The organism is Flavobacterium gyeonganense, from assembly GCF_029625295.1.
GTDB classification, from domain to species: Bacteria; Bacteroidota; Bacteroidia; order Flavobacteriales; family Flavobacteriaceae; genus Flavobacterium; species Flavobacterium gyeonganense.
This window is the reverse complement of sequence record NZ_CP121112.1, coordinates 3,114,255-3,344,940: the sequence shown is the minus strand read 5'-3', so window position 1 is coordinate 3,344,940 and position 230,686 is coordinate 3,114,255. Positions and strand designations below refer to the sequence as shown.

Annotated in this window: 168 protein-coding genes, 5 tRNA genes and 3 pseudogenes (2 of these 176 only partly in view); 84 read left to right on the top strand and 92 right to left on the bottom strand. The window is 34.6% G+C overall.

All coding sequences use genetic code 11. The annotated features are described in order from the left end of the window. A protein-coding gene (locus P5P89_RS14455; protein ID WP_278008969.1) for a hypothetical protein crosses the window boundary here: on the top strand, positions 1–198 show its 3' portion. Its footprint begins 111 nt before the window's first position; 198 of the gene's 309 nt are visible here — the last part of the coding sequence; the start codon falls outside the window, past its left edge; the stop codon is at positions 196–198. A 368-nt stretch (positions 199–566) separates the two neighbouring features. On the opposite strand, the gene P5P89_RS14450 is transcribed toward P5P89_RS14455, so the two are convergent. The 4 genes from P5P89_RS14450 to P5P89_RS14435 all read right to left on the bottom strand — a co-directional run bounded on the left by P5P89_RS14450 (position 567) and on the right by P5P89_RS14435 (position 3,306). Beyond that, entirely contained in the window at positions 567–1,631 is a 1,065-nt protein-coding gene (locus P5P89_RS14450) for a tyrosine-type recombinase/integrase (RefSeq protein ID WP_278008968.1), read from the bottom strand. Between the two features lie 171 nt (positions 1,632–1,802). Beyond that, positions 1,803–2,297: a hypothetical protein gene (locus P5P89_RS14445; protein ID WP_278008967.1), complete on the bottom strand. Its 495-nt coding sequence runs from the start codon at positions 2,295–2,297 to the stop codon at positions 1,803–1,805. Between the two features lie 5 nt (positions 2,298–2,302). Further along, complete coding sequence (locus P5P89_RS14440; RefSeq protein ID WP_278008966.1) at positions 2,303–3,088, bottom strand: polymorphic toxin type 43 domain-containing protein; 786 nt, start codon at positions 3,086–3,088, stop codon at positions 2,303–2,305. Further along, positions 3,055–3,306, bottom strand: coding sequence for a hypothetical protein (locus P5P89_RS14435; RefSeq protein WP_278008965.1), 252 nt, complete (start codon positions 3,304–3,306; stop codon positions 3,055–3,057). The genes P5P89_RS14440 and P5P89_RS14435 overlap by 34 nt, the downstream gene beginning before the upstream one ends. A 276-nt stretch (positions 3,307–3,582) precedes the next feature. On the opposite strand from P5P89_RS14435, the gene P5P89_RS14430 reads away from it, so the two are divergent. The 16 genes from P5P89_RS14430 to P5P89_RS14355 all read left to right on the top strand — a co-directional run bounded on the left by P5P89_RS14430 (position 3,583) and on the right by P5P89_RS14355 (position 15,007). Then, positions 3,583–4,425 (top strand): toxin-antitoxin system YwqK family antitoxin, encoded by an 843-nt coding sequence (locus P5P89_RS14430; protein WP_278008964.1) that lies wholly within the window; start codon positions 3,583–3,585, stop codon positions 4,423–4,425. Beyond that, positions 4,425–5,636: a hypothetical protein gene (locus tag P5P89_RS14425; RefSeq protein WP_278008963.1), complete on the top strand. Its 1,212-nt coding sequence runs from the start codon at positions 4,425–4,427 to the stop codon at positions 5,634–5,636. The genes P5P89_RS14430 and P5P89_RS14425 overlap by 1 nt, the downstream gene beginning before the upstream one ends. Continuing rightward, the gene (locus P5P89_RS14420; protein WP_278008962.1) at positions 5,611–5,955 is read left to right on the top strand and encodes a hypothetical protein; all 345 of its coding nucleotides are present in this window, start codon (positions 5,611–5,613) and stop codon (positions 5,953–5,955) included. Before P5P89_RS14425 ends, P5P89_RS14420 begins: the two co-directional genes overlap by 26 nt. Further along, positions 5,936–6,436, top strand: coding sequence for a PulJ/GspJ family protein (locus P5P89_RS14415; RefSeq protein WP_278008961.1), 501 nt, complete (start codon positions 5,936–5,938; stop codon positions 6,434–6,436). Before P5P89_RS14420 ends, P5P89_RS14415 begins: the two co-directional genes overlap by 20 nt. Beyond that, on the top strand, positions 6,433–6,561 hold the full coding sequence (locus tag P5P89_RS14410) for a hypothetical protein (protein WP_278008960.1): 129 nt from the start codon (positions 6,433–6,435) through the stop codon (positions 6,559–6,561). Before P5P89_RS14415 ends, P5P89_RS14410 begins: the two co-directional genes overlap by 4 nt. A gap of 2 nt (positions 6,562–6,563) precedes the next feature. Then, positions 6,564–7,553 carry a type II secretion system F family protein gene (locus tag P5P89_RS14405; RefSeq protein WP_278008959.1) on the top strand — a complete coding sequence of 330 codons (990 nt, stop codon included), beginning with the start codon at positions 6,564–6,566 and terminating at the stop codon, positions 7,551–7,553. 73 nt (positions 7,554–7,626) lie between these two features. After that, positions 7,627–8,061, top strand: coding sequence for a type IV pilin protein (locus P5P89_RS14400; protein WP_278008957.1), 435 nt, complete (start codon positions 7,627–7,629; stop codon positions 8,059–8,061). 214 nt (positions 8,062–8,275) lie between these two features. After that, positions 8,276–8,545 carry a hypothetical protein gene (locus P5P89_RS14395; protein ID WP_278008956.1) on the top strand — a complete coding sequence of 90 codons (270 nt, stop codon included), beginning with the start codon at positions 8,276–8,278 and terminating at the stop codon, positions 8,543–8,545. Then, on the top strand, positions 8,545–9,951 hold the full coding sequence (locus tag P5P89_RS14390; RefSeq protein WP_278008955.1) for a GspE/PulE family protein: 1,407 nt from the start codon (positions 8,545–8,547) through the stop codon (positions 9,949–9,951). The genes P5P89_RS14395 and P5P89_RS14390 overlap by 1 nt, the downstream gene beginning before the upstream one ends. A 3-nt stretch (positions 9,952–9,954) precedes the next feature. After that, a complete protein-coding gene (locus P5P89_RS14385; RefSeq protein ID WP_278008954.1) occupies positions 9,955–11,859 on the top strand; it encodes a type II and III secretion system protein in 1,905 nt (634 codons plus the stop codon). Beyond that, positions 11,859–12,254: a hypothetical protein gene (locus P5P89_RS14380; protein ID WP_278008953.1), complete on the top strand. Its 396-nt coding sequence runs from the start codon at positions 11,859–11,861 to the stop codon at positions 12,252–12,254. The genes P5P89_RS14385 and P5P89_RS14380 overlap by 1 nt, the downstream gene beginning before the upstream one ends. Positions 12,255–12,316: 62 nt before the next feature. Then, on the top strand, positions 12,317–12,718 hold the full coding sequence (locus P5P89_RS14375; RefSeq protein ID WP_278008952.1) for a hypothetical protein: 402 nt from the start codon (positions 12,317–12,319) through the stop codon (positions 12,716–12,718). Between the two features lie 23 nt (positions 12,719–12,741). Next, complete coding sequence (locus P5P89_RS14370; RefSeq protein ID WP_278008951.1) at positions 12,742–13,044, top strand: hypothetical protein; 303 nt, start codon at positions 12,742–12,744, stop codon at positions 13,042–13,044. Then, complete coding sequence (locus P5P89_RS14365) at positions 13,037–13,561, top strand: hypothetical protein (RefSeq protein WP_278008950.1); 525 nt, start codon at positions 13,037–13,039, stop codon at positions 13,559–13,561. Before P5P89_RS14370 ends, P5P89_RS14365 begins: the two co-directional genes overlap by 8 nt. Then, positions 13,545–14,498: a hypothetical protein gene (locus tag P5P89_RS14360; protein WP_278008949.1), complete on the top strand. Its 954-nt coding sequence runs from the start codon at positions 13,545–13,547 to the stop codon at positions 14,496–14,498. The genes P5P89_RS14365 and P5P89_RS14360 overlap by 17 nt, the downstream gene beginning before the upstream one ends. Then, on the top strand, positions 14,498–15,007 hold the full coding sequence (locus P5P89_RS14355) for a hypothetical protein (RefSeq protein ID WP_278008948.1): 510 nt from the start codon (positions 14,498–14,500) through the stop codon (positions 15,005–15,007). The genes P5P89_RS14360 and P5P89_RS14355 overlap by 1 nt, the downstream gene beginning before the upstream one ends. A gap of 146 nt (positions 15,008–15,153) precedes the next feature. On the opposite strand, the gene P5P89_RS14350 is transcribed toward P5P89_RS14355, so the two are convergent. The 5 genes and pseudogenes from P5P89_RS14350 to P5P89_RS14330 all read right to left on the bottom strand — a co-directional run bounded on the left by P5P89_RS14350 (position 15,154) and on the right by P5P89_RS14330 (position 26,196). Continuing rightward, positions 15,154–15,693 (bottom strand): YceI family protein, encoded by a 540-nt coding sequence (locus P5P89_RS14350; RefSeq protein WP_278008947.1) that lies wholly within the window; start codon positions 15,691–15,693, stop codon positions 15,154–15,156. A 701-nt stretch (positions 15,694–16,394) separates the two neighbouring features. Further along, a pseudogene (locus P5P89_RS21850) lies at positions 16,395–18,330 on the bottom strand (OmpA family protein). A 2-nt stretch (positions 18,331–18,332) separates the two neighbouring features. Further along, entirely contained in the window at positions 18,333–19,241 is a 909-nt protein-coding gene (locus P5P89_RS14340) for a PorP/SprF family type IX secretion system membrane protein (RefSeq protein WP_278008946.1), read from the bottom strand. Positions 19,242–19,298: 57 nt separating this feature from the next. Further along, entirely contained in the window at positions 19,299–25,889 is a 6,591-nt protein-coding gene (locus P5P89_RS14335) for a tandem-95 repeat protein (protein WP_278008945.1), read from the bottom strand. 16 nt (positions 25,890–25,905) lie between these two features. Next, positions 25,906–26,196 carry a hypothetical protein gene (locus P5P89_RS14330; RefSeq protein ID WP_278008943.1) on the bottom strand — a complete coding sequence of 97 codons (291 nt, stop codon included), beginning with the start codon at positions 26,194–26,196 and terminating at the stop codon, positions 25,906–25,908. A gap of 740 nt (positions 26,197–26,936) precedes the next feature. Here P5P89_RS14330 and P5P89_RS14325 point away from each other — a divergent pair. The 10 genes from P5P89_RS14325 to P5P89_RS14280 all read left to right on the top strand — a co-directional run bounded on the left by P5P89_RS14325 (position 26,937) and on the right by P5P89_RS14280 (position 38,609). Further along, the gene (locus P5P89_RS14325; RefSeq protein ID WP_278008942.1) at positions 26,937–28,346 is read left to right on the top strand and encodes a helix-turn-helix domain-containing protein; all 1,410 of its coding nucleotides are present in this window, start codon (positions 26,937–26,939) and stop codon (positions 28,344–28,346) included. A gap of 310 nt (positions 28,347–28,656) precedes the next feature. Beyond that, complete coding sequence (locus P5P89_RS14320) at positions 28,657–29,880, top strand: phthiocerol/phthiodiolone dimycocerosyl transferase family protein (protein WP_278008941.1); 1,224 nt, start codon at positions 28,657–28,659, stop codon at positions 29,878–29,880. Between the two features lie 357 nt (positions 29,881–30,237). Further along, a complete protein-coding gene (locus P5P89_RS14315) occupies positions 30,238–31,146 on the top strand; it encodes an alpha/beta fold hydrolase (RefSeq protein WP_278008940.1) in 909 nt (302 codons plus the stop codon). 102 nt (positions 31,147–31,248) lie between these two features. Continuing rightward, positions 31,249–32,121 carry a helix-turn-helix domain-containing protein gene (locus P5P89_RS14310; protein ID WP_278008939.1) on the top strand — a complete coding sequence of 291 codons (873 nt, stop codon included), beginning with the start codon at positions 31,249–31,251 and terminating at the stop codon, positions 32,119–32,121. A 76-nt stretch (positions 32,122–32,197) separates the two neighbouring features. After that, positions 32,198–34,186 carry a GAF domain-containing hybrid sensor histidine kinase/response regulator gene (locus P5P89_RS14305; RefSeq protein ID WP_278008938.1) on the top strand — a complete coding sequence of 663 codons (1,989 nt, stop codon included), beginning with the start codon at positions 32,198–32,200 and terminating at the stop codon, positions 34,184–34,186. Between the two features lie 81 nt (positions 34,187–34,267). After that, positions 34,268–34,633, top strand: a complete 366-nt coding sequence (locus P5P89_RS14300) for a response regulator transcription factor (protein ID WP_278008937.1) — start codon at positions 34,268–34,270, stop codon at positions 34,631–34,633. Positions 34,634–34,643: 10 nt separating this feature from the next. Continuing rightward, a complete protein-coding gene (locus tag P5P89_RS14295; RefSeq protein ID WP_278008936.1) occupies positions 34,644–35,480 on the top strand; it encodes a hypothetical protein in 837 nt (278 codons plus the stop codon). After that, positions 35,477–36,910: a glycosyltransferase family 2 protein gene (locus P5P89_RS14290; protein ID WP_278008935.1), complete on the top strand. Its 1,434-nt coding sequence runs from the start codon at positions 35,477–35,479 to the stop codon at positions 36,908–36,910. The genes P5P89_RS14295 and P5P89_RS14290 overlap by 4 nt, the downstream gene beginning before the upstream one ends. Before the next feature lie 81 nt (positions 36,911–36,991). Then, entirely contained in the window at positions 36,992–38,212 is a 1,221-nt protein-coding gene (locus P5P89_RS14285) for a DUF763 domain-containing protein (RefSeq protein WP_278008934.1), read from the top strand. Between the two features lie 190 nt (positions 38,213–38,402). Then, complete coding sequence (locus P5P89_RS14280) at positions 38,403–38,609, top strand: hypothetical protein (RefSeq protein ID WP_278008933.1); 207 nt, start codon at positions 38,403–38,405, stop codon at positions 38,607–38,609. Positions 38,610–38,661: 52 nt separating this feature from the next. Here P5P89_RS14280 and P5P89_RS14275 read toward each other — a convergent pair whose 3' ends face one another. The 4 genes from P5P89_RS14275 to P5P89_RS14260 form a co-directional block, all read right to left on the bottom strand. Beyond that, positions 38,662–40,023, bottom strand: coding sequence for a pyridoxal-phosphate dependent enzyme (locus P5P89_RS14275; protein ID WP_278008932.1), 1,362 nt, complete (start codon positions 40,021–40,023; stop codon positions 38,662–38,664). Positions 40,024–40,072: 49 nt separating this feature from the next. Then, positions 40,073–41,959 (bottom strand): putative porin, encoded by a 1,887-nt coding sequence (locus P5P89_RS14270; protein WP_278008931.1) that lies wholly within the window; start codon positions 41,957–41,959, stop codon positions 40,073–40,075. A 287-nt stretch (positions 41,960–42,246) separates the two neighbouring features. After that, positions 42,247–43,680: a RagB/SusD family nutrient uptake outer membrane protein gene (locus P5P89_RS14265; protein ID WP_278008930.1), complete on the bottom strand. Its 1,434-nt coding sequence runs from the start codon at positions 43,678–43,680 to the stop codon at positions 42,247–42,249. A 10-nt stretch (positions 43,681–43,690) separates the two neighbouring features. After that, positions 43,691–46,849, bottom strand: coding sequence for a SusC/RagA family TonB-linked outer membrane protein (locus P5P89_RS14260; protein WP_223678665.1), 3,159 nt, complete (start codon positions 46,847–46,849; stop codon positions 43,691–43,693). 601 nt (positions 46,850–47,450) lie between these two features. On the opposite strand from P5P89_RS14260, the gene P5P89_RS14255 reads away from it, so the two are divergent. Continuing rightward, positions 47,451–48,119, top strand: a complete 669-nt coding sequence (locus P5P89_RS14255; RefSeq protein ID WP_278008929.1) for a ribonuclease HII — start codon at positions 47,451–47,453, stop codon at positions 48,117–48,119. 46 nt (positions 48,120–48,165) lie between these two features. On the opposite strand, the gene P5P89_RS14250 is transcribed toward P5P89_RS14255, so the two are convergent. The 7 genes from P5P89_RS14250 to P5P89_RS14220 all read right to left on the bottom strand — a co-directional run bounded on the left by P5P89_RS14250 (position 48,166) and on the right by P5P89_RS14220 (position 55,691). Continuing rightward, positions 48,166–50,541 (bottom strand): TonB-dependent receptor, encoded by a 2,376-nt coding sequence (locus P5P89_RS14250; protein ID WP_278008927.1) that lies wholly within the window; start codon positions 50,539–50,541, stop codon positions 48,166–48,168. Positions 50,542–50,609: 68 nt separating this feature from the next. Next, the gene (locus P5P89_RS14245) at positions 50,610–51,191 is read right to left on the bottom strand and encodes a Crp/Fnr family transcriptional regulator (protein WP_278008926.1); all 582 of its coding nucleotides are present in this window, start codon (positions 51,189–51,191) and stop codon (positions 50,610–50,612) included. Positions 51,192–51,700: 509 nt separating this feature from the next. Next, a complete protein-coding gene (locus tag P5P89_RS14240; RefSeq protein WP_278008925.1) occupies positions 51,701–52,552 on the bottom strand; it encodes a nuclear transport factor 2 family protein in 852 nt (283 codons plus the stop codon). Between the two features lie 121 nt (positions 52,553–52,673). Continuing rightward, positions 52,674–53,414: an SDR family oxidoreductase gene (locus tag P5P89_RS14235; RefSeq protein WP_278008924.1), complete on the bottom strand. Its 741-nt coding sequence runs from the start codon at positions 53,412–53,414 to the stop codon at positions 52,674–52,676. Positions 53,415–53,573: 159 nt separating this feature from the next. Further along, positions 53,574–54,053 carry a Crp/Fnr family transcriptional regulator gene (locus tag P5P89_RS14230; RefSeq protein WP_278008923.1) on the bottom strand — a complete coding sequence of 160 codons (480 nt, stop codon included), beginning with the start codon at positions 54,051–54,053 and terminating at the stop codon, positions 53,574–53,576. A 21-nt stretch (positions 54,054–54,074) separates the two neighbouring features. Continuing rightward, positions 54,075–54,773 carry a lipoyl(octanoyl) transferase LipB gene (gene lipB / locus P5P89_RS14225; protein WP_278008922.1) on the bottom strand — a complete coding sequence of 233 codons (699 nt, stop codon included), beginning with the start codon at positions 54,771–54,773 and terminating at the stop codon, positions 54,075–54,077. A gap of 162 nt (positions 54,774–54,935) precedes the next feature. Next, positions 54,936–55,691, bottom strand: coding sequence for a hypothetical protein (locus P5P89_RS14220; RefSeq protein WP_278008921.1), 756 nt, complete (start codon positions 55,689–55,691; stop codon positions 54,936–54,938). Positions 55,692–56,015: 324 nt separating this feature from the next. Between P5P89_RS14220 and lysS the strand changes: the two genes are divergently transcribed. From lysS to P5P89_RS14205, 3 genes are all read left to right on the top strand, one after another. Further along, entirely contained in the window at positions 56,016–57,716 is a 1,701-nt protein-coding gene (lysS, locus tag P5P89_RS14215) for a lysine--tRNA ligase (RefSeq protein WP_278008920.1), read from the top strand. Positions 57,717–57,803: 87 nt separating this feature from the next. Beyond that, positions 57,804–59,060: an AAA family ATPase gene (locus P5P89_RS14210; RefSeq protein ID WP_278008919.1), complete on the top strand. Its 1,257-nt coding sequence runs from the start codon at positions 57,804–57,806 to the stop codon at positions 59,058–59,060. Continuing rightward, a complete protein-coding gene (locus P5P89_RS14205) occupies positions 59,057–59,560 on the top strand; it encodes a hypothetical protein (RefSeq protein ID WP_278008918.1) in 504 nt (167 codons plus the stop codon). The genes P5P89_RS14210 and P5P89_RS14205 overlap by 4 nt, the downstream gene beginning before the upstream one ends. Positions 59,561–59,610: 50 nt before the next feature. Here the strand turns inward: P5P89_RS14205 and P5P89_RS14200 are convergent, their stop codons facing one another. Next, positions 59,611–60,210, bottom strand: coding sequence for a hypothetical protein (locus tag P5P89_RS14200; RefSeq protein ID WP_278008917.1), 600 nt, complete (start codon positions 60,208–60,210; stop codon positions 59,611–59,613). A 94-nt stretch (positions 60,211–60,304) separates the two neighbouring features. Next, the gene (locus P5P89_RS14195; protein WP_278008916.1) at positions 60,305–61,330 is read right to left on the bottom strand and encodes a 2-hydroxyacid dehydrogenase; all 1,026 of its coding nucleotides are present in this window, start codon (positions 61,328–61,330) and stop codon (positions 60,305–60,307) included. A gap of 258 nt (positions 61,331–61,588) precedes the next feature. Here P5P89_RS14195 and P5P89_RS14190 point away from each other — a divergent pair, with 258 nt between their 5' ends. The 12 genes from P5P89_RS14190 (at position 61,589) to P5P89_RS14135 (ending at position 80,003) form a co-directional block, all read left to right on the top strand. Next, complete coding sequence (locus P5P89_RS14190; RefSeq protein ID WP_278008915.1) at positions 61,589–62,038, top strand: CopD family protein; 450 nt, start codon at positions 61,589–61,591, stop codon at positions 62,036–62,038. 27 nt (positions 62,039–62,065) lie between these two features. Continuing rightward, on the top strand, positions 62,066–63,010 hold the full coding sequence (gene nadA, locus P5P89_RS14185) for a quinolinate synthase NadA (RefSeq protein ID WP_278008914.1): 945 nt from the start codon (positions 62,066–62,068) through the stop codon (positions 63,008–63,010). Next, positions 63,007–64,545: an L-aspartate oxidase gene (nadB, locus tag P5P89_RS14180; RefSeq protein ID WP_340696481.1), complete on the top strand. Its 1,539-nt coding sequence runs from the start codon at positions 63,007–63,009 to the stop codon at positions 64,543–64,545. The genes nadA and nadB overlap by 4 nt, the downstream gene beginning before the upstream one ends. Before the next feature lie 171 nt (positions 64,546–64,716). Next, a complete protein-coding gene (locus P5P89_RS14175; protein ID WP_278008913.1) occupies positions 64,717–65,172 on the top strand; it encodes a hypothetical protein in 456 nt (151 codons plus the stop codon). A 482-nt stretch (positions 65,173–65,654) separates the two neighbouring features. Further along, entirely contained in the window at positions 65,655–66,200 is a 546-nt protein-coding gene (locus tag P5P89_RS14170; RefSeq protein ID WP_278008912.1) for an RNA polymerase sigma factor, read from the top strand. Positions 66,201–66,273: 73 nt separating this feature from the next. Further along, the gene (locus P5P89_RS14165; protein WP_278008911.1) at positions 66,274–67,332 is read left to right on the top strand and encodes a FecR family protein; all 1,059 of its coding nucleotides are present in this window, start codon (positions 66,274–66,276) and stop codon (positions 67,330–67,332) included. Between the two features lie 171 nt (positions 67,333–67,503). Then, complete coding sequence (locus tag P5P89_RS14160) at positions 67,504–71,064, top strand: SusC/RagA family TonB-linked outer membrane protein (protein ID WP_278008910.1); 3,561 nt, start codon at positions 67,504–67,506, stop codon at positions 71,062–71,064. 17 nt (positions 71,065–71,081) lie between these two features. Continuing rightward, entirely contained in the window at positions 71,082–72,440 is a 1,359-nt protein-coding gene (locus P5P89_RS14155; protein WP_278008909.1) for a RagB/SusD family nutrient uptake outer membrane protein, read from the top strand. An 11-nt stretch (positions 72,441–72,451) separates the two neighbouring features. Beyond that, entirely contained in the window at positions 72,452–74,425 is a 1,974-nt protein-coding gene (locus P5P89_RS14150) for a TlpA family protein disulfide reductase (RefSeq protein ID WP_278008908.1), read from the top strand. Positions 74,426–74,449: 24 nt separating this feature from the next. Then, positions 74,450–75,931, top strand: a complete 1,482-nt coding sequence (locus tag P5P89_RS14145) for a hypothetical protein (protein WP_278008907.1) — start codon at positions 74,450–74,452, stop codon at positions 75,929–75,931. Then, a complete protein-coding gene (locus P5P89_RS14140; RefSeq protein ID WP_278008906.1) occupies positions 75,909–77,045 on the top strand; it encodes an alpha/beta hydrolase family protein in 1,137 nt (378 codons plus the stop codon). Before P5P89_RS14145 ends, P5P89_RS14140 begins: the two co-directional genes overlap by 23 nt. A 162-nt stretch (positions 77,046–77,207) precedes the next feature. Further along, positions 77,208–80,003, top strand: a complete 2,796-nt coding sequence (locus P5P89_RS14135; RefSeq protein WP_278008905.1) for a M16 family metallopeptidase — start codon at positions 77,208–77,210, stop codon at positions 80,001–80,003. A 323-nt stretch (positions 80,004–80,326) separates the two neighbouring features. Here P5P89_RS14135 and hemL read toward each other — a convergent pair whose 3' ends face one another. Genes hemL through P5P89_RS14110 form a run of 5 tightly spaced genes read right to left on the bottom strand, consistent with a single transcriptional unit; the run spans position 80,327 to position 84,043 of the window. Further along, positions 80,327–81,613, bottom strand: a complete 1,287-nt coding sequence (hemL, locus tag P5P89_RS14130) for a glutamate-1-semialdehyde 2,1-aminomutase (RefSeq protein WP_278008904.1) — start codon at positions 81,611–81,613, stop codon at positions 80,327–80,329. Between the two features lie 43 nt (positions 81,614–81,656). Further along, entirely contained in the window at positions 81,657–81,908 is a 252-nt protein-coding gene (locus P5P89_RS14125) for a hypothetical protein (RefSeq protein WP_278008903.1), read from the bottom strand. 20 nt (positions 81,909–81,928) lie between these two features. Then, positions 81,929–82,810 carry a glucosaminidase domain-containing protein gene (locus P5P89_RS14120; protein ID WP_278008901.1) on the bottom strand — a complete coding sequence of 294 codons (882 nt, stop codon included), beginning with the start codon at positions 82,808–82,810 and terminating at the stop codon, positions 81,929–81,931. Next, complete coding sequence (locus P5P89_RS14115; protein ID WP_278008899.1) at positions 82,803–83,711, bottom strand: 1-aminocyclopropane-1-carboxylate deaminase/D-cysteine desulfhydrase; 909 nt, start codon at positions 83,709–83,711, stop codon at positions 82,803–82,805. Before P5P89_RS14115 ends, P5P89_RS14120 begins: the two co-directional genes overlap by 8 nt. Then, the gene (locus tag P5P89_RS14110; protein ID WP_278008897.1) at positions 83,708–84,043 is read right to left on the bottom strand and encodes a hypothetical protein; all 336 of its coding nucleotides are present in this window, start codon (positions 84,041–84,043) and stop codon (positions 83,708–83,710) included. Before P5P89_RS14110 ends, P5P89_RS14115 begins: the two co-directional genes overlap by 4 nt. 113 nt (positions 84,044–84,156) lie before the next feature. On the opposite strand from P5P89_RS14110, the gene P5P89_RS14105 reads away from it, so the two are divergent. The 7 genes from P5P89_RS14105 (at position 84,157) to P5P89_RS14075 (ending at position 90,382) form a co-directional block, all read left to right on the top strand. Continuing rightward, the gene (locus P5P89_RS14105; protein WP_095928730.1) at positions 84,157–84,336 is read left to right on the top strand and encodes a C1orf53 family protein; all 180 of its coding nucleotides are present in this window, start codon (positions 84,157–84,159) and stop codon (positions 84,334–84,336) included. Positions 84,337–84,347: 11 nt separating this feature from the next. Continuing rightward, the gene (locus P5P89_RS14100) at positions 84,348–85,322 is read left to right on the top strand and encodes a 2-hydroxyacid dehydrogenase (RefSeq protein ID WP_278008896.1); all 975 of its coding nucleotides are present in this window, start codon (positions 84,348–84,350) and stop codon (positions 85,320–85,322) included. A gap of 156 nt (positions 85,323–85,478) precedes the next feature. Beyond that, positions 85,479–87,455, top strand: a complete 1,977-nt coding sequence (locus tag P5P89_RS14095; RefSeq protein WP_278008894.1) for a urocanate hydratase — start codon at positions 85,479–85,481, stop codon at positions 87,453–87,455. 25 nt (positions 87,456–87,480) lie between these two features. After that, the gene (locus P5P89_RS14090; RefSeq protein ID WP_269234957.1) at positions 87,481–88,023 is read left to right on the top strand and encodes a DUF4136 domain-containing protein; all 543 of its coding nucleotides are present in this window, start codon (positions 87,481–87,483) and stop codon (positions 88,021–88,023) included. Between the two features lie 175 nt (positions 88,024–88,198). Continuing rightward, positions 88,199–89,443 carry a threonine ammonia-lyase IlvA gene (gene ilvA / locus P5P89_RS14085; protein ID WP_278008893.1) on the top strand — a complete coding sequence of 415 codons (1,245 nt, stop codon included), beginning with the start codon at positions 88,199–88,201 and terminating at the stop codon, positions 89,441–89,443. Between the two features lie 84 nt (positions 89,444–89,527). Further along, on the top strand, positions 89,528–89,911 hold the full coding sequence (locus P5P89_RS14080; RefSeq protein WP_278008892.1) for a group III truncated hemoglobin: 384 nt from the start codon (positions 89,528–89,530) through the stop codon (positions 89,909–89,911). A gap of 36 nt (positions 89,912–89,947) precedes the next feature. Next, positions 89,948–90,382, top strand: coding sequence for a hypothetical protein (locus P5P89_RS14075; protein WP_278008891.1), 435 nt, complete (start codon positions 89,948–89,950; stop codon positions 90,380–90,382). 28 nt (positions 90,383–90,410) lie between these two features. Here P5P89_RS14075 and P5P89_RS14070 read toward each other — a convergent pair whose 3' ends face one another. After that, positions 90,411–91,496 (bottom strand): DKNYY domain-containing protein, encoded by a 1,086-nt coding sequence (locus tag P5P89_RS14070; RefSeq protein WP_278008890.1) that lies wholly within the window; start codon positions 91,494–91,496, stop codon positions 90,411–90,413. 236 nt (positions 91,497–91,732) lie between these two features. Here P5P89_RS14070 and P5P89_RS14065 point away from each other — a divergent pair, with 236 nt between their 5' ends. Next, a complete protein-coding gene (locus P5P89_RS14065) occupies positions 91,733–93,490 on the top strand; it encodes an aromatic amino acid hydroxylase (RefSeq protein WP_278008889.1) in 1,758 nt (585 codons plus the stop codon). A 181-nt stretch (positions 93,491–93,671) separates the two neighbouring features. Here the strand turns inward: P5P89_RS14065 and P5P89_RS14060 are convergent, their stop codons facing one another. Together P5P89_RS14060 and P5P89_RS14055 are read right to left on the bottom strand one after the other, a co-directional pair. Then, positions 93,672–93,920 carry a GIY-YIG nuclease family protein gene (locus P5P89_RS14060; protein ID WP_422851767.1) on the bottom strand — a complete coding sequence of 83 codons (249 nt, stop codon included), beginning with the start codon at positions 93,918–93,920 and terminating at the stop codon, positions 93,672–93,674. Positions 93,921–94,130: 210 nt separating this feature from the next. Further along, entirely contained in the window at positions 94,131–94,751 is a 621-nt protein-coding gene (locus tag P5P89_RS14055; protein ID WP_278008888.1) for a DUF4230 domain-containing protein, read from the bottom strand. Positions 94,752–94,950: 199 nt separating this feature from the next. Between P5P89_RS14055 and P5P89_RS14050 the strand changes: the two genes are divergently transcribed. Next, a complete protein-coding gene (locus tag P5P89_RS14050) occupies positions 94,951–95,325 on the top strand; it encodes a SpoIIAA family protein (RefSeq protein ID WP_025571934.1) in 375 nt (124 codons plus the stop codon). A gap of 18 nt (positions 95,326–95,343) precedes the next feature. Then, positions 95,344–95,844, top strand: a complete 501-nt coding sequence (locus P5P89_RS14045; RefSeq protein WP_278008887.1) for a pyridoxamine 5'-phosphate oxidase family protein — start codon at positions 95,344–95,346, stop codon at positions 95,842–95,844. A 48-nt stretch (positions 95,845–95,892) separates the two neighbouring features. Here P5P89_RS14045 and P5P89_RS14040 read toward each other — a convergent pair whose 3' ends face one another. Further along, positions 95,893–96,903: an LLM class flavin-dependent oxidoreductase gene (locus P5P89_RS14040; RefSeq protein ID WP_278008886.1), complete on the bottom strand. Its 1,011-nt coding sequence runs from the start codon at positions 96,901–96,903 to the stop codon at positions 95,893–95,895. A gap of 175 nt (positions 96,904–97,078) precedes the next feature. On the opposite strand from P5P89_RS14040, the gene P5P89_RS14035 reads away from it, so the two are divergent. The 9 genes from P5P89_RS14035 to P5P89_RS13995 all read left to right on the top strand — a co-directional run bounded on the left by P5P89_RS14035 (position 97,079) and on the right by P5P89_RS13995 (position 108,697). Next, positions 97,079–98,428 carry a sigma-54-dependent transcriptional regulator gene (locus P5P89_RS14035; RefSeq protein WP_278008885.1) on the top strand — a complete coding sequence of 450 codons (1,350 nt, stop codon included), beginning with the start codon at positions 97,079–97,081 and terminating at the stop codon, positions 98,426–98,428. Between the two features lie 353 nt (positions 98,429–98,781). Then, positions 98,782–99,063, top strand: coding sequence for a DUF7674 family protein (locus P5P89_RS14030; protein WP_278008884.1), 282 nt, complete (start codon positions 98,782–98,784; stop codon positions 99,061–99,063). 122 nt (positions 99,064–99,185) lie between these two features. Then, a complete protein-coding gene (kdpF, locus tag P5P89_RS14025) occupies positions 99,186–99,263 on the top strand; it encodes a K(+)-transporting ATPase subunit F (RefSeq protein ID WP_125722563.1) in 78 nt (25 codons plus the stop codon). A gap of 56 nt (positions 99,264–99,319) precedes the next feature. Next, on the top strand, positions 99,320–101,038 hold the full coding sequence (kdpA, locus tag P5P89_RS14020) for a potassium-transporting ATPase subunit KdpA (RefSeq protein ID WP_278008883.1): 1,719 nt from the start codon (positions 99,320–99,322) through the stop codon (positions 101,036–101,038). A 210-nt stretch (positions 101,039–101,248) separates the two neighbouring features. Next, positions 101,249–103,294 carry a potassium-transporting ATPase subunit KdpB gene (gene kdpB / locus P5P89_RS14015; protein WP_278008882.1) on the top strand — a complete coding sequence of 682 codons (2,046 nt, stop codon included), beginning with the start codon at positions 101,249–101,251 and terminating at the stop codon, positions 103,292–103,294. Positions 103,295–103,454: 160 nt separating this feature from the next. After that, on the top strand, positions 103,455–104,006 hold the full coding sequence (locus P5P89_RS14010; protein ID WP_278008881.1) for a K(+)-transporting ATPase subunit C: 552 nt from the start codon (positions 103,455–103,457) through the stop codon (positions 104,004–104,006). A 391-nt stretch (positions 104,007–104,397) separates the two neighbouring features. After that, positions 104,398–105,477 (top strand): porin, encoded by a 1,080-nt coding sequence (locus P5P89_RS14005; RefSeq protein WP_278008880.1) that lies wholly within the window; start codon positions 104,398–104,400, stop codon positions 105,475–105,477. Between the two features lie 147 nt (positions 105,478–105,624). Beyond that, positions 105,625–106,749 (top strand): sensor protein KdpD, encoded by a 1,125-nt coding sequence (locus P5P89_RS14000; protein ID WP_278008879.1) that lies wholly within the window; start codon positions 105,625–105,627, stop codon positions 106,747–106,749. A gap of 232 nt (positions 106,750–106,981) precedes the next feature. Continuing rightward, entirely contained in the window at positions 106,982–108,697 is a 1,716-nt protein-coding gene (locus P5P89_RS13995) for an ATP-binding protein (RefSeq protein WP_278008878.1), read from the top strand. Positions 108,698–108,756: 59 nt separating this feature from the next. On the opposite strand, the gene P5P89_RS13990 is transcribed toward P5P89_RS13995, so the two are convergent. The 6 genes from P5P89_RS13990 to P5P89_RS13965 all read right to left on the bottom strand — a co-directional run bounded on the left by P5P89_RS13990 (position 108,757) and on the right by P5P89_RS13965 (position 120,224). Continuing rightward, the gene (locus tag P5P89_RS13990; protein ID WP_278008877.1) at positions 108,757–110,166 is read right to left on the bottom strand and encodes an APC family permease; all 1,410 of its coding nucleotides are present in this window, start codon (positions 110,164–110,166) and stop codon (positions 108,757–108,759) included. A gap of 292 nt (positions 110,167–110,458) precedes the next feature. Then, positions 110,459–111,577, bottom strand: coding sequence for a peptidoglycan endopeptidase (locus P5P89_RS13985; protein ID WP_278008876.1), 1,119 nt, complete (start codon positions 111,575–111,577; stop codon positions 110,459–110,461). 381 nt (positions 111,578–111,958) lie between these two features. Beyond that, on the bottom strand, positions 111,959–114,223 hold the full coding sequence (locus P5P89_RS13980; protein WP_278008875.1) for an aconitate hydratase: 2,265 nt from the start codon (positions 114,221–114,223) through the stop codon (positions 111,959–111,961). Positions 114,224–114,583: 360 nt separating this feature from the next. After that, the gene (locus P5P89_RS13975; protein ID WP_278008874.1) at positions 114,584–117,349 is read right to left on the bottom strand and encodes a bifunctional aconitate hydratase 2/2-methylisocitrate dehydratase; all 2,766 of its coding nucleotides are present in this window, start codon (positions 117,347–117,349) and stop codon (positions 114,584–114,586) included. A gap of 410 nt (positions 117,350–117,759) precedes the next feature. Further along, positions 117,760–118,713: an AAA family ATPase gene (locus P5P89_RS13970; protein ID WP_278008873.1), complete on the bottom strand. Its 954-nt coding sequence runs from the start codon at positions 118,711–118,713 to the stop codon at positions 117,760–117,762. 77 nt (positions 118,714–118,790) lie between these two features. Beyond that, the gene (locus P5P89_RS13965; protein ID WP_223678710.1) at positions 118,791–120,224 is read right to left on the bottom strand and encodes a peptidylprolyl isomerase; all 1,434 of its coding nucleotides are present in this window, start codon (positions 120,222–120,224) and stop codon (positions 118,791–118,793) included. Positions 120,225–120,561: 337 nt separating this feature from the next. On the opposite strand from P5P89_RS13965, the gene P5P89_RS13960 reads away from it, so the two are divergent. Then, on the top strand, positions 120,562–122,154 hold the full coding sequence (locus P5P89_RS13960) for a peptide chain release factor 3 (RefSeq protein WP_278008872.1): 1,593 nt from the start codon (positions 120,562–120,564) through the stop codon (positions 122,152–122,154). A gap of 238 nt (positions 122,155–122,392) precedes the next feature. Here the strand turns inward: P5P89_RS13960 and P5P89_RS13955 are convergent, their stop codons facing one another. The 19 genes from P5P89_RS13955 to P5P89_RS13865 form a co-directional block, all read right to left on the bottom strand. Then, positions 122,393–122,701 carry a DUF3467 domain-containing protein gene (locus P5P89_RS13955; RefSeq protein WP_025572408.1) on the bottom strand — a complete coding sequence of 103 codons (309 nt, stop codon included), beginning with the start codon at positions 122,699–122,701 and terminating at the stop codon, positions 122,393–122,395. A 54-nt stretch (positions 122,702–122,755) separates the two neighbouring features. Then, on the bottom strand, positions 122,756–127,063 hold the full coding sequence (gene rpoC / locus P5P89_RS13950; RefSeq protein WP_278008871.1) for a DNA-directed RNA polymerase subunit beta': 4,308 nt from the start codon (positions 127,061–127,063) through the stop codon (positions 122,756–122,758). A 259-nt stretch (positions 127,064–127,322) separates the two neighbouring features. Beyond that, on the bottom strand, positions 127,323–131,135 hold the full coding sequence (gene rpoB / locus P5P89_RS13945) for a DNA-directed RNA polymerase subunit beta (RefSeq protein WP_142450671.1): 3,813 nt from the start codon (positions 131,133–131,135) through the stop codon (positions 127,323–127,325). A 264-nt stretch (positions 131,136–131,399) separates the two neighbouring features. Then, the gene (gene rplL / locus P5P89_RS13940; RefSeq protein WP_025572412.1) at positions 131,400–131,771 is read right to left on the bottom strand and encodes a 50S ribosomal protein L7/L12; all 372 of its coding nucleotides are present in this window, start codon (positions 131,769–131,771) and stop codon (positions 131,400–131,402) included. A 94-nt stretch (positions 131,772–131,865) separates the two neighbouring features. Continuing rightward, the gene (gene rplJ / locus P5P89_RS13935; RefSeq protein WP_278008870.1) at positions 131,866–132,369 is read right to left on the bottom strand and encodes a 50S ribosomal protein L10; all 504 of its coding nucleotides are present in this window, start codon (positions 132,367–132,369) and stop codon (positions 131,866–131,868) included. Between the two features lie 22 nt (positions 132,370–132,391). Then, on the bottom strand, positions 132,392–133,072 hold the full coding sequence (rplA, locus tag P5P89_RS13930) for a 50S ribosomal protein L1 (protein ID WP_278012021.1): 681 nt from the start codon (positions 133,070–133,072) through the stop codon (positions 132,392–132,394). A gap of 21 nt (positions 133,073–133,093) precedes the next feature. Beyond that, the gene (gene rplK / locus P5P89_RS13925) at positions 133,094–133,531 is read right to left on the bottom strand and encodes a 50S ribosomal protein L11 (RefSeq protein WP_025572417.1); all 438 of its coding nucleotides are present in this window, start codon (positions 133,529–133,531) and stop codon (positions 133,094–133,096) included. A 66-nt stretch (positions 133,532–133,597) separates the two neighbouring features. Continuing rightward, positions 133,598–134,149 carry a transcription termination/antitermination protein NusG gene (gene nusG / locus P5P89_RS13920; RefSeq protein WP_278008868.1) on the bottom strand — a complete coding sequence of 184 codons (552 nt, stop codon included), beginning with the start codon at positions 134,147–134,149 and terminating at the stop codon, positions 133,598–133,600. Between the two features lie 10 nt (positions 134,150–134,159). After that, a complete protein-coding gene (secE, locus tag P5P89_RS13915) occupies positions 134,160–134,357 on the bottom strand; it encodes a preprotein translocase subunit SecE (protein WP_008466927.1) in 198 nt (65 codons plus the stop codon). Between the two features lie 18 nt (positions 134,358–134,375). Next, positions 134,376–134,446 (bottom strand) — tRNA-Trp (locus P5P89_RS13910). A gap of 55 nt (positions 134,447–134,501) precedes the next feature. Further along, on the bottom strand, positions 134,502–135,689 hold the full coding sequence (tuf, locus tag P5P89_RS13905) for an elongation factor Tu (protein ID WP_026730432.1): 1,188 nt from the start codon (positions 135,687–135,689) through the stop codon (positions 134,502–134,504). A gap of 55 nt (positions 135,690–135,744) precedes the next feature. Beyond that, positions 135,745–135,816: transfer RNA gene (locus P5P89_RS13900), tRNA-Thr, on the bottom strand. An 81-nt stretch (positions 135,817–135,897) separates the two neighbouring features. Then, a tRNA-Tyr gene (locus P5P89_RS13895) sits at positions 135,898–135,978 on the bottom strand. 60 nt (positions 135,979–136,038) lie between these two features. Next, a tRNA-Thr gene (locus tag P5P89_RS13890) sits at positions 136,039–136,112 on the bottom strand. A 91-nt stretch (positions 136,113–136,203) separates the two neighbouring features. After that, on the bottom strand, positions 136,204–136,506 hold the full coding sequence (gene hpf / locus P5P89_RS13885; protein WP_025571150.1) for a ribosome hibernation-promoting factor, HPF/YfiA family: 303 nt from the start codon (positions 136,504–136,506) through the stop codon (positions 136,204–136,206). Between the two features lie 34 nt (positions 136,507–136,540). After that, complete coding sequence (locus P5P89_RS13880) at positions 136,541–137,434, bottom strand: tyrosine-type recombinase/integrase (protein WP_278012020.1); 894 nt, start codon at positions 137,432–137,434, stop codon at positions 136,541–136,543. A gap of 124 nt (positions 137,435–137,558) precedes the next feature. Further along, positions 137,559–137,753 (bottom strand): 30S ribosomal protein S21, encoded by a 195-nt coding sequence (gene rpsU, locus P5P89_RS13875; protein WP_025571153.1) that lies wholly within the window; start codon positions 137,751–137,753, stop codon positions 137,559–137,561. 134 nt (positions 137,754–137,887) lie between these two features. Beyond that, positions 137,888–139,030, bottom strand: coding sequence for an acyl-CoA dehydrogenase family protein (locus P5P89_RS13870; protein WP_278008867.1), 1,143 nt, complete (start codon positions 139,028–139,030; stop codon positions 137,888–137,890). A gap of 13 nt (positions 139,031–139,043) precedes the next feature. Beyond that, complete coding sequence (locus P5P89_RS13865) at positions 139,044–139,769, bottom strand: ComEA family DNA-binding protein (RefSeq protein WP_278008866.1); 726 nt, start codon at positions 139,767–139,769, stop codon at positions 139,044–139,046. A gap of 409 nt (positions 139,770–140,178) precedes the next feature. On the opposite strand from P5P89_RS13865, the pseudogene P5P89_RS13860 reads away from it, so the two are divergent. Beyond that, a pseudogene (locus tag P5P89_RS13860) lies at positions 140,179–141,626 on the top strand (amino acid permease). 75 nt (positions 141,627–141,701) lie between these two features. Here P5P89_RS13860 and P5P89_RS13855 read toward each other — a convergent pair. The 6 genes from P5P89_RS13855 to P5P89_RS13830 form a co-directional block, all read right to left on the bottom strand. Then, on the bottom strand, positions 141,702–141,929 hold the full coding sequence (locus tag P5P89_RS13855) for a PspC family transcriptional regulator (RefSeq protein WP_025571258.1): 228 nt from the start codon (positions 141,927–141,929) through the stop codon (positions 141,702–141,704). A gap of 58 nt (positions 141,930–141,987) precedes the next feature. Next, positions 141,988–143,259, bottom strand: a complete 1,272-nt coding sequence (locus P5P89_RS13850; RefSeq protein WP_278008865.1) for a DUF2851 family protein — start codon at positions 143,257–143,259, stop codon at positions 141,988–141,990. 189 nt (positions 143,260–143,448) lie between these two features. Then, entirely contained in the window at positions 143,449–145,767 is a 2,319-nt protein-coding gene (tamL, locus tag P5P89_RS13845) for a translocation and assembly module lipoprotein TamL (RefSeq protein WP_278008864.1), read from the bottom strand. Beyond that, complete coding sequence (locus P5P89_RS13840) at positions 145,751–150,853, bottom strand: translocation/assembly module TamB domain-containing protein (protein WP_278008863.1); 5,103 nt, start codon at positions 150,851–150,853, stop codon at positions 145,751–145,753. The genes tamL and P5P89_RS13840 overlap by 17 nt, the downstream gene beginning before the upstream one ends. Before the next feature lie 208 nt (positions 150,854–151,061). After that, complete coding sequence (locus P5P89_RS13835) at positions 151,062–152,012, bottom strand: GSCFA domain-containing protein (protein ID WP_278008862.1); 951 nt, start codon at positions 152,010–152,012, stop codon at positions 151,062–151,064. A 102-nt stretch (positions 152,013–152,114) separates the two neighbouring features. Then, positions 152,115–152,858: a hypothetical protein gene (locus tag P5P89_RS13830; RefSeq protein ID WP_278008861.1), complete on the bottom strand. Its 744-nt coding sequence runs from the start codon at positions 152,856–152,858 to the stop codon at positions 152,115–152,117. 300 nt (positions 152,859–153,158) lie between these two features. Here P5P89_RS13830 and P5P89_RS13825 point away from each other — a divergent pair, with 300 nt between their 5' ends. Next, positions 153,159–154,904 carry an ABC transporter ATP-binding protein gene (locus P5P89_RS13825; RefSeq protein WP_278008860.1) on the top strand — a complete coding sequence of 582 codons (1,746 nt, stop codon included), beginning with the start codon at positions 153,159–153,161 and terminating at the stop codon, positions 154,902–154,904. A 108-nt stretch (positions 154,905–155,012) separates the two neighbouring features. Here P5P89_RS13825 and P5P89_RS13820 read toward each other — a convergent pair whose 3' ends face one another. Both P5P89_RS13820 and alaS read right to left on the bottom strand, forming a co-directional pair. Continuing rightward, positions 155,013–155,660 (bottom strand): hypothetical protein, encoded by a 648-nt coding sequence (locus tag P5P89_RS13820; protein ID WP_278008859.1) that lies wholly within the window; start codon positions 155,658–155,660, stop codon positions 155,013–155,015. A gap of 226 nt (positions 155,661–155,886) precedes the next feature. Then, positions 155,887–158,537: pseudogene (alaS, locus tag P5P89_RS13815) on the bottom strand (alanine--tRNA ligase). 279 nt (positions 158,538–158,816) lie between these two features. Here alaS and P5P89_RS13810 point away from each other — a divergent pair. The 8 genes from P5P89_RS13810 (at position 158,817) to P5P89_RS13775 (ending at position 166,337) form a co-directional block, all read left to right on the top strand. Beyond that, complete coding sequence (locus tag P5P89_RS13810) at positions 158,817–159,794, top strand: peptidoglycan DD-metalloendopeptidase family protein (protein ID WP_278008858.1); 978 nt, start codon at positions 158,817–158,819, stop codon at positions 159,792–159,794. Between the two features lie 46 nt (positions 159,795–159,840). Beyond that, entirely contained in the window at positions 159,841–160,173 is a 333-nt protein-coding gene (locus P5P89_RS13805; protein WP_269234921.1) for a MerR family transcriptional regulator, read from the top strand. 33 nt (positions 160,174–160,206) lie between these two features. Then, positions 160,207–160,791, top strand: a complete 585-nt coding sequence (locus tag P5P89_RS13800) for a LemA family protein (protein WP_278008857.1) — start codon at positions 160,207–160,209, stop codon at positions 160,789–160,791. 31 nt (positions 160,792–160,822) lie between these two features. After that, positions 160,823–161,260, top strand: coding sequence for a TPM domain-containing protein (locus tag P5P89_RS13795; protein WP_278008856.1), 438 nt, complete (start codon positions 160,823–160,825; stop codon positions 161,258–161,260). Between the two features lie 4 nt (positions 161,261–161,264). Then, positions 161,265–162,101, top strand: a complete 837-nt coding sequence (locus P5P89_RS13790; protein WP_278008855.1) for a TPM domain-containing protein — start codon at positions 161,265–161,267, stop codon at positions 162,099–162,101. Positions 162,102–162,204: 103 nt separating this feature from the next. After that, positions 162,205–162,618 carry an RrF2 family transcriptional regulator gene (locus P5P89_RS13785; protein ID WP_223678727.1) on the top strand — a complete coding sequence of 138 codons (414 nt, stop codon included), beginning with the start codon at positions 162,205–162,207 and terminating at the stop codon, positions 162,616–162,618. 249 nt (positions 162,619–162,867) lie between these two features. Then, positions 162,868–165,432: a TonB-dependent receptor gene (locus P5P89_RS13780; RefSeq protein ID WP_278008854.1), complete on the top strand. Its 2,565-nt coding sequence runs from the start codon at positions 162,868–162,870 to the stop codon at positions 165,430–165,432. Positions 165,433–165,593: 161 nt separating this feature from the next. Then, entirely contained in the window at positions 165,594–166,337 is a 744-nt protein-coding gene (locus P5P89_RS13775; RefSeq protein ID WP_278008853.1) for a DUF2490 domain-containing protein, read from the top strand. A gap of 153 nt (positions 166,338–166,490) precedes the next feature. On the opposite strand, the gene P5P89_RS13770 is transcribed toward P5P89_RS13775, so the two are convergent. The 5 genes from P5P89_RS13770 to era all read right to left on the bottom strand — a co-directional run bounded on the left by P5P89_RS13770 (position 166,491) and on the right by era (position 172,658). Then, positions 166,491–167,936 carry an outer membrane beta-barrel protein gene (locus P5P89_RS13770; RefSeq protein ID WP_278008852.1) on the bottom strand — a complete coding sequence of 482 codons (1,446 nt, stop codon included), beginning with the start codon at positions 167,934–167,936 and terminating at the stop codon, positions 166,491–166,493. After that, positions 167,933–169,285, bottom strand: a complete 1,353-nt coding sequence (locus P5P89_RS13765; protein WP_278008851.1) for a carboxypeptidase-like regulatory domain-containing protein — start codon at positions 169,283–169,285, stop codon at positions 167,933–167,935. The genes P5P89_RS13770 and P5P89_RS13765 overlap by 4 nt, the downstream gene beginning before the upstream one ends. A 154-nt stretch (positions 169,286–169,439) precedes the next feature. Beyond that, positions 169,440–170,747: a ribosome biogenesis GTPase Der gene (gene der, locus P5P89_RS13760; protein WP_278008850.1), complete on the bottom strand. Its 1,308-nt coding sequence runs from the start codon at positions 170,745–170,747 to the stop codon at positions 169,440–169,442. Between the two features lie 348 nt (positions 170,748–171,095). Beyond that, positions 171,096–171,647 carry a CHAP domain-containing protein gene (locus P5P89_RS13755; protein ID WP_278008849.1) on the bottom strand — a complete coding sequence of 184 codons (552 nt, stop codon included), beginning with the start codon at positions 171,645–171,647 and terminating at the stop codon, positions 171,096–171,098. Positions 171,648–171,776: 129 nt separating this feature from the next. Then, positions 171,777–172,658: a GTPase Era gene (era, locus tag P5P89_RS13750; protein WP_278008848.1), complete on the bottom strand. Its 882-nt coding sequence runs from the start codon at positions 172,656–172,658 to the stop codon at positions 171,777–171,779. A 117-nt stretch (positions 172,659–172,775) separates the two neighbouring features. Here era and P5P89_RS13745 point away from each other — a divergent pair. Next, positions 172,776–172,848, top strand: a tRNA-Met gene (locus P5P89_RS13745). A gap of 109 nt (positions 172,849–172,957) precedes the next feature. Here P5P89_RS13745 and P5P89_RS13740 read toward each other — a convergent pair. Together P5P89_RS13740 and P5P89_RS13735 are read right to left on the bottom strand one after the other, a co-directional pair. Continuing rightward, positions 172,958–173,404: a hypothetical protein gene (locus P5P89_RS13740; protein WP_278008847.1), complete on the bottom strand. Its 447-nt coding sequence runs from the start codon at positions 173,402–173,404 to the stop codon at positions 172,958–172,960. Positions 173,405–174,192: 788 nt separating this feature from the next. After that, positions 174,193–174,822 carry an RNA polymerase sigma factor gene (locus P5P89_RS13735; protein WP_278008846.1) on the bottom strand — a complete coding sequence of 210 codons (630 nt, stop codon included), beginning with the start codon at positions 174,820–174,822 and terminating at the stop codon, positions 174,193–174,195. A gap of 304 nt (positions 174,823–175,126) precedes the next feature. Between P5P89_RS13735 and P5P89_RS13730 the strand changes: the two genes are divergently transcribed. The 8 genes from P5P89_RS13730 to P5P89_RS13695 all read left to right on the top strand — a co-directional run bounded on the left by P5P89_RS13730 (position 175,127) and on the right by P5P89_RS13695 (position 186,423). Beyond that, positions 175,127–176,164: a FecR family protein gene (locus P5P89_RS13730; protein WP_278008845.1), complete on the top strand. Its 1,038-nt coding sequence runs from the start codon at positions 175,127–175,129 to the stop codon at positions 176,162–176,164. Positions 176,165–176,214: 50 nt separating this feature from the next. Then, positions 176,215–179,487 (top strand): TonB-dependent receptor domain-containing protein, encoded by a 3,273-nt coding sequence (locus tag P5P89_RS13725; protein ID WP_278008844.1) that lies wholly within the window; start codon positions 176,215–176,217, stop codon positions 179,485–179,487. A 413-nt stretch (positions 179,488–179,900) separates the two neighbouring features. Next, the gene (locus tag P5P89_RS13720; protein WP_278008842.1) at positions 179,901–181,241 is read left to right on the top strand and encodes a hypothetical protein; all 1,341 of its coding nucleotides are present in this window, start codon (positions 179,901–179,903) and stop codon (positions 181,239–181,241) included. Between the two features lie 72 nt (positions 181,242–181,313). Next, positions 181,314–182,333, top strand: a complete 1,020-nt coding sequence (locus P5P89_RS13715; RefSeq protein WP_278008841.1) for a T9SS type A sorting domain-containing protein — start codon at positions 181,314–181,316, stop codon at positions 182,331–182,333. 117 nt (positions 182,334–182,450) lie between these two features. Further along, positions 182,451–183,194 carry a hypothetical protein gene (locus P5P89_RS13710; RefSeq protein WP_278008840.1) on the top strand — a complete coding sequence of 248 codons (744 nt, stop codon included), beginning with the start codon at positions 182,451–182,453 and terminating at the stop codon, positions 183,192–183,194. A gap of 130 nt (positions 183,195–183,324) precedes the next feature. Then, positions 183,325–184,677: a S41 family peptidase gene (locus P5P89_RS13705; protein WP_278008839.1), complete on the top strand. Its 1,353-nt coding sequence runs from the start codon at positions 183,325–183,327 to the stop codon at positions 184,675–184,677. Positions 184,678–184,731: 54 nt separating this feature from the next. Further along, on the top strand, positions 184,732–185,013 hold the full coding sequence (locus P5P89_RS13700) for a hypothetical protein (RefSeq protein WP_278008838.1): 282 nt from the start codon (positions 184,732–184,734) through the stop codon (positions 185,011–185,013). A gap of 984 nt (positions 185,014–185,997) precedes the next feature. Beyond that, positions 185,998–186,423: a response regulator gene (locus P5P89_RS13695; protein WP_278008837.1), complete on the top strand. Its 426-nt coding sequence runs from the start codon at positions 185,998–186,000 to the stop codon at positions 186,421–186,423. A gap of 75 nt (positions 186,424–186,498) precedes the next feature. Here P5P89_RS13695 and P5P89_RS13690 read toward each other — a convergent pair whose 3' ends face one another. From P5P89_RS13690 to P5P89_RS13620, 15 genes are all read right to left on the bottom strand, one after another. Beyond that, a complete protein-coding gene (locus P5P89_RS13690) occupies positions 186,499–187,008 on the bottom strand; it encodes a response regulator (RefSeq protein ID WP_278008836.1) in 510 nt (169 codons plus the stop codon). Between the two features lie 282 nt (positions 187,009–187,290). Further along, complete coding sequence (locus tag P5P89_RS13685) at positions 187,291–188,304, bottom strand: alpha/beta hydrolase (protein WP_278008835.1); 1,014 nt, start codon at positions 188,302–188,304, stop codon at positions 187,291–187,293. A gap of 18 nt (positions 188,305–188,322) precedes the next feature. Next, entirely contained in the window at positions 188,323–189,876 is a 1,554-nt protein-coding gene (locus P5P89_RS13680; protein ID WP_278008834.1) for a carboxylesterase/lipase family protein, read from the bottom strand. 145 nt (positions 189,877–190,021) lie between these two features. Then, positions 190,022–191,755, bottom strand: a complete 1,734-nt coding sequence (locus P5P89_RS13675; RefSeq protein WP_278008833.1) for a glycoside hydrolase family 43 protein — start codon at positions 191,753–191,755, stop codon at positions 190,022–190,024. 75 nt (positions 191,756–191,830) lie between these two features. Then, positions 191,831–193,180 (bottom strand): family 43 glycosylhydrolase, encoded by a 1,350-nt coding sequence (locus tag P5P89_RS13670; protein ID WP_278008832.1) that lies wholly within the window; start codon positions 193,178–193,180, stop codon positions 191,831–191,833. A 35-nt stretch (positions 193,181–193,215) separates the two neighbouring features. Then, positions 193,216–195,183 (bottom strand): glycoside hydrolase family 97 protein, encoded by a 1,968-nt coding sequence (locus P5P89_RS13665; RefSeq protein WP_278008831.1) that lies wholly within the window; start codon positions 195,181–195,183, stop codon positions 193,216–193,218. Positions 195,184–195,257: 74 nt separating this feature from the next. After that, positions 195,258–196,613, bottom strand: coding sequence for a glycoside hydrolase family 43 protein (locus P5P89_RS13660; RefSeq protein ID WP_278008830.1), 1,356 nt, complete (start codon positions 196,611–196,613; stop codon positions 195,258–195,260). Positions 196,614–196,652: 39 nt separating this feature from the next. Next, positions 196,653–197,984 carry a glycoside hydrolase family 43 protein gene (locus tag P5P89_RS13655; protein WP_278008829.1) on the bottom strand — a complete coding sequence of 444 codons (1,332 nt, stop codon included), beginning with the start codon at positions 197,982–197,984 and terminating at the stop codon, positions 196,653–196,655. A gap of 18 nt (positions 197,985–198,002) precedes the next feature. Then, the gene (locus tag P5P89_RS13650; protein WP_278008828.1) at positions 198,003–198,995 is read right to left on the bottom strand and encodes a glycoside hydrolase family 31 protein; all 993 of its coding nucleotides are present in this window, start codon (positions 198,993–198,995) and stop codon (positions 198,003–198,005) included. After that, a complete protein-coding gene (locus tag P5P89_RS13645) occupies positions 198,913–200,475 on the bottom strand; it encodes a TIM-barrel domain-containing protein (protein ID WP_278008827.1) in 1,563 nt (520 codons plus the stop codon). The genes P5P89_RS13650 and P5P89_RS13645 overlap by 83 nt, the downstream gene beginning before the upstream one ends. 56 nt (positions 200,476–200,531) lie before the next feature. Next, a complete protein-coding gene (xyl3A, locus tag P5P89_RS13640) occupies positions 200,532–203,126 on the bottom strand; it encodes a xylan 1,4-beta-xylosidase (protein WP_278008825.1) in 2,595 nt (864 codons plus the stop codon). A 49-nt stretch (positions 203,127–203,175) separates the two neighbouring features. Further along, the gene (locus tag P5P89_RS13635) at positions 203,176–204,804 is read right to left on the bottom strand and encodes a glycoside hydrolase family 43 protein (RefSeq protein WP_278008824.1); all 1,629 of its coding nucleotides are present in this window, start codon (positions 204,802–204,804) and stop codon (positions 203,176–203,178) included. Positions 204,805–204,825: 21 nt separating this feature from the next. After that, positions 204,826–207,117, bottom strand: coding sequence for a glycoside hydrolase family 127 protein (locus P5P89_RS13630; RefSeq protein WP_278008822.1), 2,292 nt, complete (start codon positions 207,115–207,117; stop codon positions 204,826–204,828). Positions 207,118–207,139: 22 nt separating this feature from the next. Then, positions 207,140–209,560 carry a glycoside hydrolase family 95 protein gene (locus tag P5P89_RS13625; protein ID WP_278012019.1) on the bottom strand — a complete coding sequence of 807 codons (2,421 nt, stop codon included), beginning with the start codon at positions 209,558–209,560 and terminating at the stop codon, positions 207,140–207,142. A gap of 430 nt (positions 209,561–209,990) precedes the next feature. Then, entirely contained in the window at positions 209,991–210,239 is a 249-nt protein-coding gene (locus tag P5P89_RS13620; RefSeq protein WP_223678752.1) for a hypothetical protein, read from the bottom strand. 1,088 nt (positions 210,240–211,327) lie between these two features. On the opposite strand from P5P89_RS13620, the gene P5P89_RS13615 reads away from it, so the two are divergent. Together P5P89_RS13615 and P5P89_RS13610 are read left to right on the top strand one after the other, a co-directional pair. Continuing rightward, positions 211,328–212,317, top strand: coding sequence for a tail fiber protein (locus P5P89_RS13615; protein WP_278008821.1), 990 nt, complete (start codon positions 211,328–211,330; stop codon positions 212,315–212,317). 3 nt (positions 212,318–212,320) lie between these two features. Beyond that, positions 212,321–213,613, top strand: a complete 1,293-nt coding sequence (locus P5P89_RS13610; protein WP_278008820.1) for a hypothetical protein — start codon at positions 212,321–212,323, stop codon at positions 213,611–213,613. Positions 213,614–214,228: 615 nt separating this feature from the next. On the opposite strand, the gene P5P89_RS13605 is transcribed toward P5P89_RS13610, so the two are convergent. The 6 genes from P5P89_RS13605 to P5P89_RS13580 all read right to left on the bottom strand — a co-directional run. After that, entirely contained in the window at positions 214,229–214,780 is a 552-nt protein-coding gene (locus P5P89_RS13605) for a hypothetical protein (protein ID WP_110305013.1), read from the bottom strand. Continuing rightward, complete coding sequence (locus tag P5P89_RS13600) at positions 214,767–225,983, bottom strand: DUF6443 domain-containing protein (RefSeq protein WP_278008817.1); 11,217 nt, start codon at positions 225,981–225,983, stop codon at positions 214,767–214,769. The genes P5P89_RS13605 and P5P89_RS13600 overlap by 14 nt, the downstream gene beginning before the upstream one ends. Positions 225,984–226,180: 197 nt before the next feature. Beyond that, positions 226,181–226,750, bottom strand: coding sequence for a hypothetical protein (locus P5P89_RS13595; RefSeq protein WP_278008815.1), 570 nt, complete (start codon positions 226,748–226,750; stop codon positions 226,181–226,183). Positions 226,751–226,782: 32 nt separating this feature from the next. Beyond that, complete coding sequence (locus tag P5P89_RS13590) at positions 226,783–228,873, bottom strand: hypothetical protein (protein ID WP_278008814.1); 2,091 nt, start codon at positions 228,871–228,873, stop codon at positions 226,783–226,785. Beyond that, complete coding sequence (locus P5P89_RS13585) at positions 228,870–230,663, bottom strand: hypothetical protein (RefSeq protein ID WP_278008813.1); 1,794 nt, start codon at positions 230,661–230,663, stop codon at positions 228,870–228,872. Before P5P89_RS13585 ends, P5P89_RS13590 begins: the two co-directional genes overlap by 4 nt. After that, positions 230,660–230,686 carry the final stretch of a hypothetical protein gene (locus P5P89_RS13580; RefSeq protein WP_278008812.1) on the bottom strand. 2,196 nt of this gene lie beyond the right edge of the window, so 27 of the gene's 2,223 nt are visible here — the last part of the coding sequence; the start codon falls outside the window, past its right edge — the gene reads right to left on this strand; it ends in the stop codon at positions 230,660–230,662. The genes P5P89_RS13585 and P5P89_RS13580 overlap by 4 nt, the downstream gene beginning before the upstream one ends.

The following is a 230,686-nucleotide window of genomic DNA, read 5'->3' as shown; positions in this document are numbered from 1 at the left end:
GATTTTGTGTTAGTTGCATACAATTCATTTGAATATCTGCATAATGGAAATACATCCTATTTGTTGGTAGGAAACCTACCTTTCATTGTAAACAATAATGAAGGAAATATTTATAAGCTTTTAAATTCAGAATGTGATTTAGATAATATTAAGTTTAAAGAATTACTAAAAAAAGGCTTTCTAGAACAAATAGAATAAACCCCGATGGCTCGGATATGTTACCACGATGATAGCCCCCGATCGCTCGGATATATCACCGCAACGATAGCGCAGAATTGCATTCTGTGCCCGCAACGATGAGCCACAAACATAATTAAGCAAAAAAGCAACCCCGATGTCTCGGATATATCAACGCAACGTTAGCGCAGAATTGCATTCTGTGCCCGCAACAATGAGCCACAAAGTATTAAAACTACGACCATAAAAAAGTTGTAGTTTTTTTAATTTACAAAACCAGATGTCTCAGATATATCATCGCAACGTTAGCGCAGAATTGCATTCTGTGCCCACAACGATAAGAAACAAAGTATTAAAACTACAACCTTAAAAAGTTGTAGTTTTTTATTTTAATAACTCTCCAGCTTGCTATGAACCTTCTCAATTTCCTTATCCATATATGCCTGTGCATAATGTACATAACGATTAAAAGAAGTACTGGCATGACTATGCCCGCTAATTTTGCGGACTAAATGTTCCGGCATTCCTAAAATTAATAATGTGGTAATGGCGGTCCGTCTCATCATGTGAGAACTCATTTTATCACAAAAACGATTTTTAGCAGTGTCTGTCTTTTTAGTGATGCGTTGAGTTTTGCCCTGTTTCTCTCTGGAAACTTCTATAGGAGTCGTAAAACCAGCGAGTTCCCCTATTTGTTTTAAACTTTTATTGAAATTAAATAAACTCGTGTTTCCAAAAAGAGTGGCTTTATTGTTTGATGTTGTGTAACGCTGGAAAATAGTTACGGCATAAGCAGATAATTTGATAAAGCTAAAGGTTTTAGTTTTCTTGGATTTCAGTTTTAAATACCATTCCCCCTCTATTTTTTCGAAGTTTTTATTGGTTAACAAAAAAATATCTGAGTAGCGCAAACCAGTGGTACAGCCAAAAACAAAAATATCCTTAATGCGTCTGTAACTAGGAATTAAAGTTTGTTCGAATTCTTTATCGTGAATTAGAAATTTTAACTGTTCCGGAGATAGTACAAAAATTTCAATTTCTTCTTTCCGAACATAAAACAAACGCTGAAAATCGCCTGTATTTAAGTCTTTGTCATTTTTGAGATAATTAAAAAATACCCGAATCACTTTGATATTGGCACCTACGTAATTGTCATGGCAGCCTTTTTTATATAAGAATTCTGTAGAATTTTGGTAGAATTTTTTCCAGTAGCTTTTTTCAGATGTCAGTTCGCGTTTGTCCAGCTTGGAAGCATCACAAATACGCAATTCAAATTTAGTTTCACTCGAAAACCGGATCAAATTATTCAATACATATTTATAGTTTTGAATGGAGTCCGGTTTTATCTTTTCTCCATTCTTTTTGAGTCGTTTCCCTGTCTCGGTTTCTTTAATGAATTGATTGAATAAGGGTATAATTGGACTCGTTTTTTTCATGTTTTTGTTTTTTTTCAAAAATACAATTTTAAGTGAGAGCTTAAAATTGCCTAGGATGTAAATAAAAAACTACAACTTTTTTAGGGTTGTAGTTTTAATACTTTGTGGCTCATCGTTGCGGGCACGGAATGCAATTCTACGCTATCGTTTCGTTTACATAGTAATCTGGGATCTTTACTATAGTTGTGTTCACATATCCGAGCCATCAGTTTTTTTTTGATTGTTAATGATACTCCTTATCTTTAAAACATTATGTTTTAATCGTTGACTAGCCCATTTATTTATTTTATAATTATCAAATACTGATAAAATATTTGATTGAAAACTTTTCTCTTTAATTAGCAAATTTGTAAAAAGTTCTGCCCAATAATTTGATTCTGAACCAAGAATCATAGATAATATCTCTTGTATTGGAAAAACATCTTTAAATTCCAGATTTTTATCTATAAAAGAATTTTGAAACTCAGTAAAATCAATTTCCAATAGAACAAGAAAATCTCTAAAATCACTACTTTGCCACAATATAAGTTTTGTTCCAAATTTTTCTCGGATTATCAGCCATCCTAATTCACACATACCATATGAAAAATTTATAGATTCAAAATTTGCAATTTTTTTAAATTTAATCTCCTTATTTTCATGAACTATATAGTCATCATTTGTAAATTTTAAGTATCTCTTCATAACAATTAAAAAGTTGGTCCTTCACTATGTTTTACAGTTTGTCCTGTTTTGCTCTCTAAAAAAGTCTTAAACTTTTGTCTAATTTCTGGAGTCCAGTTTTGATGATAATGTCCTGACATCTCATTAGTAATTATTTCACCATTTTCTCCTCTTTTAAAAAGACCTCCAACAACATTATTATTATCAATTGATTTTGCTAAATTCTGATGTGGTGATAAACCAGCAGTAGAATTTTGAACTTTTCCAACAACAAATGTCTGAGTTTCTGCATCAAAAACAAACTCAGTTGCATTTTTTGGATTATATTTTTTGAATAGAGCAACTGATTTAACTCTTGGACTAACCTCTATTACACCTGGGTCTGGTCCATAACCCTTATTTTTTCTATCTTTTGGAGTATACCAAGCAGTCTCGTTTATTGGACCATACATAACCGTATTATTCTGAATATTGATAACAGTTTGTACAGTTGACTGATAATTTGATTGAGCTTCAGAATTAAATGAATCTTTAAAATCTGATAAAGTCCACATATGTTGTGCATCGCGAATATTTTCAAACATTTCGCTTTTCTCTTGATTGCCATTTCCATAAGTGCCAGCAAAACCAATATAATATTTAGTATTATTATGAGTAACCAAATATCTTTTTACGGGAATTTTATAATACCTATCAATTAAACCCCACAATAGTGTTACATGATTATGTGTTTTATAACTTGTTAAAGTAAGATGAATTTTCCCTTTCTTATCTGCAGTTAATGTATAATGAAACTCTTCAGCGCCATCCAAATCAATTGCTTGAATCGGTGTGTTACCCGCAAATTGATAAGGTGTGTACCATGGAAATTTTTTTCTAAAGGGTCTATAGATAAAAATCTTCCAAGTCTAGTATCATAAAATCTTTTGTCATAATCTATGGCATTCCCATCACCTTTTAATTCATCATCTTTTTCCATACCATTAAACCCATAACGATAGGATTCAGACTTTCCATGGCTTGATGGCACTAGCATTCCAAAAGGATAGTAATCCAATCCCGGCTAATGTCAATAAATAAAAGAACCTTTATGCAATTTAAAAACTTCAAAATTGCAGTTTTCAGCAATTTTCGACATTTCAAAGTTACTGAAACACGAGAAATAAAAACCTTTTTTCACTTTCAAAATTAGTCATTCCCTTCCATCTTGTTAATAAAATATTAGTCCTATCAAACGTACAAATTATTTTTGCAGGATAATAAAAAAAAACTATCTTGCTTCGCCTATAAAAACGCCCCTTGTACATTGAGAACAACTACTATTCAACGCTTTATATTATTATTTTTAACCTTTGCCTTAGTTTCTTTTGCTGATCCTTACACCATAAAAAGAATCTCTGATAAAGATTTCAGATACGAATTTTATACTACTGATAAAAAAATAGACCCTAAGCTGGATAAAACCTATTATTGGTTCAAAGGCGGTCTTATACACGAAGCTCAGGGCGGTTTTGCAGGGGTTTTACTTCATGACAAATTTATAAAAATGTACCACAGCAATCAGCTGGCAGAACAAGGGCAGTTTAAAGAAGGACTACGTGTTGGTTTATGGAAAACCTGGCATGCAAATGGTGTGTTGGCTACTACACTTAGTTATTTTAAAGGCTTACGCCACGGAAAATATTTCAGATATAATGAAAATGGTACTTTGGTAGAAAACGGAAAATTCAGTGCGAACCTTAAAACCGGTAAATGGACCAATACGGAAACCAAAGAAATTACAACCTACAAAAAAGGTGTAATCGTTAAACAAAAAGAAATTTTCACGAAGTCTGAACAATACCGAATCAAACAGGAAAATGCTAAACTAGAAAAAGTAAAGGAAACACAAAAAGAATTAGAAGCTACTTCTGATGCTTTGAAACTGGCCAACTACAAAGCCAAAGAAAAAGAAGAAAAAGCATTAGAAAAAGAGAGAATCAAAAAAGAAAAAGAAAGAGCTGCTGCTGCACAAAAAGCAGAAAAAGAAGCTGAAAAACAAGCAAAAAAGGCCGCTAAAGAACAATCCAAAAATCAGCCTAAAAAAGATTCTAAGGTCACAACCTTCTTTAACAATCTTTTCAAAAAGAAAGATAAAGCCCCTCAATAATGGTTAAGGCCCATAGTTTGTTGTACGCTATTTATATTTGCCTGATTGTTTCTATTATTTGCGGAGCGCTGTTGTATTTTTCAAATCTGTTCAGTCAGCTTAATTTGTATTACAACCTGCAGGAAGAACTTTATATCCAGAATCAATCGGTTTTAAACTTTGCTTTGGGAAACAAAACGATTCCGACAGAGATTGAAAAAGACGAAAACTCAGGAATCGAAGGAAGCTACGAAACAAAACCATACGGGCTGCTGTCTTTGATTTTAGCCAGGTCCTATGTTTCAAATGACACGGTTTCCTCTGTACATTTTGTTGGCGCACGAAATACAGATAAAAATGCCATTTATCTGACCAACTTATCAAAATCACTTTACTATTCCGGAAAAGTAAAACTGATAGGTAATAATCAGCTTCCAAGTCCTTTTATTGAAACGTCTTATATCAACAACAATCTGAATCAGCTTGTTGTAAAAGGAGAAAAGGCTATTTCTGAACCTTTTTTACCCGAAATAAATCCTGATTTCAAAAAGATATTTCAAGGCATAAAGTCTGAAAAAATAAAACTCTCCGAAGTAGAAAAACCAAAAGACTCCTTGTACTACAATTCTTTTTTTAATACCACCAAAGAAATTCAGGTAAAATCGACTTTAGGAAATATCATCTTCAAAGGTAATTTCATTTTACGCTCTGAAGATTCTATCCGGGTTAAAAAAAATGCAGTTCTGGAAGATGTTATTTTAATGGCTCCGAAAATAACTTTTGAAGAAGGTTTTAAAGGTACTGTTCAGGCATTTGCAACAAAAGGTATTGAATTAGAAGAAAAGGTTACCTTAAACTATCCATCGGTAATTTGCGTGTATAATGAAAGTCTTGAAGCATCTAAAATAAAAATAAAAAAAGGATGCCAGATAACCGGTGCTGTTGTTTTGTTTGGCAGCACAACAGATAGGATGGATAAAAATACAATCGAAATAGACGAAGATGGGCTGCTGTTTGGCGATTTGTACTGCAGCGGGAAACTCATGCTCAGAAGCAATGTTTACGGTTCGGTTTATACGAATCGGTTTTTTCTGAAAACCAGTTCTTCTTCCTACGAAAACCTGATCAGCGATATCGAAATCAATACTGAAAAACGTCCTGATTATTATATTTCGATTCCATTGTTTAACACTCAAAAAACAACCTATGGTGTTATCAAAAAAGTATTATAAACCCGCAGCCAACTCCATATTAGAATCGGTTATTGCACTGACCATTATCTCGATCTGCCTGTATTTTGCCGTCATGATTTTTGCTTCGGTTTACACGCCAAAAACTTCTGCCAAATTTTACAGCACCCAGAATAAGGTCAATGAACTTTTTTATTTATCACAACTAAAAAGTGATTCATTGTCTAACGAAAGTGAAGATGAAAATCTTTTGATAGAAGAAGAAAATATCAATACTGAACTTAAAAAGATTTCGATCGACTATAAAGACAGTACACAATTTAAGTTTCAAAAAAGCTTTTATGTTCAGATCCGCCCATAACAATTCAAAATATGTACCCGCTTTTTCCATTATCGAAGCGGTTGTTGGTATGGCTATTACGGCTATTATCATGGGAATTTTGTTCGTTATTTTTTCAATTGTTACCGGAAGGATGCTGGACTTTAAAAACCAGAATCAATTAGTAAATGATTTGAATAGATTAACTTATAGTTTGAACAAAGATATTTTTGAAAAGGAAAAAATGACGGTTTATGAAACTGAAATAGCGTTTAACGGATATGCAGGAGAAAGAGTTTTGTATCAGTTCTCAGACGATTATATCCTGAGAAACAGTGAAACTTTCATTGATACATTCCGAATAAAATTAAACAGAATGATAATGGACACCGTAAAAAGCAAATCGGAACAATTTGTTTTTCAAAAAATAAAATTAAACATAGAATCAAACGAAAAGGAAATGGATTTACGATTTTATAAGAGAGTATATCCTAATGAATTATTACAAACAATTAAAAAATGAGTTTTGATTTAACGACATACAAAGCCACAAAGGCTGAGAAAAAAGATTTCAGGATTGAAACCGGTTCTTTTCAGTTTTCTAAAAAACTTTCAGATAAAAAAAGGAGATTTTCTACAGAGAATTAGGAATGCTTTTGCGATCAGGTGTTGATTTTAAAAAGGCATTAGAAATTCTGGGCAATCAGTCTAATAATAAATTTGAGAAAGAGCTTATTCTGCAAATCAAGGAAAAAGTCGTTGAAGGAAGAAGTATTTACGAATCGATGCTTGAAACCAACCAGTTTTCACCTTATGAATATTACAGTATTCAGATTGGTGAGGAAACCCGAAAATTAGAAGAAGTTTTAGGGGAATTGCAAAAATATTTCAACCGAAAAATTCAGATGAAAAGGCAAATCATATCGGTAATGACTTATCCGACAATTGTGATGCTGGTTACCGTTTTGGTTCTTTATTTCATGCTGAATAAAGTGGTTCCAATGTTTAGTTCGGTCTTTAAACAATTTGGAAGCGAACTGCCAAAAAGTACACAGATTATTCTGAAAATATCAAATCATTCCGGACTTATTTTTTCTGTTGTCATTGGAATTATTGTCGGTTTGATTGCAATTCATATGTTATTCAAAGACAAAAACAGCTACAGATCGTTTACCACAAATATGGTTCTGAAAATTCCATACTTCGGAAACCTGATTCGGAAAATTTACATTTCACGGTTTTGTCAGGCCATGAACTTGTTGATTACGTCTAAAACAACCCTGATAAACTCGCTAACTTTAACAGCAAAAATGATAGGTTTTTATCCGATAGAAATCGCTATTAACCAAATAAAGGAAGACATTACCAGAGGAGCTTCTTTAAATGAAAGCTTAAAAAAGCATACGGTTTTCGAAAATAAAATGGTTTCTATGGTAGAAGTTGCTGAACAGGTAAACCAGCTGGAAACTATGTTTGAAAGGTTAACCGAACAATATAATGAAGAAATAAGCCATCAGACAAAAATGATCGGAGTGATTCTGGAACCCATGATTATTATTGTAATTGGAGCAATTGTTGGCGTCATTATGGTGTCTATGTATGCACCAATGTTTGACTTAAGTAAAATTATAAATAAATAGCAGTTATTTCGATTCAATTTGTATTTTTGCGACCTATTAATTAACAGATTTTAACACAGAAAAAAGCACATAAATGTTAAATAAAATTAGAGTATATAAAAAATTAAACAAAAAACTATATGTTAAAGCATACTCTTTAACAGAAATTTTAATTGTTTTGTGCATCATTGGTATTTTATTGCTAATGGTATTACCAAATCAAACCTCAGTAATTGGTCAGGCTAAAGCTATTGAAGCTCAGGCCATGCTAAATCAGGTTTACGGGTTGGAAAAAAGTTATTTCTACAGGCATTCAAAATATTCAGGCAGTTTAGAAGAAATTGGGTTTGAACAGGAAAAAACAGTTGAAGAAGGCGGACAGGCAGTTTATAAAATAGAAATTTTAGAAGCTTCTAATGATTCGTTTTCTGCCAGGGCAACAGCTACATCTGATCTGGACGGTGATGGCAGTTTCAATACATGGGAAATTGACAGTAAAAAAATACTAACGGAAGTAACAAAAGAATAAATTGAAAATAGCCCCAGCAATTTTGTTATTCTGTTTAATAGTTATTTTTTTTCAGGACATAAAATACAGAAGAATTCATATCATCTTACCTATCGTAATCTTTGGTATATCCTTTCTTATAGTTCCTTTAAAAAAATATGATTTAGTAGAAATATTCCTTTTCAATACAGGTTTCTTCTTCATTACATTAGGCATACTAACACTTTATATGAGTTTGAAATCTAAAAAATTTCTGAACCCGTTCGAACATTATTTCGGATTAGGAGACTTGTTATTCTACGTGGCTATTACTCCCCTGTTTTTATTAAAAAATTATATTTTATATTTTATTTTATCCATGCTATTTGCGATTTTGATGCAATTGGGACTGAAGAAGTTTATTAAAGAAGAAACTGTTCCGTTAGCAGGGTTTTCGGCTTTATTTTTATTCATTATACTACTGAAAGACAGCTTGATTGATTTTCAGAAAATCACTTTATTATAATGGAACAAGAAATCAAAATCCTTCCTGAAATACAGCATACTGTTTCTAATGATTTGGCCAACCAGTATCGTGTTTTGCCAAAAACATTACTTGAGAACACTTTAGAATTATACGTTGATGATGCTAATAATAATGAAGACGCTAAAGACGAATTAGAATTGTTTTTGGGAAAAAATATTGTTTTTCATCCTGTAAATGCTGCCGAAATAGAAAAAGCATTGTCTATATATTACCGAAAGGAAAGAGCGCTAACTTCAAACAAATCCTTAAATGTAGATAAGGGCGATTTTCTTGAAAACCTGCTTACCGAAGCAAAATCTTTAAAGTGCAGTGATATTCATTTTGAAGTTTATGAAGATTCATCACGAATTCGTTTCAGAATTGATGGTCAATTAATTGAACGCTACAAAATAGAACAGGATAATTATCTTGAATTAGTTAACAAGGTCAAGATTAAATCCAAATTAAACATTACCGAAAAAAGGCTTCCACAAGACGGAAGAATTACCAATGAATCATTTGATATCAGGGTTTCTATTTTACCAACATTATTTGGAGAAAAAATAGTAATGCGTCTTTTAGGTCAGGATGCATCAAATATAGATCTCAGTACTTTAGGACTTCAAAAAGAAGAATTAGAAAGCTACCTTGAAGCTGTAAAAAAACCTAACGGAATTATTTTGATAAGCGGTCCAACCGGTTCAGGAAAAACCACTACGCTTTATGCTACTTTAAGATTACTCAACGATAGCCGAAGAAATATTGTAACCGTTGAAGATCCTATTGAATATACTTTAAAAGGAATTAATCAGGTACAGCTTAAGGAAGATATTGGCTTAACATTTTCTTCTGCCTTAAAATCTTTTTTACGTCAGGATCCTGATGTAATCATGCTGGGAGAAATTCGTGACTCAGAAACTGCTTTAATGGCAATTCGTGCTTCATTGACCGGGCATTTGGTTTTATCAACTATCCACACTAATTCAGCAATAGGAACCATATCAAGGCTGATTGACATGGGAGTTCCCTCCTACTTAATTGCCGAAACCCTAAATTTATCTGTAGCCCAGCGACTGGTTAGGAAACTTTGTGATAAATGTAAAAAAGAAACAGTCAGTAATCCTAAAGATTTTCCTCTAAATTTTAAATTCCCTTTCGAAATTTCATCTTATTACAAACCTGTGGGCTGCAATCAATGCTTTCATACAGGTTATAAAGGAAGGACAGCAATTTACGAAATAGTAAATATTGACAACAAAATTGCCGAAGCAATCAAAAATAATACCATTACCAAATTATATAATAATGATAAGAGCTATAAATCACTGCCCGAAAAAGCATTTGAGATTTTAGCCATCGGAGAAACTTCTCTGGAAGAAATATATTCAATTTTAATAAACATATAATAAATGCTTAAACAGGTTGTTTGCGTACTAACCGCGTTATTTTTTTCCAACATTCTTGTAGCACAACAGGATATTGTTGAATTAAGTAGAAAATTTGACGAACTCTCAATACAAAAAAAAGGATTAAACGAGACTATTAAAATTGATGTTTCAGGACTTACCCTGCATGATTTTATTTCTTCAATAGCTGAAGAACATCAGCTTAATATAGACGTTGATATAGAATTAAACCAGCCCATAGCCAATAATTTCTTTGATGTTACGGTAAAAGATGTTTTTATTCATCTTTCTCAGAAATACGATCTTGAAGTTTCCTTCATGAATAATATTATAATTTTCAAAAAAAGAAAAGTCATAACTGTTGTTCCAAAAAAGCAGCCTAAAATTATAGATGTTACGTACAATCCTCAAAATGACTTTTTATCAGTAAGAGTAGAAAACGACACTTTATCTGCTGTAGCTAAAGCTATTATTGATAAATCAGGAAAAAATGTGATTCTGGCACAGGATATAAAAAACATCCGAATTTCTTCTTACATCCTGAATCGTGCTTTCGATCAGGTGATTGAGATGATGGCAAAATCAAACGATTTATCTGCTGTGAAAGATGACAACGGATTTTATTTTCTGCAAAAAAACACAATTGCCAATATCAATACAGTAAGCACCAATGCTAAAGCAAAACAACCAAAAGTAGGTCTTGGAGTTCCCGGTTTTTATGAAGTAAATATCAATAAAAATGGTTTTTTACAGGTTAATGCCTACATGGCCGATGCTTCTGATTTATTAACCGAAGCTGCAGAAAAACTGCACATTAATTATTTTTTATACAATAAGCCCGAAAACGAAAAAACTACACTTTCTGCTGACAATATTACTTTTGATGAATTGCTGTCAAACATTTTTAAAGGAAAAAAATATACTTTTAAAAAACAGGATAATTTATATCTGATTGGTGAAGAAGCTACAGAAGGATTAAGAATAACGGAAATGATTCAGCTGGAAAACAGATCTATTGAATCCATAATTAATACATTACCAAAAGTTTTTTCGGAAAAATTAGAAATAAAAGAATTTATAGAATTAAACGGATTAATTGTTTCCGGATCAAGATCTATACTTGAAGAATTAAAAGTATACATCAAACAAATTGATAAGGTCGTACCGATGGTACAAATTGAAGTTATCATCGTACAGTACAATAAATCATATGACATTCAAACCGGTCTAAAGGCCGGATTAGACAAAATAAATTCGGTCCAGACTGGCGGAGTATTATTTCCCAACTCTGATATGACTTTAAACGGATCTTCCGTAAATAGTTTAATTGATGCTTTTAATGGTTTTGGTCTTTTTAAATTAGGAAAAGTAACCGAATCATTTTATCTCAACCTGAAACTTTTAGAAAGTAATTCGGCCCTAAAAATTGAATCTACACCTAAGATAGCCACCATAAGCGGACACGAAGCAAAACTGTCAATTGGAGAAACCAGCTATTATTTTGAACAAAATAACCGACTAATAAACAGCAACATCGGAAATGATATCTTAAATTCCGGAACATGGAAATCAACCGATGCTAATTTAAGTGTATCGATAAAACCATACGTTTCTACCGATGAAAACGTAACCTTGACTATTGCTGTAGAAAAAAGTTCCTTTTTAGCCAGAGCCGGTGAAGATGCTCCTCCCGGAAAAGCTACTCAAAAGTTTGAATCTTTGGTTAGGGTTAAAAATGGTGAAATGATTTTGTTAGGCGGTTTAGATGAACTAAAAAAAGAAAACTCAGGTACTGGTACTCCCTTAATATCAAGAATCCCTGTTATCAAATGGTTTTTTAGCAGTAGAAAAAAAGGCAAAAGTGATTCTAAACTTCATATTTTTATTAAACCAACGGTTATTTATTAATGTTAGCTACTTTATCTAAATTTATAAAAATAAACGACTTAAATGTTGTTGGTGTAATCAAAAGAGAAGATTATGATATCTATAATTTGCTGACTATTAAAAAGAAAGCAAACAAGATTTCTATAGTCACTAAACAGACTTTTGAAACCCTTGAAGAATTAAACAAATCAACAGATAAAAAACTGCCTGTTTTAATTGTTATCGAAGGAAAAGGAGTTTTAAATAAAGAAATCGATTTTGATAATGAAGCTGATGTAAGCTGGCAAAAAAACATTGACCATAATGCTATTTATTTTACTGATTTAAAAGGACTAAAATCTAATTTTATTAGTTTCTGCAGAAAAAACATTGTTGAGGAAACCATTTCGAAATTTCAAAAAAAGGATTTCAGGTAATTGATGTTTACATTGGTTCATTTTTAGCGGCCTTAGTTAATAATGTCCTGAAAAAAGAGGTCTTGTTTTCAACTAATTTACGATTGGAGTTTGAAAAAGAAAAACTGGTTGGCTTCACCAAGCAAAATGAAGCCGTCAAAACAATAGATTATCAATTAGGTGATGAAACCGTTTCGAATATCTTCTTACCGCTATATGGTGTCATTATTCATTTTTTTGTAAAACCAAAAGAAGTTTCAAAAACCGCGAACCCAGCTTTAAATAGTGAAGAATTAATTTACAGGAAAGCATTTGGATTTTTTGGAGTAATCATTTTGGCTGGCTTTCTGACTTCGTTATTAATGAGCTATTTGATGATTCAGTATTATGGTACAAAAAATTCCGAATTAAATTTACAAACTGTATATTCAAATCAGTCGTATCAGCTCATATTGGATTTAGAAGCCCAGAAAGAAAAAAATTAAACATTTTAAAAGAATCCGGTGTTTTGTCTTCTAAATTTCTTACTTATTATGGGTACGAAATAATTAAATCAATACCATCAGATATATCCTTAAATGAATTAAATATTATTCCGTTAAAAGAAGAGTATAAAGAAAATAAAAAAGCTTTTTTTGAGGCCAAAACCATTATCGTTAAGGGAGAAACTTTTCGCGAAGGATCTTTTAATAACTGGCTGGAAGATTTAAAAAATATGAAATGGCTCCAGCGTTTTGAAATTATAAGCCTTAAAAAAGACAAGAAAAACAAATCCATTTTTGAAATCAAAATAACTTTAAAGAATGTTTGAAAACTATTCGTATAAACAAAAATTTTATGCCTTGGGTGTTCTTTTTTGTCTGTTGTCAATAACAGCTTATAAAAGATCATTTCATACTCTTTTTGATGTAATTAGTGAATATCGAATTCTTTCAAAAAAGGCGGATGATATCAACAAAAAAGCAAAAAACACAGATGGTTTAACCCAAGACATTGCCTATTTAGATAAAATCATTGGAAAAGAAGGTACTACAAAAGAAATCGTGCAGCAAGGCATCGTAAGTTTTGCGTCAGAAAATGCACCTGCAGTTTCAATAAGCGACCTGAAACCTATACATAATTTTCCTGAAGACGACTATCATATTATAACCAATCAGCTGGACGTAACAGGAAACAGTAATGAACTGCTTGGACTGGCCTATAGCTTTGAAAAAAAATTCGACCTATCGAGAATAGTGAGTATGAATTTTTACACCACAAAGAAGAATGACAAATCTGAAGTTTTACATCTAAAAATGATTTTTCAAAACTATGAAAACAATAAATAAAATAATATTCATTGCATTAGCAATCCTAACTTATTCATGTGATGATATTCTTGAAGAAGATATCAGTGAAGAAACTGTTGAAATTATTACCCCTGCAGAAGATGCAATTATAGAAAGTAATGTCGTAGACTTTAAATGGGGGAGTCTTAAAGGGGCTGATAAATATAGAATTCAGATATACGAAGACGGTATCATGTTATTGGATTCTGTCACTTCAAAAACCAGTGTTACTTTGCCACTGGAAACAGGAAGTTATAGCTGGAGTGTAAGAGGTGAAAATTATGCTTACGAATCTCTTTATTCGTCACCTTCAAATTTTTCCACAAACATTCCTGATGACCTAACTGATCAGAAAGTAGTTCTAACCAGTCCTGAGAACAATAAATTTTTAAATTTCATCAACGTACCTCTTGTTTGGGAGTTTCTTGACAAAGCTACCACATACAATGTCAAAGTTATTAATATCACAAGTGGTCGGGAAGTATATTCCAAATCTAATCTTACTGTTAAAACAGTAACAATAGATTTAGCTTCTCTGGAGGATGGTAATTATGAATGGCAATTAACAGCTAAAAATGACGAAAGCGAGACTAAACGGTACTCTGCAAGCAAATTCAATATTGATACAACAATCCCGAATCAGCCAAAAAACACATCACCTGGAAACGACAGTGATCAAACAGTTAATTCGAATGTTACCTATACCTGGAGTATCGCCGCAGATATTGGCATTTCTAAATCGCCTGTTTCTTATATAATAGAATTTGCGAATGATGCAGATTTTAGTGCTATTTTTGAAACGCAAAGGAGCAATTCAACAACGCTGCAAAGAACAGCTCCAGCAACAGGAATATTTTATTGGAGAGTAAGGGCTATTGATGGGGCTGGCAATATTGGTACTAATAGTACAGGATTCAAATTCACTGTAAAACAATAATGACTAAGAAAAAAATTAATATAATACTAATTCTGTTAGTTTTAGGCTTATGGGGTACTGTAGGCTATAGAGCGCTTTACCGTCAATTTTCAGACAGTGAAGTTACTAATATAATCCAGGATCAAAAATATAATGTATCGATCAAACAAATCAATAAAGACACTTTTGAGTTAGAAAAAATCAATCGGGATCCTTTCCTAAACAGGAATTTCCAGGTAATTGTCGTGCCTAAAAAAAACACCTCAGAATATTCTCCAAAAAAACAATTACAACTTGCTGCCCCACAAAAAAAGAAAGCTTATATTGAGTGGCCGCAAATAAATTATTTTGGCTATATTGGCTCTAAAGAAAAAGGAGAAGATATAATTTTAGTAATGATCAACTCTGAACTTTGTAAATTAAAACTGAATACTCCATTAAAGGGAATAACTATAAAAAAAAGATATAAAGATTCTATTGAGGTCTATTTCAACTCAGACAAAAAAATGATCAAATCACAAAAACTTTAGTGCTTCTGAATTTTCTGTCGCATATTAAAAGACAACTCTGCTTTATTATTTATTCTGCCTTAAATAACAACTTGAATTAATTAATAAACTTTATAGCATATTTTCTTTAAATGTAAACTCTCAATTTCAAAAAAAAATGAAGCTTATTATTTTCTAATAACGGGCACCGAAAAATCTATTTTTATTTCGTTAGAAACTTTTTTAGACATCCATTCCATATTTCCAACTTTGTAATCCATTCTGTTTACACTAAAGTTACCTTTAAAAATCTGGTTCGAAAAGGTAAATGGAATTGTGATTTCTTTTTGAATGCCATGCATTGTCAAAATACCTTTTACAGCATAACCCGCCGCAGTTTTGAAGAATTTTGTGGATTTAAAGGTAATATTTGGATATTTATCTGCATCCAACCATTTGTCATTTTTGGCATGACGGTTTTTCAGCCAGTTTCCTGTTGCTATAGATTCTACTTCAATAATCAAAGAGAAATTCGAAGCTTCTAATGCATTTTCATTAAAAATGATTTCTCCTTTAAATTTTTCGAAAATCCCCTCTACACTGCTGCCTGCAAAATGAATACTGAAATTATTTTCAATATTCCATCGGCTGCTGCTGAAATTTGTAAAACTGCTTACTGCAAGTAATAGCCCAATGAATAAAATAATATTTAGTTTATTTATTTTCATTTTTAATTATTTAAAATACTGTACGAAACTCACTCTGTACTCAAAGTCCGAAGGTTGTCTTAAAAGAGGCACGAAAGTACTTCTTTTTATTTTATTCAAGATGAAGATAATGTTGCTTATGCAAGCATTTAACATTTCATTTGTACTTCAGACATACTTATAAATAATCATATTTAACTCTATTTGAAAAGGGTTCAACTTTAATTAAAAAGTCGAACCCCTTTATTTTAATTTTGCCTGCTTTTTTATGCAACTTCCAACTTTTGAAAAAAGACCGACAATATGTGTCAATCTGCTTTTAAAAGTTGAAATCACTTAATTCTTTTAATTTTTTACAGAACAATTATAAATAATTCTTAATGAACTCAATAAAATTGCTTGTACCAAATTCAGTAAAAAAGACCTGCACTATTGGCTTTGCCAAATCTATTATCAATGAAGCCCAGAAAAATGTTCCGATAAAAATAAGGAGCCAGGTAATTCTATTTATGTATCTCATAATTTCAATATCTTAATTATATGAAAAAATCTTCAGTTTTTTGAATGCTCACAGAAGTCGGATTAAATAACATGTCTGATAATTTATCTTCGACACATCTACTTTGACTCCCTTTTAAAATTAAATTAATACGGATAGTTAAATAAATTTGACAAAATGCTAAGTCCTAAATAAGCCTGTCTTTTTGTAGCCTATAAATTATTTACTGCATGGAAATAATTACGAATTCGCTTCTTCTGTTTAACTGGTGTTCTTCTTCTGTACAATTTACATTATCTGAACATTTATTGATCAGCTGACTTTCTCCATAACCCCTGCCTGATATTCTTTTAGCAGCAATTCCTTTTTGGATTAACCAGTCGATTGTGGCTTTAGCTCTTTTATTAGACAATGCCATATTGTATTTTTTAGTTTGCCTGCTATCGGTATGAGAACGAACGTCAATTTTCATGGATGGATACTGTTTTAGTACAGCTAAAACTTTTTCTAACTCAAAAGCAGCATCATTTCGAATAAAGGATTTATCCAGATCAAAATAAACAATAGGAATTTCAAGAATCTTCGCCAAATCAGTCCCCACTCCTATTTGCTTACTATTTTTTACCAATGCAATATTCAATTCTGATTTATCAGTTGGATGAATTGAAATTTTGGCTTCATTAGTTTCATATTCCTTTTTTGCTGCCCTTACATAATACGTTTGATTGCATTTTACGTTAAAGCTGTAAGTTCCGTCTGCACCTGACATTACTTCTGCAATTTGCTGAAACTTATCATCAAGCAAAATTACTTTTGCAGTACTCAGAATCTCATTTGTATCAGAGTCTGATATTATACCCACTAATTGTTTATCGCAATTGAGTTTTCTCGTTTCTGTGAATTTATATATATCGTCATTTCCAATTCCTCCTTCTTTATTGGATGAAAAAAATCCTTTTCTGGTATTGCTGTCCATTATAAAGGCAAAATCATCAAATTTGGTATTAACGGGTTCCCCTATATTTTGCACCTGACCGAAATCTAAATCAGTATTGATTTTTGAAACAAATATGTCAAGTCCTCCTAATCCCGGACGTCCGTCGCTGGCAAAATAAAGTTCATTTTCTGCGGATATAAAAGGGAATGTTTCACGTCCTTCTGTATTAATTGCCGCACCAAGATTTTCAGGTTTCCCAAATGTACCACCTTCGTTAATTACAACACTATACAAATCAGACTGCCCAAAACTTCCCGGCATATCGGATGCAAAGTATAATTTTTTTCATCCGGACTCAAAGCCGGATGTGCCACACTAAACTGATCACTATTAAAAGGTAATTCTGTAATATTGGTCCATTTATCATTAATGAAATCAGCTTTATACAATTTTAACAATGTAATTCTTTTTTCATCTTTTCCTTTTTTTCCATTTAAAAAATTGTTTCTCGTAAAATACATTGTCTTTCCATCTTTGGTAAAAACAGGTGTAGATTCATTAAATTTTGAATTAATTTTTTCTGAAACCGGATTGGATTCCCTAAAGTCCCATCTGTTTTTAATTCTGCAGCATATAAGTTCGTAAAAGACCTGTTGGTCCATCTAAATGTTTTCTTACTAACCGTTCCTGTATCACGTGAAGAAGCAAATATTAATTTATTATTTACTATTGCACTTCCATAATCTGACTGAGTGGAGTTAATACCCGTTTCTGATATATCAAACCTACCCGAATTTAACTTAATCTGTTCTAAATAGTTTTTGTTATTCTGATATAAGACTCCTCTTGTATCCGTTTTAACTTTTTCATTAAAAGCAGCAAGCATTTCATCTGATTTAGCGTAATCCCCTGTAGATTTAAGAGTCTGCGCATACCTGTAAAAATATTCAGGCTCCTGTTGACTATTTAATGAAAATAATGCATCATACCACTTTGCAGCTTTAGTGAGTTCAGCATTGAAATAATAGGCATTTCCCAGTCTCTGAAACATTTTTTCATCCTTATATCCATTTTCGGCTACTTTTTCATAAATAGAAATAGCATCTATATAGGCATATTGATTATAGTTCTTCTCTGCTTTATTTAGGGCTGTATTTTGCGCTGTTCCGCAAAAAGAAACAGAAGATAAAAAAACGGTATATATTAAATTTTTAATTTTCATAATTAGAAAAATCTTGGTGAAGTTATTCTGCTATACTTATTTAAGAACTCAAAACGGAGGAATATTTCATGCGATCCTGAATTATAATTTACTAACCTGGTTGTTTCACGATCATAAGCATACCCCAGATACAAACCATCAGTTATCTGAAATCCTGCCATTGCACTCACAGCTGCACTCCATCTGTAAGCAACACCTACTACAAATTTTTCATTAAACATAAAATTAGCAGATGCATCAACCTGCAGAGGTGAACCCTCGACCATTTTGGTCAATACTGCCGGTTTAAATTTTACCATTTCATATCTGTCTAAATTGAATACATAACCTGCTATCAAATAATAATTGATACGACTTTTGTATATAGCCACCTCATTATCGTTATACTGATTTGTCTGGATAAAATTAGGTACAGACAAACCTACATAAGCTTTATCTGTATGCCAGTAAACACCAGCACCAATATTAGGTGTAAATTTGTTTTTTAAATTCTGAAATTGCTGGTCTCCCTGATCTTCAGGTTTCAGCCTGTTTGGATCAAGATTGAATAGATTTGCTGATCCTTTTATACCAAAAGAAAGTTTAGCTTCAGCCGATGTTGGTATAGAATAAGAAAAATCAGCTGATAAGTTGTTTTCATTGGTGGGACCAATCTTATCGTTTATTAATGAAAGTCCGAGCCCAACATTTTCACCTACTGGTGCATTGACAGAAAAACTACTTGTTTCCGGAGCTCCATCTAATCCAACCCATTGTGTACGATACAATCCAAAAACGCTTATAACTCCTCTTGAACCTGCGTATGCAGGGTTTATATTGATAGTATTGTACATGTATTGTGTGAACTGCGCATCTTGCTGAGCAAAACTGGCAACCGAACAAAACAATAAGATTAAAACTAATTTTTTCATTTATTTTATTTTTAAATAATGGCTTAGCTTTTCACTAAGCCATTTCATTATAAATTATTATTTAGTAAGGTATAAATAGCCTGCTTTCTGTTGCGGATTTGATTGCTTATCTTTATATCTAACGACATAATAGTACGTACCCTCAGGCAACCCGTCTGATGTTTTAATAGTAGTCCGACCTTCTGATACACCTGTAAAAGCAATGTCATTATTATTGTAATGATCTCTTTCAAATACTAAAACTCCCCAACGGTTGTAAATCTGCACTGTATTATCAGGATAACATTCCAGCCCTTGTACATAGAATTTTTTGTTCTTTTCATCACCATTTGCGGAAACAGCATTAAAGATTTTAATCACACATCCGCTTAATTCTAAAATGGTTGGTCTTTCTCCTTCATCATCACTAAAATCTGACTTATCTGAAACGCTTATTCCGCTTTGGGTAATTCCAGATACTGTTGCCTGGTTGCTTATGCTTCCGGAATTCACATCTGACTGAGTTAAAATATAAGTTCCTTTGATTGAAAAGTTATTGCTTTCGCCAACTGCTAAATTGATAGGGCCTCCGCTAATAATAATGCCTGGCAATGGATCGGAAACTACTATATTTTCAAGATCAACATTACCTTTATTTGTTATCGCAAAACTATACGTTAACGTCTCTCCGGCTTCCGCATATCCGTTTCCGTTGCTATCGTTTAATATTCCTGTTTTCACTATTGCAATTGCAGGCACTTCAACAAAAATCTCCGCAGTTGCAGTACTACAATTAGAAGGATTAGCCACTTCGCATATTTGGTATGTTATAGTGTGTTGTCCTGCTGCCGTAATAGGTGCAACGTCTATTGTCCCATCAGCATTAAGGGAAATACCGTTTGGTAAATTTACCCCTGTTACAATAACATCTGAAGGCACAAGAGGATTTCCGTTTAATGTATCATTATCCAAAACATTGACAACTTCCAAAGAACCATTAATTCCGTCTGCTAATTTTACCGGATCTGCTACTGCCTGCAGTACTGCTTTTTCAACTATTAATGTTATCAATGCCGGACTGGCATCAATACCTCCTTCGTTATCAGTTGCAGTAAATGTAAATGTATCATTACCCACAAAGGCTCCGTTAGGATCAAAAGTAAGCTGTGCTGCCTCAGCCGGTGTTAAAATCTGATTGACTGTTACAGGAACTCCTGATAAGGCTAAAACTCCATGAGCAGGTAAACTTACTATAGTATAACTTACAATAGTTCCATCTATATCTGTTGCTGTTAATGCATTGATTACTGTTGGTCCTGCTGTTGATAAAACAGGAGTATTTGTATCATCTAATGCTACCGGCGCATCATTCACCGCATTTACGGTAATGACAACATCGGCCGTATCGGTCAGTGCACCATCGGTTAAGGTATAAGTGATCGTTGGCACTGTGCCATTGTAATTGGCTGCCGGAACGAAAGTAAGGCTTCCGTCTGCCAGTATGGTAATTTGTCCAACACCCGGGATGGCAACTGGAGAACCTACTGCCTGTATGCCCGTGATTCCTGCTATTGTGTAATCCTGAACTGTAAGCACGGCAGAGTCGATATCGCTGTCTACTCCTGCCACTGCATCAATATCGGTAATTATGTTTCCGGTAATCGAAGCCGCATCCTCAAGGCCGCTGTAGGCGTTGTTTTGTGCTATTGGCTCATCATTCACCGCATTTACGGTAATGACAACATCGGCCGTATCGGTAAGCGCACCATCGGTTAAGGTATAAGTGATCGTTGGCACTGTGCCGTTGTAATTCGCTGCCGGAACGAAAGTAAGGCTTCCGTCTGCCAGTATGGTAATCTGTCCAACACCCGGGATGGCAACTGGAGAACCTACTGCCTGTATGCCCGTGATTCCTGCTATTGTGTAATCCTGAACCGTAAGCACGGCAGAGTCGATATCGCTGTCTACTCCTGCCACTGCATCAATATCGGTAATTATGTTTCCGCTAATCGAAGCCGCATCCTCAAGGCCGCTGTAGGCGTTGTTTTGTGCTATTGGTGCATCATTCACCGCATTTACGGTAATGACAACATCGGCCGTATCGGTAAGCGCACCATCGGTTAAGGTATAAGTGATCGTTGGCACTGTGCCGTTGTAATTGGCTGCTGGCACGAAAGTAAGGCTTCCGTCTGCCAGTATGGTAATCTGTCCAACACCCGGGATGGCAACTGGCGAACCTACTGCCTGTATGCCCGTGATTCCTGCTATTGTGTAATCCTGAACTGTAAGCACGGCAGAGTCGATATCGCTGTCTACTCCTGCCACTGCATCAATATCGGTAATTATGTTTCCGCTAATCGAAGCCGCATCCTCAAGGCCACTGTAGGTATTGTTTTGTGCTATTGGTGCATCATTTACAGCCGTAATGGTGATAAGCTGATTAGCTGTAGCAGTCCCGCCGTTTCCATCGCTGATCACGTAAGGGAAACTGATCGCTGTGCCAGAGTTGAAGTTGGCATCAGGGGTAAAGGTAATGACCCCTGAAGCAGATATATTTACTGTACCGTTTGGCACTGTTATGCTTTGGGCTGAGCCAGTCAATACGGTTCCGTTGATAGAGGTAATTGTAAGGGTATCTCCGTCAGCGTCTGTATCCAGGGCAAGAGGGTTCAGGGTAACGGTATTGTCTTCTGCAACTGTATAAGTATCATCGACTGCAACAGGATTCTCATTCACCGCATTTACGGTAATGATAACATCGGCCGTATCGGTAAGCGCACCATCGGTTAAGGTATAAGTGATCGTTGGCACTGTGCCATTGTAATTGGCTGCCGGAACGAAAGTAAGGCTTCCGTCTGCCAGTATGGTAATTTGTCCAACACCCGGGATGGCAACTGGCGAACCTACTGCCTGTGTGCCCGTGATTCCTGCTATTGTGTAATCCTGAACCGTAAGCACGGTAGAGTCGATATCACTGTCTACTCCTGCCACTGCATCGGTGTCGGTAATTATGTTTCCGCTAATCGAAGCCGCATCCTCAAGGCCGCTGTAGGCATTGTTTTGTGCTATTGGTGCATCATTCACCGCATTTACGGTAATGATAACATCGGCTGTATCGGTAAGCGCACCATCGGTTAAGGTATAAGTGATCGTTGGCACTGTGCCGTTGTAATTCGCTGCCGGAACGAAAGTAAGGCTTCCGTCTGCCAGTATGGTAATCTGCCCAACACCCGGGATGGCAACTGGAGAACCTACTGCCTGTATGCCCGTGATTCCTGCTATTGTGTAATCCTGAACCGTAAGCACGGCAGAGTCGATATCGCTGTCTATTCCTGCCACTGCATCAATATCGGTAATTATGCTTCCGCTAATCGAAGCCGCATCCTCAAGGCCGCTGTAGGCATTGTTTTGTGCTATTGGTGCATCATTCACCGCATTAACGGTAATGACAACATCGGCCGTATCGGTCAGTGCTCCATCGGTTAAGGTATAAGTGATCGTTGGCACTGTGCCGTTGTAATTCGCTGCCGGAACGAAAGTAAGGCTTCCGTCTGCCAGTATGGTAATCTGTCCAACACCCGGGATGGCAACTGGCGAACCTACTGCCTGTGTGCCCGTGATTCCTGCTATTGTGTAATCCTGAACCGTAAGCACGGTAGAGTCGATATCACTGTCTACTCCTGCCACTGCATCGGTGTCGGTAATTATGTTTCCGCTAATCGAAGCCGCATCCTCAAGGCCGCTGTAGGCATTGTTTTGTGCTATTGGTGCATCATTCACCGCATTTACGGTAATGATAACATCGGCTGTATCGGTAAGCGCACCATCGGTTAAGGTATAAGTGATCGTTGGCACTGTGCCATTGTAATTGGCTGCCGGAACGAAAGTAAGGCTTCCGTCTGCCAGTATGGTAATCTGCCCAACACCCGGGATGGCAACTGGAGAACCTACTGCCTGTATGCCCGTGATTCCTGCTATTGTGTAATCCTGAACCGTAAGCACGGCAGAGTCGATATCGCTGTCTATTCCTGCCACTGCATCAATATCGGTAATTATGCTTCCGCTAATCGAAGCCGCATCCTCAAGGCCGCTGTAGGCATTGTTTTGTGCTATTGGTGCATCATTCACCGCATTAACGGTAATGACAACATCGGCCGTATCGGTCAGTGCTCCATCGGTTAAGGTATAAGTGATCGTTGGCACTGTGCCGTTGTAATTGGCTGCCGGAACGAAAGTAAGGCTTCCGTCTGCCAGTATGGTAATCTGTCCAACACCCGGGATGGCAACTGGAGAACCTACTGCCTGTATGCCCGTGATTCCTGCTATTGTGTAATCCTGAACCGTAAGCACGGCAGAGTCGATATCGCTGTCTACTCCTGCCACTGCATCAATATCGGTAATTATGTTTCCGGTAATCGAAGCCGCATCCTCAAGGCCACTGTAGGCGTTGTTTTGTGCTATTGGTGCATCATTCACCGCATTAACGGTAATGACAACATCGGCCGTATCGGTCAGCGCACCATCGGTTAAGGTATAAGTGATCGTTGGCACTGTGCCGTTGTAATTGGCTGCCGGAACGAAAGTAAGGCTTCCGTCTGCCAGTATGGTAATCTGCCCAACACCCGGGATGGCAACTGGCGAACCTACTGCCTGTGTGCCCGTGATTCCTGTTATTGTGTAATCCTGAACCGTAAGCACGGCAGAGTCGATATCGCTGTCTATTCCTGCCACTGCATCGGTGTCGGTAATTATGTTTCCGCTAATCGAAGCCGCATCCTCAAGGCCGCTGTAGGCATTGTTTTGTGCTATTGGCGCATGATTATTACTAACTACAGGAGTTGATGTTGAGGTATTATTTCCAATAATTGGATCGTATAAATTACTTGTAATAGTTGCCGTGTTGGGATAGTTTCCTGTGGCATTTACAGTAGCCGTTATTGTCATCGTGGCACTCGTACCATTATTTAAGGTGCCAATTACCCACACTCCTGTTACAGGATTAAATGTTCCAACACTTGGTGCAGCACTCAAAAAGGTATATCCATTCGGCAATATATCGGTAACTTCAACACCATTGGCATCGTTTGGTCCTGCATTTTCTGCGGTCAGCGTAAAAGTCACGTTATCACCAGGTGCGGGAGTAGTATTATCCACTATTTTATCAATACCTATATTAGCCTGCAAAACTGTTATTTGTGCAGAATTAGAAATTATTGGACAAATTTTTCCACTATGAGAAACTATAGCTCTAAACTGAGTTTGGTTTTGACCAATTGTTATATTATTTACTGAAAGTGAGGAAGTAGTTGCTCCACTGTATTGTCCTCCATTATTTACATTAGCCCATGTCGAACCATTATTCGTACTCATCTGCCATTGATAAACAAGACCAGCATTTGTATTTGTTGCTGGCGGAACATTATAATTCGGAATACCTCCACTAAAAGTAGTTGTATTTCTACCGGTTGCGGTTATTGTAAAAGTAGTATTTGCCCCAACATTTACTGCTGAATTCGATGGATGAGATGTGATATTAAGTTGTGTGGCGACAATTACATTGGCATAATTACCTGTATATGATGCCGTCGCAACCTTTCCTTCCGAATCTACTCCAGGTGTTCCTGTACCATAAACACCTCCATCTCCTCCATCTGCACTTGCTGAATTGTAGTATTCATTGGCATCCGAACATCCATCATTATCTGAGTCTAAATCAAGATAATTTGGTACCCCATCACCGTCACTATCTACTATAGAATAGTCTGAACAATAAATCATACTTGTAATTCCGGTAGTAACCGTATTACTATTAGTTCCTGTAAGGTTTTTGTAAGATCGGATCTCAATTCGTGTAACTTCTCCGGGAATTGTAGTCGTAAAAAAGTTAGCATCAACATTGGCACCACCTGTTGTAACAGCATTTGTAATTTTTAATCCATTGCCTAAATCATGAACCGTCCATGTTCCTGCTGTTCCAAGTGCAGGACTAAAATTAGAGAGATTAGATGGATTTAAGGGAATGGGTGTAGCCCCATTAAACGCATAAATTTCGTAAGCGTCATCAGAATTCAATCCAGCCGAAATAAACTGAAATCCCTCCGTTTTATATGGAAGCTGAATGGTGTATACTGCATAATTTGAAGTATTGGCAACTGCACCTGTATTACTGGTTCTGGTATTTATAGGCTGCAAATAGATATAATCCCCTACAGCTGAGAAGTTGTCTTTTATCTGAACACCTCCTGCGCGGTTTGCATTACCAGATGTACCGGAAGCAGCACCCCAAGTTGCGGTCCCTACCAATGCAGCACTAAAATTTAATGTCCCATTGGAAAGATTGTTAATTGTAACAGGTGTAGTAGTTTGTGCGGCATTAAACAGCGTGTTAAAAGAATACGGAACAGTATTCATACTTGTTGTTACAGAATTTATACACGTATATCTACCCTCGACAATATCTGAAATACCATCATTATCACTATCTGTATCACAACTGTTTGCAAAACCGTCACCATCGGTATCTGGATTAGAGCCTGAAGATGCACATTGTGAATTAGCATTAATTGATGTGAAAAAAAATAAAACTATTGTAAAAATAATTTTTGCACAATCAAACAAAAAATCTAAGCTTATATGATTTTTTTGTTTCTTGTTCCTCGTAATTTTCATAGTTACTGCTTTAAGATTATAGTAATTGTATAAAAAATGGATTTTGGGTATGTGAAGCTTTTGCAATTTCTTCCCTAACAGAAAAAACTGTTTCATTATTACGTATAAGATTTACCTTATTCGCCTGAGAAAAGAATAAATTACCCGAAGAAGATGTTACCTGAAATCCGTGTACAGGAGAGAGAAATAAATACGCTTTTGCGTAACTTTTATTAGCCCATACCAGCAATAAAAAGCAGACCAGAAAAATATTGAATTTCCTGTTTTTGATATTTATTAAAATTTTAAAAAAAGTAAAGTTCACCATATATTAATTAGATTTTGTTGAAAGCAATTTGAGATTCTGATTTAGACCAGTATAAATTTTATGTAGTCTTGCGATATCATCTTTTCGCCAGCACATAATTTTTTAAACGACTGCAAAACTGATGAATCTCTTTAGAAAAAAAGATTAAAGTATTTTACATATTACGTAATAAGTAAAACGTAAAATCAGCAAACAAAAAACTAAAAAACTAACAATCAAAACATTAACACATATCCACTAAAAAACAAGTTTGGAGACAAAAGCCTAATTATCATATATAAAGTCGTACATTTTTATCTTCATAATAAAAAAAACACGTTAAAATGGTTTCATTTTCAAGTGAGGTTAATTGTTTTTTTACAGGAATTTTATGAAAGTAAGTACTAATAATGAAGTAAAAAGCACATAACAAATCTATATCGTTAAATTATTTAGAGTAATTATAAATAAAAAGCGTTATTTTTGCCCTATTGAAAACTGATGAGGGCATTGAGTGTCGTACTAATCAAAAATTCCACTTACTAAAAATTTTATAATCCTGTTATATACTTAAAAAGAAGCTGTTACAATATTTGTAATCGTTCCTTATTATATTTATCTATTATATGCGCTTAAAATCATTTATCATCCTTCTGTTTGTAGTTCTGTCACATCAGTTAAGTTACGCTCAAGATTCTAAGTACGATCGTATTTTCTCAGAGACGTCCCAGATATTGCTTGCTTCAAATCCCAAAAAAGCTTTGCAAAACACAGATTATCTTTATAAAATTTCAAATAATAATTCAGAACGTATTAAAGCATGTATGCTAAGAGCTACACTTTTACGTCAGTATGGTTTACGAAACGAAGCCATTTCAGCATTAAAGCGTGCTGACAGTTTAAGCTCAACAGAGAAAAACTATAATCTGCAGGCTAGAATCAATGGATTCATGTCAACAATCTACCGTGAATATGAAATATATAACTTAGGTAAAAGTCATTTAAAAAAGGCAGTTGCTATTAGTAAAAAGATTGAGGATAAAAACGAGATGTATAAATTTCAGGGAAATTTATCCCAGGAAATAGCTTATTATGAGATGAATGATTCTAATTATTCAAAAGCAATCAGTAGCCTCAAAGCAGGAAATAAATTATTTAAGAAGGCTGGAAAATCTATAGATCAAAATTTTCAAACGGCAGTAAATAACGAACTAATTGCTAAAAATTATCTCTCATTACAACAATCAGATTCTGCTTTAATTTTTTATAATGAAGCGCAAAGAGAACTTATGGCATCGCAGTCTCCAAATAGTCCCCTGAAGGGATTTATCTATAATGGTTTTGCAAATGTCTATATTGCTATTGGAGATGATAAAAAAGCAATGCATAATTTTAAAATGGCTGAAGAAATAGCAGAAGCCTCAAATTTCTTTACATTGAAGCAAGAAGTTTATAATTCTTTAATGGAGTATTATAAAAAAACTGATACTAAAAAATATATAAAATACAATGAGCTAAACCTGAAATTAAATAAAGATGAAGAGCACAGTCGCAAAATTATTGCAGATGATCTAATTAAAACACTTCGCAATAAAGAAGTTGTTAACCAATCAAATTACCAAAAAAGTAAAATCATTATTATTGCAAGTTGTATTCTAATTGTTGTGCTCACAATTGGCATTTATATCTATAAAAGAAAGCAAGACTATAAAAAGTTTAAAAAATTCATAACAAAAAGTGACGCACAGCCTGATAGTGAAAAACCAATAATCATTAAAAAAGATAGTACAAGGGAGTATATATCAGAAACAACTGAAAACAGTATCTTAAAAAGTATACAGGAGCTTGAAAAGTCTTATTTTTATCTCAATAAAGATATATCCCTAAATTCTGTCGCTGCAGAGCTATCCATCAACCAGCGTTACCTATCTTATGTAATTAACAAGCATACCGGTAAAGATTTTGCCAGCTATATAAATGAAATGAGGATTAATTATATCATTGATCGCCTGAAAAATGACAACAGTTATCTAAAATATAAAATAAGTTATCTCGCAGAACAATGTGGTTTCTCATCCCATAGCAGATTTACTGTAACCTTTAAGAAAGTGACAGGCATCTCGCCCATGAATTTTATAACTTATTTACAACAGGAGAAAAATAAAGCTTAAACACCTTAACTTAAAGCACTTACAGATTTAAATTCGAATATATCATAGAAATGCAACTACAATTTAAATAGGTTTGCATTCTTTCTTAAAAAGAACCTACCCTTAATAATTATTTAAAATGCTGACTGGATACCCTCTCAGCATTTTTTTATACCTCAAAAGCCAAATATTAATCTAATTTGAATAAATATGTAAAAGGAAAAATCTACTATAATAACCGCACTATATCCATTTTTACAGAATTGATCTTTACTGAATTTTGCAACTGAGAATGAGTCTCTTAATTGTAAAACATTAAAAATTATTAAAAATGAGAAAACATCAAAACCGCACATTGGGTGCATTTGAAAAAACGTTCTGGTTATTGGATCAGCTTGATTCTAAAGATTTCGCTCTTGCTGCTGAGGTAGAAGGAAAAAAGCCAATTGATTCCTGGCGACTTGCTATTGATCAGGTTCAGCAGCGACATCTAAATCTCTCGGCAAAAATTAGTCTGGATGAGTTTAACAGACCATTTATTGAACATGTTGATTCGATGATTATTCCATTGAGAGTAATGGATGTTGAAAATGAGTTTAGATGGGAATCAGAAGTTGAAAAAGAATTAGCAGTGCGATTTAATACTAAACAAGGACCTCTTTTCAGAGTAGTTATATTGCAAAAACCTAAAAATACAGTATTAATCCTGATAGCAAATCATACATTAGCTGACGGATCTTCTTTAATGTACTTATTTAGAGATTTACTTGAGGCAGTTACAGGCAAGCAGCAACAGGTATTAGCTTCGCAGAAATCTAACGATGAAACTCTTGGACTGCCGGAAGATGTAGCAATTGCAGATTCTGAAATTAACGAATACGTCTTTAAAAAACCTGATCCTGTTTTTCCTAAAGTTGAAAGCCTCAGATTTTCTGGTGAGACAACATCACAAATCGTAGAAAAATCAAGAATTGAGCAGACAACTGTACATGGTGCAATTTGTGCTGCTGTAGTTATCGCAAGCAGAAAACTGCGAAAAGAATGGGATGTTACGAAAATTGAATTAATTTCTCCAATTTGTACCCGAAAAGTACTCCAGTTAGATGATAACTGCGGTTTAAATATCACGACACATCCGGTATATTTTGAAAATGAACAGAATCTGTCTTTCTGGGACCTGGCACGAATGGCAAAAACGGGCCTTCATGGAACTGACAAAGTAGAACATGTACAAAATTATATCGAATTTTTCAGAAAGCTAACTTATAACAGCAGCAATATTCAGCAGATGATCGATACTTTAAAAGAAGCTTTTAATCATTACATAATGGTTACCAATCTTGTCAGAGTAAAATATCAAACTGATTTTGGGACATTGAAATTAAAATCAATTTACGGTCCTATGGTGCGCTCAGGAAAAGGCATGGAACAGACAATTGGTGCTATTAGTACTAATGATCAGCTTTGCCTTACTATTACAAGCGATAATCCTATTCCAGGGATATTGAAAGAAATGCAGAACATTTTGTATAAAGCCTGTAATGTGAGTATTTAGAAATATATTTATTTAAACTAATAACACTATAATGTGCTAAGTACAATATAGTGTTATTTTTTTATAGGAATAAGTCATATAAATATTCCAGCAAATGCAATCGCTTGTGTTTTTATAAGTATTTCATTTACCTATGCAATCGTAATTCTACACTTTTTGTGAACTCGCATGTTAGAAACCACAAATAACAACTCAAAATAAGACAGTTAAGTCCATAAAGCACTTACTTTTTTTGCTTTAGGGAAAAATGTACAATGAACTCGCACAATCGTCCATTTCGGAGCCTCTTAGTATTACTCATCTTTGTACTGTAATAATTAATCAAACAAATAATAGTAACAATTAATCAACAACAAGATGAAAACAATTTTTTTAACACTAAGCTTTTTATTTATCTTTACTTCAAACCAAACAATTTTCTCTCAATCAAAAAGAGTTCCTGCATCTGCCGGAAGACTAGAATTTATTGAGGTTGAACCTAATGTTAAACTTCATGTAACAGATTTAGGAGAAGGCCAGCCAATTGTATTAATTCATGGGTGGCCATTAAATGATGCAATGTACGAATATCAATATCAATATTTTGTACAGAAAGGATTCAGAGTGATAGGAATATCCCTGAGAGGATTTGGAAAATCTGACAAGCCATATGGTAAATACGATTTTGATGTTTTCTCAGATGACATAAAGGTCGTACTGGAAAAACTTAAAATAAACAATGCTGTTCTTGGTGGTTTTTCTATGGGTGGTGCAGTAGTTTTACATTATATGGATAAATACAAAGGTGCACATGTGAGCAAACTAGCTCTCTTTGGTGCAGCAGCGCCTTCCTGGAAACAACGTATCGATTATCCTTATGGTGCATCAGATGAGGCAGCAGCAGGACTGATACAGACTACACGGACTAACAGACAACAGTTAATTGAGGACTTTGGTAAAGCTTTTGGGGCATCTGAAACGTCACTTTCTCCAGCGATGTCACAATGGCTAGCAAGTATAAACTCCGATGCTTCACCTTATGCAACCACCCAATCTATAATTGCCTTAAGAGACCTTGATCTTCGTCCGGCATTGTCAAGAATTAATGTACCTGTTGCCATATTTCATGGTGCAAAAGACAAACTATGTGATTTTGTATTTGCAGAACAATTACATAAAGGTCTTAAAAATTCTTATATTGTGAAATTTGAGAACAGCGGTCACGCATTGTTTATTGAAGAAATGGAGAAGTTTAATAACGAGCTTGAAAAATTTGCAAAAAAATAATTTTCTGGCAAATTTATAGTATCAGAAGATAATGACAATAAGTTATTTTTAATAACCTGGCCGGTCTTTAACACAGACCGGCTTTTAATACGAAAAAAGATAATGAAGCAACACCTTTTTGATCTAAACCTGAAGAAAATAGGCATGTTAAGAATCGATAATGACAGCGTTGATATCATCAATTCTGAAACTTATAAGAGTTATATAAAAGTACTTTATCTTCCATCAGGCTGTGAAATTAAAGTAGATTTCAGCTTGTATACAACTTCTTCCCCTTCCCTCTTTTTTATAAGTCCTAATCAGATTTTAAGTATCAATAAACATGGTGATGAATCAGGCTACTTCATATTTTATAACATGGACTTTTATTGTATTCAAATCCATGATGAAGAAGTAGCATGCGACGGATTACTTTTCAATAATATTCATAATATGCCCATGACAGTTGTACCAAAACAAGAGTCTGCATTTATAGATTATTTATTTGTTCAGATGGAAGACGAATTTATTTTAAAGGATTCTTCACAGGAGGAAATGATTCGTACTTACCTTAAACAAATCTTTATAAAGTCAACACGATTATGGAAACTTCAACATCTTGATGGTGTATTGGCGCAGCAGCATAATGATCTTGAATGTTTCAGAAAATTTACTCAGTTAGTTGAAGCAAATTATAAAGCAAAGCATACCGTCGCAGATTATGCAGATCTATTAGCTATGGCACCAAAGACTTTAACCCATAAGCTTAAGAGAATGAATCTGCCTCAGCCCAACGAAATTATCAAAAGCCGAATTATCCTGGAAGCCAAAAGATTATTAGTTCATACTTCTAAAAGTGTAAAAGAAGTCGCATATGATCTTGGATATGAAGATCCTGCTTATTTTAGCAGACTTTTTTTCATAAAGACCAATGAAACCCCTTTTGGTTTTAAAAATAAATACCTAAGCCTTCAAAACTCAGAAGAAGAAATGTAACATTTTAATTATTTCAATTTCGAATTTATTGAAAGTCTATATCAAATTATTATATTTATACATTTACCTTTGATAAATGAAAAATATAGAACTTCCAATACCTCACAACGAAAAAGAACGCTTAGCAGCATTAAAAAGATATAACATTCTTGATTCATTACCGGACAATGCTTTCAATGATGCAACAAAACTTGTTTCCTATATTTGTGGTGTTCCAATCGCTCATATTTCTTTTATAGACGAGAGCAGACAGTGGTTTAAATCTGAAATTGGAATAGGTGTATCAGAAGTACCCCGGGAAATTAGTTTCTGCAGGTACACGATTATGGATACTAAAATGGTTGAAATCCCCGATACCCTTTTAAATGAGCGTTTTAAAGAAGATCCTAACGTTACAGGAGGATTTAAGGTAAGATTTTACGCAGGTATTCCCCTTACAACACCTGACGGTTATAACATAGGAACCTTGTGTGCTGTAGACCATGTTTCTAAAGAACTTAATGAAGACCAGCGAAATGCATTATCGATTATTGCAAAACACGTAATAAATCAATTAGAATTATCGACAAAAAATATTGAGCTTGATGCTCAGAAAAAAATTGCTGAACGTGCTGTATTAGCAAAAGATAGTTTTTTGGCTAATATGAGCCATGAAATCAGAACACCTTTAAATGCAATAATTGGCTTTACTGACCTTTTGGCACAGACAAAATTAGATACTACCCAAAGAGATTATATTGATAGTGTACAAATTGCAGGTGAGAATCTGCTTCTGATTATCAACGACATTCTTGATCTTTCTAAAATCGAATCAGGCAATCTGACTATTGAGGCTCAGCCATTCAATTTAAAAAAAACACTTAAACATGTCTATAATTTATTAAAAATCAAAGCATCTTCGGCTGTAGAATTGAATCTGTTCGTAGATACCGAATTGCCTGAAATGGTAATAGGAGACCAGGGACGATTAAACCAAATATTGGTTAACCTTACCGGCAATGCCCTTAAGTTTACCGAAGAAGGAGAAGTGACAGTATCAGTAAAAAAGGTTAACGAGACCGATGATGATTATTCGCTTCGGTTTTCGGTTAAAGATACCGGAATAGGGATACAAGAGGAAAAACTTAAGACAATATTTGAACGTTTTACCCAGGCCGAAGAAAGCACAACCAGAAGATTTGGTGGTACCGGACTTGGTCTCAGCATTGTAAAACAATTAGTAGAACTGCAAAACTCTGAAATCCATGTAAAAAGCAAAGAAGGCCGTGGTTCAGAATTCTCTTTTACCCTTACCTATAAAAAAGTGGATTACGTTGAAACTCCAATTGAAAAATTGATGGAAGAACATCCGGGTAAACTGAAAATCCTTTTGTGTGAAGACAATGCCCTGAATCAGAAACTTGCAAAAAGTGTCATTGAAAATTTTGGGTTTGAATTAGATATTGCCGAAAATGGCGAAGAAGGAATCGATTTGTTGTCAAAAAACAACTATGATTTAGTATTAATGGATCTCCAGATGCCTATCAAAGACGGATACCAAACAACAGAATATATCAGGAAAGAAATGAAATTAAACATTCCGATTATTGCCATGACTGCTCATTCGCTTGTAGGGGAACAGGAGCGCTGTTATGATGTAGGAATGGATGCTTATGTACCTAAACCTTTTAAACAGGCAATGCTTTTAGAGACTATAAAAACAGTCCTGACTAAAGATACCAACCAGCCGCCAAAGAGAAAGATCGATTTATTATTTTTGGATGAAATGTCTTGTGGTAATCCTAACTTTAAGCAGGATATGATAGATCTGTTTATACAAAAGATCCCAAATGAGCTGGCTCAGCTGGAAGAGGCTTTTAATACTAACGATATGGAGAATGTAAAGAAACTGACTCATAATATGAGGTCCAGTCTGGATATTTTCATGCTAAAAGATCTGTCTAATTTCTTATCCATTATTGAACAGGAAGCAATTATGGGAAAATTTACCTCTGAAAGTTTAGATAAGATAAATATTTTGCATTGTGGAATTATTGAGGTAGTTAAAATTTTAAAGGAACTATGATAAAAGGAAAATATGCTATAGCTTTACGTATTGCCCTATTTTTTTATTAAATTAACTGCTCAAAGATAAATATTCAAACCAATGAAAATAGTTTTAGCTGAAGATAACGAAATCTTACGCAAATCATTATCTTTTTTCTTAACCTCTAAAGGATTTGCGGTAGACCAGTTCTCTGATGGTCAGGAGGCACTTGATGCTATTGAAAAGAATACTTATCATCTCATCCTGACAGATATTAATATGCCAGGCAAAAGCGGAATGGAAATTACACAATATGTCAGACAAAATATCCAGTCTGACATTCCAATAATTATATTTACTTCATCAGGAGTTGAACAAACAGAACTAGACTCTTTTGACATAGGCGCAAATGAATTTATTGCCAAACCTATTAGCCCTGCTGTACTCTTAATACGAATTAATAAATTACTGAATATCCGTTTGTAATAAAGTCAATATGATGAATATCTGGGAGCTTTATAAAAACAGTCATTGGGTAGAACCTTTTCTAATGGGGTCAATCTGCTTATTTGTTGGTCTATCAGCTGTCCTGTATTTATTAATTATAGAAAGCCGAAACAGAAAAATAAAACAGGAAAAACTCAGAAATGATTACGAGCAAGTCATTGTAGAGTTAATGTATTCAGTAGTTTTTATGGATACTCCTTTTTCTTTGGTGAAAGAAGATCCAAATTATGTGCTTTTTTTGAAGAATAAGTACTTCAGAGCAGTACTGGCCGAATCTGTTATCAATCTTCATAAAAATTATGATGGCGTTTATGCCCTAAAACTGGAGCAGTTTTATAAAGAGTCAGAATTAATAAATACTTCTTTTAGAAAACTTAAAAGCCATAAATGGGAAGTAAAATGCAAAGGAATTACAGAATTGGCCGAAATGAATATTACAGAAGCCTTTGATACTATCATTTCTATTTCCAAATCCAAAAACAAAACCTTAAAAATCACAGCCATCAATGCTGCCATTAAGTTAGAAGGAATAAAAGGAATCATACATCTCACTGGACACCCCTATCCTGTTGATGACTGGACGCAGCTCAATATTATAAATGCTTTCAAAAAACACGACATTGGCGATGTCCAGGGTGTAGAATATTTGCTTGAATCTAAAAACACAACAGTTGTGGCGTTGGGGCTAAAAATCATCAAAGAACTTAAGCTTACGCAAAAACTACATCATGTAGAACAATTGACCCAAAAAGCTCCCAGTACACTCATACAATATGAAGCACAAAGTGTATTACAAGCACTAACCGTAAATCTTGCAAACGAATGAGTTTTTTTACTAGTGAAACCATATGGTTTTTGGATGCTTATATACTCCTAATCCTTGGATATGCCATCCTAATCATGTCATCTTATCTCATATTAGCCTATCTATCTACAAAAGCACTAAGGAGTTATCTTAAAAAAAACAGTTTTGTAGATTACGAAGTATTGCTCACCAGTGAATTTGCACCAAAACTTTCCTTGATTGCCCCTGCGTATAACGAAGGATTTACTATTGAAGAAAATGTAAAATCATTACTTTCTTTAAACTACAATAATTATGAGGTAATTGTAGTGAATGACGGCAGCAAAGACAATTCTATGGAAATCCTGATTAATACTTATAATCTTGTCCTCACAGATTTTAAGGTAGATTTAAAAATTGAAACCAAAAAAGTTAGAGGAATATATACTTCCAGAAATGCTGCATTTAAAAAACTGATTGTTGTCGATAAAGAAAATGGAGGTAAGGCTGATGCTCTAAACGTAGGCCTTAATATTGCACAAAATCCTTACGTTGTCTGCATCGATGTTGACTGTATCCTGGACAAAGACTCTTTATTAAAATTAGCAAAACCTTTTTTAGAATCTCATGGCAAACGTATTATTGCTACCGGCGGTGTTGTAAGGATAGCAAATCAGTGTGTTATCCGGAATGGGCGTCTTGTTGAAGTACACATCCCAGATGCTATTTTACCAAGAATACAGGTTTTAGAATACCTTAGGGCTTTTCTTTTAGGAAGAATGGCCTGGGGCAGACTTGACGGACTATTGCTTATAAGTGGGGCATTTGGGGCATTTGATAAAGAAATAGCATTACTATCAGGAGGTTATGACACAAAAACAGTAGGTGAAGACATGGAGCTTGTAGTCAGAATGCGCCGATATATGGTCGAAAATAAACTACCCTACTCTGTTAGCTACATACCTGACCCTCTTTGCTGGACAGAAGCACCAGAAGATTTCAAAATATTCAAAAAACAGCGCAGCCGATGGATGAGAGGAACAATTGAGACACTCACAATTCACAAAAAAATGTTCCTGAATCCTAAATATAAACTTCTGGGTATGCTTAGTATACCGTACTGGACATTTTTCGAATTTCTGGCTCCTGCCATAGAGTTTATAGGGCTAGTTATAACCTTATTATTTATCCTTTTTGGTTTTATTAACTGGCATTTCTTCCTATTGTTAGTTCTTTTTGTTTATACCTTTGCTGTGTTCTTTTCAGTTATAGCGCTGTTTAGTGAAGAGTTTACTTATCATAAATACCCAAAACAAGCCGATTTTTTCAAGCTTCTCCTGGCTGCTTTCATAGAACCGTTGTACTTTCATCCGCTTACAGTATATGCTGCCTTAGTGGGTTATAAAGAAAAAATTAGGGGAACTAAGGGCTGGGGTGAAATGACAAGAAAAGGTTTTACAAAAAAAGAATAATTCATATAAATTAGCCCAATGGCTGCTTTAATACATTAAAAACATTTTTTCGTATTTTTACAGCATACAAAATCCCTTCTCATGAAACGTTCCGGAACAGCAGATCTTCCATTGCATTATGGACATGTACCCTTATGGCTTGCCGAACGTATGTCGAAACTTGGCTTCGCAATAGTTGAAACTATTGCAATGGAATTTTCTACATCAGAAGTGATCAGTAAGCTGAGTAATCCTTTCTGGTTTCAGAGTTTTGGAGCTGTTATGGGAATGGACTGGCATTCGTCAGGTATTACAACTTCTGTACTCGGTGCTTTAAAAAAATCCGTAAATCCACATTCAAAAGAACTGGGCATTTATATCTGCGGTGGTAAAGGCAAACATTCTATGCTGACACCTAAAGAACTTTTATTTGTAGGTGAAAAAACTGGGCTTGATGGCACAAACCTTGCAAACTGCAGCAAACTAACTGCAAAAGTTGACAACACAGCCATTCAAGACGGATTTCAATTATACCAGCATAATTTTATTGTTGACAACAAAGGACAATGGGCTGTTATTCAGCAAGGGATGAATCCTGACTCTAAAACAGCCAGAAGATATCACTGGCATTCTCAAGACCTGAAGTCCTTTATCAATGAGCCGCACACTTTTATATATGGCGAAAATCAGGGAACGATTTTAAATCTTACAGCAAAAAATGCTGAAAAATCCAGAGAAGGAATTTTAGGACTTTCAAAAGAATCCCCGACAAAAATCATGAAAGAAATGCAACATCTTAAAATGCCCGCACATCATGATGTCAGGATGGAAAATGTCAATATGAAAAGGCTCGGAGCTATGTTATGGGCAACCCATGAGAATAATCCGGAAGATTTTGAGGAACTTTTACTTTTAAAAGGTATGGGGCCAAGAGCTCTTCAGTCATTAGCATTAGTAAGCGAAGTAATTTACGGAACTCCAACCAGATTTGAAGACCCTGCCCGATTTTCATTTGCGCACGGTGGAAAAGACGGACACCCTTTTCCTGTTCCTGTCAAAATTTATGACGAAACAATTGACACTTTACAAAGAGCAATTAACCGTGCTAAAATTGGCAATAGTGATAAAATAAATGCCATACAGAAATTATCAGAAATTTCCAGAAAGGCCGAGGAAAGTTTTACACCCAACTCTAACTTTGATGCACTGATTCAAAAAGAGCGGAATGATTCGTATAAGTATGGTGGAAAAACTGTTTTCGGCGATGCTAAACCTTCTAAAAACAAACCTATTAATCCAAATAACCAACTGGAATTATTTTAGTCCCAACAATAAAAACTCTTAAAACCATTTCAATATTAGTCTCATAATTATATAAATACAAATTTCAATCTTATAAAAAAAGAACCTGCTTATCCATTTAATTTTACATTATTAACAGAATCGTTTCAATTTAAAAATGGCAAAAAGAAGCTTTTAAGAATTCAGCCAAAACTAATTAAAATTAAAAGTCATGGTCGAAAAAAATTATGATCCGGATAATGATAATTGTCCTGAAAAAGACACAATAGAAAATCTTTATTTGCAAAAGCAATCAGAGAAAAATAAAAACATACAGACAGTTGAAGAATTTATAAACGATAGTCCAAACGGAACTTCAAAAAAAGATAATCCGAACCATACCGTTTCTGATTATTATGAAGAAAAAAGCAATAGTTAAAAAAGGCATACATATTTAGAATGTATGCCTTTATAATTATCAAAAGACTGTTTTATTTTATAGCCCCAATAATATCGTATTTCGTAATAATATGATGATTTCCATTTCCTAAATCTATCAAAACAGCATCATTTTCCTTTGTAAACAGCTTTGAAACCTCTTCAATTGAAGTACCTAATTTCACAATCGGAAAAGGTTTTCCCATTACTTCTTTAATCGGTTTTTCAGCAACATTTTTGTCAGCCACATAACTTCTGAACAAGTCTGTTTCGTCAACTGACCCCACGAAGCCGTTAATATCTACTACCGGAATTTGTGAAATTTTGTATTTACGCATACGTTCAATAGCATGCGAAACCAATTCTTCTGTACGAACAACAATTAATTCTTTGTCAATATGATCTTTGATAACATCTTCTGCTTTTGTTACATTTTCATCCAGAAAACCACGTTCCCGCATCCAGTCATCGTTAAACATTTTACCTACATAACGGCTTCCCGAATCGTGAAATAATACCACTACAACATCATCTGTCTTGAAATGTTCTTTTAACTGCAACAATCCTTTTATACAGGCTCCTGCTGAGTTCCCAACAAATATCGCTTCTTCTAATGCAAGTTTTCTGGTATAAACCGCAGCATCCTTATCTGTTACTTTTGTAAAACCATCAATTAATGAAAAATCAACATTCTTAGGCAATATATCTTCTCCAATTCCTTCAGTGATATAAGAATAGATTTCATTTTCATCAAAAATACCTGTTTCATGGTATTTCTTAAATACAGAACCGTAGGTGTCGATACCCCAAATTTTGATGTTTGGATTTTTTTCTTTTAAATATTTCCCCACTCCTGAAATAGTTCCACCGGTTCCTACTCCTACTACAAAATGGGTGATTTTTCCATCTGTCTGTTTCCAGATTTCAGGTCCTGTCTGTTCGTAATGCGCAAGAGAATTTGATAAATTATCGTATTGGTTTACATACCATGAATTCGGTGTTTCTTCTGCCAGTCGCTTTGAAACCGAATAATAAGATCGTGGATCCGTTGGCTCAACATTGGTAGGACAAACAACTACTTTGGCACCCACAGCACGCAAAATATCCATTTTTTCTTTAGATTGTTTATCTGATATTACACAAATCAGCTTATACCCTTTTATGATTGCTACAAGCGCCAGTCCCATCCCGGTATTCCCTGAAGTTCCTTCAATTATGGTTCCGCCCGGTTTCAAACGTCCATCTGCTTCAGCATCCTCAACCATTTTCACGGCCATTCTGTCTTTCACAGAATTTCCCGGATTAAAAGTTTCGACTTTTGCCAATACCAAAGCATCAATCCCATCAACAACTTTATTAAGTTTCACTAATGGTGTATTGCCAATGGTTCCTAAAATGTTATTTGAAAAGTCCATATCTGTATCTGTTTAATTTTGTTTTAATATAAAAAACAAATTCCGTTTTTTATTGAAAGAAATTCCAAACTAAACCAAAGCGGATAGTAAAATCGCGATATGGGTTATTTGGAGCTGAATAATAATTGCTTTCGCCAAAAGTCGAATTAAAATGCTCTGCTTTTAAATAAATTCTGGTCTGACGAATTTTTGCATTCAGGAAAAAATCAAAAGTTGGATAACCTCCTATCTTTTTAGTATTTTGAACAAACATTTCCGCCACTACAGGATTGTAATCATTTGCATAGTATTTTGTAAAGTAATTAAAAATAATTCCGGTTTGAATAAACAGTGCCTTATCAAAGAAATAAGCCGAGTAATAAAACGTATTTCTGGTTACAAAATCCGGAACATTTAAAATCAGTTCTGATTGTGTTACCTTCTGATATAAAAAGGTGTTATCGAAACCAAAATCTCCAAATTTAAATTCCCGGTTTGCTTTTACCGAGATATAGTTAATTATGTTCCCATATTGCGCCGGATTTACGATTTGAGTTCTGTTTTCTTTTTGTTCCGGCGTTGAAACATCTTCAAAATACAAATGATCATTCAATACAGAATACTGAACCTCGCCATTTAGCCATGGCGTATAAATTTTTCCGCTAAATGAATTAATTTTTTCATTTTTAAAATCTTTACCCCAATTATACTGTACATAACTGCTTTGGTAAAGTTCATAATTATTATTTGGAAGTTTGCTTATGTTTTGGTAACGAAAATCAAACTGGATTTTTTCGTTTAAATTATACCTCAGCTTAGCATCTAAATCTGAAATGGTTTCTTTTGTAATGGACCTTGTCAATAAAAACCTTCCATTCCATTTGTTTTTCTGATATTCATACTGCCCTCCAATATTATTAACCTGCCTGTATAAATTGTCATTAACAGCAACTCCATTCCCGTCATTATTAAGAATAATACGGTAATATTTATAATTCGAACGATAATCATCAATGAAAAAATTAAATTTTCCAAGCAGCACATTCTCATAAGTCAATCCTGCTTTATTATACAGTTTTTCAAAACGGGTTTGATCTTTAATGTTACTTGTCACATAAGATTCCCCAAATCGCTCTACTAATGTATTTTCTACTGTTGATAAAACTGTAGGTTGTTTATATTCAAAAAATTTATTTTCAAAATTAAACTGGTGTGTAACATATAAATTATTGCTCGCTTGTTTAGGATTTATCCTGAATGCATGATCAAAAAACAGTCTTTTTCCTTTTAAGAAAGATTCGGCATCAGTAAGATAAACCTCCAGTCGCTGACGATTTGTAAAAGTTGGATCTCCGCTTTCAAAATCTTCAGCCGTTGTAATTCCGCCATTTTCTTCATTCAAAACATCCTGATAGGTATAATGGGTATATAAAACATAACGTTTATCCGTTGTATTATAACTTGCTCCAATCCTGAAATTTCCAATACTGGTTAACTGGTTAATATATTTTCCTTCTGATCGCAAACCTCTGTAAGCTGCAAAAAAATTGAGATTTTTTGAAGTATTCAGGGTAATGAAAGAATCTACATTTTGTCCTTTTCCGATAGAGGTATTAAAAAACAATTCTGTCAGTGGTGTTGCTACATGGTAGTAACGAATATCACTGGCACTCATAAAATTAAAATGCTTTCCCTGAAAACCCATATCAGGATAAGGAGAAAAATCAGTCAGGCTGTATTGCAATACATTGTAGGTTTGCCCAATATTAGAAAAAGGCAAAAGTCCGAAATTATCTCTTCTAAGGTAATTTTGTCTATAGGCACTCTTTATGGTTAAAGAAGTATCTACAATAGTCGTATCATGTTCTATAGTAACAATTTGATATTGGTCAATTTTAGCTACAAGCGCTTTTTTCTTTTTTACAGTATCCGTAATACTTGAATATTGCGAATTCATATCTAAATTCTTTTTAGGAGTTACTTCCTGAGAAAACAATAAAGAAGGCAGAACTAACAGATATAGAAAAAAAGTATTCTCATTTTATAGCGTATGTATGTGTAATGATTCAATAAAATTGCTAAAGCAAAGGTAAATTATAAAAACGATTAGACACTTAATAAATTATAGATTTGCATTGCAAATATAAGTCAAAGCTTAAATTATTACTAAGTTTACTTAATACAATAAAAAAAAACCGAATTTGAAATTCATCAAATTCGGTTTTTAAACTAATTACAAAATATTTATCTACCGTCATTTACTGATGGTTCAATAAATGGATTAGCATCAATTTCGGCCTGAGGAATTTTAAGGAAAAATTTCTTGTCATCCACCGTTAAATTAGCAGCTGCTCCTACTCTATGATTGCCTGTTCTGGTAATACCCCTTCTTAAACGTTTTGCATCAAACCATTCTATTCCATTTTCAGCATACAATTCTTTACGTCTTTCAACTAAAATTTCATCTAGAAGAGCAGCTCCAGTATTTGTAGATTTCACAGCATTAACATCTCTGTTTTTTTGCAAAATGTATAATAAATCATGAGCAGGAGATGTTTCACCTTGCATGTATTTAGCTTCTGCCTCAATTAAAATCATTTCAGGAGTTCTTATAATTGCATTATCTCCATCAAAACTAAATTTAAATTTAGTTGTTATCCAATATCTAAAATCGTTAATATTGGTAATTGTAGCGCTTTTTCTTTGAAATCTGGCACGAACATCTGTTGTAGAAAACAAACTAACGAATTCTCTGTTAACATAGGTAGCTGAATATGATGTCGTTAAATGATCAGTCATGGAAGCTGGTGCATTATAATAATAATTTGATTGGTCAACACTTTGAGCACTACCCCAAATCCATTCTGTGTTTTCAATATTATCGAAACCTGTACTATATTGAGCTGCATTTAATACTGCTGTTGGATTACCACCATAAGCAGCGATTGCAGCCTCCTCAGCTTCCTGCCATTTACCCATTACCTGATAAACTTGTGCCAAAATAGCATTAGCTACGTTTTTATTAATATATGATTTACCTAACCTATCTTCAGTTAATCCAGCGACAGCTTTTTTAAGATCCTCTACTATAAAATTATAAACCTCACCAACAGTAGACATTGGATTTCCTGTTATAGAAGTTTCCGTATAAATCGGAGGAGCAGGAAAATTAGCATCAATAGAGTATGTAGGACAAAATTCTAATGCTAACTGATGATAGAAAAAACCTCTTAATGCATATCCGTAAGCCGCCAATTCAACTTTATCTGATTGACCTAAAGCCGTACTTTGTTCGACTCCTTTGATTAAAACATTCGCCTGATTGATCATATAAAAACAATAATTCCATGAAAAAGTTGTTCTTCGATAAGTGGGTTCACGGTTATCATTAGCATAATCAAAACCGAACCAGTTATCAGCCTGAATTATATCATTTCCTTTTACCGATCTGGCAAAAAAGATAGAATTTAATCCTGCTGCATCTGTATTTGTGTATTGACCTCTAAATCTTCTCATAATTCCTGAGATAAAAGCCTCAACCCCTTCCCTTGTTCCAAAAACAACATTTTCAGAAACGGCATCTGTTGGCTGCGGCTCTTCCAAAAACTCGTCGCTACACCCAGTTAACATCATCACAGCTAAAAAAGTGATGAAAATTTTTGATATAATATTTTTCATAATTATTGTTTTAAAATTCCAAGTTCAATCCAAATGACAATACTCTTAAGTTATACGATCTACTGTCTGTAGTACCCGCTATACTTTGTTCCGGATCAATTCCTTTATGTGTTTGATATGTCCATAAATTATCTGCCTGGAAGTATAATCTAAGCTTAGACAAATGAACTTTTTCAGTTAAACTTGCAGGGAAATTATACCCAAAATTTAAAGCTTTCAATCTCACATAATCATTTTTATATAAGAAGCGCGTAGATTGTGTATTAAAATCATTGTTAGAAGCTAAAACCAATGGAACATCAGTAATATCTCCAGGATTTTGCCATCTATTTAAGATATCAACACTAGCTACTCTGCCTGCTGACTCGAAACCTCCCATTAAACTTGCATAATTACTGTCATATACATAAGAACCAAAACTGAAATTGAATAAAATATTCAAATCAATATTTTTATATCTGAAATAGTTTGTAAGTCCTCCAACAAAGTCTGGCAGTGACTCTTTTCCGGTATAATATCTCGTTGCTTCAGAATATAACTTAGTAGTTACTCTCTCGCCAGTAGGTTTTCCGTCAGCACCCAAAACATCCTTATACCACATTCCATAACCTGTTGCAGGATCTACACCTGCCCAATCCTGCAAATAGAATTCATATAATGATTTTCCAACTTCCCAACGCTTTGTCCCATTGATGAATGATGCTTGCGTTAATTCAGTAATTTCATTTTTATTCAAAGTCACATTTATATTTGAGTTCCAAATAAAATCTTTAGAAACAATATTTCTGGTATTCACCGCAAATTCCCAACCATAATTTTTCAAACCTCCAACATTTGTTGTGACACCAGTATTTCCAGTTGATCCTGGCAATGGCTTATTATAAATCAAATCAACTGATTTTTTTTGGTAATAATCAACAGTTCCTGTAATTCTGTTATTAAAAAAACCAAAGTCAAGACCTAAATCTGTAGAAGCTGTTTTTTCCCAAGTTAACCTAATATCTGCAGCTGCCCCTAAAATCACTCCTGTATTCGCTAATTCATTCCAACCTGTTTCAAACAATTGCTGGTAAGGAAAATAATTTTGTACATTTCTTCCATCTCTTGGATCAGTATTTACTTGTAATGTTTGATTATTTCCTAATTGACCGTATGAAGCTCTTAATTTTAAAGCACTAATCGTGTTACTATCCTTCAGGAAATTTTCTTCAGATATCAACCATGACCCTCCAACAGAATAGAAGTCACCCCATCTTACAGCACTATCGAAGCGTGAGGAACCATCTCGTCTATATGAACCTTCAACAAAATACTTCTCGTTATAGTTGTATGCTAAACGTGCCAAATAACTCGAAATTCTATCTTCTGCAGTATATCCTGAAACACTAGATGGTGTAGTACTTCCTGTTAAAACATAAACTCCAGGCAAAAAGCCTTCACCCTGAGCTCCCAGCGCATCATATTTATATTGGTAAGACTCCTGTATTAAATCAGCGCTAACATTATGTAACCCAAAAGATTTTTTATAGTTTAAACTATTAATAAAGTTAACTCCGGTAGTAATATCCCTATCTTGGGTGACACGGCCTCCTGCACTTGCAGCATAACCAACTTCATTACTAGCATATTGATACGAATCATACAAATATTTATCATAAGCTAAATTTGTCTTAAAAGTTAAATCATTTGTAATATTAAATTCTAAATAACCATTTGCCGTAAAATTATCACGTTTGTAACCAATTTTATACATATATAGCGAACCATAAGCATTTTCATTGTTAAATACTGGTCTTGTTGCATTTAACAATTGCCCTGGTACACCAGCTCCATAGTCATAAATCTTATTACCGCTTGCATCAAATACTAAATCGCCATTTCCATCATGTCTGTATACCGGATAGATTGATGGCACGTTATATATCCACTGAATTGCACTTTGAAAACTTGACCCGCTTTGCGAAGGAAAATTCTGGTCTGAAGTAGAATAAAACATCGTTGCTCCAGCTTTCATCCAATTATTAATCTTGCTGTCAACACTCAAACGCGATGTTATACGCTCGAATTTAGATGTAACTACATTACCTTCCTGGTTTAAATAATTGGCATTAAATGAATATCTTGTATCACTACTACCACCTGAAAATGACAATGTATGTTCTTGTCGTACTGCAGCATCATTTAACAGTAAATCTTCCCAATCAGTATCCCATTTTTTATTTGTAGAAACCAAATTACCATTTGCATCAACAGGAACTGCTACATTATAAGGATTATATCCTAAATTTGCTATTAAGTTAGTAGAAGCGTTCTGACCTGCTAAAGCAGAATTTTGTCCTGAGACATATTGATTAGCATTTCTGATTCCTTCCCAGCTTAGTTTCATGTAGTCATCTGTACCTAATCTTTTATGCAAAGGAACGGCATTATTTGCAAAACCCACTAATGTATTAAAACTAACTTGTGGCGCACTATTATATTTACCTCTTTTGGTTGTAATTAGAATAACCCCATTTGCTCCTCTGGATCCATATAACGAGGTAGAAGCTGCGTCTTTCAAAACACTCATACTCTCAATTTGATCTGAACTTATTGTATTGATATTTCCGTTAAAAGGTGCTCCATCAACAACAATTAGAGGCTCAGCAGACGCATTAATAGAATTAACACCACGTATGCGAATAACGGGATTTTCACCTGGCATACCACTTGGCGCAATAATATTAACCCCTGCAACACTTCCTTGTAATGCCGTCATTACGTTAGTTGCTTGTTGCTTTTCCAAAACATCAGCACTAAGTGTTGCAACAGAACCAACAATTTCCTTAGCCTTCTGCTTACCATAAGCAACAACAACAACTTCATCTAATGTCTTAGTAGAAGATTCCAGTGCTACATTCAATTTATCTGATGTTCCCACAATAACTTGTTTATCTTCCATTCCAACATATGAAAAAACTAATACATCTCCTGTTTTAGCTTTGATAGCATATCCTCCATCAAAATCTGTTTGCGTACTAGTGTTTGTTCCCTTAACAACAATATTTACACCGGGAATGGCAAGTCCGCCATCTGTTACTACTCCGGAGATTGTTTTCTCTTGTGCAAAAGAAAACTGCATAGATAACGCTATAAATAGCGTAAAAATCCATTGTAATTTCAATTTCATCTTAAATTTATTTTGAATTAGTAAGATGTAAAAATCTTAATTATTTATTAAAATAACAAATATCAATTACGTTTTTTATTGAAATAACTTTAAAGAACTCAAACTTTGATTAAATAAAATCAACTAAAAATAGTTAAAAACGAGATATTTTTCAATAAAACGGAAAAGAAAGTTATGTCTTACTTTTTTAAATTAACACTAAGTTAACAACGATTTAATTTTTAAATTTTAAATTTTTTATAACATTTTAATAATTTTTAGTGATTTTACCAAATTAACTCCACAGCTATTTTATTTTTAAAACAGCATCAAATTGTTAAAAAAGTATTATAAATTAATTACGGTGTTTTAAAAAAAATTACTTGATGAGCATGTTTTTTATTCTATAAGTAATTTTTTCATCAGTAATTCATACCGCTAACAAGAAAAATCTTTATTAAAAAATAATCTCTTTTCTTAGAATATGTCATCATTTCCTCCCTCACTTGACATTTTTATAAATTCCAGCTAACTGATTCGCAACTCTATAAAACAATGATTTATTTCAAGATGTATCGTTTTAATTATAAAAAATATATTTTTGCTACTTAAAACTATAAGAATGCTTCAGAAAAATTTTTCAGGATATGTTTTCGAAACTGGCACCGATGAAGCCGGGCGAGGTTGCCTGGCAGGTCCTGTTACTGCTGCAGCTGTAATTTTACCTGCCGATTTTGAGCACTCATTTTTAAATGACAGTAAGCAGTTATCTGAAAAAATAAGGGAATCCTTAAAACCGATTATCGAAGAAAAAGCAGTTTGTTTCGCCGTAACACATTTACATCCGGATGAAATCGACGAAATTAATATCCTGAATGCTTCGATGAAAGGAATGCAGGAATGTATTTTGAAATTAAAACAAACACCCGAGTTTATCATTGTTGACGGTAATCGTTCACTGAATGCAAAATTAGGCCTGAAAAATACTTTTGGAAGACAGTTTTCTGCTACTGAAATTGAGTTACTAAAATCAATTCCAAATCAAAGCATTATAAAAGGCGATTCAAAGTTTTTAAGCATCGCTGCAGCTTCTGTACTGGCAAAAACATATCGTGATGAATTTATGAACGAAATTCACAAAGAATTCCCGATGTATAACTGGAAACAAAACAAAGGTTATCCAACTAAAGAACATCGCGAAGCCATAAAAAAATACGGAACTACAAAATACCACCGAATGAGCTTCAGGCTCTTGCCGGAGCAGTTGGAACTGGATTTTTTTGAGCTATAAAAAAGGCTTATCACAATTGACAAGCCCATTACAAAAAAATTATCGGTTAAAACTGAAATTTATATCCAAAATCCGGTGAAAAACCAATTTGATCTTTTTGATTCACAGTATTTGTAAGCCGATTGTATTGTTTGGTAAAAACGTTAGTATTATTAGTAACATTTTGAAAATCAATATAAAATTGATGAAACCTTTTTTTATTTTTACTATTTAACTTAATTCCAAACTTCACATCCCATCTCAGGTAAGGATCATATTGTCGGCTAAATGCATTTGCATCATCCCTGATTTCGTATCCAACCGCATTTGAAGCTGCCAAATCAACCGGTGTATAATAACGACCTCCCGCTGTTGTAAACTTAGTATCAATCGAAAATACATTATTCTGATCTTTTCCTATTTTAAATTCTTTTCCTCCCAAAAGATTAATGACATAACCATTATTAAAAGGTGAGTTTCGTTCTATCCCATCACTTCCTTTATATTTACTCTCAAAAACTGAAGTGGTGAACAAACCATAAAATCCCTGACTGAAAAATTTCTCTAAAGTGAATTCAACACCCTGATTATGACCTTTCCCGTTACTTATCAAAGAGGTCTTATCAATTGAATAGCCAAAATCTGCACCTTCTGTTAATGACGAATAACTACTCGGAGAAGATTCAACCGCTGCTTTATCAATTTGCTGATAGTACAACTCAACTTTCCCTCTCCATTTATTGGCCAATTTAACATCATAGCCCAAAACATAATGCTCGCTCTTAACTAAATCTAATTTTTTGTTGGTTTGGACTCTGTCTCCATTTATATTTTCACTTAAAAATAAAATTGAAACAGGGACACTTTGATGATGTAATCCGTAACCAAAACTTATTGTATTTTTAGGATTTACAGCATATAATAAGGCATTTCTTGTTTCAAAAACAAATTGCTCATTAATTGAAAAATATTGGGCATGAATACCTCCGTTAAAAGTTAATTTTTCCATTAATCGAAATTGCCCCTGTGCAAATGGCTGTACGATATTAAAATTCCCATCATTACAAATCAACTGAACCAAATCAGGATAACCATCACCATCATTGTCCTGTTGTCTGTCCCTGGTTGCCAAATCTGCATTAAGCGTATAATTTTCAAATAATAAACCCGCCCGGATTGTTATCTTTTTATTCAGTTTTGAATTGAAAAGAGTAGAAAAAGTGATTCTGCTTTCAGAATTGTCTATGTCCGAAAATCTTAATTTATTTTCTGATTGTGTATCGTAATTATAATAGCGGTCATTTTTATAAGTATTCCCGGAATTTGCAAATCCAATAATTGTTTTTAACGATGAATTGCTTCCAATATCTAAATTATGTTTCAATCCTATTGATCCAAATGAAGAAGTTACGAAACCATCTTCGTCCTGAGCTGCAAAAGGATCTTCTTTATTAATATTTTCTCCAAAAAAATCAATTTTTGAAGTCCCATATATGCCAAAAAGAGAAAAATTTCCTAATTTACTTTTTCCAAAAGCCACATTAAAACTAATATCGCTGTAATTAGGCTGAGCAGTGGTTTCGGCCAATCCCAGAATCCCAACAAAACCATATCTTGCAGCTGCCACGAACGAGCCCCCTTTTTTACCCAGCGGCCCTTCAGCCATAAATTCTAATCCGGGATATGCGCCTGCACTTATCATGTATTCATATTCATCAGGATTTCCTTTTCTGAAACCTAAATCAAAAACTCCGGCAATTGCATTACCGTATTCAGCCGGAAAGGCAGAAGTCATAAAATCAGAATTCGCCAGAAGGTTCGGATTTAAAGCAGAAACAGGTCCACCTGTAGTTCCTAAAGTTGCGAAGTGATTTGGATTTGGAACCGGCATTCCTTCAATACGCCATAACATTCCGGAAGGAGAGTTTCCACGAACAACGATATCATTTCGGCTATCATCACCTGTTGAAACTCCTGCGAAATTTGAAACCAGACGCGCAACGTCACTTCTCCCACCTGAAAACCTTGTAACTTCTTCGGGACTAAACTGTTTTGTAGAAACTATAGCCATTTTATTTATAGCTTTAGCTTTATTGGATCCGGAAGTAACTACAATTTCATCTAATGTATTGAATTGTTCTATCATTGAAATAGTCAGCAGATTCTCTTTTCCTGTAGTAATATCAAGATCAAAAACTGATGTACTTTCATATCCTGTTAAACTTATCGAAATGCTTTGCCTTCCCAGCGGAATTCCGAATAACTTAAAATTTCCTTCTTCATCAGATGTGGTTTGATTTTCATCATTTCCGATGAGCGTAATAACCGCCCCAGAAATTGGTTTTTCAGATTGTTTATCAATTATTTTCCCTTTGACAACTCCTGTCTGGGCAAAAGAAGTTAAACCAAGAAGGCTTAAAATAATCAAAAATATTTTTTTCATTTTTTACTTTGCTTTATAGTTATTAAAGCAAATGTAAAAAGAGGGTTTTTCTTAAAAATTGACTCAGGTTAAGATTTATTATTTAAGGTTAGACGCGTTCTTATTCTGCTTAAACTCTCCGGTTTTACCCCTAAATAACTTGCAATATATTTGAGAGAAACTCTTTCGACAACCTTTGGGTAGTTTTTTATAAATCTAAGATATCTGTCTTCATGAGATAATAATGACATGAACTTATTTCTTCCTGTTAAACCCTGAATGGTTCGCTGCATCATAATCCTTAAAAAATTATTAAAAACCGGATACTCAGAAACTAATTTATCAAAATCATTTTTATAAGCTAAATAAAAGCGGCAATCTTCCAAAGCTTCAATATTCATCATGGAAGGTTTTTCATATAAGAAACTTTCAAAATCAGAATACCATTCGTTTTCAAAGAAAAAATTTACTGTTGATTCTGTTCCATCAACCGAATAATAACAACGAATACATCCCTCTTCTACAAAAAAACCAAAATTGCAAAAATCTCCCTCAACCAAAAGATGCTCATTTTTTTTGATTGTTTTCGGTTTTAGTATATTTTTAAAAGCCAGGCTCTCTTTTTCATTAAATTCCATGAATCCGGATAAATCGGTAATTACGCTTTGCATAAATTTGTGGTTTAGAAAATTTAGTTTTAGCTCCTAAAAAAGATTGCGTTAAAACACTATTAAAGAGAATTTATCAAAATAATTATATCGAAAATTTAGCATCTGCATACTTTAATTTACGAATTCCTTTATTATTTAATTAGCTTACTGTCTCGATGTGGTTTTATGAACTAACCGTTATTGTTTTTTTAAGCTTACGCTTTTTCTTACAGATTGTTCTTTTATTTTATGGATTAGCTATTATTACAAAAATATACTTACTGAAAATATTAGAAATCACTATAAATAATGATTTAATTGAGTTTTAAAAAAAGAGCCCTGAAAATTCATGATTGTCTTTATTTCTAAATGATAAAAAGAGGATTTATTACAAAAGAGATTCAATTTATAATTACCCAACTTTTATTAAAAAAGTTACTTAATCTTACTTTTACATTCCTAAGTACTTTAAATCTGAAACAATACCTGCCTCATCAAAAAAATTCTAATTCACTGGTAAAACTATATTGTTACTTTCTGCTTTTCAAAAATTCTGCAAATTGTTTCGTATCAAAATAAAATAGCCTAATGGCAGTAATTTTTCCCTTTTTTAAATCAAAGTGTTCGGAGATTGGCATTGAGAGTGTCTTGCCAGATTTCTTTGCCTTGCAGTTTATGACAAAATAAATAATGACTTCCTCTTTGGAAGGATCACTAAAATAAACAGGTTCTCTTTCTATCTGCAAATCAAACAATTCAGCTGATTTAGCAAACATTTTGGTCCATTCATCAAAACCTTTATAAGTACCTCCGTAAGGAAGTCCTGTTGCCTGATTGTAAACTGCTTCATCATCGATTAAAGGTGCTATGGCATTCACATCTTTTGTCTTAAAAAGACTTTCAAAATATTTCTCAACTATTTTCAGATTATCAGCTTCCAGATTCTTTAAAACCTCAGCCTCTGATAAAGTTGCATCTTTGTTCCAAAAACTAATTATTTTACTGATTTGGCCTTTACCGTTTAATCGGGCAAACTCTCGGCCTCCCATTATCAGCTTATTTTTAGAATCCTGGATTTTCCAGTCCCAGCTCACATAATTGTCTTTTACAATTTTTGGCCCTGATGTTAATGCAGCATCGGGAATTTTTTTATAAAATTCATTAATCACATTATTAAATGCAGTAATACCTTTTATTGAAGCTGAAGGATCTTCAAAAGTGCTGTCTTCGAGCCAGATTGTTTTTATCATTTTTAATCTTGCATCGCTGTTACGCTCCTGCCATATCTTTTCATATATCGTAACCGGATATAATTTATCCTTTTTTTGAGCCAAAATCCCATTACAAATAAAAAGCAAACAGATAAAGTAAATTTTTCTCATAAGTCATACAAGTTTGATTGATAGAAGATTGTAAGCATGTATAATCTCAAATTTACCACAAATACCAGGAAGAATTGCAACAAATCAGTAAATTAACTTTTAAATCCTGTATCCATAAAAATTAGCTAACACTATTTATTTTTTTGAAAGCAAATTTGGGTGCTAATCTGTAAATAAAATAGAGCAGCTTCACTTTCGAAACCCTGATTTCAGTTTTATTACTGCTGATTCCTTTTAGCATTTCAGAGACGGCTTTTTCAGGCGTTATGGCTATTTTAGGAGGATTTCCATTATGCCATGGCGTATCAACTACCGGAAATAGTACTTCTATGACCTGAATATTTTCGCCTTTAAGCTGATATCTCAAAACCTGTGTAAAAGAATGCAGTCCCGCTTTTGCAGCATTGTAAAAACTATAAACTGCTCTGGGTACATACACTAATCCTGTTGTAATATTTATGATTTTAGAATGAGGGTTTTTAATTAATGTGGGGTATAATAATTTTATCAGGCGAACCGGGGCAATAAAATTTGCAGCAATCTCTTTATTCAGATTTTCTAAAGCAAAGGCATCTTCGACAAAATTGTTTTTAGTTACAATTGCAGCATTATTAATTAAAACATTTGTTTCAGGATAATTTTCTATAATCCAGTCTGCAAAAGATTTACATTCTGTTTCTTCAGCTATATCACACTGATAAATAATTAAATCAGGCAATTGTTTTTGTGCAGCAGCAAGTTTCTCCAATGAGCGACCACAAGCAATTACTTTATTACCCTTTTTGATAAGCTGTGTGCACATTTCGAATCCAATACCAGAACTTCCACCGGTAATGATAACAGTACTATTTAAGATTTCCATAATTCATTTTTAATAATTATGAATCAAAAATAGTTTACTGCGTGAAGGTTTGCATTGACCTGTGTTAAGTCCTGATTTTTCTTTTGAGCCTGCTGAAGGATTCGGGCTGAATGCCTAAATAAGAAGCGATGATTTGTTGTGAGACACGATTTTCAATATTCAGAAATTCCGCAGTAAAAATCTCGTATCTTTTTTCTGCATCCAAAAGCAGTAATTCTCTTTCTCTTTTTTCTTTAATGTAAAAGCTTTTTCAAGAATTTGGACTAAAAATGCGTTCCAAAACGGATTCTTTTCTTTTATATCTAACCAATCTGCATAGTCGATTTCAAGAATTTCGGAATTTTCCATTGCCTCAACAGCAAAATAAGAAGGTGTATTACAAATCATAGCCGAATACGAACTAACAAAATTATTTTCGGCTATAATGTTTTTGGTGAATTCGTTTCCGTTTTCGTGGGTGTAAACATATCGAAACAACCCTTTAATTACAAAAGCCATTTTACGTGGAATCTGACCTTCACTTATAAAATAATTTCCTTTCTGAATTATTTTATGTTGTGAGATATTTGCCAACTCCTGTAATTCTTTTTCAGAAAGCCCTAAAGAACCTAAAAATGACTTTTTATTTTCATTTTCCATAAACTGAGCTACTTTTGAATCTTAAATAAATTCAGCTTCGAATAAATCTTTAAAATGTTTCAGGATTTTAGCTTTCACTTCTTGTTCATCGACTTTTTCAACACCAAGTTCTACGTTTAAAGAAGTTACCCCTTTTCCGCGAATACCGCACGGAATAATATTATCAAAATACCCTAAATCAACGTTAACGTTTAAGGCAAATCCGTGCATGGTTACCCAGCGGGATGCACGAACGCCCATTGCGCAGATTTTGCGGACAAACGGAGTTCCAACACCTAGCCATACACCTGTTTCTCCTTCGCTCCTACCCGATTCTAATCCGTATTCTGCCAGCGTTAAAATAATTGATTCTTCAAGTAAACGCAGGTATTTATGAATATCAGTAAAGAAGTTTTCCAGATCCAGAATAGGATAACCAACAATTTGCCCGGGACCGTGATAAGTAATATCGCCACCCCGGTTGATTTTATAAAAAGTCGCTCCTTTGGCTTCGAGCTGTTTATCGTTTAACAGCAAATTTTCAAGATCGCCGCTTTTTCCTAAAGTATAAACATGCGGATGCTCTACAAATAATAAGTAATTTGGAGTAGGAATTTCGGTTTCTTCCCTTCTGTTCTGGATTTTCAAATCGACAATTCCTTTGAATAATTCTTCCTGGTATTCCCAGGTCGTTTTGTAATCTTTAGCTCCGAGGTCTTTTAGCTGGATGATTTTGTTCATTGCATTATTTTGAATTGCAAAAATACAATTAAATATTGTGATTCAATATGTAAGGTCTTCAAGGCACAACTTACATAAATTTTACCGCAAATTCGCAAATTCTATTTATTTTAAAGCCAGAAACAAAATTTGCGAATTTGCGGTTTTAAAAAAATTCTCATATTATTTTTCAAACTCAACATCAAAGTTAAGTTTGTCCGGATTATCCATATAATCCGTAAAAGGATATTGAATTGTAATTGTTTTTCTGTCTTCACTAAACAAAGCATTCGGATTCGAAACTTTCTTTATTTTTTTAGGAAAATGATATTTTAAAATATAATTAGACGATGCAAAGATCATTTTTGACATATCAGGAGCAGAATCTTTTGCTTTTTCAGCCAGTTTTTTAGTATCAATAACTGCTTTTCTGCTAAACTTCTTTCCGTCATAAGTATAACTTAATTTACTGTTGTTATTGCCAAAATTACTCCCAAAAGGCGATGATGCATTTCCGCCTTTTTCTAATTGTTGTAAAACACTTAAAGTCTGCAGAATATCCTGCATTTCGTTAACATTTTTAAAATCACTTGAAAGTGTCATTAAAAACTCTTTCTTTTCAGAACTCATTTTAGTATTCACCACAAAATTTTCTAATTTTTTCAGCTCTTTCTGAACTTCTGGCGAAAGTTTTGCTATACTGTCTTTTTTCGCTTCGAATAATTGTTTGAAGGTAAAAGAAGAGTCAATTTCTTTTTTTGCTTCGGCCCCCATTTGCTGGGTCATCTGGTCTCCTGCCATAGCCATTAATGAGGAACCGTCCATATCTACAGAGAATTTTCCGGTTCCGTTATCGTTGATTGTAATGTTTTCAGTAAAAGTACAGCTTGTAAGTGTTGACAGTAAAAAAGAAAAACTAAGTAGTTTGTATAATTTCATCGCTATGTAATTTTTATCAAAGATACGAACTTTTTTAAGCTACTAAGGTTCTGATATTTTAAGTTGTTAAGTTTTACAGCCATTTCAATACTTTTATTGGTAACACCTCCAACTAAAACGTCTTTTGAAAATAAAAATCTCTAATCTAGCCCCGATAGAAATGGAAATCCTTTTATGCCGGGGTTCGGCATGAAAGATTATAATGGATAGCGGGACAAAAGTTCATGAAAAAACCTCAAATTTCTGCTGCAAAAAACCTTAATACTTTGAGTTGAAACTTGAAACAAAAATTTTATCTTTGCAGACTTAAAAAAAGAGCACAAAATGGCATTATCAGAACAAGAAATCATCAGAAGAGAAAAACTTCAAAACTTACGCAACTTAGGAATCAATCCTTATCCGGCAAATCTTTTTCCTGTAAATCATACATCTAAGCAGATAAAGGAAACTTTTGAAGAAGGTAAGAAGGTAATTGTTGCAGGACGTTTGATGAGTGTTCGTGATCAGGGTAAAGCTTGTTTTGCTGAGTTACAGGATAGCGAAGGACGTATTCAATTGTACGTAAATCGTGATGTTTTGTGTGAAGGTGACGATAAAACTTTGTACAATCAGGTTTTCAAAAAATTAACCGATTTAGGGGATTTTATTGGTATCGAAGGTGAATTGTTTACGACTCAGGTTGGTGCAAAATGTATTCGAGTAAGCGGCTTTACTTTTTTGAGTAAAACATTACGCCCGTTACCTTTACCAAAAGTGGACGAAGACGGAAAAGTATTCGATGCTTTTAACGATGCTGAATTGCGTTACAGAATGCGTTATGTAGATTTAACGGTAAATCCGCAGGTTAAAGAAACGTTTATTAAACGTACAAAACTATTTACTGCAATGCGTGGTTATTTTAACGACGCTGGATACCTTGAGGTTGACACTCCGGTTTTGCAATCTATTCCTGGTGGAGCTTCAGCAAGACCATTTATTACGCACCACAACTCGCTTGATATTCCGCTTTACATGCGTATTGCGAATGAGTTATACTTAAAAAGATTAATTGTTGGTGGATTTGAAGGTGTTTATGAGTTTTCCAGAAATTTCCGTAACGAAGGAATGGACAGAACGCATAATCCTGAGTTTACTGCAATGGAAATATATGTAGCTTACAAAGACTACAACTGGATGATGGAATTTGCTGAAGGTTTGCTAGAACATTGCGCAATTGCTGTTAACGGAACTAGTGAAGTTACTTTTGGTGAGCACACCATCAATTTTAAAGCGCCTTATGCCCGTGTGACGATGACAGATTCTATCAAACATTTTACTGGTTTTGATATTTCTGGTAAAACAGAACAGGAATTGTTTGAAGCAGCGCGCGGCATGGGTATCGAGGTTGACAATACAATGGGTAAAGGGAAATTGATTGATGAGATTTTTGGAGCTAAATGTGAAGGAAATTATATTCAGCCAACTTTTATTACGGATTATCCAAAAGAAATGTCGCCGCTTTGTAAAGAGCACCGCGATAATCCAGACTTGACAGAGCGTTTTGAATTAATGGTTTGCGGAAAAGAAATCGCAAATGCGTATTCTGAACTGAATGACCCAATTGATCAAAGAGAGCGTTTTGAAGATCAAATGCGTCTGGCTGCAAAAGGTGATGATGAAGCTAACGGAATTATTGATGAAGATTTCTTAAGAGCTCTTGAATACGGAATGCCTCCAACATCCGGAATGGGAATTGGAATGGATCGTTTGATTATGTATTTAACAAATAATGCTTCTATTCAGGAAGTTTTATTGTTCCCACAAATGCGTCCGGAGAAAAAGCAAACAATTGAACTTTCTGATGAAGAGAAATTCATCGTTGATTTATTGAAAGGAAATGACAATAAAATGGATCTTCAGCAACTAAAAATTACTGCAAATTTAAGCGGTAAAAAATGGGATGCTTCGATGAAAAATTTATCTAAACACGGTTTAACGAAAGTGGCTGTTGAGGGTGAGTTTAAGTTTGTCGAGTTGGTGGGGTAAATTCCTCCAAAATTATATAAAATTTAAAAAGGAGCTTTTATTGAAGCTCCTTTTTCATATATAAATATTTTCCTTAATTTTGAAAACATGGAAAGAGCAAAACTTATTGTTAAAAATTTCGGACCTCTAAAAGATATTGATATCGAAGTTAGAGAAATGGTTACTTTTATTGGGGCGCAGGCTTCTGGGAAGAGTACTTTGGCTAAATTAATTTCGATATTAGAAGATGAAAATTTTAGACGAGATAGTAAAATTCCATTTGAGCAGGAATTAAATAAATATAATATGAAATCATTTACCAATGATAAGACTTTTATTAGTTACTCAAAAGGAGACTATAGTTTTACATTGAACAATAATGAATATTCAAAAACAAATCCAAGAGAGTTAATTAAAGAACAATTTGTAATTTTCTTAAAAAATAGCAAATCAAATAAGGAAAGTCAAAATGAAAAATTCAAAAACCTTCTAAAACATGATTTGATATCTAATTGGAAAAATCAATTTACTCCACAAATAGTTAACGATATTTTTAAAAAACTAAATGATTATTTCAATGACGGAACCAAATCGTATGAAATTCCAATTGTAGATTTTTTTCTGTATTATGAAAATATACTAATAGAATATGGTATTAATATTAAATTTGACTCATTATACATTCCTTCTGAAAGAAATTTTTTACACCTAATTATTGAACATACTTTAGGTTTAATTAATAACAATATTCAAATCCCAAAACATCTTTTAGAAATTGGTCAAGAATACGAAAAAGCAATTCATACTATTAAAGAATTGCCTTTAACTATTATCAATAAAAATTTCAAATATAAAAGAGAGGGAAAAACATCCTACATATATCATAATGAAAATGAAAAAGTTGACTTATTAGAATCTGCTTCTGGATTACAATCCATAATTCCAATTTTACTATTAGTTGAATATTCAAAATCATTAAAAGAAGAATACAATTTTAATTTTGTAGTTGAAGAACCTGAATTGAATTTATATCCAAAAGCACAACATTTATTAATTCAATATTTAATCAAAAACTGTTTGTTTGACAGAAAAAATTTAATTCTTACCACTCATAGCCCTTTTGTTTTAGCATCTATAAACAATTTATTATTAGCTTATGACAAAGGACAAAAAAATCCAAAAGAAGTAAATAAAATTATAAAAAAAGAATCCTGGCTAAATCCTAAAAACTTTATTGCTTACGAATTGAAAAATGGTAAAGCAAAAAAAATAGTGAATGATAAATTAGGTCAGATTTCTGAAAATATGATTGATGGTGTTTCTGATACTTTTGCTGATGAATTTGATAAATTATTAGATTTATGAATTTTGAAGAATTATTAGCCAATTTTCCTGATTTAGAAAAAGATGTCTGCTATAAAATATTAGCAAATCCAATTTACTTTCTAGAAGAAATAAAAGATTCCATAGTTGAGTTCAGATCTGAAGAAGAATATTGGAATCTGTGTTTGGAAAATGAAAATTTGAAAGAAATTTTGTTCCTAGAAAATGAGTATTCTATCATGAAGAATGAAAATTCAAAAAAATGTGATTGGGTAATATATGAAAACAAAAACATTTATTTCATTGAATCAAAAGATGTTAAACCCAGAAATAGAAACAAAGAAAGGAAAGATGCAGTTAAACAATTAATTTCAACTATTGATTTTTATAATTCTAAGATTGATTTAAATTCATTCTCCATTTTTTCTCAAATCTGTTTTCAATCAAAATCACGAGTAATAAAAGCTGGGGATCAAGCACGAAAAGTTTTATTCAAACAATATAACTCGGAATTTTCAGAAGGTAATTTTATAAAATTCTAAAGTTTTCAACCCCGACAAGTTTAAAAAGCCCGTCGGGGTTTTGTTTTTATCTAAAACGAATACCTCTCCAATTTCTTCCCCTGAATATCTAAAACCTTTGAACTTCCTTTCGGGAAATCTCCTTTATGTTCGGGCTGGACAGATGGATTTGAAGGATATTTTCCGTTTTTGAATTTTATATAATGAAACTTTCCGCTGCTTTCCATAATCAAATCATAAAACTTTTCAGTTGGCGTTGTTGTGACATAAATTGGGAAATCAGTTACGGTAAAAGAATTGATCAGGCTTCCGTCATGATTTAAAATATAACCTGAGCAGCCTCCGCTTCCGCAGAAATAGGAGTTTGAGAAACCAACCAAATATTCATTTTTCTGATCGTTATTCAAATCGAAAGCTTCGTAGTAAAAATAGCGGTCTTCCTTCGTCATTACAGGAAGATCTTTCTTTAAAAAAACCTGCAATTGTTTACGAATCAATTCAACTGCATCATCTTCATTTCTTGTATCATCACTTACGTCTGCTGTACCGCCGAGTGTTTTAGACAAAGTATCCTGAACAATTGCTTTGATTATATTTTTGGATTCCGCTTCTTTATTTCGGCAGGAATATAATATTGAAATCCCGGTTAAAATTAGAATTATACGCTTCATAATTTGTATTTTAAGTAATCAAGATACAAAAAATATCCGAAACACTAAACCTAACAGGTTTTGAAAACCTGTTAGGTTTCTACCACAAATTATTTTAAACTAATAACGCAGCTTTATTTTCAATATCATTCTGCGCCAAAAGAGATTTTATATTATTAAAAGTGACCAATGCAATCTGAGTCAAAGCTTCATTGGTAAAAAACGCCTGATGCGCTGTCACCAAAACATTCGGAAAACTCATTAATCGCTGAATTGCGTCGTCCTGAATAATATCTGCAGATAAATCCCTGAAAAACAGTTTTTCTTCCTGTTCATAAACATCGATTCCGAGATAGCCTATTTTACCTTGTTTTAAACCTTCAATAACACAGGCTGTATCAATTAATCCGCCACGACTGGTGTTGATAATCATGACATTTTCTTTCATTAGGGCAATAGAATCTTTATTGATGACATGCCTGGTCTGATCATTCAGCGGACAATGCATCGAAATAATATCACTTGATTTGAATACCTCATTTAAACCTACAAAAGAAACGCCATCTTTGATCATTTCATCATTTTCGACAATATCATACGCCAATACTTTACAGCCAAAACCTAAAGCAATTTTAGCGAAAGCTTTCCCTATATTCCCTGTTCCGATGATTCCAATTGTTTTTCCGAATAAATCAAAACCAAGTAAACCGTTTAAGGCGAAATTTTGTTCTCGGACTCTGTTGTAGGCTTTATGTGTTTTTCGATTTAAAGTTAAAATCATGGCCATGGCATGTTCTGCAACTGCCTGAGGCGAATAAGCTGGAACACGACAGACTTTTATATTATATTTTTTGGCAGCTTCCAAATCGACGTTGTTGAAACCTGCACAGCGCAGAGCAATAATTTTTACATTTTTTTCCGCCAATTGCCTGATGACTTCTTCATTGACAATGTCATTTACAAAAACACAAACAATCGCTGCGTTTTCGATCAGGAGTACTGTTTGCGGATTCAGCTGTGTTTCAAAATAATCAAGCTCATAACTAAATTCGTCATTATACTTATTGAAGAACGTTTTATCATACGGCTGAGTCGAGAAAAAAGCAATCTTTTTTTTATTATAAATAGAATTTACGCTCATAACTACTGTTTTAAAATTTTATTAACCATGGCCCACCTTATCATTAAGCCGCAATTTCCTCTTTTCGGGTACTACCAAAAGTTACCAATTTACAATATTACAAATCAAAAACAATGAAATCACTGCTGTTTCTACTTAAGTGATTACAACAAAATAATACCATTTTTAAAAGGAAAAACATGATAAAAATCATTTCTGATTCCTTTTTAATATTATAAAATTACATTCCTGAAAAAATTATAATTCAACATAAAAATCATGAATCACCATCTTCTCTTAATCATTCATCTTTTGAGCGCTGCCATTTGGGTCGGTGGACATATTCTGCTTTGTGTGGCCTATCTGCCTAAGTCATTGAAAGAAAAAGATCCTGAGATTATTTTGTATTACGAAAAGAAATACGAACCTGTAGGCATGACTTCCTTGTTTTTACTAATTGTAACAGGCATTTTGATGGCTTATAAATATGGCGTAACCCTGGATTACTGGTTTCAGTTCGCGACTCCAATCGAGAGCGTCGTTTCATCAAAATTAATTTTATTGTTCACAACCACAGCTTTTGCCTTAAGCGCCCAATTTCGGGTTTTGCCTAAACTGAAAACCAATCCGGGTAAATTACCCGAAATGACTTTTCATATCCTATCGGTTACGACAATCGGTATTGTAATGTTGATTTTTGGATCTTTCATTCGGTTTGGAGGCTTCTAATCATTAGATAAATAATTCTTAAAAAAAATGGATAAAATCGAAATACAAAATTTAAAAAAGCAGATTATAAAACTCAAAAAAGCAAAAAACGCTGTCCTTTTAGCACATTATTACCAGCAGACAGATATTCAGGAAATCGCTGATTATGTTGGCGACAGTCTGGGATTATCTCAGGAAGCAGCAAAAGCAGATGCTGATATTATCCTTTTTGCCGGAGTTCATTTTATGGCCGAAACAGCCAAAATTTTAAATCCTTCCAAAAAAGTGATTCTTCCGGATGTAAATGCCGGATGTTCATTGGCTGAATCGTGTCCTCCTGATTTATTCAAAAAATTTACGGATCAGCATCCTGACCATCTTGTGATTACGTATGTGAATTGCTCTGCAGAAGTAAAAGCCCTGACAGATATTGTGGTCACTTCTGCCAATGCCGTAAAAATAGTAGAATCGATTCCGAAAGACAAACCGATTATTTTTGCCCCCGATAAAAACCTGGGAAAATATGTGATGAGCAAAACAGGAAGGGATATGGTATTGTGGAATGGTTCCTGTGTCGTTCATGAAGCTTTTTCATTAGATAAATTACTGGAATTGTATAAAGAACATCCGGATGCAAAAATCATTGCCCATCCCGAATCTCAAACACATATTTTGGCTACTGCGAGTTATATTGGCTCCACTTCCGGAATGATTGATTATGTCAAAAGGGACTCGGGAAATAAATTTATTGTCGCTACCGAATTTGGTATTTTACATAAAATGCAGGAGCAAGTTCCTGAAAAAATATTGATTCCCGCTCCTGCGAAAGAAGACAATACCTGTGCCTGCAGCGAATGCGGTTACATGAAAATGAATACACTTCAAAAAGTATACGACTGTTTAGTAAATGAAAGTCCTGAAATTACTGTACCCGAAGCTATTATTCAAAAAGCATTAATTCCGATCGAAAGAATGATTGAATTATCCAAATGATGATACATACAAATTACTTAATTATTGGCTCCGGTGTTGCGGGACTGACACTTGCCCTTCGCCTGGCAGAAAAATTTCCGAAAAAAAATATCACTATTATTACTAAATCAAACACTGACGAATCAAATACAAAATATGCTCAGGGCGGCATTGCCATTGTGATTGACAAAAACAAAGATTCGTATCAGAAGCACATCAGTGATACAATTATTTGCGGAGACGGATTATGTGATGAAGCCATTGTAAAAATGGTTATTACCGAAGGCCCAAAACGATTGAAAGAACTGATAGAATGGGGTGCCAAATTTGACAAGAATCCGGACGGCAATCTTAATTTAGGTAAAGAAGGTGGTCATTCTGAAAATCGTGTTGTGCATCATAAAGACCAGACGGGTTATGAAATTGAACGCGCTATTTTAATGCAGGTTTGTCAAAAAAATAATATTACTGTGCTCGATCATCATTTTGCAGTCGATTTAATTACTGAAGAAAACTACTGTCTGGGAATTACTGTTTTAGATGAAAAAACGAAACAGCTTCAAACTTACAAATCAGACTTTACGATATTGGCTACCGGCGGAATCGGACATCTTTACGGACATACAACTAACCCTGTAATCGCAACGGGGGACGGAATTGCAATGGCTTATCGTGCCGGAGCAACTATTAAAGAAATGGAGTTTATACAATTTCATCCTACTGCTTTTTATGAAGCCTCCACAGGTTCTAAGTTTTTGATTTCTGAAGCTGTTCGTGGTTTCGGTGCTTATCTGCGTACCAGGCAAGGACATCGTTTTATGATGGACTACGATTCACGACAAGAATTAGCTTCCAGGGATATTGTATCGCAAAGTATTGACCTGGAACTAAAAAAATCCGGTGATGATTGTGTTTATTTAGATTGTACACATCTTAATCCTGAATCTTTTAAAAAGCATTTCCCAATGATTTATGAGCACTGTTTAACATCAGGAATTGACATCGGCAAAGACTGGATTCCGGTAGTGCCTGCACAGCATTATGTCTGCGGTGGAATTGTGGTTGATACTAATGGAAAAACATCTGTTTCCAATTTATTTGCGTGTGGCGAATGTTCTCAGACTGGTCTTCATGGCGCAAATCGATTAGCATCCAATTCATTACTGGAAGCTTTAGTTTATTCCGGCAGAATTTATGAATACTTAGCCACTCCTGCTTTAGAAATAAAAACAACTGATTATAAAATTTCAGAGAAAGGAAAAACAGCTAAGCCTGAAATTGATCCTGAATATCTGGCCGAATTAAAACCCAGACTTCAGCACTTGATGCGGCAAAACGCAGGAATCGTAAGATCTGATAATGATTTACAAAATGCGAAAGATCAGCTTTTAAAATGGAAAAATGAAATGGAGCAGATGGAAAAAACGTACCAGATTAGTGTGCCTTTTTACGAATTATTAAATATGATTACTACTGGAAGTTTAATTGTTTCACAATCTTTAAAACGACAGGAAAACAGAGGTGGCTTTGTTAAACTTAAGAAGCTTTCCGTTTAAAAATCCTAAAAAGAAGTATTTATTGGATCACTTACAAACAGAAGATATTCTAATCAAAAAACCAATTTAAACACCCTTCAGCTAAATAAAAAAATAAAATTATGTTAAATAATTAAACCTTTTGTTTTATTTATTGTCTTACATCAGTAAACCATTAAAAAAAAACAAATTATGAAAAAATTATTTATTGCGACTTTACTATTCGTTGGAATAGCAAGTTTCGCACAAGATGGAGATGGCGGTGATATGGATCAAAGACCAATGCGTGAACAAAGAGAGCGAATGACACCGGAACAACGCAATGAAAGACAACTGAAAAAATTAACCTCTGACTTAGACTTAGACGCAAAACAGCAGGAACAGGTAAAACAGCTGATCGCTGAAAGAAGTATTAAATCTGAAAAACTGAGAGAAGCCAGAAAAGAACAAAGGGAAAAAGGCACAAAATTAACTGCTGAGCAAAGAGAAACTCTCAGAAAAGAAATGACAGCTGAAGCAGATGCAAATGATGCTAAAATGAAAGAGATTCTAACTGCCGATCAATATACCAAATGGAAAAAAAATCAGGAAGAAAATAAAGATAAGGCAAGAGATAGAATGAGAGAATACAGAAAAGACAACCAATAATTTATTTAATACCTTCCCGGTTAACTGAACTGGTTTCTGCAGATAAGCACTTCGCATGTCAGGTTTAAAATAACAGTTAAAATCATATATTAAATTTCCCATATATTTCGTTTCAAACAGGACGATTTATGTGGGTTTTTAGTTTCAAATGTTTCAACTATATAATTTTGTAACTTGTAATTTTTCCACCTTTCTTCTAAAAAAAAGCTTAGACAAATTAAAGCTTTAGATTATTCTGGCAATAAAAATCTTGTAATAATCGCTTGTTTAAAATTTAAAGTTTACTTCAAAAACGTATTTATCGTAAGTATAGGGTCAGGATAGAATGATTTTAATCAAAAAAAACAATTGATTTTAACAAAATAATCTTTATTATTTTAATCAAAATAAACAAAATCATGCGAAATATTTGAAACATCCCCCGTTTAACTGATAAAAGTTAGTAGATTTGCCAGTAAATACCAAAAACAATTCATCCATAAATGGAGAATACCACTACAGATATATATTTATGGCAGCAGATTAAAAAAGGCGATATTCCCGCTTTTGAAACGCTATATGATATCTATGCTGATGTTTTGTTAACCTTTGCTTTACAGTATACTAAAGATACTACAATTGCAAAAGATGCTATTCATGATGTTTTTCTGGATATTTACAAATACAGAAGCGGTTTGTCTGAAAGTGTAAATGTAAAGTCTTATCTTTTTAAAATTACCCAGCGAAATATTCTAAAAAAAAATCAGGCCTCTCAGAAAATATTCCACTTAAATACTGAATACGATTATATTACGCCCAAAGAAGCATCATTTGAAGATGCTTTAATAGATCAGGAAAACACTCTTGAACTAAATTCAAAACTGGCTTTTGCCATGCAGGAACTTACCGAAAAACAGCGTAAAGCATTATTCTACAGATTTAATGAAGACAAACCTTATGAAGAAATTGCTTCTATTTTAGAAATCTCAATAGAGTCCTGTAGAACACTGATATACAGATGTTTAAAAGAACTTCGAAAAAAACTTTAAAAAAAGGTTATTTTTTTGTCTATGTTTTTAAAGAATCATTCTCTTTAAAGATATACACCCAAAAATAATCGTTTTGCAAATTAATTTTAACAATATACCGAATGATGAAAAGGAATCCTTAAAGGAACAGATTCGTCATCGATTAGTTCAGCTTGAAAAGAAAGAATCCGGAAGGAAAAAAAGAAAAAAACTGCTGGCTTATTTTGCTGCAGCAAGCATTATTCTATTAGCTGGACTATATATAAACCGTTCAACTGACGAAAAACCTTTAACTGATTTAGAACGTTTTGCAGCAAGTGCGGAAAAAACGGAGATAAATTTTGATTCAGAAAACATTTCACTTGTTTTACAGGATAAGCAAGCTATTGCTGTAAATGAGCGTTCCGTAATAAGCTATGGCAAGAATGGCGAACAGGTTCTTATTGGAAAAAAAGCCATAAATACCAATACAAGCAATACAGCTTCTTTTAATACTGTTAATGTTCCTTACGGAAAAAGAACTCAGATTGTATTGGCTGACGGTACAACAGTATGGTTAAATTCTGGTTCTTCGTTAATATATCCAACTCAATTTGTTGGCTCAATTCGTGAGGTTTATTTAACCGGAGAAGCCGCATTTGATGTTTCACATGACAAAACAAAACCATTTTTTGTAAAAACAAAAGACTGTAATGTGAGAGTTCTCGGAACGGTTTTTAATGTGAGCTCTTATCCTGAAGACGAGACTATTCAAACTGCATTATTGAAAGGGAAAGTAAGAATTACTTACACCAAAAAAGGAATTTTAAAAAACCAGGAACTTCAGGAGGATCTAACTCCGGGAATGATTGGTAAAATCAATAAAGACAAGAAAAACCTGAAAGTAGAAAGTGGAAGAGATGTTTCGTCGGTATTATCCTGGCGTGAGGGTTACTTCAGCTTTAAAAGTGAGTCTTTAGGAACCATTTTAAACAAACTTTCAAAATATTATAAAATTGAATTCATAAAAGGAGCCAATTTAAACTTAAACACCAGTTACTCAGGATCATTTGCTTTAAATGAAAACCTTAATTCACTGGCTGATGCGTTGTCAAGTATTACAAACAATACTTGTCAGGTAAATGTTAATCAAAGAACTATTACAATTAAATAATAAAAAAATCAACCAAAACCACTAAAGCCTATGAAATAAGACCATTAAAATCATATTAGCCTCTTATTTGTTTAACTAACCAAAAAAAACCAAAAGATGTTGGCGCATCTTTTGGCATTGTAGAACTGTAGTTAATAAATATTGACTACATCTTAAATTCAAAACAAAATTATGAATAAAAAACATAATTCAGAAAAATTCTTTTCTGAACGATATCAGTATTACTTATATCTGCTGCTTATGAGATCTGTCACTGCATTTATTTGGATCAGTATGTGTAGTTTATATGCCAGCCCTTCCCTTGGACAAAATAAATTGCATGCCCGTTTTAAGAACACTCCGTTAATAGACTTTTTTGCTACTCTAGAAAAGCAGACGGATTACGTATTTTTTTACAATGATGAAGTGCTCAGCACAGCCAATACGATAACATTAGAGAAAGATGCTACTTTTGAAGAAATTTTGAACAGTGCATTAAAAAACAACAATTTAAGCTATGACATTATTGATAAGCAGGTTGTTGTGAAGAAAAATAAAAAAAGACCTGAACAATCAGAATACGAACTTACAGGAAGGGTAACCGATAAAAAAGGTGCGCCGTTACTTGGAGTAAATGTAGTTTTAAAAGGAAAACAAACCTGGGATATTACCAGAAAAGAGGGTGATTACCGAATGAGAGTTTCGCCCAATGATACTATTGTTTTTAGCTCTTTGGGTTTTAAAACAGTAACAATACCTGTTAATAATAAAAGAATAATTGATGCTGTTCTTGTTCCGGATGTAATGGAACTTCATTCTGTAGAGATTACTGTTTCTAACGGTTATACCGAAATCCCTAAAGAGAGAGTAACCGGCTCTTTTGAAGTTATGGGCGCCAAAGAGCTTGCCGAAGTTCCTACTGTAGATATTGCTTCAAGAATTGAGGGAAAAATGGCCGGTGTGAAGGTGGATCCAAGAACAGGTACTATTTCGGTAAGAGGAACAAACAATTATAGTGGTAGTGGCAGACCCTTAATTGTTATTGATGGTTTTCCGCAGTCTACAGAGGATTTTAACTTTAGCAGAAGAGGAGTTCCGGGAGCTTCTATTTTAAGCTACCTTAATCCGGATGATGTAGAGAGCATTACAGTTTTGAAAGATGCCGCAGCAGCTGCTATCTGGGGATCTCGTGCAGCCGATGGAGTAATTGTAGTGGTCACCAAAAAAGGAAAGAAAGGTGATCCAATAATCAATTTTAATGCCACCACTACAATAGGTGAAAAAATGGATTTGGGAAAATTGCGTGTCATGAACACATCCCAATATATTGATTATGAAAAAGATTTGGTTAATGGTGGGTTTGTGGTTGATAATATAAGCGATTGGCAGGCCAAAAATCCTAGTGCGGCTCAGGAAATCATGTTTCAACAGAAAAGAGGAACTATTTCTATATCAGAAAGAGACCGTTTATTAAACCAATTGGGACAAAACGACAATCTGGGTCAGATTAATAAATATTTATTAAGAAATTCAGCAACCAGACAATATGATTTATCTGTTTCTGGCGGAAGTGATAAAAGCACCTATTATTTGTCTTTAGGCTTTAATAAAGATGAGGCAGCAATGAGAGGCAACGAATCTCAATCGTATAATATAACGCTTAACAATTCTTTTCAGCTTAAAAGTTTTTTAAAATTAAATACAGGGATAAATTACGTTACTTCTAGTTTTCAAACCAATACCACTGCGAATGAAGCATTATCAAACGTATCCAATTTTGCGCTGCGTCCGTATGATATGATTGCTGATGAAAACGGAAATGGCATAGATCGTTATATTATTTTTAGACCAGAAGTTGCAAAAGGATTTGAAAAAAAAGGATATTTACCGTGGACTTATAATTATCTGGATGAATTAAATTATTCTAATGTAGTAACAAAAGGAGCTAATATAAGATTAAATGCAAGCTTAACAGCAACAGTAAACAGCTGGTTGAATTTTGAAGCCTCGGGGATGTTCACTTCTATTGGAAATAAAACAAAATCACTGAGTGAATTAGACAGTTACTTTTCAAGAAACATGATCAATGAGGCGACATCTGTAAGTACAGCAGGAAAATTAGTCTATGGAATACCTGTAGGATCGTATTTGTACAATACAAATATAGCTAACCAATCGCAAAGCATGCGCTTTCAGATGAATATCAATAAGAATTTTAATCAGGATAATGCTTTACACTTTTTAGCAGGTTCAGAAGTTAGAGAAGAACGTAGAGAAGGATCAAGCCAAAGGTATTATGGTTATAATACGGATACTAACTCATCAACTTCCGTAAATCCTACGATTTATTATACCACTATTTATGGCTGGCAAAATATTATTGGAACTTCTGATAACAGCATCAATAAATATAGAGAGCGTTACTTGTCTTACTACGGCTTAGGGTCTTATGATTTCATGAACAGATACCATATATCAGGAAGTGTACGTTTTGATGATTTCAATTTACTTGGAGCTTCCAGAAGAACCAGAGCATTACCATTATGGTCTGTTGGAGGTAAGTGGGATATCAATAAAGAATTTTTCTTAAGAGAAGTAAGCTGGTTAAACAATTTATCTGCCAGAGTTACTTATGGAAAAGCAGGAAGTACTCCTCCTGGAGGTTTTGGAAGCCAAAGTGCTATAATTTCTGTTGGATCTGTTGATTTTAATACACAATTACCAACTGCTTCTATTTCATTACCGGAAAATACTGAGATTAAATGGGAAACAACAAAGACAGTTAATTTTGGTTTGGATTATGCTGTTTTCAATAACCGTCTTCGCGGAAGTGCTGATTTGTATTATAAAAAAACCAATGATATATTAACAAGTTTACCTTTTAATCCAACATCGGGCTGGTCGTTTTTAACTTATAACACAGCTTCACTTAAAGGGCATGGTATTGATTTAAATATTTCAGGACTTATCATAAACTCAGGTTTCAAATGGAATAGTAGTTTAACTTTTGCCTATAACACAAATGAAGTTACAGACTCCCGTTTTCAGGCTACTACTACTAGCCAGTATTTATCGGGAATAACAAAGGAAGGCAGCCCAATAGGATACCTTTATGCTTACAAATGGGCAGGTTTAGATGCTAACGGTCAGTCTACGGTTTATAAAAAAGATGGTACAATTATAAATTCAACTCAGGGGATTTCAATGATTAATAAAGACGACCTTAAATACATGGGAAGAACTATTGCACCTTATTTTGGCGGATTTATGAATGATTTCTCGTATAAGAATTTCAGACTTGGTGTTCAGATAACATACTACGCAGGACATGTATTTAGAAATACCGTGTTGCAAAATTATCCTACTTATGCAGGCGTACAATATGGTGCAGTTGCGAAAGACGAATTGATTGCCGATCGCTGGAGACAAGCCGGAGACGAAATGATTACAAATGTTCCTGGATTAAGCAATATTAGTTTTAACAGTTTAAATCGTTTTCAAAACGCAGACATCAATGTACTTCCCGCTGATAATATTCGATTACAGCAAATTTCATTGGGCTATAATGTTCCTGCGGAATGGTTACAAAAAACTTTTATAAAATCATTGAGTTTCAATTTTGCAGCAAGGAATTTAGGATTGTTATGGGTTAAAAATGATGAGGGTATTGATCCTCAGTATTTGTCAAACAATAACTATAACACGCTGGCTCCGCAACGTAATTATTCTTTACAATTTAATTGTAGCTTTTAATTTTAAAAAACAGATTTATGAAATTACTAAAATTCACACTATATATTTTCCTGCCAGTACTTTTATTAAGCTCTTGTAGAGATTATGTTGAAGTAGAACCGGTTGGAAACAACAGAGTTTTAAAATATACTTCTGATTACAGAGGTCTGGCTAATAGCTATAACGATATAACTTCTTCAGGCGGAATTTATCTTCTTGCCAACGCAGATGTAGAATTTTCTACAACTTATCAAAATGGTGTTAATACCATTTGGGGTAATAGCTATACCTGGCAGGAAAGAATATACGATCCTTCTCAGAGTGATGCAGACTGGAATGGTTTGTATAAGGCTATTTATTACAGCAATGTTATTTTAGACGGAGTAATGAGCAGCCAGGATGGATTAGAATCAGAGAAAAAAGAAATCTATGCTGAGGCTTTTGTACACAGAGCATTTGCTTATTTACAACTGGTAAATACATACGGTCCACAATTTGATCCAGCTTCTGCTAATTCGGAAAAAGCGGTTCCACTATTATTAAAACCTGAATTATTTTCATCGTTGGATAGAAATACAGTGCAACAAGTTTATGATCAAATCATTTCTGACTTAAAAAGTGCTTTAGCAAATGATATTCAAGACACACCTCCATTTAATGTGCTTCCATCTAAAAAAGCCGTCTATGCATTATTGGCAAGAACATATCTATACATGGGCCAATATCAATTGAGTCTTGAAAATGCTGAAAAAGCTTTACAAATGCAGAATGGATTGATTGATTTAAAAACATTTGCCACTGGTTACAGTTATCCGGTTTTGATTCAAAATCCTGAAGTTATATTTTCTAAAACATTACTGCTGTCTTATAATAGAGCTCCTCTTTCTAATGATTTATTAAGTAGTTTTGGAGCTAATGATTTACGTTATGATTATTACACAATTCCCGGTAACATTGGTGTTTCTCCAACTTACACAGGAAGAGGTTTTGGAATTGCTACCTACAGTAATACAAACGGAATTAACGTAGGCGTTTCGGTTCCAGAGATGTATTTAATCGCTGCTGAATGTTATGCCAGAGCTGGACAAACTCAAAAAGCTGTAGATTACCTTAATATTCTTAGGGCAAAAAGATTCAAAACCAACACTACATATGAGGTAAGTGCTGCAACAAGTACGGAAGCTTTAAATCTTGTTTTGACAGAAAGACAAAAAGAATTCATAGGAAGAGGTTTCCGTTGGTTTGATCAGCGAAGACTAAACCTTGATCCGGCTTTTCAGAAAACATACACACGAACTTTTAAAGGAAACACATTTACCCTGGCTCCTAACAGCGATGGATATGTATTCCCAATCAATCAAAATTACATCGATTTAAACCCTGAACTAGGTAAATAAAACACTTTACAATGTTAAAAAAATTAAATATCATTTTTTGGGTATCGGTTCTTTGTGCCTTTACCTTACAAGTTACCGCACAAGAAGTCCCTTTAAGATTACAAGGAATGGTAGATATCCCTATTCCCGGATCAACTTTAAATATGACTTATGATCCAAAAGGAGGCCCTTTAGAAAACGTTAAAAATATCAACGGCTATACTTATGTTTTCAATGATTACAGATGGGAAATCGAAGATATTAAAATGAAAAGAAATGGCGCTGTTTACAGCGCCGACTTTACCGTTCCAAAAAACTGTGCTTTTATGGCTTTCAAATTCTATGGTAATACAGAAAATGGAATTGTTACTGATACCGGACAAGACAAAGGTTATATACTGGTGGTTTTTAAGGAACCAAAAGTAAAAATGCCGGGTGCAGATTTAGCCTGGGCAACCTTCAGAAACAAAGATTTCAACGGAGAATTTAGCGGTTATTTTAAAGATTTTTCTATTGATGGAGATGCAACTGAATATTGGTTAAAGAAAGAGGTTAAAGACCATCCAGAGAGATTTCCTGAATTTTTTGATACCTACATCAAAATCCTGAAAAAACAAAAACCGGAAAAATTTGATGAAATTGCTTCTAAAATTTTAACCGAATTTTCAAAAAACACTAACGGGATGCCGGAAGAAGTTTTTGTTAAACTTCGCAACATTTATTTGAATGATTTAAAGAACACAGCAAAAGCAGATTCTCTGGAAAATATAATTAAAAAACAGTTTCCAAAAGGTGCTTATTTCAGATTCAAAGCCTATCAGGTATTTAGCCGAATTCCTGACGTCAATGAAAGATACAAAGTAGCAGAACAGTTTTTAGCTGAGTTTCCATACAGCAATGAAGTGCCAACTGAACAAAAGTATCTCTATGATAATATTGCAAAAGCAAAGTTCGAATATTTTTTTCAGGCCAAAGATTACAAAAGCATTCTGGATTTAATTCCCACGATGAGATTTGCTTCATTGAAAGATGCGTATCATCAGAACATTTCTAAAGCTTTGTATTTAAAAACCGTTACACCAGAAGTTTTAGAAACAATGGCTGTTCCGATGATCAAATTAATGGAGCAAAAAGTTAATGATATGTCTTATATGCAGGGAATTTACTGGTCTCCAAATCAGGCAACTGAAAATGCTAAAAATCAATTAAATACCGAATTGATTATCCAGATTCGTATGTTTGATATGCTGAAAAAATACAAAGAAGTAGTAGAAACATTCGAAAAACTACCAATCGAAAACCGTTATGAAAAAGCAGGTGTCAATGATATTCATGTGAGAGCTTTAGAAGCATTAAATAAACCCATCATTGAGGTCTTAAAAAATGCAGCAAAAAGAAACACTTTATCTGAAGGAATGACTGCTAAACTGAAAGAAGCTTATTTAAAAGAAGGCAAGAAAGAAAGTGATTTTCCTGCTTATTTAGAGCAATTGAAAAAAGAAAACAAGTTTGAAGAAAAAATAGCTTTAATTGATATCGCCGCTCCTGACATTAAAGTTCAGGGATCTGACGGAAAAACAAAACAATTAGATTTAAACAGCGGTAAAATTATCGTAATCGATTTTTGGGCGACCTGGTGTGGTCCTTGCAAAAAAGCTTTTCCGGCAATGCAACAATTGGTAAACAACTATAAAGAAGACAAACAAGTCGAAGTTTATTTTATCAGCACACAGGAAACCAAAGAAGGATATAAAAAAGAAGCTTTGGCGTATTTAAAAGAAAAAGACTTAAAAATAGATACTTATTTTGATTTGGTTAAAAAAGGAGGCGGAACAAATAACGAATCTTTCTCAAAATACGCAGCAATTTTCAAATCAAGCGGTATACCCCGAAAAGTAGTGATCAAAAATGGTAAAATTAGATTTACTTCTGAAGGTTATTCTGGAAATCCGGGACAATTGGTTGATGAACTTACAGGGGTTATCAATGCTTTAAAGAACGAATAATTCGCTTTCTGAAATTTTAATTATATGAAAAAAATAGTTGCACTATGTACATTCGCCTTGAGTGTACATAGTTTATCTGCACAGAAAAAAACAGTTGACGAATCGGCTTACCAGTCATGGCAGAGAATCAACAGCAAAGCTTTGTCATACAACGGAAAATGGATTTCCTACAGCACCGTTTTTCAGGATGAAGAAAAAGAAAATAAAAAACAGATTATTGTTCAGGAGGCTCCAAAAGGAAAACGCCTGGTTCTTGAGAATATCAATGATCTGAAATTCATCGGAAAAAAAGACTGGGTTCAGTACACTAAAAATGACAGCACGCTTCTGCAAAATTTAAAAACAGGAGTTAAAAAACTTTGGAAAACCAAACATTACACCAATGCTATTGAAGGAACTGATTTTCTGTATTATACTCGTCCAGAAGCTGAAAAAGGACCCTTTTTTCTGCAGCGTTTGGTTTTTTATAATCTAGAAAGCAATGACAGTATTTCTGTAAACAACATTAAATCGTCTCGCTTTTTAAAGAATAAATCGATTGTTTATGTTCAGATCGAAAAGGATCAGGTGTTTTTAAAACACGGAATTCCAGGCGGTAAACAAGAAACAGTTTATAACGGAAAAGCTTCTGACTTTGGTGATTTTCAATTAAATGACAAAGAAAACGGAGGTAGTTTCACTTTAAAGGGAAACAACAGTTCTGATTTCAACTTGGTTTATTATTTCAATTTGAATACCAATTCAACAAAAGTTTTATTCAACTATGATGAAATTGCTTTAAACGATTCTGGTTTTTCGATTTCAAAAACAGCTTACAGTTTAAATGAAAATACACGTTTTATTTCGTTATTAGTGAATTCTAACAAACGTCCTGAAAATACTCAGATCGCAAAATCTAATGTTGAAATATGGCGATCCAATCAGGGAACTATGGAACGCAGACAGGAATTGTTGAGAAATTCAAAAACGCTTCCAAGCGAACAGAAATTACTTTATGATATCCAAAATAAAAAAGTAGTCAAAGTCGCTGCAACTGGCGAATTCGATCAGGTTTTAATGCCAGAATCTGGTAATTTTAAAGGTGTTTTTGCTATCGATAAAAAACCTTATACTGTAGAAGTAGACTGGACTTTTAATGAACGCAATGATATTTACTGGGTCGATGCCGAAACAGGAAAATCTACAAAAGTACTGACAGGCGTTTTTGGAACTCCAATCTGGAATCCACAGGGAAATTTTGCTGTTTTATATGATGAAAAAGAAAAAATTTGGACGGTTTTTGACACTGCTTCTTTGCAGTTTAAAAACATCAGCTCGCAAATTCCTTTTCCGGTTTCAAATGATAAGGTAGATATGAAATCTGCCAATACAGCCTATGGAATTGCAGGTTGGTTAAACAATGGAAATACAGTCGTTTTGTATGACCAATTTGATTTGTGGGCAATTGATCTTACCAATCAAAAAGTCGCTTATTCCATTACGAATGGTTTTGGAAGAAAAAAATAAAGTTGAATTGCGTTACAGCGAAAGTGGTTTTATTGGAGATTTAGACTCCAAAAAATCCATTACTTTTATTGGTTTTGACATCGAACATAAATCAAAAGGAATTTACAAATTTGCATCCAACACAATCACAAAAATCTTTGCTGATCCTAATTATAATACTAAAATAGAAACTGTTTCTGGTGACGATTCAAGTGTTTTATTTTCAAAAGAGAGTTATACGATTTTCCCAGATTTATGGTGGGGAACATCTAGTTTTGGCTCACAGACAAGAATTACCGATATCAATCCGCAGCAAAAAGAATATGCTTGGGGAACTGCAAAAGTAGTAACATGGAAGAGTTTTAACGGAAAAGAAAATCAAGGAAATCTATATCTTCCAGATAATTATGACAGTAAAAAAACATATCCGGTAATTGTTCATTTTTACGAAAAACATACAGAAGATTTTAATGTATATCAATTGCCGGAAGTAAGTACTTCTAATATTAACATTCCAACTTTCGTAAGTCAGGGTTATATTGTTTTTCAGCCAGACGTGCATTACACTTATGGTGATGTTGGAAACAGCGTTTACAATGATGTCATCAGTGGCGTTGAATATTTAATTTCAAATGGCATTACTGAAAAAGGTAAAATTGGAATTCAGGGACATAGTTTTGGCGGTTACGAAACTTCTTTCTTGACTACAAAAACAGATCTGTTCAGCTGTGCCATTGTAGGTTCGGGAGTAACCAATTTTACTGCCAATTATCCTGTAATGAGATCCAACGGTATTTCGACAATGTTTAAGTATGAAGCCGATCAATATCGTATGGGAAGTTCTATGCACGACAATCTGGACGGATATATCAAAAACTCTCCTATTTTTTCGGCTAAAAATATCAAAACACCAATCCTTATTTTTCATAATGATAATGACCGTGCTGTGCCTTATCAGGAAGGTCAGTCTTTGTTTTTTGCGCTTCGCCGTTTAGGGAAACCTGCTTTACTGATAAACTACAAAAAAGAAGGACATACTTTAGATATTGCTGCCAATAGAAAAGACTGGACACTCAAAATGCAACAGTATTTTGACTACTATTTAAAAGGTATCTCACTTCCGGACTGGATGTAGATTTTTCTAAAAATGCTTACTATTTAGACGCTGATATTACAGATTCGCATTCAGTAAAAACTGTTATTTGAAGGTTTCTTATGAGACCTTCAAAGCAACAGCAGGCACATCTTATACTTTTTTCAAACCAAAATTCAATCAAAAAAGAACAATAATTATCAAATGAAAACAAAATTAATTCTAGCGTATTTCCTGATTCTGGGTCTATCTCAGGTTTCGGCGCAGTTTAAAACTACGTTTCCGCTGCCAAAAGAAGTGGCACACGGAACGCTTTCAAACGGAATGCAGTATTTTATTATGCATAACGAATGGCCAAAAGACAGAACCGATTTCTATTTTGTACAAAACGTTGGCGCTATTTTAGAAAATGACGATCAGGACGGATTAGCGCATTTTCTGGAACACATGGCGTTTAACGGAACCGAACATTTTAAAGGAAAAGGCATCATCAATATGTTAGAAAAACAAGGAGTTTCTTTCGGTAAAGACATTAATGCTTACACGGCTTATGACGAAACCGTTTACAACATCAGCAATGTTCCTTCGCAAAACAAAACTTTATTGGATTCCTGTATGTATGTGCTGCACGACTGGTCGGGTTCTCTTCTGCTTGCCAATAACGAAATTGATGCAGAAAGAGGCGTAATTCGTGAAGAATGGCGTACGAGAAGAAATGCAGATTACAGAACGGGAGAAAAAATCAACAAAGTCGTATTTGAAGGTTCAAAATATGCAAAACGAAATGTAATTGGAGATTTAAATGTGATCAATAATTTCAAATATCAGGTATTAAGGGATTATTACAAAAAATGGTACCAGCCACAAAATCAGGCTGTCGTAATCGTAGGGGATATTGACGTCGCTTTAATTGAAAAACGTGTCAAAGAGATTTTCGGTTCGATACCAACTCCAAAAAAAATCAATAAAAGAGAATACGAAACAATTCCGGTACAGAAAGAAAATCGCTACGTTTTGGCTACCGACAAAGAATTACAGAGTTCCGGAATTTCTCTTTCATACAACAAATCGAAACCATTAGTACAGGATCAGGCAGAAATGATCAAAAGCATGCAGGAAAACCTGGCACTGCAGATGATGAATACTCGTTTCAACGAATACCTGATAAATAACGAAACAGGAGGTTTGGCGTTCGGAATTTCAAATGATAATCTTTCAAGATTAGACAGCAAATTTTCACTGAACGTTAATCCTAAAAAAGGAAAATTCATCGAAGCTTTTACAGAAGCTTACAGAGAATTTGAAAGAGCGATGCAAAACGGATTCACGCAGCAGGAATTAGACCGTTTGAAAACTAAAATGCGCACCTCCTACGACAATCGTTTAACAAATAAAGATAAAATTGGGAACAGTTACTGGGCAGAACAATTACAGCTGTATTTCTTAGAAGCCAATCCTGTTTTTTCTGTTGAAGGTGAGCACGAATGGGTTAATGCTTTCCTTGACCATGTTACTTTAGCTGAGGTAAATACTGCTTTTAAAGCGCTAAATCCAAAAGATAATTTAGTGTTATCGGTTTCTGCTCCGGAAGATCCAGCAACGAAACTACCGGAAGCAAACGAATACTGGAATATTATCAAAACTATTTCTAACACAAAATTAGAACCGTACAAAGAAGAAGAATTAACGGCTTCGCTGGTAAAAGAGCAATTGACAGAAAAACCAATTGTAAAAACAGAAGATATTAAGGCTTTCGCGAATGCGAAAAAATACACTTTGGCAAACGGCGCAAAAGTGATTATTTATCCAACTGATTTGAGCAAAGACCAAATCTTGTTTTCCGCATACAGCGCTGGAGGAAACTCTCTGGCTGACTGGAAAGACCTTCCTGCAGCTCAGATTGCTGCTGGCGTAGCGACATATTCTGGTTTAGGCGATTATAAATTTACCGATTTAAAAAAGAAACTGACTGGTAAAACTACCTCCGTGAGTCCGTATATTGGTGGTTTGTACGAAGGTTTTAACGGAACCAGTAACAAAGAATCGCTTGTGACTTTATTACAGCTTACATACCTGTATTTTGAACATCCAAGATTTGACAACAGCACTTTTGATAAAATAAAAGAACAATATCAAAACAAACTTAACAATGCCCCAAACAGCAACGAAAAAGCTTTAAGTGATACCATTTCAAATTTAAACACCAATTACAGCAAACGCAACTGGCTTTTAACGCAGGATTTTATAAATGCCCTGGATTTAAATAAAGCTAAAAAATTCTATACGGAACGCTTCTCAAACGGAGGAGATTTTACCTTTTTATTCGTTGGAAACATTTCAGAGCAAGACATTCCTTTGATCAATACCTATTTAGGAAATATTCCGGCAAACGAAAAAGCTGAAAAATATGTGGATCATAAAATTTTCATGAAAGACGGAAAAGTAGAAAAAACGATTTTCAGAACCATGGATACGCCAAAAACTACGGTTTATCTTCATCTGGAAAATAAAGATGCTGTCTATAATAAAAAGAACAAAATCTTAAGTTATATGTTATCTGAATGGCTTAAAAAACGTTATTTAGAAACCATCCGTGAAGAAGAAGGCGGTAGTTACGGCGTTCAGGTTGGTACCAGTTTATCTCAGACTCCTTCTCCGTTATTCTCTTTAGAGATCAATTTTGATTGTAACCCTGATAAAGCAGATGCTTTGGTAAAAATTATTCATGCCGAGCTTGCAAGAGTTCAGACTGAAAATATTCCTGCAAATATGCTCGAAGACATCAAGCAGTCTATTCTAAAAAATCATCAGGAACAGATCAAACAAAACAATTACTGGCTGAATGTTTTGACTTCTTATGTTCGAAATAACGAAGAACCTCAGGATACAGAAATTCTAAAAAACACCTTAAGTACTCTAACTGCAAAAGACCTGAAAGATTTCATCGTTAGCTCTTTAAAAAAATCTAACAGTGTACAAGTACTTATGAAAGCAAAATAAGAATTTTTATAAATCAGTTCCTGATTTGTATATTCTTATTGATTTTTTTATTTTTAATTAGTTTTTAAAGGCTGTCCAAAAGATGGCCTTTATTATTTCTAAAGCATAAAATTGGCAAACGTCTATGATATAATACATCTCTAAATAGCACCAAATCTAAACAGATGAACTGAATAATCCTTATAAGCAAACAGCGATTGAGAACAACAATTATATTCTCAATCGCTTGTTTTTTTTAAAATCAAGATATCTAATCTGTACTTTATCAATACAAAATGATATTGTTGTGTAGATACAATTAGCTTTTAAAGCCTTTTTTATTATTAGAAGGTTTTAGAAACCTTATCTATTGCATTAATGGTGAAATCTAAATCTTCATAGGTCAACGCATCTGTAATAAACCAGGTTTCGTATGCCGATGGTGCGATATAAACACCTTCCTGTAACAGTCCGTGAAAGAATTTTTTAAACGTTTCGTTATCTCCTTTTGCAGCTGTTTGAAAATCGGTAACGGGATCAGCATCAAAATGCACCGAAATCATAGAACCAACTCTATTAATGGTAAAAACAACATTATTCGCTTTTAAAACCCTGTCAATTCCTGCTTCCAGATACGCTGTTTTTTCTTCTAATCTTGTAAAAATTTCAGGATCATTATTTAAAGCCTGCAGCATCGCTAATCCGGCAGCCATTGCCAGCGGATTCCCTGATAATGTTCCAGCCTGATAAACCGGACCAAGAGGTGCTAAATAATTCATAATTTCTTCACGTGCAGCAAAAGCACCAACCGGCAATCCGCCACCGATTACTTTTCCGAAAGTAACAATATCGGCATCGATATTGAATAATTCCTGGACACCGCCTTTTGCCAAGCGGAAACCTGTCATTACCTCATCAAAAATCAGTAAAATTCCGTTTACAGTACACAATTCTCTTAAACCTTCCAGAAAACCTTTTTGAGGTGGAATACAACCCATATTTCCTGCAACTGCTTCAATAATAATGGCTGCGATTTCGCTTTTATTAGCTTCGACTAAAGTTTTTACATTCTCTAAATCATTGTATTTCGCCAATAACGTATCTTTTGCAGTTCCTTCTGTAACTCCGGGACTGTTTGGTGAACCAAAAGTTACGGCTCCACTTCCTGCCTGAATTAAAAAGGAATCAGAATGTCCATGGTAACAGCCTGCAAATTTGATGATTTTATCTCTTTTTGTAAAGCCGCGCGCCAGACGAATCGCACTCATACAAGCTTCTGTCCCTGAATTCACAAAACGGATTTTGTCAATATTCGGAACCATAGAAACAGCCAATGCTGCAATTTCTGTTTCCAGTTCTGTTGGCATTCCAAATGAAGTTCCCAGTTTTGCTTTTTCGATTACCGCATCCACAACCGGCTGATAGGCATGTCCCAAAACCATTGGTCCCCAGGAATTGATGTAATCTATTAATTTATTTCCGTCTTCATCGTACAAATAAGCACCTTTGGCACTTTTTACAAAAATCGGAGTTCCACCCACGGCTTTAAATGCTCTAACCGGTGAATTTACGCCTCCCGGAATTACCTTTTCTGCTTCAGCAAAAAGCTGGCTACTTCTTTTATAAATCATTTTATTTAGATTATTAGATTTTAGACTTCTTAGATTTTTTAGATCACAAACTAAGACCTCTGTCTTTTATATATTCATTAAAATATTTTTGTTCGATTTGTTCTTCTTTCGAAAGGTCTTCAAATTTTAAGTCGGACATTCCCTGAGGAGAGTAAAATTCCCATTTCCAAATTGGGCTATGTTTTATGAAAAAATGATTTTCTCTAAATTCATCATGACGATAAACTCCGCAAAAAAATCGAATTGTTATCGATATTGCCAAAATAAAAACTCCAATTACGATTTTGTTTTTCATTAATATTTTACAACTAATAATTATTTCACTTTCAGTTTCTGACCTATCGAAAGTGCATTGTCCGTCAGGTTGTTTTTCTGTTTTAATTCGTCAACCAATATGTTGAATTTTTTGGATATCGAATACAAAGTATCTCCTTTTTGTACTTCGTATAAATTCGGATCGTCTGAATTTGAAACCGAAGACGAAGATGAACTCTTTACCGGTGCTGACTTATTAATTGCGGTATAGCTTTTCCCTGTAACCTGACAATCGTACTGATGCAGATTATAACGCTCAATATAACTGATTAATTTATCCGGATAATTAGGATCTGTTGCATAACCACAAGCCCTCAACCCTTTTGACCAGGCTTTATAATCGTCTTTTTCATACGTAAACAAAACGGCATATCGGTTTTTACCAACTAAAAATAAAGCGTGATCCCTGTAGGATTCTGATGGTTCTTTATATTTTCTAAAACATTCCTGAGACGAATCATCATCATGACGAACACTTTCCCCAAGCCAGTCCTTGTGACATTTTATTCCGAAATGATTATTAGCTGACACCGCCAGATCCCCTCTTCCTGCTCCCGATTCCAGAATTCCCTGAGCCAGGATAATACTTGCCGGAATACCGTATGTTTTCATGTTTCCCATTGCAATATCTTTATACTGCAAAACATAATCAGTAATCAGACTGCTGGTAACAACTGTTTTGGAAGTCGACTGAATAACCTCAGTTGTGTTATTTGTAGAAGGATATTTAGCAGTTGGTCTGGAAGTAACTCCTTTTTTAGTCGAAGCTGTTCTGGGTCTTTGAACTGCTGCCTGTTTTTTAGTGGTTGCGATAGTAGGCTTGCTGGAAGAACAGCTTGCCAATACTGCAACTACGAAGAGTGTAATTATTTTTTTAAGCATCAATTTTGAGTATTGGTAATTTTTTCTGCTTCAATTTTAAATTCATTCCATTAATTCCCTGTAATCCACCGGTATGAATGAGTAAAATTTTTGAATGTGCAGGAAAATAGTTTTTATGGATTAAATCTATAACGCCAAAAACCATCTTTCCAGTATAAATTGGATCTAAGGGCACTTTATTTTCTTCAAAAAAAGCATTGATAAATTCAATTAATCCTAAATTTATCTTGCCATAACCTCCAAAATGATAGTCAGAAATTAAATTCCAGTTATCTTTTTTTGCAAAAATACGAATTTCATCTTTTAAAAAATCACCTTTTAAGGCAGGAAAGCCTAAAATTTTCTGATTAGGCGACGCGGTATTTATTAATCCGGAAATCGTGCCGCCTGTTCCAACAGCACAGCAAACGTAATCAAAAACTGAATCCTCATCAGTCAAAATCTCTTCACATCCTTTTACGGCAAGTTCATTTGTACCGCCTTCGGGAACCAAATAAAAATCTCCGAATTTCGCTTTTAAACTTTCAATATAAGATTCTTCACTTTTTAGGCGGTAATTTTCTCTTGACACAAATTCAAATTGCATTCCGTTTTTCTGAGCGAATTTCAATGTTGGATTTTCTTCAATTTTATCCAAAAGTTCATCCCCGCGAATAATTCCGATTGTTTTAAATCCCTGTTCTCTCCCCGCAAAAGCGACAGCTGCAATATGATTGGAAAATGCTCCGCCAAAGGTCAATAGAGTCGTTTTATTTTCAGCTTTCGCCTGAAGCAAATTGTATTTCAGTTTCCTGAACTTATTTCCCGATACAAAAGGATGAATCATATCTTCACGCTTTATGGTCAAAGAGATGTCGTTTGAAAACTCAATATTTATGGGCTGATTAAAAACGGGGTTCATTTTAATTTTATGTATTGCAAGAACTGAAAAAAAGAGCGGTTTTTCAGATAGTTAAAATTAGTTTCATTTTTGTATGCCTCTCTTTCAAAACTAATATTTCTATAAGCTAAATCTGTGTTTTTGTATTGAATCAAACGAATAAAAAATTCTAAAATATACCAGATAAAAAACGGTAGAATCAACATTTCTATTTGCTGTCTTAAATGTATTTTTTCGTGATTTACAAAAACAGCATTTACCTGATCTTTATAATATTTTACTAAAATGAAGGGAAAAACAGCCATTCCGCGATATCCTTTTGGAATTAAATATTTAGCAACAATCAGAAACATTGGCTGTAAAATTTATAAATTTGTAGTTATAAAATTGTTCGATTTCAATAAAATCACAATCGATTAATTGTTTTTTCAATTTAAATGAAACGCCAATTGACACAAAATAGTTTATGAAAGAGCAAAGTAATGAAAATAAATTAATCGAAGGCGAAGATTTTTACTATACGCCCGAAGGTTATAAGTGCTTTACTGAAAAACACCATTTAAAACGTGGTTACTGTTGCAAAAGCGGCTGTCGTCATTGTCCTTACGGGTATGATAAAAAAACAGGCCGAATAAATAAAAATTAGATTACAAAAAGATGAACGTTTTTATAAATAAAGATATACCCGAAGCCGGCATTAAACTGCTTCAGGAAAAAGGCATCAACTTAACGATAAATCCAACAGAAAATGTTTTATCAAGAGAAGAATTTATAAAAATCTGTCAAAAAAATGATGCGCTGCTGAATGTTGGAACCAATAATTTAGACGAAGATTTTTTTGAGCAGTGTCCAAATTTAAAAGGTATTGCTTTATTTTCTGTTGGATTTGATGCTGTGGATATGACTTCGGCAAACAACAGAAAAATTCCTGTTGGAAATACACCCGATGTTTTAAGCAGAGCCACTTCAGATATCGCTTTTTTATTGATGCAAAGTGTTGCCAGAAAATCATTCTTCAATCATAAAAGAATTCTAAATGATGACTGGAGAAGTTTTGATCCTTTAGCAAATTTAGGACAAGAACTTTATGGCAAAACGCTTGGGATTTTCGGTTTAGGCAGAATTGGTTTTGAAATGGCTAAAAAATGTAAAGCCGCATTCGGAATGAATATCATTTACAATAATCGTTCTCACAATGAAGAAGCTGAAAAAGAATTAGATGCAAAATATGTAGATTTTGAAACTTTACTTTCAGAAAGTGATGTTTTAAGCATTCATTCTAATTACAGTGCTGAAAATAATGAGCTTTTCAATAAAAACACTTTTGCTAAGATGAAATCTAATGCGATTTTCATTAATACAGCAAGAGGGAAATTTCAAAATGAAAATGATTTATTTAATGCCTTAACGAATAATATAATTTGGGGAGCCGGACTTGACGTTACGAATCCGGAACCTATGAAATCTGACAATCCGCTATTGTTGCTTCCAAATTGTTGTGTTTTACCCCATATTGGTTCTGCAACTTATGAAGCAAGAAACGGAATGGCAGTTTGCGCTGCACAAAATATAATTGCACTTTTTGAGAATAAAAAAATGCCGTTTTGTGTTAATGAAGGAGTATATTTTTAATTAGAAAATGTGGTAAATTGAAAATTAAATAATTAGAAATGAATTCCAATTTTTTAAAATTCCAAATTCCAGGGAGCAGCATATTTTAAATTAGGACAAAAAATTAATCTGTTGTTAATTTAACTAAAATACCTTAGCAACTCAGTACCTTAAAAAATGACTTTCAAAGAACAAATACAACAAGGGATACCTTCTATATTACCACCAAAGCAGGTATACGATCCGGCTATTAATCATGCTCCGAAACGAAAAGAAATTCTTTCGGCTGAAGAAAAAAAGCTGGCACTAAAAAATGCTTTGCGCTATTTTGATCCAAAACACCACGCTGAATTACTTATTGAATTTTCAGAAGAATTAGAAAAATACGGCCGAATCTATATGTATCGTTTTCGTCCGGATTATAAAATGTACGCAAGACCAATTGACGAATATCCCGGTAAATCATTGCAGGCGAAAGCGATTATGCACATGATTCAGAACAATCTGGATTATGCTGTGGCACAGCACCCTCATGAATTGATAACGTATGGCGGAAACGGTGCCGTGTTTCAAAACTGGGCACAATATTTATTGACAATGCAATATCTGTCTGAAATGACAGACGAGCAGACTTTAACGATGTATTCCGGCCACCCAATGGGATTGTTTCCTTCACATAAAGAAGCACCAAGAGTTGTGGTTACAAACGGAATGGTAATCCCGAATTATTCTAAACCGGACGATTGGGAAAGAATGAATGCTCTTGGAGTTTCGCAATACGGACAGATGACGGCGGGAAGTTATATGTACATTGGTCCGCAGGGAATTGTACACGGAACCACGATTACGGTTCTGAATGGTTTCAGAAAAATAAAACAAAATCCTGAGGGCAGTTTATTCGTAACTTCGGGTCTTGGCGGAATGTCGGGCGCACAGCCAAAAGCAGGAAATATTGCCGGTTGTATTACGGTCTGCGCCGAAGTAAATCCGAAGATTACTAAAATCCGTCACGAGCAGGGATGGATAAATGAAGTTGTAACTTCTACAGATGAATTGGTGGCGAGAGTAGTTTTGGCGAAAGCCAATAAAGAAACCGTTTCGATTGCTTATTTAGGAAATGTGGTTGACGTTTGGGAACGATTCGATCAGGAAAATATCAAAATTGATTTAGGTTCAGACCAGACTTCGCTTCACAATCCATGGGCCGGAGGGTATTATCCTGTTGGAATTTCCTTTGAAGATTCCAACAAAATGATGGCTGAAAATCCGGATTTATTCAAAGAAAAAGTTCAGGAAACGTTACGCCGCCATGCAGCTGCTATTAATAAACATACGGCAAAAGGAACGTACTTTTTTGATTATGGAAATGCCTTTTTATTAGAAGCTTCTCGTGCAGGAGCTGATGTGATGGCAGAAAACAATATCGATTTTAAATATCCGAGTTACGTTCAGGATATTATGGGACCAATGTGTTTCGATTACGGATTTGGACCTTTCCGTTGGGTTTGTACCTCAGGAAAACCGGAAGATTTATTAAAAACTGATGCTATTGCTTGTGAAGTTTTAGAAAAAATGGCAGAAACTGCCCCTAATGAAATCCAGCAGCAAATGCAGGATAACATTAAATGGATCAAAGGTGCTCAGGAAAACAAACTGGTTGTGGGTTCACAAGCAAGAATTCTGTATGCTGATGCTGAAGGAAGAATCAAAATTGCAGAAGCTTTTAATCAGGCAATTACAAAAGGTGAAATCGGAGCGGTTGTTTTAGGCCGCGATCATCATGACGTTTCCGGAACCGATTCACCTTATAGAGAAACCTCTAATATATATGACGGATCACGTTTTACTGCCGATATGGCGATTCATAATGTAATTGGAGACAGCTTTAGGGGAGCAACCTGGGTATCGATTCATAACGGCGGTGGCGTTGGCTGGGGAGAGGTTATAAACGGCGGATTTGGTATGGTTCTTGATGGTTCTACAGAGGCTTCAAACCGTTTAGCATCAATGCTTTTCTGGGATGTAAACAACGGAATTTCAAGACGAAGCTGGGCCCGAAATGAAGGTGCTGTTTTTGCAATAAAACGTGCCATGAAAGTTCAGCCGTTATTGAAAGTAACTTTACCCAACATGGTTGATGAAAGCTTACTATAAACAAAACATTTAATTCTATAAAATTATGAAAACATTCAAATTAGTTCCGATTTTGCTGTTATTGATCCTTAGTTCATGCAGCAGTATTACTGTTTATTCTGATTACGATAAAAATGTCGATTTTACGCCTTACAAAACCTATGCCTTCTTCAAACCCGGAATTGATAAAGTCGAGATTTCTGATTTGGATAAAAGACGTATCCTTCATGCAATTGATACAGAAATGCAGTCTAAAGGTTTCACAAAAAGTGAAAAACCTGATTTGCTGGTGAACATTTTTACAAAATCAAGAGAGCAGGTTGATGTAAACCAATTTAACGCCGGATGGGGTTATGGCTGGGGATGGGGATGGAATCCATGGATGATGTATGGAGGAAATCAAACTACCGTATCAACTTCTACAGAGGGTACTTTATACATCGATCTGATTGATGCCAAAAAGAAAGAAATGATCTGGCAGGGAGAAGGAATTGGGGTTTTAACCCGAAACATCGATAAAAAAGATGAAAGAATTGCTGAATTTGTAAATAAAATTTTAGCGCAGTATCCTCCTCAGGTAAAAAAATAATTATACATTTGCTCTTCAGCCAACAGTAAATGACAAACTTTAATAACATCATTATCACTATTATCAGCATTATTGCAATTCAGCAGTGATGGTGGGGTGTTATATTAAAAAGTAAACAATACAATTTATGAAACCTCCCACAACCGGGAGGTTTTTTATTTTCAAAATTAAAATTATGAATTTATTCAACGAGGTACTCAATGCAAAAAAACAACTTGAAAATGTTGTAGCTTCTACTCCACTTATGCAGAATCTTAATCTTTCTGATGAATTTAAGACATCTATTTTATTAAAAAGAGAAGATTTACAAATTGTCCGATCTTATAAGATTAGAGGGGCTTACAACAAAATTTCTTCTTTGACTGATGCTGAAAAACAAATTGGAGTGATTTGCGCCAGTGCCGGAAATCATGCCCAGGGTGTTGCTTATTCATGCAATTTGCTCCAGATAAAAGGTAAAATTTATATGCCAAAAACCACTCCGAAACAAAAAGTTAAACAAGTACAATTGTTCGGTAAATCATTTGTTGAAATTGTTTTGACAGGAGATACTTTTGACGATGCTTATGCCTCGGCGACTGCAGACGCCATCAAAAATCATAAAATATTCATTCATCCGTTTGATGATGAAAAAGTAATTGCAGGTCAGGGAACGGTGGGTTTAGAAATTTTGGAAACTTATAAAGAACCAATCGATTATGTTTTTGTTCCAATTGGCGGCGGCGGACTGGCTTCCGGTTTATCTGAGGTTTTTAAACATCTAAGTCCGAATACCAAAATAATTGGTGTTGAGCCCAAAGGTGCTCCTTCAATGAAAACTTCGATTGAAGAAAATAAAAACACAGCCTTAAAAACAATCGATAAATTTGTAGATGGCGCCGCTGTAAAACAAGTGGGAGACAAAACTTTTGAAATCTGTCGTTATAATCTTGAAGATATTATTCTGGTTCCCGAAGGAAAAGTCTGTACCACTATTTTACGATTGTACAATGAAGAAGCTATGGTAGTTGAGCCGGCAGGTGCTTTGACAATTGCTGCTTTAGATTTTTACAAAGACAAAATTAAAGGAAAAACAGTTGTTTGCGTGGTGAGCGGAAGCAATAATGATATTGAAAGAACAGCCGAAATAAAAGAACGTTCTTTGCTTTATGAAGGACTGATGCATTATTTTATGATTCAGTTTCCGCAGCGTCCCGGTGCTTTAAAAGAATTTGTCAATAACATTTTAGGTCCTGATGATGATATTACTTATTTTCAGTTTGCTAAGAAAACAAGTCGTGAAATGGGTTCTGTTGTTGTTGGTTTAGAATTGAAAAATAAAAAAGACATTCTGAATATTAAACTGAATATGACCAAAAACGGATTTGAATTTCAATATCTGAATGATAATCCCAATTTGTTTACCCAGTTAATCGGATAAAAAATATATCGCTATGATAAATATCAGCAAATAAAAAAGACGCTATATCGTATTTTTGCAACTCAAAAATTTAATTAAAAAAACATGGCACTTCAGGATATTTCAAACATAGAAGAGATTAAACTTTTAGTAAATACATTTTATGAAAAAGTACAGAACGATGATTTAATAGGACCTGTTTTTAATGAAAAAATGATAGGAAGATGGCCTGAGCATCTGGAGAAAATGTATCGCTTCTGGCAGACTTTACTTTTAGAAGAACATACGTATTCCGGAAGCCCTTTTCCGCCACACAAACATTTACCTGTAAACCAATCGCATTTTGATCGCTGGATGAAAATTTTCACTGAAACAATTGATTCTTTATTTGCTGGAAAATTAGCAGAAGAAGCCAAAGTCCGTGCGGCAAACATGGCTTATATGTTCAATTATAAAATTGAATATTTCAGAAATCAGGCAAATCAATAAATTGCAATAATTTTAAAATAACAATTTACTTAAAATATGAAAAAACTAATTCTTCTTCTTTGTATGTTCTTTGCTGTCACCACAAAGGCACAATCTGCCAAAAGTATGCTTTACAAAGGCACTATTGACGGAAAAATAGCCGTAACATTTTATATAAAAGAAGAAGAAAATCCTTGTACCGCAGATTTAATGTACACATCAATGTACCGCTACGACAAATCCGGCAGCTGGATACAATTAGACATTACTCAAAATAAAAAGAATGAAAACCAACTTGTATTAGTCGAACATGGATTTTCAGGAGTTATGATTTTAAAGAAGGAAGGAACAAATTTTAATGGATTATGGATCAGTCCTGACAGTAAAAAACAATTAAAAGTAACCTTGAAGGAAGTCCGTATGACCAAAAAAGAAACTGAAACTTACGAGGATAAAATGGAGAAAATAAATTATGAAAATAACGATTGTTAGAACTGTCGTTATTTTCATAACTGTAAATTTATTTCAATTTTCTATCAAGAATTTTTCCATTTCTAAATTTATTTGTTCCGTCGTCCCAAATATCATTTTCAGAAGTCCTTTTAAATGTTTTTGGATCTGCTTTTTCAACAATACTATTTTTGTAAAATACATTTTTACTGTCCTTGGCATAATCCGGCGAGAGGATTTCAAAAGCTGAAATAACAGCACCGGTTATTTTTTTGCCTGAATAATACACATTTTTCCTGTCTTTGCAGTAGCCATAATCTAATGGTTCAAAAGATTGAATATCAATTTCAGGGTATGCTATTCCTTTGTAAATTAAGGTGTCGTTAACCGCTATCGTATAATAATCAATTACTTTGGTACTTTTAATAGTTTCGAAAGTATGCAGCGTAAATTCATCTTTCGTAAAAGCAGAAACTACAGCATTTCCGATTTGGACGTATGATTCGTTAACAACCTTGATTTCACCTTCAACTCTTTTATGTTTCCGGATTACTTCATCAACTTCAAAAGCATACAAACCATCTCCTCTTTGATGAATAATCGAATAAATATAATTTGCGTCTATAGCAATTGCATCGTTCAAAGGTTTAAAAGTTACCGGATCTCCTTCTGTTTTTTTACCTCTGTAAAAGACTGCATTAGCATCCCTGAACCAACTAATACGCTTATAATCCGGAAGTGAGGAATCCAGCAGCTGATAACTTTTAGTATCTGCTCCTTCTATAATTCCTAAAAAATTATATTCTTTTCCGTTCATAGTATAAACATGGTTTTTATCCTTAATAATTCCGGAAGCATCCACCTGAAAAGTTGCATAATCAACAGCTTGCTTTCTTCCTTTCCAGAAAACATTCTTTTTATCTTTTCCAAAATCCCTGTTTATGGGCTGAAAAGATTTAACATCAGCATCCGATTCAAAATATCCCAATTCAAACCAATTGCCCATTGGAGAATGCACAATTAATTTTTTTCTGTAATGATAAAAATACGAATCGGAAACTTTACTATTTACAGGATCTCCTATCCGGAATAAAAAATATCTTACACCTAAAAAGACGAACACAGCTATTGCTAAAATGATCAACAAAACTTTCATACTTATGAATACCTTACATATACTTTTTGTAAAACTAAGTATTTTATTGTTATTTTTTCAGTTCTAATTTACCCTCATAAAATAATACGTATTGAAGAAATATTCTAAAACATGCGAGTGGCAAAAAACTAACAATTCACTAACAAAAGACGCTTTTTATTTAAATTAAACAGTATAAAAGTCATTTTCAATACCTCAAATTTGTAATTTTACATTTCAACCTACAGTTTTTCCAAATGAATCCAAATATTGAAACAAATCCGTTATTAGAAAGATTGCCTAAACATTTAAAGCAATTCATCAAACCTCAGGATTATAGCGATTATACGCCCATTAATCAGGCGGTTTGGCGTTACGTGATGCGTAAAAATGTAAATTATTTATCAAAAGTAGCCCATCATTCTTATCTGGATGGTTTGAAAAAAACCGGAATCGAAATTGACGCTATTCCGAGCATGTACGGCATGAACCGAATCCTGACCGAGATTGGATGGGCTGCCGTTGCCGTTGACGGGTTTATTCCGCCCAATGCCTTTATGGAATTTCAGGCGTATAATGTTTTGGTTATTGCTTCGGATATCAGACAATTAGAGCATATTGAATATACTCCTGCACCGGATATCATTCACGAAGGTGCCGGTCACGCCCCTATTATTGCAAATCCTGAATATGCTGAATATTTAAGACGTTTTGGCGAAATTGGATGTAAAGCAATCTCATCCCATAAAGATTATCAGATGTATGAAGCGATCCGACTGCTTTCGATTTTAAAAGAAGCCGAAGATACATCACAGGAAAAAATCGAGGAAGCCGAAAAAGCTGTTGCCGATCTGCAAAACAACATGGGCGAATTATCTGAAATGGCTCAAATTAGAAATTTACACTGGTGGACAGTAGAATATGGCTTAATCGGAACTGTGGAAAACCCTAAAATTTATGGTGCAGGACTGCTTTCCTCAATTGGTGAAAGTGCTCACTGTATGACCGATAATGTGAAAAAAATCCCTTATGACATTTCTGCTGCAAATCAGAATTTTGATATCACACAATTACAGCCTCAGTTGTATGTAACACCTACATTTTCGCACCTGAGTCTGATTTTAGAAGAATTTGCTAATAAAATGGCTTTACGAACAGGAGGACTCTCAGGTATTCAAAAACTGATTCAATCGAATGCTTTGGGAACGATTGAGCTGAGTACTGGTTTGCAAATTTCAGGTGTTTTTACTAATGTTATTGAAGAAGAAGGAAAACCGGTTTACATTCAGACAACCGGAAAAACCGCCTTATCATACCGTGAGAAAGAATTAGTAGGTCACGGAACTTTGACACACCCACACGGATTTGGAAGCCCGATTGGAAAATTGAAAGGCTTTAATCTGGCAATTGAAGATATGAGTCCGAAAGATTTACAGGCGTACAGCATCGTAGAAAGCGAAACCGTAAAATTGGAATTTGAAGGTAATATTGTTGTAGAAGGAGAAATTATTACAGGTTCAAGAAATCTGCATGGAGAAATTATCCTGATCAGTTTTAAAAATTGTACCGTAACACACGGCGAAACGATTTTGTTCCAGCCTGAATGGGGTAATTATGATATGGCTATTGGTAAAAAAGTAGTTTCGGCCTTTTCAGGTCCGGCCGATGTAAATAGCTTCGATCTGGTTAATATTGTTCCGGCTTCTAAAACCATTAAAGCAAAACATACAGATGAACGTGATGATCTGGAAGCCTTATATTCCACTGTTCGAAACATTCGCGATAATAAAGATTCTAAATCTGAACTACAATCGGTTTTTGAAAAATTAAAAAATTATCATCCAAACGACTGGCTGCTTGCTGTTGAAATTACAGAACTTTTGAAAGATTCTGACGAAAAACAGCTTTTACAGGAAGTTCTGGATTATTTGGAGCAATTAAAAGAAAAACGTCCTGAAGTTGCACATTTAATTTTGGGTGGACTGGACTTGATTTTCCATAAGGAAGCGGTTTAAAATATTGCACATAGGTTTTTTATATCGTAAAGATGCAAAGTTTTTTTGCCGAGCAAACAGTCACACTGCTTGTCACTTCGACGAAGGAGAAGTCACACTCGGAATTCGACAAAGATTGGCGATTTTGATTGCGGAGTTTCTAGTGTGATTTCTCCTTCATCGAAATGACACAAAAGATGAGTTAAATTGAATCAAAATGATAATTTAAAAATTCTAATTTTGGATTAAAATCTTTTATTAATTCAATCTTCTTTTCTCTTCTCCATTTTTTTAATTCTTTTTCTCTGGAAATTGCTTCCTGAATCCAAACAAATTTTTCATAATAAACCAGAAATTCTAAACTGTATTTTGAGGCAAAAGTTTTATTACCAGTTTCTAAATTGTCTTTATGCTGTTCCAATCTTATTTTCAAATTATTGGTAACTCCTATATAGAAAGTTGAACGATATTTATTGGTTAAGATGTAAACATAATAAGAATGAAAACCTTCCTGGGATTAAACATAGTTTTAAATAATTATATTTTTCTAAGTTTTTTTGTCACTTCGATGTAGGATAATTCATGTAAAGCATTTGCAGTTCGTTGCTCACTGGATGTGATTTCTCCTACATCGAAATGACAAGATCGTGAAAAACTCCTTCTACAACTTCAAATCCTGATTAAGCTCACTCTCAGATTCAATCGTTTTCCCATTATACTGAAGTTTCCAACCCATAGAATTCGTCATAATTAAAATCTTAGACAATTCACTTATTAATCGGTTTTGTGCGTTTGTTTTAAGTGTTGATTTATCGATTTTCTTAGCCAGATTCGCCTTCACTGACTTGTTGATTTTATTGTAATCATCTCCAGTAAAAGGATTCAGTTTGCTTTGCTCTACATCATAAAACTGAATATCGGGATTGATGGTAATTTCTTCTTTCGGAATATTAAGAATGGTAATCGTTTTATTCTTTTCATCAATATCATATTTCATTTTATGTAAATCGTAGGCAACTGTAACATTTGCGTTTACGACAACAAGTGCTTTCTTCTCAAACGAAATCATATTCATGAAATATTTCTGTTGGTTTTTATAGGTGATAACTTCAGAAAAATGCCCCTCAGTAACAACTAGTTTTCCAACATTTAAGATTTGCTGCTGAATCAGATTTGTGTTATACTCAATTCCGTTATCATCATTTTTTTTGAACTCACAATATCTGAAAGCCAAAATAATGGCAAGTACAATTCCGGAACCAACTACTATTCTCTTAAGCATAACTTGAATTTACATTTTATAATGATAGCTAATTTAATACTTTTTTAAGTAGAATTCCTTATCATTTTAAAAGGGATTTTTAATAAAAATTCGCCTCACATTGAAATTATGTAAGATAATCAGCTTTTTACATAAACCCAGAAACCTACTAGTCAGGTATTTTTGTAAAAATGAATTTAACCTGCAAAATTTAAATGTTATGATTGAAAAAATTAAGGAATTACCAGAAAATATGATTGGTTTTAAAACAGCTGGTCACGTAGTGAAAGGCGATGTTGATTTTGTGAAATCAGAAGTACGTCTTTTAATCGATGAAGCACAAAAACTAAACTATTTATTATTTTTTGACAACTCTCCAACTGATTTTGCTTTGGGCGCCTGGCTTCATGAATCTTTGCTAAGCTTTAAAAACATTACAAAATGGACAAGAGCTGCTATTGTAACGGACTGTCAGAGAATGATTAATTTCACTAAAGTTTTCAATACAATTATGCCGGGAGAATTCAAAGGATTTAAAAAAGAAGATTATATGCTGGCCGTGGACTGGACATCAGAAAAAATTGACTTGGATTAAACTATAAATAACGATATTATGCATAAAGATTTAGATAATAAAGAAGCAGTAGAAAAAATAATTTCATTAGTAAAAGAAATTAAAACAGGGATTTTTGTAACTGAATTAACAAAAACACCTCTACAATCACGACCTATGAGTATTCAGGATATAGATGATCAGGGTAATTTGTGGTTCATTAGTTCTGCAAACAGTAATAAGAATTTTGAAATTTTAAAAGACAATCAGGTTCAATTGTTTTTTGCTAACAATGCAAGCTCACAATACATTTCAATATACGGTGCAGCGTCGATATACAAAGATCAGGCTATAATTGACGAATTATGGACGCCAGTTGCCAAAGCCTGGTTTGAAGAAGGCAAAAATGACCCAAACGTTACAGTTATAAAAGTGACTCCATCGGATGCTTATTACTGGGACACAAAAGACGGAAAAGTTATTTCATTGCTTAAAATGGCAGGATCAGCATTATTTGGAAACACCACAGATATAGGTGTTGAAGGAAAATTAAAGCTATAAAAAAAGTGACTCGATTGAGTCACTTTTTTTATGCATTTAAATCTAGCATTATCTGTTAGCATTTAATTCATCAAGTACTTCTTTAGTTAGTTGCAGACTTTTCAATTTCGCCTGATGATCAAAAATTGGACTTGTAATCATCAGCTCGTCAATTCGGGAATAATCGATGAATTTTTTCAAATCTATTGCCAATTGCTTTTTACTTCCCACGAAAGAACAGGCCGTCATCTGATTGACATGAAAACGTTCTTCTTGGCTCATAATATCATCCAAAGAATCCACAGGCGGCTGAAGTCCTTTTCGGTCATTCCGAATTAAATTCAGAAACATCTGGTACAAACTTGTCGATAATTTTTCGGCTTCTTCATCTGTATCGGCAGCAATAATATTAACGCAGGCCATGGTTTTGGGTTTATCCAGAAATTTTGAAGGCTGGAAATTGTCGCGATAAAATTCAAAAGCCTGTAACATTTGGCGCGGCGCAAAATGTCCTGCAAAAGCATATGGAAAACCGTACGAAGCCGCCAAAGAAGCACTTTCCATACTCGATCCTAAAATCCAGATTGGTACTTTAGTTCCTTCAGCAGGGAAGGCACGTACTTTTGCAGTAGCATTTTCTTCAGAAAAATATTCCTGTAATTTTGATACGTTTTGCGGAAACCGCTGTGCCTGTTCAAAGAAATCTTTTCGAATGGCTTCAGCAGTTGGCTGATCGGTTCCGGGAGCTCTTCCCAAGCCTAAATCGATTCTGCCGGGATATAAAGTTTCCAGTGTTCCAAATTGCTCTGCAACTATTAATGGCGAATGATTCGGCAGCATAATTCCGCCCGATCCTACACGGATATTTTGTGTCTGACTGGCAACATAACCAATTAAGACAACTGTTGCCGTACTGGCGACATGTGCCATATTGTGGTGTTCAGCAAGCCAAAACCTTTTATAACCTAAACGATCTGTTAACTGGGCAATTTCTTTTGTTTTATTTAATGTTTCGGCAGCATTACTGTTATTATTGATAATAGCAAGTTCTAATATGGAGAGTGAAATTGGATTTTTCATGTAAAATAAATATCTTTTTGCAAAATTAATTTATTTGTTACGAATCCTAAATTCTTCGGTGTTAATAGATTTATAATGTTTGAAACCAAATTTATATTTTGAATTCTAAAGCCAAATGATTTAAAAGCTAAATTTGTACATCTAAAATAATATTTGATTTTAGCAACTTCCAAAAATGACACATAAAATTTTAATTATAGACGACGAAGAAAAACTGAGAAGTCTTTTGGTACGCATTGTAAAATCGGAAGGATTTGAAGTTTTTGAAGCCAAAGATTTAAAATCAGGTTTTAAAAAATTAGAACAAACCGATATTGATGTGGTTTTGTGTGACGTAAAATTACCCGACGGAAATGGAGTTGATTTTGTTCAAAATATCAAAGGAAGCTTTCCGCTGACAGAAGTTATCCTTTTAACTGCTTTCGGAAATATTCCAGATGGCGTTCAGACGATGAAAAACGGTGCTTTTGATTATATCGTAAAAGGTGACGACAACGATAAAATTATTCCCCTTTTATACAAAGCCGTTGATAAAGTGCAATTGCAGAAAAAAGTGCAGCAACTCGAAAAACGCATTAACGATAAATATTCTTTTAATACGATTATAGGAAAATCGAAAGGAATTGAACAAGTAATTGATCTCGCTCAAAAAGTAGCCAAAACCGATTCGACTGTTTTATTAACGGGAGAAACGGGAACGGGGAAAGAGGTTTTTGCACAGGCCATTCATGAAAACAGCAATCGCGTTGGTAAATCCTTTGTTGCTTTAAACTGCAGTACTTTCAGCAAAGAAATTCTGGAAAGCGAACTTTTCGGTCACAAACAAGGTGCTTTTACCGGAGCCTTAAAAGATAAAAAAGGTTTTATTGAAGAAGCAAACGGAGGTACTCTTTTTTTAGACGAAATTGGAGAAATGCCAATTGATCTTCAAGCCAAATTATTGCGTGTTCTGGAAACCAGCGAATATATCCCCGTTGGCGATACAACTTCAAAAAAATCAAATTTCAGGTTAATTGCAGCTACAAACCGAGATTTAAAAGAAGAAAGCGATGCACATCGTTTTCGTTCTGATTTGTATTTCCGTTTGAATATTTTCGAAATTAAACTTCCTTCTCTTCGAGAAAGAGTAAAAGACATTCCTGTTTTGGTTAATTTTTTTGTCAAACAATTTTCTGAAAAAACGAATAAAAAGACATTATCAGTTTCTGATGATTTTGTTCAGAAATTAGAAAATTATTCGTGGCCGGGAAATATCCGTGAACTCAAAAATATTATCGAAAGATCGGTTATTTTGAGTAACGGCGAAACACTGACTTCTGATGTTCTACCGTATGAAATGCAGCATCAACAAGAAAAAAACAACAAATCAATGTCGGCTTTCTCCATGCAGAGTGTTGAGAAACTGCATATTCAGAAAGTTTTGAATTATACTAAAGGAAATAAAGCGGAAACGGCTAGACTTCTTGAAATTGGAATTGCGACTTTGTACCGAAAATTAGAAGAATATGGGATAGAAAAAAATTAAATTTCAATATCAATATCAATTTTTAAAAGCTTCGGAGAAGCGGTATATTTATAGAATTATTTATTGCCAATGCTATAAAGCTCCAGCGGAGCGACACCCGCACAATCTAAAAAAATGTCACCCCGCTGGGGTTCTGGTAAACATGGTTTCATTATTTTCTATAAATATGTCGCTTCTCCGAAGCTTAAATAACATATCAAAACGAGAAAAGCTTATCAAAATGATAGGCTTTTTTTATGACTGATTTTTGGCACACAACTACATCCCTTTTATTTACAGCACTTTAACTACAAACTGATTTTTTAGGAACATCTTTTGGCATAAAGAGGAAGAACACTAAAACTTCATTCCAAATGAAAAATCAAGTTACCTCAATCTACAAACAAGCCGAACGGTTTGCTGAGATTACCAAAAAATCTATTATCTGCGGCAATATTGTTCGGGCTAAAAAATGTTTAGCACTTGCTGAACGGTTATTTATCAGCGGCAGCATCGAAACTAAAAATGCGATTTCAAACGTGTATGTTTTCTCTGTTTCGTCCTTTATGGAAATGCGTCACTGCAATATTTCACATCTGTTTCCTCAAACGCTAAAAGCAGAATATATCAAACAAGTTAATACCTCAGGAGTATAAAAATCTAAACCCAACAATTTTAATCTAAAATAATCATGGTCACATTTCTATTACTCGGATTGGCAGTTTTACTGTTTGCTATTTGTTTTCTCTCGGTTGACTTTTTTGAAAAAATTTAAATCATGACTGCACTATTTATTATTTCAATCGCTGTTTTCTTGTATTTGGTTTACGTATTAATCAAACCTGAAAAATTCTGATTTGAGAAGATAAGATTCTCAAATCCATTCACATCTTAAAAAATAATCTCAAAATTATGAATACAGAGTTACTAGGCGTCATAGGCATTTTTATCCTGACAATTGTTTTAGCAATTCCATTTGGAAAATATATTGCTAAAATTTTCAAAGGAGACAAAACACTTCTTGACCCGATTTTCAATCCGCTTGAAAAATTTATTTTTAAAATCAGCGGTATCGATCCAGCCGAAGAAATGAACTGGAAACAACATCTGAAAGCACTTTTAAGCATCAATATGGTTTGGTTCTTTCTTTGTTTTTTTGTGCTGCTGTTTCAAGGTTCATTATTCTTAAATCCGGATAACAACCCTAATATGTCGCCCGATTTGGCTTTTAATACTGCCATTTCATTTTTAGTAAATTGCGATTTACAGCATTATTCTGGCGAAAGTGGTGTTTCATATTTGTCGCAAATAGTTTTAATGTTTCTGCAATTCGTTTCGGCTGGAGTCGGAATTGCGGCTGCGGCAATGGTTTTTACCGCTATGCGCGAAAGAACCACTGAAAAACTCGGAAATTTTTATAATTATTTCGTAAAAAGCTGTACTCGTATATTATTACCGCTTTCTGCAATTGTAGCAATCGCTTTGGTTTTCAGCGGAACGCCAATGACTTTTGAAGGAAAAGATGCAATTACCACTTTACAAGGCGATCACGTAGAAGTTTCCCGCGGACCTGCAGCTGCTTTCGTTGCCATCAAACACATTGGTACTAACGGTGGTGGATTCTTCGGAGCCAACTCTGCACATCCTTTAGAAAACCCAACTTATTTTACTAATGCAGTTGAACTTTGGGCACAAATGATTATTCCGTTTGCAATAATTTTTGCACTTGGTTTTTTCTTAAACAAAAAGAAATTCTCGTACATCATTTTTGGTGTAATGACAATTGGATTTCTGCTTTTAGTTATTCCAACAATTTCAAGCGAATTAAATGGAAATCCTGCCATAACAAAAATGGGAATTGCACAGACAAGCGGTGCAATGGAAGGAAAAGAAGTTCGGTTTGGTCCTGCTATTTCAGGTTTCTGGAGTATTGCTACAACAGTAATTTCGACAGGATCTGTAAACAGCATGCATGATAGTTCTATGCCAGTTTCTGGAGCAATGCAATTATTAGCGATGATGATAAATGCCTTTTATGGCGGATGCGGTGTGGGTTACCTCAACTTTTACATCTTTATTATTCTGGCGGTTTTTATTTCAGGTTTAATGGTCGGCCGAACTCCAGAATTCTTAGGAAAGAAAATCGAAGCGCGCGAAGTAAAAATTGCAGCTTTTATTGCGATTCTTCACCCTTTATTGATTTTATCTGGAACAGCTTTAGCATCTTATTTTGCTGCTCACGATACTGCAATGGGCTATTGGTTTAACGGAAATGCAACTGGATGGCTCAACAATCCTGGAAACCACGGATTCTCTGAAATGTTATATGAATATACTTCGAGCGCTGCCAACAACGGTTCTGGTTTTGAAGGATTGGGAGATAATAATCCGTTTTGGAATATCACTACGGGAATTGTTTTACTGCTAAGCCGTTTTATTCCGATCATCGGGCCTTTGGCAATCGCAGGTTTATTAGCCAATAAAAAATACATTCCAGAAAGCGCAGGGACTTTAAAAACGGATACTTCAATTTTTGGGATTATGATTTTTGCTGTCATTGCGATTATTGCTGCACTTTCTTTCTTTCCAGCTTTGGCTTTAGGTCCGCTTGCTGAATATTTTACTCTTTAATAATGCTAAAATTGTTAAACACATAGAAACATAGGAATTCAACGACTAAAAAGGAAATAGAAAAAACTGTTTTTCACACATAGTCCCGATAGCTATCGGGATGAATTCATACAAGTGAAACGTCTTAATCTAAAAGTAAAATCTATGTCTCTATGTGTTTAAAATCAACGCAAAACATTTAACAAATAACATTTAACTTTTTACAAGAAAATGACAACTAATAAATCCGCATCATTGTTTGAAAGTCAGCAGGTAAAAGAAGCTTTATGGCAGTCTTTTGTAAAGCTGAATCCAAAAATGATGATTAAAAATCCGGTAATGTTTACCGTAGAAATCGGGACTGCAATTATGTTTGTGGTTTGTATTTCGATCCTAATGGGTGCCGCCGATCAAGGAAGTTTTATCTACAATTTAATTGTATTCTTGATATTATTAGCCACGCTTTTGTTCGCCAATTTCGCTGAAGCCATTGCCGAAGCCCGCGGAAAAGCACAAGCTGACAGTTTAAGAAAAACCCGTGAAGAAACGCCTGCAAAATTAGAAAACGGACAAACAATCTCGTCTTCACAATTAAAAAAAGGAGACATTTTTGTCTGTGTGGCTGGAGATGTCATCGCCACCGACGGTGAAATTATCGAAGGTTTAGCCACTATTGACGAAAGTGCTATTACAGGAGAAAGTGCTCCAGTTATTAGAGAAGCCGGCGGAGATAAATCGTCTGTAACGGGTGGTACAAAAGTTTTATCTGATAAAATCAAAGTACAGGTAACTTCTGAACCAGGTGAAAGTTTCTTAGACAAAATGATTGCTTTGGTTGAAGGCGCAAGTCGTCAGAAAACACCAAACGAAATAGCCTTGACCATTCTTTTAGCCGCATTTACTTTAATCTTCGTGATTGTCTGCGTGACTTTAAAACCTTTTGCCGATTATGCAAATGCGCCAATAACAATCGCTGCTTTTATTGCCTTGTTCGTTTGTTTGATTCCAACAACAATTGGAGGTTTGCTTTCTGCAATTGGTATTGCGGGAATGGACAGAGCTTTGCGTGCCAACGTAATTACCAAATCAGGAAAAGCGGTTGAAACTGCTGGAGATATTGATGTTTTACTTTTGGATAAAACTGGAACGATCACAATTGGAAACAGAAAAGCAACCAATTTTTATCCAACTAAAGGAATTGCTTTTGATGATTTTGTGAAATCTGCCGTTTTGAGTTCGCTTGCTGATGATACTCCGGAAGGGAAAAGTATTTTGGAATTAAGTGAAATGTTAGACGTTAAAAACGAAAGCAAACCAAGTGTTTTACAGAATACCTCAGAAATTTCACAAACCATAAAATTTACTGCCGAAACCAGAACTTCTGGTGTAATCTTAAAAGACGGAACCAACATTCGAAAAGGAGCGCAGGATGCTGCTAAAAAAATCGCAGAACAGTCTGGAAATACTTTTCCAGAAGATACCGCGCAACAAGTTATTACGATTTCTTCTAACGGAGGAACGCCTTTGGTTGTGATAAAAAACAATCAGGTTCAAGGGGTTATTGAATTGCAGGATATTATAAAAACCGGAATGAAAGAACGTTTTGAGCGCTTACGCCGAATGGGAATTAAAACGGTTATGGTTACGGGAGACAATCCGCTGACGGCTAAATTTATTGCTGAAAAAGCTGGTGTTGATGATTTTATTGCCGAAGCGAAACCAGAGGATAAAATGAATTACATCCGCAAAGAACAGGAAGAAGGCCGTTTAGTCGCTATGATGGGAGACGGAACCAACGATGCTCCTGCCCTAGCCCAAGCGAACGTCGGGGTTGCTATGAACAGCGGAACGCAGGCTGCAAAAGAAGCGGGAAATATGGTTGACTTGGATAATGATCCAACAAAACTTATTGAAATCGTAGAAATTGGAAAGCAGCTTTTAATGACTCGCGGCACGTTAACTACTTTTTCTATTGCGAATGATGTTGCGAAATATTTTGCGATTGTTCCAGCACTTTTCATAACTGCAATTCCCGCTTTACAAGGTTTAAATATCATGCATTTGCACAGTCCAGAAAGTGCAATTTTATCAGCTGTGATTTTTAATGCGATTATCATACCGATTTTAATTCCGCTGGCGTTGAAAGGTGTTGAATATCGTCCGATAGGTGCGAGTGCGATCTTAAAACGTAATCTTTTGATTTATGGTTTGGGTGGTTTGATTGTGCCTTTTATAGGAATCAAATTAATTGATTTACTCGTAGCAATCTTTATGTAAGGTTCTGAGGTGCTAAGATTCTAAGGGACTAAGATTTTCTCTTAGAATCGTAAAAAACTAGAATCTATCAAAACTCAATAAAAAACATCGGTTCTGAATTGCTAAGTTCTTAGAATAAACTTAGAACCTTAGCAGCTTAGTTCCTTAGAATCTTCAAAAAATGAAAAACATATTCTCTATAATTAAACTTACTGCGGTTACTTTAACCTTATTTGCAGTTATTTATCCTCTTGCGATTTACGGAATCGCACAAATTGCTCCAAATCAAGGAAAAGGTGAAACTCTTTCGGTTAACGGAAAAGTGATTGGTTATCAAAAAATCGGACAGAAGTTCGATAAATCAAATTATTTCTGGGGAAGACCTTCTGCCGTTGATTATAATGCTGCCGGGAGTGCCGGAAGTAATAAAGGTCCAAGCAATGCTGAATATTTAACTTTAGTTCAAAAACGAATTGATACTTTATTATTAGTTCATCCGTATTTGAAGAAATCTGATATTCCGTCAGATATGGTAACAGCTTCAGGAAGCGGATTAGATCCGAACATTTCTTCGCAAGGTGCTTTGATTCAGGTGAAACGCGTAGCGAAAGAACGAAAACTAGATGAAACGAAAGTAAAAACTTTGGTAGAATCTAAAATTAATACAGCTGTCGTTGGTCCTGAAACGGTGAATGTTTTGGAATTGAATGTGGCGCTGGATCAGCTTCGCTAAAAAAGGTTCTGAGGTTCTGAGTTGCTAAGGTTCTAAGGTTTTTCTATGCGCATTCTTGTCATTTCGACGAAGGAGAAATCTTCGCAAGAAGCTCCGCAAAGAATGTCAAATCTGTGGCGATCTAGCAACGAAAATTTCTCCTTCGTCGAAATGACAAACTGTGGCGAGAGTTGGAATCGAAAAACTAAACTTACAATACTACCTAACAGGTTTTGGAAACCTGTTAGGATATAAAACCTATTAAAATACAAAACGCCTTTTTACCCCAAATGCACTAGCCCCGATAGAAGTGGAAATCCTTTTTCTGGCTTCTTTAGCCAGGAAAAGATTGAAACGGATAGCGGGATTAGCTCCTAAAAAATCTACTTAATAAATAATAGAATACCACAAAATGAAAAAAATAATACTTACTGCTTTAATCGCTTTTGGTTTTGGCAATTTACATGCACAGGAAGAATCTAAAAGTCCGTTTACGTTTTCAGGATATGCAGACGCTTATTATAGTTATGATTTCGGGAAACCAGAAAACCATACACGGCCAGGATTTTTTTACAGTTATAATAAAAGTAACGAAGTCAATCTTAATCTCGGAATGGCAAAAGTGAATTATTCGAAAGAGAATATTCGAGGAAATTTCGCTTTAATGGCGGGGACTTATGCCGAGTATAATATGTCTGCCGAGCAAGGTCTATTGAAAAATGTTTACGAAGCGAATGTCGGTGTGAAGATTTCAAAAAATCATAATTTATGGATTGATGCTGGAATTATGCCTTCGCATATTGGTTTTGAAAGTGCCATTGGGAAAGATTGTCAAACGCTGACAAGAAGTATTCTGGCTGAGAATTCACCTTATTACGAAGCAGGCGTAAAAATTGGTTACACATCTGAATCTGGAAAATGGTATCTGGCTGGAATGTATTTGAACGGCTGGCAACGCATCGAAAAAGTGGAAGGAAATCAAACACCAGCTTTTGGAACACAGGTTACGTACAAACCTTCGGATAATGTGACTTTAAATTGGAGCACTTATGCAGGAAACGAACAGCCGGATATTGACAAAAAATGGCGTTATTTCAACAACTTTTACGGACAACTTAAAGTAACGGAAAAGACAAATATTACAGCTGGTTTTGATATTGGTTCGCAGCAATCGGCTAAAAACAGTAATAAATACGACACTTGGTTTTCGCCCGTTTTGATTCTGCAATATAAACCAACAAATAAGATTCAGCTTGCGGCGCGTGGTGAATATTACAACGATGAAAAAGGTGTAATTATCGCAACAGAAACACCAAACGGATTTAAAACCTACGGTTTTTCGGCTAACTTTGATTACTTAGTTTCTGATAATGTTATGTTTAGAATTGAAGCCAGAAATCTGTCAAGTAAAGATGAAATCTTCACCAATAAAGACAATCTTCCAACGGATACGAATACGTTTTTAACGACTTCCTTGGCGATTAGTTTTTAGGAGAATATTTCTTGCCACAGATTAAAATGATTTTTTTCGGGCTAATTTATTCGCCACGAATTCACGAATTTTTATTTAAAAGAATTGGTGAATTCGTGGCTAAAAAAAATAAAAACTTTGTGACTTAGCGCCTTTCTGGCAAAAAATATGGAAAACGAAAATAACAACGCACAGCACTTTCTTGATTTAATTCAGAAATCACGAAAAGGAAAATTTAAAATCTACATTGGAATGAGCGCCGGTGTGGGCAAGACTTTTCGTATGCTTCAAGAAGCGCATTCGTTATTGAAAAACGGAATCGACGTAAAAATCGGTTATATCGAAACGCACAATCGGAAAGAAACGCACGAATTATTAACTGGTTTGCCTCTCATTCCGAGGCGGACCATTTTTTATAAAGGGAAAGAGCTCGAAGAACTCGATGTTCAGGCGATTATAAATTTACGTCCCGAAGTGGTTATTGTAGATGAATTGGCGCACACAAATGTAGAAGGAAGCAAAAACGAAAAACGCTGGCAGGACGTTTTGGAGATTCTAGAAGCCGGAATTAATGTAATTTCGGCGGTAAATATTCAGCATATTGAAAGTCTGAACGAAGACGTAAAACGCATTACAGGAATTGATGTTCAAGAAAGAATTCCAGATAATGTCTTGCGTCTGGCAGATGAAGTCGTGAATATCGATTTGACTTCGGAAGATTTAATTGCGCGCTTGAAGGAAGGAAAAATTTATACGCCTGATAAAATTCAAACTGCTTTGGCGAACTTCTTTAAATCAGAACAAATTCTGCAATTACGTGAATTAGCGTTGAAGGAAGTCGCAAGTCAGGTGGTTCGAAAAGTTGAAAATGAGATTCCAAACCTGCATGCACTGCGACATGAAAAATTACTAGCGTGCATAAGCAGTAACGATAAAACGGCTAAAATTGTGATTCGGAAAGCCGCCCGTCTGGCAAGTTATTATAACGGAATCTGGTATATTTTGTATGTCGAAACTCCGAAGGAAACCCCTACGAGAATTGCTCTCGATAAACAACGACATTTAATTAATAACTTTAAACTCGCTGTGCAATTGGGCGCTGAAGTAATTAAACTAGAAAACGAAAATATTACCAATGCGATTTTAAAAACTGTTGAAGAAAAACAAATCACAACTGTCTGCATCGGAAAACCGCATTTGAATTTATTTAAAGTAATTTTGTCTACAACAATTTTCAGGCGTCTGCTAAATAAATTGTCGTTATCAAACATTGATCTTGTAATCTTGTCATGAAAAAATATTAAACCATATAAGTTATATAAGTTGATTTAAATTAGTGAACGTTGAAGTTTAACCGCAAAGGCGCTAAGATTTACGCAAAGTACGCTAAGATTAAATTAAAAAACTTAGCACCCTTGCGACTTTGCGAGCAAAAAACCTAGCGAACTTTGCGCTCTTTGCGGTTAAAAAACAAAGCTTAAATTTCCTTATATAACTTATATGGTTCAAAAAATTGTTTTATAAAATGAAAATTAAAACCAAATTGAATCTGGGTGTTGGATTATTATTTTTGATGATCATCATTCTCTCGTTAGTGAGTGCATATTCTGTTTTTTTAATTAAGCAGGATACGGAGAATATCCTGAAATCGAATTACAATACGCTGGAATATTCGCGAAATATGATTTCTGCTTTGGACGAAATTAAATTGGGATCTAAAGAAACAATTCAGAATTTTGAGGAAAATCTTGAAAAGCAAACCCGAAATATTACAGAGCCAGGCGAAAAGCAAGCAACTGAAAAACTAAAAGAAAGTTTTGCTCTTTTAACTAAAAATAATACTGATGAAACTGCAAAGGCGCAGATTCGCCAGGATATTTTTGCGATTATGAAACTCAATCTGGATGCCATCAAACAGAAAAGTGACATTGCAAAAAAAACGGCAGAAACGTCCAATTTCTCCATTGCTATTGTGGGAACTCTGTGCTTTTTGATTGCGTTTAATTTATTGGTCAATCTGCCAAATAACATTGCAAATCCGATTAAGGAATTAACGTTGAGTATTAAAGAAATCGCTAATAAAAATTATTCAGAACGGGTTCATTTTACGAGTCACAGCGAATTTGGTGATTTAGCCAAATCGTTTAATACGATGGCACAAAAACTCGAAGAATATCACGACAGCAATGTGTACAAACTTCTTTTTGAGAAAAAACGTCTGGAGACTCTTGTCAATAATATGAATGATCCAATTATTGGTTTGGATAATATGGGAATTGTTTTGTTTGCGAATGATGAAGCGCTTAAGATTATTGGTTTGAAATCGGAAGATATAATCGGGAAAACTGCATCTGAATTGGCGGTTTCGAATGATTTAATTCGTTCATTAATTCTGAAAGAAGCAGAAACCCCAAAGAAACAACCACTCAAAATTTTTGCTCACGGAAAAGAAAGTTATTTCGAAAAGGAAATTCACAATATTACAATAACGCCAACTGGCGAAGAAAAAGAAATCAATATTGGCGATGTGATTATTCTGCGAAATATTACACTTTTTAAAGAATTGGACTTTGCTAAAACTAATTTTATCGCCACGGTTTCGCACGAATTAAAAACACCAATTGCCTCTATAAAACTAAGTCTTCAATTGCTTGAAAACACCAAAACTGGCGATATGAACGATGACCAGAAACAATTAGTTGAGAGTATTAAAGATGATAGTCAGCGATTACTGAAAATTACAGGTGAATTACTCAACTTGTCACAACTTGAAACGGGGAATATTCAGCTGAATATTGAGAAAAGTAACCCGTACAAAATTGTAAATTATGCTGTTGAAGCCGTAAAAATTCAGGCAGATCAAAAACAGATTCAATTAATTATTGATGCTGATAAAAACCTAAAAGATGTTAAAGCCGACAGCGAAAAAACAGGCTGGGTTTTGATTAATTATTTATCAAATGCAATTCGGTATTCATCTGAAAAAAGTACGATTCTCATTAAATTAAAAGAAGAAAACAATCAAATCGTTTTTCAGGTAATTGATACCGGAAAAGGAATTGATACTAGATACAAAGACAAAGTTTTCGATAAATATTTTCAGATTCCGGGGAGCCCAAAATCCGGAACTGGATTGGGTCTAGCGATTAGCAAAGAATTTATTGAAGCGCAGAATGGAAGTGTTGGTGTTGAGAGTAATTTGGGATTAGGAAGCACCTTTTGGTTTACGCTAAAGGTTTAATTTTTTTAAAGCATAAAAAACGCCTTACTTTTAATCGTAAGACGTTTTAAATTTTAGTTTTATTCTTTTGGTTTTGTCAAATAATAAACCGGAATACCAATCAGCATAATCAAAATTCCCCATCCACAGGTTGAGAATTTTGTAAACAATAAAGAAACACTTATCGCAGACGCTACAATAATGTACAAAAATGGTAAAAATGGATAACCAAAAGCCTTATAAGGTCTTTCCGCATTTGGCATTTTTTTCCGTAATATGAAAATTCCGTAAATTGTTAAAATGTAAAATATTAAAACAATGATAATGACAAAATCTAACAAATCTCCATATTTTCCTGTAAGACACAAAATTGAAGCCCATACACATTGAGCCCAAAGCGCCCATGACGGAACACTAAATTCATTAAGCAATGCTGCTTTTTTAAAGAATAAACCGTCTTTTGCCATTGTATAATATACTCGGGCACCCGCCATAATCAATCCGTTATTACAGGCAAAAGTCGAAATCATAATCATGATGGCAATGACTAAAGTTCCGATATCACCAAAAATATACTGAGAAGCCACTACCGCTACCCTGTCTGATTTTGCTGTTGCAATTTCGTTCATCGGAATTACAGCCAGATACATCAGGTTAGTCAACACATAAATAATCGTAACGATAAATGTTCCTAAAAATAAACTCAAACCTACGTTACGTTTTGGATTTTTTATTTCTCCTGCGATAAAAGTTACACCAACCCACGCATCGCTCGAAAACAATGATCCTACCATGGCTGCTGAAATACCAGTTATTAAAGCTTTTCCACTAATTGGAATCCAGGAAGCGTTATCTGCATCATAAGAATGAGGTGTCCAGGCATCAGTCCAATTTGCATCCCAAACAGAAGCTTTTGCAGCAAGCGTTAATCCAAAAACGATCAAACCGAGTAATGATAATATTTTAATAATAGTAAGCACGGTCTGAAGAATCTTTCCGTTTTTTACACCACGGCTATTTATAAAAGTTAATAAAACAATGGTAACTATCGATACAATCTGTGCTGCATTCAGCTTAAAATTCCCTAACTCAAATAAAATATTCTCGTCACTGAGCGGCTCATAAAGATAGGCTGCAAATTTAGAGAAAGCGACACCAACGGCAGCAATTGTTCCCGTTTGGATAACCGCAAAAAAGCTCCAGCCGTACAAAAAGGCTATCAATTTGTTATATGCTTCTTTCAGATATACATATTGTCCTCCAGCTTTTGGAAACATGGCACTCAACTCACCATAGCTTACAGCGGCAATAATGGTAATTAATCCTGAAATGAGCCAAATCAATGTCAGCCATGCTGCTGAGCCCACTTGTCTGGCAATATCGGCACTCACAATAAATATCCCGGATCCAATCATAGAACCTACCACAAGCATGGTTCCGTCTAGTAATCCGAGTTCTCTCTTAAAATTTTCCTGGTTGTTTTCCTGCATTTTTTTGGTTTTTGGTTGGTTAAAGATATACTTTTTTTAGAAACCTTTTAATAAGACAATTAGATTGTTAAGGTAAAAAACAAAGGACAGATTACATTTAAATTCACAAGAGAATAAAAAGAACTAAACATTACTAACAAAAGCAATTCCCTTATATTTATTTTTTAAGTAATGATAATTTGAGGTTTAAATTTTGACGAAAACCAGTTTAGGGAAGGGTAAAAAAATTAGATGCGCCTTATTGTATTTTCATTTTATAATCTGTTTCGAAAATTATAAAAATTGAAAAAACTTATTCCAAAACACGATTTACCTGAGAAAAAGATCTTTCGTAATAAGGCTCTTTGGTAGAAGAAATAATAACCCCTCCATGAGTTGAGGAATGAACGAATCTAATTTCTTCATCAACAACTTCTACAACCATTCCAACGTGATTAATTTGACGCCTCCCATTAGTTTTAAAGAAAATTAAATCACCTTTTCGGGCTTCATATGGATTGACTTTTATACCAATTCTGGATTGTTCTATAGAGCTTCTTGGCAGCTTAATATCAAAATTACCAAAAGTACAATACATTAGTCCTGAGCAATCAAAACCTGCTTTTGTAGTGCCTCCTGAACGATAACGGGTACCAATGTTTTCAGTAGCATTTATAATCAGCTGATCAACTAACTCTGGGTGATTACTAACTTTTATTACTGTAGAGGAATCTTTCTTAACAGATGTATCATTTGTTGCAACAACTGAAGAATTTACTGTGCTTGTTGTTTCCTGACTAACTTTTGAAGGCTGCAGGTTATTTGCTTTTTCTTTGGAAGCAAGAATTTTTAGCTGATAGCCAATAGGTAGTTTATTCTTGATTTCAGGGTTTTGCCTTTCTAATTCAGCTACGGTGATTCCGAATTCTCTCGCAATTGCGTATTTTGTTTCTTTTGGCATAACTTCCCTTGAAACTTCAACCAATTCTGATGGAGCACTTTCAATCGGCTGCTGCACTACTGAATTCCCGTTGGAAGGAATGACAATCTGTTTTCCTATTTTAAGCCCTTCCGTTTCTAATGAAGGATTGGCTTTTTTCAGATCTTCAACTGAAACTTTATATTTTTTTGATATTCCCCAAAGTGTCTCTTTTGCCAAAACCTCATGAGTACCGGGAGTTTCTTGTACGATAGATTCATTAGATTTTATTACTTCAGAGTGACCACTATTCGGAATTAATAAAACCGAATTTAATTTTAAAATTTTTGGTGCATCTGGATTAGCGTTTGCGATATCTTTTGGCTTTACTCCGTATTTCTTAGCAATATTATAAAGGTTATCACCTTTTGAAATGGTATGCCTGATGTAATTATCCTGAGAAAAAGCACTTACTGAAAAAAGCAAAAATATAAAGACAAATCTGAAAATCATTATTTGGGGAATTTTAATTTTCTATACTACTATCCCTTCTTAATTTTAAACTCAAAAAAGAAAGTTTTATTACCAAAAATGCGAATTTAACTTTTTAAAGTAAAAAATACACTTTTTTTAACAACAAATTTATATCACATTAGAAACCTGAAAATGTTTTTGAAGCTAATTCAAAGTTTTTGTGTGAGTTATAAATCATTTGAGGAAATCATAAAATTTAAAATAAAATCGTCCTAAAAACGGGATTTCTAGCCCGGATGAAAGTGGCATCTTTTTGTCCCGATAACTATCGGGACAAAAGATAAAACGTACAGGCGGAATAGCTACAAATAAAAAACGCCCTGTTTTCACAGAGCGCTTTTCTATAATAGAGTTTTGAAATTATGCTTTTCCGGCAGCAATTAAGTTTAATGCAGAACCTGCAACAAACCACCCAATCTGACCATCATTGTAAGTATGGTTTGCCAGAATAATATCTTTTGAACCATCTGCATGAACAAATTCTAATGTTAATGGTTTACCCGGAGCAAATTCCGTTAAATCAGTAAAATTGATTGTATCGTTTTCCTGAATTTTATCATAATCTGCTTCGTTAGCGAAAGTCAATCCTAAAAGACCCTGTTTCTTAAGATTGGTTTCGTGGATACGGGCGAAAGATTTTACTAATACGGCTTTAACGCCTAAGAAACGTGGTTCCATAGCAGCGTGCTCACGAGAAGAACCTTCTCCATAATTGTGATCTCCCACAACAATAGACGGAACTCCTGCCGCTTTGTAGGCACGTGCTACTGCAGGAACGGCATCATATTGTCCTGTCAATTGATTCTTAACCGAGTTTGTTTTTTGATTGAATGCATTTACAGCACCAATCAGCATGTTGTTTGAGATATTATCTAAGTGTCCACGGAAACGCAGCCATGGTCCGGCCATAGAAATGTGGTCTGTTGTACATTTTCCGAATGCTTTAATCAACAATTTAGCACCAGTGATGTTTTTACCATCCCAAGCCTCAAAAGGCGCTAATAACTGCAAACGCTCTGAAGTAGGACTTACTACAACCTGAACACCTGAACCATCCTCTGCCGGAGCCTGAAATCCAGGATCTTCAGCATAGAAACCTTTTTCCGGCAATTCGTCTCCAGTTGGTTCATCAAGCATTACTTCTTCACCTTCTTCGTTGATTAATTTATCAGTTAATGGATTGAATCCTAAATCACCTGCAATAGCCAAAGCTGTCACCAATTCAGGAGAACCTACGAAAGCCAAAGTATTAGGATTACCGTCTGCACGTTTGGAGAAGTTACGGTTAAAAGAGTGAACGATTGTATTTCTTTCTTCTTTCTCCGCTCCTTCCCTGTCCCACATACCGATACATGGTCCACAAGCGTTGGCAAAAACTGTTGCTCCAATTTTATGAAAAGTATCAATAAATCCGTCTCTTTCGATTGTAGAACGAACGACTTCAGACCCCGGAGTGATTGTAAATTCTGCTTTTGTTTTTAAGTTTTTCTCAGCAACCTGTCTGGCTAAAGAAGCTGCACGGGAAATATCTTCGTAGGATGAGTTGGTACACGAACCTATTAAACCAACCTGTATTTGCAACGGCCAATTATTCTTGATGGCCTCTTCTTTCATCTTAGAAATTGGAGTAGCTAAATCCGGAGTAAAAGGTCCGTTTAAATGCGGCTCTAATTCTGACAAATTGATTTCGATAACCTGATCAAAATATTTTTCAGGATCAGCGTAAACTTCTGGATCCCCTGTTAAGTAAGAAGCTATTTTATCTGCAGCATCAGCAACATCTGCTCTGTTTGTAGAACGCAGATAACGGCTCATAGAATCATCGTAACCAAAAGTTGAAGTTGTAGCTCCAATTTCAGCTCCCATGTTACAAATGGTACCTTTACCGGTGCAAGACATAGCTGTTGCACCTTCGCCAAAATATTCTACGATAGCACCTGTTCCTCCTTTTACAGTCAGAATACCGGCAACTTTAAGAATCACATCTTTCGGAGCTGTCCAGCCTGATAACTTACCGGTTAGTTTAACTCCGATTAATTTAGGAAATTTCAATTCCCACGCCATTCCAGACATAACATCTACAGCATCAGCACCGCCGACACCAATCGCTACCATTCCTAAACCTCCTGCATTTACAGTATGAGAATCGGTACCAATCATCATTCCGCCCGGGAAAGCATAATTTTCAAGTACAACCTGATGAATAATTCCGGCTCCCGGCTTCCAGAAACCAATTCCGTATTTATTAGAAACTGACGATAGGAAATCGAAAACTTCATTACTTTGTGTTTTTGCTCTGGCCAAATCGGTAGCAGCATCTACTTTTGCCTGAATCAGATGATCACAGTGGACCGTTGTAGGAACTGCAACTTTTGATTTACCAGCATGCATAAACTGCAATAAGGCCATTTGTGCCGTTGCATCCTGACAGGCTACTCGATCCGGTGCGAAGTCAACATAATCAACTCCTTTTCCAAACGCTTTGGTTGGATTTCCATCCCAAAGGTGGTTATACAAAATTTTCTCTGTTAAAGTAAGTGGACGACCAACAATCTGACGTGCTGCATCAACACGGGCAGGCATGTTGTCATACACTTTTTTAATCATTTCAATATCAAAAGCCATAGTTATATATTAATTATGTTAGTGTAAATCAGCTTAAATTTAAGGATTTTATTACGGTTTATGCTAAAATAATTGTTAATACTATTATTTAAAACTATTCTATTTTTCTTGAAAGGTAGTAAATTGAAAATCAATCTATATAATTATTTAGCTTTTACAATAACCTATTGTAATTGCCACCTCCAACTTTAAAAATTTGATTTAGCAAATCATCCAACGGTAATCCAGCAGTGACAAGAAGCATTTAACCCGCAGCGAAGAACGAATGAATATTACACCCAAACCCGGACCTAAAATATAAATAAAAACGAGGCAATCTATTACTAGATTGCCTCGTTTAGAATTATGAAGTTGCTACTATTATAATTTAGTAGAGATTGGTTTGAATTTTGTTAAGTTGATACCTTCAACTGCAGCTTTATACTCTCCGATAGATGGCATTCTTCCTAAAATTGCAGAAAGTACAACTACTGGTGTTGAGGCTAATAAAGATTCTCCTTTTTTACCCTCTCTATCCTCTACTACACGTCCCTGGAACAAACGAGTTGAAGTAGCTAATACAGTATCTCCTTTTTCAGCTTTTTCCTGGTTACCCATACATAAGTTACAACCAGGGCGCTCTAAATACATAATGTTTTCGTATTCTGTACGTGCTGTAGATTTAGGTAAGGCATCTGAGAATTCGAAACCTGAATATTTTTGTAACATTTCCCAATCACCTTCAGCTTTTAACTCGTCGATGATGTTATACGTAGGAGCTGCAACTACTAAAGGTGCGTTGAATTTAACCTCCCCATTTTGTTTTTCAACATTACGTAACATTTGAGAAACAATTTTTAAATCGTCTTTATGAACCATACAAGAACCTACGAAACCTAAATCTACTTTTTTATCTGTTCCATAGAAAGATAATTCGCGAATTGTATCGTGTGTATAACGTTTAGAAACATCAACATTGTTAACGTCTGGGTCAGCAATCATTGGTTCTTCGATTAAATCTAAATCGATAACAACTTCAGCATAGTATTTTGCATTATCGTCCGGAGTTAAAGCTGGTTTAGCACCTGTTTTAATTTCCTCGATACGTTTGTTTGCTTTATCAATTAAACCTTTTAAAACTTGGTTTTTGTTGTCCATACCTTTATCAATCATGATTTGGATACGAGACTTAGCAATTTCTAACGATTGAATTAATGTTTCGTCCTGAGAAATACAGATAGAAGCTTTCGCTTTCATTTCAGCTGTCCAGTCTGTAAATGTAAACGCCTGGTCAGCTAATAAAGTTCCGATATGAACCTCAATAATTCTACCCTGGAAAACGTTCTCACCATCAAATTGCTTCAACATTTGAGATTGCGTCGCATGAACTACATCACGAAAATCCATGTGCTGTTTCATCTCACCTTTAAAAGTAACTTTTACAGACTCTGGAATTGGCATAGAAGCTTCACCTGTTGCTAAAGCTAAAGCTACAGTTCCTGAATCGGCACCGAAAGCAACCCCTTTAGACATACGTGTATGTGAATCCCCACCGATGATAATTGCCCACTCATCAATTGTAATATCATTTAACACTTTATGAATAACGTCTGTCATTGAATGATATTCACCTTTAGGATCTCTCGCTGTAATAACACCGAAATCATTCATGAACTTCATTAATTTAGGAATATTAGCTTGCGCTTTTTTGTCCCAAACTGAAGCTGTGTGACAACCTGATTGGTAAGCACCATCAACAATTGGAGAAATAACTGTAGCCGCCATAGACTCTAATTCCTGAGCAGTCATTAAACCTGTAGTATCTTGGGAACCTACGATGTTAACTTTCACACGTACGTCTGATCCTGCATGTAATGTTTTACCAGGAGTTACACCAACTGCATTTTTGTTGAAGATTTTTTCAACAGCAGTTAATCCCTGACCTTCTATAGAAACTTCTTTAGCTGGTGCAAATACTGTTGGAGCAGTAATACCTAAAGTTTGTGCAGCAAATGTTTGGATTTTTTTACCAAAAACGATAGCATAAGATCCACCCGCTTTGATAAATTCTAATTTTTGAGGAGTGAAAGATTTAGAAATATCTTTTAATTCTTTCTCACCATTGTATAATTTCTTAGTTTTTGTATTGATTGTCAATACAGTTCCTGTAGCTACAGAATAAACTTCTTCTAAAACAGGATCACCTGCTTCGTTACGTACTACGTTTCCTTCAGCATCTGTTTTCTTTACCCAGTTTTGCAAGTCGATACCGATACCACCTGTAACGTCTACTGTCGTTAAGAAGATAGGTGAAATTCCGTTAGTACCTGCTACGATTGGAGCAATGTTCACGAAAGGAATGTATGGAGATGCTTGTTTACCTGTCCATAATGCCACGTTGTTCACACCTGACATACGAGAAGATCCAACTCCCATTGTTCCTTTTTCAGCGATTAACATAACAGAAGCATCTGGATACTGTGCTTGCAATGCTTTAATTTCTGCCTGAGCTTCAGGAGTAATCATACATTTTCCATGTAATTCACGGTCAGAACGAGAGTGTGCCTGATTACCTGGAGATAATAAATCAGTAGAAATATCACCTTCTGCAGCGATGTAAGTAACCACTTTAATTTCTTCAGCAACTTCTGGTAATTTTGTAAAAAATTCAGCTTTTGCGTAGCTTTCTAAAATTTCCTTTGCAACTGTGTTACCAGCGCTGTAAGCTTCTGCTAAGCGAGCTGTATCAGCATCATATAAATAAACTTGAGTTTTTAAAACTTCAGCCGCTTGATTAGCGATTGCAATATCATTGCCCAAAGCTAAATCAAGAAGTACTTCAATAGAAGGTCCCCCTTTCATATGTGACAATAATTCGAAGGCAAAAGCAGGTGTAATTTCTTTTACTTCAGATTCACCAAGAATGATTTCTTTTAAAAACTTAGCTTTCTCACCTGCTGCACTAGTGGTTCCAGGCAAAGTGTTGTAAATAAAAAACTTAAGAGAGTCCTCTCTGTGTTCATTATTTAAATCTTTAATCTGCGCAATGATTTCGCTTAGTAATTCAGCACCATCAATAGGTTTCGGATGAAGACCCTGGGCTTTTCTTTCTTCAATCTCTTGAATGTAATCCTTGTAAATATTCATAATAGAAGTCTTTATAAATAGGTATTTTTATTTTTTTGCACGCAAATTTATGAATTAAAGCTGAGAATTAAAAAAAATATAATGTATGGCGCTTTTTTAAAAATTATTATTGCAAAAAAACAATTATCAACCTTGAAAAATAACAAATAATCATTTTTAGGTTCAAAAAATAAATTATCAATAATTTAAAAACTTTTCTTTAACAAAGTAAAAATTTAATGTTATAAAGAAAGTCGGATTTTACCTCTTTTTTAAAGAAGAAATCTTGTAAATAAGTATTTATAACGTTATAGTTTTAGCACACACTCCCGTAAATAAGTAAAAATACTTATATAAAATCCAAAATTTTCATATACAAAAAAGCCAAACTGATTTGATCAGTCTGGCTAATAATATAATCTAAATCTTATTTACATCAACTTCTGAATAATTACTTCTTCTGTTATTCCTTCAGCATCTGCTTTATAATTTTTGATAATTCTGTGACGCAAAATTCCGGTTGCAACTGCTTTGACATCTTCGATATCAGGAGAAAACTTACCATTGAAAGCTGCATGTGCTTTGGCCGCTAAAATTAAATTTTGAGAAGCTCTTGGACCCGCTCCCCAATCCAGATAATTTCTAACAAAATCATTAGTCAGGCTATTATCAGGACGTGTTTTACTAACAAGTGTCACTGCATATTCAATAACATTATCTGCTACTGGAATTCTACGGATCAAATGCTGGAAGTCTATTATCTCCTGAGCTGTAAACAACGGATTTATTTTAGTTTTCACATCTGAAGTAGTTTGTTTAACAACCTGAACTTCTTCTTCGAATGTTGGATATTCTAATTTTATAGCAAACATAAAACGGTCTAACTGAGCTTCCGGCAAAGGATATGTTCCTTCCTGCTCAATTGGGTTTTGTGTAGCCAATACAAAATAAGGTAAATCTAATTTATAGTTTTGCCCAGCAATTGTTACAGAGCGTTCCTGCATCGCTTCTAATAATGCAGCCTGAGTTTTTGGAGGAGTTCTGTTGATCTCATCAGCTAGAATGATGTTGGAAAAAATCGGTCCTTTGATAAACTTAAACTGTCGGTTTTCATCCAGAATTTCACTTCCTAAAATATCCGAAGGCATTAAATCCGGTGTAAACTGAATTCTTTTAAAATCCAGCCCCAAAGCCTGAGACAAAGTATTAATCATTAAGGTTTTCGCCAAACCGGGAACCCCAATTAAAAGTGCGTGTCCTCCTGAAAATATGCAAAGTAAAATTTGATCTACAACGGCATCCTGCCCTACAATGATTTTTGCTATCTCGGTTTTTAATTCGTTTCTTTTTTGAACTAAATTATGAATTGCTGCTACGTCAGACATTTATGAATATATTTTAAATTAAAAAGAGTTAGCTCTATGAATTCATAAAACTAACTCTTTTCTTTATTTAATAAAAATTATTTTTTCAACCAATTATTAGTAAAGGTACAATCTCTGTATTCGCCAATAATCTTAATATAGGTGTCTTTGATTTTTGTATCAAACCATTTTGCAATGGCATTGATTTGTTTTTCTTTTAATGCTAACTCTTTGATTTTAGTATAATCTTTTGCATAATCTGCTACATGCTCATCGATTCTATTTGTTACAGTAATCAATTTATATGTTTTTTTCCCTTTATCATCTGTATCCAAAATTGGCTGAGAAACTTCATCATCTTTTAAATTTGAAACCTGACTGTATAAAGCTGCATCCATTTTAGTCAGTTCAAAACGTGTATCCTGAGTATTCGGATTAACCAAAGTACCCCCATTTGCTCTTGTTTCTTTTTGATCAGAATCATTTCTGGCAGCATCTGCAAAAGAAATTTCTTTATTTACAATCTTATTTCTGATGTTTGTAATTCTTTCTTTTGCTTCTTTTAAAGCTGTTTCTGAAACTGTTGGCGAAATTAAAATATGACGCAATTCTACTTCTTGCCCTTTTATTTTATCAACCATTATAATATGGTATCCATATTGTGTTTCAAAAGGTTCTGAAATCTCGCCTTCTCCAAGGCTAAAAGCAACATCTTTAAATTCTTTCACAAAAGGAGTTTTTCTGGTCATTTTATAATAACCTCCATTAGGTGAAGACCCTGGATCCTGAGAATACAAAACTGCTTTTGTGGCAAAACTTGAACCTTCTAAAACATCTTTTCGAATAGAATTCAATCTGTCAATCACTTTTTGTTTGTCTTCTTTTGAAACTTTAGGTTCTACCACTATTTGGGCTACTTCCATTTCAGCTCCAAAAGTAGGCAATTCATCTTTTGGTATCTTTTTAAAGAAATTACGAACCTCTTCTGGCGTTATTTCAACTGCATCAACAATCTTTTTCTGCATTTCAGAAGATAGTTTTTGCTCTTTTAATATATCTGCAAAATATGTTTTAAATTCCTCAACCGAACTCTTTTTGTAAAATTCTACAATTTTATTTATATCCCCACCAGTCTGTCTCATCATGTAAGTAAGCCTTTCATCCATCATGCTTTTTACTTCGGCATCACTAACAATAATACTGTCCTGAATTGCCTGATGTGCATACAATTTATCTTCCAAAAGCTTCCCTAACATCTGACATCTGGTAATATCCTTTACCGAACCGCCCTGAGAAGTAATTTCAAGATACCCTTTATCAATATCTGAGTCTAAAACAATATAATCCCCAACCGTGGCAATAATACCATCCACCTTTTGTTTATTGATTGAAGCTTTATCAGCCGGTTTCTCAGCTACAACATCCTTAATAACTTCCTGAGCAGAAATAATCGAGCTGAAAAAAAGTAAAAAACATATTGTCAGTATTAACCTGTAATCAATAGTTTTTAGCTGTAATTTTTTTAATAACATTATTTTAAATTTAATTTGAATGTAAGGTCGGCTTTAGTTTTTTTCTTTAAAACTGAAAATTAATTATACAAATATTTTCAAATTATAGAAATAGAAAAACTGTATCCTGTTTTCACAACTTATAACGAACAAAAATAACAATTCAATTACATAATCCAACTATCTGCTATACTATTAACAAAAAATTATACCCAATACAAATAGTTAAATACATCTCACTAATTTTCATTAATATAAATAATGAAGAAAAACGAAATTATGTATACCAAAACAGAATCGTATTTATTTTTAAATCGTAGTAATTAATAGTACTTTTGCAAACCTATTTATACAAAATATGAGCTTTTTAAAAGAAATACAACGCAGAAGAACTTTTGGAATTATATCGCATCCAGATGCCGGTAAAACAACGCTAACAGAAAAATTATTACTTTTTGGAGGTGCAATTCAGGAAGCAGGCGCCGTAAAAAACAACAAAATAAAAAAAGGAGCAACGAGTGATTTCATGGAAATAGAGCGCCAAAGAGGTATTTCTGTTTCGACATCGGTACTTGCCTTTAATTATAAAGATAAAAAAATCAATATTCTTGATACACCCGGACACAAGGATTTTGCTGAAGATACTTTTAGAACTTTAACAGCTGTCGACAGTGTAATTGTAGTTATTGATGTTGCCAAAGGGGTCGAAGAACAAACTGAAAAATTAGTTGCAGTTTGTAGAATGCGTAACATTCCGATGATTGTTTTCATAAACAAGTTAGACCGTGAAGGTAAAGATGCTTTTGATCTAATGGATGAAGTAGAACAAAAGTTAGGATTAAAAGTTACACCTTTAAGTTTCCCTATCGGAATGGGGTATGATTTTCAGGGAATTTACAATTTATGGGAAGAAAACATCAATCTTTTTAGTGGGGACAGCCGTAAAAACATTGAAGAAACAATTGCTTTTTCTGATGTTCAGAACAATCCGGAATTAGATAAGATCGTAGGACAAAAAGCAGCTGATAAACTTCGTGAAGAATTAGAATTAATTGATGAAGTATACCCTAAATTTGAACGTCAGGATTATTTAGACGGAAAAATTCAGCCTGTATTTTTTGGTTCTGCGTTAAACAATTTTGGAGTTCGCGAGTTGTTGGATTGTTTCGTTACAATCGCACCATCACCAAGACCAAAGGATTCTGAAACCCGTTTAGTTGATCCTGCAGAAGAAAAAATGTCTGGTTTTGTTTTCAAAATCCATGCTAATATGGATCCAAAACATCGTGACCGATTAGCTTTTATTAAAATTGTTTCCGGAACATTTGAAAGAAACAAACCCTATTACCATGTTCGTCAGAAGAAAAACCTGAAATTTTCCAGCCCAAATGCTTTTTTTGCAGAGAAAAAAGAAATCGTAGATATTTCATATCCGGGAGATATTGTTGGACTTCATGATACAGGAAATTTCAAAATTGGTGACACTTTGACTGAAGGAGAATTAATGAGTTTCAAAGGAATTCCAAGCTTTTCTCCAGAACACTTTAGATACATCAACAATGCTGATCCGATGAAAGCAAAACAATTGGATAAAGGAATTGATCAATTGATGGATGAAGGTGTAGCCCAGTTGTTTACATTAGAAATGAATAATCGTAAGATTATCGGTACTGTTGGCGCACTACAATATGAAGTTATTCAATACCGTTTAGAACATGAATACGGTGCAAAATGTACCTATGAAAATTTCCCTGTTCACAAAGCATGTTGGGTAAAACCGAATGACCCAAAAAGTGAAGAATTCAAAGAATTTAAAAGAATCAAACAAAAATTTCTGGCTCATGACAAATATGGTCAATTGGTATTTTTAGCCGATTCTGACTTTACTATTCAAATGACTCAAAGCAAATATCCAAATGTAAAATTATTTTTTACATCTGAGTTTGAATAAATATGTGATCGTCTTATATAATCAAAAAGCGCCAACTTTGAAAGTTGGCGCTTTTTTAATAGGATTAAATTAACTTTTTATTGGAAAAATTAATTTTCTTTATTTTATGTTAAGTCAAAATTAGAATTAAAAAGCAATGTATTAAAACATATTCGTTGAAAGTAAATTAAATCAGACAAAATACACTTTTGCACAAATCACTTTATAAAAAAAGCTCCATTTCTGGAGCTTTTGAAATTTATGCTTGTCCTGCCGGACCAAAATTAAGCGGAATTGGCGCTTGTTCAGTTTCTTTGATTTCACCATGGGCTGCTTCAAATCGATGAATATTTTCACCAATAGCTCTTAATAATCTTTTAGCATGCTGTGGAGTCAGTACAATTCTTGACTTTACTTTTGCTTTAGGAGTACCCGGCATAATATTTACAAAATCTAAAACAAATTCAGATGATGAGTGATTGATAATAGCAAGATTAGAATAAATCCCTTCTGCAATGGTTTCATCTAACTCAATGTTGATTTGTTCTTGTTGTTTCGGATTACTCATAATTTTAATATTTTTTCAATTTCCCTCTTCCGAAAAAGAGGGAATTGATAAGAATTAATAAATATATTCTTCTTTATTTGCCATCATTTCATTGTAATCATCCTTAGAACCTACGATTGTATTATCGTATTCTCTCATACCAGTTCCCGCAGGAATTCTGTGACCAACAATTACATTTTCTTTTAATCCTTCTAAGTCATCTACTTTACCAGCTACTGCAGCTTCGTTAAGTACTTTCGTTGTCTCCTGGAATGAAGCCGCAGAAATAAATGATTTAGTTTGTAATGAAGCTCTTGTAATACCCTGAAGAACTGGCGTTGCAGTTGCTGTAATTACGTCTCTTGCTACTACAAGATTTCTATCATTTCGTTTCAATAATGAATTTTCATCACGCAATTCACGAGGTGTAATAATCTGACCTGGTTTCAATACAGAAGAATCTCCGGCATCTTCAACCACTTTCATACCATATAACTTATCATTTTGGACGATAAAATCTTTAGTATGAATCAATTGATCTTCTAAGAATAAAGTATCTCCCGGATCCTGAACTCTTACTTTACGCATCATCTGACGAATAACTACCTCAAAGTGCTTATCATTAATTTTTACCCCTTGCAAACGGTACACTTCCTGAATTTCATTTACCAAGTACTGTTGAACAGCAGCAGGTCCTTGAATTCTTAAGATATCATCCGGAGTAATAGCACCATCAGACAATGGAACACCCGCTCTTACAAAGTCATTTTCCTGAACAAGGATTTGACTTGATAATTTTACAAGATATTTTCTAATGTCTCCAAATTTAGATTCGATAACAATCTCACGGTTACCTCTTTTGATTTTTCCAAAAGAAACAACACCATCGATCTCAGAAACTACAGCTGGATTCGAAGGATTACGCGCTTCTAATAACTCTGTAATTCTTGGTAAACCTCCTGTGATATCACCAGATTTAGAAGAACGACGTGGAATTTTAACCAAGACTTTACCAGCCTTAATTTTCTCGCCATTCTCAACCATTAAGTGTGCACCTACTGGCAAGTTGTACGAACGAATCAATTCACCTTCTTTACCGTAAACCAATAAAGTTGGGATTAATTTTTTATTTCTGGCCTCAGAAATTACTTTTTCCTGGAAACCAGTCTGCTCATCAATTTCAACCATGAATGTTTGTCCTTGTTCTAAGTCCTCGTAAGCAATCTTACCAGTAAATTCAGAAACAATTACACCATTATATGGATCCCATTTACAGATTACAGTTCCTTTTGCAACAGTATCTCCATCATTAACAAAAATACTAGATCCGTAAGGAATGTTATGCGTATTTAAAACAATTCCGGTTTTCTCATCAACCAATTTCAACTCCGTTGAACGTGAAACTACGATATCAACAGAGTTTCCTTCGCTGTCTTCTCCTTTTACTGTTTTTAAATCTTCAATTTCAAGTCTACCTGCGAATCTTGTAACAATACTAGATTCTTCAGAAATACCTCCAGCAACCCCTCCAACGTGGAACGTACGTAGTGTCAACTGAGTACCTGGCTCACCAATAGACTGGGCTGCAATTACCCCAACAGCTTCACCTCTTTGTGTCATCTTACCGGTAGCTAAGTTTCTACCGTAACATTTAGCACAAATACCTTTTGTCGCTTCACAAGTTAATGGAGATCTAACCTCTACTTTTTCAACTGGAGAAGCTTCTATTGTTCTCATGATTGATTCCGTGATTTGCTCTCCAGATTTAACCATTACTTCGTTTGTAAGAGGATTAATAACGTCTTGTAATGCAACACGTCCTAAAATTCTCTCTCCTAATGATTCAACGATTTCCTCATTTTTCTTCAATGCAGATACTTCAACACCTCTAAGAGTTCCACAATCTTCGATGTTAACAATAACATCTTGAGAAACGTCATGAAGCCTTCTTGTTAAGTAACCAGCATCGGCCGTTTTAAGAGCCGTATCCGCAAGACCTTTACGAGCACCGTGAGTAGAAATAAAGTACTCAAGGATTGAAAGACCTTCCTTAAAGTTAGAAAGAATCGGGTTCTCAATAATCTCACCACCACCGGCAGTAGATTTTTTAGGCTTAGCCATCAAACCACGCATACCTGTTAACTGACGAATCTGCTCCTTAGAACCCCTCGCTCCAGAATCAAGCATCATATATACAGAGTTGAAACCTTGTTGGTCTTCTCTAATATTTTTCATTGCTAATTCTGTTAACTGAGCATTCGCAGAAGTCCATACGTCAATAACTTGGTTGTAACGCTCGTTATTTGTGATAAGACCCATGTTATAGTTAGTTGAGATACCTTCAACCTGCTCTCTGGCATCTGCAATTAACTTCGTTTTTTGTTCTGGGATTCTAATATCACCTAAAGAGAACGATAAACCTCCTCTAAATGCGAATTTATAACCCATATCTTTCATATTGTCCAAGAAAGCTGCCGTTGTAGGTACATCAGTCACACTTAAAATGTGTCCGATAATATCTCTAAGGTTTTTCTTAGTCAATACATCATTGATATATCCAGCTGCTTCAGGTACTACTTCATTAAATAATACACGTCCTGCAGTTGTTTGAATAATTTTGTACACTAATTCTCCAGCGTCATTAAAATCTTTTGCTCTAATTTTCACACGAGCATTCAATTCTAATCTTCCTTCGTTTAATGCAATGTTTACTTCTTCAGCAGAGTAGAAAGTCAAATCCTGACCTAAAATAATGTGATCTTCTGTCGAAATACGCTCTTTGGTCATATAATATAGACCCAAGACCATATCCTGAGAAGGTACAGTAATTGGTGCACCATTTGCAGGGTTTAAGATATTGTGAGAAGCCAACATTAATAATTGAGCCTCTAAAATAGCCTCTGGTCCTAATGGTAAGTGAACCGCCATCTGGTCACCATCGAAATCGGCGTTGAATGCCGTACATACTAATGGGTGTAACTGGATCGCTTTTCCTTCAATTAATTTTGGCTGGAAAGCTTGAATACCAAGTCTGTGCAAAGTAGGAGCACGATTCAGTAATACTGGGTGTCCTTTAATTACATTTTCTAAGATATCCCAAACTACCGGCTCTTTTTTGTCTATGATTTTCTTAGCAGATTTTACTGTTTTTACAATACCTCTTTCAATCAATTTACGGATAACGAAAGGTTTGTATAACTCAGATGCCATATCTTTTGGCAATCCGCACTCATATAATTTCAACTCTGGACCAACAACAATTACCGAACGAGCAGAATAATCCACACGTTTTCCAAGTAAGTTTTGACGGAAACGTCCTTGCTTACCTTTTAAGGAATCAGATAATGATTTTAATGGTCTGTTAGATTCTGTTTTAACAGCAGAAGCTTTACGAGTGTTATCAAATAATGAATCTACAGATTCTTGTAGCATACGTTTTTCGTTTCTTAAGATAACTTCTGGAGCTTTAATCTCCATTAATCTTTTCAAACGGTTGTTACGAATGATTACACGACGGTATAAGTCGTTCAAATCTGAAGTTGCAAAACGACCTCCGTCAAGTGGTACAAGTGGACGTAATTCTGGTGGGATAACTGGAACCACTTTCATAATCATCCATTCTGGACGATTTTCGCGGTTTTCGTTAGACTCACGGAAAGACTCAACAACTTGTAATCTTTTTAAAGCTTCAGTTTTACGTTGTTTAGATGTTTCGTTGTTAGCGCTGTGTCTTAATTCATAAGATAAAGCATCTAAGTCAATACGAGCTAATAAATCCATAATACACTCTGCTCCCATTTTGGCAACAAATTTATTAGGATCTAAATCATCTAAATATTGGTTTTCTTGTGGAAGAGTATCTAAAATATTCAAATATTCTTCTTCAGTTAAGAAATCTAATCTTTGTAAAGATTCTCCATCTGCATTTTTAGCAATACCAGCTTGGATTACTACGTATCTTTCGTAGTAAATGATCATATCTAATTTCTTAGATGGAAGACCAAGTATATAACCAATTTTGTTTGGAAGAGAACGGAAGTACCAGATATGAGCAATTGGCACAACAAGGTTGATGTGTCCTACTCTATCACGACGTACTTTTTTCTCAGTAACTTCAACACCACAACGGTCACAGATGATACCTTTGTAACGAATTCTTTTATACTTACCACAAGCACATTCGAAATCTTTTACTGGTCCGAAGATTCTTTCGCAGAAAAGTCCGTCACGCTCTGGTTTGTGAGTTCTATAATTGATTGTTTCTGGCTTTAAAACCTCTCCTCTTGATTCTTTCAAGATAGATTCTGGTGAAGCCAATCCAATAGAAATTTTATTAAATCTTTTTACAGGATTCTTATCTTTATTGTTTCTGTTATTCATCATAGTTTTTACTATTGATTTATTTGCAATTAAAAAATTGAATTTAGATTTATAATCTACTCTTAAAAATTTAAGAGTTAATCATTCAGCTACTACCTCGGGTTACTTCTCTAAACCTCAAATTTTTATTTGAAGTGCTAGTTATAAAATGCTTCACATTGTTATAAAAAATCGGAACGGGTTACGGGTATAAATCTTTAAAAACTTATTATAAATGAGTAATCAGTCCCATTAAAAAATGAGACTGATTCCAAAACTTTTATTATTCTTCCAAACGAAGATCTAATCCTAGACCTTTCAATTCGTGCATTAATACATTGAATGATTCTGGTAAACCTGGTTCTGGCATAGTTTCACCCTTAACGATAGCTTCGTAAGTTTTAGCTCTACCAATAACGTCATCAGACTTAACAGTTAAGATTTCACGTAAAGTACTAGAAGCTCCATAAGCCTCAAGTGCCCAAACCTCCATCTCTCCAAAACGCTGACCTCCAAATTGAGCCTTACCTCCAAGTGGTTGCTGCGTAATCAGTGAGTATGGTCCGATAGAACGTGCGTGCATCTTATCATCAACCATGTGTCCTAATTTAAGCATGTAAATTACACCCACAGTTGCTTTTTGTGCAAAACGCTCTCCAGTTCCACCATCATAAAGATAAGTATGTCCAAAACGTGGTACGTTAGCTTCATCAGTCAAAGCATTGATTTCGTCAAGAGAAGCACCGTCAAAAATTGGAGTAGCAAATTTTCTACCCAAGTTCATACCAGCCCATCCAAGAACAGTCTCATAAATCTGACCAATGTTCATACGTGAAGGTACCCCAAGTGGATTCAATACGATGTCTACCGGCGTTCCATCTTCTAAGAAAGGCATATCTTCATGACGAACGATTCTTGCAACAATACCTTTGTTACCGTGACGTCCTGCCATTTTATCACCAACTTTTAACTTACGTTTTTTAGCGATATAGATTTTAGCCAATTTCAAGATTCCAGATGGTAATTCATCTCCAACTGTAATAGTAAACTTCTCTCTTCTTAAAGCTCCTTGTAAGTCGTTCAGCTTAATTTTATAGTTATGAATTAAATCATTAACCATTTTATTTGTAGCGTCATCAGCAACCCATTGACCTTTACTTAAGTGAGCAAAATCTTCTACTGCGTAAAGCATTTTTTGAGTATATTTTTTTCCTTTTGGTAAAACTTCTTCACCCAAATCATTCATTACACCTTGAGATGTTTTTCCGTTAACGATCAAGAATAATTTTTCAACCAATCTGTCTTTTAATTCAACAAATTTAGTTTCGAATTCCATTTCTAAAGCACCTAAAGCATCTTTATCCTGAGTACGTTTACGTTTATCTTTTACGGCTCTTGCAAATAATTTTTTGTCAAGAACTACACCATGTAAAGATGGAGAAGCTTTTAATGAAGCATCTTTTACATCACCTGCTTTATCCCCGAAGATTGCACGAAGCAATTTCTCTTCCGGAGTAGGATCTGATTCTCCTTTTGGTGTAATTTTTCCGATCAAAATGTCGCCAGGTTTAACCTCTGCTCCAATTCTAATCATACCGTTTTCATCTAAATCTTTAGTAGCTTCTTCAGAAACGTTAGGAATATCGTTTGTTAACTCTTCATTTCCTAACTTAGTATCTCTAACCTCTAATGAATAATCATCAACGTGAATAGAAGTAAAAATATCATCACGAACTACTTTTTCAGAAATTACAATCGCATCCTCGAAGTTGTACCCTTTCCATGGCATGAACGCAACTTTTAAGTTTCTACCTAAAGCTAATTCACCATTTTGAGTAGCATATCCTTCTGATAATACTTGTCCAGGAATAACTCTGTCACCTTTTCTTACGATTGGTTTCAAGTTAATACTTGTACCTTGATTGGTTTTTCTAAATTTAATAAGGTTGTATGTTTTCTCATCAGCATCAAAACTAACCATTCTCTCGTCTTCTGTACGATCGTATTTAATAGTAATGATATTTGCATCAACATATTCAACAGTTCCATGCCCTTCAGCATTGATTAATACTCTTGAATCTGAAGCTACCTGACGCTCTAAACCTGTACCTACAATTGGTGCTTCAGGACGGATCAAAGGAACTGCCTGACGCATCATGTTTGATCCCATCAACGCACGGTTCGCATCATCATGCTCCAAGAAAGGAATCAATGACGCAGAAATAGAAGCAATCTGGTTTGGTGCAACATCTGTATAATGAACTACTGATGGTTCAACAACCGGGAAGTCACCTTCCTCACGAGCAATAACATTGCTAGCTGTAATTTTACCTGTAGCATCCATCTCTATGTTTGCCTGAGCAATCATTTTACCTTCTTCTTCTTCAGCACTTAAGTAAACTGGAGTACTTTCTAAATCAACTACACCATTAGTTACTTTACGGTATGGAGTTTCGATGAATCCCATTCCGTTTACTTTTGCATAAACACCAAGAGATGAAATCAAACCAATGTTTGGTCCCTCTGGAGTTTCAATCGGACATAAACGACCATAGTGTGTATAGTGAACGTCACGAACCTCAAATCCAGCTCTCTCTCTCGAAAGTCCACCAGGTCCAAGGGCAGAAAGTCTTCGTTTGTGTGTAATCTCAGCTAATGGATTCGTTTGGTCCATAAATTGAGATAACTGGTTAGTACCAAAGAAAGAGTTGATAACTGATGATAATGTTTTAGCATTGATCAAATCAATTGGTGTAAACACCTCGTTATCTCTAACGTTCATTCTCTCACGAATAGTTCTAGCCATACGTGCTAAACCAACACCGAATTGTTGAGACAATTGTTCTCCAACTGTTCTAACACGACGGTTTGATAAGTGATCAATATCATCAATCTCTGCTTTAGAGTTGATCAACTCGATCAAATATTTAACGATTGTAATGATATCTTCTTTGGTAAGCACTTGCTTATCCATAGGGATATCTAAATCTAATTTTTTGTTCATTCTGTAACGACCAACTTCACCTAAGTTATAACGTTGATCAGAGAAGAATAATTTATCTATAATACCACGAGCAGTTTCCTCATCAGGCGGTTCAGCGTTACGCAACTGACGGTAAATGTGCTCTACAGCTTCTTTTTCAGAGTTTGTTGGATCTTTTTGTAACGTGTTGTGGATAATAGCATAATCTGCCTGGTTGTTATCCTCTTTATGCAACAAGATAGATTTAACGTTAGAATCGATGATCTCTTCAACATTATCTTTATCGATAATAGTATCACGATCAAGGATGATTTCGTTACGCTCGATAGAAACAACCTCTCCAGTATCCTCATCTACGAAATCCTCGTGCCATGTGTTCAATACACGTGCAGCAAGTCTTCTTCCAATATATTTCTTAATACCAGTTTTAGAAACTTTAATTTCTTCTGCTAAGTCGAAAATTTCAAGGATATCCTTATCTCTTTCGAATCCGATTGCACGGAATAAAGTTGTTACAGGTAATTTTTTCTTTCTATCGATATAAGCGTACATAACGCTGTTGATATCTGTAGAAAATTCTATCCAAGATCCTTTAAAAGGAATTACTCTGGCAGAATAAAGTTTAGTTCCGTTTGCGTGGAATGATTGTCCAAAGAAAACCCCTGGAGAACGGTGTAATTGAGATACTACAACACGCTCGGCACCATTTATTACAAAAGTACCACTCGGAGTCATGTAAGGAATTGTTCCAAGATAAACATCTTGTACAATTGTTTCAAAATCTTCGTGTTCTGGATCTGTACAATATAGTTTTAACCTAGCTTTTAAAGGCACACTGTACGTAAGACCTCTCTCTATACATTCTTGAATTGTATAACGTGGTGGGTCAACAAAATAATCTAGGAATTCCAATACAAAGTTATTTCTTGTATCTGTAATTGGGAAATTTTCCATGAAGGTGTTGTATAACCCTTCGTTGCCTCTTTCGTCAGATTTCGTTTCCAATTGGAAGAAATCCTTAAAAGATTTAACCTGTACATCTAGAAAATCCGGATAGTCAGGAATATTTTTTGTAGAGGCAAAATTCAATCTTTCAGTCTGATTTGTTATCATCAATGAACAAAATTTTGATTAAAAAAAAGTAATTTTTTTGTGTAAAAACACACTGCTTAGTTTATACTTTCTTTTTTAAAACCAATACATCTTTAAAAATAAACTAAAAAATCAGTTCAATTTTTTTCTTCGTATTGATCAAAAACTTTTTCGTATTTTAAACTATTTGATAATAAAATTTAATGTATTTTATTATACGAAAAATGGTTTAGGCCTTTGAGTGTTAACTCAGGACCTAAACCTAGTTCTTAAAACCGAGTTGAATTATTTTAATTCAACTACAGCTCCAGCTTCTTCTAATGATTTTTTAAGACCTTCAGCCTCTTCTTTAGAAACACCTTCTTTAACAGTACTTGGAGCACCATCAACTACATCTTTAGCTTCTTTAAGACCTAAACCTGTAAGTTCTTTAACTAATTTTACAACTGCTAATTTAGAAGCACCAGCTTCTTTTAATACAACTGTAAATTCAGTTTGTGCTTCTTCAGCAGCACCTTCTCCACCACCAGCAGCAACTACTACAGCTGCAGCAGCAGGCTCGATACCATACTCGTCTTTTAATATTGTTGCTAATTCGTTAACTTCTTTAACTGTTAGGTTAACTAATTGTTCTGCGAATTGTTTCAAATCTGCCATTTTTTCTATCGTTTAAAATGATTTGTAAAATTATATTTTGTTTATTGTGCGCTAATTAAGCAACAGAGAAACTAAATTCTCTCTGTTTGGATTATTATGCTTCAGTTTCTTCTTCGCTACCAGCGAATTTGTTTTGTAAAGCAGAAATAATTCTTTGAGCCGGAGATTGTAATAATCCAATAAGTTCTCCTAGTAACTCTTCTTTAGATTTAATTGTAGCTAATGCATCTAGTTGATTATCTCCAATGTATACTTCAGAATTGATGTAAGCCCCTTTTAAAAGTGGTTTATCAGATTTCTTACGGAAATCTTTGATAATTTTTCCAGGTGCATTAGCAACATCAGAAATAAATATAGCACTGTTACCAGTCAATACTTTAGGTAAATCACCATAATCATTAGCAGAAGCTTCCATTGCTTTTGCAAGCAAAGTGTTCTTTACAACTTCTAATTTGATACCTGCTTTAAAACAAGCTCTACGTAAGTTTGAAGTTGTTTCTGCGTTTAAACCAGAAATATCAGATACATAAATGATATTTGTACCAGCTAACTGCGCAGTTAAATTTTCAATCGCGATTGATTTTTCTTCTCTAGTCATACTAAAAATTTTTAACTACCAATTATACTGCTTTTGGGTCTAATGCAATCGCAGGACTCATAGTGCTTGTAAGGTGAATACCTTTAATGTAGGTACCTTTAGCAGCAGTTGGTTTAAGTTTTATTAATGTTTGAATAATTTCGTGTGCGTTGTCAACAATCTGCTCAGCTCCAAAAGAAACTTTACCAATTCCTGCGTGAACGATACCAGTTTTATCAACTTTGAAGTCAATTTTACCAGCTTTAACCTCCTGAACAGCTTTTGCAACATCCATAGTTACAGTACCTGTTTTAGGGTTTGGCATTAAACCTCTAGGCCCTAAAATACGACCTAATGGACCTAATTTACCCATAACAGCCGGCATTGTGATAATAACATCAACATCTGTCCAACCGTCTTTAATTTTTTGTAAATAATCATCAAGACCAACATGGTCTGCTCCAGCTTCTCTAGCTTCTGCCTCTTTATCTGGAGTAACCAATGCTAATACTTTAACATCTTTTCCAGTACCGTGAGGTAAAGTAACTACACCTCTTACCATTTGATTCGCTTTTCTTGGATCTACACCCAAACGTACTGCGATATCAACAGACTCATCAAATTTTGCAGAAGCAACAACTTTAATTAATGCAGCAGCATCTTTTAAAGAATATAATTTGTTCTTTTCAATTTTTGAAGCAGCCTCTTTTGCTTTTTTGTCAATTTTGCCATTTCTTTCTCTTAATTAAAAAGGAGCTTCTCCTGATACAGTTATACCCATAGATCTAGCAGTTCCTGCAATCATACTCATTGCTGATTCGATTGTGAATGCATTTAAATCTACCATTTTATCTTCAGCAATTGCTTTGATAACATCCCAAGTAACACTAGCTACTTTTTTACGATTTGGTTCACCTGATCCAGACTTTAGCTTTGCTGCTTCCATTAACTGTACTGCAGCTGGAGGAGTCTTAACAACAAAATCAAATGATTTGTCTTTGTACACAGTGATTTGCACTGGACAAATTTTGCCAGGTTTATCCTGAGTTCTAGCATTAAACTGCTTACAAAACTCCATGATATTAACCCCAGCAGCTCCTAAAGCAGGTCCAACCGGTGGCGACGGGTTCGCAGCACCTCCCTTAACTTGTAGTTTAACTACCTTACTAATTTCTTTAGCCATTTTTTAAAAATTTAACACCATAATCATTTGGAAGCGATTATAGTGGATATTATAGATGTAACAAAATTATACTTTTTCAACTTGCATAAAGCTCAATTCTAATGGAGTTTTTCTTCCGAAAATCTTAACCATAACTTCAAGTTTACGTTTTTCTTCATTGATTTTCTCAACCGTACCATTGAAACCATTAAAAGGACCATCGATCACTTTTACTGTTTCTCCTAAAGTGAATGGAATTGATCTTGTATCTGTATTTACAGCCAGTTCATCCACTTTACCTAACATACGGTTTACTTCAGAAAGTCTTAAAGGAACAGGTTCTCCTCCTTTAATTTCTCCTAAAAATCCAATAACACTAGTAATAGACTTAATAATATGAGGAATCTCACCAACCAAGTTAGCTTCGATCATAACATATCCAGGAAAATACACTTTATCCTTAGATGATTTTTTCCCATCTTTTACAGTAACTACTTTTTCAGTAGGAACTAAGACCTGAGAAACATAATCCTCCATACCTAATCTCGCAATTTCAGTTTCGATATAAGCTTTTACTTTATTTTCTTGACCACTAACCGCTCTAACTACGTACCATTTTTTCACATTATTATCTGCCATCACAAAAAAATTATCCTTTTAACCAGTTAAAAAATCCAGCCAAAGCTTTTGCAAAAAATTCGTCTACTCCCCAAGTCGCCAAAGCGAACAGGATCGAAAACACAGCCACAACAATTGTCAATTTCTGAACCTCAGCCCAAGCAGGCCAAGTAACATTTGACTTCAACTCTTCGAAAGCCTCTGATAAATAATTCGTAACTTTTGTCATTTGATATATTTTTTATTGCACGGGCGGAGGGATTCGAACCCCCATCAACGGTTTTGGAGACCGCTATTCTACCCTTGAACTACGCCCGTAATTAAAGCCAGTGATTAAAAAATAATCACTGGCTTTTTATTTATTTTAATAGAATTACTCTACAATTTCAGTAACCTGTCCAGCACCAACTGTTCTACCACCTTCACGGATAGCAAAACGTAAACCTACGTTCATAGCGATTGGGCTTAATAAAGCAACTTCAATAGTTAAGTTATCACCTGGCATTACCATCTCCACACCTGCTGGTAAAGAAATAACTCCTGTTACGTCAGTTGTACGTACGTAGAACTGTGGACGGTAGTTATTGTGGAATGGAGTGTGACGTCCACCTTCTTCTTTTTTCAAGATATAAACCTCAGCTTTGAATTTAGCGTGTGGTTTTACTGAACCTGGCTTAATAATAACCATACCTCTTTTGATATCAGCCTTATCAATACCTCTTAACAATAAACCTACGTTATCTCCAGCTTCACCTCTATCAAGGATTTTACGGAACATCTCAACTCCTGTAATAGTAGAAGTTAATTTTTCAGCTCCCATACCAATGATTTCAACAGGATCTCCAGTATTAGCAACTCCAGTTTCGATACGACCTGTAGCAACAGTTCCACGACCTGTAATTGTAAATACGTCCTCAACCGGCATCAAGAATGGTTTAGCAACGTCACGTACTGGCTCTTCGATCCAAGCATCAACAGCTTCCATTAATTCGATAATTTTAGGTACCCAGTTAGGATCATTGTTCAATCCACCTAAAGCAGAACCTTGAACAACAGGACCATTATCTCCATCATATTCGTAGAAAGATAATAAATCTCTAATTTCCATTTCAACAAGCTCTAACAACTCAGCATCATCAACCATATCCACTTTGTTCATGAAAACAACGATTCTTGGAATACCAACCTGACGACCTAAAAGGATGTGCTCACGAGTTTGTGGCATTGGACCATCTGTAGCAGCAACTACTAAGATAGCTCCGTCCATTTGAGCAGCACCAGTAACCATGTTCTTTACGTAATCCGCGTGACCTGGACAGTCAACGTGAGCGTAGTGACGGTTAGCAGTTTCATACTCTACGTGTGATGTATTAATAGTAATACCTCTTTCTTTCTCCTCTGGAGCGTTATCGATTTGATCAAACGATTTTGCTTGACAGTAACCAGCATCTGACAATACTTTTGTAATTGCAGCAGTTAATGTAGTTTTTCCGTGATCCACGTGTCCAATTGTACCTATGTTTAAGTGCGGTTTGGAACGATTAAAATTCTCCTTTGCCATTTTACTTAATTTTTAATCTTAGTTATATATTAATTTTCAATTTCCTACTTACTTGAGCCAATGTCGGGATTTGAACCCGAGACCTCTTCCTTACCAAGGAAGCACTCTACCCCTGAGCTACACCGGCAGAACCCTTGATTTAAAAGTTTCACTTCAGCATTTTGTTTAATTACAATCAAAACCTGAAAAACCATCTAAAATTCATTTGTGGGGAGAGCAGGATTCGAACCTGCGAAGTTCACACAGCAGATTTACAGTCTGCCCTCGTTGGCCGCTTGAGTATCTCCCCTAATTTTTAAAATCTCATTATTTTAAAGAACCTATTCCAAATCGCATTTGAATTTTTTTGAGCCGATAGAGGGACTCGAACCCACGACCTGCTGATTACAAATCAGCTGCTCTAGCCAGCTGAGCTACATCGGCGAATACAATAAAAAAGTCCGCTATTTCTAACGGACTGCAAATGTAGCTATTTTATCTTTGTATCAAAACATTTTTCGAAAAAAAATTTCAATTATATATGCGCTCTTATCTTTTCTTTCCTTTTTACCAGTAAACGCTCTAATGATTCTGCCGAAAGTTCAACCGCTTCCTCAAAAGTCTTACATTGTTTTTTAACCAAAAATTCATCTCCAGGAACATTAATCTTAATCTCGACAACTTTATTCTCTTTATCACTTGTTCTTTCAACTTTTAAAAAAACGTCTGCCGAGACAACCCGATCGTAATATTTTTCTAACTTATCCATTCTTTCCTGAATAAAATCTACCAACTTTCTGTCAACAGTAAAGTTAACGGCATGAACATCTACCTTCATAATACTAATTTTAGGATTAAACATTTCAGAACCATTATTTACTTCTTGGATGTGCGCCAGCATATACTTTTTTAAGTTCTGCTAAACTATTATGAGTATAAACCTGCGTAGACGCCAAACTAGAATGCCCTAATAATTCTTTAACTGAATTTAAATCTGCTCCGTTATTAAGTAAATGAGTCGCAAATGTATGCCGAAGCACATGAGGACTCTTTTTTACCTTTTCAGATACCCTACTAAAGTATGAATTTATTAAACGATACACAAAAGATTCGCTTAATTTTAACCCTTTTTTAGAAATAAAAAAATAATCCTCATCTACTATTTCCTCAACAGCTGAACGTTCATTAAGATACGTTTTAAACTGTTCGGTAATGATTGGCAAAACCGGAATAATTCGTTCTTTATTTCTTTTACCTAAAACCTTAATCACACCTGAAGACAAATCTACATTTACTATTAATAAATGTATTAATTCCGCTCTTCTTATTCCTGTTGTATAAAAAAGATCCACAATTAACTTATCCCTCACTTCTTCAAAACCAACCGGAACCCCAACTTCCTGCATCAAATCAGTTAATTCTTTTTCAGAAAATGGAATCTGAATAATTTTGGGAGTTTTCAGCGCTTTATGCTTCAACATTGGACTGACCTCTATTTGTTTTGTTTTTAAGAGAAACTTATAAAAAGACTTCAAGGAAGCCATTTTTCTATTAACAGAAACATTTGACACCCCTTCATCCACTAAAGAAACAATCCAACTCCTGATCTGACTGTAATTCACACCTTCAATACCATCCTGATCAAAGTGAGTTTTATTAAACACCTCAAAAAATGAAATATCATTCAAATAAGCATTAACAGTATGTGCCGAATATTTTTTCTCCAGCTGAAGATAATCACAAAAAGCATCTTTATTTGACTTCATAAGAAACAGAATATCTTTTTCAAAAACGATTACAGAACTTAAAAAATTAAGCATAAAAAAACCGTTAGCATCAAAGTTAATTTATTTTGATGACTAACGGTAATTATTTTACAAAAGCTGTATACTAACTCTCTAAACTATCTTTCAAGTTTTGAATGTAAGCCGCTTTTTGAATTTGAGCTCTTTTGATAACAGAAGGCTTAATAAAAGCAGTACGTGCTCTTAGTTGACGAACAGTTCCTGTTTTATCAAATTTTCTTTTATAGCGCTTTAATGCTCTATCGATATTTTCTCCGTCTTTAATTGGTATAATTAACATAATATAGACACCTCCTTTCGTTAAGGCTGCAAAAATATGTATTAATTATTAATTATGAGTTATAAATTATAAATTATTTCAAAAAGAAATAAAGAACTCAACTAAAGACAAAAGAATTTGACTCATAATCATCTTTATCCTTTCAACAAATTTCTGGAAATAACTAATTTTTGAATCTCAGTCGTACCTTCGCCAATAGTACACAACTTAGAATCCCTGTAAAACTTCTCTACCGGAAAATCTTTAGTATAGCCGTATCCTCCGTGGATCTGAACTGCTTCATTTGCGATTTTTACACAGGCTTCCGATGCATACATTTTTGCCATTGCGCCCAATGTTGTAACAGGTTTATGCTCTTGTTTTAAGAAAGCTGCTTTGTGCAATAACAGTTCAGAAGCTTCAATTTCAGTTGCCATATCAGCCAATTTAAAGGAAATCCCCTGAAAACTACTAATTGGCTGTCCAAACTGATATCTTTCTTTCGAATATTTAAGAGCGGCTTCGTAAGCCCCTTTTGCAATTCCGAGTGATAAAGCTCCTATTGAAATCCTTCCTCCGTCCAATACTTTCATAGCCTGCACAAATCCCTGCCCTACTTCACCTAATCTATTTGCATCTGGCACCCTACAATTATCAAAAACCAGTTCAGCTGTTTCGCTGGCACGCATTCCTAATTTATTTTCTTTTTTCCCTGAAGTAAGTCCCGGCATACCTTTTTCAAATACAAAAGCAGTCATTCCTTTTGAATCGCCTTTTTCTCCTGTACGAACCACTACAACGGCAATATCACCTGAAATTGCATGAGTTATAAAGTTTTTTGCTCCGTTTACAATCCAAAAATCCCCATCTTTAACAGCTGTCGTATTCATTCCGCCTGCATCAGAACCTGTATTATGTTCTGTCAGTCCCCATGCGCCAATATGTTCTGCTGTTGCAAGTTTTGGCAGCCATTTTTTCTTTTGATCTTCATTACCAAAAGTCAAAATATGATTCGTACACAACGAATTATGTGCCGCAACCGACAATCCTATTGAAGGATCAACTTTTGAAATTTCTTCAACTATTGTTACATATTCATGATATCCTAAACCAGACCCTCCGTATTCTTCAGGAACCAGAACTCCCATAAATCCCATTTCTCCTAATTTCTTAAACAATGGAATTGGAAAAACTTGCGCTTCGTCCCACTCCATTATATAAGGTCTTATGTTTTTTTCGGCAAAATCTTTTATAGACTGCGCAATCATGGATTGCGTTTCATTATAATCAAAATTCATTTGTGATCTGTTTTTAGAACTCCAAATATAAACCAATTATATTTGCTTTTTCAATAGGAAAGCCTTTAATATTTATCAAATCCTCAATATTTTTAATATTTCCGTTCATGCTCCTGTAGGTTACAATCTGTTTTGCCAACGCATATCTAAAGTACGGAAATTGAGCTAATTCTTTTAAAGAAGCATCGTTTACAGGGATTTTTTTAATTGGCGGAAAAGAAGAAACCCTAAAATACTTTTTTAATTCAGTTATAACTTCTGGAGAAAGTCCCCAGACATCATTTATCTGTTCCATAGAAACAAAAGCTTCCAGGCTTTCTTTTTGTTTTAAAATTCGGAGTGATAATCCTTCACCAATTCCCTTAATTTTCATTAAATCTTCCTGACTTGCCTGATTAATATCCAAAACAATTAGCTTTTCTTTTTTAGAGAATGTTTGTGATACAGGTTCTTTACTGTAATGTATGAAAGTCTTTTTATTCTGCACCCAATCCGGAAATTTAAAATAAGGCGAAATAGCATCTAATAAAGAATCTGAAACTTTAGTCACTTTCTGAAATTCTTCAGCAGAACTGACGTATTTATTTTGTTTTCTAAAAGCTAAAAGCCTGTCAATTTCCGCTAATGACATTCCAAGTTTGTATCCTTTATAATCTGAAATAAAATTTGGATTAAAAGGATAGATTTTAGGTTTATAACCTTGCTTAATCTGTTTTAATGAATCAACTTCTGATTGCAAAGCCAACCAATTCTGTTCTTCTGCATTTACTTTTTCAGGTTGACTGAAATCAGAAAAAAATAAAACAATTGTAAAACAATAATCAAAAGAAAAAGAAAAAAATCCCTTTTCGTTGTTGGCTTGTATAACTTAACTCTTTTATAATACTTCTAATGTTCATTTTTTATAATATTTTATCAAACAAATATAATTTATAATTTATAAGAAAAATACGATTATTTTTATTTTGTAATAAAAGATTTTATTAATCAATTTGCTAATAATACAAAGCTTTGAAGATTTACAGTAACTTTTTTTACAGTTTCTAACTAAAAATTAAATATTTTATAACTTAAAAGAACATAATTGTTTTTATTTTTTATAAAAAACAATACATTTGAAGCTTAATAACAATAAACCAATATTATATATGTCAATTTGGAAAACTAAACCTCTTTCGGTATTGCTTGGTGAAGCATCCGAATCTGAAAAAGGATTAAAAGAACCTTATCTTCACGTTCGCTTGTTGCACTTGGAGTTGGAGCAATTATTGGAGCAGGGCTATTTTCACTAACAGGAATTGCAGCTGCTGACCATGCTGGTCCGGCGGTAACATTATCATTTATTTTAGCTGCGATAGGATGCGCATTTGCAGGATTGTGTTACGCTGAATTTGCTTCGATGATACCGGTTGCAGGTAGTGCCTATACCTATTCTTATGCCACAATGGGAGAATTTATGGCCTGGATAATTGGGTGGGACTTAGTTTTAGAGTACGCTTTAGGAGCGGCAACTGTGGGCGTTAGCTGGTCGAGATACCTACTGGAACTATTGGCAAAATTTAATATTCATCTTCCTCCTGACTTAATTTGTTCACCATGGGAAACCCTTACATTAAGTAATGGTACAGTGATTGAAGGAGGAATTGTCAATTTACCCGCCATTTTCATTGTTTCATTACTTTCTTTATTATTAATTAAAGGAACAAAAGAGTCAGCCACTTTAAATAATATATTAGTTGTAGTAAAAGTTGCAGTTGTTATTATATTTATAGTATTAGGATGGAAATTTATTGACACAACTAATTATACTCCGTACATTCCTGAAAATACAGGTGTATTCGGAAAATTTGGATGGTCAGGAATTGCTGCAGGAGCCGGTACAGTTTTCTTTGCTTTTATTGGCTTTGATGCCGTTTCAACTGCTGCACAAGAGGCTAAAGATCCTCAAAAAGGGATGCCAATTGGTATTTTGGGTTCGTTAATAATCTGCACCTTATTATATGTACTATTCTCTCATGTTATGACCGGACTTGTACCTTATTATAAATTTGCAGGTGATGCGAAACCTGCAGCTACTGCTTTTGCTGTAACTGGATATGACTTTTTGCAGACTGGTTTAATTATCGCTATACTAGCTGGTTATACTTCTGTAATGTTAGTAATGTTAATGGGACAAAGCCGTGTTTTTTACACGATGAGTAAAGACGGTTTACTTCCTCCATTCTTTAGCGAAATCCATTCAAAATTTCGTACTCCATGGAAAACAAATCTTTTCTTTTTAGTATTTGTTAGCTTATTTGCAGGTCTTGTTCCTGTTAGTGATTTGGGTCATATGGTAAGTATTGGAACTTTATTAGCATTCGTGTTGGTTTGCATCGGTGTTATGGTTATGCGTAAAAAAATGCCTGATGCACCCAGAGCTTTTAGAACTCCGTGGGTTCCTTTTGTACCTATAGCTGGTATTGTTATTTGTTTTGCATTAATGTATTCGTTGCCAAACGAAAGCTGGGCGAGGCTTGTCATATGGATGGCACTAGGAATTCTTGTATACTTTATATATGGTAAGAAAAACAGTAAATTGAATAATCCCGGATAAGAAATTATCCAGATATAAAAAAAGGATTATAAAGCGCTGCTTTATAATCCTTTTTTATGACATAAATTTGATTGTTTATAAATCAAAAACCGATGTTCTTTTTGCCCTAATTAAATCTTTCAGCTTAATCCAGAATGCAAGGGTAAGATAAACTCCAAAGCCCAAACCAGCTGTAACAAACGAGATATAAATAAAAAACAGACGGACATTTGTAACACGCATTCCAAGTTTATCCGCTAATCTGGAAGAGACATGAAAACCGTATTTTTCGAAAAAGAATTTCAGTTTTAAAATCAGTGACATTTTTGAAGTAATAAGTTATGCAAAAATACAAAATTTTACAATTGACATATTTCTTATTCTAATTGCTTTTTAACAATTCCATACCGACAGCACATTTCATACAACCGTTAACATCACAATATTGACTTTTTAGCTGCAATAAAGATTGTGTTTCAAAGGCATTTTGAGATGTGATGCCAAATGAATTAAATTTTTCGATGATGGAATTTTTCTCAGGAGAGATGCCATCCAAAATAGAAATTAAATCTTCTGCTACCGATTCATTCAGCATTTTAGCATAAGCAAACTGTAAAGGGGTAATGGTATTTATGACTAATAAATCTATAAATGAGTTAGATAATGATTTTGTTTTTTTCAGACTTTCTTTATCAAATTGATAATGATTTTTCCAGTACAAACTGGTTGAGACATCAAATAATTTATAAATACTATTGATAGATTTCAACTCTATTATTTTAGAGAACAAGTTTTGGTACTGATGGTATAAAGCAGCTAACTGCGAAAGACGAATTGTAGGGAAATTATCTGGCCTGTGCTTAAAAAACTGAACCGGTTCTACATACACTTTTTCGATTTGATATTTGTGCAACAGATAAAAATACCTGAATTTCAAATCCTTAAAATAAACATCTTCTTTTTCTACATCCAGCAAACCAGTTGTACCAAAAAATAAAGCTTCAAGATTTTCAAGTTCAAAGCTTTCTTTTCGAATAATTGAAAAAGGAATTGATTTAGCTAATTGCAGAAATGCATTTCCATTTGTATTCAAACCAAAATTCTTCGCTAATAAACAAAACAATACCGCTTCCCAATCCTTATTTTTTTCTTTAAGCAAATCATAAATAGCTTGTGACTTTCTTTCTAAACGTTCAAAAAACAAGCGTTCCTGCCAGTTTTTAAAAACAAATCCCGGAACATAGGCAATTTGTTTTTCACAATAAATCCAAGATTTTGGAGATTTTAGTTTGTTGTAATTTAAAATAGTTTCCGGAGATACATAATCCTTTAAAACCAATACCGGGATTTCTGCGTTATTTTGTCTGTAAATATCAGCATCATATTCCCAGACAACATGCAATATTACATTTTCATAAGCTTTGTCCTTTTCATGAAGATGCAAATACCAGTCAGAAGCTTTTAAATGTATTTCAACATTTCCAGCCCATTTTTGATCCCCTATTTTTATTTGCGCATTAAAAAAATCAGGCCCTGCAAGTTCTAAGTAATTTCCTGTATTGATAATTGTAACTTCTTCCTTGTTTACCGTTTTTAAATTCAGGGTATCAAATTTTTTAAACCTCCAGAGATAATGAAGAAAATCTTCTTTCATTTTATTCGACTTTAATATTGTTTACAATACTCTAAAAATAGTACTAATATTACAATTTCAAAGTTTATTAAAAGAAAATTATTTCATTAAGTCAAGTTTAGAAAAAGTTTTTAGATTTTATAATAAAATTATTCCTTTGTATAAATTTCAATGTAAATAATTGTAAAAGGATCATAGTCGATATTTTTATTAAAAAGGATAACCAATAGCAATATTCAAAATTAGGTTATCTTTTCTCCAGGCACCGCTTCCAAAATCAATATCTTTAATTACCCAACGCTCTCCTTCAGGCAAATAGGGCTTCCTTAATGGAAGTGCCAAATCTGTTCTTAAAATAAAAAATGACACGTCAAATCGAAGACCAACACCTGCTCCTACCGCAATTTCTTTCATAAAATCTTTAGAAAACTCTGCCCCTGGTTTATTTGGATCTGCATTGACAAGCCAAATATTTCCAGCATCAACAAATGCGGCTCCTCGTACAATACTAAAAAGTTTTGCACGATATTCTGTGCTAAACTCTAATTTAAAATCTCCTGACTGGTCCGGAAGATAATTATTTGTTGTTATTGTATTCAAATAGCTTCCCGGCCCAAGCGATCTCGCCCTGAAAGCCCTGATACTATTAGTTCCTCCCACCACAAACTGTTTTGAGGTTGGTAAAATAGTTGAGTTCCCGTATGGCAATCCAAGTCCTACAATAACCCGGCTGGCCAATTCACTTTCTTTACTCAATTTTAAATAATGTCTGAAATCAGTTTTGATTTTCGCATATTGGCTAAACGGAACATCAAAAATTTCTTTCGTATCGTTCTTTTTTGCATTTGCACCTGAAAGCAAACCTGTTATATTACCGGCTAAATCTAATTCTCCGTTAAAGTAAAAAGTATTTTTTTTACGTTTTTGCATCGTATTGGTATACGTATACGAATATGTTGGCCCAAAAATCAATTGCTTTTCAATTATCCTTCCTAATGCTTCATCTTTCTGGATATCATCCAGATATTCTTGTGTTACATGATTTGGACTTACATAAGTAACATCAAGCAGATTTAGCTGATGTTCTTTACGGATGTTTTCTTTCCATAAATAACCAAATGAAGCTTTAAATGAATTCAAAGCATATAATTGCGTCCTGTTTTGATATTCATATCTTAAAGCAGCTTTTGTTCTTGGGATATATTCACTGGAACCCTGAATAGGAAAGAATGGCACAATAAATCTTGGCCAGGTCAAACTGGTTTCTGTTCCTAATCTGTATATATTTTTACCATTATTAGCTCCGGAAAGCTGAAAATCAGCTCCGCCAAAAACAGAAACTGTTAATAATTCGGCACCTCTGAATAAATTTCTGTTATTCCAATTGACATTAATTTCACTTCCGGTATAACTTGCAGAATTTGTTTTTCCCAATACCTCGACACGAATGAATTTTTTGGGTAAAAGCGTTAAATAATAATAAGAGTCCAAAGTCTTTGGCAAACTATCCGAAATTTTAAATTCGTTTTTTACAAAACTAAAAGTACCCAGATTTACAAACCGGTTTAAAGTAAGATTATGGTCTTTCCGATTGTACAAATCCCCCTTTTTAAATAATATAGTCCGGTCAAAAACCCTCGGTTCAAAAGTACGAGCTGTATCAATAATTGTAAAATCTTTGTACTGCACGATATCTTCAGACTTATATTTGACACTGTCCTTGGAGATGGAAAAATTAGGATAAACAAAAATCTTATCAATTTTATAAGAAGTAAGTGCCTTTGGCGGCACATCATCTTTTATCACTAATCTGATTTTTACTTCGTGATCTCCTTTACTGCTGTCTACTTTAGCCAGGATATAATCCGGATTAAAATAATAATATCCTCGTTCTTTAAGCCTTGCATCAATTCTTTCTCTTTCTGCTTTTATAACATCCAGATCATATGGATTCCCAACTTTCAATAAACTTCTTCGGCTTGATCTTCCAATGATTCTTGACATTGGCAAAGAATCATCAGGAAAAGTAACACTTTTAATTATATATCTTTTTTTTGGGACTACAATATATTCTGCAGTAGCTCTTTTATTTCGAACTGTAGAATCTGCACTTACCCGGGTTTTGAAATAGCCTTTATTTTCAGCAAAATTTCTTAAAACTGAAGCATTGTAATCCAAATCTACTTTACTAAAAAGCACAGGTTCCTCACCTACTTTTGTTCGAAGCCAATATCTGAACCCTTTCTCTTTTTTAGGTTGTCCTGCAATATTGTAGAACCATAGTTTAGGTCGAAGGCCCAGCAATTGTTTGTTAGGTTTGGGACGAAGCAATCCTTCTAATTCCTTTTCTAATGCTTTTCTGTCTTTCTTTTTAATAACAGAATCTTTTACTTTCACAGAACCGCCTGTGTACAACAATTCGCCTTCCGGCAGATATTTGGTGTTGCTGCATCCGAAAACAAAAAACAGGGACAAAACAACAAAATATTCCGTATACCTGTTCCGCATATTTTTATGTTTTAATTTCATTCCCTTCAATTTTATTTTCTTCGTCCAGATTCTCTTTTTCTTTTGCTTCTTGGTCTTTTTGCTTTTTTCTTTCCTTACGAATTCTTTCTTCCTGGATTATTTCCTTTTCCTTCGCACTTCTGTGAAAAAGTTCACGGAATTTATTGTAGCTCATCGTAATGATAAAAGCAATTCCTGTTTCAACCACCTGCCCTTCAACCGCTACCTGATATTCGTTTTTTCGATAAGCCCTGAGCATATACCGGCCATCTTTAGTAAGCTGATAATCCAAAGCAACGTCTCCGGCAATATTGGTACTTTCTTCGTTGGCACGTTCCTTTCCTTCAACTGCAAAACTACTGCCAACGGTAACTTTCAATCGGTCATCTAATAGTTTTTTAGAAACTCCAACATTCAGGTCAGTTCTGTTTTCCATACTTCCCGTTGTGTAATCTTCTGTAGATTCCAAATCAAATTCCAATTGAACACCTCTGATTAATTCTCCGGCAAAATCATTTAATTGCTGCGAAAGGATTTTACTCACACTCTGTCTGGCTAATGATTCTGCATTTGTACCACCACTCTCACTTGCAAACGGATTTTCACCAATAAATCTATTTAGTAATAAGAGTGCAAAAACCTGCTTATTTAATTCGGCCGGTTCTTGTCGTAATTGCTCCAGTTTTGCCTGCGAAGCTGTAACAATATCAGCTGACACATCATAATTACCATCCGGAAGAATAATGTCAAATGTGATTTCAGGTTTCAATAATTCGCCCTTCATTTTCAATAAAGTCTGAAACGGAATTTTCTGTTTGTAGGTATTTTTAACTGTTTGACTTGCTCCTCCTAACTGATTTCCGAGCAAATCAATTGGCGCTGTATTTACGTTATAGATTGCCGTAATATTTAAAGTTGCCATCGTAGGCTCACCGTTCCAAATAATAGAACTTCCTTTTTGAATATTAAATTTTCTACGGATCATATTGAAATTCATTTCGTACGCACCATCGGTAAATTCATATTTCCCTGTTAAAGTTGTTTTTCCAGAAGGGTCAATTCCGCCTGTCAATTGCGCTTCGCCTTTTAAATTCAGATAATCACCGTTTCCTTTGTCAATAACAAGGGTAAGTTCAGCTTCTTTATCAATCGAAATATCAACACTAACATCCATTCCTAGCAATTCTGACTGATTTAGTTTTTGTTCCATTTCGGCAGTTTGTCTCAAATATTGATTGTCTTCATCAACAAACTCCACAATACCTTCTCTGTCAGCAATAGACGGATCTGATTGTGGCAAAACTACCGTAAACTTCGTCTCTTTATTCACTTTGATTGTACCGCCGATTACAGGGTTTTCAAGTGTCCCTTTTACATTCAGTTTTGTATCCAAAAACAAATCCCCGTAAAACAAATCATTGTCAGCAGCTTTAGAATTTATAGCTCTGAAATCATTAGCCGTAATATTTAATACAAAATTATATTTCCTGAAATCAGGTGATTGGATAGTTCCGTCCAGCGATAATTCATTATCATTTTCGTCCTGAAATGTAAATTTATCAAAAGTGATTGTACCGTTATCAAAAGTGATTTTTTCCTGATCGGTTTTAAAATAAGAATTCAACTGTGTTACACGGAAAGCTGCGTCGTTAAAACTAAGTTCTCCGTTAATTTTAGGAGCAGCTGTAGTACCCTGAACCTTAAAATTTCCTGACAAATATCCTTTCCCTTCAGAAATATTATCCATGCTGAATCCCTGAATACTCTCTATATTAAGTTTTTTTATTGCTACATCAAAATCAAAAGTACCTCCTTTAATGGCATAATCACCTGTAAGACTTACATCATTGCCTTCATCACTCAACTGTACATTTGCAGCAAGCACATTAGCCGTTTTATTGTCTACTTTTATTTCTAAATCGCCTACTTTTTCACCTTTAAAAGTAAAATCATCAATTTTTAGATCAGAAGTAAAAATTGGATTTGTCATAACATTTTCGACAATAGCGTTTCCGTTAATAAGACCCTGCATCAGTAATTTGTCCTTTTTGACAATATTCATGATGGTTTCAATTTTGAAATTCACAAAATCAACTTCAATTGGAGCATTATTTTGAGTTCCTTCTGATTGAATCTTCAATTCATTTCCGGCATTTTCCAGAAAAAATTTATTAACATACAATTGATTTTTTCCAAATTCAATTGTATTTTCAGGATCAATATTCCATTTATCATAATTCAATACAAAATTTTCAGCATCTATTTTAAAGATGTTTTTAGAATTTTCGGCCTTAAATTCACCCCCAACAAAATATTGCTGTTTGTCTTTTGCATCTTTTACTTCAAGTGCATAATCCAGAATATTCTCTTCTACTTTTCCTGATAAACTCGTAAACGGAATTTTTAACGATCCGCTTTCTATCGTAGCTACGGAGACCGAATATTCTAAAGCATTTTCTTTTGCTTGAATATTTATTTTTCCGCCAGAAATAGTATTTTCTGCATAAACAATTCTAGGTATAGTCCCTTTAACCTGAAGGGAATCTGTTTGGTTATTGTAGTTTCCAGTAATGGTTAAAGGCTCTAAACCTGTAAGTTTCGGAATTAGTTTAAATAATACAGGATCATTATCTACTTTTAAGGTAAAAGCAAGACGTTGTTCGTCAGATTCTGCATTTACTTTCGGATTTTTAAGATCAATGTATTTAGAAATTGACTTTTTAATTGCCGTAGTCAGGGTTGTCAGTTTATATTTCCCTACTACTTCGGCTTTTAAAAACTGGGATGATATTTTTATCGAATTGCTGTCTTTATCGGCAAAAGCCAAAACTCTGATGGAATCTAAAACAATTGGTTCCTTTTTTTGCAAGATCTGAATATTGGAAAGAAACACTTTTCCGTTTAGATAATCCGGATTGCTATTGGAAATATCAGCATCCACATTTCCACGGAGTTTCATCGGTCCGGCATGAAGATTCAGTTTTTCCAGATCGGCAATATCGAGATTAAGTTTTAGTTTTATGGTTGGATATTTTTGTTTTGTATCACCGCTTGCTGTTAAATCAAAATTCAGATTTGGATCTTTCATGCCAGATTTCACAGCAAAAGATCCGTTTTCAATATTTCCTTTTAAAGCTAAATCTCTGTAAGTATATCTGTTAAAAACTGCTTTCTGTACTAAACCATCAATCGCTGCATTTGCTGTTTTTGGATTTAATCCATTCCCTTTAACTTTTGCTTTAAGCGTAATTTTTCCGACAGAATCATTTTTAATTAATCTTCCCAAGTCAAATTCTTCAAGGCTTACAGAAGCATCGTATCGCTCTCGATTTTTCACACGCTGATCAAATATCCCGTCAACTTTTGCATTACCGAAACTGCTGTTTAAAGCCAGATTGGTTTTAAAATTCTGAACTGAACCTTTAAATTTCCCTTTTAAATTAATTTGTGATGGCAGCTGAATGTTTTTCGGAATTGTTCCGGCAGGTATAAAAGTATTAATGTCTTTTGATGTGCTTGAAAGATTTTTAATATCCAAATCATAATACGATTTCTTAGCATCCGGAAGTCCTTTTATTTTCCCCGAAAAAGAAACTCTTGTAGTTCCGATTCCGCTCATTTCGAACTTTGGAATGTTCAGGTCTTTTATTTTTCCGTTTATACGTGTGTTTAGATACAAGATTGCATTTGGATTACTTTTAAACGGATTTTGCTTCTGCAAATCAGGGGCAAAAAGCAAAATATCCTTAAATCCGATTTTGGACTGATTTAAATTAGCATCAACAGACAGATCTCCAAGATCTTTTTTTAGCGAAGCAATAGATTTATAAGTGACCTTGATTTTATCTTTAACCAGCGTTTGAGGCGTTCTTACGTATAAGTTATTCAGGGATGCATTTTTTGGACCGTAGAAAAAGTCTGTTTTTAAAGACTGAATAGTTAAGCCACTTTTTTCTGTAACGGCCAATGCTTTAATATTTCCCGAAATCGTATCGTTTGCATAATATAATTTATCGGCTTTCAAATTGAATTTATCCAAATCCAAATGACTGTAATCAATCCCTTTTTGAACAGGTTTTGACTGCATATCATCAAATTTAAAATCTATATTCTGTATGTCAACATCGGCCAGTTTTACTTTCCAGCCTGCTTGTTTTATTGCGGTTGTGTCGAGGCTTGGTGCCTTAATCTGCTTATCCTTTGCACCCAGTCGTAGATTTCCTTTAAGATTTTTAATTTCAAAAGCATTAAAATCCAAAAGCTGTTTATTAAGATCGATTTCATTAACTGTTAAATTTAAGGTTCCTAATCGGATTCCGGAATTTAATCTGGAATCTTTATTATCGTATAAAATATCAATTTTGGACAAATTGATTTTATCTAATTTTAATTTGAAATCTTTTCGTTTGGAAATGGTTTCGGCCGTCTTGACCGAAACTTCAGCCGCTTTTTCAACCGCTTCCTGATTTAAAACCAATTTTAATCCATTAAGATTAATTTTGGGAATATCAAAATTCATTTTGTCTAAATCGAAGGCATTGAATTTTGTGTCAAAATGTGAAACGTTTACCGCAATATCATTTTTTGAAAAATCATCTTTAAAGTTGAATTTTACATGATCCAGATTGACTTTTACAACAGATATCTGAAAAGGTTTTGCATCCGGATCTTCAACTTTTGGCTCTTTTGATTCAAAAGCTTTAATGATGTAATCGAAGTTAAAAACACCATCCTTATTTCTGGAAATATTTGCTTTTACATTTTCAAGTGAAACCGAATTGATTTCGAGTTCATTGCTCACCAGTTTGAACAAATCAACGTCAACTTCCAGACGTTTTCCTGCTAATAAAGTATCTTTGTTCTGGTCTTCAAAATAAAAACCTTCCAGCACTACATCTTTTGGAAATTTTATTGATATATGATCTAACGAAACTTTGGTGTTAATTTTATTATGGAGGTAAGTAATGGCCTTATCCTTAACAAAATTCTGGACTGACGGAACCTGGATTAAAACGATAAGAAGTAATAAAAAGGCAACTATAGAACCCACGCACCATAAGAGAATACGTAGTGTTTTTTTAAAATAATGAATGTTCTTTTTATTCATATGTCAATAAAACACATTAAGATTGAAGTTGCACTATTGTAAGACTGTATTTCTACAGTTTACAAAATTGTAATTTTTAAGTCTTAACAATTTACATAATTACAGTCAATTATTCTAAAATTACACTGTAAATTAGTTAATTTTCTTACCTGAAAAAAGATTCAGCAATGAAATGTTTTTTTTATAGACACCTAAAATTTTTGAAATTTTAGAACCTTATATTCGGTGATTTTTTATTCAGCAATTTTATCTTTTGTTGTAACTTTTCCAGAAATTTTTTGTGTTGCTCTGAATCTGGATTAAAGCTTCTGTGGCGAAGGCTTTTGTGAATTTCATCGACTTCTTTCATAATAGAAAAACTGGTTTCTGAAATATAGCTTTCGCTGAAAAGCTTCCAGATATAATCAATGGCGATTTGGTTGGGATGAAGCATATCTTCACTATAAAAACGATAATCGCGAAGTTCATCCATCATGATTTCATAGGAAGGGAAATAGTTTGTAGTTGATGGTTGGTAGTTGATCGTTTTATGCAGAGCGGTAAATAAATGCGATTTACTCAATTGGTTTTCTGTAAAACCATCTTTGATATGACGCACTGGCGAAATGGTAAAAATGAAGTTTATATTTGGATTTACAGTCTGGATCAATTCAATTGTATTTTGAATACTTTTCTCAATAATTTCAACAGCCAATAATTGTTTTGAAAACTGTTTTTGCGGAACTTTATGACAATTAGCAACGATTTGATCAGTTTCAATGTTCCTGTAAACCCAGGAAGTTCCGTATGTGATAATTATGTGTGTTGCTTCCTGAAGCTTTTTATAAGTTTCGGTAATGGTTTTATTTAATGTTTCCAATAATTCTGCTCTGTCAGAATTACTCAAATCTGAATGCACTTCAAAACTATGCCAGCGCTCATTGTGAAAAAAAATGTCTTTTTCCTGAAAGAAATCCTGCTCACAAACTCTTCGAAACAAACTCTCAATCGAAACCGGATTAAAAATTATCCCAAATGGATTTGTTACATTTTGAAACTTAAAATAATCAAATTTCGCTGCCATGTTTTCTGCAAAACACGAACCAATAGAAAGTACTTTCGAATTATAATCGATTGGATTGTTACTTTTTGAAACTGGAATTTGTGTTCTGAATTGCATGGCTTTTATTTTAAAAACAAATTTCGCTCATTTCTTATAAACAAAAAACCAAATACGAAAGTATTTGGCTCTTTATAATTTTTAACAAAGTCCTTTTATTATTTAATAGAAAAACTCCACTGTAGCTGTTTCCCCCTCTTCATCTTCAACACTTTTTGTAGGATACCCAGCTGAATTATAAGTAAAAATATAAGTAGCTGTTATTTCATTATAATCAAGATCTTTTTCAGAAACGATATTATGTAATATTCCTGAAGCTTCACTATCTTCAAAAGCTAATTTATCAAATCCTAAAACATTTTTCATTGGATTGTTTTTATCATCATAGATATAGCTTCTGCTTGGACTATAATTCGTAGTTATTTTAGTTACTTCTCCGCCTGTAAAAATTACTTTCCCGTCTCCGTCAAACACAGTTTGTGTTTTATCATCACCACTGTAGCTTTTTATAGAAACTGATCCATCATTATTATAAGTATAAACTTCTTTACTACCCCACTCATCAAAAGGTTCAACTCTTATGAAGGTAATCAATCTATTATTTGAGTCGTATTCATAAGTATTTATTTGATCTACAGCCCCACCAGGGAGTTTATATTCTATTTTTGTAATCAAGTCCCCTGTGTAAGTAAAATAACGATCAAATTCTCCCTGACTATCTGTTATACTAACAATTTTATTACCATTGTATTTGTAAGTTACGGTAACTTTTTCTCCATCAGAATCTGTTGTAATTGTTTTTTTCAATAATACCGTATCTGAAGAACCTGAAGATGAATCATCATCACTTGAACAAGAAGTTAGTGCAAAAGCCAAAGCACCAAAAAAGCATAAAATTTTTTTCATTTTTGTAGATTTAGGTCATTAATATTTCCTACAAATGAAACAAAATCACAAGTAAAAACCTAACTTGTTTTAATAATAAAAAACCGAAAATAATTAATTAATAAAAATTATTAATATGCAATAATCACAACTTTCTAAAGGACAGACTTGTAAACAATTCATTATTCGATAAAAAAAATTACTGTTTTTTATAATTTAAATTATGGTTTAAAAATTAACTTTTAAATACAACAAAATCCGCCAAATGATGCCTGTCTATTTTGTACTTTTGTATTTCTTCTTTTTAATTATAAATCTCTTATGAAATTATTATACTCCTATATAATCAAACATAAAATGCTTTTATTTTTTGCTTTGATTATGGCTACTATAAACATTTGTTTCAGTTTATCAGACTCTATTATTACAGGTAAATTAATGCAGGACTGCGGCGTTGGTTTGCATAAATATGACGGAAATGTAAATGGTTTTATAAAATCATTGTCTTTTTGGTTGGGACTTTCCCTTGGCGCGGCAATGATTTCAAGAATTACCAAAAATTTTCAGGATTATTTTACCAATGTTGTTATTCAGCGTACAGGTGCCCAAATGTATACTGATGGAATTAAAAAATCACTCGATTTGCCTTATGCCGAATTTGAAGATCAGCGAAGCGGTGAAACTTTAAGTAAACTAACCAAAGTACGTTCAGATTCTGAAAAATTAATTACACTTTCAATTTCACTTATTTTTCAAACTATCATCGGTTTTGTATTCGTTATCGTTTATATTGCCCGAATCGATTATCGTATTTCGCTTATCTTTTTAGTTACAGCTCCAATTATTGCTTTGGTAAGTTCTTATCTGGGCAAAAAAATAAAAATCGTTTCCAGAAAAATTGTGAATCAAACCAATGCACTGGCAGGTTCAACAACCGAAAGTTTAAGAAATATTGAATTGGTAAAAAGTCTTGGATTAACATATCAGGAAGAAAAGCGTCTGAACCTGAACACTTTTAAGATTCTGCAGCTTGAATTAGAAAAGGTTCGCTTTATCAGAAGTTTAAGTTTTATTCAGGGTACAACGGTTCACTTTTTAAGGACTTGCGTTGTTTTTACATTATATTATTTCCTTTTTGGAGGAAAAATTATTGTAGGTGATTTACTTACTATGGTATTTTTTACCTTTTTTATTTTTGGCCCTTTACAGGAATTGGGAAACTTTATAATCGTGCTTAACGAAACTAAAGTTTCAATGGAAAATTTCAGGATCCTTTTAAATGCTCCAAAAGAATTTTGCCCGAAAACCCCAAAACATGTTGGAGCAATTCAATCTTTATTATTTTCGAATGTAAGTTTCCAGCACAAAACAGCCAAATTTAAAGCCGTTGAAAACATCAATTTTGAAATCAAACAAGGTCAAACCGTTGCCTTCGTTGGTCCATCTGGTTCCGGAAAAACAACTTTGGTTAAATTATTAGTCGGATTATATACTCCTGCAGAAGGTCAGGTTTTTTATAATGATATTGATTCGACAGAAATTGACCTGCTCGATTTAAGAAAACAACTCGGATTTGTAACTCAGGATGCCCAATTATTCTCGGGAACAATCCGGGAAAATTTATTGTTTGTAAAACCAAATGCTACTGATGAGGATTTACACAATGCATTAAAAAAAGCCAGTTGCGAAAAATTATTAGTTCGTGCCGAAGATGGTTTAAATAGCACTATAGGAGAAGGAGGAATAAAAGTTTCAGGAGGAGAAAAGCAAAGATTATCAATCGCAAGAGCTATTTTAAGAAATCCGAATTTATTGATTTTTGATGAAGCGACTTCTGCTTTGGATTCTATTACCGAAGAAGAAATCAATGCTACAATTAGAAATATTTCAGATCAAAACAGAATCACGGTTTTAATCGCCCATCGCTTGTCTACAGTAATGCATGCTGACAGAATTTTTGTTTTGGAACAGGGAAAAATCATCGAACAGGGAAAACATGATGACTTAATTGCAGAAAGAGGTTTATATTATGCTATGTGGCGCCAGCAGATTGGGGAAAGAAAATAGTTTAAAAATAGAATATTATATTTTTTTAAAATTGAAGTTTTCTTCTTTATCAAAAAGCAAAAGCCCTTTCATGAAAGGGCTTTTGCTTTTTGATAACAGTCTTTTTATTTAATAAATGTACTCATATGTTTCGTCACCCTGTACAGATTTAATTAAATAGTTATCCGAATTATATGTGTTTTTATACGTAAAAGTGCCTGTCTCAACTCCTCCTGTATTTTCTGTTATTTTTGATATGTTATTAACCGAGTTAGCTTCCTGATCAAAAATACCTGAATCTAATAAGAAAGTATATCCTGTTATACTTTTAAAAGGATTATTTTTATTGTCATACTCAACTGTATTTACGAAATCATTAAATTCAGCTTTAATTATGTTACCATTAGCATCTAAAGTTAATATACTGGATGAATCTTGTATCTCTTGCTGTGTAATTGGATTAATTAAAACTGTAATGGTCGAAATTGTTCCATCAGTATTATAAGTGTATGTCTTCTTTCTACTTGAAGAGTTTGGTGAAACCTCGAGAAAAGACTTTAATTTATTATTCTCATACGTAAATGTTGTTGTCGTTGAATTATCTTCACCATCTTCAGTATAAATTGCTTTTGTTATTAAATCCCCTGTATAAGTAAATACTATTTTAGTACCGTCATCATAATTTAAACTATCAATTTTGTTTCCAGTATAAGAATACGTTGTTGTAGTGTTCTCCCCAGCTTGAGAGCCATACGTGTATATTTGCTTTTTAGGCAAAAGCGAATTTTCTTCAGAAGAATCATTAGTACAAGAAGCCAGTAGTAAAATTAAAGCACCAAATAAGCATAATTTTTTTTCATTTTTATTTATTTTAAATTTCCTACAAATGAACTACTATTAAAACAAAAAAACTAACCATTTCAAATAAAAACCCAAAAAAGTTAAGTTCCTTTTTTGGGTCTTTGTTATATTAATAATTTGAAAATGAATTTTAACCAAACCTTTATTTTACAAATTGACTTGCATTTGCTAAAGCTTGTTGAATCCCCCCTGCATTTTTACCTTTTCCGGAAGCAAAGAAAGGTTGCCCCCTCCATTTCCTTCAATATATTTCCCTAATTCTTTAATTACAGCATTCGCGTTTAAGTTTTTAGCAGCTACTAATTCTTTAGAAATGTAACAGTGAATATTTGGCTGGCCATCTTCTACAGAAGCTAAAAACACAAACGAATCCGGTTTGGAACTTCCTAATGCAGCAGCTAAATCTTTCGTCGAAGCCATGCTTAAATCTACTTGTTTAGCAAGAAAATGTACACCATTTACTTCTTGGAAATCTTTTTCTAATTCCGATTTTAGTGCGCCAACTTTTTCTTTAAGTAATTGCTCAACTTGTTTTTTCAGCTTAGCATTATCATCCTGAAGAGAAGCAACAGATTTTAAAATATCCTGTGGATTTTTTAATGTTTCTTTTATTTCTGCTAATGTATTTTGCTGGTTCACATAGAAGTTTTTCACTGCATCGCCTGTAATTGCTTCAATACGACGAATTCCAGCTGCAACAGCGCCTTCAGAAATAATTTTGAAATGCCAGATCTCAGCAGTATTTTTTACGTGAATACCTCCACATAATTCCTTACTATCTCCAAATTCGATCATACGAACATTGTCTCCGTATTTTTCTCCAAATAAAGCCATTGCACCTTTATCTAATGCTTCTTTAATCGGGATATTTCTGTGTTCTACCAATTGCAATTGCGCTTCAATCTGAGCGTTTACAGAAGCTTCAACTTGTTTGATTTCTTCGTCAGAAACTTTGCTGAAATGAGAGAAGTCAAAACGCAGATAGTTTGGATTCACCAATGAACCTTTTTGCTCCACATGCGTTCCTAAAATATTTCTCAAAGCCAAGTGCATCAAGTGCGTAGCCGAGTGGTTTTTGGATGTTGCTATTCTTAAATCGGTATTAACTTTTGCCACAAAACCTGCTTCTATGTTTTCAGGAAGTTGTTTTGCAAAATGCAAAATCAAATTGTTTTCTTTCTTTGTATCAATGATTTCGATTGTTTCGTTTGCAGAAACCAATGTTCCCTTATCTCCTACTTGACCTCCGCCTTCTGGATAAAAAGGTGTATTATCTAAAACGATTTGGTACAAAATACCATCTTTTTTAGAATCAACTTTTCTGATACGAGTGATTTTTACTTCGTTTTCTGTTTTATCATAACCAACAAATGTTTCTACATTTCCGGGAATCAAAACATTCCAGTCTTCTGTTGAAACTTCAGATGCTGCACGAGAACGTGTTTTTTGTTTTTGCAATTCAACTTCAAATTCTGCTTCATTATAAGAGAATCCTTTTTCTTTTAGAATTAAAGCTGTCAAATCTTTTGGGAATCCGAAAGTATCGTATAATTCAAAAACCTTAGCGCCTAAAACTTCTTGTCCTTTAGTTTCTGCAATTACATTATCCAGCAATTGTAATCCCTGATCAAGCGTTCTTAAGAAAGAAGCTTCTTCTTCACGAATTACATTCGTAACCAATTGTTGTTGTGATTTAATTTCCGGGAAAAATTCTCCCATTTGGTCTGCCAGAACTTCTACCAGTTTATTGATAAAAGGTTCTTTAGTATTTAGGAATGTAAATCCGTAACGAATGGCACGACGTAAAATTCTACGAATTACGTAACCGGCACCAGTGTTAGATGGTAATTGTCCGTCAGCAATTGCAAAAGCAACCGCACGAACGTGATCTACCACAACACGAATCGCAATATTTGTTTTATTTTGTTTTTCTTGTATTGACAAGTCGCGACTTGTCATTGCATCGTTTGAAGTGTATTTTAATCCCGTAATTTGCTCTACTTTTTCGATAAGCGGTGTAAAAACATCCGTATCATAATTTGATGTTTTTCCTTGCAAAGCCATACACAAACGTTCAAATCCCATTCCGGTATCAACGTGTTGTGCAGGAAGTTTTTCTAACGATCCGTCAGCTTTACGGTTGAATTCCATGAATACATTATTCCAGATTTCAACTACCTGCGGATGATCGTTATTTACCAAACTTTTTCCTGTAACTAAAGCTTTTTCAGCTTCCGGACGTAAATCAACGTGAATTTCAGAACAAGGTCCGCATGGTCCCTGATCTCCCATTTCCCAGAAATTGTCTTTTTTGTTTCCAAGAATAATTCGGTCTTCATCGATTAATGTTTTCCAGATATCCCAAGCTTCCTGGTCAAAAGGGACATTATCTTCTTTACTTCCTTCAAAAACAGAAACATAAAGATTTTCTTTTGGAATTTTATAAACTTCAGTCAAAAGCTGCCAAGCCCAGTTGATCGCTTCTTTTTTGAAATAATCACCAAAAGACCAGTTTCCTAACATTTCAAACATGGTATGATGATAGGTATCAAAACCTACATCTTCAAGATCATTATGTTTTCCTGAAACACGAAGACATTTTTGCGTATCGGCTATTCTAGGGCTTTTTGGAGTTCCGTTTCCTAAGAAAAATTCTTTAAACTGGGCCATTCCCGAGTTATTGAACATAAGGGTTGGGTCGTCTTTTAGCACGATTGGAGCAGATGGAACAATTAAGTGTCCGTTGCTCTTAAAAAAGTCCAGAAATTGTTTACGTACGTCTTGTGATTTCATATTTTAATTAGAAAATGTATCTGTTTTAATGTGTCAATTTGAAAATTAGACAATTAGATAATTTGTGAACTTTGATAATGTATTAATTTCGAAATCGATAATAAAAAACTAATCGTTTAAAACAATAAATTCCTTATTTTGCGCATTATCTAAATTATCTAATTCCCCAATTATCTAATTAATTTTGTTCTTGAAAAAAAGCCACGAACAACTGAAACATTTACTAATTTTGTTCGTTTGACTAATTTTACAAGCTACAAAAATAGGGTATTTTAAAATATGGCGAAAGTAAAATATTATTACGACTCAGAAAATCTGGCGTATACGAAAATAAAAACAAAAAAGAGAATCAAAATTGGTTACGGATTCTTGTTTATACTAGCTTCAGCACTGTTTGGTTTTTTAATATTTGTCCTTTTAATCAATACTTCCTATTTTGAAACGCCAAAAGACCGGTTACAGGCCCGGGAAATTGAGAATTTAAAAATACAATATGCGATTTTAAATAAAAGAATGGATGAAATTGATGACGTAGCTGAGGCCTTGGAAGACAGGGATAATAATATTTACAGAACTTACTTTAACAAAACCGAAATTCCGGATTCTATCAGAAAAGCAGGATTTAAAGATAGCAAAAGATATAAAGATTTAGAAGGATATAATAATTCTCAATTGGTCCTAAACACTACTAAACGGATTGATCAGCTTTCGAAAGAACTGGCTATCCAGTCAAAATCATTAGATGTGATATTAAAGCTGGCCAGCACTAAAAAGAATTTATTAGCCGCAATTCCTGCCATTCAGCCAGTACAAAATGAAAATTTAAAACGGGTAGCATCTGGTTTTGGATATAGAATTGATCCTTTCACGAAAGTTCGAAAAATGCATAACGGAATGGATTTCACAGCTAATACTGGCGCTCCAGTTTATGCTACCGGTGATGGTATTGTGGCAAGGGCTGACAATTCTGCATCAGGGTTTGGCAACCATGTGGTCATCAGGCACGGTTTTGGATATGAAAGTTTATATGCTCATTTAAGCAAATACAATTGCAGGCCCGGCCAGCGTGTCAAACGTGGCGATGTGATTGGGTATGTAGGAAGTACCGGAAGATCAGAAGGACCGCATTGTCATTATGAAGTACACAAGGATGGAAAAGTCGTGAATCCGCTGAATTTTTATTACGGAAACATTTCGGCTGTAGAATATGTTGCGATTTCACATTTGGCAAATCAGGAGAACCAATCATTAGATTAATACTGCAAAAAGTAGTAAGTTTGAATAAAATAGAAAAACAAAGATCATGCATATTGAGCTTTCTAAAGACAAAAGATATTTCAGCATTGGCGAAGTAGCTAAAGCATTTAATGTCAATGCCTCTTTGATACGATTTTGGGACAGTGAATTTGACATTCTCAAACCTAAAAAGAATGCCAAAGGCAACAGAATGTTTACACCTGAAGATATTACAAATTTACAATTAATTTATCATTTGGTCAAAGAGCGCGGTTTTACACTTGAAGGAGCTAAAACACATTTAAAGGAAGGCCAGAAGAAAACATTAGATAAATTCGAAATAATACGTAAATTAGAGTCCATAAAAACACAACTAACAGATATAAAAAACGAATTGTAATTAAAAATTGAAATAAACTTAAATTAAAAAAATATGAAAAAGTGGTTAATCCCCGTAGGAATTATTGTAGCGCTTATTGCAATTATCGCATTTTGGTCAATTGGAATTAAAAATACTGCTTTGCAGCATAGCCAGGCCGTAAATAAAGACTGGGGAAATGTACAAACAGCTTACCAGAGACGTAATGATCTTATTGGGAACTTAGTAAATACCGTAAAAGGTGCGGCTAATTTTGAAAAAGAGACATTAACAGCTGTAATTGAAGCAAGAGCAAAAGCTACTTCAGTAACGGTTGACCCAAGCAATGTAACTCCGGAACAATTAGCACAATTCAATCAGGCACAAAGCGGGGTAAGCTCGTCTTTATCAAGATTATTAGTATCTGTTGAGCAATATCCAACATTAAAAGCAAATGAAAACTTCCTGAAATTACAAGATGAGCTTGCTAGTACCGAAAACCAGATTTTAACTGCAAGAACACGTTTTAATGAATCAGTTCAGGTTTACAACGGATATATTTTGAAAATCCCTAATAGCTGGTTCCTGAGCGAATACAAAGAAAAACCATATTTTGAAGCTTCTACCGGAGCAGACAAACCAGTTGAAGTAAAATTCTAAAATAAAAAATCGTAACTCTAAAATAATTCAAATGTCAAAAGTAGAAGATTTTTTAACCAGGGAAGAAGAGCAGGAAATAGTTGAAGCTATTCGCATGGCTGAAGAAAACACTTCTGGCGAAATTAGAGTTCATATAGAAAAAACGACTTCTAAAGTTCCTTTTGACAGGGCTTTAGAAGTTTTTTATGAATTACGAATGAATGAAACCCAGCTTCAGAATGGTGTTTTATTTTATTTTGCTGTTGATGATAAAAATTTTGTCATTTGCGGTGATAAGGGTATAAACGATCTTGTAACCAATGATTTTTGGGACTGCACTAAAGATGTTATGACAAATCACTTTAAAGCAGGAAACTTTAAGCAGGGAATTGTTGACGGAATTTTAAATGCCGGCGAACAATTAAAAAAATATTTCCCGTCATCAGAAGACAATAAAAATGAATTATCTAACGAAATCTCAAAAGGGTAAATAAATGAAATTTTCCAAAAACAAAATATTAAATTCCAACGGAGTTTTTCAGTTTAGCCTATTGTTAATTGCATTTTTTACTTATACAGGGATTTTTGCTCAGTTTACTATTCCTGAAAAGCCAAGTCTTCAAACCTCTGTTTATGACTACGCTAATATTTTAAGTGCAGCTGAAAAAACACAACTCGAAGAAAAACTAATTCGTTATTCAGATTCTACCACAACCCAAATTGTAGTTATTACCATTGAAAGTTTAAGAGGAGAAGATGTTAGTCAGCTAGCCACAAAATGGGGCCAAACCTGGGGAATTGGAGGGACAAAGCAAGATGACAATGGTGTAATTATTTTATTGGCTAAAAACGAAAAGAAAATTGCAATTAATCCCGGTTATGGTTTAGAAGACCGATTAACTGCCGGAATAGGCGGAACTATAATTCGAAATATTATTATTCCAGAATTCAAAGCCGGAAGTTTTTATAATGGTCTTGATAAAGGAACAGATGCTATAATTGATGTTTTTAAAGGAAAATTCAAAGGTGAAAGAAAACAGAGTAAAGGAAAAGATTTTCCAATACTCCCTTTTATAGTTATTATAGTGATTGTATTAATTTTAGTTTCCCGAAATAAAAGAGGAGGCGGAGGAAATTCAGGCAATAATAACGGTGGAGGTCCAAGTTTGATGGATGTTATTCTTTTAAGCAGTCTAGGCAGAAGCAGCGGTAGCGGATTTGGAGGCTTCGGTGGCGGATCATCCGGAGGTGGTTTTGGAGGTGGCGGTGGCTTCGGTGGCGGATTTGGCGGTGGCGGTTTCTCAGGAGGAGGCTCTAGCGGTGGCTGGTAAAGTAAATTTTGTTTGATGTTTCAAGTTAGTAGAGTTATCTTTGAAAATATTTTACTCAAAAATTAATTCATAATTTATAATTCACAATTCATAATTAAAAAAAATGTTATCACATAAAGCAAAATATGCTCTTAAAGCCTTACTTTATCTAGCAGAACAAGAGGAAGATCACATTTCTAAAACTATAGAAATTGCTGAAGGTGCTAATATTCCTAAAAAGTTTTTGGAACAAATTTTATTAGACCTAAAACGAGGACGTTTTGTGAGCAGTAAACAGGGAAAATTTGGCGGATATTATCTGATAAAATCCAAAAATGACATCACACTGGCAGAAATTCATCGTTTATTTGATGGGGCAATTGCACTTTTGCCTTGTGCTTCTTTAAATTTTTATGAGCGTTGCCTAGATTGTAAAACTGAGGAAGAATGCAGTCTGAGACACGGTTTGATGATTATTCGTGATGAAACTTTAAAAGCAATGCAAAACATAACAATAGCCTCATTGATAAAAAAATAAAAAATATTTTTTCAAACCCTACTAAACTGATAGATTTTATATATATTTGCCAAAAAATAATTAACAACCATTACAATTTTTTGAACAATGAAAGTAAAATCAAGCAAGTCTTATTTATCGAAAAATCTTTTGAAAAAAAGTAACAATATAATTTTCACAGCAGTGAAAAATAATTCTTCTATGATGTGTATGTGCTGGTAAAAAAAATTTAAAAATAAATTCTACTAATTACATATACATAATATAAAAATGAAAAATTCTATAAAAAATATATTTACACTACTTTCAATTATAACTTTCTCCGTTTCATTTGCACAAAATATTGAAGGTAAAATTACAGACTCACAAAAAATTCCTCTAGGTGCAGCCAATGTGGTTATCAAAGGAACAATTATAAGTACTATTGCTGATGAAAATGGAAAATTTAGCCTTGACACAAATGGCAAAAATCTCCCTTTTACACTTTTAGTGCAATATGTAGGTTATAAAACTATCGAAGTAGAGGTTACAACCTTACCTGTTCCTGTATTAGAAGTCGCATTAAAAGAAGAAAATGAACTTATCGAAGTTGTGGTTTCTTCCAGACGAAGAATAGAAAAAGTTCAGGATATTCCAATTGCAGTTTCAGTTGTAACTGGAAAACAAGCTGAGCAAGCCGGAGCTTTTAATGTAAATCGTATTAAAGAACTGGTTCCATCTGTTCAATTATATTCATCCAATCCAAGAAACACAGGTATCAATATTCGTGGTTTAGGTTCTCCATACGGACTTACTAATGATGGTATTGACCCGGGTGTTGGTTTCTATGTTGACGGAGTTTATTATGCACGTCCGGCAGCTACAACTTTAGATTTTGTGGATGTAGAAAGAATTGAAGTTTTACGTGGACCACAAGGATCACTGTTTGGTAAAAACACTACATCAGGAGCCTTTAACATTACAACTCGTAAACCAAGTTTTACATCCGGTGCAGATTTTGAAGTGAGTTACGGAAACTATGCATTCCTTCAGGCTAAAGCTTCTGTTACAGGTGCTTTAAGCAAAAAAATTGCCGGACGCCTTTCTTTTTCTGGTACACAACGTGATGGTCTGGTTGACAATATTGCAACAGGAAGAGCTACAAATACCCTTAATAACCAAGGAATCAGAGGACAGTTACTTTATAATCCTTCAGAAAATACCAATATTATATTAGCTGCAGATATCACAACACAGCGTCCCGACGGATATGCGCAGGTAATCGCAGGTGTTGCGCCAACAAACAGAGCTGCTTATCGACAATTTGATGCTATTATTGCCGATTTAAATTATCAACTTCCAAGCAGAAATGCATTTGACCGTAAAATTGATCAGGATACACCCTGGAGATCAGGACAGGACATGGGAGGTATATCCTTAAATATTGACACTAAAATTGGTGGCGGAACATTAACATCAACAACTGCATGGCGTTTTTGGAACTGGGATCCATCAAATGACAGGGATTTTACAGGATTACAGGTTTTGGCAAAATCACAAAACCCTACAAGACAAACTCAAATTACACAGGAAGTTCGATATGCTGGTCAGCTTTCGTCGAAAATTAGTGGTGTTGCAGGTGTATTCTTTATCGATCAGACATCACAAACAGATGGTACAGAAGAATCAGGAAGTGCACAATGGAGATTTTCTCAAAGTACAACAAGCAATTTATGGAAAACACCAGGTCTTTTTGAAGGTTACGGAATTAAAACTGATGCAAGAATCAGAGCATCGAGTGCTGCGGTATTTGGACAGTTAGACTGGGCCATAACAGATCGTCTGCATGTATTACCTGGCTTGCGATATAACTTTGATAAAAAAGAAGCCAACTATAAGCGTACTACATACGGAGGGCTTCAAACAAATGACCCTGCATTAATTGCGCTGAAAAAATTAGTCTATACAGATCAGGCTTTTGACTCAAGTACAGACGATACCGATTTTTCAGGAAATTTGACTTTGACTTATAAATTTAGCGATAAAATCAATGCTTATGCTACTTATGCAAAAAGCTACAAACCAGTTGGTGTAAATGTTGCCGGGCTTCCTACCCCGCCAGCTGGCCAAACATTAAGTGATCTTGCAGTAATTAAACCTGAAGATGTTAATCATTATGAAGCAGGAATCAAAACTTCTCCATTCAGAAATTCTATCCTGAATCTTACAGTATTCAATACTGACATTAAAGATTTTCAAACAAACGTTCAGGCTGCTGAATTAGGTGTGAATCGTGGATACCTTGCCAATGCAGATAAAGTAAGAGTAAGAGGAGCAGAATTAGATGCCAGTTTTGTAATCAGCAGACAGTTTAGTGTTTACGGAGCTGCAACTTATAGTGACGGTAAATACATTAAATTTACAAATGCGCCACTACCTTTGGAAGAAACTGGTCTTGTTGTGGATGGAAAAGCCGTAAATTATAAAGATGTTTCAGGATCTGATTTACCTGGTGTTTCAAAATGGGCAGGGAGCTTAGGAGGTGAGTATACTAAAAACGCAAGATTCTTCGGGAACTCGGGTAAATTTTTTATAGCTCTTGATAGCTATGCCAGATCTGAATTCTCATCAAGCCCATCAGCTTCAAAATATTTAATAGTTCCGGGTTATGCTATTTTTAATGCCCGTTTAGGTTTCCGTGCAACAGATGGTTTATCTGTTCACTTCTGGGGACGTAATATTTTAAACAAAGATTATTATGAGCAATTATTGCCAGCTGGCGGAAATGCAGGACATTACGCGGCTGTATTAGGTGACCAAAGAACATATGGAATTACTCTAAAATATTCGCTGTAATAAAATTAAAGAAAGTTAGTTTGGTTAAAACGAGATGCACTTATTAAGTGTATCTCGTTTTTTTGTTTTAAATTCACAAAACAGCATTCAAAACAATTTTTATTCTGCCCAAAATCATCACTCATTTGTATATATTCGCAACTTGAATTTATATAACGTAGATGAAATTTTTCAGATTCCTTCTTTTTTGGGCATTTTTAGGTCAATTCTCTTTAGCGCAAAGCACAAAAAAGGTAGAACACCAAACTCTGACATGGATTAGATATTACAATATTTTTCCTCTATCCGAAAAATGGTCATTACATTCTGAACTTGACAACCGGAGCTTTATAAATCCGGTTCATGAAAATGTATTTGTTTTCAGGACACAGGCAAGATATCGAGCCAGCCAGCATATTGATACAGGCGGAGGATTCGCTTACTTCAGCGTTAACACCCAGACACCTTTGTCTGATCCTGAATTCTCAATTCCAGAATATCGTATTCAGCAGGATTTGACCCTTATTCATGACATCGCGAAAATTACTTTCCATAACCGTTTTCAGCTTGAAGAACGTTTTATACAAAAATCGACTAAAACGGAACTGTTAAATGATTTTTCTTTTTCTTTCCGATTTAGATACCGGTTACAATCGACTTTTACACTTTGGGAAAAAGAAAAACGAAGTTTGAAAGGCACCATTTCTGATGAAATTTTATTTAATCACGGAAAAGACAATAAAAAAAATACTTTTGACCAAAACCGGTTTTATACAGCCCTGCGCTATCATTTCAACCCAAATATTGGTTTGGAATTAGGGTATTTAAAAAACTTTCAGAGGCGGTCTAGCGGTGTCGATTTCTACGATCGTGATATTATTCGTTTTACCGTTTATCACAGAATTAACAGAAAAATAAAATCGTAAAACTACACTCTAATTATTGAATACCAAAACCTGACATCATAAGTCTTATTTAAAAAAAACTCCAGCTAAGCCAGAGTTTTTTTTATTATATAATTTTTTTTTATTTAAAATTAACCTTTACAAATAAAAACTTTGTATCTGAGAGCCTTTAGATTATATATCTCTTTCTCTTTCTCCTCGATCTCCTCTTTCACCACCTCGCTCTCCTCCTCTTCTTTTCGAACCTTTTTCAGACGCAAAATTCCCAATTTTATATGCTACCGAGAACATCACATAACGTTTTAAAACAGTGTTTTCTTCATCACGAACTGAGGTTGCAGAAATGGTTCTTGTAGCGCTTTGATTCTGATTCAGCACATCATAAACTTTTATTTTAGCATATAATGTTTTCTGTAAAAAACCATACGATAAACTTGCATTCCATAGGTAAAAATCTTTTTTGAAATCATCCGAAATATTAGAGTTGTAAGTATATCCAAAATCATTTCCAAAAATTAAATTGGATGGCCAATAAGTTGTAGTTTGCAAACCGGCTCGGTGCACAACTGCTGAAGTCGAATTTGCAGAAGTATTTTCGTAATGTGTTTCATTAAATGACAATCCGTAAGATGGGGAAATAGTCAGCAACTCACCATATTCATAAGTAAAATACAACTTAGGAGAAATTGCTGTTGATTTAGCATTATATAATACAGCATTTGTATATCCTTTATTAAAAGAGTATTTTCCATTTAAACCAATCCCATATCGTAAAACATGTTCATCCCTTTTAATCGACTGATTCCAGTTTGCTCCGGCAGAAAGGGAATAATTTCCTGAAATATTTACATACGTCGTCGTTCTTCTACCATTTGCATCAAAGACCGAAGTCGATACAATGTCATTGTCAAAATAATCTCCTTTTAGGGAAAAAGCATATCCCGAACGGGTGCGGAAATCAAAATTCCTGAAATTAAAATTTATCGAATTTTTCTCAATAAGATCTAAATCAGGATTACCAATAATACTATTTAATGGATTATTTAAATTAACGATTGGCATTAAATAATTGGCTGAAGGTATTGCATTTGAGTAATCGTACTTGAATGTCAAATTCTTAGATTTACTAAATTTATATCGCAGCTGGGCAGAAGCAAAAGGCAGGACATATTTTTTATTTAACTGCGTTTCGTTCCCCATATACAATGAATAGTTGTCAAAATTAACAATAGTCGTTTTCGAATCCAGATTTAAGGTATAATTACTTTTTCGCAATGTTATTCCAACTTTTGGCGCTACAGAATTTTGTGCAGATGTCGTATAGGTTGTTAATGAAGAATTCAAATCTAAAATTTCCTCTGTCAAACGGTCGACATCGTAAGTTTTCTGGTCATTTGAAGAACTCTGCCAATCTAAATCGGAACCAAAACGGACTCTTAAAGAATCTGTAATCGGTTCTGTATATTCAAGATCCATCGAGTAGGAGTCGGAAACATTTTTACCACTTGTTTTTTGGTATCTGTTAACATTTTTGTCTGGCTCCATAGTAAAAATGGTCTTAATATCATTAAACCCATCTGAATCATTTTTGGTATTATTATTCGAAAAAACAAAGCTCATATTTCGGTTTTTTTCTCGAAAGCTTTATTAAAATTGATTGTATTGGCAAAATTCGTTGCGGTTGATTCTTTGTTCGATACTGATGTACCATCGTTTAAAAGCTGGCCGTTTTCATCATCCTGCCAAGTTTTACTCGAGGAATCAGATTCTCCATTTGAACGGGTTTGACTAACATTTGGAGTAATAACAAGACGTGTGGTTGGGTCAATTTTGTATTCCAATTCAAAGTTTGCTGTATTTCCAGTACTTTCATTTCGTGTTTTAGAATCAGCCTTAGTATAATTATTACCCGTAGGTAAAATACTCAGTTCATTAGAGTTGCTATCGTTTTTATTAATCGTATTCGAAAAATTGTAACTTCCGGATGCCATGAGTTTTTCTGTCCAGTCATCAGAATAATTAACACCCAACAAGTTAGACTGTGTAATTCCTTTTCCTCCTCCAGAATTTCCGCCTCCCCTGGCTGTTCTTCCACCTCCCATACTGTCAAATACTTCATCTTGTGTAAAACCCGTTGAATTGATATTGTTTGAAGCTCCAAGAATACTGATTTTTTGTTTGTTATTGAAGAAATTCATGATCAGACTGCTCTCATAACGGTCATCAGAGCCATAACCTCCCAAAATTTTTCCGAAATACCCTTTATTTTTCTTTTCATCAATCGTCAGGTTGATACTCGAATAATCTGATGTGGATTCTTGTTTCGCTAATTCTTCTTTTTTGGTTTTAAAATCAGAAACCTGTACTTTCTGTATGATTTCGGCAGGTAAATTTTTTAAAGCCATTGCACCATCCCTGTCAAAAAATGGCTTTCCATTCACTAAAAGCTGATTTACTTCCCTTCCATTAACCGTGATTTTTCCTGCATCATCTACATCAAAACCAGGCAGTTGTTTTAATAATGCTTCTACATTTGCATCAGGACGGACTTTATAAGAAGCTGCATTGTATTCTAAGGTATCCTGTTTCATACGAATTGGCGGAGCCTCACTTTTAACAATTACCTCATTTAAAGCATTAACACTTTCGATCAAATATAATTTTCCAAAGTCTTTGCTTTCCAAAAGGCCATTTTGTTCTTCTGTGTAAGTTTGGTACCCTAAATAATTTATTTTAAGGAAAACCGGTTTATCCAGTTTTTTGGTGTTCAATCTAAAGAAACCGTTTTTATCTGTCGTTGCATAATCAATAACCGTTGAATCTTTAACAGTCGTAAAATAAACGGTAGCCAATTCTACCGGCAGCTGTGTATTAATATCAAGCACAGTACCTTTAAGAACAATATCATTCTGAGCATTAGCAGAATAGACAAAAACAAAAAGCAATAAAAAGTAATATAATCTGGTCATAAAATGTTTGATTAGAACCATAAGACTTCAAAAGAATAAAATGGTTTAATTGTGAATTTCACATTTATTCAAATAGTATGCCATTTCATAAATATAAAGCTGTTTTCAATTGAAAAAAGACATAAAAAAAGTCCCAAAAACGGGACTTAAAAATTTATTTTTCTCTAATATAAATATCAATCGGAACTCCTGAAAAGTCCCAATTTTCTCTAATCTTATTTTCCAGATAACGTTTATATGGTTCTTTCACATATTGTGGCATATTGGCAAAAAATACAAACTGAGGTGTTGGAGTTGGTAATTGCATACAATATTTAATTTTCACATATTTACCTTTTGTTGCCGGTGGCGGATAAGCCTCAATAACTTTCAACATATATTCGTTGAATTTTGAAGTAGCAATTCTTTGTTTTCTGTTTTCAAAAACCTGAACCGTCGCTTCAAGCGCTTTCAATAAACGTTGTTTTGTCAATGCCGAAACAAAAAGAATTGGCACGTCTGTGAAAGGCATTAATTCTTTTTTTATTTTCTCTTCGTAATCACGAGTAGACATGGTATCTTTTTCTACTAAATCCCATTTGTTTACTAAGATCACAACACCCTTACGGTTTTTCTCTGCCAGCCAGAAAATACTCTGATCCTGACCTTCAAATCCGCGGGTTGCATCAATAACCAAAATACAAATATCGGCATGCTCAATTGCCCTTACCGAGCGCATTACCGAATAAAATTCTAAATCTTCCTTTACTTTTGCCTTACGACGAATTCCTGCTGTATCAACGAGATTAAATTCGAAACCAAAACGGTCAAATTTAGTATCAATTGCATCACGGGTTGTTCCTGCAATGTCTGTTACGATATAACGATCCTGACCAATCAAAGCGTTGATAAAACTGGATTTTCCTGCATTTGGGCGCCCTACAACAGCAAAACGAGGCAAATCCTCCTTAACCTCAACTTCTGGTTTTTCTGGGAAAGCTTCGATCAAAGCATCTAATAAATCTCCTGTTCCGCTTCCTGAAATACTTGCGAAAGTAAAATAATCTCCTAATCCAAGATTATAAAACTCAATCGCATCTTTCTCACGCATTGCGTTATCTACTTTATTTACAGCCAATAAAACCGGTTTTGTTACTTTACGCAACAATTTAGCCACCGTTTCATCCATTGGTGTAATTCCTTCTTCAACATCCACTACAAAAATAATAACATCGGCTTCGTCGATAGCAAGCTCTACCTGTTTACGGATTTCTCCTTCGAATACGTCATCACTTCCGCGAACGTATCCCCCCGTATCAATGACAGAAAACTCTTTTCCGTTCCACTCGCTTTTACCATAGTTTCTATCACGGGTAACCCCAGATACTGAATCTACAATAGCTTCTCTTCTTTGTATCAGCCTATTAAACAGGGTCGATTTCCCTACGTTAGGTCTTCCTACTATCGCAACAATGTTATTCATTTTTTTGAATTTTAGATTCCAGATTTTAGATTTTAGATTCTGTTTTTTGACAAAACCATATAATCCTTAATCCAAAATGCTGTGTTTTAATTTTTTGCAAAGGTAGTTAAAAAAATTACTTATTTGCTATCCCGATAACTATCGGGACTAAGTACCTAAGATTTTTATTCTTTCTTGTTATTTTTTTAAGGAGCCTAATCCAGCTGTCCACTATATCTTTTGTGGCGAACCCCGCCACAAAAGGATATCGTTCCCATCTGGGCTAGGAAATCACGGTTTTAAGAATGTTTTCTGTTAAAAAGAGATTATTCTTTTCGCAACCAGCCAAGCAATCTGCTATTTTCAATTTTATATTTGCCTTCCAGATTTTTTAAAGCAATTTTTTTCTCTGGAACTGCTAAAAGGCCCCGGATTCTGCTGAATAATTTCTATTTCATTTATTGAAACTTTAGAAATTATCGCAACATGTCCAAATCTGTTTAAAACCGATCCTGAAAAAATTACTAAATCTCCAATTTCTGGTTTTGATTTACTCGAATTTGTATATTGAATCAAATCTCTGTTTTGGTTTAAATCGCCATCCTTTATTTTTGGATCAAAAAAGTCTTTTGCATGACCGTATGCATCCGGCATTTTATGATTGTAATGTTCGTAATAATATCGTTTTACGAATTCTACACATTGGTATTTAAGACCTAAATTGTAATTGTCTTTTGTAACGTTTCTTTCCAGGACATGATCAACACCGCCATTATAATACACTTTGACTCCGTTTAAACTATCAAGTGGCTGTCCGATTACATAATCACTGTTTAGATTTACTTTTTTTACGACTTTTAAACCAGCGTAACCCAAAACTAAAACTGAAATAATCAAAAGCGTAATCTTTTTAATTTTCATTTCTCTGTTTAAGAATAATGTTCTTTTTAGCTCTATTGCGTGAGGGATGGAAACGACATCCTTTTGTGGCGGGGTTCGCCACAAAAGATATAGTGTACAGCCCGGTCCTTGGGACACGCCCAAACAATTTTACTGATTATATCCGAATCGCTTCAGCATATTCGCATTGCTTCTCCAGTTTTTGTTCACTTTTACGTAAAGCTCAATATGAATTTGTTTTCCGAAGAATTTTTCTAAATCGGCACGTGCATCTGTTCCCACTTTTTTCAATGCGGCACCTTTATGACCAATAATGATCCCTTTTTGTGTATCGCGCTCCACCATAATCACAGAACGGATTCTGATGATTTTTTCATCTTCGTGAAATTCTTCTGTAACGATTTCTACTGCATACGGAATTTCTTTGCTGTAATTCAATAAGATTTTTTCACGAATCGTTTCATTTACAAAAAAACGCTCTGGCTTGTCTGTTAATTGGTCTTTTGGGTAATAAGCCTGTGATTCCGGCAATAATTCGATAATTCTTCCAAAAACTTCCGGGACATTAAAATTCTGCAAAGCCGAGATTGGGAAAATCTCTGCATTTGGCACTTTTTCTTTCCAGAAAGCGACCTGCGTTTCTAATTGTTCCTGATTTGAATTGTCAATTTTGTTTAAAAGTAGTAAAACCGGAATTTTGGCATGAATGATTTTCCTGAAAAAGTCTTCATCTTTTAAGTCCTGCTCTCCTATTTCGACCATGTAAACTAAAATGTCAGCATCTTCAAAAGCCGATTTCACGAAGTTCATCATCGATTCCTGCATTTCGTAAGCGGGTTTGATGATCCCGGGAGTGTCAGACAAGACCAACTGAAAGTCTTCTCCGTTTACGATTCCTAAAATTCTATGACGTGTAGTTTGTGCTTTTGATGTAATGATCGACAATCGTTCTCCAACGAAAGCGTTCATCAATGTTGATTTTCCAACATTTGGATTTCCGATAATATTTACGAAACCTGCTTTATGTGACATTTGCATGATATTTTAAGATGCAAAGGTAGTCATATCAACTCAATAGAGAAAATAAAACATTTTTTAAAGTTTTCGTTGGATTTCTAAAAAATCGGCGTATCTTTGCACCCGAAACATCGCGGGATAGAGCAGTAGGCAGCTCGTCGGGCTCATAACCCGAAGGTCACAGGTTCGAGTCCTGTTCCCGCTACTAAGACAAAGCTTCAGAGAAATCTGGAGCTTTTTTTGTTTTAGTAATTTTGTAAAGATTTTGATTTTATTTAGCTCGCGAACAGGATGGTTCTAACAAGAGTATAATTTTATATTTGTTTAAACAATTCTATTAAGGCATTTTTTGTTGCAAGATGATGCGCAGTGTTTTCTGATGTTTTCCAGTCTCCATCGACAACTGAAAATTTTAAAACAACATTATTGCTATTGCTAATTGTTGATAAAACTTCGATAAACCTTAATATCACTGGTTTAATATATTCTTCATGGTATTTCGGAAGTTTTTCTTCTTTAGCTTCCCATTCGTATGTATAACAATTAATAGGATTATTAGTCTTATTATATAAATCTCGAATATATTCTATTTTTTCATTATCTCTCTCAATATCTAATTTTATTTTGACTTTACCATATCTACCTGCATTAATTCTGTAAATCTCATTTTCTCCGTATAAGGGAAGTTTAGACAAATCTATTTCTCTCAAAAGATTCTCTAAAATTTGATGATATTCACTTCCAAAAATTATTTCGCTCATTTTAAAAAAATCTAAATTTTATTAAACCATAAAAAACATGGTTTTTAATAACTTAACTAAAAAGATAAAATGACATCCTTTTATATCATAGTTTAACTTTTTGTAAGCGAATATAAGGAATGTTTCTAATACAATTTATGCAGATAAAATTTCATTAAAATCATAAAAAAATCGGTTAGATATTTCAATGCTTCCCGCTACTAAGACAAAAGCTTCAGAGAAATCTGGAGCTTTTTTTATTTTTAAATCTTTACAGCTAGTCGGGCTCATATCTGCCACGGCGGACACAGGTTCGAGTCCTGTTCCCGCTACTACAAAGAAGAGAATCAAGAAATTGGTTCTCTTTTTTTATACCCTAAAGTAAGGCGTTACACTACTTCCCAAAGCCTAAAAACGAATTTACTCAAAATAGTAAAAGTTTTACTCTCATTAGCTTAAATTTCAGCTCTTGATGGGTTCCCCGGGCAGTATTAATGGATGATAAAATATCCTGTAGATTATAAAACAATCCTTCAAAAATCAAGTTTCGTATTGTACGATAACAAATCTGCTTTCTTCTTCTTCTTCTTCTTTGTATTTTGAAATGAATATTTTACCGCAGTAAATTAGGATTCCTTATCAATCCCCACATATTAGTTTTAGTCCTGTTGAATCCTCGCCTGCGGGCCATATGGTGTACTCCATGGTAAGCAAAAATATTAGGAATTAAAAACATAAGAACAACACAACATTACGATAAAATTCTCCATAAAAAATAAAATAGAAATATTAAGAAAAAATCCACAAAACTAAAATAAATTCAACAAAACTGCCAGTCCTAAAAGCGTTTTAGGATTGTCAATTCCTTTTTCGTCTTCAAGCATAACATTAACTTTATTCCGAATAGCTGTAAGAGCTACAAACGTTCGATTATAGACTCCTTTTTCATCCAAATTCAATTTTTGGGATGTTTCCTGGATAGAATATTGTTTCCGCCATCTATATTCAAATACCTGTCGGGTTAACTCGGGCAAATCAAGTAATACCTCTTCGATAAGATCATATATTTCCTGCTCCTGTATATCCTCTAAAATGTGAGTATATGACAATGTATTTTCAAGAGCATTCAACTGCTCCTCTCCTACAACTGTTTTTTCTTTTTGTTTCTTGTTCGCTCTTAGATAATCTAATATCCTAAAAGTATAAAAATGAAGCATGAAATTTTTAGCAGAACCCTCACTATTTGTTTTAATCTTTTGAGGATTGAGCCATAAAGTCGACCAAAAGTCCTGAGCAATATCGTTAGTAATGTCTGCATTACCAATCCGGTTAAGAGCCCATTTATACAATAATGACGAATACCTTTTGTAAAATTCGTTAAAGGATTTTTCATCCTTTTCTGCAATCAATTCCAAGAGGTGTCTATCTGATAGTTTCATAATATGGTATAAAATCCCTGTAAAAATAACAACATTATAAGCTCAAATGTAAGAATCAAAATCAACAAAACACATCTGTTGTTTATCAAAAAAAAGTTCTTAACCTTTTCTTTTTATACAAATTACCTAAAACTGAACAATTACAAAAACAACAAATATTCCATCAAGCCTTTGCCTTCGCGCCATTAACAAATACATAACGCATCCTTAACCAATTAGTAATAAATTTCCGAAAGAAAAAGGTGCTTTCGCATACGATTATCTTATTAGAAGCAAACTCAATAGTGCTTTAAAAAAATTAAATATGGATAAAAGTAATAGGAAGTTCTTCAACGACAAACAAGATACAATAAACTGGCTGGCCCAACTATTCGAACGCTATGCTAATGGACAGGCAACTGAAAAAGAAAAAGAAATAATAGAAAATTGGAATCCCGATTCAGGAAAAACAGCTTACAATGCTACAGAAACAGAAGTAAAAGAAGGCTGTAACGCTATTTGGCAAAGACTGACTGTCGAGTTTGGTTTTGAACAGGAAACACCAAAACCAATTGTAAAACAAAAAGTAATCCGTTTAAGTCCGTTTATCAAATATGCAGTTGCGGCAATGGCAATTCTGTTTGCAGGTATCGGAACTTACTTTTTTACTTCCAAAGAAACTATTCAGAATAAAGGTTCACAACAATACGCTGACAACAAAACCTATTTTGAATCCAAAAAAGGAGAGCATCTGGAAATAACATTACCTGATGGTTCTACAGTACACCTGAATAGCAATACCAAGGTAGCCATAATAAAAACAGAATTTAATACCGAAAATCGCGAATTCTGGCTTGAAGAAGGAGAAGCTTTTTTTAAAATTGCCAAAAACCCCGAAAAACCTTTTATCATTCATAGTAGCAGTTTACAAACTACCGTATTAGGAACTTCATTCAACATCAAAGCCTATAAAGAATTAGATGAAACGTCGGTATCGGTACGAGATGGAAAAGTACAAGTGGAGCATCAGGGCAATTTGTTGGGCGTATTCACTAAAAACAAACAAATTACATTTAACAAGACAACGGGAAGTACTGTAAAAAGTGAAGTCAGCTGGGAAGATGCCGCCTCCTGGATGGAAAACCGACTGGTAATGAGCGGTGCCAATGCTAAAGAGTTCAAACTGCGATTAAAACAACATTTCAATGTAACCGTTGAAATTAAAAACAATAAACTCGACGGAAAATTACTCAGTTGCTCTTTCCCCCGCGATGTTAGTCTGAAAGAAGTTATGGATGGTATTAGCTTATTGTATAATATTAAGTATGACCTCAGCCAATCAGACAAATTAATTATCTATTAAAATTTCGAAAACACATAAATATAAAATTAGCAAAAATCAATAAACACCCAATGTACAAACGTCACCTTATAGTGGTTATACTACTACAAATTTTTACAATTAGCACTTTACAAGCACAAACCCTAAATAAAGAATTTCCTGCCGAAACATTAGACAAGCGACTTACAAAAATGACACAAGAAAGCAAAATAAATATCCTTTTTGATTTGAATGTGGTAAAAGGAGTAAATATCCCTGCTTATAAAGCAAAAAATCAAACATGGGAACAAATTTTACAGTCTACTTTATCCTCAGCAAACTTCACCTTCAAAAAAAGTGGGAACTCCTATATTATTGTCAAAAAGGGACCTGTAAAAAAGCTGCAACCGGGAAGCATTAAAGGAACTGTTACAGACAGTCAAGGAGTACCGCTTCCCGGCGCAACCCTACAAATAACAGGAGTAACAAACCTGACAACTATATCTGGTAATGATGGTACTTATTCATTTTCATTACAATCTGGCACATATACCCTGGAAGCAAGGTATATTTCGTTTCAAACACAACGAATTACCAATCTTGTCGTAACCGAAAATAATACAACCTCATTAAATATTGCTTTAAAAGACAACTCTGACCAATCTTTAAGTGAAGTAGTAGTAACCAGCACTTACAAAAAGACAGCTGCTTCTACAGATGGATTATTTAGACAGCAACAAAAAGCGGCTCAAATGAGCGATGGTATTTCTGCTGAGCAAATAGCAAAAACACCTGATAGTGATGTGGCAGCTTCACTAAAACGTATTACGGGAGTAACAACAATAGCGGACAAATTTGTAGTGGTACGCTCCTTGGGAGAGCGATGGAATACGGCGGTGATGGACGGAATAATATTGCCGAGTACGGATTACAACAACCAATTCTCTTTCGATATAATTCCAACGGCAATGGTAGAAAGCGTGGTGGTAAACAAAACAGCTACACCCGATATGAATGCCAGTTTTGCTGGCGGTTATATAGAAGTAAAAACAAAAGACATTCCGAATAAAGATTTTTTCTCTTTCAATTGGGGGTCTTCTTATAATAGTATAGCTACATTTAAGCCATTCCTTTCCCGGCAACAAGGCAAAAACGATTATTTTGGATATGATGATGGTACAAGGGATTTTCCGCAAGGACTTGAATATTCAGATTTTAATACCAAGAATTTCTTTGAGCAATCCAAACGCTTTACCAATGATAATTTTACCACATACAAAACTACAGCTGATCCTGGGTCGGGTTTTCAACTGGCTTTTGGTAAAAAAATCGAATTAAAAAATAATAACAAATGGGGCTTTGCCGGAGCAGTAAGTTCTAAATACGAACAAACCATTTTAGATATAGACCATACTGCACGTTCGAACTGGATGTATAATGCCTTTCGGCCAGATGATACTAATCCAACACGTTTTTTTGATTACAAAAACAGGGGAGCTAGTTATACAACTAGTTCAACAGTTGCAGGAATGCTGAATTTTGGGCTACAGTTGGGAACAAACAGGTTTTCTTTTCGTAATTCCTATACCCATACAGCAGATATTAGCCTTACAAAGATAACGGGTTGGAATGAACAAGGAGATACCGCTTCAGATGATTCATACTATTATTTTTATACTGGAGTATTACCGGAAGGCAAGGGTCTTGAATCGATTGCTTTACCCAGAACCAGCGAATACAACTACCCTGTGTATCAGCAATTGTTGCAAAATAAACTGGAAGGAAATCATAAACTGGGAAACACGATAGATTTAAACTGGTTTGCAGCACGTACAGCAGTTGAATATGATATGAAAGACTTCACATCCAATTTGAAGTATTACGCAATGTCTGGAAACGAAATGTATAAATATTACTATGTCTATAATTCAAGTCCACCCATTGTCAGACAAAATATCGACAATGATTCAGAGGATTATAATTTCGGAGCAAATATCGCCTTGCAACTCAATAAAGAGCATTTTAAAAATACCATCAAGGCAGGATATTTTGGTGCGTTGAGAGAGAATACGAACCAGCAGACTGCTGCAAGCCTGAAAGTAGATGAAAACCGTCCCAACATTCCTGCTAGCGAAAGAAATAGATTAAATATTTATTCGTTTGCTGAACTACTCGATGGCACCCATTATGAGCCAGGGCAAGTAGGCTGGGCCGTCACGGATTTTTATGGCGAAAAATACCACGGCAAAGTTAGCCAGCACGCTCCTTTCCTGATGTTTGATCAGCGTATAAACACCAAATGGAGGCTGGTATGGGGTACAAGGGCAGAATACTACAAATACGAACTGCTGCAAACGCAAAGGAAGGATGCTGTAGAGGATGGCTTTGATGAGAAGCAGTTAGATGACAAACTGTGGGAGTTTTTGCCTTCGGTAAATTTTACTTATAGTCCCACTACCAAAATGAATATGAGATTGGCATATAGCCGAGCCGTGATTAGACCATCGTTTCAGGAACGAACCGCTATTCCCTTTTATGATCCTATTGCTTCAGCAAATATAATTAATGCCGGCGGGGTACTATCTACTATCGTGAATAATTATGATTTTAAGTGGGAATGGTTTCCGGGACTCGGCGAGATACTCTCTTTTGGAGTTTACCATAAGAAATTTATAAACCCTATTGAACGTGTCGGTTATAGAGCTCCTGAAGGAAGCCTGGAGTTATATGTGGCGAATTCCAAACAGGCCATTTTAACCGGTTTTGAAGCCGAAATACGAAAAAGCTTTGGTTTTATAGGACAAAACCCTTTTTTGGACAAGTTTTTTGTGAGTGCCAACTTTACCTTTAACGATACCAAAGTTATAGGATACATAAACCGATTTGGCAAAGACGGGCAGGCAGATACCTCAACCTATAAGGCCAATAGACCCATGTTTGGGCAAACGCCCTGGGCATACAATCTGGGATTTGCTTATGATGGGGAACGCCTTGGACTCAATATTGTTCAGAATGCTAAAGGTGACCAATATATTACGGTGGGTTATGATTATCAAGATGAAGAAATTCAGCGGCCATACAGTACTACCGATGCACAATTGAGTTATCGTTTCCTGAAAGACAAAAACTTTCAGGTAAAATTTAATATAAAAAACCTGTTTAATATACCAATAGAGACCTATAACAATTACCTGAGCTATAAAACTGACAATCCTAATTGGGGTCAGGAAGACAATACGGCGATAAGAGATCGATACATACTATCACCGGGATCATCAAAAAAATACGATAAAGATACAGACGAGCTAATGTTCAGGGGGTATAGAGGAACAACTTTTAGTTTAAGTATGAATTATAGTTTTTAGAAGGATCGAATTTGACCTAGTCACACCTGAACCTGCTTCAGATGAAATACAAATACAGCATTTATTTTGGGTATAGACCAGTAAGAAAAGAATGATAATGAAAATTTATAATTAACATAATGCGCCATTGTACAGGTTTTTCCGCATCCTGACGGGCTGTAATCTTAAAGTTTATTGGTGAGTGCACCATCGGTAGCCTCAAGGGTACAGTAGAAAAAACGGAACCTTTCCAGAATAGCTCAGCCTGGCAAGGGAAGAAGGAAGAGACGCTTTGCAGAGTCCTGCCTCTGGCAATGCAAAGTGATAAAGCATAACCAGGTAACGGGGATACAGAGGCGGGTATCCTTTAAACAGTAAAACGATCCGGATTAAAAATAAAACAACCGGATTAATAATTCTAAACAATTAATATTATGAGAAATTTATTTTTTGTAGCTCTTGTAGCACTATCGCTTACAGCCTGTAGTGAGAATGAAGCTGGATCAGCTGCTGATTCGTTTGGTATGCAATCAGCTTCTGCTGAGTATTCAGCTGCGTGTTCTAAACCCGTGCAAACAGTTTCCGGAAACATTACTGCTTCTACAACCTGGACTGCAGACAAAATCTGGGAAATTGATGGAATTGTAAATGTATTAAACGGTGTAACTCTTACTATTGAGGCAGGAACCTACATCAAAGGAAGCGTACCTAACGGCACTGCACCTACTGGTATATTGGTGATACAAAAAGGTGGTAAGCTAAATGCCAACGGAACTGCTACGGCTCCTGTAGTATTTACCAGCTACAATCTTTTGGATTGTGATGATGATACTACAGCTAGTCCTGGAGATTTCGGAGGGGTTATCCTTTTAGGGAAAGCACAGGTGAATACAGGGACAGATTCCAATGTAATCGAAGGGCTTACAGATCAATCTAATCCTTCTCAATATTACTATGGTTCTACTACTACTACCAATAATACTGATAACTCAGGGTCATTAACTTATGTGCGTATTGAGTTTGCAGGAAGAGTATTGCCTACAGATCCTAACGGAAATGGTAACGAAATCAACGGATTAACAATGGGAGGAGTTGGTTCTGGTACTACCATAGACCACGTTCAGGTATCTTTCGGTAAAGATGATTCATTCGAATGGTTTGGTGGGACAGTAAATGCAACCAATTTAGTGTCGTATGCAGCAGATGATGACAATTTCGATTTTGACAATGGTTATGTTGGTACTATTAGCTGTGCATTGGTATTGGCAAATTACAGCTCTACTCACAGTTTGAGTGGTACAAGCCCAGATTCAAATGGGATTGAGTTAGACAACAATGCATCAGGATCAGGAGCCACACCTTTTACACATCCGGTAATTAGTAATTTAACTATTATAGGGGCAAAAAGCAGTACAAATGGGGCTTTGTATGAAAATGCCATTCACGTACGAAGAAACGGTAGATTAACTCTAAACGATGCGACAGTTACGGGTTATCCAGTAGGAATCCTGAACGAAACAGTGAGCGGTGCTGCTGTAAATTCAGCACACCTTAACTTCACAAATGTGAGTGCTCACGGCTTTACGTATGCTACAGCTTCAAGAATAGGAAGCACTACAGTAGCCCTTACTATTTCTGGCGTAACAGCTACTTCTACATCTAACCCTGCAGCTGTTTGGGGAATGACTCAGCCATTCTTTAATGAAGGATCATGGACTGTTTCTCCAAGAAACTGTGGAGATTTCCAAGGAACGTGGACTAATTATTCGTTTTAACTTAAAGTTTAAATTTTAACCTGAAAACGGGCGGTTGCAAAATACCGCCTGTTTTCTTTATATTTTACAATTATGAAAAATTTATTACTCTTTACTGCTTTATTAGTATTTGGTGTTAGCAGTGCTCAATTTATTGTATGGGAAAACACCTTTGATACCCCAGAGGAGAGAGCCGGCTGGAAATTCTATGACGGGAACAATAACAATAACACCTGGGACATAGGAAAGCAGGTTGTACGTAAAGCCGCAACTCCAAATATGTATGAAGAAGTATCGCCCGATAACGTTTTAAGATACAGTCGCTATATACCAAATGTTGTTGGCGGTCCTGCAAATTTAAAGGCTGATTATAACAACGATATAGAAGACTGGGTCATTTCTCCTGAAATTGATTTAACAGCAGCGTCTGGAGACATTATTTTGGCAGCTATGATAGGCAGAGTAAGTATTTATAATACTACTTCTACAGCTAATAATACTGATAAAACTGTTTTTGTTTATGTAAGTACACCCATAAAACCTGTTCCGGATGTAACAGATTTTAAAGCGTTGCGTGCTGATATTACAGCGGCTTATACTAATAATCCTAACGTACTTCCTAAAAGACTTGTTATTACCAATGCTGATTATATTGCGGCAGGCAACTCATTATTCGCTCAGGCAACGGCAGACCTTTCCCAGTATGCAGGGCAGAAAATCTATATTGGATTCTGGCAGAACAATACTGTTGTAAACAACCCCGCAGCAATCTCTAGTAGTCCATTTAAAGACACCAATTCATCCGCTACCTTCCAAATAGATGAGATGCAGATTTTTGCATCAGCGCTATTAGGTATTGAGGATGTAAACGCTCCTAAAATTGTTACCCAACTAATTCAAAATCCAGTAGTTTCTACTTTACAGTTACAATTAAACCCTGCTTTTGAGCCAACCACTACTTTTGTTAAAGTATATAATATGTTAGGACAAGAAGTATTGGCTACAGTCTATAAAGACCAGATAGAAGTATCGGCTTTGGCGGCCGGAACTTATATTGTTCATATAACAAACGGCACGGTGGTAGAAAAGTTGAAGTTCATCAAAAATAAATAATAAATATTCGTTTGATACTGGCGAAATAGAAAGCTTCAAAAAATTCCCGCTGCTGTTTATTTAGCTTCGGGAAATTAAAACATTTCGAAAGAAATTAAGAATAAAAACAAAATACTTATGAAAAAAGCAAGAGCTTTACTACTCGCCTTGTTAGTAGTTGCAACATCCTGCGAAAGTGAACTTACCAATGAATTTGACGTAGCACAAAAACCTGCAAAGGTCAATATAAAAGGTTTTTCTACTCCTGATGCAATAGAAATCAGGTTAGATGGTAAGCCAGTAATCATTAATGAAAATACTTTCTATACCAAAAAAATCGAAACAACCCTCAACTTTGTGCTGGACAAAGGCGAAAAAAATCCCTTAGCTATTTACAACCACGAAACGGGCACTCAAATCGCCACCTATGAAATTACTTATGATAATAGTGCAGACTATGAGAATTTCTATTTTTTTAATTTACCTGATATTTTTCTAGAAGTCTATGCTGTAAAACCTACTATAAATTTAGGTAAAGTGGGCTTTAAGTTTCTTTTTGCTAATTTAGGAGAATTCTCAGGTACTCAACTTGAAAGTGTAAAAGGAGTGCTGAAAAGAGAAAACGGAGCGGTACTTGCTACATTTGAAAACATTGGAAAAGATGATTTTTCTGAATTTAAGATTTACAATTTTTTCAGCAATACAGCACCCGTATTTTTAGAGCTTTACAAACCGGGTACTACAGAACCTTATACCGGCGCAAGCCCCATAAAAGTACAAATCATTCAAACCTATGGTGTCAATATGATTGTGCTGCAGGAAAAACAAGAAAACGGAACAGTTGTCATAAAAGGAGATATCGATATTGCAGATTACCTTTAATTAATTGATCTTCAAACAAAACCTGTGTTTTTTTTAAACCTCATAAGTTTAACTAATCTACTAAAAGATTCTCCAACTGGTGTAAAAACCGATATTAATTGAAAAGTTATTTTTAAACCAAAAATAAAGGATGAAGAAGTTAATTTTAATTCTCCTGTTTGCAAGTATTTTATTTGCCTGCCAAACCAATGACGATATTCCTTTAACCTATGAGGAAGGCACAAATGAGTATATAAACGATTGGATTTACACACAAATGAAACGCTATTATTACTGGAACGAAAGTATGCCCGGCAAGGGCAATTTATCGTTGCCACCGAAGGAGTATTTTGGATCTTTAGTAAATAAGAATGACCGTTTTTCCTATGCGATCCACACTTCCTCAGCGGAAACATTTCCTCAAAGCCTCCAGAATTCATTTGGCTTTGATCTTTCTTTTATGGAATACGAAGGACAGGTATATGGCGTAGTGATGTATGTACTTTCAAAATCACCAGCAGAGAGAAATGGGCTTGAACGTGGACAGTTAATAACTGCCATTGGTGGCACTGCTTTAAGCCAAGAAAATTATAATAACCTTTATCAAAATTTGTTAGCTACTAAGGATGCTAAGTTACAGATGGTTTCTTATTCTGAAAAATCAGGATTTACAGTCCCTAAACAGATTAATATTAGTCAGGGGTTTTCTTTTTTGCAGCCTGTCCTTAGCCAGGTTATTCCCTACCAGAATAATAAAGTGGGCTACATTGAAATACCACATTTTTATGTTGGTCTTTCGAAGTCGCTACTGAATGCATTTCAGGAATTTAAGAATCAGTCTGTTAACGAAGTTGTCGTTGATTTAAGGTATAATGGCGGCGGCGATGTCTCATCGGCTACAGCACTCAGTATACTTTTAGCACCCAACATACAATCCACTAACCAGTTCATCCGGTTTAAGGGAAATTCCAACGGCGGAGAAGTGAACCAGACCTTTAAAGAATCACTGGAGATGAATGAGTCCCAAGTAAGCTTTGAGGCACTTAGGGCTGCCCATCTGCAAATCCGGAGGGTTTATGTTTTGTGCGGCGGCCATACTGCATCAGCTTCTGAAATCATAATCAACAACCTAAAACCGTTTATGGAAGTGATAACCATTGGAGAGAAAACCGTGGGTAAAGACGTTGCCAGTTTTCCGGTTGAAGACGACAGAATTGTTGGTGCGCAGGCAAAATGGGTTTTATACCCCGCAATTTACAAACTATTTAATGCTAATGGAGAGGGCAACTACGCTGCCGGCTTACAGCCAACTGTTGTATTAAAGGAATTTCAGGAATTAGAAGTCTTCCCTTTAGGAAATATGAATGAAATATTACTGAAGCAAGCCTTGAATTCTATGTCAGGAAATAGACGTAGTATAAAAGGCATGACAATACAAACTCTTAAAAAACAGAACCTCAATGTAGTATCAGAACCATTAGTTATTAAGAAAACATGGCCTTGAAGATAACGAGGTAAAAACAAGTCGTCTTGAATATTAAAGCAAAACACAAGCAGAGTGCAGGGAATTGATGCAAAAGAACACAGGAATATACTGGAGGCTTTTCGTAAGTTTGAAGAACTATCCTCAGTAATTAAAGATAAGATCACCATTGAAGAAGAAACCAAAACCCGTGAAGGGATGGACGAGTTAACAGATACCTACAGCCAGTTCAAGCACCTTATTTCCGAGCTGGAAACCTGTATAAAAGGGTACGAAAAGAAGAGAAAATCTGTACAGAGCATTATGTACAAAAGTATCCGCAAAATGAATTCTGAAATGCAAAAAAGATCTCGCTAAAGAATTGATATAAAAATCATTATTTCGAATATTATAACTCATATCAAAAAAACTAAAATTACATAAAAATTTACATCAATCCCCAACAGTACATCCAAACCAAATTCATAAAGCGAATGAAAGACAGTCCCTATTAATAGCAAGGGAATGTCTTCAAATCTTCCATAAATTGGTTAGATAATTGAATGCTTACCGCTACTTAGACAAAAGCTTCAGAGAAATCTGGAGCTTTTTTGTTTTATAAAACTTCTATTCTTGTCATGTCCAGCGAAGTCGGAAGACTAACTTGTTATTTCATAAACTTTCGTCTTTTTCGGCATCCATTTTAATTGTTCTCTTTCATGCACTCTTCATGCACTATCTATGCTTATCTATACCTTATCTATATAGCTGAACCGTCCTATGTGTAGTCCTGTGTAGTCCTATGTGTAGTCCTAAAATAACTATACAGATTATTAAATAAATCCTGCTTTAGCTATACAACTATAATCCTAAAACAGAGATAGTGCGGATTTGTAATACGTGTACGTAAAGTATAATCATAAAGTTTATCTAGTTTTATTAATATGTGAACGGGCACGGAAAGAATTTCAGCTATCGCTGAAGCAATAAAAAGACTCTAAAGACAAGCATATCGAAAGAAATCCAGATTTTGCAAAAATAGTAAAGGCAGCTGCTTTGGAGATCTCTTTATAATCAACTGTGATAGTATATAAGTTATACTACAACTATGTTCCTGCCACTCGAGCCTTACGACCTTATTTTAGATCATATCTTACTTCATAATTTTGACGAATGCTTTCTGATACACCTGAAACATGAACAAAAATTTCAGCTCCTCCATTATTCTCCCGCAAAGCGAAAATTATGTTGTTATTAAATCGGATTCAACCTATTTTCAGAATAAAAAAAATTGTTTAAATTAGTCATATTATCTGCCCCAAACTGATATTTTATATTCGATTTTACCAAAATTAAATTATCATGAATAAAAAAGGAGCTATAATCATTATAGAAGACGACCCGGACGACCAATATATATTTAGTGACGTTTTTAAAGAACTGAACTATAACAATAAAATTATTTTTTTTAATGATGGACAGGATGCACTTGATCATTTGCGATCAACACTTGAAGAGCCTTTTATAGTTTTCTCTGATATCAACATGCCAAAACTAAGTGGAATTGAGCTAAGAAAGCAAATATTCGAGAATGAAAATATACGATTAAAAACCATACCCTATCTATTCTTTACAACGAGCGCAGACCAGCGGGATGTTATTGAAGCCTATTCAAAATCGGTTCAGGGCTTTTTTGTCAAGCCATCAGATTTTAATGAATTGAAGGATATACTTAGAATAATTGTAGAATACTGGCAGAAATGTGTCTCTCCTATTTATGTAGCCTAGAAAAATAAAGATATGGGAATCTTATCCTATAATGTTGATGTATCTAATAAAACAGGCGAATAGAGAAAGATATCACTAATCCTCCCGGGATATATTATTTTCAGAAATGAAAAACATATTTTTTAAAGGATTTATCAGCGCTTTTGTCCAATAGAGAACGAAGACTTTTTTTAAAATGAGAATAAAACCTTTAAAAGAACTGGGCTTTTGGATATAAAGATCTGCTCCTTTATTCAAAGTATCTTCTATATCTTTAGGACTATTAGACGTCGATAACATAACTGCAGGAATGTCTTTAAGTTCTTTATCGTTCTTTATTTCTGCCAGCGCCTCTTTACCGCCTTTAACAGGCATGTTGATATCTATAAAAATAATATCAGGTTTCGTTTCGGAATCATCCTTCAAGGTATTAACCAGTTCTTCGCCGTTTCCAACCGTAATTATTTCAGCGGGAACATTTGTTGCATCTACTGCATCCATAAATAATTCCTGATCATCATTATCATCCTCAGCCAATATAATTTTTAATGGCTCATCTTCTTTTAAGTCTTTATTATTTACGGATGAATTTTCAGAACTTATCATATAGAAATTGTTTTTTACAATCCAAAAGTACGCATAAATATGTAATAATATTTCATTGAATTAATTATCTTAAAATCAACATCATGACCTAATATTTAAGAAGCAAATCTTTGCCTGATTCATTTGATTTTGCAAGTAACGAAATAACTTTAAAATTGTACTTTTAGATGCCCTGCTTTAAAACGGTTTAACATTTTGTATCTCCCGTATTTCAATGCAAACACCACTATGTCAAGTTTGCTTTTTATTTATATGATTTAAAAATATCTTTGTTAATGATATTTATTTTAGCCATGCATTGTTTTGCATCCAGCCAAATAGCGGCTCCATCCATCCCGGATGCCTGAAAATGAAACCATGATCACCTTTGGGATAAATATGCATTTCAACCGGAATTTTATATTTTCTCAACTTTTCAAAATAAATAATACTGTTATCTACATCTACAGTCTTATCATCAGCAGTATGTGTTATATATGCCGGTGGCGTATTCGGCTGAACCTGCAGCTCGTTCGAAAACAAATCGACATCTTCATTATTCGGATTTTTTCCCAATAAATTATCCCTTGAGCCAGTATGAGTCAAAGCAGCAGTCATGCTGATGACAGGATATACCAGAATTTGAAAATCAGGGCGAAGACTTGTGATCTCTTTATTATCTATGTAGCTTTTGTCAAAATGAGTTGCTGCCGTAGAGGCAAGATGCCCTCCGGCAGAAAATCCCATGATGCCAATTTTATTTTTGTCTAATCCCCATTTCTCAGCATTATCTCTCACTAATTTCATGGCTTGTTGAACATCCTGAAGCGGACCTGTCTTTTTATCTTTCATGATAGCGTCATTTGGCAGTCTGTATTTAAGCACAAATGCGGCAATCCCTTTTTCAGCCAAAGCTTTGGCAGTACTTACTCCTTCCCCATCATACACAACGACTGAATATCCGCCACCCGGAATGATGATAACCGCTGCTCCTGAAGCTTTTTCTGTATTAGGTCTAAAGTATTCAAGAGTAGGAATTGTTACATCTTTGTACATCCCTGTTCCGGACTCTTTTAAAGCCGATGGTTTTGAGTTAGGTATAGCAGATGAATATAAAATAATTTTTTCCTGAGCCTGAACAGATACAGCTAGTATAAGAAAATGAAATACAAGAATTAATCCTGCCTTGCCTCTGTAACGATAAACTTTATTTGCTCTTTCCATCCGTGAAACTTTATTTGGCAGATTAGCTCTAAAAATCATATTGATTTTTTTATAGCCAAACGTGTCAGATTTGTGCCTTAATTTTATACTCATTTTTGTATTTAATCCAAATTATTTTGCCCAGGCTTCACCTTCTGGTGTACGTCTCCAAGAAAAATAAGAATCTAAAACCTCAAGTGATTTTAAACTCGGAACAGGTCCCGTGTAAGCGCTATTATTGAAATACAGCAACTTGGGATCTGAATTGCTAAAAGCTGGCCAGTTAGGAACATCTTTGCCATTAGGATCACCGTACTTGGCAAAGTTTGTCCAATAGGTTCCCATAAGATTTGAAATCTCTAAATCTGATTTACTTGTTTGAGGGTTTGATTTATCCAGGTTCTCAAAAACATAGGCTACATCTTGTCCATGGTAAGAACCAAAACCATAATACTGTGAATCTTTAGGATGGTCGGGATGCTGGTCGAAATAGTAAAAAAACACTTTTGACTTTCCGGTTTTTGCCTGTAGTCTAGCCCAGGACCATGTCTGCCATCCGAAAGCTGCATCACGCGATAAATCCCGAGCTGTTTTTGGAACCGAATTCTCACCTACAGGATATGCTTTTAAAATGCTTTCGGCAAATTTGCCATAGCGCGTTTCTACACTGCTGATAAATTCCTTTGGGTCTTTGGTTCTTGTAAAACTTGCCCCTTCATCTGAATTGTAGCCAATAAGAATTGGAGTATCATTATATTTTCCCGATTCATATAGCTTATACTGGTCGTCAGGAATTACCCATCGGTCAATAATCGGCCATCCACGTCCTGCAGGTAGTTTATCAGGCTCAATTGACCTTAATTTTTCAATTGAAGCGACACCGGCATTTTTCATATAATCCAATCCTTCGTTTTCAGCAATCTTAAGTGTTTTCAGGTTTTCACCTGGATAAGTAGTAGCCCTTGTAGGTCCAAATGAGCCTCCGCTTTGTGATATTGCTCCATTAAAAAGACCTTTTGCCAAAGGCGAAGCGCATAACATGCTTACAGCAATCCCGCCTGCTGATTCTCCGAAAATTGTGACTTTATTTGGATCACCACCAAAGGCAGCAATGTTCTCTTTTACCCATTGCAAGCCTGCAATCATATCTAGTAAACCATAGTTTCCTGAAACCTTTTTTGGGTTTTCAGCACTCAGTTCCGGATGTGCCAAAAATCCTAATGGCCCCACACGGTAAGCGATACTTACCAGTACTACCCCTTTCTTAGCTAAGTTTTTCCCATTATATGTCGTTTCTGAAGTTGCACCAGCTCCAAACCCACCTCCATAGATCCACACCAAAACCGGAACTTTTTCTTTGGCAGATTTAGCCGGAGTCCAAACGTTGAGGTAGAGACAGTCTTCACTTTTCCCAGATGGGGGATTGCCGCCCTGAAATGGACCAGGTGCAAATTTATTTGTCTGTAATACGCCATCCCATTTTTTTACCGGTTGAGGAGCATGCCATCTAAGGTCTCCAACGGGTGGTTTAGCAAACGGGATTCCTTTAAATACTAATAATCCATCTTCTTCAATTCCTGATAATTTGCCTTGTTTTACCTCTATTTGTGTCGTAAGAGGGACTTTGGCACCATCTGTAAAACCAAGCAATAGCAAAGCGAGAGCACTAAAAAAAATATTTTTCATATCTAAAGGTTATTTGTTACAGTTATAATATTATTTCGCATTGTGGTAAAGAATATATAACAGTAAGATCCCGAAATCTAAATAATTTCAGGATCTGTACTATAGCAATATCTTCAAAAACATGCTGAAGAATTTCAATTATCTTTTACTCAGGCTGGGCATCATTGGCAGCTGTTGCATACAAACCTACCAATGCACCCGTAAAACCTCCTGCTACATTAGTTGAAAGAATATCACCAGAAACCGCTCCTCCTAAGTTTTTAAAATCTGCTCCATCCGTTGCATAACTAAATTCATAGCTATCTCCTGTTGCTTTCACCTGTAAACGAAGCGGTTTTTTTACATCTATTTTAGTGCTTGCAATAATTTTAGATTGTCCTTTTTCTGTTCTTTCTAACAAAATATAAGTATCATTTCCTTTTTTGGTAATGCCAAAAACATAATTAAAACGCTCATTTTGCAGACAGGTAATACCCGCCAAATCCTTTTCAGAAGCTGGTTTATAATCTATTGTGGTGGCAAAAGTGAAATTATTATGCATCTGTCTGTGGAAAAGTGTTGAAGTAGGTTTCATTTCTTTTATATTCACCTGAAAAGGATTAATCTGAAGTCCTTTTTTAGTTATTGAAATAAAATTTTCACGAGGTCCTCTTAATCCAATCCATCTGTAATCTAATTTACTGGAGGTGAAATTTTCTTCAAAAGTGAAATTACCATTAGGAAAAAAGCCATCCTTACCGGTTTTGTTTTCAACACCTTTTGGCATTTTTAATTTTGGCTCCATAGGAACTAATCCGTTCTCAAAAACCGGGAATGTTCCAGACCAGTCAACAGGCAGCATGAAAGTCTCACGACCTGCATTTACTCTGTCTTTATCATTAGGGCGAATCCCTAAAAATACTCCGTAATATTTATTATCCGGTCCTAAAACAAGATCCGCATGACCTGCCCAGTCAACTTTATTTGGTCTGTCTTTTGGAAAATGTCTCTGCGTCAGAATTGGGTTATTTGATGATGGCTTAAAAGGCCCTTTTGGGCTATCACTGATAAAAACAACTTCGCTGTGATTTCCTCCTGTACCGCCTTCAGCACACATCAAATAATAATGACCGTCTTTTTTATATAAATGCGGAGCTTCAATCCAGATTGGTTTTTTAGAAAGATCTACTCCACCATCTACAATGATTTTATCTGTACCAGGAATAACTTTATCATTCACAAGATCATATTCCCATACTTTAATCACACGGTGTCCGTTGTATAATTCTTTTCCTTTATCGGGAGCATCATTATGCACTACATACCCTTTTCCGTCATCATCAAAGAAAATAGAAGGATCGATTCCTTCGAAAGCTAATTTAATAGGGCTTCCCCAACCTTTCATTGGATCTTTTGTTTTCACAATTATGTTTCCAAGACCGCCAGAAAAGGCAGTTACAATCATATAAAAAGTATCGTTATGTGGATTGTAAGTTATTCCGGGTGCGTAAACTCCGGCACTTATGCCCGTATCGTGCGGATTGAATTCATTAACATTATTTAAAACTCCGCCTAAGTCGGTCCAGTTTACTAAATCTTTAGAATGAAAAATAGGCACTCCGGGAAACATTGCAAACGAAGAACATACCATATAGTAATCATCTCCCTTTCTTGTAATTGCCGGGTCAGGATAACATCCCTGAAGAACCGGATTATAAAATTCCCCTTCTTTCAATGGATATTTTTTGTATAACTGGTCCTCTCCCTGATAAACCACTCTAGAAAAAACAGGTGGATTCTTGGCTGTTTTTGGTTTAGGTTTATCCTTATCATCTATGCCTGTAAAGGAAAACAAGCTCATCATTACGACCGAAAGTAAAATTAATGGTTTCTTTTTCATTTCTTATTTATTATTGATTTTATATTTTTTTCTTTGTTTTGTTTTGAATTTTGGAGAGTAATTTTTTAAAATAGACTATTCAAATTTTATCCAGTCTAACTCAACCTGATTCTTATTTTTCGATATAACAGCCAAGTCCTGAATGCCGGATTCAAATTTTAATAGTGGTGATTTTATTTCTGCCCAATTACTTCCTTTTGGAATAGTCACTTCAGCAATTATAGTCTGTTTTTTACCTTTAGAAGCTATTTGAAGTATCCCTCCTTTTTCTGAAGAGGCTTTTACAACTATTGATTTTAATTTCTTTTTCCCAAAATCAACAGCTTTGTATTGAATTGATCCTCCTGATTTATTGAAAGTAGTTTTCCAGCCATTGAAAGTATTCTGGCTATCTAAAAATGAAATCGAAACTCCTTCTTTACTTATTTCAGAATACCTGTCTATTTGAATTATATCAGTTGCTTTGGTAATTCCAACGCCTCGTAAGGTGGGAATAACTTTTTGAATACTTCCATCCGGATTAAAATGCAGGTAATCTGCCCTAATCGATCTGGCTTTATCAAACTCAGGAGAAAAGTCGTTATGATGATAAAATAAATACCATTCTTTTTTAAATTGTATAATCGAATGATGATTTGTCCAGCAACCGGTTGTGGACTCATCCATAATAACACCTGCCACTTTGAATGGTCCCAGCGGATTATCGCCAATTGCATATTCCAGGCGCTCAATTTTGTTTTCGACATGAGGATACGTCAGATAATAAATTCCGTTTCTCTCAAACACATACGGTCCTTCTTTTAAACCCTTTGCAGGGAGATTTTCGAGTATCTTCACCTCAGAATCTAATTCCGTCATGTTTTCCTTTAGTTTAGCTGCAAAAATATTTCCTCCAGACCAGTACAAATAAGCCTGCCCGTCTTTGTCTATAAAAACATTAGGATCGATTCCGCTAACGCTCTTTATGGGTTTGGGTTCTGTGACATAAGGCCCTTCTGGCTTATCGGCAATTGCTACACCTATAGTAAACCCTTTTTTATAATTAATGGTATCTTTTGGAATACTTGGAAAATAGAAATAGTACTTACCGTTTCTTTCGATACAATCAGGAGCCCACATGCTATAACCATCAGGTTTAACCCATGGTACTTTATTTTGCTCAACAATTGTTCCGTGATCTTTCCAATTGGTTAAATCAACTGAAGAAAACACATGGTAATCTTCCATACAAAACCAGTCTTTACGACCTTTCCCTTCGGTTGCCAATATATCGTGAGAAGGAAAAACATAGACCTTGTCACCAAATACCCTTGCAGAAGGATCAGCAGTAAACTGATCCCTGATAAGCGGATTTTGTGCAGTACAAACATTGCTGATTAAAATCAATCCTGTCACTATCGAAGAAAAATATCTAAAATTTATCATGGCTTTTTAATTAAATAACATTAAAAATATTGTGCTTAATTGACTAGCAGCAGGCCTCCATTACAAGGTATTATCAATTCAAGCTGTTGGTTTTTATTCATTTTTACAGTGCTCATCTTTCCGTTTAACTGCATATCGTCACTATACATTTTTAATTCATTTCCAGCCTGAATCATTGGTAATTTTAATTTAATTTTCAATGTTTCTTTTTGAGCATTTAAACCAGCTATATACCATTTAGTTCCTTTACGGCGAGCCAGAATTACATATTTTCCGGGATATCCGTCTAAAAAACGAACCTCATCCCAGGTTGTCGGGACTTCTTTCATAAAATTAATTGCCCAGTCAGGAGCATCAGTTAAATTATTAGGTGCCAAAGCAAAATGCTGCACCCCACTTTGAAATAATACAGCTGTAGCCAGAGCAAAAACATCAGAAGTTATTCTTTTTGAACCTTTATTAGGTATATTCTCACTATTATAGAACTTGTTTAAAGCACTGCCTCCAAAATCCATACTTCCAACAGTATTTCTGATAAAAGTATGTATAGAAGCATTTTTTGCCTCATTATCACAACTTCCCTGACCAAAGTGCAGATTCTCACTAGCGAGGACAGCTTCACTTGACGCATAATTTGGATACATACGTTCCCAGCCTCTAGGCAGTGTGCAGCCATGAAAAATAACCATAATACCAAAATCATTAGCATCTGTCAGAATATCTTCGTAAAGCTTCATAGTCACTTGTTTGTCACCGCCAAAAAAGTCAACTTTGATTCCTTTAACTCCAATGCTTTTCATCCAGGCCATTTCTTTGCGACGAATAATTGTATTGTCCATAATGCCTCTTGGCCCCTGAGGAGCATCGTTCCAATACCCGTTAGAGTTGTACCACAGGTAAAGTCCTACGCCTTTGCTTTCTCCATATTTCGCCAATTCGGCAATTTTATCTTTACCTATTTGCGTATCCCAAAGGGCATCCACTAATATGGTTTCATATCCCATGGCATTACTAAAATCGATGTACTGTTTTTGAACCGGAAACGTGGTGTTGCTATCCATTTTCATAACCCAGCTCCAACTGCCTTTGGTGTATTGGTATTTTTTTGAAGCTTCATATTTCGGCTTGACCAAATCAAACGGAATAGTAGTTTCTACAATTGGCGCCAATGTTTCTCCCACTGTAATTGTTCTCCATGGCGTTTCGCCCGGCAGTGCAATACCCGGTGAAGTTGTGCCATTGCCGTTATTTTCACCTGACATCGGGAAACCTATTGTATATAGACCGTTTTCCTTACCTATAAGCCTGCTTCCGCAATAGTAACTATCTACACCAGTTTCAGAAATTAATACCCAGCCGTTGCCACTTACTTTAAAAAGACAAGGAAATGTATATCCTTCCCCTGTTCCGTTTTTACCTATTGGAGCATCAAGTGTATAAGAAGTTTCATAACTAGGCATCGTTCTGGCAAAACCCACCATTGATTTACTCTGTGGACACAAAAAAGTAGTTGTTCCCTGAGGCAGTAAAAATCCTGAAGCTTCTTCCTGCACTACACATGAGCGTGCTTCTTTTTGCGGATACACTTTATATTTAAAAGCAACATTATTATTGCTTATCCTGAAAATTACATCAATAGCATTTTTGCCTTCTTTGGTAAAAGAAAAAACTGCTTCGTTTGCCACATAATGCACCTTGCTTTGTTTAATATTGGCCAATTCATACGTTTCATCAATTTTATTTTTATTCACGTTTGCTTCTAATAGCAATCCGGAGGTAAAATCGCCAACATTCGTTTTTAAACCAAGCGGTGAATTTTCTAAAAATTGTTTTCCGTTGTAAGCAATACTATAAAAAGCTGTTCCGTTATTTGACGAAACTGATACTTTTAATTTTCCGTCTGGGCTCTCTAGAACCGATTGTCCATTCGAGGCAAAAAAACTGAATAAACAAAGGCATAATATATACTTAAAGTTGATAATGGTTTGATAGTTAATTGGCATTTTATATAATTTATTTTATTGTTAATTAATGATTAGAGACCTGTGAATACATCTAATTGTTTGAACCGTTTTTATTATTTAGAAAACATCCAGTAATCGAAAAACATGATTTTGCTGGAAGCCTTTCCTTTAAATACAAAATAAACATCATGTATACCTGTTACTTTCTTCACGTCTGCGGTAACAACTTGCCATCTGTCATTGCCACCGGTCATTGGGACTTTTATTGTGCCAATCAATTCACCGTCGAGACCATCCAACCTAATTTCCATTGATACAGCGCTATTATGGGTAGTACCAACACGCGCTGTAAATTTTGAAGCACCTTCTTTGCGGAAATCTACATCCTTGATTTTTGTAAAAGCATCGTTTTTCATGACTGTGATAAAAACTCCCACTTCATCATTTTGCATCGCTTTTACATCTTTTGACCAGGCCATGGTTTCTGCTTCTGACTTAACATAAGGATTGACAATTGCTAAACCTTTTTTTATTCCTTCGGTCATATTTAACTGTTTAATAGTGCCATCCGGATTAAAACTCAGTTCTTCTACTGATACTGATCTGTTAAAGCCGCTTCCGCCAGGCAAAGCTCCATTATGATAGAAAAAATAAGTTTTTCCTTTAAAATCAATTACCCCAGGATGGTTGGTAAAACTTCCACCCTGTGTAGGCATTAAGACACCCTGATATTTCCAGGGACCAACAGGACTTTTGCTGGTTGAATAGCCTATATGTTCTGAAATAGGGCCTCCTGCAAAAAACAGGTAATACAATTTGTTTCTTTTGTAAAGCCATGGCCCTTCTTCATAAGTAGTAGGTCTTCGCGGATCTTCTTTTCCTGTTCGTTTTCCAAATGATTCTATAGTATTGGGAAATACTTTTATTTCGTCATTGTATGAAATCATATCTTCGTTCAGCTTCACATAATAACATTCCGGATTACCCCATAACAAATATGCCTGACTATCATCATCAATGAAAACCGTTGGATCGATATCAGCATTACTGTTTTGTATTAATGGTTTTCCTAACGGATCTGTAAAAGGTCCATATGGAGAATTTGCAACCGCGACACCAATACCGTTTTTACCCTGGCGATCAGTTATTGGTACATACATATAAAATTTCCCATTTCGTTCTATGCATTGGGGTGCCCAGGCATTCATTTTGGCCCACCCGAAATTTTTATAGGATAACACAGAACCATGGTCGGTCCAGTTTACCATATCTTCTGTAGTGTAGAGCTTCCAGTCGTTCATAGTAAACCAGGTAGATTCATCCTCGTCATGAGAAGTATATAAATACACTTTTCCGTTATACACCATAGGTGCCGGATCTGCTGTATAATTAGTCTGTATAATTGGATTCTGTGCAAACCCAAACAGCGGAATGATGTAGAGTAAAAATCGAATTTTATTTAAATGCATTTTATTACTTAATTTTATATTGCTTTGTCTGTAAAAAGATTATTCAAATTTCCACCAGTCTAAATTGAACATTTTTTCGTTTCCTTTAAATACAAAAAAAACATTGTGCAAACCCGTTACCTTTTTTACTTTGGATTTAAAAACCTTCCAGGTATCCAGATTCCCTGTATTTTTTATATCGCATGTGCCTATAAGTTCCCCTTCTTTGTTATCTAAGCGAATTTCTATTTTACCCCCCGATACAGAAGCCGCACTTATTTGAAAGCTCTTAGCTGTTTTTTCAAAATTGACTGCCCGAACCTCTACAAAGTCATTGTTATCTATCTGGGTTATGAATACTCCGGTTTTATTATTTTTATCTGATTTTACTCCTTCGCTCCATGCCATAGTTTCAGCTTCAACACGCTTAAAAGGATTAATTGTCCCAACTGCTTCGGGTCCGTTTTCAGACCAGTAAGATAATGTTTTAATAGTTCCGTCTTCATTGTAAATGATTTCGTCCATATCCACTGAACGCCTTTCGTAGAAAGTAGAAGTTTCTCTTTTTATAATGTCATAACTATGTCCAAAAACATATGATTTGCCTTTGTAATCAATGATTCCCGGGTGATTGCCTCTTGTTTTTTCGCTCGCTTCAACAATCATTCCTTTATATTCCCATGGACCTGTCGGAGTTTTACTCATTGCATATCCTATACCCTCAGGGCAGCAGGTAGAGGCATATGACATATAGTAATTTCCTTTGCGTTTATATACCCACGGCCCTTCCTGATAGTTTTTTGGTTTAGTAGGTTCTTTCACAATTTCTCCTGAAGTCGAAATCATATCTTCATTTAATTTTATATAATATACATCAGGATTTCCCCAGTATAAATAAGCCTGCCCATCATCATCAATAAATGGGCTCGGATCGATATCATTCCATAAATGATTGTCTTCAATCAAACGCTTTCCTAATGGATCCTTAAACGGGCCGTAAGGACTATCAGAGACTAATACTCCTATTCCTTGTCCATGCATGGGCGCATACAGATAAAATTTGCCGTTTCTCTCAATACACTGGATTGCCCAGGCTCCATTATCATGCTTTACCCAGCTAAAATCTTTAAGAGAGGCAACCGCACCATGATCTGTCCAGTTCACCATATCAGTTGAAGTATAAAGCTGCCAATCAATCATTTTAAAACCTTTTGCATCGTCCTCATCATGTGATGTATACAAGAAAACTGTGTCTTTGTAAACCATTGGGGCAGGATCTGCTGTGTATTTAGTCTGAATAATAGGCTGCTGCTTAATATTACTTTGGGCAGTTCCGTTTAAAACGGCCATAATAAACATGCAAAGTATTGTAATGTTATTTCTTTTATTCATTGCGTATTATATTTTCCTTTACAATTTAATTGAAACCTCATTCCCGTTATAACTGATAACTTTGTCAATTTGTTCACTTGCCGTATCAGACATTCCTGTTTTTGAAGAAGCTTTTACAACTTTAAACTTTCGTTCTTTTAACATTCCGGAAAAAGATCCTTTTTGCTTACTAACAGTTACTGTTTTTTTCGAATCATTCCACTTAAATGTAATGGTTGCGTACTTTCCTTTTTCATAATTATAATTATCTCCTTCATCTTCATAAAGGGTAAATTCGCCATCAGCTCCTTCGTAAATTCTAATTTCAAGGTCATCCCATTTCTTTTCATTAACATATTGCACTTTAGGTCCTATTGGAATTATGGAACCTGCTTTTACAAATAATGGAATTTTATCTATTGCTGTTTCCTGTTCTATCTCCTGTCCGCCATTGTATTTATTATTTGTCCAGAAGTCATACCAAATGGCACCTGCCGGCAAATAGACTTTTTTTGATTTTTTCTGAGTGAAATCAACAGCCAGTGTTTTAGGTTTATCAGAAGTGTCTTTTTTATCCCAGCCGGTATCTTCATTTGTTTTTACAATTGTCTCCGGAGTATATTGTGCATTGATCACCGGAGCTACCAATATAGACTGACCAAATAAATACTCACTATTCATGTCTTTTACTTTATCATCTTCAAAATCCATCATCAAAGCACGCATCATGCTCGATTGTCCGTTGGTTATTTTCCATGCATTTGAATAAATATAAGGCAATAAAGTATATCGTAAATTGATTGACTTTTCGATAGCATCATAGATTGGTTCTCCTTTTTTTCCAAACTGATATATTTCTCTTGGAACATCCGTACCATGTGAACGCATCATTGGAGTAAATGCCCCAAATTGCAGCCATCTTACATATAGTTCCTGATAAGCAGGATTTTTAGCTCCAGAACCCGCATTCCCCCCTGTTGTAGGCACCTGCAAAAAAACCTCCAATGTCACTATTCCAATACGGAATTCCACATAAAGAAAAGTTTAATCCGGCAGGGATTTGATTGCGCAACATTTCCCAGGACGAATTAACATCACCAGACCACGTATTTGCGCCATAACGCTGCTGACCTGCAAAAGCTGAACGGGTTAGAATAAACACCCTTTTATCTGATGTTACTTCACGCTGATGATCATAAACCCCGCCAACGGCCATTAATGGAAAAGCATTTCTAACCTTTCTGAATGATCCTAAAAATGTTTTATTATCAAAATCTTTTGGTTTAAAGTCTAAATGATCAGGTTCAGTAGAATCCATCCACCAGCCGTCGATTCCAAAAGAAAATAATCCTTTATTCAGGTATTTCCAGTAAATATCTCTTGCTTCGGGATTATAAGGATCATAAACCTGCACTCCTGAAGGAAAGTTCATATCAGGTGGCCATACATCTTTTCCTGACTGTGGCCAGGTTTGAAAATCCATTAACATATTTTTTTCTTTCAGCTCCTGAAACTGAGGTGTTTTGGGTCCAAAAGATGACCAGATTGATATGATCAGGTGTGCATTTAGATTATGGATATCATCAACCATTTGCTGCGGTTTCGAAAATTCAGGATTTAAAAAACTCATACCATTCCAATGATAATTATCGCCCCAATACTGCCAATCCTGAATAATACCATCAAGAGGAACTCCTAAATCACGATACTTTTTTACCACCTCAACCGTTTCATTTTGGCTTTTATACCGCTCGCGGCTTTGCCAGAAACCAAAAGTCCATTTAGGAAACATCGGTACCTGACCTGTCAAGCCACGCATATTAGCAATTACTCCATCAGCATTCCCTCCACCCATAAAATAGTAGTCAACTCCGTCTCCAACTTCTGATTTAAAAGAAGTTTCTTCCGGATTATCGCTAAAATCAGTTGGTGAATAATTATCCCAAAACAGTCCATATCCTTTATCTGACTGAAAAAAAGTGACAAAATCCCAAGTATTATTCTGTACCATATGTACTTTTTGATTTCGTTGGGACATTTTTCCGTTTTGCAGAATTCCAAGACCATAAACAGATTCTTTTTTGTCCAGAATAAAAGATTGCGTTACTGTATACGTTTTACTTCCAGTATCATTAAAATCAGTAAAAACTGTACCTGATTCTTTTTCGTTCAACAATGCTTTTCCTGTATGACTTGCAAATGAAACACTTCCTGTATTACTATTGAGAATAACTTGTAAAGCATCTGTTTTTAATAAAATCTTATCCGCTTTTTTGTCAATGCTAAATCTTGTTTTTTCCGGATTTTTAATTACCGACAAACTTTTTTTCTGAAAATTGTCTTTTTCAGGATATTTGATCACTCTGACAATTTGAGGACTGTAAAACTGAATTTCTACAACTGTTGCATTAATGACTGCTTTTAATCCTAATTGTGTTTTTTGATAAGATTGAGCTTTAGCTGCTAAGCTCATTAAAAATATGGTCAGTAATGTGAAATATACCTTTTTCATAAACAAAAGTTTTTTTAATATTTATAAATTCTTACAATCAGATTAATGATTTGAATTTACTGAATTGAAATTTTTAGTATTTTTAAATCTTTAGCATCTGAACTATTCCCATAAAGAACTTCGTATTCGCCCTGAGCTACATTCATCTGATTGATTTTTGTATCATAGAATTCAAATGAAGATGCCGGCAAATCTATAGTTGCATTCTGCTTTTCACCTGCTTTTAAATTAATTCGTTTAAAAGCTTTTAATGTTTTTAAAGGACCGTCAGTATCATTTACCTTTCTGACATATACCTGAACAATTTCAGTTCCTTCACGCTTACTGATATTTTGTATTGGAAAGCTTAATTGTGTACTTTCAGTTGGTTTTATATTTGTTTTACTCAATTTACCTGCTCCAATATTAAATTTAGAATAGCTTAAACCATAACCAAAATGGAATAAAACATCTGTAGTGTATCTGTAGGTGCGATTCTTCATGGAATAATCTTCAAAATCACCTAGTATGTCTGAATTTTTATAAAATGAAACCGGAAGCTTTCCTGAAGGATTATAATCTCCAAAAAGTACATCGGCAACAGCCTGACCTCCGGATTCTCCCGGATACCATGCCTGCAAAATTGCATCGCAGCTGGAAGTTTCAGGCGTTAAAGCAATAGCAGAACCGGAACAGTTTACAAAAATTACTTTTTTCCCAGCAGCTTTTAATTCTTTCAAACATTTTCTCTGAACAGCCGGAAGTTCAATATTGGTACGGTCACCATCTTTAAAGCCAGGATAAGAAACAGGCATTTCTTCACCTTCAAGCAAAGTCGAAAGTCCGCCAACAAAAACCACGGTATCAATCCCTTTTAATTTTTGGATTAGTTTGCTGAAATCTACATCAAAACCTTTTCCAAAATCGAATTCAAGATTAGCCTGCCAATTGTTTGACTGCGCATACAGAATTTCAATTTTATATTTTTTCCCGGCTTCAACAACAAATGGGATATTGGACGGTACCGTTCTCCAATTGTTATATTTTGAAATTGATTTTCCATTAACCAACAATTCAAAAACTCCGGTAATCCCCGTTTTAAATACAAGTGTATCATTTTGTTTCGCTATATATTCTGCTTCATATTTTGCAGAAAATCCTTCCAGTTTAACCCCTGAAGCAAATTCATGCTGACCTGCAGTTGTCATCTTCATTGGATTTACAATTTGTTGGGATATAACACTCGCTCCTTCTCTGTCTGGATTATTCCAATAAGTAGCTTTCATTCCTTTTTTACCATCAAATGAAAGTTGGTCAAAATAGGTCTGAGTCACTTTATCTTCTACTAAATCACAGGCTTTGTCATAAACGATTTTATCTGCTCCCATTTTAGATTCGATTCCGCTTTTGATCGTAATTGTTCTAACCGGAGTTCCATTATAATTCCCCCATAACATTGGCTCGTTATCAGCATTTGGGCCTATCAATGCAATCTTTCCAGCGACGTTATTTAAAGGAAGAATGTTGTTTTTATTTTGCAAAAGCGTCATTGTTTTCTGAGCCATTTCAAGTGCTAACTGCTGATGTTCTTTATTATTCAGAACCGATGCAGGAATTTTTGTCCACGGTACAATTGCATCATCATCCATTTCCCCCAAATCAAAACGGCCTGTTAAAACACGAAGAAGGCTTTTATCAATATCTGATTCTTTGATTAAATCTTTTGCTACAGCCTTTGGGAGTTCTTTAAAAGGATATTTTTCCCAAACACATTCTACGTCAGTTCCTGCAAGTACAGCTTTAGACGCGGCATGCACTGCATCTGATGAAACTTTATGGGTGGTGTAAAAATCAGTGACTGCTCCACAGTCTGAAACAACTAAATATTTAAACCCCCATTCGTCACGCAAAATACGCTGCAAAAGACGGGTATTGCTGCAACAGGGTTCATCGTCCAGACGCTGATAGGCACACATTACCTGACGTACATCTGCATCCTGTACTAACGATTTGAAGGCAGGCAGATAAGTTTCGTATAATTCGCGTGGATTTACATTATTGAGATTCAGTTCATGTCTGCTCCATTCTGGTCCGGAGTGAACGGCATAGTGTTTTGCACACGCTAAAAGTTTACGGTATTTAGCATCTGCCGGCCCTTGTAATCCTTTAACCACAGAAATTCCCATTCGGGAAGTAAGATAAGGATCTTCTCCATAGGTTTCCTGACCACGGCCCCAACGCGGATCCCTAAAAATATTGACATTAGGAGTCCATACTGAGAGGCTTAAAAAACGTTTATTTTCGTTTCCGTTCTGAATCCACTGATTGTATTTTGCCCTTGCTTCATCTGATACTGCATCAAAAACACGATAAACAAACTGATCGTCAAATGAGGCAGCCATACCAATAGGTTCCGGAAAAACAGTTACATTATCATTATTGGCATAACCATGTAATGCCTCACTCCACCAGTTAAACTTTTTAATGCCAAGTCTCGGAATAGCATCAGACTGATCGCACATCAATACTGCTTTTTCTTCAAGTGTCAATCTTGAAATTAAATCCTTAGCCCTTTGCTCTGAGCTCAGAGAAGGATTCTGAAAAGGATATTGCTGTGCATTTAGGCTGAATATTGAAAATAATGTTATAATGATGAGATTATTGATTTTCATATTTTGGTTTCAGAGAGTTAATAGCTATGTTTTAGAAAAAGCAAGGAAATTAATTTGCCTTTGAAATTTTATCATCAATATTGAAATAATCAAAATCTACAAAACCTCCAGTATTTTTTGTAGCATAATTGAATAGCCCGAATCGGTATCCCATAAAATGCGGAATGGTGTAAGGTAATTTTATTGCATTACCAATGCTGATCCATTTTTTTCCGTCCAGACTGTAAAAAAATCTTCCTGTATCAGCCCTGTCTTTGAAATTACATTCTGCTTTAAAATATATTTTATCCTGATTTAAAGAAACACTTTCAATTTCTTTTGTAATTCCTTTTTCAGCAGCTGTCATTATCATTTTTTTGACACCATTTTCCACTTTTACAGCTACAAAACCGAAATCTTTCTGCAATAATGAAAGTCCGGAAATATCACCCTCTTTCATTTTAGATATATCTATCAGTATAGATGCGGAACATTCGGGGCCAAAAGTTCTTTGAGTTAAAGTATTCTTAGCCTGCAAAAAACTATTATCTATTCTGCCTGTTTTTAACCTTAAATACCCTTTTCTCTCATTTAGGGACCAAAGTGAATTATCAGGATTATGATTCCACTGCCAAACTAACGGCAACTCATTTTTGCCATTTTTTCTTGTAAAATCATCAGAGTTCACAATACCCGGAATAAGGCTTTTATTTGCTGGTAAATCCAAATATTCAGGCACTTTTCCATTTTCTCCCAATACAGGCCAGTCATTTTCCCATTTTACAGGAACCAGATAAGGAATACGGCCAACACCACCGTAATCTCTAAACAAGTAAGAATACCATTTTCCATCAGGCGTATCGATAAGTCCGCCTTGCGCAACGCCTAAATCCTGCAAGCCTATTCTACCTTCCCAAGGACCCGTTATTTTATCTGCCCGATGTATTACTACGGTACGCATCCCTCCTTTTGGCCAGCAAATATTAAACAAATAATATTTGCCTTTAATTTTAAAAAGCTGAGAGCCTTCTGACGGCAGCATTATATTGTCTCCTGCAGGCGCATGTGCATTTTCGATTAAAACTCTTTTTGTTTCTTCTTTAACAGCTAAAAGGTCATTTTGTAATTCTATAATTTGAATTTTTCCTGCACCCCAAACAAGGTAAACCTTACCATCATCATCAAATAAAAGTGAATGGTCATGGTAAGAATTATTTAAAACAATTCTTTTCCAAGGCCCTTTTTCAATATCTTTTGTTGAAAATATATAGGTTTTACCAGTTGTTCCCGAAAAAGTGCTTACATAATAAGTTCCGTTATGATAACGAAGACTGCTTGCCCATGAGCCACGCCCATAATCATTTTTTTCATTATCCAGATTCAGTTTATCACCATCGTTTTCCAGCACTTCATATGCATAACTAACCAGTTTCCAGTTTATCAAATCCTTTGATTTCATAATGGGCACTCCAGGATTCATGTGCATTGTAGTGCTGCTCATGTAATACGTATCTCCTACCCTAATCATAGACAAATCAGGCACATCTGCAAAAATTACCGGATTATGTGCTTTTTTTCCTGTGCGTTTACCAGAGACAGCGTAATAAAACTCAATAATAAGATGTGATATATATTTTTCATAATGATGCTTTTTAGCGTTAAAACGTATCGTAGTATTTTTATTCTTTTTTACTTGCAACTAAATTTAGCACACTACTTTCTAGTTTTTGACAATTCTTAATTGATAAAACCTTGGGCTCTTAGCTCCATTCTTAGCGGTGATTTTAATATTGATTGTCTGAATTTTATCAATATTTAACCTAATCGTTTTGTCATCTACAGAAATTACCTCCGCTGGTTTATCATTAATCAATATCGTGATATTCTCCATTTTCAATTCATCCAGTACACTTATATCCAAAAACTTGCCTAAACTGTTTTTGTTTAGCAACTGATACGAAATGTAAGCACGTGTATCTCTCCAGAATTTGCCATCATCATAACCAGAATTACTTTTCTCACCTTTGTATAAATGATCTACTTCAGGCTGTTGTTCACCACAATTAACTTTATCCACAGTTTTAGCTTCCAGGGCAAGTGCTTCAATTTCCTGCTGTTTTAACAATTGTTGCTTTTCCTTGTAGTCCTCTTTAGAATAGGTTTGAAAGTACATTTGATAACGGGCATCATGAATTTCAAAAAAAGGCTGTAACTCTAAAGAATCTAAACTAAAATGAAGTTTTTCAGTTTCTTTAGCTTTTGCCAGATAAGTGTCCTTTTCACCAACCAAAGCGTAAGCCTGGTCTAATGGAAAATATTTTCCTCTTGTGGCATGCCCCATTCTACTGTCATCTGCAAATAAGCCATCCAAACTTTCTGTAGAGGTCTTCGCTGCTAATACAATTGGTCCGTTGACAAAAGCACTCCAATTTGAACCATCTGGCAGGCTTTCTAAATGTGTAGTAGTTTTGAATGTAACTTTAATTTTATCTCCTGATTTCCATCTTCTGTTAATTGGAATATAACCCGAAGCCTCAGAATTAATTTTTGCTATATCCTGAACCTTTCCGTTTACCAAAATTTCAAAATTTTCAGCCCATTTTGGATGGCGAATATTCAGTACAAAAGTTTTAGATTTTTTAAGTTTTATGATAAGTTCTGTACTATTTTCATAAGGAAATTTCGTGGTTTGCTCTAATTCTACTGCTTTTTCTTTCCAATTTAAAACAGAAGGAATAAAAAGATTTACAAAAATATTATCATTTGAATGACTATAAATTAATTCGCCATATTTAGTATGATTTTCCAATCCGGAACCCACACAGCACCACATACTGGTTTCAGGTTGTGAATATACCCGATAATGATTTGGCCTGATAGGGGTAAAATAAACAAATCCTCCTTTTTCCGGATGCTGACTCGACAGGATATGATTGTATAAGGTGCGTTCATAAAAATCGAGATAACTAACATCATTTTTGTTTAAAAACAAAGCCTTGCTCAGACGCTCCATATTATAGGAATTGCAGGTTTCGGGACCCTGATTGGATTTTATCATACTGCTGAAATCATTTATTGGATTAAAATGTTCTGCAACACTATTTCCTCCAAAGGCAACACTGCGTTTTTGAGTTACATTATCCCAGAAAAACTCTACCCCTTCCTGCCATTCGTTATTACCCGTAAGAGTGGCAATTTTCTCAAAACCTATAACTTTTGGTATCTGGGTATTGGCATGCATACCGGTAAGTTTATCTTCTTTTTTCAATAATGGATTTAAAAAAGCCTTTTGTGATAATTTTTCAGCGGTTTCAAGGTATTTTTTATCTTTTGTAATACTGTATAAATCAGCAAAAGATTCGTTTATGCCTCCATGTTCTGTCTTTAAAATTTTTTCAATCTGTTCATCAGAAAGCGGACGAATTAATTCGATAAACCAATCTCCCAGTTTTATTAAAATATCTTTAGCTTTTTCATTTCCTGTATAATGGTAAGTATCATTTAAACCGGCAAATAGTTTGTGGATATTATAAATAGGAACCCACGTATTATTCAATCCAAAACCACTGCCATCAATATCTCCATTATGAATACGATCCCAAAAAACTTTTCCCTGTGGAATACCGCCAACATACCCATTTCCATTTTTATCCTGACAACGGGCCAGTTCAGAAATCATATAATCTGATCTGTTTTTAAGTTCTATATTTCCTGTAGCTGCATACATCATAGCTAAGGCAGAAAGATAATGCCCTCCGATATGACCATCTAACCCAATGCTTTCCCAGTTGCCATATCGGCTTTCTTTAACAGGGAGGCCTGCGTCGATTAAATATGGTGCCAAAAGTTTATCCGGCTTAAGATCAAAAATATACTTCAAATCGACATCCTGAGCATTTTTAAACGGTCCGTCTTTCAGTCTGATTTCGCTTAGGTCAAATGATTGCATTTGAGCTATAACAGAAGATGTTATAAGCAAAACAAACAGGCAATATAAAATTCTATGTTTCATTTTAAGGTATTACTATAAAAAATTATTTAATAAGAAATGTATATACTTTCCCTTTTATGGTCATCAGGTCGTATAAATAAGAAGCCTTAACATCTAATGCTTTTATATTAGATTCATCAGAAATAATTGGTTTTTGAATTTCATCAAGCTGATAAAAAACATTTGGGTTTACTCCTAATGCATTTTTCAAATTTTTATTATCCTTTAAAGTTATTTCATTTGGAATTCTCAATCTCAAGTTCCCCCCCAGATTAGACTGAATGCTCAGAGCAACTAGTTTTCCCTGTTTCCATTTCATATCTTTTATTTCAAAACCGCCTCTTGCTTTCAGTCCGCTTATTTCACCATATTCACTCAAAGCATCGGGTAAAGCAGGAAGTAAATGAATGGCACCATCTGAACTTTGCATTAACATTTCAGTAATGCCTGATGTGCAGCCAAAATTTCCATCTATTTGAAATGGGGGATGTGCGTCAAAAAGATTGTTATATGTACCTCCTCCTTCATTTACACCAAGTGGAGTTAATTGATTTTGAATTAACTTATAAGCATGATTACCATCCTGCATTTTAGCCCACCAGTTTACTTTCCATCCCATACTCCATCCGGTTGAGACATCTCCTCTTTGCAAAAGCGTATTTTTTGCTGCTGCAAAGAGTTCAGGAGTTTGATATGCCGAAATCTGATTAGAAGGATATAACCCATACAAGTGGGAAATATGTCGGTGATTATCTTTAGGATCATCAACATCATCGAGCCATTCCTGTAATTGATTATGCTTTCCTATCTGCATTGGCGGAAGCATTTTTTGTAACGTTTTAAGACTATCTGCAAATTCTTTGTCCTTTCCTAAAATCTCAGAAGCCTTAATAGCGGTACTGAAAACATCAAACACAATTTGATTATCCATCGTGGATCCGGCTGTAACTGCTGATCCCTGGTGAGCTTTTGGAGCATTTTCAGGCGAATTTCCAGGCACTACTACCAGCCATCCGTTTTTTGGATGTTTTACTAAAAAGTCTGAATAAAAAGCTGCAGCCCCTTTTATTATATCATATGCAGATTCAAGATATTTTTTATCTCCCGTGTATAAATAATGTTCCCAGATATGCTGGCTCAACCATCCGCCTCCTGCATTCCAGACGCCCCAGGTAGCTCCGTCAACGGCACCGTTCGTTCTCCATATATCGGTATTGTGATGAGCAACCCAGCCCCTTGCCCCATACATTACTTTTGCCGTTTCTTTTCCTGTTTCGGCCATTTCTTTTATCATTTTTAAAAGTGGCTGATGCATCTCTGATAAATTCGTTTTTTCAGCAGGCCAGTAATTCATCTCGGTATTAATGTTGATCGTATATTTGCTATCCCAGGCCGGCCTCATACTGTGATTCCAAATCCCTTGTAGGTTTGCCGGCTGGCCTCCGGGCTGTGAAGACGAAATCAATAAATATCGACCATACTGGTAATACAGTGTTACCAATGAAGGATCAAAAACATTCCTAAAATTAGCCAGCCTTTGATCAGTTGGTAATTTCGCTGCATTTGTTGTTCCTAAATCAATGTGAACCCTGTTAAAAAATTTTTGATAACTGGCGATATGAGCTTTTCTCATTTTCTCAAAATCTTTTTTAAACGCTTTGTCTAAGAAAGATTTTGCAAGTTTGCTTTCTGAGCCACTAAGATCATTATAATTAATAAAATTAGTTGCTATTGAAACATAAATCACAACAGAATCTGCTTTGTCAATTTTTATGGAATTCCCTTCAGACTTTATGGTTCCGCCTTCTGTTTTAAATCTGGCCAGTGCGTTAAACCTTACTTTTCCTTCTACACCCTCATGATCACTTGTAGTACCTGAAAGAGAGAGCATATTATTTACATCTGTCTCTATTTTTTGTTTTTTATGCTGAGAAGTAAATCCTGCATTTAAAGATAATTTACCAGGCATGTCTGCTGAAAGTTTAATCACTAAAACTCTATCAGGAAAGGATGTAAAAGCTTCTCTTGTATAAGTGACGCCATTTATTTTATATGTTGTTTTAGTTACTGCTTTTTCAATATCCAGCTCACGGTAATAATCTGTATAATGTTCCTGATCAGAAAAACTGATTTCTAAGTTTCCTACCGGCTGAAACATCTGTCCATGAGATTTTTTCGTGATAATATTCTCATTTATTAACTTTTCTGCTTTTTGATATTCACCCTGAAAAATAAGGTTTCTTATATCATTTAATGCTGCTTTTGCATTTGGATTATCATTCCTGTTAGGGCTTCCGGTCCACACTGTAACCTCATTCAATTGAAAAATTTCTTTTTCTACATTACCATAAACCATGGCTGCCTGAAAACCATTTCCTATCGGAAGTGCATTTTCCCAAAGCTTACCTGATGGGTTATCATACCAAAGCTTTAAGGCACTTTTTTCCTGAGCAAATGATGAGATTACCAGAAAAAAAGAAAATGAATAAGAAATCTTTTCATAATTAATAAGTTACTTCCGTAAAACCGATTTTCAAATATTCTGAATAGAAAATTTTAAAAGTGTTTATATTACACTTATAATAATTACAAATATAACACAAAAGTTAATACAACAATCGGTTGTTTTATTTTTTTTATTTATAATGAAAAAAAATGTAAAATTGTTTTGTATAATATATTTTTTGATGCCAAAAATTAAATAATCCAGAATAGAAGTTTTACCAAATTAAGAATTTATTCTATAATATGTAAATGAATCTACTAACAATTCGTAGATGAATCATTTACTATTAATCACAAAACAAAAAACATGTCGATTAATACAGGACATGTTTTGTTTGTTGCTACATAAAAATTGGAGAGGATTTCTTTTTATTTAAACAGAAAAAATATTATTTGTAAAAAGTAATTGTATCAGTTAAATTTTCTCTGCTGATAAATGCTGTAATATATTCCTTTACTTCATTAGTTGTTTCTAAAGGTGTTGCAAATGAATTGATATGAAATTCATCATCCTGATCCAGAATATGTATTATTTCTGTATAACCTTTAGAAATTAAACTTCCTTTTAATCTAATTATATTCAACTGCTGCTGACCATTTAAATCTTTACGAACCTTTAGTTTTATAGCTTTATCCATAGTAAAATATATTTAAAATAATAGCCTCTTGCATAATCAAATATAACCAATAATTTATATTAAAACAACAATTAGAAATCAACATAAAGCACTATTTATCAACATTTTAATAACATTTTAAAAAAAGATTATTTATTTCTGAATATTTAAAACAAGCTAGATGGCTAAAAAGACACTCATTAACTTTTGAAAAATGAATCTTCAACAAAGATTGTTTTATCAGTCATATCTTCATTAAAAGCATTAAACAAAAAATGCAAATTTAAAATTCTCCGTTTCTAAGCATTTATCTCAGAATCAATTCCTATTATTAATATACCTATCAAAAGCCCTCATATTCAGGCACAGCATCAGATATTAAAGATCCTTCGTTAACAAGAAATATTTTAATTTCAGTTACCCTCCTTTTTATTATAAGTATACTCCATTTTAACTTTAGATAAATAAGTCCCGATGGGGTTTCTCCATTAGTGAGAATGCATTATAAAAAGAAGTATTAGACTGACAGCAGATTGTACATGATTATCCTCTTTTTATCATACACTCTTAATCAAGAATTTTCAACATTTCTTCGGACGTTCTCGTTCTCATTTTTTTTGAGGAATCGCAATTTGCAAAAGATTTTAGTCATTTACTGGAACAAAATCCTGCAAAATAATGATCCATAATAACTTGAACTTTTATATTGCAGGTAAAAGAATAGTTTTTTTTACATAAATTAAAAAAATCATGTAATCAAATTTTATGTATAAAATGATAAAAAAAACCATTTTAATTTTACAAAACCGTAGACTAATTTTATAGATTTGCTGAAAATATCTTAACCTTTACAGGATAATTTCATACAAATCTAAACCATGATTAAAAAATTATTGTTTTACTATATTACTTCTATCTTACCTATAACTTTTAATCATTTTTTAACTGAAAGCTAAATAAAATCATTTTTTATAAAATTATGCCGGGAATTTATTCTTAGGATTATTTCCCTTAAAAAACACTTTGCTTACTGCAAATAATTCAGGTTCATTTTCGAAATATATCACTTTTCAACAAACTGTTAAAATTCCATCAAATAAATTATTCTTATGAAAATAAAACTACTCTTTACTTTAATTTCAGTTCTTAGCTTTACAAAAATCATTGCAAAACCCAGCAAAAACTTTATCAATAGCACAGAGTACGAAACTAATGTTACCTTTTCAACAACAAACACCCAGATATCAGGCAGCTTTACGGTTCAGGGCGATATTGATAAATTTTATCCGGTAACTTTTTTTGACGGAGGCTGGGATAACAATGCTCCAACTAACTTACTATTGAGCAGAAGCGAGGTACACTATGATAGCACATGGAGAGGATCATTAATGGCTGAGTTTAGTTATCATGTAACTAACTGGGGGAATAGTTCTAATTTTATAGATTCAAATATTAAACCTTCATATGCAGGAACATATACAACCTTTATAGCCGGATGGCATGATTCAACATATGGAGGAACTTGCAGATGTATCATTATATGGCTTCGTGGAGGCGGAACAACTTATTATTATCACTCTAATTACACCGTAACTCCTACTATTTATGATGGTGTTCAAAATTCATTACCTTATAATGAACTTAACGGACCATCACATTCCTACAAAACTACTCCAGAGCAATATGCAACAACAACTGGAATCTACCAAAGTAGAAATGCCTATTTCGCTTCAAATGTTGGTATTGGCACAACAACTCCCGGCTCAAAACTTACGGTAGCCGGAAATATTCATGCTCAGGAAGTCAAAGTTACTCCTAATGCCGGAACCGTACCTGATTATGTTTTTGCAGATGATTACAAACTAAAATCTTTAGAAGAAGTTGAAGCTTACATCAAACAAAATAGTCATTTGCCTGAAATTCCATCAGCAAAAGAAATTGAAAAAAATGGCCTGATGCTGGCTGAAATGAATATGAGTTTGTTAAAGAAAATTGAAGAATTGACACTCTATATGATTGAATTGAAAAAGGAGAACCAAAATCTTACTGATAATCAAAAAATTTTAGAAGAAAAAATACTTAAAATTGAAAACAGATAAATTATGAAATTAAAAATACTTTTAATAACTGTATTTGCTACTCAGATAAACCTCGCTCAAAATATTTTTCCTGCAACCGGAAATGTTGGAATAGGAACAAATTCTCCTTCTGCTCTTTTACAAGTGCATAACGGAAACAATTCGTATGGAACAATATTAGCTACTGCCAACGAATATAATTTTTCGCTATATGCCAAAACTTTGATTACACACCCAATTAATACAGAGTCATTTAGATTGGGATTAAAGTATACAGCAGATGAAAACAATGGGTTTATTTCATTTTACAGAGGAGAAAGTACTGCAGGAGGATTTCTTGGGTTTTCAACAAATGGTATCGAAAGAATTCGTATATCCAGAACAGGTAATGTTGGAATTGGTACCGACAATCCTATTGCTCCACTTACTGTATATGGAAGGTCTCGTTTTTTTCCCAGAAGAACTGGAGACGGCGATGCAAGATCATTAGAAATTACTTATACTCAAAGCAACCCTTCTTTTGTTAGTAATGATTATCCTGTAATAGTACAAACCGGTGGAGGTGATCAACCACTGATTTTAGATGCTGCAAGAATTGGTATTGGCACTACAAATCCATCTTCAAAACTGACTGTAGTGGGTACCATAAAAAGCTATGAGCCTTTGGCATTGGGCACTACTGTAAATTCTTTTCAGCTAATAAACGAAATGAGCGGTAATGTTGGAGAAAACAGCATTATAAACAGATTATGGACTTATAGAGATTTAACTTCAAACAATTGGTACAATTCAAGAATCCACGATGGCATATCCATTGATGATTCTTTTAAAACACCACATGCAGATACAAGGACATGGTGGGAAAGAGACCCATATGATAATATTCAATCATGGGGTAACGCAAATGAAACGTATTTAACAATCAATAAAGGAAATGTAGGCATCGGTACCACAACAACAGGAAGCCATAAACTTGCTGTTGAAGGATCAGTTGGGGCAAGAGAAGTAAAAGTATATACTACTGCGTGGTCTGATTTTGTATTTAAAAAAGAGTATAATTTACCAACACTAGAAGAAGTTGAAAAACATATCAAAGAAAAAGGTCATTTAGAAAATATTCCAAGTGAAAAAGAAGTTCTTGAAAACGGAATCAACCTAGGAGAAATGAATGCTAAATTGCTTCAAAAAATCGAAGAACTGACACTCTACTCTATCGATCAAAACAAAAAAATTAACGAGCAGTCCAAAGAAATAGAGACTTTAAAAGATTTAGTAGTACGTGTTTCAAAAATTGAAAATGAAATGGTGCGAAAATAAAACCACTAAATGAAGAGTTTAAACCCTGTTATTAGTCATATTGTCTTTTGAATTTAAACAAAAAGAGGCTGTCCGAAAAAAAATGTAAGGACAGCCTCTTTGTTTTTATTATCCGGCTTGCCTGCACGAGCCAGAGGCATCGCACCAGCACCTGTATTGCCTAATGCTCGGACTAACTGGGGAGTTGCTTTTTTGTTTAATTACCCGCGTTGCAAACGCTACCTTTTGTCTTCTAATTTAAGTAGGTACTCGATGCAATCGAGCACCAGAGAACCCAGACAAACGAGCGCCAGTGGGTTTCCGTCTCCATCAGGGTTTATTAATCAAGCTAATGCTCGGACCGAGGGAACACCATGTCGAATTTTTATTCATTTTAGCACATTTAAGGCAATAATAAAACAAAAAAGATGAGCATCACTGCTCATCTTAAAATTATTTATTTCTAAAATTTGTTCAATTTTAATACGTTAGAAATGTAAAATCTCATATCACTAACTTTGAAACACTACCCTGCTCATCTTTAAATTATTTTTTACTGATATTTATTCTATTTCAATACGTTAGAAATCTAAAATCTTATATCACTAACTTTGAAACACTACCAAAATTTCTGCGCTATCGTTGCGTTGATATATCCGAGCCATCTGGGTCTCTCAGATTGTCCAGAGATTGTTTTAGATCATCTAAATAAATCTTATTTTCAGTATAATTATTTATTATTTTTTTTGCATTAGGGTTACCTTCATTATAAGCTTTCACTAGATAATTTAATGAAATTTTTCTAGTTTTTAAATCAAGATAGTTTAAATCTGGCATGTCTTGATTTACCTGTTTCTGAGTTTCACTTATAATTTTAAAAACCTGATAGCTTGCGTAATCATAATTCCATTTATTAGAAACCTGAATACTTATATTTAAAAAATCTAAATCTTCTTCATGATTTGAATAAACTCTAACCAGACTATCGTAAGCCTCTCTTTCAAATTTATTTATTAGTCTATCATAGGTCATTTTCTTGATGTAAATATTATGATTTTTGATTGTTTCAAAAGTTTCATTTTGGGTTGAGAAATAAATAAAATTTGTGTACCATTTCAAAAAGAAAATAAATGAAATTAAAACAAAAATTATCAATATTATTTTTTTTAATAAGTTAACTTTTTGCATTTTTCTTTGTTTTAGGTTCAGGATTACTAATAAAAAACTCTTTTACTATTTCAAAAAATGTTTTTTCAATTGGTTTATCCATAGTTTTTAAATCTATTTCTGTAGGTTGCCAATCATAAGGTTTTGTGTCTATTAATTTCCCTCCTTTATAAATGTTCCAAACTCCATATTTCACTTTACCACCTTGTCTTTTAGTAAAAACTTCAACTCTTCCTTTTACATCTCCAGTCTTTTTATCAGTACTAGGTAAATGATTTACATATTCAGTAGCTGCTATAAAAATTATATTCTCATTTCCTTCCTTTTTAGATAATTGTTGCATTACACCACCTTCATCACCTGTATTGCAAGCATATGATATAAAAGTGCCTCCTTCTTCTTTCATCTCTTTCCATTTATCAGAATGATATGATTGATTTAAAAATTTATCTAAACTTGGACAATATTCTTGAGTTTTATGCCCTCCCTTATCATATCCTTGCACGAAATCCGGGGCACCATGTGCAAATAATCTATAAGCTTTGTCATCAACTTTATTCATAATTGCTTGACAGTTTTTTGCTATTATTGCATCCTCTATACTTCTTTGAAATGGACTTGGTAAAAATAACTCATATTCTTCCATTCCTTCTAATTCAATTGCATGTATAAGTTTATTTCCACTAAAAATATATGGAGTATAATGGGGATATGCTTTTGCTAAAGGATCCACAGCAAAGAACCTACCAATTCTAGGATCATGCATACGATAGGTATAATTCAAAGAGTTTCCTTCACCTTTAATCTCATCATCTTTCTCCTGTCCCTGGAAGCCATAACGATATGAATTCGAGCTACCATGTCTATTAGGTACTAACTGTCCAAAAGGATAATAATCTGAATAACTCAGTACCTCTGCATTAAAATAAGCCAAAGAACCTGAAGACAACGTTGGTATTTTCTTATCTGAAATTACCGAAAGTACATTTCCTAAATGATTGGAAAGTTCGTATTGTTTATCCCCTGTCAAAGATATAAAATTATTTACGGCAATAGGCAATGTGATATAAAGTCCGTTGGTTGGGTCTAAATAATTTGGTATGGCATCCGTAGGATTGTCTGTATTTAAGGTGTAAGGCAATCCATTTGTTGCGGCATTTATGAAACCTTTACCTCCTTCAGAAGTTTCCCATGTAGCATAACCATCACCATCATCATCCGGATCAAGATAGTTTGGTATTGTATTGATTGCCGCTTTTGGATTCAGGGCTGATGCTACTGCATTGGTATTTAACGGGGCTGTTCCAGTTGCCGGGTTATGATCACCATCCGGATCTGCACCTTCATACATCGTGTAAATACCGTCGCCATCGTCGTCTTTATCATCATGGTTGGCAATTCCATCACCATCGGTATCTATAAAAGTCAGGTCGTTATTGACTTCATAAAGGTCAAATAATCCATCTCCGTCTGTGTCAACTAAACAAGGTCCCAGTGTTCTGGTTACAGTACTGTTCATGGCAATTCCCTGACTTGATACCGGCGGATTGTTTGTTATGGTCTGACTCGTGGCATCATCAAACGTAAAGCCATTTTGAATGTTATTGATTCCGTAGTTAAAATAACACATATCAAAGCCTACGGCTGTTGCATTACCTGCTCCTCCCAACTGGTTGTTACCAACAGGTATTGCTGTAGGATTAATGCTCACAGGTGTAGTCCATACTTTTTCGTCTTTCAGGGTACTGCCATTTACATTAAATGTTGTACCCGCTCCAAATGCTGTATTTAAATTTAAGGCAATACCATTGGCAATTTGGGCATTTGTTAAAGCGTTGGCTGCCGGCAACGTAATTTCATAACTTCTGGACGTAGCAGTAGCGGGTGCATCTGAAGTTGTTTTAGTATATTGATTTACTGTTACTTTTGGTCTGATACCCGTATTTTCTTTAACTAAAGCGATTTGAACCTGATTCGTGATTTCTTTGGTAATTGTTTTGATTACCTTTTTGGTAACTTTCAAATCTGTAATTTTACCAGTCGATGATGTCATCAGAACGTTAATTGTAGCAGCAGCCCGATTGGCAATATAAATTTTTTTTCCAAGTATTCCGTTTCTAAAAAGTTCTATATAACAGCCAATACCATCCGAATCTAAGGTTTTTTGTATTTTAAGTGACTGTATGGCTGCACCTTCTGATAAATTAGTAATAATATTATTATAATCTGTCCCGATACCATACTGCAAAGTTCCTCTTTTAGATGAACCAGAATTGTATGTAGTAGTCCTAAACCCATAAAAAGTATTATTGATTTTAATACCTGTTGATACACCATTACTATTAGTTAATGTTGAAGTTTTGTATTCTAAAATTCCCTCTTCATTGGCCTCAAAAAGAGTAATCTCATTTCCTGTACAAGTACTGCTACTCTTTTTAGCTACAGTTACTGTTCCAGAAGTAGGCGTAACTTCAAAACAGTTATTACTACCAAAACTAGTTAAATCAACATTATCAGTTGCATTAACTATTTCTTCTTTGTTGCCTTTATATTGCAGCTGTCCTAAGAAATAAGTTCCATTAGCAAGACTGAGATTAGTTAATTTGATATTTGTGTCTAAATTCAGACTTGTCAAGTCCGGATTTAGAACAGGTGAACTGCCAGCCTGCATAGCCCAGGAAGCTGTTGGGGTAGTCGTGTCAAAATGCAGGGCATAATTTCTAATAACGGGTGTGCCTGTTAATACAGAAGCTGTGGTTAAAGCACTGGCTTTAGCCGTAATACCTGCCATTCTGTAGGTGCTGGAATTGTTGGTGTACTTGTATATTGGTAAATTGACCTGTTCCAGTCCTAATCGGCTGCTACCAAAAAGGTGGTGTTCTTTCAGGACATATTCAGACTCGTTACTATTGGCCTGTACCGGTGTAATTCGGGCTGTAAAGGTACTTCCCTGAGCTGCCGTGAAATTTTTAAGCGTGATGGAATTCCCCGCTTCCAGAGTTAAATTCCCGTTTTTACCCACACTGGAATTACTGCCATCACTAGTAGCATAAATGTTATTAATAGCACGTTTTACAGCTACAGTATTGATATTATAGTTGTTAAGGTTCAGGTCGTTTTGCAAAGTTCCTTCTTTAGCTTTGTATTTTTCTTCATACACGCCCAGTACATTGCCTTGTGCATCACGGGTGTAATGGGTACGGGTTACATCAAGTCCGCGTTGTACACGTTTGGCTATTCGATTGCCCAGTCCATCGTATTCAAAGTCAATAGTAATTCCTATTTTACTATTCGTCACTTTTTTGACTTTGCCATCAACACGCCAGTCAATAATCAGACCTTCATTTTTGTCCTGTATCAATTGCCCTATAAAATCGTAAACATAATTGTGGGTGTTAGTATTATTTACGTCATAAGCGTCTTTTTCATTTAGATTCTGCTTGATATCAATACCTGTTTCGGTAAATATATCATTGGCCACATCAAAAACATTGGTTAACTTGTTGGTCCCCGGAAAATATTTATAGGTAAAGTTATCCATTTCCGGATTTTGCAGCGTTGGGGTTTTAGAGTTTGGATAAAGTCCCGGTGCCGTATTTCTCATGGTTAACAAATTCCCGTTTCTATCATAAGAATAACTGGATTCGTAACTTTTGGCTGCCTGCATAGTCAAAGCATTAAAAGCCTGAGAAGTCATCGATTTGATACGATTAAGCTGATCGTAACTGTAATTGTTCTTTTGAATAGCAAGCAGCTGATCGCCTTCTTTGCGAATAGCTGTTGTCATTTGCTTAATATTCCCGTTATACAAATTTTGAAGAGTAGCCCCGGTTGCGTTACGGCTTACCATTAAAGGTTTAAATGCATCAGTATCTGTATCGCCGTAAATAGCTTTGTAATCGTGGTCATAATAGCTTAATGAATAACCAAAAGCATCTTTGGTTTTGGTCGTTCCATTGAGTGAGCCGTCCTGCCCCAAATCATTAGTGCTATTTGCTAAGTTTTCGCCATTTACTGTTTTAAGCCATCCCTGTAAAGTATAGGCGTAATCGATTCCCTGTACTTTTTTGTCTCCTAATTCTACTCTGGCTAATGGCCCGTGCGGATAATACTGATAACTTGCATCTTTTTCCCAAAGTACACCATTGGCAGATGTTTCTACATTTACAATGCGGTTATCAGCATCATAGTTATAGCGGTGTATAAACTGGTCCGGCCTGTTTGGCTGAAATTTAACTGAGTTAACATTGCCACTAATTAAATCGTAATCGTAAACAATACGTTTTAAGTGCGCCTCGCAATCGTTTAGCTGCCCTGTAGCAGGGTTAATAACCGTTTCCTGACAATTTTCATTTTTTAAAGCGGTATAATAATTCACAATTTCCTTTACATTTCCATGAACATCATAGTTGTAAAGAATAGCATTGTCAAAAACTAACGGATTGCTGTAACTTTCGTGATAAAAAATACCGGTTACCCTGTTACGGTTGTTGTAGGCCGGATTAAAGCCCGGTGTTGTATTGGTTGTAAATAAATAAGAAGCCTTTACATCTGTTTCTACCTCCGGATCTTCATCATAAATGGTTCTTGTAACCTGATTTTTAGGCAAATTAGAATCAAAGCTATTCACTCTTCCGGTTCCGTCTTCATCGTCACCCGGCAGAGGACTGCGCACTAATCTTCCTTCCGGAGATATGCTATAACTTACAGGCTGTGATGGGTTAGCTGCATTGAATACAAAACTTTCTATTTCCCCAGCCTCATTTATCCTGCCCAAGCTATCATAATTAGTATAGCTCATTTTAGGAGTACTGTATTTTAGCTGTTTGTTATTTTGAGAAGCGATAATCCTGCCCAGTTGATCATAAGCAAAACGGGTTATACCTCCATCAGGAGTATTTTGCCATACCAGTTGGTTTAATGAATTGTAACGATATTGTGTTTTGAGCTTATGCCCAGGCATTAAATTTTCAACATCGCCTGTAAAAGGCGCAAGTGGATCATATCCAGCCTTGTAAGTTTCAATCAATGGATTTTTTGTTTTAATCTCAGCTGGTGAAAAACGTTTTACTCCTTCCGGCGGAACGGTCTGAGTAAGGTTTCCTGCCTGGTCATAGTAATAAAGGGTATATTGGTATTCCTGATCATAGTACGTCATGTCAAGAGTCTCAACAACATCAGACATCGCTTTTTTGATATAAGATGCTATAAATTCTTTTCGCTTCTCCTGTAGCCAATTATTAAAGTTGTCTGCTGAGAAAGCTTCTGCAATATTTTTAACCAGTTTTTCACAAGTAGATTCTGTTTCTTCCGGTAAAGCAGGGGAAACAGATGAGCTTAATGCTGCCGGAGGGCAAACTTTGCCTGTATTGGCTGGCCTAAAAATAGTTTCTACCCATTCATTCCAGTTGAGTATATCAGGATTTGCCTGATTGTTCACTACGATATTTTGATCATAATATTCTTTATATAGATCTATTACGGCATTGATTCCGTTAAAACCATAATGCAAATACGTATCCCCAAATTGTGCAAGCGTTCTGAAACGGATGTCATAAAGTTTTTTTACCTCTAATTTAGCAAGATAATACAAATAGCTATCTGAAATGTATTGGTAGTTGTTACTGCAAAAATTATCCAGGGTCGATTGTGCTACTGTATAGTGCTCTATATTAAGGCTAGCCATCTTACTTACAAATGCTGCTTTTTTACTATCGCAGGCTACCGGAATTACGGTTTGCGGGATGCAGGTGGAGCAGGATTCTGTTGTGGAGTTGGAAACTGAGGTATTAGGAGATGTGATTTGAGATGAATTAGATGACGTTACATCAAGATCCAAAAAAGAACAATCAATCAAACTATAATACAAGGGATCTATATCTCTGTATTGAATAGATGGATAAATGACTCTTTCCATAGATATCTTCTCGCCCTGACGATTTTCATAAACCATTTTAACCAACGTGTAAGTAAATCCTTCATAATTTCCATTTGGGATTAAATCAAATTTCAAAAAAGTTTTTACGTTATCAAAATCAAAATCATAAAAATTATAAAAGTTTCTATATAACAAATTCGGACCATAAGGAAAAACTATTTTGTAATTATTATCAGTTTTTTCAAATTTAAAATAAGATATAGAAACGGGAACTGAATGAATAGGCATACTCAAATCTAAATTGCGCCCAGGTAATCCTCTTGCCATCTGAAAACGTTGATTTAATCCTGAACCTGAAATAAATTCCATCAATTCATTATTAGAAGTTGAAGGATATAAGTTACCATCGGTTTGATTTAATCTAATTGCCTCATTTAAAAAATCTTTAAATCCTAATTCATAAACAATTTCTTTGTTTTGATTAGAAATGCAAGCTACAACTGTAGGCATATTTTGACACGCATCACCAATACCATCGTTATTAGTATCCAATTGGTCTGCATTAGGAGTAGCAGGACAATTGTCCAAATCATCTAATACGCCATCATGATCGCTGTCGTTTGCCCACGGGTCTAGTATAGGACAACAGTTAAAGTTGAGTACCGGAGTATAAAAATCACCTCCTGCTGAAACCTTTTTCCCTGCTGCAATCGTTCCACCGGAAACTGTAAAGCTAAAACTTTTTGAATCCTTAAAGTTTACCGAGTCAAAAGTAGAAAAGTTCAAGCCTTTTAATCCTGAAGTATTGCCCGGATAAGAAGCCCAGATCCTTGAAATTTCTACTGTAGCTCCTGCCACTTTTTTCTCTAAAATAAATCCTGTAGCTGTCCCCTCCGATTCACTTCTCCAGGTAGTTGAGGCGTCTAGTCCGAAATATTCAGTTAAATCAGAATTTGTATAACTAGGGTAACTGCTCAAATTTACAGCGGTAGTGCTAAAAAGTGTTCCTTTCTTTTTAAGTTCATTCAATAAGCCCTGAAATGCTTTTTCAAACTTCGTCCTTTTATTACATCCTATTCCCTGATCGTTAAGGGCAGCATTAGGATCCAGAGCCTCTCCAACAGTTGCCCCAATACCACATTCCCCTATTGGTGCACAAGTTTCTCCGTTTAGCACAATCTCATTCAAAATTGCATCATTGCCAACAGCTCCTATTTGTGCAACTATTGAATATCTGAATTTTTTTGTTGAAGGTTTTGAGTTTGAGACATCGTAATATACCTGCTTTAGATTTTTTATATTCCAGGCAGAACCATAATTTGCCCAGGTGTACCCCCCAGTAGCAGGAAGTTCGATTGTTATGGGACAAGTTTCAAATCCTCCTCCTGTTGTTGGATAAAAATTCATGTTCAGCGTATTTCCGGAGAATGTTGTCTTTATATTCAGCGGTTTTAATCCGGCAGCAAATAATTCTGATATGGTCAGGCTTCCGGTAGCAACCATGAGTTTTTCCATCAATGCCTTCGTGAGGTATTGTCTGTTAAACGAAACATTATTCAAAGACGTTGGTGAAGGATAAGTAATTTTATCTTTGAAAAACCCATTTAAAAGCATTTCTAAATCTAATAATAGAGGACAGTTTCCTGTTTGTGCATAATATTCAAAGTGTGCTGATTTGACTAAATTATCTGAAGCAACCTGAGGATCAATACTCGAATTGTATCCAAAATCGGCCGGAAGGTAGTTTTTTTGTTTGGTCTGATATAAACTTGCACTGCTGCTTTCGCATAAAGAACCTGTAGTCGTGGTGTTGCTCTGAATGTATGTCGCAAGAGTACTTTTTTGAGGAAAATTATCGGTCAAAACATCGGTTATTCTCGCAGATCCTTCTCCTGTACCGATACAGCCGTTATATGATTTTGCTTTCATTGCATATATATTCATAAATATATGCTTGATTTTGTTTTTCAATCCAATGTAAAGCGCTTTGTAAGCATTCCATACTTCATTTTTTTGAACAGTGTCACTCAAGGTAACATTGGTCAGGTTACATTCAGAAAAAGAGTTGCATAACACGCCCTGCAATGCAGCCTGATACATAGTCAGATTATTGTTGTTCTGTCCGATATAACTGCTGTTTATAGCCTGATACATGATGCTTCCGGAACCAACTCTCATATTGTAAAGGGCAGTGTCCTCAAAAGGTGATGCTAATTGAACCTGCTGAAAATAAGGATCCTTAGAGTAAATTTGTAATTTCCCCAAATTTCCTGCACTATCAAAATCAATAAGTCCCTTAGTATTCGCTTCAGCATAGGTTGTAATGTTCATTAAATACGCATCATAGCCATCAGAAGACAAAGGTGTTTGAGTAGTTCCTGATATATCGAAATTGGCGGTTCTTTTGCATATTTCACTAGTGTATTCCAAATACTTATATTCCGGATGATAAGGCAATAAGGATTGTGCCCAGCTGTCGTCCCAGTTTGTTATAAAATCTTTTACATTGGATAAGTTCTCGGGTTTAACCTGCCAGATCTCACTCCCATCAGGATTTTTAGCCGTACTATAACTACCGTCAGCATTTTCAACAGTCTTAAGTACCGGATTAACATCAACTCTGGGATTACACAAGAATGGCGTTTTAGTCCTATCAATTACTTCAACGCTAATAAATGACTCAACCCCATCTATTTTGTAAGGTGTCAGTGGGTGTTTCCAGTCGTTTTGTGTTGTATCACCATTATAAAAAAGACCTCCATTTGAATTAAAGATACTTAACTTATCAAAATTAGGGTTAGGAACCGGATTGCCATTTTCATCAGTTATATGGGCATTTGTAGCTCCGTATTGTCCATTTGGCCTTAAATCAGATATCAATAAACTTTCGTTCATTTGACATGCCGTTTCAAATTCTATGGCTTTAGGATTACATATAGTTGCGCATTCTTTATTTAACAATTCCCATTCTCTAATAAAACGTGTCTTTAACCCATTTACATCCGAAAGCAGTATGAGATTACCTTCTAAATCTGTAGAACCTTCGATTAATAATACGTTTATTGCACTTTCTGATCCTGATACCACAACTTTATGTTGCGGGTCTATTTTACCATATAAATTGTCAAAAGCTTTCTGAACATATGAAACTTTGGTTCCTATACCATCTAAGCAACTCTTGCATGTTATGTTACAGGAATCATAAATAAACTGAGTATTAGGTGCTATTCCAAATTTTGGATCTGCCGGATCAATATAACATCCTGATCCTGGTGTTTTCAGTTTTTTTATATAATCATCAGCATAATCATTTAATGCTTTTTCATTTACTTTTATTTCTTTTTTCAGACTATAACTACCTGTATCTAAAGTAGCTTTTGACTTTACAGCCGGCAGAACGGCAGGGATGTTTGTGCCAGAGAAACTAGTTGTTCCAACTGTTTCAGAAATAGGGGCAACTAATTTTTCAATGCCGCAATTGTCTTTCAGGCTTAATTTAACATCATACACAAAAGGATATAAACCTGTAGAACAGTAAAAAGGAGAAAAAGAACCTGGTTGATTTAAACTATATTCAAATTCATATGCTGTCCCGTCGTTTGGCACTTCAATTGATTTAGAAAGTGTGAGAACATCATCATTCAAAGGATATTTGCCAGTAGTTTGCAAAATGTTATTATCCTTTGTTGTATCTGTGTCGGCAGGTGTGATTTTATTGAGTAAATCTGCTGTAGTACTACCATGACCATTGGCTTCAGCCTTTGCTGTAGTATCTGTATTTTCTTCCAGTAAACCAATAAGATTGGTTGGTGATTTTCCTGATAATGCTGTCGCAATAGTACGTCCCTGCGGATCTATATAACTTACTGACACCTGTTTATTAGGATCAATAACCATATTTTTTTTGTAATGAGAAGCTTCACCAACACTATAGCCAAACAGTCTATGCAACTCTGGTGCTGTAGGTGTTGTATATAAATATTTCATTTCATGGCCTGTGCCTAACTGATGCTCCGGCCCTACTCCTCCCTTTCTGGATACCCTGCCTGTATTATCAGGTGTGTATTCTATTTGTGAAAAGGGATATAATTTCGCATCCGGTACATACGCCTGATTGGTTCTCAATGAAAAATCGGCGAATCCCGATGGAGAATAGTACCTGCTAGATCCTGAATTTTCGGACATTCCGGAAATAGTACTTGCACAACTACCGCCGTCAAGATCAAAATCTTTGAAAGAATACAATTTGTTTTGATTATTTAAATTGTAATTTTTAAAATAATGAATAGTAGCGTCTTTATTTGGTGCAGGCAATATTTCAACAGCCGGTCTTCCCTGTGCATCATAAATAACTTCTCCTACAATGGTGGTATTATCCGTATTTATTTTGGTTACTGTCTGGCGATTTCTTAGTGAACCGTCAAAATAACTTACGACTTCTTTTTTCTTTCCGTCTTCGGCATAGCTCGCCTGAAATTGCCAGTTTTTACCTGATTCATGCTCAGAAACAGCACTTTGATGCGGCCAATCGGCTATAGTCGTTTTTAAACTTGTTCCTGAACTCCAGTTACCATAGTATTTTACAGACTCTGTGTTTCTGCTTATGCCCCGTACCCTGTATATCAAATACCCGTTACCGTAGATCAGAGGTATTTCAAAAGTATTTTTAGAGGTTATGATGCGTGTATTATTCAATTCAAAATCACGCTCAGAAAACGGAATTTGATCACCAGGTAAATGTGTCGTTATATTTTCATTACTATAATTATCAATCCAAGTCCATTCTAATTCATATTCTAAAGCACCCGGCAAATTCTCCCAATTCAATGTAATGGAACTTGCTGTCGCATTAATTGCCCCTATAGGATTAAGCAATTGTTCTGAAACTGTATAATATCTCTTTGCCCTGAAGCCCATATTAACAAAGGCATTATTTGGAACTATACTAACATTATTTGTATTCAGTGCTGAATAGGAAAGCAGCTGCACCTTAATACCAAATCTGTTTTCAATTTTTAAATAGCTTAAATCATGAAAGTTTGTACCTCCGCTGTTAGCCGGATTAGGATTGTAGTTCACTGTCAATTCTTTATCAAAAGAAGTGTCATCAGTACCATCCTGCTTTACAGGAGTAATTCTAAATGTGGCTTTTAATGTATAAGTTACATAAGGTGCAAGATTGTTATCAATATTTAAGGATAAGTAGCAATAAGTACCTAAGTTATTTTGATTTGGAAAACTGGCTTCTGAATCAAAAACAGAAACGGGAGCATTCCCAAAAGCTGTGATCGCTATTGGTGTAAAATTAGTATACTCTTTTTCCTGTACCTGCGCACTGAGGATCATTGTAAAAAATAACAACCCAATTAAACTTATTTTTTTACTTAACACATTCAATGATAGATTCATATTATAATGATAACGTGATTAACTTATGTATTTAAACTCCACCAAGGGATTGCTTTTGTTGCAGATACTGAAACATTTTTACTGAAAAAGGTACACTTGCCTGCCATCACAGTAAATGCTAAATCAAAGCTGGTTTATTGACTCTTCACACTATTGCTTCGTGTCTCCTGAATGGTGTAAACCCCTTTTTCGGTTTCCTTTTTTACTCTTACCAATCCTCCTTCGAGGTCATACTCATAAAAGGTTGCATAATTATTTTCATCTAATTCTGCCATGAGTTTCTGAGTGTCTTCGTCGTAAACGAAACTCTTTAGATTTCCGTTATAAGGGAAAAACCGGATATCATCAAAATAACAATCTGCTGTAGTGCTGGTACAATTTAGCTTTACTTCCAGCTTTGGATTATTTTGAGGGTTTGTTGCCGGAATGGTTACAATGCCTACAATACGCTGCCAGCCATCAATAATTGCCCCGGAAGGTTTGAAGGTTTCGGAATAAAAAGGAGCAGCATTATTATTAGAAACACCAATTGTGATATTGCTTTCGGAATACGTGATTTGCTGCTTCATAACATCTTCTTTGACCCAGCCCGAAACGATATATTTGCCTGGCTCTGGTATAAATGAATTATTAGCTGATTCATTCTGCTGCCCAAAAACGAGGTCTGTAGTTAATAATAGGATTAAAAAAATAAATTTATTCATAGAGGTGTATTTTATAAAATCGTGTGACTTATCTAATTTGTGTTAAATCTTCCTATAACTACATTTGAAATTATTGTTTCATTGTAAGGACCTGATGTGTCGAACCTTATCCTAAATTCATTATTATACAAACTCATATTTGCATTATATATAAAAAAATTATTTAGAACTTCATACCCCGGTCCATCTTCATCATCATAGTCATCTTGTATTCCCGAAGCGTGAACCCATGCTCCATTTTTAAATACTTCCAATGCTGCATAAATCCCATATACCGGCTGTTGTGTTACATTATCTATTATATTATATTCAACATATAAAGCCTGATAAGTATTATTAATTTGCGAACCTCTTTCTACAAAACGTAGATCAATACTATACTTTTTTTCAACAGGAACCTCTACTTTAACAGGACACTTTGCTTCTGCAATTGTTTGTACAATAGGACTCAAATTTCGAGACATAATACTGGAAGTACCTTTAGCCACTTTTAAACTGTTTTTACCGGTATGAGACTGAGTAGAAACAATGTTGATTTTATCATTTGCAAAACCAAAGTGTTTGTTTACTGTTTCGGTTTTTTTCTCTTCAAAACCTTCAAAACCCATTTGCTGGTATTTTGAGTTAGAAGCTACCGCCATAGGCAATTTGTAGGCATAACCATATTGCGCAGCACTATAACGATCAAGCGCATCTTTGTTCTCAAGCTCCACTCCGAAAGGACTGTATTTAGTGACGCTGCTGGCATAAGTCCAGTTGGTCTCATTAACCTTCCAAACCGGAATACCGGAGCTGCGATCAAGTCTGTAAAAAGAATTAAAACTAGTAAAGAAACCTTCGTTTCTAGGGTTATTAAATTGCCCGGCTGCATGATTTCTTCCCGTTAAATAAGCATAGGATTTTTCAGCCCTCCAGTTTCCTTTAATATTCCAGAGATACGGATTGACTTTAACATCATTAGGATATTTTACATCACCAGTTGACAAAATCCAATTTTGGGAGCTATTGAAATTATACTCCGGATAATAAGGAAGATTCGATTCTGTCTGTGTATTCCAGTAATCCTTATAAACCACTGCACTGGCATTAACAATTCTTGGATTAAAACTTGAGCTGGCATCAAATTGAAAGGAATCCTGATCTAGTTTTCCATTCTTAATAGGGTTAACCATAGAGGTTATAGATGCCATACTGGCCGATTGCATATTTTTATATCCAGAACGCACAATTTTGAAATTAAAACTTGGCAGATCTTCGCATTTGTTGATATAAACACCATTTCGATCCATTAGCAATACACCGGATTTATCCGTATTGAAACCAACAACCCATAATTTGTACTGCTGAGGTAAGTTCTGTCCGAATATTTCTGACGACTGCACAATTCCGCTTTCGTCCATTACCTGAAGTTCATCTCCCAGATGAAATATTTTTGATACATCTCCAGTATAATTATCTAATCTAAAGTAAGGATTAGCTGTAGGATTAGAAGATGCATTAGGTGCTGTTACCGGAGCGTTAGCGATCAATGTACCTTCAATGCCAATATTTTGAGAAGCTAGTCCCATACCATCATACATCCAATAAGCCGGGAAGTTGAAAGAATAGTAATGGTCCCCATATTCATTAACCGTCTCAGTAAGGAGCACTTCTCCAGAGCTTGCATCCCATGCCAGATTTTTTGTTGAGACAGTAGCTCCTAAATCAGTTGCTATTTTTTCGACTAATAGGGCGGTTTTATGTACATGCTTTGTGGTTACAGCAGTACGAAGTTCATTAATATTTATAGAGGATTCCGGAAATACAGTAGGTATAAATATCGGTATCGGAAAAGGTACTGTTGGAATCAACATTGAGGCAACATTCGCTTTAAAACCGGAAGTTTCTGTTTTAGCAAAGCTTCGGTTAAAATCATTTATTACATCGTAATCTACACCGATTATTCTTTTAGAAACTTTTCCTTTTTCATCTATTGTTGTAAGATTATTATCTATGTTTTTTTGCTCATCAATGTTATATTTATATTCAACAGAGGATACCATTTCGTTGGCTTCATTATAGATTTCCTCGAAATTTACTTTACCATTCATATCATTGGTTTCAATAGAATAGCCTTGTGTCATGGTAAGGAGATTTCTAACATCAATATTCCCCCCCTTACAACATTCTTCAACAAATCCTTAATAATGCTAGTTGGCGTTATCCCGTTGATCATTTTCAAATCGGTATATAATACTTTTGTTGGAAAATCATAACTAGTATAATGTTTCGTTACCACACTGCCTGTTGCATGTTTTTTTACTATAATGCCAGCTCCTGCATCACTTCTATCAAGATTTCTGACTGTAACTCTTGCATAAGTTACTTTTGACGCCGGAAAGAAATTGGCTCCAAAGGGTTTTTCTACATAGTTGCTTTCCATAGGAGCAGACACGGTCTCCGCATAATTTCCTTTGGCATTATAAAAAGGCTCTACAAAAGGATTTTCTGCACACATATTAGGTTCAAAAGTTGCTACGCCACTTGATTTACCTTCAGTATCATTATAAGAATAGGTCTGACCGTACTCCATGTCATTCAAATTTGTTCCTGAAGTAACTTCTAGCATTTTACTCCAGTTGTCGCTTAATCTAATCGATTTTACACGAAGTCCTCCTCCTAGTTTATGCCCATCCGAATTTTCTAATCGGATCCAGGATTTTTCTGGTTTAAAAATTCTTGCACGACCTTTATCCTGTAAAAATCCATCAGGACCGTCAAATATTTCCTTAATAATGCTTATGTTACCCCTCAGGTTTTGTACTATAGAACTAAAATCTGTAGCAGCAGGGTCGTCATTTATACCGCATGTTAATCTGTTTAAGAACATACGCCCAAAACCCCAGCCGGCTTTGGCAATTGGGTTTGCTTTGCCTCCCTCTTTGTCCTTGGCTAAAAATTGCACAGGGATAGAAGCAACTGTACCGTTAAAGTTTGAATCGTAATTAACATCTATTTTAGTTACATCCCCTATTTTGAAATAGCCTGAAACATATTCATAATGCTGTGGATTGTTAGACATATTCAGCATAAATTTAAACTGAATGGGCTTGTCTAAATTCTCACTTAAATATTGATTCAGAAATCGCTGTTTTGTGAGTTGTTCAGTATTTACAAGATTAGCATCACTTAGTTTTACATACAAAAACTTTTTATGTGAACTGCCATTGTATAATATATTATTCTTTTGAGCATCATATACAGGAACCTGAGTATCCCCTACACCTACAACCTTATACATTTGCATGGCTTTTTTATTCTGTACGTACTGATAATCATCGCTCTCAGTATCGATTTTGATTTCTCCACCAGAAGGTAATTTAACTGATTTCAAATTCCATGAAGCGGTATTAATATCTGCCTGGTTTTTAGTGGGATCGGTAACTACTTTTGCTTTATTCTGATCAACAAAAGGAAATTCTGTATTCGATAATGCTGTATTGATATAGCCGCTGTTAGCTGGATTTTTTTTATAATTTCCCCAAATATCAAAACCTTTCATATCATAACCAGGGTTATATGAACCGGGAACATCAGGATAAGGCTTTTCACTTGTTTTAGGCAGATTTTCATACTCCGCATCATTTTCCCCATAATCAAAGACATAAGGAGTATATTTTCCCATATTAGAACCTCTGTAAGTGAAATATACTTTTTTCAAAGTAAGCTTACCGTGATAATTACTCAATTCATTATCGCTAAGATTAGAAGTTTTGTCATTATTGGAAATGCCTTTACAAAGACTATAGCTGTATATAAAATGAGCCGTTTTAATTGGTTTTATTACACTACTTGCAGAAGGATCAAAAATTTCACCTGATGCGTTAGTAACTTCCGGTCTTGAATACAGTCTGATTGCTTTTATTTTTTTCATTCTTCCTGTACCTGCCCCCCATT

Bases quoted from the DNA above. Each gene is read 5' to 3' on its own strand.
- P5P89_RS14110 (WP_278008897.1), bottom strand. From the start codon at position 84,043: ATGTTTCTGATTGTTGCTAAATATTTAATTCCAAAAGGATATCGCGGA.
- P5P89_RS13855 (WP_025571258.1), bottom strand. From the start codon at position 141,929: ATGTCACTGATTTTAAAACTGAAATTCTTTTTCGAAAAATACGGTTTT.
- P5P89_RS14205 (WP_278008918.1), top strand. From the start codon at position 59,057: ATGAATTTTGAAGAATTATTAGCCAATTTTCCTGATTTAGAAAAAGAT.
- P5P89_RS13720 (WP_278008842.1), top strand. From the start codon at position 179,901: ATGAGAAATTTATTTTTTGTAGCTCTTGTAGCACTATCGCTTACAGCC.
- P5P89_RS14220 (WP_278008921.1), bottom strand. From the start codon at position 55,691: ATGAAATTATACAAACTACTTAGTTTTTCTTTTTTACTGTCAACACTT.
- era (WP_278008848.1), bottom strand. From the start codon at position 172,658: ATGTCACATAAAGCAGGTTTCGTAAATATTATCGGAAATCCAAATGTT.
- P5P89_RS13615 (WP_278008821.1), top strand. From the start codon at position 211,328: ATGAAAATAAAACTACTCTTTACTTTAATTTCAGTTCTTAGCTTTACA.
- P5P89_RS14235 (WP_278008924.1), bottom strand. From the start codon at position 53,414: ATGGAAATCTTAAATAGTACTGTTATCATTACCGGTGGAAGTTCTGGT.
- P5P89_RS13775 (WP_278008853.1), top strand. From the start codon at position 165,594: ATGAAATTTTTCAGATTCCTTCTTTTTTGGGCATTTTTAGGTCAATTC.
- P5P89_RS14425 (WP_278008963.1), top strand. From the start codon at position 4,425: ATGGTTAAGGCCCATAGTTTGTTGTACGCTATTTATATTTGCCTGATT.
- P5P89_RS13965 (WP_223678710.1), bottom strand. From the start codon at position 120,224: ATGTTATTAAAAAAATTACAGCTAAAAACTATTGATTACAGGTTAATA.
- P5P89_RS14360 (WP_278008949.1), top strand. From the start codon at position 13,545: ATGAAAACAATAAATAAAATAATATTCATTGCATTAGCAATCCTAACT.
- P5P89_RS14410 (WP_278008960.1), top strand. From the start codon at position 6,433: ATGAGTTTTGATTTAACGACATACAAAGCCACAAAGGCTGAGAAAAAA.
- P5P89_RS13710 (WP_278008840.1), top strand. From the start codon at position 182,451: ATGAAAAAAGCAAGAGCTTTACTACTCGCCTTGTTAGTAGTTGCAACA.
- P5P89_RS13680 (WP_278008834.1), bottom strand. From the start codon at position 189,876: ATGAAAAATATTTTTTTTAGTGCTCTCGCTTTGCTATTGCTTGGTTTT.
- P5P89_RS14355 (WP_278008948.1), top strand. From the start codon at position 14,498: ATGACTAAGAAAAAAATTAATATAATACTAATTCTGTTAGTTTTAGGC.
- lysS (WP_278008920.1), top strand. From the start codon at position 56,016: ATGGCATTATCAGAACAAGAAATCATCAGAAGAGAAAAACTTCAAAAC.
- P5P89_RS14380 (WP_278008953.1), top strand. From the start codon at position 11,859: ATGTTAGCTACTTTATCTAAATTTATAAAAATAAACGACTTAAATGTT.
- P5P89_RS14285 (WP_278008934.1), top strand. From the start codon at position 36,992: ATGAAACGTTCCGGAACAGCAGATCTTCCATTGCATTATGGACATGTA.
- P5P89_RS14095 (WP_278008894.1), top strand. From the start codon at position 85,479: ATGACTTTCAAAGAACAAATACAACAAGGGATACCTTCTATATTACCA.
- P5P89_RS13870 (WP_278008867.1), bottom strand. From the start codon at position 139,030: ATGAATTTTGATTATAATGAAACGCAATCCATGATTGCGCAGTCTATA.
- P5P89_RS14210 (WP_278008919.1), top strand. From the start codon at position 57,804: ATGGAAAGAGCAAAACTTATTGTTAAAAATTTCGGACCTCTAAAAGAT.
- P5P89_RS14190 (WP_278008915.1), top strand. From the start codon at position 61,589: ATGAATCACCATCTTCTCTTAATCATTCATCTTTTGAGCGCTGCCATT.
- rplJ (WP_278008870.1), bottom strand. From the start codon at position 132,369: ATGACTAGAGAAGAAAAATCAATCGCGATTGAAAATTTAACTGCGCAG.
- P5P89_RS13975 (WP_278008874.1), bottom strand. From the start codon at position 117,349: ATGAATATTTACAAGGATTACATTCAAGAGATTGAAGAAAGAAAAGCC.
- P5P89_RS14150 (WP_278008908.1), top strand. From the start codon at position 72,452: ATGTTAAAAAAATTAAATATCATTTTTTGGGTATCGGTTCTTTGTGCC.
- P5P89_RS13990 (WP_278008877.1), bottom strand. From the start codon at position 110,166: ATGCAGGAAAACAACCAGGAAAATTTTAAGAGAGAACTCGGATTACTA.
- P5P89_RS14445 (WP_278008967.1), bottom strand. From the start codon at position 2,297: ATGAAGAGATACTTAAAATTTACAAATGATGACTATATAGTTCATGAA.
- P5P89_RS13810 (WP_278008858.1), top strand. From the start codon at position 158,817: ATGGCGAAAGTAAAATATTATTACGACTCAGAAAATCTGGCGTATACG.
- P5P89_RS13800 (WP_278008857.1), top strand. From the start codon at position 160,207: ATGAAAAAGTGGTTAATCCCCGTAGGAATTATTGTAGCGCTTATTGCA.
- P5P89_RS14045 (WP_278008887.1), top strand. From the start codon at position 95,344: ATGCATAAAGATTTAGATAATAAAGAAGCAGTAGAAAAAATAATTTCA.
- P5P89_RS13805 (WP_269234921.1), top strand. From the start codon at position 159,841: ATGCATATTGAGCTTTCTAAAGACAAAAGATATTTCAGCATTGGCGAA.
- P5P89_RS13670 (WP_278008832.1), bottom strand. From the start codon at position 193,180: ATGATAAATTTTAGATATTTTTCTTCGATAGTGACAGGATTGATTTTA.
- P5P89_RS14090 (WP_269234957.1), top strand. From the start codon at position 87,481: ATGAAAACATTCAAATTAGTTCCGATTTTGCTGTTATTGATCCTTAGT.
- P5P89_RS14295 (WP_278008936.1), top strand. From the start codon at position 34,644: ATGATGAATATCTGGGAGCTTTATAAAAACAGTCATTGGGTAGAACCT.
- P5P89_RS14035 (WP_278008885.1), top strand. From the start codon at position 97,079: ATGACACATAAAATTTTAATTATAGACGACGAAGAAAAACTGAGAAGT.
- P5P89_RS14330 (WP_278008943.1), bottom strand. From the start codon at position 26,196: ATGGTGAACTTTACTTTTTTTAAAATTTTAATAAATATCAAAAACAGG.
- kdpF (WP_125722563.1), top strand. From the start codon at position 99,186: ATGACTGCACTATTTATTATTTCAATCGCTGTTTTCTTGTATTTGGTT.
- P5P89_RS14145 (WP_278008907.1), top strand. From the start codon at position 74,450: ATGAAAAAAATAGTTGCACTATGTACATTCGCCTTGAGTGTACATAGT.
- P5P89_RS14390 (WP_278008955.1), top strand. From the start codon at position 8,545: ATGGAACAAGAAATCAAAATCCTTCCTGAAATACAGCATACTGTTTCT.
- P5P89_RS13660 (WP_278008830.1), bottom strand. From the start codon at position 196,613: ATGCATTTAAATAAAATTCGATTTTTACTCTACATCATTCCGCTGTTT.
- P5P89_RS14175 (WP_278008913.1), top strand. From the start codon at position 64,717: ATGAAAAAATTATTTATTGCGACTTTACTATTCGTTGGAATAGCAAGT.
- P5P89_RS13970 (WP_278008873.1), bottom strand. From the start codon at position 118,713: ATGTCTGACGTAGCAGCAATTCATAATTTAGTTCAAAAAAGAAACGAA.
- P5P89_RS14230 (WP_278008923.1), bottom strand. From the start codon at position 54,053: ATGGAAAATGAAAATAAAAAGTCATTTTTAGGTTCTTTAGGGCTTTCT.
- kdpA (WP_278008883.1), top strand. From the start codon at position 99,320: ATGAATACAGAGTTACTAGGCGTCATAGGCATTTTTATCCTGACAATT.
- P5P89_RS13630 (WP_278008822.1), bottom strand. From the start codon at position 207,117: ATGAAACATAGAATTTTATATTGCCTGTTTGTTTTGCTTATAACATCT.
- P5P89_RS14275 (WP_278008932.1), bottom strand. From the start codon at position 40,023: ATGGACTTTTCAAATAACATTTTAGGAACCATTGGCAATACACCATTA.
- P5P89_RS14120 (WP_278008901.1), bottom strand. From the start codon at position 82,810: ATGCTTAAAAAAATAATTACACTCTTCGTAGTTGCAGTATTGGCAAGC.
- P5P89_RS14400 (WP_278008957.1), top strand. From the start codon at position 7,627: ATGTTAAATAAAATTAGAGTATATAAAAAATTAAACAAAAAACTATAT.
- P5P89_RS13705 (WP_278008839.1), top strand. From the start codon at position 183,325: ATGAAGAAGTTAATTTTAATTCTCCTGTTTGCAAGTATTTTATTTGCC.
- nadA (WP_278008914.1), top strand. From the start codon at position 62,066: ATGGATAAAATCGAAATACAAAATTTAAAAAAGCAGATTATAAAACTC.
- kdpB (WP_278008882.1), top strand. From the start codon at position 101,249: ATGACAACTAATAAATCCGCATCATTGTTTGAAAGTCAGCAGGTAAAA.
- P5P89_RS13825 (WP_278008860.1), top strand. From the start codon at position 153,159: ATGAAATTATTATACTCCTATATAATCAAACATAAAATGCTTTTATTT.
- P5P89_RS14300 (WP_278008937.1), top strand. From the start codon at position 34,268: ATGAAAATAGTTTTAGCTGAAGATAACGAAATCTTACGCAAATCATTA.
- tamL (WP_278008864.1), bottom strand. From the start codon at position 145,767: ATGAAATTAAAACATAAAAATATGCGGAACAGGTATACGGAATATTTT.
- rpoB (WP_142450671.1), bottom strand. From the start codon at position 131,135: ATGATAACAAATCAGACTGAAAGATTGAATTTTGCCTCTACAAAAAAT.
- P5P89_RS13620 (WP_223678752.1), bottom strand. From the start codon at position 210,239: ATGGATAAAGCTATAAAACTAAAGGTTCGTAAAGATTTAAATGGTCAG.
- P5P89_RS13690 (WP_278008836.1), bottom strand. From the start codon at position 187,008: ATGATAAGTTCTGAAAATTCATCCGTAAATAATAAAGACTTAAAAGAA.
- xyl3A (WP_278008825.1), bottom strand. From the start codon at position 203,126: ATGAAAATCAATAATCTCATCATTATAACATTATTTTCAATATTCAGC.
- P5P89_RS14040 (WP_278008886.1), bottom strand. From the start codon at position 96,903: ATGAAAAATCCAATTTCACTCTCCATATTAGAACTTGCTATTATCAAT.
- P5P89_RS13665 (WP_278008831.1), bottom strand. From the start codon at position 195,183: ATGCCAATTAACTATCAAACCATTATCAACTTTAAGTATATATTATGC.
- P5P89_RS14155 (WP_278008909.1), top strand. From the start codon at position 71,082: ATGAAATTACTAAAATTCACACTATATATTTTCCTGCCAGTACTTTTA.
- rpoC (WP_278008871.1), bottom strand. From the start codon at position 127,063: ATGATGAATAACAGAAACAATAAAGATAAGAATCCTGTAAAAAGATTT.
- P5P89_RS14050 (WP_025571934.1), top strand. From the start codon at position 94,951: ATGATTGAAAAAATTAAGGAATTACCAGAAAATATGATTGGTTTTAAA.
- hpf (WP_025571150.1), bottom strand. From the start codon at position 136,506: ATGAAGGTAGATGTTCATGCCGTTAACTTTACTGTTGACAGAAAGTTG.
- P5P89_RS13880 (WP_278012020.1), bottom strand. From the start codon at position 137,434: ATGAAGTCAAATAAAGATGCTTTTTGTGATTATCTTCAGCTGGAGAAA.
- P5P89_RS14115 (WP_278008899.1), bottom strand. From the start codon at position 83,711: ATGAACCCCGTTTTTAATCAGCCCATAAATATTGAGTTTTCAAACGAC.
- P5P89_RS14310 (WP_278008939.1), top strand. From the start codon at position 31,249: ATGAAGCAACACCTTTTTGATCTAAACCTGAAGAAAATAGGCATGTTA.
- P5P89_RS13780 (WP_278008854.1), top strand. From the start codon at position 162,868: ATGAAAAATTCTATAAAAAATATATTTACACTACTTTCAATTATAACT.
- P5P89_RS14125 (WP_278008903.1), bottom strand. From the start codon at position 81,908: ATGAAAAACAAAATCGTAATTGGAGTTTTTATTTTGGCAATATCGATA.
- P5P89_RS14200 (WP_278008917.1), bottom strand. From the start codon at position 60,210: ATGAAGCGTATAATTCTAATTTTAACCGGGATTTCAATATTATATTCC.
- P5P89_RS13830 (WP_278008861.1), bottom strand. From the start codon at position 152,858: ATGAAAAAAATTTTATGCTTTTTTGGTGCTTTGGCTTTTGCACTAACT.
- P5P89_RS13980 (WP_278008875.1), bottom strand. From the start codon at position 114,223: ATGGCTTTTGATATTGAAATGATTAAAAAAGTGTATGACAACATGCCT.
- P5P89_RS13605 (WP_110305013.1), bottom strand. From the start codon at position 214,780: ATGCAAAAAGTTAACTTATTAAAAAAAATAATATTGATAATTTTTGTT.
- P5P89_RS13730 (WP_278008845.1), top strand. From the start codon at position 175,127: ATGGATAAAAGTAATAGGAAGTTCTTCAACGACAAACAAGATACAATA.
- rplK (WP_025572417.1), bottom strand. From the start codon at position 133,531: ATGGCTAAAGAAATTAGTAAGGTAGTTAAACTACAAGTTAAGGGAGGT.
- P5P89_RS13675 (WP_278008833.1), bottom strand. From the start codon at position 191,755: ATGAAAAAGAAACCATTAATTTTACTTTCGGTCGTAATGATGAGCTTG.
- P5P89_RS14170 (WP_278008912.1), top strand. From the start codon at position 65,655: ATGGAGAATACCACTACAGATATATATTTATGGCAGCAGATTAAAAAA.
- P5P89_RS13740 (WP_278008847.1), bottom strand. From the start codon at position 173,404: ATGAGCGAAATAATTTTTGGAAGTGAATATCATCAAATTTTAGAGAAT.
- P5P89_RS14260 (WP_223678665.1), bottom strand. From the start codon at position 46,849: ATGAAATTGAAATTACAATGGATTTTTACGCTATTTATAGCGTTATCT.
- P5P89_RS14290 (WP_278008935.1), top strand. From the start codon at position 35,477: ATGAGTTTTTTTACTAGTGAAACCATATGGTTTTTGGATGCTTATATA.
- P5P89_RS14030 (WP_278008884.1), top strand. From the start codon at position 98,782: ATGAAAAATCAAGTTACCTCAATCTACAAACAAGCCGAACGGTTTGCT.
- tuf (WP_026730432.1), bottom strand. From the start codon at position 135,689: ATGGCAAAGGAGAATTTTAATCGTTCCAAACCGCACTTAAACATAGGT.
- P5P89_RS14250 (WP_278008927.1), bottom strand. From the start codon at position 50,541: ATGAAAAAAATATTTTTGATTATTTTAAGCCTTCTTGGTTTAACTTCT.
- P5P89_RS13755 (WP_278008849.1), bottom strand. From the start codon at position 171,647: ATGAAAATTAAAAAGATTACGCTTTTGATTATTTCAGTTTTAGTTTTG.
- nusG (WP_278008868.1), bottom strand. From the start codon at position 134,149: ATGGCAGATAATAATGTGAAAAAATGGTACGTAGTTAGAGCGGTTAGT.
- P5P89_RS14350 (WP_278008947.1), bottom strand. From the start codon at position 15,693: ATGAAAATAAATAAACTAAATATTATTTTATTCATTGGGCTATTACTT.
- P5P89_RS14270 (WP_278008931.1), bottom strand. From the start codon at position 41,959: ATGAATTCGCAATATTCAAGTATTACGGATACTGTAAAAAAGAAAAAA.
- der (WP_278008850.1), bottom strand. From the start codon at position 170,747: ATGAATAACATTGTTGCGATAGTAGGAAGACCTAACGTAGGGAAATCG.
- P5P89_RS14160 (WP_278008910.1), top strand. From the start codon at position 67,504: ATGAATAAAAAACATAATTCAGAAAAATTCTTTTCTGAACGATATCAG.
- nadB (WP_340696481.1), top strand. From the start codon at position 63,007: ATGATGATACATACAAATTACTTAATTATTGGCTCCGGTGTTGCGGGA.
- P5P89_RS13960 (WP_278008872.1), top strand. From the start codon at position 120,562: ATGAGCTTTTTAAAAGAAATACAACGCAGAAGAACTTTTGGAATTATA.
- P5P89_RS14195 (WP_278008916.1), bottom strand. From the start codon at position 61,330: ATGAGCGTAAATTCTATTTATAATAAAAAAAAGATTGCTTTTTTCTCG.
- P5P89_RS14140 (WP_278008906.1), top strand. From the start codon at position 75,909: ATGGTTTTGGAAGAAAAAAATAAAGTTGAATTGCGTTACAGCGAAAGT.
- P5P89_RS14255 (WP_278008929.1), top strand. From the start codon at position 47,451: ATGCTTCAGAAAAATTTTTCAGGATATGTTTTCGAAACTGGCACCGAT.
- P5P89_RS14005 (WP_278008880.1), top strand. From the start codon at position 104,398: ATGAAAAAAATAATACTTACTGCTTTAATCGCTTTTGGTTTTGGCAAT.
- P5P89_RS14245 (WP_278008926.1), bottom strand. From the start codon at position 51,191: ATGCAAAGCGTAATTACCGATTTATCCGGATTCATGGAATTTAATGAA.
- P5P89_RS14000 (WP_278008879.1), top strand. From the start codon at position 105,625: ATGGAAAACGAAAATAACAACGCACAGCACTTTCTTGATTTAATTCAG.
- P5P89_RS13770 (WP_278008852.1), bottom strand. From the start codon at position 167,936: ATGAGCTTTGTTTTTTCGAATAATAATACCAAAAATGATTCAGATGGG.
- P5P89_RS13955 (WP_025572408.1), bottom strand. From the start codon at position 122,701: ATGAGTAATCCGAAACAACAAGAACAAATCAACATTGAGTTAGATGAA.
- P5P89_RS14335 (WP_278008945.1), bottom strand. From the start codon at position 25,889: ATGAAAATTACGAGGAACAAGAAACAAAAAAATCATATAAGCTTAGAT.
- P5P89_RS14365 (WP_278008950.1), top strand. From the start codon at position 13,037: ATGTTTGAAAACTATTCGTATAAACAAAAATTTTATGCCTTGGGTGTT.
- P5P89_RS13715 (WP_278008841.1), top strand. From the start codon at position 181,314: ATGAAAAATTTATTACTCTTTACTGCTTTATTAGTATTTGGTGTTAGC.
- rplL (WP_025572412.1), bottom strand. From the start codon at position 131,771: ATGGCAGATTTGAAACAATTCGCAGAACAATTAGTTAACCTAACAGTT.
- P5P89_RS14065 (WP_278008889.1), top strand. From the start codon at position 91,733: ATGAATCCAAATATTGAAACAAATCCGTTATTAGAAAGATTGCCTAAA.
- P5P89_RS13610 (WP_278008820.1), top strand. From the start codon at position 212,321: ATGAAATTAAAAATACTTTTAATAACTGTATTTGCTACTCAGATAAAC.
- rpsU (WP_025571153.1), bottom strand. From the start codon at position 137,753: ATGTTAATTATACCAATTAAAGACGGAGAAAATATCGATAGAGCATTA.
- P5P89_RS14080 (WP_278008892.1), top strand. From the start codon at position 89,528: ATGGCACTTCAGGATATTTCAAACATAGAAGAGATTAAACTTTTAGTA.
- P5P89_RS13695 (WP_278008837.1), top strand. From the start codon at position 185,998: ATGAATAAAAAAGGAGCTATAATCATTATAGAAGACGACCCGGACGAC.
- P5P89_RS13985 (WP_278008876.1), bottom strand. From the start codon at position 111,577: ATGATTTTCAGATTTGTCTTTATATTTTTGCTTTTTTCAGTAAGTGCT.
- P5P89_RS13590 (WP_278008814.1), bottom strand. From the start codon at position 228,873: ATGACACAAGGCTATTCTATTGAAACCAATGATATGAATGGTAAAGTA.
- P5P89_RS14420 (WP_278008962.1), top strand. From the start codon at position 5,611: ATGGTGTTATCAAAAAAGTATTATAAACCCGCAGCCAACTCCATATTA.
- P5P89_RS13785 (WP_223678727.1), top strand. From the start codon at position 162,205: ATGTTATCACATAAAGCAAAATATGCTCTTAAAGCCTTACTTTATCTA.
- P5P89_RS14100 (WP_278008896.1), top strand. From the start codon at position 84,348: ATGAACGTTTTTATAAATAAAGATATACCCGAAGCCGGCATTAAACTG.
- P5P89_RS14280 (WP_278008933.1), top strand. From the start codon at position 38,403: ATGGTCGAAAAAAATTATGATCCGGATAATGATAATTGTCCTGAAAAA.
- P5P89_RS14070 (WP_278008890.1), bottom strand. From the start codon at position 91,496: ATGAAAGTTTTGTTGATCATTTTAGCAATAGCTGTGTTCGTCTTTTTA.
- P5P89_RS14055 (WP_278008888.1), bottom strand. From the start codon at position 94,751: ATGCTTAAGAGAATAGTAGTTGGTTCCGGAATTGTACTTGCCATTATT.
- P5P89_RS14135 (WP_278008905.1), top strand. From the start codon at position 77,208: ATGAAAACAAAATTAATTCTAGCGTATTTCCTGATTCTGGGTCTATCT.
- P5P89_RS13725 (WP_278008844.1), top strand. From the start codon at position 176,215: ATGTACAAACGTCACCTTATAGTGGTTATACTACTACAAATTTTTACA.
- P5P89_RS14385 (WP_278008954.1), top strand. From the start codon at position 9,955: ATGCTTAAACAGGTTGTTTGCGTACTAACCGCGTTATTTTTTTCCAAC.
- P5P89_RS14265 (WP_278008930.1), bottom strand. From the start codon at position 43,680: ATGAAAAATATTATATCAAAAATTTTCATCACTTTTTTAGCTGTGATG.
- P5P89_RS14340 (WP_278008946.1), bottom strand. From the start codon at position 19,241: ATGAAAAAATTAGTTTTAATCTTATTGTTTTGTTCGGTTGCCAGTTTT.
- P5P89_RS13790 (WP_278008855.1), top strand. From the start codon at position 161,265: ATGAAATTTTCCAAAAACAAAATATTAAATTCCAACGGAGTTTTTCAG.
- secE (WP_008466927.1), bottom strand. From the start codon at position 134,357: ATGACAAAAGTTACGAATTATTTATCAGAGGCTTTCGAAGAGTTGAAG.
- P5P89_RS13795 (WP_278008856.1), top strand. From the start codon at position 160,823: ATGTCAAAAGTAGAAGATTTTTTAACCAGGGAAGAAGAGCAGGAAATA.
- hemL (WP_278008904.1), bottom strand. From the start codon at position 81,613: ATGATTTATAAAAGAAGTAGCCAGCTTTTTGCTGAAGCAGAAAAGGTA.
- P5P89_RS13645 (WP_278008827.1), bottom strand. From the start codon at position 200,475: ATGAAAAAGGTATATTTCACATTACTGACCATATTTTTAATGAGCTTA.
- P5P89_RS13840 (WP_278008863.1), bottom strand. From the start codon at position 150,853: ATGAATAAAAAGAACATTCATTATTTTAAAAAAACACTACGTATTCTC.
- P5P89_RS14415 (WP_278008961.1), top strand. From the start codon at position 5,936: ATGTTCAGATCCGCCCATAACAATTCAAAATATGTACCCGCTTTTTCC.
- P5P89_RS14010 (WP_278008881.1), top strand. From the start codon at position 103,455: ATGAAAAACATATTCTCTATAATTAAACTTACTGCGGTTACTTTAACC.
- P5P89_RS14075 (WP_278008891.1), top strand. From the start codon at position 89,948: ATGAAAAAACTAATTCTTCTTCTTTGTATGTTCTTTGCTGTCACCACA.
- P5P89_RS14240 (WP_278008925.1), bottom strand. From the start codon at position 52,552: ATGAGAAAAATTTACTTTATCTGTTTGCTTTTTATTTGTAATGGGATT.
- P5P89_RS13735 (WP_278008846.1), bottom strand. From the start codon at position 174,822: ATGAAACTATCAGATAGACACCTCTTGGAATTGATTGCAGAAAAGGAT.
- P5P89_RS13655 (WP_278008829.1), bottom strand. From the start codon at position 197,984: ATGAATAAAAGAAATAACATTACAATACTTTGCATGTTTATTATGGCC.
- P5P89_RS14320 (WP_278008941.1), top strand. From the start codon at position 28,657: ATGAGAAAACATCAAAACCGCACATTGGGTGCATTTGAAAAAACGTTC.
- P5P89_RS13850 (WP_278008865.1), bottom strand. From the start codon at position 143,259: ATGAAAGAAGATTTTCTTCATTATCTCTGGAGGTTTAAAAAATTTGAT.
- ilvA (WP_278008893.1), top strand. From the start codon at position 88,199: ATGAATTTATTCAACGAGGTACTCAATGCAAAAAAACAACTTGAAAAT.
- P5P89_RS14405 (WP_278008959.1), top strand. From the start codon at position 6,564: ATGCTTTTGCGATCAGGTGTTGATTTTAAAAAGGCATTAGAAATTCTG.
- P5P89_RS13995 (WP_278008878.1), top strand. From the start codon at position 106,982: ATGAAAATTAAAACCAAATTGAATCTGGGTGTTGGATTATTATTTTTG.
- P5P89_RS13835 (WP_278008862.1), bottom strand. From the start codon at position 152,012: ATGCAATTCAGAACACAAATTCCAGTTTCAAAAAGTAACAATCCAATC.
- P5P89_RS13765 (WP_278008851.1), bottom strand. From the start codon at position 169,285: ATGACCAGATTATATTACTTTTTATTGCTTTTTGTTTTTGTCTATTCT.
- lipB (WP_278008922.1), bottom strand. From the start codon at position 54,773: ATGAACAAAATCATCCAGCTAAAAGACCTCGGAGCTAAAGATTACAAA.
- P5P89_RS14305 (WP_278008938.1), top strand. From the start codon at position 32,198: ATGAAAAATATAGAACTTCCAATACCTCACAACGAAAAAGAACGCTTA.
- P5P89_RS14105 (WP_095928730.1), top strand. From the start codon at position 84,157: ATGAAAGAGCAAAGTAATGAAAATAAATTAATCGAAGGCGAAGATTTT.
- P5P89_RS14315 (WP_278008940.1), top strand. From the start codon at position 30,238: ATGAAAACAATTTTTTTAACACTAAGCTTTTTATTTATCTTTACTTCA.
- P5P89_RS13595 (WP_278008815.1), bottom strand. From the start codon at position 226,750: ATGAATAAATTTATTTTTTTAATCCTATTATTAACTACAGACCTCGTT.
- P5P89_RS13685 (WP_278008835.1), bottom strand. From the start codon at position 188,304: ATGAGTATAAAATTAAGGCACAAATCTGACACGTTTGGCTATAAAAAA.
- P5P89_RS13585 (WP_278008813.1), bottom strand. From the start codon at position 230,663: ATGAAAAAAATAAAAGCAATCAGACTGTATTCAAGACCGGAAGTTACT.
- P5P89_RS13600 (WP_278008817.1), bottom strand. From the start codon at position 225,983: ATGATCCTCAGTGCGCAGGTACAGGAAAAAGAGTATACTAATTTTACA.